At 65.5% G+C, this 174,693-nt stretch carries 162 protein-coding genes and 6 tRNA genes; 126 read left to right on the forward strand and 42 right to left on the reverse strand.

The window, feature by feature from the left end; translation table 11 throughout:
* Window positions 1–27: 27 nt before the first annotated feature.
* From C167_RS0120755 to glcD, 5 genes are all read right to left on the reverse strand, one after another.
* The gene (locus tag C167_RS0120755; RefSeq protein ID WP_017520226.1) at window positions 28–1,719 is read right to left on the reverse strand and encodes a lactate permease LctP family transporter; all 1,692 of its coding nucleotides are present in this window, start codon (window positions 1,717–1,719) and stop codon (window positions 28–30) included.
* A 238-nt stretch (window positions 1,720–1,957) separates the two neighbouring features.
* The gene (locus C167_RS0120760; protein WP_017520227.1) at window positions 1,958–2,356 is read right to left on the reverse strand and encodes a heme-binding protein; all 399 of its coding nucleotides are present in this window, start codon (window positions 2,354–2,356) and stop codon (window positions 1,958–1,960) included.
* Window positions 2,335–3,606, reverse strand: coding sequence for a glycolate oxidase subunit GlcF (gene glcF / locus C167_RS0120765; RefSeq protein ID WP_017520228.1), 1,272 nt, complete (start codon window positions 3,604–3,606; stop codon window positions 2,335–2,337). The genes C167_RS0120760 and glcF overlap by 22 nt, the downstream gene beginning before the upstream one ends.
* Window positions 3,606–4,646 (reverse strand): glycolate oxidase subunit GlcE, encoded by a 1,041-nt coding sequence (gene glcE / locus C167_RS0120770; protein WP_017520229.1) that lies wholly within the window; start codon window positions 4,644–4,646, stop codon window positions 3,606–3,608. Before glcE ends, glcF begins: the two co-directional genes overlap by 1 nt.
* Window positions 4,646–6,145: a glycolate oxidase subunit GlcD gene (glcD, locus tag C167_RS0120775; protein WP_017520230.1), complete on the reverse strand. Its 1,500-nt coding sequence runs from the start codon at window positions 6,143–6,145 to the stop codon at window positions 4,646–4,648. Before glcD ends, glcE begins: the two co-directional genes overlap by 1 nt.
* 245 nt (window positions 6,146–6,390) lie before the next feature.
* Between glcD and glcC the strand changes: the two genes are divergently transcribed.
* Window positions 6,391–7,161, forward strand: coding sequence for a transcriptional regulator GlcC (gene glcC, locus C167_RS0120780; RefSeq protein WP_017520231.1), 771 nt, complete (start codon window positions 6,391–6,393; stop codon window positions 7,159–7,161).
* A 65-nt stretch (window positions 7,162–7,226) separates the two neighbouring features.
* Here the strand turns inward: glcC and C167_RS0120785 are convergent, their stop codons facing one another.
* Window positions 7,227–7,646, reverse strand: a complete 420-nt coding sequence (locus C167_RS0120785) for a MerR family transcriptional regulator (RefSeq protein WP_017520232.1) — start codon at window positions 7,644–7,646, stop codon at window positions 7,227–7,229.
* A gap of 79 nt (window positions 7,647–7,725) precedes the next feature.
* Between C167_RS0120785 and C167_RS0120790 the strand changes: the two genes are divergently transcribed.
* On the forward strand, window positions 7,726–8,958 hold the full coding sequence (locus tag C167_RS0120790) for an NADH:flavin oxidoreductase/NADH oxidase family protein (protein ID WP_017520233.1): 1,233 nt from the start codon (window positions 7,726–7,728) through the stop codon (window positions 8,956–8,958).
* An 80-nt stretch (window positions 8,959–9,038) separates the two neighbouring features.
* On the opposite strand, the gene C167_RS0120795 is transcribed toward C167_RS0120790, so the two are convergent.
* On the reverse strand, window positions 9,039–10,244 hold the full coding sequence (locus C167_RS0120795) for an MFS transporter (RefSeq protein ID WP_037006280.1): 1,206 nt from the start codon (window positions 10,242–10,244) through the stop codon (window positions 9,039–9,041).
* Window positions 10,245–10,332: 88 nt separating this feature from the next.
* On the opposite strand from C167_RS0120795, the gene C167_RS0120805 reads away from it, so the two are divergent.
* On the forward strand, window positions 10,333–10,887 hold the full coding sequence (locus C167_RS0120805) for a TetR/AcrR family transcriptional regulator (RefSeq protein WP_017520236.1): 555 nt from the start codon (window positions 10,333–10,335) through the stop codon (window positions 10,885–10,887).
* 118 nt (window positions 10,888–11,005) lie between these two features.
* Here the strand turns inward: C167_RS0120805 and C167_RS0120810 are convergent, their stop codons facing one another.
* Together C167_RS0120810 and C167_RS0120815 are read right to left on the reverse strand one after the other, a co-directional pair.
* The gene (locus C167_RS0120810) at window positions 11,006–12,250 is read right to left on the reverse strand and encodes a flavin monoamine oxidase family protein (protein ID WP_017520237.1); all 1,245 of its coding nucleotides are present in this window, start codon (window positions 12,248–12,250) and stop codon (window positions 11,006–11,008) included.
* A gap of 121 nt (window positions 12,251–12,371) precedes the next feature.
* Window positions 12,372–13,442: an AbrB family transcriptional regulator gene (locus C167_RS0120815; protein WP_017520238.1), complete on the reverse strand. Its 1,071-nt coding sequence runs from the start codon at window positions 13,440–13,442 to the stop codon at window positions 12,372–12,374.
* Window positions 13,443–13,548: 106 nt separating this feature from the next.
* On the opposite strand from C167_RS0120815, the gene C167_RS0120820 reads away from it, so the two are divergent.
* A complete protein-coding gene (locus tag C167_RS0120820) occupies window positions 13,549–14,451 on the forward strand; it encodes a LysR family transcriptional regulator (RefSeq protein ID WP_017520239.1) in 903 nt (300 codons plus the stop codon).
* 105 nt (window positions 14,452–14,556) lie between these two features.
* Here C167_RS0120820 and C167_RS0120825 read toward each other — a convergent pair whose 3' ends face one another.
* The gene (locus C167_RS0120825) at window positions 14,557–15,450 is read right to left on the reverse strand and encodes a TauD/TfdA dioxygenase family protein (protein ID WP_017520240.1); all 894 of its coding nucleotides are present in this window, start codon (window positions 15,448–15,450) and stop codon (window positions 14,557–14,559) included.
* A 488-nt stretch (window positions 15,451–15,938) separates the two neighbouring features.
* Here C167_RS0120825 and C167_RS0120830 point away from each other — a divergent pair, with 488 nt between their 5' ends.
* The 4 genes from C167_RS0120830 (at window position 15,939) to C167_RS0120845 (ending at window position 23,670) form a co-directional block, all read left to right on the forward strand.
* Window positions 15,939–18,218 carry an acylase gene (locus C167_RS0120830; protein ID WP_017520241.1) on the forward strand — a complete coding sequence of 760 codons (2,280 nt, stop codon included), beginning with the start codon at window positions 15,939–15,941 and terminating at the stop codon, window positions 18,216–18,218.
* Between the two features lie 390 nt (window positions 18,219–18,608).
* Window positions 18,609–20,213: an inorganic phosphate transporter gene (locus tag C167_RS0120835; RefSeq protein WP_017520242.1), complete on the forward strand. Its 1,605-nt coding sequence runs from the start codon at window positions 18,609–18,611 to the stop codon at window positions 20,211–20,213.
* A 615-nt stretch (window positions 20,214–20,828) separates the two neighbouring features.
* Window positions 20,829–22,067: a glutamine synthetase family protein gene (locus tag C167_RS0120840; protein ID WP_162140476.1), complete on the forward strand. Its 1,239-nt coding sequence runs from the start codon at window positions 20,829–20,831 to the stop codon at window positions 22,065–22,067.
* Between the two features lie 256 nt (window positions 22,068–22,323).
* Window positions 22,324–23,670, forward strand: coding sequence for an MFS transporter (locus C167_RS0120845; protein WP_017520244.1), 1,347 nt, complete (start codon window positions 22,324–22,326; stop codon window positions 23,668–23,670).
* Window positions 23,671–23,712: 42 nt separating this feature from the next.
* Here the strand turns inward: C167_RS0120845 and C167_RS0120850 are convergent, their stop codons facing one another.
* From C167_RS0120850 to flgA, 4 genes are all read right to left on the reverse strand, one after another.
* Window positions 23,713–24,462, reverse strand: a complete 750-nt coding sequence (locus C167_RS0120850) for a flagellar brake protein (protein ID WP_017520245.1) — start codon at window positions 24,460–24,462, stop codon at window positions 23,713–23,715.
* Between the two features lie 129 nt (window positions 24,463–24,591).
* Complete coding sequence (locus tag C167_RS0120855; RefSeq protein WP_017520246.1) at window positions 24,592–25,053, reverse strand: flagella synthesis protein FlgN; 462 nt, start codon at window positions 25,051–25,053, stop codon at window positions 24,592–24,594.
* Window positions 25,054–25,096: 43 nt separating this feature from the next.
* Entirely contained in the window at window positions 25,097–25,408 is a 312-nt protein-coding gene (gene flgM / locus C167_RS0120860) for a flagellar biosynthesis anti-sigma factor FlgM (RefSeq protein WP_017520247.1), read from the reverse strand.
* Window positions 25,409–25,550: 142 nt separating this feature from the next.
* Window positions 25,551–26,240 carry a flagellar basal body P-ring formation chaperone FlgA gene (gene flgA, locus C167_RS0120865; RefSeq protein WP_026079179.1) on the reverse strand — a complete coding sequence of 230 codons (690 nt, stop codon included), beginning with the start codon at window positions 26,238–26,240 and terminating at the stop codon, window positions 25,551–25,553.
* Window positions 26,241–26,376: 136 nt separating this feature from the next.
* Here flgA and C167_RS0120870 point away from each other — a divergent pair, with 136 nt between their 5' ends.
* The 30 genes from C167_RS0120870 (at window position 26,377) to C167_RS0121015 (ending at window position 63,367) form a co-directional block, all read left to right on the forward strand.
* Window positions 26,377–27,315 (forward strand): chemotaxis protein CheV, encoded by a 939-nt coding sequence (locus tag C167_RS0120870; RefSeq protein ID WP_017520249.1) that lies wholly within the window; start codon window positions 26,377–26,379, stop codon window positions 27,313–27,315.
* 122 nt (window positions 27,316–27,437) lie between these two features.
* Entirely contained in the window at window positions 27,438–28,259 is an 822-nt protein-coding gene (cheR, locus tag C167_RS0120875) for a protein-glutamate O-methyltransferase CheR (RefSeq protein WP_017520250.1), read from the forward strand.
* 553 nt (window positions 28,260–28,812) lie between these two features.
* Entirely contained in the window at window positions 28,813–29,220 is a 408-nt protein-coding gene (flgB, locus tag C167_RS0120880; protein ID WP_017520251.1) for a flagellar basal body rod protein FlgB, read from the forward strand.
* Between the two features lie 5 nt (window positions 29,221–29,225).
* Window positions 29,226–29,672: a flagellar basal body rod protein FlgC gene (gene flgC / locus C167_RS0120885; protein WP_017520252.1), complete on the forward strand. Its 447-nt coding sequence runs from the start codon at window positions 29,226–29,228 to the stop codon at window positions 29,670–29,672.
* Window positions 29,673–29,689: 17 nt separating this feature from the next.
* Window positions 29,690–30,388, forward strand: coding sequence for a flagellar hook assembly protein FlgD (gene flgD / locus C167_RS0120890; protein WP_017520253.1), 699 nt, complete (start codon window positions 29,690–29,692; stop codon window positions 30,386–30,388).
* Window positions 30,389–30,415: 27 nt separating this feature from the next.
* Window positions 30,416–31,921, forward strand: coding sequence for a flagellar hook protein FlgE (locus tag C167_RS0120895; protein WP_017520254.1), 1,506 nt, complete (start codon window positions 30,416–30,418; stop codon window positions 31,919–31,921).
* A gap of 246 nt (window positions 31,922–32,167) precedes the next feature.
* Window positions 32,168–32,917, forward strand: coding sequence for a flagellar basal-body rod protein FlgF (flgF, locus tag C167_RS0120900; protein ID WP_017520255.1), 750 nt, complete (start codon window positions 32,168–32,170; stop codon window positions 32,915–32,917).
* 57 nt (window positions 32,918–32,974) lie between these two features.
* Entirely contained in the window at window positions 32,975–33,760 is a 786-nt protein-coding gene (flgG, locus tag C167_RS0120905; protein WP_017520256.1) for a flagellar basal-body rod protein FlgG, read from the forward strand.
* 58 nt (window positions 33,761–33,818) lie between these two features.
* Window positions 33,819–34,511 (forward strand): flagellar basal body L-ring protein FlgH, encoded by a 693-nt coding sequence (gene flgH / locus C167_RS0120910; protein ID WP_017520257.1) that lies wholly within the window; start codon window positions 33,819–33,821, stop codon window positions 34,509–34,511.
* Between the two features lie 92 nt (window positions 34,512–34,603).
* Window positions 34,604–35,668: a flagellar basal body P-ring protein FlgI gene (locus C167_RS0120915; protein ID WP_416774203.1), complete on the forward strand. Its 1,065-nt coding sequence runs from the start codon at window positions 34,604–34,606 to the stop codon at window positions 35,666–35,668.
* A 10-nt stretch (window positions 35,669–35,678) separates the two neighbouring features.
* On the forward strand, window positions 35,679–36,929 hold the full coding sequence (flgJ, locus tag C167_RS0120920; RefSeq protein WP_017520259.1) for a flagellar assembly peptidoglycan hydrolase FlgJ: 1,251 nt from the start codon (window positions 35,679–35,681) through the stop codon (window positions 36,927–36,929).
* A 12-nt stretch (window positions 36,930–36,941) separates the two neighbouring features.
* Window positions 36,942–38,969 (forward strand): flagellar hook-associated protein FlgK, encoded by a 2,028-nt coding sequence (gene flgK, locus C167_RS0120925; RefSeq protein ID WP_017520260.1) that lies wholly within the window; start codon window positions 36,942–36,944, stop codon window positions 38,967–38,969.
* Window positions 38,970–38,990: 21 nt separating this feature from the next.
* A complete protein-coding gene (flgL, locus tag C167_RS0120930) occupies window positions 38,991–40,262 on the forward strand; it encodes a flagellar hook-associated protein FlgL (RefSeq protein ID WP_017520261.1) in 1,272 nt (423 codons plus the stop codon).
* A 190-nt stretch (window positions 40,263–40,452) separates the two neighbouring features.
* A complete protein-coding gene (locus C167_RS0120935; RefSeq protein ID WP_017520262.1) occupies window positions 40,453–41,679 on the forward strand; it encodes a methyltransferase domain-containing protein in 1,227 nt (408 codons plus the stop codon).
* 64 nt (window positions 41,680–41,743) lie between these two features.
* Window positions 41,744–47,215, forward strand: a complete 5,472-nt coding sequence (locus C167_RS33385) for a glycoside hydrolase family 99-like domain-containing protein (RefSeq protein WP_017520263.1) — start codon at window positions 41,744–41,746, stop codon at window positions 47,213–47,215.
* A gap of 371 nt (window positions 47,216–47,586) precedes the next feature.
* Window positions 47,587–49,035 carry a flagellin gene (locus C167_RS0120945; RefSeq protein ID WP_017520264.1) on the forward strand — a complete coding sequence of 483 codons (1,449 nt, stop codon included), beginning with the start codon at window positions 47,587–47,589 and terminating at the stop codon, window positions 49,033–49,035.
* Between the two features lie 78 nt (window positions 49,036–49,113).
* The gene (locus C167_RS0120950; protein WP_017520265.1) at window positions 49,114–49,464 is read left to right on the forward strand and encodes a flagellar protein FlaG; all 351 of its coding nucleotides are present in this window, start codon (window positions 49,114–49,116) and stop codon (window positions 49,462–49,464) included.
* An 83-nt stretch (window positions 49,465–49,547) separates the two neighbouring features.
* Window positions 49,548–50,990: a flagellar filament capping protein FliD gene (fliD, locus tag C167_RS0120955; RefSeq protein WP_017520266.1), complete on the forward strand. Its 1,443-nt coding sequence runs from the start codon at window positions 49,548–49,550 to the stop codon at window positions 50,988–50,990.
* A 123-nt stretch (window positions 50,991–51,113) separates the two neighbouring features.
* Window positions 51,114–51,494 (forward strand): flagellar export chaperone FliS, encoded by a 381-nt coding sequence (fliS, locus tag C167_RS0120960; protein ID WP_017520267.1) that lies wholly within the window; start codon window positions 51,114–51,116, stop codon window positions 51,492–51,494.
* Window positions 51,495–51,508: 14 nt separating this feature from the next.
* Window positions 51,509–51,805, forward strand: a complete 297-nt coding sequence (locus C167_RS0120965; RefSeq protein WP_017520268.1) for a flagellar protein FliT — start codon at window positions 51,509–51,511, stop codon at window positions 51,803–51,805.
* 265 nt (window positions 51,806–52,070) lie between these two features.
* Window positions 52,071–53,546 (forward strand): sigma-54 dependent transcriptional regulator, encoded by a 1,476-nt coding sequence (locus tag C167_RS0120970; protein ID WP_017520269.1) that lies wholly within the window; start codon window positions 52,071–52,073, stop codon window positions 53,544–53,546.
* A gap of 123 nt (window positions 53,547–53,669) precedes the next feature.
* On the forward strand, window positions 53,670–54,899 hold the full coding sequence (locus C167_RS0120975; RefSeq protein ID WP_017520270.1) for an ATP-binding protein: 1,230 nt from the start codon (window positions 53,670–53,672) through the stop codon (window positions 54,897–54,899).
* Between the two features lie 5 nt (window positions 54,900–54,904).
* Window positions 54,905–56,314, forward strand: a complete 1,410-nt coding sequence (gene fleR, locus C167_RS0120980) for a sigma-54-dependent response regulator transcription factor FleR (protein WP_017520271.1) — start codon at window positions 54,905–54,907, stop codon at window positions 56,312–56,314.
* A gap of 271 nt (window positions 56,315–56,585) precedes the next feature.
* Entirely contained in the window at window positions 56,586–56,915 is a 330-nt protein-coding gene (gene fliE / locus C167_RS0120985) for a flagellar hook-basal body complex protein FliE (protein WP_017520272.1), read from the forward strand.
* 19 nt (window positions 56,916–56,934) lie between these two features.
* On the forward strand, window positions 56,935–58,728 hold the full coding sequence (gene fliF / locus C167_RS0120990) for a flagellar basal-body MS-ring/collar protein FliF (RefSeq protein WP_017520273.1): 1,794 nt from the start codon (window positions 56,935–56,937) through the stop codon (window positions 58,726–58,728).
* The gene (gene fliG, locus C167_RS0120995) at window positions 58,721–59,737 is read left to right on the forward strand and encodes a flagellar motor switch protein FliG (protein ID WP_017520274.1); all 1,017 of its coding nucleotides are present in this window, start codon (window positions 58,721–58,723) and stop codon (window positions 59,735–59,737) included. Before fliF ends, fliG begins: the two co-directional genes overlap by 8 nt.
* A gap of 1 nt (window position 59,738) precedes the next feature.
* Window positions 59,739–60,536, forward strand: a complete 798-nt coding sequence (gene fliH / locus C167_RS0121000; protein ID WP_017520275.1) for a flagellar assembly protein FliH — start codon at window positions 59,739–59,741, stop codon at window positions 60,534–60,536.
* Window positions 60,526–61,881 (forward strand): flagellar protein export ATPase FliI, encoded by a 1,356-nt coding sequence (gene fliI, locus C167_RS0121005; RefSeq protein WP_017520276.1) that lies wholly within the window; start codon window positions 60,526–60,528, stop codon window positions 61,879–61,881. The genes fliH and fliI overlap by 11 nt, the downstream gene beginning before the upstream one ends.
* Window positions 61,882–62,035: 154 nt before the next feature.
* The gene (gene fliJ / locus C167_RS0121010; protein ID WP_017520277.1) at window positions 62,036–62,479 is read left to right on the forward strand and encodes a flagellar export protein FliJ; all 444 of its coding nucleotides are present in this window, start codon (window positions 62,036–62,038) and stop codon (window positions 62,477–62,479) included.
* Window positions 62,480–62,530: 51 nt separating this feature from the next.
* A complete protein-coding gene (locus C167_RS0121015; protein WP_017520278.1) occupies window positions 62,531–63,367 on the forward strand; it encodes an aminoglycoside phosphotransferase family protein in 837 nt (278 codons plus the stop codon).
* Between the two features lie 70 nt (window positions 63,368–63,437).
* Here C167_RS0121015 and C167_RS0121020 read toward each other — a convergent pair whose 3' ends face one another.
* The 3 genes from C167_RS0121020 to C167_RS0121030 all read right to left on the reverse strand — a co-directional run bounded on the left by C167_RS0121020 (window position 63,438) and on the right by C167_RS0121030 (window position 65,755).
* The gene (locus C167_RS0121020; protein ID WP_017520279.1) at window positions 63,438–64,055 is read right to left on the reverse strand and encodes a LysE family translocator; all 618 of its coding nucleotides are present in this window, start codon (window positions 64,053–64,055) and stop codon (window positions 63,438–63,440) included.
* Window positions 64,056–64,103: 48 nt separating this feature from the next.
* Complete coding sequence (locus tag C167_RS0121025) at window positions 64,104–64,904, reverse strand: helix-turn-helix transcriptional regulator (protein WP_017520280.1); 801 nt, start codon at window positions 64,902–64,904, stop codon at window positions 64,104–64,106.
* 134 nt (window positions 64,905–65,038) lie between these two features.
* Entirely contained in the window at window positions 65,039–65,755 is a 717-nt protein-coding gene (locus C167_RS0121030; RefSeq protein ID WP_017520281.1) for a TorF family putative porin, read from the reverse strand.
* 250 nt (window positions 65,756–66,005) lie between these two features.
* On the opposite strand from C167_RS0121030, the gene C167_RS0121035 reads away from it, so the two are divergent.
* The 28 genes from C167_RS0121035 to C167_RS32845 all read left to right on the forward strand — a co-directional run bounded on the left by C167_RS0121035 (window position 66,006) and on the right by C167_RS32845 (window position 92,484).
* Complete coding sequence (locus tag C167_RS0121035) at window positions 66,006–66,311, forward strand: STAS domain-containing protein (protein ID WP_017520282.1); 306 nt, start codon at window positions 66,006–66,008, stop codon at window positions 66,309–66,311.
* Window positions 66,312–66,339: 28 nt separating this feature from the next.
* A complete protein-coding gene (locus C167_RS0121040; RefSeq protein WP_017520283.1) occupies window positions 66,340–68,037 on the forward strand; it encodes an ATP-binding SpoIIE family protein phosphatase in 1,698 nt (565 codons plus the stop codon).
* 54 nt (window positions 68,038–68,091) lie between these two features.
* A complete protein-coding gene (locus C167_RS0121045) occupies window positions 68,092–68,433 on the forward strand; it encodes an Hpt domain-containing protein (RefSeq protein WP_017520284.1) in 342 nt (113 codons plus the stop codon).
* A 66-nt stretch (window positions 68,434–68,499) separates the two neighbouring features.
* Complete coding sequence (locus C167_RS0121050) at window positions 68,500–69,795, forward strand: flagellar hook-length control protein FliK (RefSeq protein WP_017520285.1); 1,296 nt, start codon at window positions 68,500–68,502, stop codon at window positions 69,793–69,795.
* A gap of 215 nt (window positions 69,796–70,010) precedes the next feature.
* A complete protein-coding gene (fliL, locus tag C167_RS0121055; RefSeq protein WP_017520286.1) occupies window positions 70,011–70,532 on the forward strand; it encodes a flagellar basal body-associated protein FliL in 522 nt (173 codons plus the stop codon).
* A gap of 9 nt (window positions 70,533–70,541) precedes the next feature.
* On the forward strand, window positions 70,542–71,513 hold the full coding sequence (gene fliM / locus C167_RS0121060; protein WP_017520287.1) for a flagellar motor switch protein FliM: 972 nt from the start codon (window positions 70,542–70,544) through the stop codon (window positions 71,511–71,513).
* A gap of 22 nt (window positions 71,514–71,535) precedes the next feature.
* On the forward strand, window positions 71,536–72,006 hold the full coding sequence (gene fliN / locus C167_RS0121065; RefSeq protein ID WP_017520288.1) for a flagellar motor switch protein FliN: 471 nt from the start codon (window positions 71,536–71,538) through the stop codon (window positions 72,004–72,006).
* Window position 72,007: 1 nt separating this feature from the next.
* Window positions 72,008–72,487 (forward strand): flagellar biosynthetic protein FliO, encoded by a 480-nt coding sequence (gene fliO / locus C167_RS0121070; RefSeq protein ID WP_017520289.1) that lies wholly within the window; start codon window positions 72,008–72,010, stop codon window positions 72,485–72,487.
* Complete coding sequence (gene fliP / locus C167_RS0121075; protein WP_017520290.1) at window positions 72,484–73,275, forward strand: flagellar type III secretion system pore protein FliP; 792 nt, start codon at window positions 72,484–72,486, stop codon at window positions 73,273–73,275. The genes fliO and fliP overlap by 4 nt, the downstream gene beginning before the upstream one ends.
* 107 nt (window positions 73,276–73,382) lie before the next feature.
* Window positions 73,383–73,652 carry a flagellar biosynthesis protein FliQ gene (fliQ, locus tag C167_RS0121080; RefSeq protein WP_017520291.1) on the forward strand — a complete coding sequence of 90 codons (270 nt, stop codon included), beginning with the start codon at window positions 73,383–73,385 and terminating at the stop codon, window positions 73,650–73,652.
* Window positions 73,652–74,428, forward strand: coding sequence for a flagellar biosynthetic protein FliR (gene fliR, locus C167_RS0121085; protein ID WP_017520292.1), 777 nt, complete (start codon window positions 73,652–73,654; stop codon window positions 74,426–74,428). Before fliQ ends, fliR begins: the two co-directional genes overlap by 1 nt.
* Window positions 74,428–75,564, forward strand: coding sequence for a flagellar biosynthesis protein FlhB (gene flhB, locus C167_RS0121090; RefSeq protein ID WP_017520293.1), 1,137 nt, complete (start codon window positions 74,428–74,430; stop codon window positions 75,562–75,564). Before fliR ends, flhB begins: the two co-directional genes overlap by 1 nt.
* 105 nt (window positions 75,565–75,669) lie before the next feature.
* Window positions 75,670–76,956, forward strand: coding sequence for a TPM domain-containing protein (locus C167_RS0121095; protein WP_017520294.1), 1,287 nt, complete (start codon window positions 75,670–75,672; stop codon window positions 76,954–76,956).
* Between the two features lie 142 nt (window positions 76,957–77,098).
* Complete coding sequence (gene flhA / locus C167_RS0121100) at window positions 77,099–79,222, forward strand: flagellar biosynthesis protein FlhA (RefSeq protein WP_017520295.1); 2,124 nt, start codon at window positions 77,099–77,101, stop codon at window positions 79,220–79,222.
* Window positions 79,223–79,237: 15 nt separating this feature from the next.
* Window positions 79,238–80,548, forward strand: coding sequence for a flagellar biosynthesis protein FlhF (gene flhF, locus C167_RS0121105; RefSeq protein WP_017520296.1), 1,311 nt, complete (start codon window positions 79,238–79,240; stop codon window positions 80,546–80,548).
* A 164-nt stretch (window positions 80,549–80,712) separates the two neighbouring features.
* Window positions 80,713–81,540 (forward strand): flagellar synthesis regulator FleN, encoded by an 828-nt coding sequence (gene fleN, locus C167_RS0121110; protein ID WP_017520297.1) that lies wholly within the window; start codon window positions 80,713–80,715, stop codon window positions 81,538–81,540.
* Window positions 81,537–82,286 (forward strand): RNA polymerase sigma factor FliA, encoded by a 750-nt coding sequence (fliA, locus tag C167_RS0121115; protein ID WP_026079185.1) that lies wholly within the window; start codon window positions 81,537–81,539, stop codon window positions 82,284–82,286. Before fleN ends, fliA begins: the two co-directional genes overlap by 4 nt.
* A 197-nt stretch (window positions 82,287–82,483) precedes the next feature.
* Complete coding sequence (locus C167_RS0121120) at window positions 82,484–82,858, forward strand: chemotaxis response regulator CheY (protein ID WP_085988857.1); 375 nt, start codon at window positions 82,484–82,486, stop codon at window positions 82,856–82,858.
* Between the two features lie 19 nt (window positions 82,859–82,877).
* Window positions 82,878–83,660, forward strand: a complete 783-nt coding sequence (locus C167_RS0121125) for a protein phosphatase CheZ (RefSeq protein WP_017520299.1) — start codon at window positions 82,878–82,880, stop codon at window positions 83,658–83,660.
* Between the two features lie 32 nt (window positions 83,661–83,692).
* A complete protein-coding gene (locus C167_RS0121130) occupies window positions 83,693–85,918 on the forward strand; it encodes a chemotaxis protein CheA (RefSeq protein WP_017520300.1) in 2,226 nt (741 codons plus the stop codon).
* A 323-nt stretch (window positions 85,919–86,241) separates the two neighbouring features.
* A complete protein-coding gene (locus C167_RS0121135; protein ID WP_017520301.1) occupies window positions 86,242–87,360 on the forward strand; it encodes a protein-glutamate methylesterase/protein-glutamine glutaminase in 1,119 nt (372 codons plus the stop codon).
* Window positions 87,360–88,100 (forward strand): flagellar motor protein, encoded by a 741-nt coding sequence (locus C167_RS0121140; RefSeq protein WP_017520302.1) that lies wholly within the window; start codon window positions 87,360–87,362, stop codon window positions 88,098–88,100. Before C167_RS0121135 ends, C167_RS0121140 begins: the two co-directional genes overlap by 1 nt.
* 15 nt (window positions 88,101–88,115) lie before the next feature.
* A complete protein-coding gene (gene motD / locus C167_RS0121145; RefSeq protein WP_026079186.1) occupies window positions 88,116–89,000 on the forward strand; it encodes a flagellar motor protein MotD in 885 nt (294 codons plus the stop codon).
* Window positions 89,001–89,045: 45 nt separating this feature from the next.
* Complete coding sequence (locus tag C167_RS0121150; RefSeq protein ID WP_017520304.1) at window positions 89,046–89,834, forward strand: ParA family protein; 789 nt, start codon at window positions 89,046–89,048, stop codon at window positions 89,832–89,834.
* A 97-nt stretch (window positions 89,835–89,931) separates the two neighbouring features.
* Window positions 89,932–90,867 (forward strand): CheW domain-containing protein, encoded by a 936-nt coding sequence (locus C167_RS0121155; RefSeq protein ID WP_026079187.1) that lies wholly within the window; start codon window positions 89,932–89,934, stop codon window positions 90,865–90,867.
* Between the two features lie 74 nt (window positions 90,868–90,941).
* Window positions 90,942–91,421, forward strand: coding sequence for a chemotaxis protein CheW (locus C167_RS0121160; RefSeq protein ID WP_015476565.1), 480 nt, complete (start codon window positions 90,942–90,944; stop codon window positions 91,419–91,421).
* Window position 91,422: 1 nt separating this feature from the next.
* Window positions 91,423–91,830 (forward strand): DUF2802 domain-containing protein, encoded by a 408-nt coding sequence (locus tag C167_RS0121165; protein ID WP_017520306.1) that lies wholly within the window; start codon window positions 91,423–91,425, stop codon window positions 91,828–91,830.
* A gap of 156 nt (window positions 91,831–91,986) precedes the next feature.
* A complete protein-coding gene (locus C167_RS32845) occupies window positions 91,987–92,484 on the forward strand; it encodes a hypothetical protein (protein WP_235154347.1) in 498 nt (165 codons plus the stop codon).
* Between the two features lie 6 nt (window positions 92,485–92,490).
* Here the strand turns inward: C167_RS32845 and C167_RS0121175 are convergent, their stop codons facing one another.
* Window positions 92,491–92,832, reverse strand: a complete 342-nt coding sequence (locus C167_RS0121175) for an EscU/YscU/HrcU family type III secretion system export apparatus switch protein (RefSeq protein WP_017520308.1) — start codon at window positions 92,830–92,832, stop codon at window positions 92,491–92,493.
* A complete protein-coding gene (locus C167_RS0121180) occupies window positions 92,829–94,430 on the reverse strand; it encodes a flagellar hook-length control protein FliK (RefSeq protein ID WP_017520309.1) in 1,602 nt (533 codons plus the stop codon). The genes C167_RS0121175 and C167_RS0121180 overlap by 4 nt, the downstream gene beginning before the upstream one ends.
* Before the next feature lie 273 nt (window positions 94,431–94,703).
* On the opposite strand from C167_RS0121180, the gene ccmA reads away from it, so the two are divergent.
* From ccmA to C167_RS0121230, 10 genes are all read left to right on the forward strand, one after another.
* Window positions 94,704–95,360, forward strand: coding sequence for a cytochrome c biogenesis heme-transporting ATPase CcmA (gene ccmA / locus C167_RS0121185; RefSeq protein ID WP_017520310.1), 657 nt, complete (start codon window positions 94,704–94,706; stop codon window positions 95,358–95,360).
* Window positions 95,357–96,028, forward strand: a complete 672-nt coding sequence (ccmB, locus tag C167_RS32850; RefSeq protein WP_017520311.1) for a heme exporter protein CcmB — start codon at window positions 95,357–95,359, stop codon at window positions 96,026–96,028. Before ccmA ends, ccmB begins: the two co-directional genes overlap by 4 nt.
* 66 nt (window positions 96,029–96,094) lie before the next feature.
* Window positions 96,095–96,841, forward strand: coding sequence for a heme ABC transporter permease (locus C167_RS0121195; RefSeq protein WP_026079188.1), 747 nt, complete (start codon window positions 96,095–96,097; stop codon window positions 96,839–96,841).
* Entirely contained in the window at window positions 96,838–97,014 is a 177-nt protein-coding gene (gene ccmD / locus C167_RS0121200; protein WP_017520313.1) for a heme exporter protein CcmD, read from the forward strand. The genes C167_RS0121195 and ccmD overlap by 4 nt, the downstream gene beginning before the upstream one ends.
* A complete protein-coding gene (gene ccmE, locus C167_RS0121205) occupies window positions 97,011–97,496 on the forward strand; it encodes a cytochrome c maturation protein CcmE (RefSeq protein WP_017520314.1) in 486 nt (161 codons plus the stop codon). Before ccmD ends, ccmE begins: the two co-directional genes overlap by 4 nt.
* 1 nt (window position 97,497) lies before the next feature.
* Window positions 97,498–99,471, forward strand: a complete 1,974-nt coding sequence (locus tag C167_RS0121210; protein ID WP_017520315.1) for a heme lyase CcmF/NrfE family subunit — start codon at window positions 97,498–97,500, stop codon at window positions 99,469–99,471.
* Between the two features lie 2 nt (window positions 99,472–99,473).
* Entirely contained in the window at window positions 99,474–100,016 is a 543-nt protein-coding gene (gene dsbE, locus C167_RS0121215) for a thiol:disulfide interchange protein DsbE (RefSeq protein WP_017520316.1), read from the forward strand.
* Window positions 100,013–100,483, forward strand: a complete 471-nt coding sequence (locus C167_RS0121220; RefSeq protein ID WP_017520317.1) for a cytochrome c-type biogenesis protein — start codon at window positions 100,013–100,015, stop codon at window positions 100,481–100,483. Before dsbE ends, C167_RS0121220 begins: the two co-directional genes overlap by 4 nt.
* Window positions 100,480–101,691, forward strand: coding sequence for a c-type cytochrome biogenesis protein CcmI (gene ccmI / locus C167_RS0121225; RefSeq protein WP_017520318.1), 1,212 nt, complete (start codon window positions 100,480–100,482; stop codon window positions 101,689–101,691). Before C167_RS0121220 ends, ccmI begins: the two co-directional genes overlap by 4 nt.
* Window positions 101,692–101,715: 24 nt before the next feature.
* A complete protein-coding gene (locus C167_RS0121230) occupies window positions 101,716–102,120 on the forward strand; it encodes a hypothetical protein (RefSeq protein ID WP_017520319.1) in 405 nt (134 codons plus the stop codon).
* Window positions 102,121–102,632: 512 nt separating this feature from the next.
* On the opposite strand, the gene C167_RS0121235 is transcribed toward C167_RS0121230, so the two are convergent.
* Window positions 102,633–103,835 (reverse strand): GGDEF domain-containing protein, encoded by a 1,203-nt coding sequence (locus C167_RS0121235; RefSeq protein ID WP_026079189.1) that lies wholly within the window; start codon window positions 103,833–103,835, stop codon window positions 102,633–102,635.
* 219 nt (window positions 103,836–104,054) lie between these two features.
* On the opposite strand from C167_RS0121235, the gene C167_RS0121240 reads away from it, so the two are divergent.
* Window positions 104,055–104,768: a lipoate--protein ligase family protein gene (locus C167_RS0121240; protein ID WP_017520321.1), complete on the forward strand. Its 714-nt coding sequence runs from the start codon at window positions 104,055–104,057 to the stop codon at window positions 104,766–104,768.
* 58 nt (window positions 104,769–104,826) lie between these two features.
* Window positions 104,827–106,641 (forward strand): monovalent cation:proton antiporter-2 (CPA2) family protein, encoded by a 1,815-nt coding sequence (locus C167_RS0121245; protein WP_017520322.1) that lies wholly within the window; start codon window positions 104,827–104,829, stop codon window positions 106,639–106,641.
* Between the two features lie 98 nt (window positions 106,642–106,739).
* On the opposite strand, the gene C167_RS0121250 is transcribed toward C167_RS0121245, so the two are convergent.
* Window positions 106,740–107,006 carry a hypothetical protein gene (locus tag C167_RS0121250; RefSeq protein ID WP_017520323.1) on the reverse strand — a complete coding sequence of 89 codons (267 nt, stop codon included), beginning with the start codon at window positions 107,004–107,006 and terminating at the stop codon, window positions 106,740–106,742.
* 247 nt (window positions 107,007–107,253) lie between these two features.
* Window positions 107,254–107,976 (reverse strand): RNA pseudouridine synthase, encoded by a 723-nt coding sequence (locus tag C167_RS0121255; RefSeq protein WP_017520324.1) that lies wholly within the window; start codon window positions 107,974–107,976, stop codon window positions 107,254–107,256.
* A gap of 105 nt (window positions 107,977–108,081) precedes the next feature.
* Between C167_RS0121255 and C167_RS0121260 the strand changes: the two genes are divergently transcribed.
* Complete coding sequence (locus C167_RS0121260; protein ID WP_017520325.1) at window positions 108,082–108,705, forward strand: hypothetical protein; 624 nt, start codon at window positions 108,082–108,084, stop codon at window positions 108,703–108,705.
* Between the two features lie 20 nt (window positions 108,706–108,725).
* On the opposite strand, the gene C167_RS0121265 is transcribed toward C167_RS0121260, so the two are convergent.
* From C167_RS0121265 to C167_RS0121275, 3 genes are all read right to left on the reverse strand, one after another.
* Window positions 108,726–109,334, reverse strand: a complete 609-nt coding sequence (locus C167_RS0121265) for a DUF4893 domain-containing protein (protein WP_017520326.1) — start codon at window positions 109,332–109,334, stop codon at window positions 108,726–108,728.
* 51 nt (window positions 109,335–109,385) lie between these two features.
* Window positions 109,386–110,495, reverse strand: coding sequence for an AI-2E family transporter (locus C167_RS0121270; protein WP_017520327.1), 1,110 nt, complete (start codon window positions 110,493–110,495; stop codon window positions 109,386–109,388).
* Between the two features lie 198 nt (window positions 110,496–110,693).
* Window positions 110,694–110,894: a hypothetical protein gene (locus C167_RS0121275; protein ID WP_024765957.1), complete on the reverse strand. Its 201-nt coding sequence runs from the start codon at window positions 110,892–110,894 to the stop codon at window positions 110,694–110,696.
* Between the two features lie 157 nt (window positions 110,895–111,051).
* Here C167_RS0121275 and C167_RS0121280 point away from each other — a divergent pair, with 157 nt between their 5' ends.
* Together C167_RS0121280 and C167_RS0121285 are read left to right on the forward strand one after the other, a co-directional pair.
* A complete protein-coding gene (locus tag C167_RS0121280; RefSeq protein WP_017520329.1) occupies window positions 111,052–112,818 on the forward strand; it encodes an ABC transporter transmembrane domain-containing protein in 1,767 nt (588 codons plus the stop codon).
* A 261-nt stretch (window positions 112,819–113,079) separates the two neighbouring features.
* The gene (locus C167_RS0121285; RefSeq protein WP_017520330.1) at window positions 113,080–113,916 is read left to right on the forward strand and encodes a S1 RNA-binding domain-containing protein; all 837 of its coding nucleotides are present in this window, start codon (window positions 113,080–113,082) and stop codon (window positions 113,914–113,916) included.
* A 4-nt stretch (window positions 113,917–113,920) separates the two neighbouring features.
* Here the strand turns inward: C167_RS0121285 and C167_RS0121290 are convergent, their stop codons facing one another.
* Window positions 113,921–114,334, reverse strand: a complete 414-nt coding sequence (locus tag C167_RS0121290; protein ID WP_017520331.1) for a DUF5064 family protein — start codon at window positions 114,332–114,334, stop codon at window positions 113,921–113,923.
* A gap of 186 nt (window positions 114,335–114,520) precedes the next feature.
* Window positions 114,521–115,075 carry a hypothetical protein gene (locus C167_RS0121295; protein ID WP_017520332.1) on the reverse strand — a complete coding sequence of 185 codons (555 nt, stop codon included), beginning with the start codon at window positions 115,073–115,075 and terminating at the stop codon, window positions 114,521–114,523.
* A 239-nt stretch (window positions 115,076–115,314) separates the two neighbouring features.
* On the opposite strand from C167_RS0121295, the gene def reads away from it, so the two are divergent.
* Window positions 115,315–115,854 carry a peptide deformylase gene (gene def / locus C167_RS0121300; RefSeq protein ID WP_017520333.1) on the forward strand — a complete coding sequence of 180 codons (540 nt, stop codon included), beginning with the start codon at window positions 115,315–115,317 and terminating at the stop codon, window positions 115,852–115,854.
* A gap of 17 nt (window positions 115,855–115,871) precedes the next feature.
* Here the strand turns inward: def and C167_RS0121305 are convergent, their stop codons facing one another.
* Window positions 115,872–116,729, reverse strand: coding sequence for a MurR/RpiR family transcriptional regulator (locus C167_RS0121305; RefSeq protein WP_017520334.1), 858 nt, complete (start codon window positions 116,727–116,729; stop codon window positions 115,872–115,874).
* A 186-nt stretch (window positions 116,730–116,915) separates the two neighbouring features.
* Between C167_RS0121305 and zwf the strand changes: the two genes are divergently transcribed.
* The 3 genes from zwf to C167_RS0121320 are packed head-to-tail and all read left to right on the forward strand — an operon-like array spanning window position 116,916 to window position 119,753.
* Window positions 116,916–118,385, forward strand: coding sequence for a glucose-6-phosphate dehydrogenase (gene zwf, locus C167_RS0121310; RefSeq protein WP_017520335.1), 1,470 nt, complete (start codon window positions 116,916–116,918; stop codon window positions 118,383–118,385).
* The gene (gene pgl, locus C167_RS0121315; protein WP_017520336.1) at window positions 118,372–119,088 is read left to right on the forward strand and encodes a 6-phosphogluconolactonase; all 717 of its coding nucleotides are present in this window, start codon (window positions 118,372–118,374) and stop codon (window positions 119,086–119,088) included. Before zwf ends, pgl begins: the two co-directional genes overlap by 14 nt.
* 17 nt (window positions 119,089–119,105) lie before the next feature.
* Window positions 119,106–119,753: a bifunctional 4-hydroxy-2-oxoglutarate aldolase/2-dehydro-3-deoxy-phosphogluconate aldolase gene (locus C167_RS0121320; protein ID WP_017520337.1), complete on the forward strand. Its 648-nt coding sequence runs from the start codon at window positions 119,106–119,108 to the stop codon at window positions 119,751–119,753.
* Window positions 119,754–119,920: 167 nt separating this feature from the next.
* Here C167_RS0121320 and C167_RS0121325 read toward each other — a convergent pair whose 3' ends face one another.
* The 4 genes from C167_RS0121325 to C167_RS0121340 form a co-directional block, all read right to left on the reverse strand.
* Entirely contained in the window at window positions 119,921–121,753 is a 1,833-nt protein-coding gene (locus C167_RS0121325; protein ID WP_017520338.1) for an ABC transporter ATP-binding protein, read from the reverse strand.
* A 77-nt stretch (window positions 121,754–121,830) separates the two neighbouring features.
* Window positions 121,831–122,391, reverse strand: a complete 561-nt coding sequence (locus tag C167_RS0121330; RefSeq protein ID WP_026079190.1) for a peptidylprolyl isomerase — start codon at window positions 122,389–122,391, stop codon at window positions 121,831–121,833.
* Window positions 122,392–122,420: 29 nt separating this feature from the next.
* Window positions 122,421–123,212 (reverse strand): alpha/beta fold hydrolase, encoded by a 792-nt coding sequence (locus C167_RS0121335; protein ID WP_017520340.1) that lies wholly within the window; start codon window positions 123,210–123,212, stop codon window positions 122,421–122,423.
* Between the two features lie 31 nt (window positions 123,213–123,243).
* Window positions 123,244–124,170: a LysR family transcriptional regulator gene (locus C167_RS0121340; protein ID WP_017520341.1), complete on the reverse strand. Its 927-nt coding sequence runs from the start codon at window positions 124,168–124,170 to the stop codon at window positions 123,244–123,246.
* A gap of 55 nt (window positions 124,171–124,225) precedes the next feature.
* Between C167_RS0121340 and C167_RS0121345 the strand changes: the two genes are divergently transcribed.
* The 9 genes from C167_RS0121345 to C167_RS0121385 all read left to right on the forward strand — a co-directional run bounded on the left by C167_RS0121345 (window position 124,226) and on the right by C167_RS0121385 (window position 131,886).
* A complete protein-coding gene (locus C167_RS0121345; protein WP_017520342.1) occupies window positions 124,226–124,540 on the forward strand; it encodes a hypothetical protein in 315 nt (104 codons plus the stop codon).
* Between the two features lie 142 nt (window positions 124,541–124,682).
* Window positions 124,683–125,282, forward strand: a complete 600-nt coding sequence (locus tag C167_RS0121350) for an FMN-dependent NADH-azoreductase (RefSeq protein WP_017520343.1) — start codon at window positions 124,683–124,685, stop codon at window positions 125,280–125,282.
* Between the two features lie 197 nt (window positions 125,283–125,479).
* Window positions 125,480–125,764 carry an integration host factor subunit beta gene (ihfB, locus tag C167_RS0121355; RefSeq protein ID WP_015478091.1) on the forward strand — a complete coding sequence of 95 codons (285 nt, stop codon included), beginning with the start codon at window positions 125,480–125,482 and terminating at the stop codon, window positions 125,762–125,764.
* A 33-nt stretch (window positions 125,765–125,797) separates the two neighbouring features.
* A complete protein-coding gene (locus C167_RS0121360; protein WP_017520344.1) occupies window positions 125,798–126,103 on the forward strand; it encodes a LapA family protein in 306 nt (101 codons plus the stop codon).
* Window positions 126,096–127,247 (forward strand): tetratricopeptide repeat protein, encoded by a 1,152-nt coding sequence (locus C167_RS0121365; protein ID WP_017520345.1) that lies wholly within the window; start codon window positions 126,096–126,098, stop codon window positions 127,245–127,247. The genes C167_RS0121360 and C167_RS0121365 overlap by 8 nt, the downstream gene beginning before the upstream one ends.
* 55 nt (window positions 127,248–127,302) lie before the next feature.
* The gene (locus C167_RS0121370; protein ID WP_017520346.1) at window positions 127,303–128,265 is read left to right on the forward strand and encodes a UDP-glucose 4-epimerase family protein; all 963 of its coding nucleotides are present in this window, start codon (window positions 127,303–127,305) and stop codon (window positions 128,263–128,265) included.
* Window positions 128,262–129,287 (forward strand): MraY family glycosyltransferase, encoded by a 1,026-nt coding sequence (locus tag C167_RS0121375; RefSeq protein ID WP_017520347.1) that lies wholly within the window; start codon window positions 128,262–128,264, stop codon window positions 129,285–129,287. The genes C167_RS0121370 and C167_RS0121375 overlap by 4 nt, the downstream gene beginning before the upstream one ends.
* 68 nt (window positions 129,288–129,355) lie before the next feature.
* Complete coding sequence (locus C167_RS0121380) at window positions 129,356–131,344, forward strand: polysaccharide biosynthesis protein (protein ID WP_037006284.1); 1,989 nt, start codon at window positions 129,356–129,358, stop codon at window positions 131,342–131,344.
* Between the two features lie 194 nt (window positions 131,345–131,538).
* Window positions 131,539–131,886, forward strand: a complete 348-nt coding sequence (locus tag C167_RS0121385; protein ID WP_017520349.1) for a ComEA family DNA-binding protein — start codon at window positions 131,539–131,541, stop codon at window positions 131,884–131,886.
* A gap of 94 nt (window positions 131,887–131,980) precedes the next feature.
* Here the strand turns inward: C167_RS0121385 and C167_RS0121390 are convergent.
* Both C167_RS0121390 and C167_RS0121395 read right to left on the reverse strand, forming a co-directional pair.
* Window positions 131,981–132,056 (reverse strand) — tRNA-Asn (locus C167_RS0121390).
* A gap of 69 nt (window positions 132,057–132,125) precedes the next feature.
* Window positions 132,126–133,322 (reverse strand): amino acid aminotransferase, encoded by a 1,197-nt coding sequence (locus C167_RS0121395; RefSeq protein ID WP_017520350.1) that lies wholly within the window; start codon window positions 133,320–133,322, stop codon window positions 132,126–132,128.
* 184 nt (window positions 133,323–133,506) lie between these two features.
* Here C167_RS0121395 and uvrB point away from each other — a divergent pair, with 184 nt between their 5' ends.
* Window positions 133,507–135,522 (forward strand): excinuclease ABC subunit UvrB, encoded by a 2,016-nt coding sequence (gene uvrB, locus C167_RS0121400; RefSeq protein WP_017520351.1) that lies wholly within the window; start codon window positions 133,507–133,509, stop codon window positions 135,520–135,522.
* A 182-nt stretch (window positions 135,523–135,704) separates the two neighbouring features.
* On the opposite strand, the gene C167_RS0121405 is transcribed toward uvrB, so the two are convergent.
* Together C167_RS0121405 and C167_RS0121410 are read right to left on the reverse strand one after the other, a co-directional pair.
* Window positions 135,705–137,204 carry an MDR family MFS transporter gene (locus C167_RS0121405; RefSeq protein ID WP_085988858.1) on the reverse strand — a complete coding sequence of 500 codons (1,500 nt, stop codon included), beginning with the start codon at window positions 137,202–137,204 and terminating at the stop codon, window positions 135,705–135,707.
* Window positions 137,205–137,253: 49 nt separating this feature from the next.
* Complete coding sequence (locus C167_RS0121410; protein ID WP_017520353.1) at window positions 137,254–138,288, reverse strand: HlyD family secretion protein; 1,035 nt, start codon at window positions 138,286–138,288, stop codon at window positions 137,254–137,256.
* Between the two features lie 109 nt (window positions 138,289–138,397).
* Here C167_RS0121410 and C167_RS0121415 point away from each other — a divergent pair, with 109 nt between their 5' ends.
* From C167_RS0121415 to C167_RS0121465, 11 genes are all read left to right on the forward strand, one after another.
* Window positions 138,398–139,318, forward strand: coding sequence for a LysR family transcriptional regulator (locus C167_RS0121415; RefSeq protein ID WP_017520354.1), 921 nt, complete (start codon window positions 138,398–138,400; stop codon window positions 139,316–139,318).
* Window positions 139,319–139,379: 61 nt separating this feature from the next.
* On the forward strand, window positions 139,380–140,864 hold the full coding sequence (gene gltX, locus C167_RS0121420; protein ID WP_017520355.1) for a glutamate--tRNA ligase: 1,485 nt from the start codon (window positions 139,380–139,382) through the stop codon (window positions 140,862–140,864).
* Window positions 140,865–141,145: 281 nt separating this feature from the next.
* Window positions 141,146–141,221 (forward strand) — tRNA-Ala (locus tag C167_RS0121425).
* Between the two features lie 52 nt (window positions 141,222–141,273).
* Window positions 141,274–141,349: transfer RNA gene (locus tag C167_RS0121430), tRNA-Glu, on the forward strand.
* A gap of 44 nt (window positions 141,350–141,393) precedes the next feature.
* Window positions 141,394–141,469, forward strand: a tRNA-Ala gene (locus C167_RS0121435).
* A 58-nt stretch (window positions 141,470–141,527) separates the two neighbouring features.
* Window positions 141,528–141,603, forward strand: a tRNA-Glu gene (locus C167_RS0121440).
* A 168-nt stretch (window positions 141,604–141,771) separates the two neighbouring features.
* Complete coding sequence (locus tag C167_RS0121445; RefSeq protein WP_017520356.1) at window positions 141,772–142,311, forward strand: TetR/AcrR family transcriptional regulator; 540 nt, start codon at window positions 141,772–141,774, stop codon at window positions 142,309–142,311.
* Window positions 142,312–142,324: 13 nt separating this feature from the next.
* On the forward strand, window positions 142,325–143,164 hold the full coding sequence (locus tag C167_RS0121450; protein WP_017520357.1) for an alpha/beta fold hydrolase: 840 nt from the start codon (window positions 142,325–142,327) through the stop codon (window positions 143,162–143,164).
* Between the two features lie 166 nt (window positions 143,165–143,330).
* Window positions 143,331–143,981 carry a bifunctional 4-hydroxy-2-oxoglutarate aldolase/2-dehydro-3-deoxy-phosphogluconate aldolase gene (locus C167_RS0121455; RefSeq protein WP_017520358.1) on the forward strand — a complete coding sequence of 217 codons (651 nt, stop codon included), beginning with the start codon at window positions 143,331–143,333 and terminating at the stop codon, window positions 143,979–143,981.
* Window positions 143,978–144,433: an acyl-CoA thioesterase gene (locus C167_RS0121460; protein WP_017520359.1), complete on the forward strand. Its 456-nt coding sequence runs from the start codon at window positions 143,978–143,980 to the stop codon at window positions 144,431–144,433. The genes C167_RS0121455 and C167_RS0121460 overlap by 4 nt, the downstream gene beginning before the upstream one ends.
* A 76-nt stretch (window positions 144,434–144,509) precedes the next feature.
* Window positions 144,510–145,469, forward strand: coding sequence for a tRNA dihydrouridine synthase (locus tag C167_RS0121465; RefSeq protein ID WP_017520360.1), 960 nt, complete (start codon window positions 144,510–144,512; stop codon window positions 145,467–145,469).
* Window positions 145,470–145,680: 211 nt separating this feature from the next.
* Here C167_RS0121465 and C167_RS0121470 read toward each other — a convergent pair whose 3' ends face one another.
* On the reverse strand, window positions 145,681–146,427 hold the full coding sequence (locus C167_RS0121470; protein WP_017520361.1) for an SDR family oxidoreductase: 747 nt from the start codon (window positions 146,425–146,427) through the stop codon (window positions 145,681–145,683).
* A gap of 147 nt (window positions 146,428–146,574) precedes the next feature.
* Between C167_RS0121470 and C167_RS0121475 the strand changes: the two genes are divergently transcribed.
* On the forward strand, window positions 146,575–147,021 hold the full coding sequence (locus C167_RS0121475; protein WP_017520362.1) for an Hsp20 family protein: 447 nt from the start codon (window positions 146,575–146,577) through the stop codon (window positions 147,019–147,021).
* An 84-nt stretch (window positions 147,022–147,105) separates the two neighbouring features.
* Here C167_RS0121475 and C167_RS0121480 read toward each other — a convergent pair whose 3' ends face one another.
* Genes C167_RS0121480 through C167_RS0121490 form a run of 3 tightly spaced genes read right to left on the reverse strand, consistent with a single transcriptional unit; the run spans window position 147,106 to window position 149,738 of the window.
* Complete coding sequence (locus tag C167_RS0121480) at window positions 147,106–148,173, reverse strand: hypothetical protein (protein WP_017520363.1); 1,068 nt, start codon at window positions 148,171–148,173, stop codon at window positions 147,106–147,108.
* Between the two features lie 58 nt (window positions 148,174–148,231).
* The gene (locus C167_RS0121485) at window positions 148,232–148,606 is read right to left on the reverse strand and encodes a RidA family protein (RefSeq protein ID WP_017520364.1); all 375 of its coding nucleotides are present in this window, start codon (window positions 148,604–148,606) and stop codon (window positions 148,232–148,234) included.
* 19 nt (window positions 148,607–148,625) lie between these two features.
* Complete coding sequence (locus C167_RS0121490; RefSeq protein WP_017520365.1) at window positions 148,626–149,738, reverse strand: NAD(P)/FAD-dependent oxidoreductase; 1,113 nt, start codon at window positions 149,736–149,738, stop codon at window positions 148,626–148,628.
* Window positions 149,739–149,849: 111 nt separating this feature from the next.
* On the opposite strand from C167_RS0121490, the gene C167_RS0121495 reads away from it, so the two are divergent.
* On the forward strand, window positions 149,850–150,473 hold the full coding sequence (locus tag C167_RS0121495) for a helix-turn-helix domain-containing protein (RefSeq protein WP_017520366.1): 624 nt from the start codon (window positions 149,850–149,852) through the stop codon (window positions 150,471–150,473).
* A gap of 6 nt (window positions 150,474–150,479) precedes the next feature.
* Here the strand turns inward: C167_RS0121495 and C167_RS0121500 are convergent, their stop codons facing one another.
* The gene (locus C167_RS0121500; RefSeq protein ID WP_017520367.1) at window positions 150,480–153,353 is read right to left on the reverse strand and encodes an EAL and GGDEF domain-containing protein; all 2,874 of its coding nucleotides are present in this window, start codon (window positions 153,351–153,353) and stop codon (window positions 150,480–150,482) included.
* A 112-nt stretch (window positions 153,354–153,465) separates the two neighbouring features.
* Window positions 153,466–154,359 (reverse strand): LysR family transcriptional regulator, encoded by an 894-nt coding sequence (locus C167_RS0121505; protein ID WP_017520368.1) that lies wholly within the window; start codon window positions 154,357–154,359, stop codon window positions 153,466–153,468.
* Between the two features lie 166 nt (window positions 154,360–154,525).
* Between C167_RS0121505 and leuC the strand changes: the two genes are divergently transcribed.
* The 18 genes from leuC to C167_RS0121595 all read left to right on the forward strand — a co-directional run bounded on the left by leuC (window position 154,526) and on the right by C167_RS0121595 (window position 174,651).
* Window positions 154,526–155,953 (forward strand): 3-isopropylmalate dehydratase large subunit, encoded by a 1,428-nt coding sequence (leuC, locus tag C167_RS0121510; RefSeq protein WP_017520369.1) that lies wholly within the window; start codon window positions 154,526–154,528, stop codon window positions 155,951–155,953.
* Between the two features lie 12 nt (window positions 155,954–155,965).
* Window positions 155,966–156,610 (forward strand): 3-isopropylmalate dehydratase small subunit, encoded by a 645-nt coding sequence (leuD, locus tag C167_RS0121515; RefSeq protein WP_017520370.1) that lies wholly within the window; start codon window positions 155,966–155,968, stop codon window positions 156,608–156,610.
* 29 nt (window positions 156,611–156,639) lie between these two features.
* Window positions 156,640–157,404, forward strand: a complete 765-nt coding sequence (locus tag C167_RS0121520; protein ID WP_017520371.1) for a class I SAM-dependent methyltransferase — start codon at window positions 156,640–156,642, stop codon at window positions 157,402–157,404.
* Between the two features lie 86 nt (window positions 157,405–157,490).
* Window positions 157,491–158,573, forward strand: a complete 1,083-nt coding sequence (gene leuB / locus C167_RS0121525) for a 3-isopropylmalate dehydrogenase (RefSeq protein ID WP_017520372.1) — start codon at window positions 157,491–157,493, stop codon at window positions 158,571–158,573.
* A gap of 80 nt (window positions 158,574–158,653) precedes the next feature.
* A complete protein-coding gene (gene asd / locus C167_RS0121530; protein ID WP_017520373.1) occupies window positions 158,654–159,766 on the forward strand; it encodes an aspartate-semialdehyde dehydrogenase in 1,113 nt (370 codons plus the stop codon).
* A gap of 308 nt (window positions 159,767–160,074) precedes the next feature.
* Complete coding sequence (locus tag C167_RS0121535) at window positions 160,075–161,211, forward strand: FimV family protein (RefSeq protein ID WP_017520374.1); 1,137 nt, start codon at window positions 160,075–160,077, stop codon at window positions 161,209–161,211.
* Between the two features lie 94 nt (window positions 161,212–161,305).
* The gene (locus tag C167_RS0121540; RefSeq protein WP_026079193.1) at window positions 161,306–162,316 is read left to right on the forward strand and encodes an aspartate-semialdehyde dehydrogenase; all 1,011 of its coding nucleotides are present in this window, start codon (window positions 161,306–161,308) and stop codon (window positions 162,314–162,316) included.
* A gap of 168 nt (window positions 162,317–162,484) precedes the next feature.
* Window positions 162,485–165,394, forward strand: coding sequence for a FimV/HubP family polar landmark protein (locus tag C167_RS0121545; protein ID WP_017520376.1), 2,910 nt, complete (start codon window positions 162,485–162,487; stop codon window positions 165,392–165,394).
* A gap of 19 nt (window positions 165,395–165,413) precedes the next feature.
* Window positions 165,414–166,271 carry a tRNA pseudouridine(38-40) synthase TruA gene (gene truA, locus C167_RS0121550; protein WP_017520377.1) on the forward strand — a complete coding sequence of 286 codons (858 nt, stop codon included), beginning with the start codon at window positions 165,414–165,416 and terminating at the stop codon, window positions 166,269–166,271.
* A gap of 57 nt (window positions 166,272–166,328) precedes the next feature.
* Window positions 166,329–166,952, forward strand: coding sequence for a phosphoribosylanthranilate isomerase (locus C167_RS0121555; RefSeq protein ID WP_017520378.1), 624 nt, complete (start codon window positions 166,329–166,331; stop codon window positions 166,950–166,952).
* Window positions 166,953–167,208: 256 nt separating this feature from the next.
* Window positions 167,209–168,084, forward strand: coding sequence for an acetyl-CoA carboxylase, carboxyltransferase subunit beta (gene accD / locus C167_RS0121560; RefSeq protein WP_017520379.1), 876 nt, complete (start codon window positions 167,209–167,211; stop codon window positions 168,082–168,084).
* Entirely contained in the window at window positions 168,081–169,361 is a 1,281-nt protein-coding gene (gene folC, locus C167_RS0121565) for a bifunctional tetrahydrofolate synthase/dihydrofolate synthase (protein WP_026079194.1), read from the forward strand. The genes accD and folC overlap by 4 nt, the downstream gene beginning before the upstream one ends.
* 23 nt (window positions 169,362–169,384) lie before the next feature.
* Window positions 169,385–170,050 carry an SPOR domain-containing protein gene (locus C167_RS0121570; protein WP_017520381.1) on the forward strand — a complete coding sequence of 222 codons (666 nt, stop codon included), beginning with the start codon at window positions 169,385–169,387 and terminating at the stop codon, window positions 170,048–170,050.
* Window positions 170,051–170,154: 104 nt separating this feature from the next.
* Window positions 170,155–170,697, forward strand: a complete 543-nt coding sequence (locus tag C167_RS0121575; protein WP_026079195.1) for a CvpA family protein — start codon at window positions 170,155–170,157, stop codon at window positions 170,695–170,697.
* A 106-nt stretch (window positions 170,698–170,803) separates the two neighbouring features.
* Window positions 170,804–172,309 (forward strand): amidophosphoribosyltransferase, encoded by a 1,506-nt coding sequence (gene purF / locus C167_RS0121580; RefSeq protein WP_017520383.1) that lies wholly within the window; start codon window positions 170,804–170,806, stop codon window positions 172,307–172,309.
* A gap of 27 nt (window positions 172,310–172,336) precedes the next feature.
* Window positions 172,337–173,548, forward strand: coding sequence for an O-succinylhomoserine sulfhydrylase (locus tag C167_RS0121585; protein WP_017520384.1), 1,212 nt, complete (start codon window positions 172,337–172,339; stop codon window positions 173,546–173,548).
* Window positions 173,549–173,550: 2 nt separating this feature from the next.
* On the forward strand, window positions 173,551–174,312 hold the full coding sequence (locus tag C167_RS0121590; RefSeq protein WP_037006287.1) for an SDR family oxidoreductase: 762 nt from the start codon (window positions 173,551–173,553) through the stop codon (window positions 174,310–174,312).
* Between the two features lie 263 nt (window positions 174,313–174,575).
* Window positions 174,576–174,651 (forward strand) — tRNA-Val (locus tag C167_RS0121595).
* The last annotated feature ends 42 nt before the right edge of the window (window positions 174,652–174,693 follow it).

The raw sequence follows: 174,693 nt of genomic DNA on the forward strand, positions 1-174,693 counted from the left end.
GCTAGCAGGAGTTGCATCGCCGATGCGTCAGTGCACCAGCATCCCGGTGAACACATAGGCCTGAGCCAGGGTGATCAGCCCGATGAACGCGGCGAAGATCAGGCTGTGCTTGACCGTGAAGCGGAACAGGTCCGACTCGCGTCCGACCATCCCGGTGGCCGCGCAGGCCACGGCGATGGACTGCGGCGAGATCATCTTGCCGGTCACCCCGCCGGTGGTGTTGGCCGCCACCAGCAGCGTATCGCTGACTCCAAGCTGGTGTGCGGTGGTGGCCTGCAGCGAGCCGAACAGTGCGTTGGACGAGGTATCCGATCCGGTCAGGAATACGCCCAGCCAGCCAAGGAAGGGCGAGAAGAACGGGAAGGCCGCGCCGGTTCCCGCCAGCACCAGCGCAAGCGTCGTGGACATTCCCGAGTAGTTGGTGACGAAGGCGAAGGCCAGCACCATGCCAATGGTCAGCACCGGCCACTTCAGCTCCTTCAGCGTTTCGCCGAAGGTTGCCGCGCCGCTCTTCACGCCGATGCGCAGGATGGCCATGGAGATCAGCGCCGCGAGGAAGATCGCCGTGCCACTGGCTGACACCAGGTCGAACTTGTAGATCGCCGGCATGGGCGTCGGGTTGGCGACGATGGGGGCCGCCTTCAGCACAAGCTGGTCGAGATAGGGCACGGCGATCACCGCCACCCAGCTTTCCAGCGCACCGCCGGGCAGGAACATTGCCTTGAATGGCTTCATCGTCCAGATCGTCACCAGCACGGTGAGGATCAGGAAGGGCGACCAGGCCTTGAAGATCTGCGCGAAGCTGTACTGCGATTCCCGGCGCTGCCCGCCACCCCCACCGACGCTGCCCAGCGTCGCAGAGCCATCGGCGTTGATGCTGGAGAACTCCGTCTCACGCACGTTCGCCGGCTGCCATACGCGCAGGAACAGCGTCAGACAGACCATGCTCAGCAGCGCCGAGGTAATGTCCGGCAGCTCCGGGCCGATGAAGTTGGAGGTGAGGAACTGGCTGATCGCGAAGGTGCCGCCGGCCACCAGCAGCGCCGGCCAGGTTTCGCGCACTCCGCGCCAGCCGTCCATCATCGCCACCAGCCAGAAGGGCACGATCACCGACAGGATCGGCAGCTGTCGCCCGGCCATGGCGCCGATCTTGAACGCGTCCACCCCCGACACCTGCCCGGCGACGATGATCGGGATGCCCAGCGCGCCGAACGCCACCGGCGCGGTGTTGGCGATCAGGCACAGCCCCGCCGCGTACAGCGGGTTGAAACCCAGCCCGACCAGCAGCGCCGCGGTGATCGCCACCGGCGCGCCGAAGCCTGCCGCACCCTCGAGGAAGGCGCCGAAGGAGAAACCGATCAACACCACCTGCAGGCGCTGGTCGACGGTGATCGACAACACCGAGCTGCGGATGATCTCGAACTGGCCGCTCTTCACCGTCAGCTTGTAGAGGAATACTGCCGCGACGATGATCCAGGCGATCGGCCAGAGCCCGTAGAAGAAGCCGTAGACCGCCGAGGCCAGCGCCTTGTCCACCGGCATGTGGTAGACCGTCACGGCGATCAGCAGCGACAGCACCAGGGTGATGGCGCCGGCGACATGGCCCTTGAGGCGGAACACCGCCAGGGCGAGGAAGAAGAAGATGATCGGCACGAGGGCGGCCAGGGCCGAGAGGCCGAGGCTGCCGAGCGGGGTGTAGAGCTGCTGCCAGGTTTGCATGGGGATTGTCCCTTGTTGTTGTCGGAGGCAAAACGTCAGCGGTGGGTAACGCGAGGCGCATGCCGGGGCGGCGCACGGGCCGGCAGGCATTGAAAAAGCCCCGCAACGCGGCGCGTAGCGGGGCTTCTGAAAGCGGGTGCGGGCAAGCTTTTCGGGGTGTCGCCACAGGCTCGCTCGAGGCCGGTGGCGACCATGACTCGGCCGCCGACCACCAGTCGCCAGGGCCGTATGATCTTGTTCATAGCGCGGCTACTCCGGCGCTGGCGACCCGCGCATCCTCGCCGGCCTTCACACCGGAAACGCCCACCGCGCCGATCACCTGACCGTCCAGCACGACCGGCACGCCGCCTTCGAGCGAGGTGATCAGTGGCGCCGTGACGAAAGCCATGCGGCCGCCGTTGACCATTTCCTCGTAGCCCTTGGTTTCGCGCCGGCCCAGCGCTGCGCTGCGGGCCTTCTCGGTGGCGATGTAGGCGCTGGCCGGGGCACAGCCGTCGAGGCGTTCCAGGGCCAGCGGATGGCCGCCGTCATCGACCACCACGATGGATACCGCCCAGCGATTGCGCTGGGCTTCGGCGCGCGCGGCGGCGAGGATGCGGCCGACTTCCTGCTGGGTCAGAACGGCTTTGCTGAGCATGTTTCCACCTCGCCTTGGGAGTTTTGTGGGGCGTCGGCCAATGCCTGTTCCACCAGTTCGATCCAATGCCGCACCGGCGTGCGCCCCGCGCCGCCCAGGTGCGTCTGGCAACCTATGTTGGCGCTGACGATGACTTCCGGGGCGCCGCTCTCCAGTGCCTTCAGGCGGTTGTCGCGCAGGCGCCGGGACAGCGCCGGCTGGGTCAGCGAGTAGGTCCCGGCGGAGCCGCAGCACAGGTGGCTGTCCGGTACCGCGGTGAGGCTGAAGCCCAGGCGCGTGAGCACGCCTTCCACCGCACCGCCGAGCTTCAGCGCGTGCTGCAGCGTGCACGGGCAGTGGAAGGCCAGGCGGCGGTCGCCGTGCAGGTGCAACTCCTCCAGCGGCTCGTCGCGCAACACTTCGGACAGGTCGCGGGACAGCTCGCTGACTCGCCGGGCCTTGGTCGCGTACTGGGCATCGCGCTCCAGCAGGTGGCCGTAGTCGCGAACGAAGGCGCCGCACCCGCTGGCCGTCTGCACTATGGCTTCGGCGCCGGCTTCGATGGACGGCCACCAGGCGTCGATGTTCCGGCGCGCCCGTTCCAAACCCTGTTCCTGGGCATTCAGGTGATAGTCCACGGCGCCGCAACAGCCGGCGTCCGCCGCCGGGATCACGCTGATCCCCAAGCGATCCAGCACCCGCGCGGCGGCGGCGTTGGTGTTGGGGGAGAGGGCCGGCTGCACGCAGCCTTCGAGTATCAGCATGCGCCGCGTGTGACGCGGCTTCGGACGTTCCACGGGCGGATGCGGATGGCGTGGCAGCTTGCTCTGCAGGTTCTCCGGCAGCAGCGGGTAGAAAGTGCGCCCGGCCTTGGCCAGTGCGCCGAACAGCGCGGCATTCGGCACCACGGCACGCAGGCCACGGCGCAACATACGCTCGCTGAAGGTACGCGGCACTTGCTGTTCGACTACCGCGCGGCCGATGTCCAGCAGGTTGTGGTAATCCACGCCGGAAGGGCAGGTACTCTCGCAGTTGCGGCAGCTCAGGCAGCGATCAAGGTGCTCACGGGTGCTGGCGCTGGGCTCGGCGCCTTCGAGCACCTGCTTGATCAGGTAGATGCGCCCGCGCGGGCCGTCCAGCTCATCGCCCAGCAACTGGTAGGTGGGGCAGGTGGCGGTGCAGAAGCCGCAATGCACGCAGGAGCGCAGGATGCGCTCGGCTTCCTTGGCGCGTGGCAGGAGCTTGGCCTGCTCGCTCAGGTTGGTTTGCATCAGAGCTCCCTGTACATCCGGCCGGGGTTGAAGATGCCCTGCGGGTCGAGTTGCCGCTTGAGACTCTGGTGGTAGCGCAGCAGCGCGGCGGGCAGCGGGTGGAAGCCGTCCTCGCCCGGCGTGTAGCGCAGGGCGTGGCCGCCGACCTCGGCGACGCTGTGGCGAATCAGTTCGGCGTCCGCCTCGGACTTCAGCCAACGCTGCGCGCCGCCCCAGTCGATCAGTTGTTCGCCCGGCAGGGCCAGCGCCGGCGTCGCGTTGGGCAGCGACAACCGCCACAGCGTGCCGGTGCCGGCGAAGAAGGCCAGGCGCTGTTCGCGCAGGTCCTGCCAGTAGGCGCTGTCGATCTCCTTGCCACCCAGGCGCAAGCGCGCCGAACACACCGAGCCTTCGCCTCCCTCTAGGCGCAGGTGCAGCGCGGTGCCGTCATGGCACGCGGCGGTGATCGGGATCGGTTGCGCGCCCCATTCGGCCAGTTCTCCCAGCGCCTGATGCACGTCCATTTCCAGACGCAGGCTGGCGCACATCCGCGGCTTGGGCAGCACCTTCATCGAGACTTCGGTGATCACCCCCAGGCAGCCGAAACTGCCTGCCAGCAGACGTGACAGGTCGTAGCCGGCGACGTTCTTCATCACCTCGCCGCCGAAGCGCAGCAGCTTGCCGTGGCCGGTGATCAGCCGCGTGCCCAGCACGTAGTCGCGCACCGAGCCGGACCAGGGCCGGCGCGGACCGGATAGCCCGGCAGCGACCACACCGCCGAAGGTCGCGCCCGAATGATGGGGTGGCTCGCACGGCAGCATCTGCCCGGCCGCCTCCAGCGCCGCTTCGATCTCCGCCAGCGGCGTGCCCGCTCGGGCGGTGAGCACCAGCTCGGTCGGGTCGTAGCTGACGATGCCGCTGTGCGGGCGCGTGTCCAGTTCCACGCCGTTCACCGGACGCCCCAGGAAGGCCTTGCTGTCGCTGCCGCGAATGCGCAGCGGCGTTCGAGCGTTGAGCGAGTGGTTCACCTGTTCGAGCAGGTCGGCGCTGGCATCGGCCATCAGAAACGCTCCAGGTCGGGGAAAGGTAACTGGCCGTGGTGCACATGCATCGCGCCGAATTCGGCGCAGCGGTGCAGGGTCGGGATGTTCTTGCCGGGGTTGAGCAGGCGGTCCGGGTCGAAGGCCGCCTTGACCGCGTGGAACAGGGTCAGTTCATCGCTGTTGAATTGCGCGCACATCTGGTTGATCTTCTCGCGGCCCACGCCGTGCTCGCCGGTGATGCTGCCGCCCACCGCCACGCAGAGTTCGAGGATCCTGCCGCCGATGGCTTCGGCGCGTTCCAGCTCGCCGGGCATGTTGGCGTCGAAGAGGATCAGCGGGTGCATGTTGCCGTCGCCGGCATGGAACACGTTGGCCACGCGCAGGCCGAATGCCTCCGACAGCTCGGCGATGCCGTGCAGCACGCGCGGCAGCTCGCGGCGCGGAATGGTGCCGTCCATGCAGTAGTAGTCCGGCGAGATGCGCCCCACCGCCGGGAAGGCGTTCTTGCGCCCGGCCCAGAAGCGCACGCGCTCGGCTTCGTCGCAGGCCAGGCGCACGTCGGTGGCGCCAGCCGCGCGCAGCACGCCGTCGACCCGTTGGCAGTCGTCCTGGACATCGGCTTCCACGCCGTCCAGTTCGCACAGCAGGATGGCCGCCGCGTCCACCGGGTAGCCGGCGTGGATGAAGTCCTCGGCGGCGCGGATCGACAGGTTGTCCATCATCTCCAGCCCGCCGGGGATGATCCCGGCGGCAATGATGTCGGCCACCGCGCGGCCGGCCTTTTCCACCGAATCGAAACTGGCCAGCAGCACCCGCGCCACCTGCGGGCGGGGCAGCAGCTTGACGGTGACTTCGATGACGATGCCGAGCATGCCCTCGGAGCCGGTGAACAGCGCCAGCAGGTCGAGTCCGGGGCTGTCCAGGGCGTCGCTGCCCAGCGTGAGGTGCTCGCCCTCGACAGTGAGGATGTCCACCTTGAGCAGGTTATGCACGGTCAGGCCGTATTTGAGGCAATGCACACCGCCGGCGTTCTCGGCGACGTTGCCGCCAATGGAGCAGGCGATCTGCGAGGACGGATCTGGCGCGTAATACAGCCCGTGTGGCGCGGCGGCCTGGGAGATCGCCAGGTTGCGCACACCGGGCTGCACGCGGGCGAAGCGCCCCTGAGGGTTCACTTCGAGAATCCGGTTGAAGCGCGCCATCACCAGCAGGATGCCTTTCTCCAGCGGCAGCGCCCCGCCGGAGAGCCCGGTGCCTGCGCCGCGGGCCACCACCGGCACCTTGCGCGCATGGCAGAGCCTGAGCAGCGCCTGCACCTGCTCGATGCGCTCGGGCAGCGCCACCAGCATCGGCACGCTGCGGTAGGCGGAGAGGCCGTCGCATTCGTAGGGCTTGAGGTCCTCGGCGCGATGCAGCAGTTCGAGGTCGGGCAGGGCCGCGCGCAGCTCGGCCAGCAGGGCGGACTTGTCGACGGCAGGCAACGCGCCATCGACGCGTTCGTCGTAGAGGATGTTCATAGGCAGGCGGTGCTCTGATCTTGTTCTTGTTCGATAACAGCGAGGTTCGCGCCCGCCAGGCGGTCGCGTGGAGCCACGGCTCCATGAAAATGCGACTGCCGGTCAGGCCGCGTCCACTGGCGCCGGCACTGGTCCTACCAGTTCTTGTGCGGGTGTCCACTGGAAAGGCCCCGTCCTGACAGCTAGGGTTCTGGGCAGCTGTGCAGGCGAGAGCCTGCTGGTCCTACCAGTTCGGGAGAGCGGCAATGACGACTTATGCACAAGGCAAGCAGCGCGTCGCCGACCAGGTGGCCGAAAAGATCGAGCGACTGATCGTCGACGGCGTGCTCAAGGTCGGCCAGGCGTTGCCCTCGGAGCGGCGGCTGGTGGAGAAGCTCGGCTGTTCGCGCTCGGCATTGCGAGAAGGACTGCGGGCTCTGCGCGGGCGCGGCATCGTCGACACCGAGCAGGGGCGCGGTTCGTTCGTCGCCGACCTGACCGGCGCCGAGGACGTGTCGCCGCTGCTGCACCTGTTCCGCTCGCAGCCGCGCACACTCTACGACCTGCTGGAGGTTCGCGCTTTGCTGGAAGGAGAGTCGGCGCGCCTGGCTGCGCTGCGCGCCACCGAGGTCGACCTGCTGCTGATCGGCCGGCGCTTCGAGGAAATGCGTGCCGCCTTCGAGCAACCGCAGCCGCTGGGCCCGCGCGAGCATGCGCGGCGCGATCACGCCTTCCACCAGGCGATCAGCGAGGCCTCGCACAACCCGGTGCTGGTGCACACGCTGCAGTCGCTCAACGAACTGATGCTCAGCACCGTGTTCGCCTCGGTGAACAACCTCTACAACCGCCCGCCGCAGAAGCGCCAGATCGACCGCCAGCATGCGCGATTGTATCGCGCCATCTGCGAACGCCAGCCGGAGCAGGCGCAGCGTGCCGCCCGTGAACATATCCACGGCGTGAGGGATAACCTGCGGGAGATCGAGCAGGAGGAACAGCGGCTGGTGCGGGCGACCTTGCGCCTCGAGGGTTGGAAGTAGCGCCGGTGCTTCCGCCTTGCGCGGAGTCTTGCTGTAGGAGCGAGCTTGCTCCTACAGATTCCGCGTCAGCGCCGCGTCTTGCGCTCGCGCATCTCCGCCAGCATGCGTTCGGCATTCGCGGCGCAACCCATGCCCTCGGGCTTGTTCTCGATGCCATCGATCACTTCCAGCAGGCGTAAGCGGTTCTGCCGCAGCTGCTGCTCCATCGTCTCGATCTCCGCCACCTTGCGGCGCAGGCTGGCGACCAGTTCGCCGTGGCCGTTTTCGATGGAATTGGAGTGGGGCAGCAGGCTGCGGATTTCCTCCAGGCTGAAGCCGGTCTGCTGGGCGCTGCGGATGATCTCCAGCAGGTCGAGGGTTTCCGGCGGGTACGCGCGGTAGCCGTTGGCCAGGCGGCGCGCCGGGGCGATCAGGCCGCGGGCTTCGTAGAAGCGGATGCGCGAGGGGGCGAGGCCGCTGAGGCTGGCCAGTTCACCGATTTTCATGCTGGGCTCCGAAAGGGGCTTGACCTTGAAGTGAACTTTAAACTTAGCCTTGCTGGCACCACAACCTCGGAGTCGCCTCATGTCGCCTTTCCAGCCCCTGCGCCTGCCCAACGGCGGCGAAGTCCCCAATCGTATCGCCAAGGCCGCCATGGAGGAGAATATGGCCGACGCCGACCAGGCGCCCTCTGCCGCACTGCTGCGCCTTTACCAGGCCTGGGCGGATGGCGGCGTCGGCCTGATCCTCAGCGGCAACGTGATGATCGACGGCCGCGCCATGACCGGCCCCGGCGGCGTGGTGCTGGAAAACGATCGCCATCTGGAACGCTTCCGCGAATGGGCGCGCATCGGTCGTTCCCGTGGCGCGCAGTTCTGGTTGCAGTTGAACCACCCCGGTCGCCAGGTGCAGACCAACCTCGGCCAGGGGGCCATTGCGCCCTCGGTTGTGCCGCTGGAGATGGGCAAGTTCTCCAAGCTGTTTGCTGTTGCCCGCGAGATGACCGAGGACGATATCGCCGAGGTGATTCGGCGCTTCGTCCGCGCTGCAAAGCTTTCTGAACAGGCCGGTTTCACCGGCGTGCAGATCCATGCAGCGCACGGCTACCTGCTCAGCCAGTTCCTCTCGCCGCTGGCCAACAAGCGCCAGGACCGCTGGGGCGGTTCGCTGGAAAATCGCGCGCGCCTTTTGCTGGAGGTCGTTCGCGCTGTCCGTGCCGAGGTGTCGCCGGCGTTTTGCGTGGGGGTGAAGATCAACTCAGCCGATTTCCAGCGCGGCGGCTTCGACGCCAGCGATGCGCGCCAGGTGATCGAGTGGTTGAACGACGAACAGGTCGACCTGGTCGAGCTCTCCGGCGGCAGCTACGAGGCGCCGGCCATGCAGGGCGAGGCCCGCGACGGTCGCACCCTGGCGCGGGAAGCCTACTTCCTCGAGTTCGCCCGTGAGATGCGCGAGGCAGCGCGCATGCCGCTGATGGTGACGGGCGGCATCCGTCGCCTGCCGGTGGCGGAGCAGGTTCTGGACAGCGGGTTGGAGATGGTCGGCATCGGCACCGCCCTGGCGCTGGAACCGCAACTGGTGCTGCACTGGCAGCGCGGCAGCCAGACCCAGCCGCAGCTGCCGCCGATCCGCTGGCGCTCAAAACCGCTGGCGGCGCTGGCCTACATGGCACTGGTCAAGCTGCAGTTGAAGCGTATCGGCGCCCGCCGCGCGCCCAACCCGCAGGCTTCGCCTTTGCGCACCCTGGTGATGGAGCAGTGGCACACGCTGCGCCGCGCCAGACAGTACCGCCGCTGGGCAGCGCGGCAGGGCGCATGATGATTGCGTGGGTGAGGGGCGTGCGGCCAGGGTCAGGAAGAGGGAAGTCCTGAAGGGAAAATCCCGCAGTGTGCGTTGCCTCAAGCACGGACTTTCCGCACGCCCGTCGCCCGCAGGGACAGCAGCAGGACCAGCGAGGCCGCGAGGATCTGCAGGCTGGCATAGCCGTTGGTGGTGGCCACCAGGCCGTAGCGCTGGATCGCCAGCCCGGCCAGAATCGCCGGCACGCTGAAGGCCAGGTAGCTCAGCACGTAGAAGCTTGCCATCAGCGCGCCGCGCTCGTGGGCATGGGCCAGCGGCACCACCGAGCGCAATGCGCCGAGGAAGGCGCCGCCGAAACCCAGGCCAGCGACGGCGGTGCCGAGGAAGAACAGCCAGAGATTGGCGCTGTCCACGCCGAGCAGGGTGACCAGCAGGCCGACGATCAGCGCCAGGCCGCCACGGCGCAGGATCGCCGGCGCCGGCTGGTTGCGCAGGGCGAAGATCGCCACGGCGCCGCAGAAGCACAGCAGTGACACCAGCCCACCGCCGATCATCGGGACCTGAAGGCCCGTCACCTGCCGCGCCAGGGTCGGCCCCAGCGACAGGTAGAAACCGCCCAGCGCCCAGAGGGCGGCGTTCAGTGGCGCGACGCTCCAGAACGTCCGGCGCGCTTGCGGGGGAACGCGGATGCGCGGTTTCAGCGAGGCCCAGGCGCCGGGCTGCGGGCTGACGCTTTCCGGCAACCAGCGCAGCAGCATCAGCGCCAACGCGAATACCACCAGCAGCCAGACGTAGACGCGGTGCAGCGGGTCGCTGCCGAACTGCACCAGGGCGCTGCTGCCCAGGGCGCCCAACGCCATGCCGAGCATGGGCGCCACGCTGTTGATCAGCGGGCCGCGCTCGCGGTCGATGTCCAGCATCGCGGCGCCGAGTACGGCGGTGGCGATGCCGGTGGCGAAACCTTGCAGCAGGCGCGCGGCAATCAGCAGCTCCACCGAACTGGCGTAGAGGAACACGCTCATCGCCAGCAACTCGATGATCAGCGCCGCACGGATCAGCGGACGGCGGCCGAGGTAGTCCGACAGCGAGCCTAACACCAGCAGCGCCAGCATCAGCCCGCCAGCGTAGATGCTGAATACCAGGGTCAGCAGGGCCGGGGAAAACTGCCAGGACTCGCGGTACAGCGCATACAGCGGCGTGGGCGCGGCCGCGGCGGCGAGGAAGGTCATGAGGATGGCCGTCAGCAGCCACGCCGAGGCCCGGGGTGAGAAGCCGGCCGCGCTTTTCGAGGGTGGGTGTGTCATGATTCTGCTCGCAAAGGCTAAGATTTTGCTTTTGCGAGATGCTGGACCCCTTTCGGGATAAAAGCAAATTCTTTGCGTTAAGGTGCTTATGGCAATCAATCAGGGTGTTCGGCCGGGGGGCCGCAGCGCGCGGGTGCAGGCCTCGGTGCATAAGGCCGTGGCGGAGTTGCTGGAGGAGCGTGAGCGCGCGGAACTTACGGTGCCGATGATCGCCGCCCGCGCGGGTGTCACGCCTTCGACCATCTACCGGCGCTGGGGCGACCTCAACGAACTCTTGGGCGACGTCGCCCTGCAGCGCATCCGCCCCGACGCCGAACCGGCGGATACCGGCAGCCTGCGCGGCGACCTGCTGGCCTGGGGCGAGCAGTACATGGAGGAGACTGCTTCAGTGCCCGGCCGTGCGGTGGTGCTCGACCTGCTGGCGGCCGGCGGCGGCTGCTCCGGGCGCTGCATGGCGATTGCCTGTGGCCAGTTCGACATCATCCTGCTGCGCGCCAGGGAGCGCGGCGAGAACCTGCCCGAGGTCGACCGCATCGTCGACCGGCTGATGGCGCCGCTGGTGTACCGCATCCTGTTTTCCGCCGAGGAGCTCGATGTGGCGTATGTGGGGCGGCTGGTCGATGTGACGCTGGAGGGGTTGTAACGGATTCGCAGTCAAGCTCCGCGCCTGCCATTGACGTATGGATAGGATGGCGTGGAGCGCGGCGGTACCCATCGATCCTGGCAACGGCAGCATGGGTATCGCCTAGGCTCCACCCATCCTACAGGTCAGCACCGGCGCTTCGAATGGCATCCGCCCACGACTGAAGAGCGTCGCAGGCTGCGAGTGCAATCTCTTCATCGCTACGCCCGGCAAACACCCGCTCCAGTGCATCCGCCGCGATCAGCCCGGCGACGGTCGGCGTGCCTACCGCGTCGGTGAGGTCCAGCCACTCGCCGAAGCTGGCCGGCGTGTCGTACCAGCGCAGGTAACCCGACGGCGACATCGGCCACCAGCGCTTGTCGAATTGCAGCACGACTTTCTCAAGTTGCCCCATGCCCAGGTGGTCGAGCGCATCCTGCTGCGCTGCCGGCAGGGGCGGGATGAAGCGGATGGCGGGAAGTACGCCGATGGGGGCGGTACAGATGCAGAAGTCGGCGCTTTCAGCGCCCACATTTACCTGCTCGCCAGACCAGTCGATGGCGGTCACCGGTTGGTTGAGGCGGATATCCAGCCCTGCGGCGAGAGGCTCGACCAACTGTGAATAACCCTGCGGCAGGAAGCGGTCGCCGGCACCGACGCCTTCTTCGTCCAGCGCATCGACCGACAGCGATTCCAGCGGCAGGCAGGCTTCCAGGATCAGGTTGGCGTCCAGGGCGAAACGGGTGGCGCGGCGAGTTGGCTCATCGCAGCTTTCAAGATAGCGCGTGACACCTTGCGCCAGCGGCAGGCGGCGGTCGATCCCGGCGCGCAAGGCCTCCCACGCTGCCTCGATGTCCGGCACCGGACCATCCGCCGCCGCGGCCAGGGGCTGGCTGAAATCGGTTTCCCGCAACGGCAGGTCGAAGTGCCGGGCATGGGCGGCCAGTGGGTTGTCATCGAATTGCTGCAGCCAGGCGGCACCTTCGTCGACCCGTACCGGCCCCAGGGTGACGCTGTGGACGCGGCCACCGATGCGGTCGCGGGCTTCCAGCACCACGCAGTCGATTCCAGCTTCTCGCAGACGCCGGGCGGCGGCGAGCCCGGCGAAGCCCGCGCCGATCACCAGTACCCGTCGGGCACCGCTGTCGATGGCGAGTTCGGCGGCGCGCAGGCCGTCGTTCCAGGCGCCATGGGTCATGGCCGGGGCGATGGAATTGCAGGCCTCGCCCGCCAGCGCCAGCTTGCCGTCCAGCACTTCGCCGAGGCTGCGCCGATGTTCCGGCGTGCCGCCGGGCAGCAGGGTGCTGTAGGCACCGCGGCTGAACGGGTCGTCACTCCAGTGGGTGACGTGGAAAGCGGTGGGGCGGTGGCGAAGGCTATCCATGGCGGTCTCGCTCGATAAAGAGCGACGACCTTAGAGGCGGCGAGGTGGTGAGTTCAATACTCAGATGACGGTATTTCCGTGGGACCGAGGGCGGCGCCAGGCGCCCCCTCGCTCCGACAGGTCAGGCGTGGCTCAGGCGAATGACCTGGCGTGCCACCCAGACGCCGGTGAACAGCACCACGAACAGCCGCAGCGTCTGCATCGCCAGCACCAGGCCGACGTCGGAGTGGGTGTCCACCGCGATGATCGCCATGGCGTCCAGGCCACCGGGGCTGGTGGCGAGGTAGAGGGAGAGGAAGTCCATCCCGGTGATGGCCGCCAGCGACCAGGCAAACAGCGCACAGCTGGCGATCAGCCCCAGTGCGCTGACGATCATGGCCGGCAGATGGCGGCCGACGTAGGCCAGGCTTTCGCGGTCGAAGCGCAGGCCGATGTAGCAGCCGATGACGCCGTAGGCCGTGGCCAGCAGCCAGTGCGGCAAGGTGATCTGCAGTACGCCGGTCAGTTGCAGCACGGCGCCGGCCATCAGTGGCACCAGCAGGGGGCCAGCCGGCAACTTCGCACCAGCGGTGGTGCAGACGAAGATCAGCAGCAGGCAGTTGATCAGGTCGGGCAGGGTGGCGGTGTCGAGGATCGGTGTGCTGTGCGCCGCCGAGCCGCCGCCTTCGATGCCCAGCAGGCGGCCGACCAGGGCGCCGGCCATGACCACGCAGACCACCCGCACGTACTGCATGGTGGCGACCACGCGCGGGTCGGCGCCGTTGGCTTCGGCCATCGACACCATGGCCGCCGCGCCGCCCGGAGCGGTGCCCCAGGCGGCGGTGCTGCCGGGGATGCCGCCGAAGCGCACCATGGCGTAGCTGACGGCGGCGGAGAGCAGCACGGTGAGCACGGTAGCGCTGAGCATCAACGGCCAGGCGGCGACCATTGCCTGCAGCACCGACCAGCTCATGGCATGGGCGACCAGCAGGCCGATGCAGCCCTGGCTCAGGCGGAAGGCGCTGCGCGGCAGGCGGATTTCAGCGCCGCTGACCCCGAAGGCGATTCCCACCAGCATGGGGCCGAGGAACAGCGCGGCGGGGATGCCGAGCCAGGTCAGCAGTTGCCCGGCGCCTGCGGCTCCGAGCGCCAGGGCCAACCATTGCAGGCTGACGGGAATGCGGGCGACGGACAGGGCAGGGCGACTGGACACGGACGGCTCCGGGCGGGGAAGACGGGCAAATTATCGGTAGCCGGATCGATCAAGTCTATTTTCTAATAGTCATGAATCCATTCCTGAAATTTATCAGTCTGCGACCATGGACCTGCGCGATCTCGCTTACTTCGAAACCATTGCCGAACTCGGCCACCTGGGCCGCGCCGCCGAGCGCCTGGGGCGTAGCCAACCGGCACTGACCAAGAGCATCCAGCGCCTGGAGGAGTCCCTCGGTGCGCGACTGTTCCAGCGCGATGGACGGCGGATCCGCCTGACGCCGGCCGGTGAACTGATGCTCCAGCGTGCCCGGCAGCTACGGCAGGACATCGAGGAAACCCGCCGAGAGGTGCGCGATTTTGCCAGCGGCGTCGTAGGCAATATCCGCCTCGGCTGCGCTGCGACCATGGCCGAGTACCTGTTGCCGCGTCTGACCGAGGATCTGCTCGCACGTGCGCCGGATATCACCATGAGCCTGGTGCTGGGCCAGGACGATGTGCTGCGCGAGGCACTGCGCAGCGGACGGCTGGACATGGCGATCTGCTCGCGGATCGTCGACGATCCGCAACTGAGCAGCGAACCGCTGCTGCAGGACCAGGTGGTGGTGGTTGCCAGTCGCGACCATCCGATCTTCGACGCCCCCGTCGCCATGGCCGACCTGTGTCGTTATCGCTGGGTGCTGCCGGCCGCCGGGGTGTCGTCGCGGCGCTGGATGGACGCCACCTTCCAGGCTCACCAGTTGCCGATGCCGCAGGTGCAGATCGAGACCAACGCGATCCCGATGCTGCCCAACCTGATCGCCTGCACCCGCCTGCTCAGCTTCATCGCCCGCGAGGCGCTGGCCGGCGGGCATGGCATGGACCAGCTGCGCGAGGTGCAGCTTCCCGAGACCACGCTGACGCGGACCATCGGCCTGGCCGTGCGCGAGGGCGCTTATCTGTCGCCCGCCGCGCAGTTGCTGCGCGGGCTGTTGCGCGAACATGCGCGGCGGTTTGGCGCGGAGTTGTAGCGGCACCAGGGGGGGTAGGGCGAATCACGCGACAGCGTTATCCGCCGCAATGCATCCGGCGGATAACCTGTTCCACGTTATCCGCCCTACGATCACACCGCGTGTTCAGCGGCTGGGCACTTCGCCCACTACGGTGGTGCGGTACATCTCCCGCCGCATGCCGTGGTAGTCCGACACCGGGTAATGCCAGGTACTGCGGTTGTCCCAGATCGCCAGCGTGCCGGCAGTCCAGCGCATGCGGCAGGTGAACGCCGGCTGGGTGGCGATACTGAACAGATAGTCCAACAGCGGCTGCGATTCGGCCGGACGCATGCCCTTGATGCCGCTGGTGTAGGCCGGGTTGATGTAGAGGATCTTCTTGCCGGTTTCCGGATGCCGGGTCACCAGTGGATGCGAGCGCACTTCACCCTCATGGCTGCCATAGTGCACCGCCATGTTCTCCATCAGGTCGTTGTGCTTGGCCTCGGCGCCGTAGGCGCGCTCGGGGCTGTGGATGGCGTCGAGGGTTTCCAGTTGCGCGCGCAGTTTCGGCGATAGCCATTCGTAGGCCAGCGCCAGGTTGGCATAAAGGGTGTCGCCACCGAAGGGCGGGATGTCGTGGCCGTAGAGCAGGGTGAAGGCCGGCGGGCGCTCCTGGAACGACCAGTCGCTGTGCCAGGCGCCGCCGAACACCACCGGGGTCTTCTCGTTGGCCTCCTTCACCACCCGCACCACGTGGGGGTGATCCTCCATGCCGACCACATAGGGCTCGCGGCCGAATTCGCCGAAGCGCAGGGTCACGGCTTCGAGGTTTTCTACGCTCAGTTGCTGCCCACGAATGAACAGCACCTTGTGCGCCAGCAGTGCCTGGCGCAGTTCGGCGTAGCCTTCTTCGCCCAGGCTGATGAGGTCGAGATCGCTGACGTCCGCGCCGATCGCGCCGGTGGCGGGGACTATGCGGAAGTGGCGGTAGTCGGCCGCGCGGTTCTGGCTGGGCAGCGCGTAGAAGAACTCGAACATGGGGAAGCCTCTTGTGGGTTTTATTGGCCTGGCAAGCATGGTCAGCGCTGGCGCTTTCTTCCATTTTTTTTGCCCGCGAAACACCGGTGAGGTCGGCGGCTGGCACCTCGACGCGGTTTTTCCGGAACCCTCGCACTTCATTGAAGTCGAACCGCCCTTGATGCATCCGGGGCGGGGAAAGCCGCGAGATAGAGCCTTGCGAGCTGGCAGATCGCCATGCGGCGCGGAGTAATTTCAGGCGCTCCCCATCCGTTGCCATCAAGAGACGCGTCGTCATTTCCAGCGCCGCGCCCGACAAAAGAAGGAGAACCCATGTCCTCAGCAACCCGCCTGCGCGCGTGCCTCGGAAGGCGCGGCGCGATGAGCTTCAGCGCACTGCATTGGCTGGCGTGAGCCGCCACTCAACCCTTGCACCGGCACCGCGCGAGCGGCGCGGCCGCGTGCCCCTGGCCGGGCATCCGGCCGTCATCCGAGCATTGAGGGAATCAATGAGCAAGACCTTCCGACTGGCCGCTGTGGCCGGTAGCCTGCTGGCCACCGGATTGCCCGCGCTGGCCTATGGCGCAGCACTCGAGGCGCAGATCCGCTGGACCCGCTACGGCATTCCGCACATCCAGGCCAAGGACGAACTGGGCCTGGGCTATGGCATCGGCTACGCCTATGCGCGCGACAACGCCTGCCTGCTGGCCGAGGAAGTCCTCACTGCGCGGGGTGAGCGCTCGCGCTACTTCGGCGTAGACGGCAAATCCTCCGCCGGCATCGGCAACCTGCCTTCGGACTTCTTCTACACCTGGCTCAACGACAACGAATCCCTGCGCCGCATGCGCAGCGCCCAGCCGCAACCGATCCGCGACCTGCTCGATGGCTACGCCGCCGGCTACAACCGCTGGCTGTGGGACACCCAGGCCGCCGGCACGCAGTGCGCCGGCAAGGCCTGGCTGCGCCCGCTGGAGGCAGACGACCTGCTGCGTCTGACCCGTCGTCTGCTGGTGCAGGCCGGTGCCGGGCAGTTCGCCGAAGCCATGATTGCGGCCACGCCGCCGGGACAGGCGAGCACCTCGGTGGTCAGCGACGCTGAGGTCGTGGCATCAATGGAGCGGCGCGAAAACTTCCACCGCGATCACGGCAGCAACGCCGTCGCCGTGGGCGGCGAGCGCTCGGCGGACGGCAACGGCCTGCTGCTGGCCAACCCGCATTTTCCCTGGTTCGGCGCGCTGCGCTTCTACCAGATGCACCTGACCATTCCCGGCCAGCTCGACGTGATGGGCGCCTCGCTGCCGGGTATGCCGCTGGTGAACATCGGATTCAGCAAGGACGTGGCCTGGAGCCACACGGTGGACACCTCCAGTCACTTCACCCTGTACCGCCTCGACCTCGATCCACAGAACCCGCACAGCTACCGCGTCGATGGCCTGTCGCGGCCACTGAAGGAAGTCACCCTGCGCGTTCGCGTGCTGGAGCCCAATGGCCGAGTGGGCACGCGCAGCCATACGCTGTACGAGTCCGAGTATGGCCCGTTGCTCAGCGTGCCCGGCAAATTCCCCTGGAATGGCAACGAAGCTTTCGCGGTACGCGACGCCAACCTGGGCAACGACCGCGTACTGCAGCAGTGGTACGCCATCGATCACGCACGCAGCCTGGACGAATTGCGGGACAGCGTGGAGCGCCTACAGGGCATTCCGTGGGTCAATACACTGGCGGCCGATGCGGCAGGCAAGGTGCTCTACCTCAACCAGTCGGTGGTGCCGTACCTGAGCCAGCAGCAACTGGCCGACTGTGCGATCCCCGAGTACCAGAAACAAGGCCTGCCGGTACTGCAGGGCGGACGCCGCGCCTGCAACTGGTCGAGCGCGCCGGGCACTCGCCATGCAGGGCTGACGCCGCCGGAGCAGATGCCTTCGCTTGTGCGCGAGGACTTCGTGCAGAACTCCAACGACAGCGCCTGGCTGAGCAACCCGGCGCAGCCGCTGACCGGTTTCTCGCCTCTGGTGAGCCGCGATTCGGTGCCGATCAGCGCCCGCGCGCGCTTCGCCCTGGAGCGCCTGGAGGGCGACGACAAGATCGGCCCGGACGACCTGCAGAAGATGGTCACCGACAACCGCGTCTACCTGGCCGACATGCTGCTCGACGACCTGCTGCAACTGTGCAAGCCGGCCCCGGCGGGCACCGAAGCGGCCTGCGCCGCGCTGGGTTCGTGGGACCGCCACGTCAACCTCGACAGTAATCCGGGCTTTGCCTACTTCCAGGCCTTCGTCGCGCGCTTCATGAAGATCCACGGCGGCTGGCGTCTGCCCTTCGATCCCAAGCTGCCGCTGGCCACGCCCTCGGGCATCGCCCTGGACAAGCCGGAGGTTCGCCAGCAGGCGCAGCAGGCGCTGGCCGCCGCCGCACAGGAGATCGACGGGCGCAGCATCCGTGCGGACGAGAAGTGGGGCGAGCTGCAACTGACCGGGGATGTCGCCAACCCGCTGGGTATCCCAGGCGGCAGCGGCAACGAGGGCGTGTACAACGCCATCACCTCGGAGTGGCAGGGCGACCATTACCGCGTGCTCAGCGGCAGCAGCTACATCCAGCTGGTGGACTTCACCGCCGACGGGCCGAAGGCGCGCGGGCTGCTGGCGTTCTCGCAATCCAGCGAACCCGGCTCGCCGCATCATCGTGACCAGACCGAGTTGTTCGCCCGGCAGCAATGGCCGGAGCTGCCGTTCACCGACGAGCAGATCAAGGCCGATCCGGAGCTGAAGGTGATGGAGTTGCGCGAGCAGTAACGGAGGGGGGGCGCTCTTGCGGGCGCTGGTCGCGGGCATGCGCCGCTCCCGCAGGTTGGGCGCTTTGTAGGAGCAACTGCCTTCTTCCGATAGATCGTGCCTTGGATTTTCCCTCTCCCTAACCCTGGCTGCGCGCCCCGCTCCGAAGGGAGAGGGGACCGTTCGGAGTAGGATGAAACCGTGGCATCAGCCAGCACGGACAGCTCCCTCTCCCTTCAGGGAGAGGGCTGGGGAGAGGGAAGGACCCCGAGCACGGACTCGCAGAAGAAGACAGTTGCTCCTACAGGTAAGCACCGGTTTTCCGTGGTGCTCCGGTCAATTGCGCAGAGACACAACCTGTAACATTCCCCGCCGATCATGACCGGGACATCCACTCAGCGGACTCCCAGCATGACCACCGATACCCTGGCCGTTCCTGTCGTCGAAGACCGGCCCCATCTGGAACACAAGCCCGGCCGGATCACCGCCTTCCTCTTCTTCGCCGTGCTCGCAATCGGCCTGCTGTTCTCGGCCTGGAGCCTGGTGCGCGACGTCGACGACGTCACCACCGCGGTCACCACCTGGACGCCGTTCCTGCTGCTCGGGGTCGCCCTGTTCATCGCCCTGGGCTTCGAGTTCGTCAACGGCTTCCACGACACCGCCAACGCGGTAGCCACTGTCATCTATACCCACTCGCTGCCGCCGCATTTCGCGGTGGTCTGGTCGGGCTGCTTCAACTTCCTTGGCGTGCTGCTCTCCAGCGGCGCGGTGGCTTTCGGCATCATCGCTCTGCTGCCGGTAGAGCTGATCCTGCAGGTCGGCTCCTCGGCCGGCTTCGCCATGGTCTTCGCCCTGCTGATCGCCGCCATACTGTGGAATCTCGGCACCTGGTGGCTGGGCCTGCCGGCGTCGTCCTCGCACACCCTGATCGGCTCGATCATCGGCGTCGGCGTGGCCAATGCGCTGATGCACGGCCGCGACGGCACCAGCGGCGTGGACTGGGCGCAGGCGACCAAGGTCGGCTACTCGCTGCTGCTCTCGCCGCTGATCGGCTTCGTCTGCGCCGCGCTCCTGCTGCTGTCGCTGCGCCTGCTGGTGAAGAACCGCGCGCTGTACAAGGCGCCCAAGGGCAAGACGCCGCCGCCGTGGTGGATTCGCGGCCTGCTGATCCTCACCTGCACCGGTGTGTCGTTCGCCCACGGCTCCAACGACGGGCAGAAGGGCATGGGCCTGATCATGCTGATCCTGGTCGGCACCCTGCCGATGGCCTATGCGCTGAACCGCACCATGCCGGCGGACCAGACCGTGCAGTTCGTCGCCGTCGCCGAAGTCACCCAGCAGGCGCTGGTCCGTGCTGCGCCGCAGCCGGCCCCGGCCGACCCGCGCGCGGTGCTGTCGGAGTACGTGCGCACCAAGGAAGCCAAGCCTGAGCTGATCCCTTCCCTGGCGGCGCTGACCGGCGCCATCGGCGCGGAAGTGAAGGGTTATGGCAGCCTGGCGCGCGTGCCGGCCGAAGCCATGGGCAACGTGCGTAACGACATGTACCTGACCAGCGAGGCGATCCGCCTGATGGACAAGGACAAGGTCGGCAACTTCGACGCGGACACCACCGGTAAATTGGCCGCGTTCAAGGGCAAGATCGACGAGTCGACCCGCTTCATCCCGCTGTGGGTCAAGGTCGCCGTGGCCATCGCCCTCGGCCTGGGCACCATGGTCGGCTGGAAGCGCATCGTGGTCACCGTCGGCGAGAAGATCGGCAAGACCCACCTGACCTATGCCCAGGGCGCCTCGGCGGAACTGGTGGCGATGATGACCATCGGCGCGGCGGACATGTATGGGTTGCCGGTGTCGACGACCCACGTGCTGTCCTCCGGCGTGGCCGGCACCATGGCGGCCAATGGCTCTGGCCTGCAGATGCGCACCATCCGCAACCTGCTGATGGCCTGGGTGCTGACCCTGCCGGCGGCCATCGTGCTCTCCGCGTCGTTGTACTGGCTGTTCACCCACCTGTTCTGAACGCGGTGATCTACTGAAAGCGCCGCTCCTCTTGGCGCCAGTTCCCTGTAGGAGCGGGCCATGCCCGCGATCGCGCGCATGGCGCGCTCCTACGATGTGACGACGATATTTATCGGGCGTAGGGCAACTGTTTTCTTTTGGGTCCGTGCCTGTGTTTCCCTCTCCCTGAAGGGAGAGGGGACTGAGTCGGTGCCGGCTGAAACCGTGGCGGTCAGCCGGCTCGGATGGCTCCCTCTCCCTTCAGGGAGAGGGAGCCCCAGCGCAGTAGTTTCCAAAGGAGCGGACCTTGTCCGCGAAATCCCTCCGGCGGAATACACGCTGGCCGGAACCCCCGATGCACGACGCCATCGGCGGGAGCCCGTGATTCCCGCACGTCGCGCGTTCCTATCGGCAGGCTCCTCGTTTCCTACCACCCCGCTTGAAATATCGAACGCGTGATGCGTATTTTGTACGGGCTCGCGCACCTCGCGCGGCGTCCTGTGACAAGGACAAGAAGAACAAGGATAAGAAGTCATGAGTAGCGATCTACGCAGCCCACTCGCCGAACGCCTGGCTGGAGTGGAAGAGATCGAGTGCGTCACCCCCGACCTCAACGGGGTGCCGCGTGGCAAGGTAATGACCGGCGAGGGCTTCCTCACCGGGCGCCGGCTGCAACTGGCGCGCGGCGTGCTGCTGCAATGCATCATGGGCGGCTATCCGCCGGCCAGGTATTACGGCAGCGACGACGGCGACCTCGCCCTGGTCGCCGAGCCAACGCAGATCCACCGCCTGCCCTGGAGCGACGAACCCCGCGCCTTCGCCATCTGCGATGCGCTGGAGCTCGACGGCAAGCCCTCCGGCCTGTCCACCCGCGGCCTGCTCAAGCAGGTGGTCGCGCGCTATGCCGAGCGGGGCTGGAGCCCGGTGGTGGCAACCGAACTGGAGTTCTTCGTGTTCGCCCCCAACCCCGACCCGCTGGAAGCCTTCCAGGCGCCGGTCGGCCTCGATGGTCGCCGCGAGATCGGTCACTCGGCCTTCAGCGTGTCGTCCAACAACGGCCTGCGCCCGTTCTTCCAGGATGTCTATCGCTGCATGGCGGCGGTAGGGCTGGAGCGCGACACCTTCATGCACGAGATGGGCACCACGCAGTTCGAGATCAACTTCCTGCACGGCGATCCGGTACTGCTGGCCGACCAGACCTTCCTGTTCAAGCACCTGCTCAAGGAAGTGGCGCTCAAGCACGGGCTTATCGTGGTGTGCATGGCCAAGCCGCTGGCGCACACGCCGGGCAGTTCGATGCACATCCACCAGAGCATCGTCGATGGCGAGGGCCGCAACATCTTCACCGACGCCCAGGGCGAGGCCACGCCGGCGTTCCGCCATTTCATCGGCGGTCTGCAGGCGTGCCTGGCGGACTTCACCCTGCTGTTCGCGCCGAACGTGAATTCCTTCCAGCGCCTGTGCCATCCCTACGCTTCGCCGAACAACGCCTGCTGGTCCCACGACAACCGCGCCGCCGGCCTGCGCATTCCGGCCAGCGCGCCGGTGGCCCGTCGCGTGGAGAACCGCCTGCCGGGCGCCGACGCCAACCCCTACCTGGCCATCGCCGCGAGCCTGGCGGCCGGCCTGCATGGCATCGAGCGAGCGCTGGAACCCACTGCGCCGATCCAGGGTGAGTTCGAAGTGCCCCCTGAGCTGCTGCTGCCCTGCACGATGTACGACGCGTTGCAGCGCCTGCAGCGCAGCGAACTGGCCCGCGAGGCGTTCGGCAACGAGTTCATCGACGGCTACAGCGCAACCAAATCCATGGAGCTGACCAGCTTCTTCGACGAGATCACTCCCTGGGAGCGCCGCGTTCTCGCCGCACAGGCCTGAGTGCGGGAGCGCTGACACAGCTGCGTCGAAACCGGCGCGGCTGTGATCGGCAGCCATCTCCAGGCGATCTTCAGGCCATCCTCGTTCATCCCGCCGACATCCTTCGATATGCCCCACATGACCGCGCGCGACACGCGCCATTCCAGGCCCGGCAGGCCTCTCGACGCGCCGATTGGCAGCCTCTAAGGTGTGAGCGCAAGTCCCGCTTTCCGTTACCCGACCGTCGTGCCGGGGTTGTCCTGGACCAGGAGGTCCAATGCTTCGGATCGTCACTGCCTTCCGCGCTCTGTACTTCGCCGCCGTCATGCTCCTGACCGGTTCCGGTCTGCTCAGTACCTACCTCGCGCTGCGCCTGGGCGCGGAGAAGGTCGACGGGCTGTGGATCGGCGCCATGATGGCTGCCTATTACCTCGGCCTGGTGCTGGGCGGCAAGATCGGCCACCGGCTGATCGCCCGCGTCGGCCACATCCGTGCCTACGTCGCTTGTGGCGGGTTGGTGACCGCTGCGGTGCTTGGCATCGGCCTGTTGCCCTGGCTGGGCTTCTGGCTGGTGCTGCGGGTCGCCATCGGCCTGGGGATGATGTGCCAGTACATGGTCATCGAGAGCTGGCTCAACGAGCAGGCCGAGGCGCGCCAGCGCGGCGTCGTGTTCGCCGGCTACATGGTCGCTTCGTACCTGGGGCTGGTGCTTGGCCAACTGGTGCTGGTGGTGCATCCGGGGCTCGGTCCTGAGCTGCCGATGCTGATCGCACTGTGCTTTGCGCTGTCGCTGATCCCGGTGGCTATCACCCACAAGGTCCATCCCGCGCCGCTGCGTCCGGCTCCGCTTGAGCCGCGTTTCTTCATCCAGCGGGTGCCGCAATCGCTGACCACGGTGCTGGTGTCGGGGTTGGTGGTGGGCTCGTTCTACGGCCTGGCGCCGCTCTATGCGGTGGACCAGGGCCTGGGCACCGAGGAGATCGGCCTGTTCATGGGTGGCTGCATCTTTGCAGGCCTGCTGGTGCAGTGGCCGTTGGGCTGGCTGTCGGACCGCATCGACCGCGCCGTGCTGATCCGCAACGCCGCTATCCTGCTGCTGGTGGTGGCCCTGCCGCTGGCGGCGCTGCCGTTGCTGCCGGTGCCGCCGATTTCATTGGCGTGGCTGTTGCCGATGGGCTTCGTCGTCTGCCTGGTGCAGTTCACCCTGTATCCGTTGGCGGTGGCCTTCTCCAACGACCACGTCGAGGGTGAGCGCCGCGTTTCCCTGACGGCGATGCTGCTGGTGACCTTCGGCGTCGGCGCCTGCATCGGCCCGCTGGCGGCCGGCGCGCTGATGAAACTGTTTGGCAGCAACATGCTCTACGCCTTCGTCTGCGTCTGCTCGCTGATCCTCATCTGGCGCGTGCAGCCGGAGAAGGTCAGCGGCGTGCACCGGGTCGACGAGGCGCCGGTCAAGCATGTCGCCACGCCGGACAGCCTGGCGTCCTCGCCGCTGTCCGCCGCCCTCGACCCGCGGGTCGATGAAGCGGCCGTGAAGGAACAGATGACAGGCAACGACAACAGCGCCCCGGCAGCCGAGCCGGAAGTGGAAGCAGAAGCCGAGGAAGAAAGCCGGCCCGCATGAGGCGGCTGGGGAGGGCGGCAAATGCTTGCCGCCCCGGGCGAACTAGAACAGCTCGTCCTTCTCGAAGCGCCGGGCTTCGCGTTGCAGCTGGTAGACAAAGCGCTCGATGTTGCGCTGCGCCAGCCCGCTCATCTGGTGGAAGCGCATGCCGGCGAAGCTGTAGCCGACCTTGTCCTCGAAGTGTACGTGGCGCAGTTCGACTTCCATGGTCAGCGCGCCGAAGGGCAGTCGCGCGGTGAATTCCTCGTAGACCTGGCCGGGCTGCAGGCGCTCGGCGGCATTGCCTTCGATGCGGATCTTGCAGCCGGTGGCGGAAATGTCGATGAGGGTGCCCTTGAGCGGCGCCTTCAGCTTGCTGCCGCCAATCTCCACCGGCACGGGCTGGCCTTGGCCAACCGGGGCGCGGAAGGCGTTGCGGCGCTGGTGATAGAGCATCTCGGCCGGTACCGGCAGCCAGTAGCAGCGAGCGCCGTCGATCTCGGCGAAGAAGGCGTTCTGGGTGTTTTCCCAGGCGATGCGCACGCCTTCATGGAAGGCCTCGATACGGAACTGCTCGCCGTTCTGCAGGAAGCGTTCGCCGTCGTTGGGGATCAGCTCGTCCAGGGCGACGATGTTGCGCTCGCGGTTGATCTCGACGACAAAACTCTGGAAGCGCTGGCTGCGCCCTTCGAAGGTGACGACCAGAGGATCGTGACTGTCCATCAGCGTTTTCAGGCTGGCATGGATCTCCACCGGAGCTTTCAGCACTTTCGGCGGTTGGGGGCCATTTTCCTCGGCGAACAGATTGGACACGGTCCGCGGGTCTCCATTGTGTTTGTTATGAGTGTTGCACAGGGCAGGGCGAGTAATGGCATTTTGCCCTAGGGCGGGCGGGCAGACCAGCGCCGTCTCTCTACAATCGGAGTGGCGTCGCAGCGGCGATCAGGCCTGGCTGAGCGGGCGCTGGCGGCTGCTCTGGGTAGCGCCGCCACGGCGGTCGTAGAGATTGGGCGTGTCCTGGCCCCGCAGGATGTCGAGCAGGCGGCCCGTGCTAGCCTGGCCGGCGCGGATGATCTTGCCGTTGCGCTGGTTGGCTTCCTGGCATTGATCGAGGAGGGCGGCGAGTTCATCGCCGCGCGCCAGCAGTTCGCCGTTGCCACTGGCCTGGGCGAGCTGGGCGAGACCCTCGCGGTCGACACTCACGCCGGCCTGCTGGAGCGCCAGGCTGCGTTCGCGACCATTGCGCTCGAGCTGCTGGAGCAGCGGCAGCTTGCGATCGAGCAGCTTCTGCAGCTGGCCCAGGTCGCGCACCTGCAGCGCCTGGAACTCGTCGTCGATCAGCTGCAGCAGCGCGGTGGCTGCTTCGATGTCGCCATTGATCAGGGAAAGCAGGGCGTCAGACATCTTGGGCTCGGCAGTCTACGAGGGTGGTCCAGCGCGAGCGGGCTCAGCGCTGGGATTCGAAGTCGAGCAGCTTGCCGGCTACCCGCTGGCTGTCGACCTGATAGCTGCCGTCAGCGATGGCCGCCTTGATGCGAGCCACTTTCTCATTGTCGACCACGGGCTGGTCCTTCAGTTGATCGCTCACTTTCTGCAGCTGTTGCGCGGTGTCGCTGAGCTGTACAGGTTCGCCGCTCTTGGCCGGGGCGTTGATGGTGGGCTCGGCGGCGGCTTCGCTGCGACCGCTCTGGGCGGCACCGCTACGACCAGCGGTGGCTGGCGTAGTGGCCGGGTTCAGCCGGTTGAAGTCGATAACCATGGTGGAAACCTCTGGAGGTATTGGACGCTTGCCAAGCTTTTCGGCCGTCTGCAGAAAAACTTTAGGCCGAATTTTTGTGCGCCCTTACACATTTTGCTGACTGCTGCCGTCATCATGCCAGAAATGGCCGTAAACCGCAGAGCTACAGGGTGACTTCGACGGTCCCCGGCTCGATCACCCGCGCCTTGACGATACGCTGCGAGCGCAGGTTGCGCACGCGGATCTGCTCGCCGGGCACGCCGTCGGACAGGGCCTCGCCGGGCATCAGCACGTTGATGGCGCTGGTGCGCGCGCGGATGACCACCTGCTCGCCCTTGCGAATCGCGGCAGCCTGTTCGAGAAAGACCGGTGCCAGTACCTGATCGTTCACTGTGGCGCGCTTGAGCTTCTGTCCCAGGGCCCGTTCGGGGTCGGTCAGGTAGCCCTGGGTCAGGGGACCGACGTCGCGCTCGACGACACTGATGTCGGCGGCCTCGATCACGTGGTCGCGCTTGAGCGGCTGGGTGGTGACGACAACCTGACGGAACAGCCTGACCGTGGCCGGCACGAAGACCGTCCAGGGCGAGGAACCGTCGCAGCGAACCCGCACGGTGACCCGACCAACGGGCTGCGCCGGGCTTTCCAGCGCTTGCGTCAGGTCCTTGTCGCATTGCGCCAGGCGCAGGCGGGGGTCGATGCGCGCGACTTGGATGTCGTAGCGCGCGTCTATGCCGGAAGTCTGCAGATAATCTTCCACCTTGAACTCAAGAAAGCCCTGGGTGGAGCCGATAAGGATTTCAGGCGCGGTGAAGCCTTGCGCCCCAGCCGGGGAGAAGGTCAGCGCACCCGTCATGCCGAACAGGGCCGCCACCCGGGTGGGCGCGCTTGGCAGACGTCGGAAAAATGTCGTTGCTTGTTTCATGCAACGATCCAAGCAATGGTCATGCCGTCTTCGCGAGTCGGGCGGCGTTGCGTGCACAGGAGGCTCAATGGCCGGAGTCATGGATTCGGTCAACCAGCGTACGCAGCTGGTTGGCCAGAATCGTCTCGAACTGCTGCTGTTCCGCTTGAACGGCAGCCAGCTGTACGGGATCAACGTGTTCAAGGTGAAGGAGGTGCTGCAATGCCCCCGCCTGACCGTGATGCCCAAATCCAGCCAGGTGGTGCGCGGGGTGGCGAACATCCGCGGCGGTACCATTCCGATCCTCGACCTGGCGCTGGCCACGGGGCGTCACGCCCTGCGCGACATCGCCAACAGTTTCGTGATCATCACCGAGTACAACACCAAGGTGCAGGGCTTCCTGGTGCACTCGGTGGAGCGCATCGTCAACATGAACTGGGAGTCGATCCATCCGCCACCCAAGGGCACCGGTCGCGATCACTACCTGACGGCGGTGACGCGGGTGGACAACCAGCTGGTGGAAATCATCGACGTGGAGAAGATCCTCGCCGAGGTGGCACCGACTTCGGAGGACATCTCCGAAGGCGTGCTGGACGCCGAAACCCAGGCCCGCGCGGTAAGCAAGCGCGTGCTGGTGGTGGACGACTCGTCGGTGGCGCGCAAGCAGCTGGTGCGTTGCCTGGAGACTGTCGGCGTGGAAGTGCTGGCGCTCAACGATGGCCGCCAGGCGCTGGATTACCTGAACCAGATGGTGGAAGCCGGCGGGCATCCGGGCAGCGATCTGCTGATGGTGATCTCGGATATCGAGATGCCGGAAATGGACGGCTACACGCTCACGGCGGAAATCCGTCACGACCCGCGCATGCAGGATCTGCACATTCTCCTGCATACTTCGCTATCCGGGGTGTTCAACCAGGCCATGGTGAAGAAGGTCGGTGCTGACGACTTCCTGGCCAAGTTCCGTCCCGATGACCTGGCCGCCCGCGTGTCGGAACGGATCAAGGCAGTGGATGGCGCAACGGCCTGATACGGCATGTAAAGACGCGGGTGGCGCCGGTGCCGCCCGTATCGTCTATGTTTTTTGGAACACCGGTCAGGCGGCTGCCGTCCTAGCAGGCAACAGCTGTCCACGAGTAAAGAGGCGTATCTGTGACATCCACCAATTCTGAATTCGAGCTGTTCCGGGATTTCCTGGAGAAGACCTGCGGCATCCTCCTGGGCGCCAACAAGCAGTACCTGGTCTCCAGCCGCTTGAACAAGTTGATGGAGCAGCAGGGCATCAAGTCGCTGGGCGAGCTGGTGCAGAAAATCCAGGTTCGCAGCCAGCTGCGCGAGCAGGTGGTCGACGCGATGACCACCAACGAGACCCTGTGGTTTCGCGATACCTATCCCTTCGAGGTGCTGAAGAACCGCGTGCTGCCGGAAATGATCAAGGCATCGCCCGGCCAGCGTCTGCGCATCTGGTCGGCGGCCTGTTCCTCGGGGCAGGAGCCGTATTCGCTGTCCATGGCCATCGACGAATTCGAGCGCACCAACCTCGGTCAGCTGAAGGCGGGCGTGCAGATTGTCGCCACCGACCTCTCCGGCTCGATGCTCACCGCCTGCAAGGCCGGCGAGTACGACAGCCTGGCGATTGGCCGTGGCCTGTCGCAGGAGCGCCTGGCCCGCTACTTCGACCAGAAGACCCCGGGGCGCTGGACGGTGAAGCCGGCGATCAAGAGCCGCGTGGAGTTCCGCGCGCTGAACCTGCTGGACAGCTACGCCACACTGGGCAAGTTCGACATGGTGTTCTGCCGCAACGTGCTGATCTATTTCTCGGCCGAGGTGAAGCGCGACATCCTCCTGCGCATTCATGCCACGCTCAAGCCGGGCGGCTACCTGTTCCTTGGCGCCTCCGAAGCGCTCAACGCGCTGCCTGACCACTACCAGATGGTCCAGTGCAGCCCGGGGATCATCTACAAGGCCAAGTGATGGCCGATGCCCCGCCTGTTCGGGCGGGGTTCTTGCTTTCGCATTCGCATTCATTCGATTGCCGACCATTCGATTGCCGGCGGCGTCGGCACCTGCGAGATACGCTTGCGCTCTGGCGTGCTCTAGCCCTCTCCCTTTGGAGCGGGGCGCGCAGCCAGGGGTGGGGGGAGGGAAGGAGTGGGCACCGAGTTACCGGAAGAAAGCCGGTTGCTTCCTCGTATGCTTCCGCTGCCTAGAGGCGGGTTCCGTCCGCAATATTCCGTGTAACCGCTTCGCATGTTCTTTCTGCAGGAGCGAGCTTGCTCGCGAACGAAGTCCGTCGAGTGGCCAGGTTCGCGAGCAAGCTCGCTCCTGCAAATAAGCTCCAGGCAAGCGCGGCAAGCTTGCCGTCTTGCCTGGAGCGGCAAGGAAAGCGCTTGCCGCTTTGCCGCTGTTTGCCGCTCCTTGCCGTGTCGGAAGTCCTCGCAAGTCCTTGATTAACAAGGAAATGAAAATATGGCACGCACCTTGCTGAAGTGTTCGCAAGCCCACACCGGCAAACAGGTTCGTGACCATGAGCATCAGCTTCGACAAAGCCCTCGGCATCCACCAGCAAGCACTGAGCTTCCGCTCCCAGCGCGCTGAAGTCCTGGCCAACAACCTGGCCAACGCCGACACGCCCAACTACAAGGCGCGCGACCTGGATTTCGCCTCGGTGCTGGCGGCCCAGTCGGACAAGATGAAGAACGGCACCTTCAGCGCCACCCTGACCAACGCGCATCACATTGCCGCGGACGGTTTCGGCATTGGCGACGAGTCGCTCAAGTACCGCAATCCGACCCAGCCGTCGATCGACCAGAACACCGTCGATGAACAGATCGAACAGTCCAACTACGCGGAAAACTCCGTGCAGTTCCAGGCCTCGTTCACCTTTCTCAACAGCAAGTTCAAAGGGCTGATGAACGCCCTGCGCGGGGAGTAATCGCCATGTCGCTCGCCAGTGTCTTCAACATCGCCGGTACCGGCATGAGTGCCCAGACTACCCGTCTGAACACCACCGCCTCGAACATCGCCAACGCCGAGACCGTGTCCTCCAGCGTCGACCAGACCTACCGCGCGCGCCATCCGGTGTTCGCCACCATGTTCCAGCAGGCCCAGGGCGGCGGTGACCAGGGTTCGCTGTTCGGCGAGACCGACCAGGCCGGCTCCGGCGTGCAGGTCCTGGGTGTGGTGGAAGACAAGAGCTCGCTGGTGCCGCGCTACGAGCCGAACCACCCGGCCGCCGACAAGGACGGCTACGTCTATTACCCGAACGTCAACGTGGTGGAGGAGATGGCCGACATGATCTCCGCCAGCCGCTCGTTCCAGACCAACGCGGAAATGATGAACACCGCCAAGCAGATGATGCAGAAGGTCCTGACCCTGGGTCAGTAAGCTGAGGAAAGAGCACGATGAGCATCGATAACAGTGGCATCAACGGCTCCAGCTCGGTTCTGGACCAGTATGCGATCAACAAGGACAGTGGCGGCACCGCGACCGCCGGCAAGAGCAATCTTGGCAAGGACGAGTTCCTCAAGCTGCTGGTGGCGCAGATGAACAACCAGGACCCGATGTCGCCCCAGGAGAACGGCGAGTTCATCGCCCAACTGGCGCAGTTCAGCACCGTGGAGGGCATCCAGTCGCTGAACACCAGCATGGACAGCGTCCTTTCCAACTACCAGTCGTCACAGGCGCTGCAGGCCTCGTCGCTGGTCGGCCGCAAGGTGATAGTTCCGACCGAGAAATCGATGGTGGATACCGCCGAGACCTTCAAGGGCACCTACACCCTGCCGGTGTCCACGGCCAACAGCTGGGTCAACATCTACGACGACAGCGGCACCCTGGTGAACCGCGTGGAGATGGGCCAGCAGACCGCCGGCAACGTCAGCTTCATGTGGGACGGCAAGGACTCCAGCGGCAAGCTCGCGCCGCCCGGCCGCTACAAGTTCGAAGCGCAGACCAACTACGAGGGCAAGACCTACGGCCTGACCACCTTCCTGCCGGCCAACGTGGACAGCGTGACGCTGGGGCAGAACGGCGGCGAGCTGACCCTCAACCTCGCCGGACTGGGCAGCATCGGCCTGTCCAAAGTCCAGATCATTGGCCAGTAAGTCGGCGATACCGACCAGGAGCTAAGCATGTCATTCAATATCGGGCTCAGTGGTATCAAGGCCGCTTCCAGTGACCTCAACACCACCGGCAACAACATCGCCAACGCCAGCACCGTGGGCTTCAAGCAGTCCCGCGCGGAATTCTCCGACGTCTACGCGGCCTCCGTACTGGGCAGCGGCAGCAACCCGGTGGGCAGCGGCGTGCTGCTGTCCAACGTCTCGCAGTTGTTCAACCAGGGCACCATCGATTCGACGCAGAACGCCCTGGACATGGCCATCAACGGCAACGGCTTCTTCGTCACCAGCAACAACGGGGCGGTGAGCTACACCCGCGCCGGCTACTTCGGCACCGACAAGAATGGCTACGTGGTGGACAACAACGGCTACCGCCTGCAGGGCTACCCGGTGAACGCCCAGGGGCAGCTGCAGAGCGGCGTGGTCGGCGACCTGCGCATCGAGACCTCGAACCAGGCGCCCAAGGCGACCACCCAGGTCAGCCAGACCTTCAACCTGAACTCCACCAACACCGTGCCGACGGTGCCCCCGTTCAACTCCAGCGACCCGGCCAGCTACAACTCGTCAACCTCGGTGAACATCTATGACAGCCAGGGTAACTCCCATGTCATGACCCAATACTTCACCAAGACCGGCGCGAACACCTGGACCATGAACGTGCTGGTGGACGGCCGCAACCCGGCCAACCCGACCGACGACACCACCGCCATCACCGCGGCCACCACTGCTGCCGCAGCGACCGGCGCGACCCCGGCCAGCGTTGCCGCTGCCGTTGCCGGTTCTGGCGCGACCCCGGCGGCGATTGCCGCTGCCAACGCGGCTGCCGCTGCCACTGGCGCGACCCCGGCCAGCGTGCTGGCCGCCGTCAACGGCATGGGCACCAGCCCGTACCAAGTCAACCTGACCTTCAGCCCGGCGGGCCAACTGCTCACCCAGACCCCGGTGAACAACGGCACCGGTGATGCCTTCACGGTCAACCCCACCGACGGCACCCTGGTGATGGGCGACTGGGTCCCGGCCATCTCCGATGGCAAGACGCCGGCCACCTGGAGCGCCAACGGTGCCACCCCCAACGCCGGCGGCATCACCCTGGACATCCGCAAGTCGACCCAGTACGCCACCGCCTTTGCAGTGAACAGCGTCAACCAGGACGGCTACACCACTGGCCAGCTGTCGGGCCTGGAAATCGACGACGAGGGCAACATCTTCGCTCGCTACACCAACGGCCAGTCCAAGGTGCAGGGCCAGGTGGTGCTGGCGAACTTCGCCAACGTCCAGGGCCTGACGCCGATCGGCAAGACTTCCTGGGTACAGTCCTCCGAGTCCGGCGAGCCGGTAGTCGGCACGCCGCGCTCGGGCACCCTCGGCGCCCTGCAATCGGGTTCGCTGGAGGCGTCCAACGTGGACCTGTCCAACGAACTGGTGGACCTGATCGTCGCCCAGCGCAACTACCAGGCCAACGCCAAGACCATCCAGACCGAAGACGCGGTCACGCAGACCATCATCAACCTGCGCTGATCGCCACCGCCCTCCTGCAAGAGGAGGAGGGCGGCGAGCTCCGCGCCGGGATCACGGCGCGGGCGGCAAATCTCCCCTTGCCGGTGGCGGCAGACCGTCGCCGTCAGCGGCTTCCAAGAGCCCCTTCAGGGGCTCTTTATTTTTATAAGTCTTTATATATCAGTGTCTTGCGCTCTGTTCGCGACTCTGGCACGGCACTTGCTCTATTGCTTCCAAGACAACCCGTACGCGGGTCTGGAGGATTCGATGGACAAGATGCTTTACGTCTCCATGAGCGGCGCAAGCCAGAACACCCTGGCCATGCGCGCCCACGCCAACAACCTGGCGAACATCTCCACCAACGGCTTCCGCCGTGACTTCGAGCAGGCGCGTTCGATGCAGGTGTTCGGCGACAGTTTCCCGTCGCGGGTCTACGCCATGAGCGAACGCCCGGCCACCGACTTCTCCGCCGGCAGCCTGCAGGAAACCGGCCGTGACCTGGATGTGGCCGCCAAGGGCGACTCCTGGATCGCCGTGCAGGCGCCCGATGGTGGCGAAGCCTATGTGCGCACCGGCAGCCTGGAGATCGACGCCCTTGGCCAGCTGCGCACCGGCGACGGTTTGCCGGTGATCGGCAATGGCGGGCCGATTGCCGTGCCGCCGCAGGAAAAGATCGACATCGGCGAAGACGGCACCATCAGCATCCGCGGCCTGGGCGACAACCCCAGCGTGGTCGCCGAGGTGGACCGCATCAAGCTGGTTACCCCGGACCCCAAGCAGTTGGAAAAGGGCGCCGATGGCCTGGTGCGCATCAAGCAACAGCCCGGCCAGCCGGCGGTGCAGGCTGACGCCAACGCCAAGATCGAATCGGGTTTCCTCGAGGCGAGCAACGTCAATGCTGTCGAGGAGATGACCTCGATTCTCTCGCTGTCCCGCCAGTTCGAGCTCCACGTAAAGATGATGCGCACCGCCGAAGATGATTCGGCCGCCATGGCGCGTGTTTTGCAGTTCAGCTGACAAGAAACCTGATTAACCGTTCGAGGCGCCACGAATCCGGCGTCCGAGGAGATCGACATGCTTCCGGCACTTTGGGTCAGCAAGACCGGTCTGTCCGCCCAGGACATGAACCTGACCACCATTTCCAACAACCTGGCCAACGTCTCGACCACCGGCTTCAAACGTGATCGCGCCGAGTTCCAGGACCTGCTGTACCAGATCAAGCGTCAGCCCGGCGCCAACTCCACCCAGGACAGCCAACTGCCCTCGGGCCTGCAACTGGGTACCGGTGTGCGCATCGTCGGCACGCAGAAGAACTTCACCGAAGGCAGCCTGCAGACCACCGACCAGCCGCTGGACATGGCGGTGAACGGCCGCGGCTTCTTCCAGGTGCTGATGCCCGACGGTACCGTCGGCTATACCCGTGACGGCAGCTTCCACCTGAATTCCGACGGGCAGATCGTCACCGCCAACGGTTATGCGCTGGAGCCGGCCATCGTCGTGCCGAACGAGACCCAGACCTTCACCGTCGGCCAGGACGGCACCGTCTCGGTGACCACCAACGGCAACGCCCAGCCGCAGATCATCGGCAACCTGCAGACCGCCGACTTCATCAACCCGGCCGGCCTGCAGGCCATCGGCAACAACCTGTTCCTGGAAACCGGCTCCAGCGGCGCGCCGCAGGTCGGCACTCCGGGCCTGAACGGCCTGGGCACGGTGCAGCAGAACACCCTGGAAAACTCCAACGTCAACGTGGTCGAGGAACTGGTGAACATGATCACCACCCAGCGCGCCTACGAGATGAACTCCAAGGTGATTTCGACCGCTGACCAGATGCTCTCCTTCGTCACGCAAAACCTTTGATTCACCCAGGCTTCGCGGCATTGATCCCGTAGTCGCTCTCCCCGAGAGGTAGCTGTAGATGAACCGTTCCCACCTCCTTCCGCTGCTGGCCATCGCCGCGTTGGCAGGGTGCGTGAGCCCGCCGCCCAAACCGGACGATCCCTATTACGCGCCGGTGCTGCCGCGCACGCCGATGCCGGCTGCGCAGAACAACGGTTCGATCTACCAGTCGGGTTTCGACAACAATCTCTACGGCGACCGCAAGGCCTTCCGCGTGGGTGACATCATCACCATCACCCTCAACGAGAAGACCCAGGCCAGCAAGAAGGCCAGCTCCGACATCTCCAAGGACAGCAAGACCAAGATGGGCCTGACCGGCATGCTCGGCAGCAGCCTGACCACCGACAATCCCATCGGCGGCGGCGACCTCAGCCTCTCCGCCGAATACGGCGGCTCGCGCGACGCCAAGGGCGACAGCCAGGCCGGCCAGAGCAACAGCCTGACCGGTTCGATCACCGTCACCGTGGCCGATGTCATGCCCAACGGCATCCTCGCCGTGCGCGGCGAGAAGTGGATGACCCTGAACACGGGCAATGAACTGGTGCGCATTGCCGGTCTGATCCGCGCCGACGATATCGCCACCGACAACACCGTCGCTTCCAACCGGGTGGCCGATGCGCGCATCACCTACTCGGGCACCGGTGCGTTCGCCGACGCGAGCCAGCCGGGCTGGTTCGATCGCTTCTTCCTCAGCCCGCTGTTCCCGTTCTGAGGGTGATGACGATGATGGCCTCTGGAAAAACGCTGGTAGCGATCGCGGACAAAGTCCGCTCCTACGTTCTCGCGGTGTTGTGTGCGTTGGTGATGATTCCGTTCGCGCAGGCTGAGCGGCTCAAGGACATCGCCACCATCCAGGGCGTGCGCAACAACCAGCTGATCGGCTACGGCCTGGTCGTCGGCCTCAACGGCACCGGCGACCAGACCACGCAGACACCCTTCACCCTGCAGACCTTCAACAACATGCTGGCGCAGTTCGGCATCAAGGTGCCGGCCAACGTTGGCAACGTGCAGCTGAAGAACGTCGCGGCGGTTTCGATCCACGCCGACCTGCCGCCGTTCTCCAAGCCCGGCCAGGTGATCGACATCACCGTGTCGTCCATCGGCAACGCCAAGAGCCTGCGCGGCGGCAGCCTGCTGATGACCCAGCTCAAGGGTATCGACGGCCAGACCTACGCCGTGGCCCAGGGCAACCTGGTGGTCGGCGGCTTCGATGCCGAAGGTCGCGACGGCTCCAAGATCACTGTCAACGTACCGTCGGCGGGTCGTATCCCCGGTGGCGCCACCGTCGAACGCGCCGTGCCGAGCGGCTTCGACCAGGGCAACACGCTGACCCTGAACCTCAATCGCCCGGATTTCACCACCGCCAAGCACATCGTCGATCGCATCAACGAGCTGCTCGGCCCGGGCGTCGCCCAGGCCGTGGATGGCGGCTCGGTGCGCGTCAGCGCGCCGCTGGATCCGAACCAGCGCGTGGACTACATGTCGGTGCTGGAAAACCTCGACGTGCAGGCCGGCGAAGCCGTGGCCAAGGTCATCATCAACTCGCGCACCGGCACCATCGTGATCGGCCAGAACGTGCGCGTGTCGCCAGCCGCCGTGACCCACGGCAGCCTGACCGTGACCATCACCGAAGACCCGATCGTCAGCCAGCCCGGCCCGTTCTCCAACGGCCAGACCGCCGTGGTCCCGCGTTCGCGGGTGAACGCCGAGCAGGAAGCCAAGCCGATGTTCAAGTTCGGCCCCGGCACCACGCTGGATGAAATCGTCCGCGCCGTTAACCAGGTGGGCGCCGCGCCCAGCGACCTGATGGCGATCCTCGAAGCCCTGAAACAGGCCGGCGCGCTGCAGGCCGACCTGATCGTGATCTGAGGACGCCGACGTGGATGCCAAACTGCTTTCGGCAGGCTCCTCCGGGACCAACTCCGGCGCCTACACCGACCTCAACCGCCTCGCCCAGCTCAAGAACGGCGCCGGCCGCGACAGCGAGGGCAACATCCGCAAGGTGGCCCAGGAGTTCGAATCGCTGTTCATGAACGAGATGCTCAAGTCCATGCGTTCGGCCAACGACGTGCTGGCCGAGGGCAACTTCATGAACACCTCGACCACCAAGCAGTACCAGGAAATGTACGACCAGCAGCTGTCCGTCAGCCTGTCCACCAAGGGCCGCGGCATCGGCCTGTCGGACGTGCTGACCCGGCAGCTGTCGAAGATGAACGGCGGCAGGCACAGCGGCGCAGCCAACCCCTTCGCCCAGGTCGCCGGCGCCGATTCGAAGCTCAACAGCACCGCCAGTTGGCCTTCGACCACCGGTGTGAACGCCAGCGGCAAGGCCTTGCCGCAACCCGAGCAGGGCCGCGACGACTCCAAGCTGCTCAACGCCCGCCGCCTGGCGCTGCCGGGCAGGCTCGCTGACCGCGTCATGGCCGGCATCGTGCCGGGTGCGGCAAAGTCCGCAGAAGAGGGCAAGCCGCTGGCCGGCAACGACTGGACGACCTCCAGATCCTTCGCCGATGCGGTGCAGGAAGTGGATGCCGCGGCGGCCGCCGTCGGCGCCACTGCCTCGGCTTCGGCGGAAGACGCCGGCAGCCGCCGCTCCGCCCAGACGACGCTGCAAGCCAGGGCCAAGTCGGCCTTCGCCTCGGCGGACGAATTCGTCGCCACCATGCTGCCCATGGCCCAGAAAGCCGCCGCCCGCATCGGCGTCGACGCCCGTTACCTGGTCGCTCAGGCCGCGCTGGAAACCGGCTGGGGCAAGTCCATCATTCGCGAACAGGATGGCTCCAGCAGTCACAACCTGTTCGGCATCAAGGCCGGCTCCAAGTGGGGCGGCGACTCGGCGCGGGCGCTGACCAGCGAATACGAGAACGGCAAGAAAGTGAAGGAGGTCGCGGCGTTCCGCTCCTACGACTCCTTCGAGCAGAGCTTCAACGACTACGTGAGCTTCCTGCAGAACAACGACCGCTACGCGGACGCCCTGGACTCCACCGAGCGTCCCGAGCAGTTCATGAAGGAACTGCAGCAGGCCGGCTATGCCACCGATCCCAATTACGCCCGCAAGGTGTCGCAGATCGCCAGGCAGATGCAGGTCTACCAGGCGGTCGCCGCGGCGGACACCCCGCCCCTGGGATAAGGACCAAGAGCGATGAGCGATCTACTTTCCATTGGCCTGTCTGGCCTGCGTTCCAGCCAGACGTCGTTGACGGTGACCGGCCACAACATCACCAACGTCAACACGCCCGGCTATTCCCGCCAGCAATCGGTGCAGCAGACCGGTATCCCGCAATACAGCGGCGCCGGCTACATCGGCTCGGGCAGCCAGGTCGTGGACGTGCGCCGGCTCGCCAGCGACTTCCTGTTCTCGCAGGTGCGCACGGCTACCAGCCAGTCCAATGAACTGAGTGCCTTCCAGGGCCAGATCGAACAGCTCGACTCGCTGCTCTCCGACACCACTACCGGCATCAGCCCGGCGCTGCAGAAGTTCTTCGCCGCGCTGCAGACCGCCGCCGCCAACCCTTCCGCCAGCGAGGGCCGCGAGGCGCTGCTGGCCGAGGCACAGGGGCTGTCGAAGTCGTTCAACACCCTCTACGACCAGCTGGACAAGCAGAACAGCCTGATCAACCAGCAGCTCGGCTCGCTGGCCAGCCAGGTCAACTCGCTGGCTTCCAGCGTCGCCAGCTACAACGACGCCATCGCCAAGGCCAAGGCCGCCGGCGGGCAGCCCAACGACCTGATGGACGCCCGCGAGGAGACCATCCGCAAGCTCTCCGAGCTGATCGGCGTGCAGGCCGTTCCGCAGGACGACAGCTCGGTCAACCTGTTCATCGGCACCGGCCAGCCGCTGGTGGTAGGCACCACGACCTCGTCCCTGCAGGTGGTGCCGGGCACCAATGACCCGAGCCGCTTCGAGGTGCAGCTGGTCAGCGGCAGCGCCACCCAGACCATCACCTCGCAGGTTTCCGGTGGCCAGATGGGCGGCCTGATCGCCTACCGCGACACCGCCCTGGATGCCTCCTACAACAAGCTGGGGCAGATCGCCCTGACCTTCGCCGACACCGTCAACAAGCAGCTTGGCCAGGGCCTGGACCTTTCCGGCAACGCCGGCAGCAACCTGTTCGGCAACATCAACGACCCGAGCATCGCGCGCCTGCGCGTGCTGGCACAGGCGAGCAACACCGGCACGGTGGATGCGCAACTGCAGATCACCGACACCAGCAAGCTGGGCGCCAGCGATTACCGCCTGGAATACGACGGCAACAACTTCACCGCGCGGCGGCTTTCCGACAACGCGCAGGTCAACGTCACGGTCAGCGGCACCGGGCCCTACACCTTGAGCCTCGCCGACGGCAGCGGGGCGGACCAGGGCTTCACCGTCACCCTGCCGACGCTGCCGCCGGCCGGCGATGGCTTCACCCTGCAACCGACCCGTCGCGGCGCTGCCGACATCAGCACCGTGCTGACCAAGGCCGACCAGCTGGCTTTCGCCGGCACCGCCCGCAGCGAGGCCACCACCAACAACCGAGGCACCGGCGCCATCGGCCAGCCCAAGCTCACCAGCGGCCCGTCGCCGATCAACACCGCCGACCTGCAGAACCTGTTTGGCGCCAATGGCCTGAAGCTGAGCTTCGATGCGACGACCAACAGCCTCACCGGCACCCTGCCGGCGGGCGCGACCCTGAGCTACGTGTCGCCCTCGACCACCGGCCTGACCTCCGGGCAGACCAACACCGTGCGCCTGGACTACACCGACCCGGGCACCGGGAACAGCTACCGCTATGAATTCACCCTGAGCGGCGCCCCCCAGGCCGGCGATAGCTTCACCCTCGGCATGAACACCAAGGGCATCTCCGACAACAGCAACGCCCTGGCGCTCTCCGGCCTGCAGAGCAAGGCCACCGTGGGCGGCACCGGCAGCGCCGGTTCCACCTACAACGACGCCTACGGCGGCCTGGTGGAACGCATCGGCACCCTGACCGCGCAGGTGCGCAACAACGCCGACGCCAGCGCCACCGTGCTCAAGCAGGCCCAGGACAACCGCGACTCGCTGTCGGGAGTGAACCTCGACGAAGAGGCTGCCAACCTCATCCAGTTCCAGCAGTACTACAGCGCTTCGGCCCAGGTCATCCAGGTCGCCCGCTCGCTGTTCGACACCCTGATCGGCGCGTTCCGCTGATAGCTGACGAAGGACTCGACCATGCGCATCTCCACCATCCAGGCGTACAACAACTCCGTCGGCGGCCTGCAGAAGAACTACGGCAGCGTTACCCGCACCCAGGAGCAGATCAGCACCGGCAAGCGCATCCTCACCCCGGCGGATGACCCGGTGGCCTCGGTGCGCCTGCTGCAACTGAGCCAGGAGCAATCGCTCAACGACCAGTACAAGAGCAACATCACGGCGGCGAAGAACAGCCTGACGACCGAGGAGTCGATCCTGCAGTCGGTGGGCAACGTCATCCAGCGCATCCGCGAGATCGCCGTCGAAGCCGGCAACGGCGCCCAGGACCCCAGCGACAAGAACGCCCTCGCCACCGAGCTGTCGCAGCGCGAAGACGAGCTGCTCAACCTGCTCAACAGCAAGGACGCCAGCGGCAAGTACCTGTTCTCCGGCAGCCAGGGAGACACCCAGCCCTTCGTGCGCAACCCCGACGGCAGCTACAGCTACCAGGGCGACGAAAGCCAACGCCAGGTGCAGATCGCCAGCAGCACCTTGCTGGGCATCAGTGACAGCGGCAAGGCGCTGTTCGACGACGTCAACAACATCAATCGCGTGACCACCGGCGCTGCTGCCGCAAACACCGGCACCGGGCGCATCTCCCTTGGCCTGGTCAACGACAAGCAGGCCTATGACGGCACCTTCCCGTCCAGCGTGCCGCCGGCCGCCACCGACGGCATCGGCATCCGCTTCATCGATGACAAGAACTACGAGGTCTACGATCTCAACGACCCAGCGCTGCCCGGCAGCTATACCCCGCTGAAATCCGGCGCCATCGACGACAACAGCCAGACCAACGACTTCATCGAGTACGGTGGGGTCAAGGTGCAGATCGACGGCAAGCCCGCGGCGGGCGATACCTTCAGCATCAACCGCGATCCCTCTACCGAGAAGAAGGGCCTGCTCAACGTCGTGGCCGACCTGCGCAAGGCGCTCTCCAGCGCGACCTCGGACCAGGAAGGCAACTACGCCATCCGTGACGCGACCGCCGTGGCCATCTCCAACCTCGACTCGGTGAACACCCAGGTCCTCTCCGGCCAGGGCAAGATCGGCGCGCGCCTGAACGTGATCGACTCCACCGAGACCTTCATCGACGACGTCAAGCTGGTCAACACCGGCGTTATCTCCGACCTGCAGGACCTCGACTACGCCGAAGCGCTGTCGCGCCTGTCGATGCAGTCGACCATCCTGCAGGCGGCGCAGCAGAGCTACGTGAAGATCAGCGGGCTGAGCCTGTTCAACTACCTCAATTGATCTTCCCAGCGGCGGTGCTCTGCGCCGCTGCCGCTCCTTTCATCGAGATTTCTTTCCCTCCTGGGTGATTTGGGCATCCGGATTGCTTTACCTGTCTCCGGAGACCTCGCGCGTCATGATTCCGTCGCCAGGTCAGTGCAGATAATCAGCGCCGCCCCGCAGCCTGCGGGTGGCGTCCAGGGGAGCACCCATGAGCGATTTTCAGGACATCCGGGACCGGGCCTATCGTCACTTTTCCGCCGGCGAGCTGGGCGAGACCCTCGCGCTGCTGACGGAGCTGGAGGCCAAGGCCGGTGTCGATGCCGAACTGGCGAACGACCTGGGTGTCGTGCTGTTCCGCATGGGCGACCACCTGGCGGCATTGCGGCGCTTCCAGCAGTCCGCCGCGCTGGAGGGCGAATCCCTGGTCGCCGGCAACCTCATCGGACTGTTGGCTGAGCAGGTGCAGCAGAACCAGTCGCAACAGGAAGCACTTCAGGCGTTCGCCGCGGCGCGGGCCAAGCCGAGTGCTTTCGAAACCCTGGGCAGCGAATTCTTCAGCCGCAGCCTGGGCCTCTGGCAGAAGGACAGCGCTCGTGCGTTGCACAAGGCAGCGTCCGCACTGAGCGATGAGCAGTGGCTGGAAGCGCTGCACGGCAGCGTCGAAGGCCAGACACTGGATGGCCACTTCCTGCCCGGATTCATCGACCCGGAGATGCAGCGCATCTATGTCGGCTCCTCCGGCGTGGCGGCCCTCAACGAGGCCCATCGCTTTATCCGACTGATGCTCGACTACGCCCGCGACAATGGCCTGGCGTTCGACGAGCGTACGCGCGCGGTGGATTTTGGCAGCGGCTGGGGCCGCTACACCCGCTTCATGCTCAAGTACGTTCAGCCGGACAACCTCTACGGTCTGGAAGTGAATCCGGGCATGACCGAGCATTGCCGCAAGGCATTCGGCATGGGCAACTTCCTGAAGGTCGAGAGCTTCCCGCCCTGCGACCTGCGCGATGACCTGGTCGACCTGATCTTCGGCTACTCGGTGTTCTCCCACCTGGCGCCCGATTGCGCCGACGCCTGGATCAAGGAATTCGCCCGCATCACGCGCCCGGGGGCGTTGGTGCTGATGACGACCCAGGGGCGCGACTTCATCGAGTTCTGCCGGCGCATCCGCGCCAGCAACGACCGCAGTCATCCCTGGTACGCCAACCTCGCCGATTCCTTCGTCGATCCCGAGCAGGCCTATGCCGACTACGATGGCGGCGCGTTCCTGCATGCCGGTTTCGGCCAGTACGACGGTACTTACGGCGAGTCGCTGATCTCGCGTGGCTACATCGAGCAGAACTGGCTGGAGGACTTCGAGCTCATCGACTTCGTCGATGATCGCCGTGTGCTGCCCCAGGCGCTCTTCGTGCTGCGTCGCAAGGCGCGCGGCTGACTCCTGTATCGACTTTCCCGCAGCGCGGCAGCGGCCGCGTTGCCCAGACTTTCCGAGATGAGTGATGAACCAGAGCAATCCGCCCGCTGATTCCGGCCTCCACCGCCAGCCGCTGGCCGCGTTCAGCCAGGACGCCGCCTCCGGCGTCTGGAGCAATGGCGCGCAGAAGGATTTCGGTTACTCCGATGGCGATGCCGCCGAACAGAAGGTGGGCAGGACCGTTGCCGGGGCGACGGATGTCTCGGTCCATTCCGCCGAGTTGATCGCCCAGGTCGACGACTGGCCCAGCGAATACCACTTCTCGCCGCGCCGCTCGAACCTGTTGCACTGGATCGACGGGCTGGGGCAGGGCACCCGCGTGCTGGAGCTGGGTTGCGGCTGCGGGGCGATAACCCGCGCACTGGCTGAGCGCGGCTGCCAGGTGGACGCTGTGGAAGGTTCCCCGCGCCGGGCCGGCATCGCTGCTCGCCGCGTGCAAGCGTTCGCCGATGTGCGGGTGTTTCACTCCAACTTCCAGGACATTGCCTTCGAGCCGGTCTATGACGTCGTCACGCTGATCGGCGTACTCGAATATTCGCCGGTCTACCTGGATGCCGAAGACGCCTTCGTCGCCTGCCTGCAGATGGCCGAGCGCGCGCTCAGGCCCGGTGGCGTCCTGGTGGTCGCCATCGAAAACCAGATGGGGCTCAAGTACTTTTCCGGCATCACCGAAGACCATTTCGCCAAGGCCTACTACGGCGTGGAAGGGCGCTACGGTCATCGCCAGACGACCACCTACGGCCGCCGCCGGCTGGCCGCGAAACTGGCGGCAGCGGGCTTCACCGAGCAGCATTTCGCCTATCCCTTCCCCGATTACAAACTACCGGAAGTGGTGGTCGGCGACGCCGGGGTGGCTCGCGACGGTTTCGCCCCCGAGGACCTGGTCGCCTATCTGGAGAACCGCGACTACTCCGGCGTCGGTGCTCCCCAGTTCAACCTGCCCCTGGCCTGGGAAGGCGTGGCCAAGGAGGGGCTGCTGGGCGAGCTGGCCAACTCCTTCCTGATCCTCGCTCACCGGGCGGGCGATTGCCGGTTCGTGCGGCGCAACCTGCTGGCGCAGAGGTACACCGATAACCGGCGTCCGGGACTGAATTGCATCACCTCCTTCGTCGAGCAGGACGGGGAGGTGAGGGTGCAGAAGTCGCCGCTGGGCGTGGGCGATGCCAGCAGCGAACTGGTATCGCAGTCGCTCCACGAACAGGCTTACGTCGCTGGCCGCAACCTGGGCGTCCTGCTGCGTAACGCCATTCTCCGGGAGCAGCGCGACATCGTGGTCGCCTTGCTCAACCATTGGCTGGCTGAGCTCACCGCACATGCCCGTGACGGTGAGTTGCCGTCGGGTTGGCTTGATGCCACGCCGGACAATTTCATCCTGCAAAGTGATGGCAGCCTTGCCCTTATCGATGACGAATGGCGGACGGCACAGCCGATCAGCCTGTCGGTGCTGTTCTACCGTGGATTGCAGTGCCTTGCCGCCGACGCGACCGTGGCCAGGCATCTGCCGGGCGCCGACGAAATGGCGCGTGTGGCGGAGCTCTGCCAGTGGCTGTCGCTGGAGTTTTCCGAGGCGGGACACGACGAGGCATCGCGGCTGAACCGCCGACTCTGGCAGGAAATCTATGGCAATGGGCGCTGGCGCGTGGACATGTACCGACGCGCTGGCGGGCGGCCGGAACTCGAAGCGCTGCCGGCAGTTCCCCAGGCCGACCAGGCGCATGAAGTCTTTGAGCCGCGCCTGATCGCCTTCCACCTGCCGCAGTTTCACCGCATCGAACAGAACGACAACTGGTGGGGCGAGGGCTTCACCGAATGGACCAACGTCCGCCAGGGCACGCCACTGTTCGAAGGCCACTATCAACCCCACGTGCCGACGGCTGAGCTCGGCTATTACGACCTGGCCGACGTCGCGACCCTTGAACGTCAGGCCCGCATGGCGCTGGAGTATGGGCTGCATGGTTTCTGCTTCTACTACTACTGGTTCGATGGCGAGCGCCTGCTGGAGCGGCCGGTGGACCAGTTGCTCGCCAACCCGCAGATCGACCTGCCGTTCTGCCTGTGCTGGGCCAATGAGAACTGGACGCGCCGCTGGGACGGTGGCGAGCAGGAAATTCTCATGCGCCAGAGCTATTCGCCGCAGCTGAACCCGCGGTTCGCCGCGGACCTGGTGCCGTACATGAGCGACCCGCGCTACATCCGCGTCGGTGGCAAGCCGGTGCTGCTGGTTTACCGCGGTGACATCATTCCCGACCTGCCGGGCACCCTGGCGGCCTGGCGACAGCACTGGCGCGAAGCGGGCTTGGGTGAGGTGTACCTGATCGGCGTGGAAAGCTTCCAGGTGATTGCCCCCGCCGAGAGCGGCTTCGATGCGACCTGCGAATTCCTCCCCCACCAGGTGCGCCTGGATCGCATCCGGTCGCCGCAGCCGCTGCGGCAACTGAAGGATGCAAGCATCCATGTGGGAGATTACGAGCAACTGGCGCAGGCGCAGCTGGCGCGTCCGGCGCCCGGCTACAAACGTTTCCGTGGTTTGGTTCCCGGCTGGGACAACGCTGCACGCCGGCGCAAGGGGGGCGCCACGATGTTCGTCGGCTCGACGCCCGAACGCTATCAGCGCTGGCTGGAGCGCACTCTGGAACTGACCGCGCAGGAGCAGCAGGGCGACGAGCGCCTGGTGTTCATCAATGCGTGGAACGAGTGGGGTGAAGGTTGCCACCTGGAGCCGGACGAGCGCTTCGGCATGGCCTACCTGCAGGCGACCCGCGATGCACTGGCGAACAAGGCGCAGAGCTTCTGCCAGCCGGCGCGCACCGCGGCACTGGATGGCGCCACCCGGCAATACCGCGAATGGCTGGCTCACCGCGAGCTGTCGCCGGTCCAGCGGGCCACGCTGGAAGAGCGCGTCGCCGGCTGGTCCGCATGGCCTCGCGTAAGCGCGGTGATCCTCGATAAACACAGTGATGCCCGCAGCGTCCAGGCGACCCTGGACAGCCTCGACGCGCAGCTGTACCTCGCGCAGCAGACGCTGGTCATTTCCGATGCTCCCGCGCAGGCTCGCGACGGCTTGCTGTGGCTCTCCGCCGGCGGCGAGCCCATGGAGGTGCTCGGTCTCTCGCTGGAAGCCCTCACTGGCGACTGGGTGCAGGTCCTGGTGGCGGGCGACCGCCTGGATGCCCACGCGTTGCTGGTGCTCGCCGAACGCATCAATCTGTCGCCGGACATGCGCTGCTGCTACTACGACGAGGACCAACTCCTCGACAGCGGGCACGCTTTCCCCTTGCTCAAACCCGATTTCAACCTGGACCTGCTGCGCAGCTACCCCTACACCGGCAGCGCCCTGGCCTTCCAACGCTCGGCTGCCTTCGAACGGGGGGGTATCGATCGCCGCTTCGGCGATCTTGCGCTACACGACCTGCTCCTGCGCCTGGTGGAATCCACCGGCTTCAATGCCGTGGGGCACATCGCCGAGATACTGTTGCATACCCGCCAGGGCTTCGGTGCCTGGCTGGCCGAGGCCGCCGCTGGCGACAACGCCGCGCGCCTGGTCTCGGCGCACCTGGATCGCCTGGGGTTGCGGCATGAGATCTACGCGGGCGCGGTCGCCCCGATCAATCGGGTGCAGTATCTGCACGAGCAACAGCCGAAGGTGTCGATCCTCATCCCGACCCGCGATCAGTTGCCGATCCTGCAACGCTGCGTGGAAAGCGTGCTGGAGAAGACCCGCTATCCGCACTACGAAATCCTCATCATCGATAACGACAGCCAGGCTGCCGACGCCTGCGCCTGGCTCGCCGGCATCGAGCAGTTGGACAGCGAACAGGTGAGGGTGCTGCGCTACCCGCATCCGTTCAACTACTCGGCGATCAATAACTTCGCGGCGAAGCAGGCCACCGGCGATTACCTGGTGCTGCTCAACAATGACACTGCCGCGCTGCAGGAGGATTGGCTCGAGGCCATGCTCCACCACGCTCAGCGCGAGGAAGTCGGCGTCGTCGGAGCCAAGCTGCTGTTCCCCGACGGGCGTCTTCAGCACGGCGGTGTCGTGCTGGGCCTCAACGGGCCGGCCGATCACGTGTTCATCGGTGACCCCGGCCATTCCCCCGGCTACATGCACCGCCTGTTCGCCGACCAGAACTACAGTGCGGTAACGGCGGCCTGCCTGATGATCCGCAAGTCGCTCTACGAAGAACTCGGCGGTATGGACGAGGAGGACTTCAAGGTCTCCTACAACGACGTCGACCTCTGCCTGAAGGCCCGGCAGGCGGGTTACCTCTCGGTGTGGACGCCCTATGCGGTGCTGCTGCACGAAGGCGGGGTCAGCCAGACGCATGTCGATTCCTCCGCGCAGCAAGCCAAGCGTGCGCGCTTCAGGGGCGAGCAGCAGGCCATGTACCGGCACTGGCTGCCGGCGCTCGCCGAAGACGCGGCCTACAACCGCAACCTCTCGTTGCGCGGCAAGGGCTTCACCCTGGACGAGTGCGCGGCCAAGGCCTGGCAGCCGCTGGTGCAGCGAGTGGCGCCGAGCTTGCTGCTATACGCCGCCGACGAAGCCGGTTGCGGCCATTACCGCGTGCGCCAGCCGTTCGCGGCAATGCGTCGTGACGGCCTGCTGGACGGCGTGATCAGTGCAAACCTGCTGGAAACGGTGGAAGAAGCGCGCCTCGCGCCGGACGCGGTGATCTTTCAACGCCAGATCACGGCACGGCAGCTGGAAATCATGGGCGATCTGCGCGCTTCGACCTCGACCTTCCGGGTCTACGAAGTCGACGACTATCTGCCCAACCTGCCGCTCAAGAGTGCGCACCAGGGCGAGATGCCGCGCGACATCCTGCGCTCGCTGCGCCAGGCGGTCTCGCTGTGTGATCGCTTCGTCGTCTCCACCCAGGCGCTGGCCGAGGCCTTCGCTGACCTGCACGGTGACATTCGCGTGCGGCCCAATCTGCTCCCGGTGGAGTGGTGGAAGGACCTTTCCAGCCAGCGCCGCGTCGGGCGCAAGCCCCGTGTGGGCTGGGCGGGCGGTATGGGGCACGGTGGCGATCTGCAGCTGATCGCCGATGTGGTGCGCGAATTGGCGAACGAGGTCGAGTGGGTGTTTTTCGGGCTCTGCCCGGAGGCGCTGCGGCCCTACATCGCCGAGTTTTACCCCGGACGCACCATCGAGGACTACCCGCAACGCCTGGCTTCGATGAATCTCGACCTGGCGCTGGCCCCCCTGGAGCAGAACCGTTTCAACGAGTGCAAGAGCAACCTGCGTCTGCTCGAGTACGGCGTACTGGGCTATCCGGTGGTGTGCAGCGACGTACGTTGCTACCAGGGCGACCTGCCCGTCACCCGCGTGAAGAACCGTTATCGCGATTGGGTGGAGGCCATCCGCATGCACCTGGCTGATCTGGATGCCACCGCGCGGGCCGGCGATGCGCTGCGCGAAGTGGTGCGCCGCGACTGGATGCTCGAAGGCGAGAAGGTGGTGGATTGGGCGCGAGTCTGGTTGCCTGACTGACGCCGCCGTCATCGATGCAAAGGGGCCCCAGGGCCCCTTTTTTCTGTCCATGGAAAAACCAGCTCTGGCATTGCCCTAAAGGAATGGTCGCGCTGGCCGATTTCTTCGTTGTCCGCGCGGGTTCTGACCTTCGCGGACGGTGCAAGACCTGACGCAATGGTTGGAATGTCGCCCCGGCAGGTCGTTGGAATGCGTCGCGAAGTGCGTTCAATGTCTTGAAAAACAAGGGGAAAAAAAACTTCCCGTTTTTCGCTAAAGCTCTTCGCGGCAACGCCGATAAACAGTACGAATGCGAATTCTTGGTGTCCCTGAGCAAGCAGGCCGAGATCTCGCAAGCTCAGGAACTAACAGGACCTCTGAAGGAGACCATCATGGCCCTTACCGTCAATACCAACATTGCTTCCCTGAACACCCAGCGCAACCTGAACGGTTCGTCGAACGCGCTGAGCACCTCGCTGCAGCGTCTGTCCACCGGTAACCGCATCAACAGCGCCAAAGACGACGCCGCCGGCCTGCAGATCTCCAACCGTCTGTCCAACCAGATCAGCGGCCTGGGCGTTGCCACCCGTAACGCCAACGACGGTATCTCCCTGGCGCAGACCGCTGAAGGTGCCCTGCAGCAGTCCACCAACATCCTGTCGCGTATTCGTGACCTTTCCCTGCAGTCCGCCAACGGCTCCAACAGCGACGCCGACCGCGCTGCCCTGCAGAAGGAAGTGTCCGCCCAGCAGGCTGAACTGACCCGTATCGCCGACACCACCACCTTCGGTGGCCGCAAGCTGCTCGACGGCTCCTTCGGTACCTCCAGTTTCCAGGTCGGTTCCAACGCCTACGAAACCATCGAGGTGAGCCTGCAGAACGCATCGGCCAGCGCCATCGGCTCCTACCAGATCGGTAGCGAAGGTGCCGGCACCGCCGCCACCGCAGCCGGCACCTCCAGCGCCTCGGGCGTTGCAGGCGGCGCAATCAACCTGGTGGGCGGCGGTCAGGCCAAGACCATCACCACCGCCGCTGGCGCCAGCGCCAAGGACATCGCCGAGCAGTTCGACGGCGCCATCCCGAACCTGTCTGCTCGTGCCCGTACCGAGTTCACCGCCGACGTTTCCGGCGTGACCGGCGGCTCGCTGAACTTCACCGTTCAGGTCGGCAGCAACACCGTCAACCTGGCTGGCGTAACCTCCACCCAGGACCTGGCTGACCAGCTGAACTCCAACGCTTCGAAACTCGGCATCACCGCCAGCATCGACGACAAGAACGTGCTGACCGTCACCTCCGCCACCGGCGAGAACGTGACCTTCGGCGCCAACACCGGTACCGCTACTGCGGGTTCGGTGAACGTCAAGGTGATGGGTTCGGACGGCAAGCTCGAAGCTACCGCCCACGATGCCCTGACCGCGGCCAACGCCAAGATCACCGGCTACGTCCAGCTGAACTCGCCGACCGCCTACTCGGTCAGCGGTGCCGGCAGCGCCGAAGTGTTCGGTAACTCCTCCGCCGCGCAGAAGAGCACTGTCGCCAACATCGACATCTCCACCGTGGAAGGTGCCCAGAACGCCATCGCGGTGATCGACAACGCCCTGGCCGCGATCGACTCCCAGCGTGCCGACCTGGGTGCCGTACAGAACCGCTTCGACAACACCATCTCCAACCTGACCAACATCTCCGAGAACGTCGACGCTGCCCGTAGCCGCATCAAGGACACCGACTTCGCCTCGGAAACCGCCACCCTGTCGAAGAACCAGGTTCTGCAACAGGCCGGCACCGCGATCCTGGCTCAGGCCAACCAGCTGCCGCAGTCTGTACTCAGCCTGCTCCGCTAACGGTTGGCGGATCTTCGATCCGACCGCAGGAGGAAGGGGCAACCCTTCCTCCTTTTTGCCTTTTCGAAGGAGTGAACGATGGACGTTGGAAACATAGCCGGACTTCCGGCGTTCAAGGGGACGAATCGCACCGACTCCGCGGTTCCCGCCACCAGCACCGCTGCGGCGCAGGATGGCGAGGCGCGCCCGGTGGAGCAGAAGGATTCGCGCGCACGCCTGGACGACGCCGTGTCGGACATCCAGAAGCATGTGCAGAGCGTGCGTCGCAACCTGAACTTCAGCATCGACGACACGACCGGCGATGTGGTGGTAAAGGTCATCGACGGCGACTCCGGCAAGGTGGTGCGGCAAATTCCTTCCGAGGAAGTGCTGAAACTTGCCGCTCGACTCGACGACATACGCAGCCTGATGTTCGAAGCCCAGGCGTGACGGGCAGTTCACAGAGCTGGTACGGCAATTGCTCTAATCTGGTGATTGGATAGCGCCGAACAGATTTTTGACGGAGGTGGAAGATGGCTGGTATCACGGGACTGGGTTCGGGACTCAACATCGACAATATCGTCACCGCGCTGGTGAATGCCGAGAAGACTCCCAAGCAGAACCAGATCGATGCCCTCGAGAAAAAGACCACCACGCAGATCACCGCGATCGGTGGGCTCAAGAGCGCCATCAGCACCTTCCAGACCGCCCTGGGGAAACTCAACACCCTGACGCAGTTCCAGGCGCGCAGCTTCACCTCGTCCAACACCGATGTGCTCAAGGGCAGTGCGACCGAGAAGGCTGCCGCGGGCACCTATCAGATCCAGGTCGAGCAACTGGCCGCCAGCAGCAAGGTGGCCCTGGGCGCCGTTCCGGCAACCTCGACCTCGACCTTCAACAGCGGCACCCTGAAAATCTCCGTGGGTGACGTCAATCTCGACGACATCACCATCGACAGCAGCAACAACAGCCTGGCCGGCGTTCGCGACGCGATCAACAAGGCCGGCAAGGACAAGGGCGTCACCGCGACCATCGTCAACGATGCGCAGGGTTCGCGCCTGGTGGTGTCCAGCAACAAGACCGGTGAAGGCAAGGACATCAAGATTCAGGCCGTCGACAGCGGCGCGGGGGGTACCCAGGCCCTGAGCAAACTGGCCTTCGACCCGGCCAGCGCGCCCGATCTGTCCAAGCTGACCGACGCCCAGAAGGCCAACGGCGACGGCGGTTTCATCACCCATGCGCAGAGCGCTCTGCTGACGGTTGATGGTCTGGAGATCAAGAGCGACTCCAACAGCGTGTCCACCGCCATCGAAGGCGTGACCATCGACCTGAAGACCAAGACCGAAGTCGACAAGCCCGTGACGCTGACCATCGACCTGGACCGGACGACCGTCAAGAACAACATCAAGTCCTTCGTCGACGCCTACAACACCCTGGTCAGCTTCGTGAACACCCAGACCAAGGTGACCAAGGTCGGCGAGGACAAGACGCCGGTGACCGGTGCGCTGGTGGGAGACGCCACTGCGCGTTCGCTGCTGAGCACCGTACGCAACGAGTTGGTCGCCACCCAGGGCGACAGCGACAGCAACATGCGCGTCCTGGCCGACCTGGGCATCACCACCAAGGCCGACGGTACCCTGGAGATCAACAACGACAAGCTGGACAAGGCAGTCGCCAACAACTTCCAGGACGTCGCCAATCTGTTCACCGGTGACAAGGGCCTGGCCACCCGCCTGGACTCCAAGCTCAAGGCGTACACCGATACCAACGGCATCCTCGACCAGCGCAACAGCATCCTGCAGAAGACTCTCAACAGCGTCGACGATCAGCAGGCAGCCCTGGACCGTCGCATTACCTCGCTGCAGGAACGTTTGTACAAGCAGTACAACACCATGGACTCCCTGGTCAGCCAGCTCACCCAGACCACCACGAGCCTCACCAGCCAGCTCGCCAGCCTGCCGTTCGCCAAGAGCTGACCCTGACGCCACCGTGGCCCGCTGAAGCGTGGCCGCGGTGAAAAAATCGCAAACTAATCTTCAAGCTCCCGCTTCACTGGCCGATAGCTTGGTCAGTAAGAAAATTTGCAGCAGGAGCCTGCCATGTACGCCATGAAAGCCATGAAGCAATACCAGCAAGTCAGCCTGGAAGCACGCGTCGCCGAGGCGTCGCCGCACGGGCTGATCCAGCTGCTCATGCAAGGTGGCCTGGAGCGTCTGGCCCAGGCCCGTGGCGCTATCGAGCGTGGCCAACGGGCTGAGCGCGGCGAGCTGATCAGCAAGGCCATCGGCATCGTTGGTGGCCTGCGCGAGGCGCTGAACCCCGAAGTGGGTGGCGAGCTGGCCCTGAATCTGGACCGCCTGTATGCGTACATGACCGAGCGCCTGCTGGAAGCCAACCGCAACGGCGATGCGGCGATCCTCGACGAGGTTTCGGGGCTGCTGCGTGAAGTGAAGTCGGGCTGGGACGCCATCGCCGCCTGAAGGAAGGAACAGTCATGAGCCAGGCCATGCTTCAACTCAACGAGACTCGCGCCGCCCTGAGCGACGCCATGCATAACCAGGACTGGGAAGCCATCGGCGACCTCGACCAGAAATGCCGCGAGCAGGTCGAAGTGGCCATGCAGGATGCCGAGCGCGACGAGCAGGCCCTGCGCGAAACCATGGAACAGCTGCTGGCGCTGTACGCCGAACTGGTCCAGGTGTGCACCGCCCAGCGCAGCGCTATCGGCGCAGAACTGACCGCGGTGAATCGCTCCAGCAAGGGTGCCAAGGTCTACCAGATGTTCGGCTGATCCGTCCGGATCGACCTTCCCTGGGCGGTGATCGGCCAAGTGTCGGTGGTCACCGCCTTCGCTTCGAACTACGCTCCTCTTCAATTGCCATGACGGGGATCAACACCCTTCGTCGGGCGTCATCAAAAAAAACACGCCATAAATTTGACTCGAGCCACAAATTTGACTTAACTAGTGGCCAAATGCTGGCTAGCACGGGGAAATTGTGCTGAGGCCAGATCGTGTCAGCCGCCGTAGTACGGCCAGCCCGGGATGACAAGCTAAGATGTGGCGCGAAACGAAAATCCTCGTGATCGACGACAACCAGGACCGCTGCCGGGACCTCTCGGTGATCATCAGCTTCCTGGGCGAAGACCAGCTGTCCTGCGGCAGCCGCGACTGGCGGCAGATCGTCGACCCGCTGCCCAACGGCAGCCGCGACGTCCTCTGCGTTCTGGTCGGCGCCGTGGAGAGCAAGGGCGGGGCGCTGGAGCTGCTCAAGCAGCTCGCGGCCTGGGACGAATACCTGCCCGTCCTGCTGATGGGCGAGCCGGTACCCAACGAGTGGCCCGAGGAATTGCGCCGCCGTGTGCTGGCCAGCCTCGAGATGCCGCCCAGCTACAACAAATTGCTCGATTCCCTGCACCGCGCCCAGGTCTACCGCGAGATGTACGACCAGGCCCGCGAGCGCGGCCGCCAGCGCGAACCCAACCTGTTCCGCAGCCTGGTGGGCACCAGCCGTGCCATCCAGCAGGTGCGGCAGATGATGCAGCAAGTCGCCGACACCGACGCCAGCGTGCTGATCCTCGGTGAATCCGGCACCGGAAAGGAAGTGGTCGCGCGCAACCTGCACTATCACTCCAAGCGCCGCGACGCACCCTTCGTGCCGGTGAACTGCGGCGCAATCCCGGCGGAGCTGCTGGAAAGCGAGCTGTTCGGCCATGAGAAGGGGGCCTTTACCGGCGCCATCACCAGCCGCGCCGGGCGCTTCGAACTGGCCAACGGCGGCACCCTGTTCCTCGACGAGATCGGCGACATGCCGTTGCCGATGCAGGTCAAGCTGCTGCGCGTACTGCAGGAGCGCACCTTCGAGCGCGTCGGCAGCAACAAGACGCAGAACGTCGATGTGCGCATCATCGCCGCAACCCACAAGAACCTCGAGAAGATGATCGAGGACGGCAGCTTCCGCGAAGACCTGTACTACCGCCTCAACGTCTTCCCCATCGAGATGGCCCCGCTGCGCGAGCGCGTGGAAGACATCCCGCTGCTGATGAACGAGCTCATCTCGCGCATGGAGCACGAGAAGCGCGGCTCGATCCGCTTCAACTCCGCCGCCATCATGTCGCTCTGCCGTCACGACTGGCCGGGCAACGTGCGCGAGCTGGCGAACCTCGTCGAGCGCCTGGCGATCATGCACCCCTACGGCGTGATCGGCGTGGGCGAGTTGCCGAAGAAATTCCGTCACGTCGACGACGAGGACGAGCAACTGGCGACCAGCCTGCGCGAGGAACTCGAAGAGCGAGCGGCGATCACTGCCGGGCTGCCGGGCCTCGACTCGCCGGCCATGCTGCCGGCCGAGGGCATCGACCTGAAGGACTACCTGGCCAACCTCGAGCAGGGCCTGATCCAGCAGGCACTGGATGACGCCAGTGGCGTGGTTGCCCGCGCCGCCGAACGCCTGCGCATCCGCCGCACCACCCTGGTGGAGAAAATGCGCAAGTACGGCATGAGCCGCCGCGAAGAGGAAATGGCGGAGGATTGACGCCTCCGTCACATTCGTTTTTTCAAGTCATTGAAATATAACGAGTAAATTTTAGGCACGGGGTTTGCTAAGACTCATCCGACCGACAGATTCACGCCGTCGGACGGATGAGGAAAAACCCGCATGATGCCCGCCACCCATCGCCAGACTGAACTCGCTGCCCAGCTTCCTGCAGATCCGCTGCAGGTGCCGGTGGAACAGCAGAGCCGCGCCCATCTGGAGCAGACCTTCGCGCTGTTCAGCCAGATGTCCAGCCAGCTCAACCAGTCCTACAGCCTGCTGGAAGCCCGCGTTACCGAGCTCAAGGGCGAACTCGCCCTGGTCAGCGCGCAACGCATGCAGGAGCTGGCCGAGAAGGAGCGCCTGGCCAACCGCCTGCAAAGCCTGCTCGACGTACTGCCCGGCGGCGTCATCGTGATCGATGGCCAGGGCGTCGTGCGCGACGCCAATCCGGTGGCGGTGGCTCTGCTCGGCAAGCCGCTGGTAGGCATGCTCTGGCGCGAGGTGATCTCCCGCAGCTTCGCCCCCCGTGCTGACGATGGTCACGAAGTTTCCCTGCGCGATGGCCGCCGTGTGTCCATCGCCATCCGCCCCCTGAACGGCGAACCCGGCCAACTGGTGCTGCTCAATGACCTGACGGAAACCCGTCGGCTGCAGGATCAACTGGCCCGTCACGAACGGCTGTCCGCCCTGGGCCGCATGGTCGCATCGCTCGCCCACCAGATCCGCACACCGCTCTCGGCTGCCATGCTCTATGCCGGCCATCTGAGTGAAGGCGAGCTGCCGGTCGAACAGCAGCAGCGTTTCGCCGGCCGGATCAAGGAGCGCCTGCACGAACTGGAAAGCCAGGTGCGCGACATGCTGGTGTTCGCCCGTGGCGAGCTGCCGTTGCCGGATCGCCTGATGCCCAGCCAACTCTTCGCCAGCCTGCGCGCCGCGGCCGAATCCCACGTCGCCGGCCTGAATGTCCGCTGGCAGTGCGATGCCCGCGTGGGCGAACTGCTGTGCAACCGCGACACCCTGGTCGGCACCGTGCTCAACCTGGTGGAGAACGCCATCCAGGCTGCCGGGCGCGATGTGCGCCTGAAGGTGCACCTGTACTCGCGCGACAGCAGCCTGCGCCTGTGCATCAGTGACAACGGCCCCGGCATGAGCGCCGAAACCCTGGCGCGCCTGGGCGAACCCTTCTTTACCACCAAGACCACCGGCACCGGCCTCGGCCTCGCAGTGGTGAAAGCCGTGGCCAAGGCCCACCAGGGCGAGCTGAGCCTGCGCTCGCGCCCTGGTGTCGGCACCTGCGCCACCCTGATTCTGCCGCTGATCGTGGCTCAACCCGTCGTCAACGAGGAGTGATTTCCATGGCCGCCAAAGTCCTGCTGGTCGAAGACGACCGCGCCCTTCGTGAAGCCCTGTGCGACACCCTGTCGCTCGGCGGGCACGATTTCGTCGCCGTGGATTGCGCCGAGGCCGCGCTGCCGGCGCTGGAGAAGGACGCCTTCAGCCTGGTGATCAGCGACGTGAACATGCCGGGCATGGACGGGCACCAGTTGCTCGGCCTGATCCGCAAGCGCTACCCGCAATTGCCGGTGCTGCTGATGACCGCCTACGGCGCGGTTGATCGTGCCGTGGATGCCATGCGCCAGGGTGCCGCCGATTACCTGGTCAAGCCGTTCGAACCGCGCGCGCTGCTGGAACTGGTGGCCCGCCATGCGCTGGGCGCCGTTCCCGCGAGCGCCGGCGAAGGCCCTGTAGCACTGGAGCCGGCCAGCCAGCAGTTGCTGGAATTGGCTGCCCGTGTCGCGCGCAGCGATTCCACCGTGCTGATTTCCGGCGAGTCCGGCACCGGCAAGGAAGTGCTGGCGCAGTACATCCACCAGCAATCGCCGCGCGCCGGCAAGCCCTTCGTGGCCATCAACTGCGCGGCGATCCCTGACAACATGCTCGAGGCCACGCTGTTCGGCCACGAGAAGGGCGCGTTCACCGGCGCCATCGCCGCCCAGCCGGGCAAGTTCGAACTGGCCGACGGCGGCACCATCCTGCTCGACGAAATCTCCGAGATGCCGCTGGCGCTGCAGGCCAAGCTGCTTCGCGTGCTGCAGGAGCGGGAAGTGGAACGCGTCGGCGCGCGCAAGCCGATCAGCCTCGACATTCGCGTGCTCGCCACCACCAACCGCGACCTGCTCGGTGAAGTGGCTGCCGGCCGCTTCCGCGAAGACCTCTACTACCGCCTGTCGGTCTTCCCGCTGGGCTGGCGTCCGCTGCGCGAGCGTCCCGCCGACATCCTGCCGCTGGCCGAACGCCTGCTGGCCAAGTACGCCCGCAAGATGAACCATGCGCCGGTCACCCTGGCCGAAGACGCCCGTGCCGCTTTGCTGGCGCATCCCTGGCCGGGCAACGTGCGTGAGCTGGACAATGCCATCCAGCGTTCGCTGATCCTGCAGCAGGGTGGGCAGGTGCAAGCTGCCGACCTGTGTCTGACCGCGCCCATCGGCCTGGCGCCGCGCCGGCTGCTGTCGGCAGTCCCGACGGCGGCAGCCCAGGCTGCCTGCGTCGAAATTCCGTCACCGGCTCCAGCCGAGGCCGGGCAGTTGGGCGAAGACCTCAAGCGCCGCGAGTTCCAGATGATCATCGACACCCTGCGCAGCGAGCGCGGCCGCCGCAAGGAAGCCGCCGAGCGCCTGGGTATCAGCCCACGCACCCTGCGCTACAAGCTCGCGCAGATGCGCGACGCCGGCATGGACGTGGAGGCTTACCTCTACGCCAGTTGATCGGTGACAGAACACCCCCTCTTGGCCGCATTCGTGCGGGCCTTTTCTTGGCGGCGTGCTCAGGTCAGCTGAAAGCGCTCCTGCAGAAAAGCATTCTTCCGCCGTCGGATTCGGCAGGGGATGGGGCTATCGCTTTTTTCCCTGAAAGGTGCATTCCAGAGCTTTCTTCCGCATTTTCTCCATGCCCTGAAAACCTGGCACCCAAGTTGCAATCCCCTCTGCAAAGCACCGCGCAGTGTCAAAAAACCGCGGTCAGTCGGAGGGGTAAGTGATGAGTCAGGGTATCGAGTTCAATCGTCTGTTGCTGGAAATGCGCTCCATGCAAATGGAGGCCATGGCCAAGGCGAAGACGCAGGCCGCGCCGGTCGAGCCGGGGGCGCCGAGCTTCTCGCAGATGCTTGGCCAGGCGGTGGACAAGGTGAACGGTACCCAGCAGGTCGCCTCCGACATGGCGTCCGCTTTCGAGATGGGGCAGGGCGGTGTCGATCTCACCGACGTGATGATCGCCTCGCAGAAGGCCAGTGTTTCTTTCCAGGCGATGACCCAGGTACGCAACAAGCTCGTGCAGGCGTACCAGGACATCATGCAGATGCCGGTTTGAGCGGCGAGGATCGTAGGTAATGTCCCAAGCCTCCGTTGTTGACAGCCAGGTCCCGGCCAAGGTCGGCGCCGACGCGCCGAAGAAGCCGCTGCTCGGCCTGACGTTCCTCGAGAACCTCGCGGACATGCCGGTGCTGCGCCAGGTCGGCCTGCTGGTCGGTCTCGCCGCGAGCATTGCCATTGGCTTCGGCATGGTCCTGTGGTCCCAGCAGCCGGACTACAAGCCGCTGTACGGCAGCCTCAATGGCGTGGACGCCAATAAGGTAGTCGAGGCGCTGTCCGCTGCCGACATCGGCTACAAGATCGAGCCCAACTCCGGCGCGTTGCTGGTGAAGGCCGATGACCTGGGCCGTGCGCGCATGAAAGTTGCCGGTGCCGGCCTGGCACCCACCGACAGCAACGTCGGCTTCGAGATCCTCGACAAGGAGCAGGCGCTGGGCACCAGCCAGTTCATGGAAGCGACCAATTACCGTCGCGGCCTGGAAGGCGAGCTGGCGCGTACCGTCTCCAGCCTGAACAACGTCAAGGGCGCCCGGGTGCACCTGGCGATCCCGAAAAGCTCGGTATTCGTCCGTGACGAACGCAAGCCCAGCGCCTCGGTGCTGGTCGAGCTGTATCCGGGCCGCACCCTGGAGCCGAGCCAGGTGCTGGCCATCGTCAACCTGGTCGCCACCAGCGTGCCGGAACTGGATAAGTCCCAGGTCACCGTGGTCGACCAGAAAGGCAACCTGCTGTCCGACCAGCAGGAACTCTCCGAACTGACCATGGCCGGGAAGCAGTTCGACTTCACCCGTCGCATGGAAAGCAACTTCACCCAGCGCGTGCACAGCATTCTCGCGCCGGTGCTGGGCAACGGGCGCTACAAGGCCGAGGTCTCGGCCGACGTCGACTTCAGCGCGGTGGAATCCACCTCCGAGTCGTTCAACCCGGACCAGCCGGCCCTGCGCAGCGAGCAGAGCAACAACGAGGAACGGCAGAACAGCAGCGGCCCGCAGGGCGTGCCGGGTGCGCTGTCGAACCAGCCGCCGGCACCGGCCAGTGCGCCGCAGACCACCGGCGGCAGCGCCCCGTCCGACTTCGTCGCGCCGGGCCAGCCGCTGAAGGATGCCAACGGCCAGCCGATCATCGATCCGAAGACCGGCAAGCCGGAGCTCGCCCCGTACCCGACCGACAAGCGCGCGCAGAACACCCGCAACTACGAACTGGATCGCTCGGTGAGCTACACCAAGCAGCAGCAGGGTCGCCTGCGCCGGCTTTCCGTCGCGGTGGTGCTGGACGATCGCGTGATCGCCGATCCGAAGACCGGCGAAGTCAGCCACCAGCCCTGGACCGCCGACGAGCTGGGTCGCTTCACCCGCCTGGTGCAGGACGCGGTAGGCTATGACGCCAGCCGTGGCGACAGCGTCAGCGTGATCAACGCGCCGTTCGCTCCGGAACAGGGCGAAGAAATCGCCTCGCCGCCGTTCTACTCGCAGCCCTGGTTCTGGGACGTGGTCAAGCAGGTGCTGGGCATCGTCTTCATCCTGGTGCTGGTGCTGGGCGTGCTGCGACCGGTGCTGAACAACCTGTCGGGCAACAAGGGCAAGGCCCTGGTGGCCGGCGGCGCTGCAGGCGAAGGCGGCCTGGGCGAGCTGGGCGGCCTGGAGGGCGAACTGTCCGAAGACCGCGTGAGCCTCGGTGGCCCGGCCAGCATCCTGCTGCCCAGCCCGTCCGAGGGGTACGATGCACAATTGAATGCGATCAAGACACTGGTCGCCCAGGACCCGGGGCGTGTTGCCCAGGTAGTGAAGGACTGGATCAATTCCGATGAGTGAAGCCCGCATGAGCGCCAAACTGAACAAGGTCGACAAGGCTGCCATCCTCCTGCTCTCCCTGGGTGAGACCGATGCCGCGCAGGTACTGCGCCACATGGGCCCGAAGGAAGTGCAGAAGGTCGGCGTGGCCATGGCGCAGATGCGCAACGTGCACCGCGAGCAGGTCGAGCAGGTGATGGGCGAGTTCGTCGAGATCGTCGGCGACCAGACCAGCCTGGGCGTGGGCGCCGACAGCTACATCCGCAAGATGCTCACCCAGGCCCTGGGCGAGGACAAGGCGAACAACCTCATCGACCGCATCCTGCTGGGGGGCAACACCAGCGGCCTGGACAGCCTGAAGTGGATGGAGCCGCGCGCCGTGGCCGACGTGATCCGCTACGAGCACCCGCAGATCCAGGCCATCGTGGTGGCCTACCTCGACCCGGACCAGGCCGGCGAAGTGCTCAGTCACTTCGACCACAAGGTGCGCCTGGACATCATCCTGCGCGTGTCCTCGCTCAACACCGTGCAGCCCTCCGCACTCAAGGAACTGAACCTGATCCTGGAGAAACAGTTCGCCGGCAACGCCAACTCCACCCGCACCACCATGGGCGGCGTGAAGCGCGCGGCGGACATCATGAACTACCTCGACAGCTCGGTCGAAGGCGCGCTGATGGACGCCATCCGCGAAGTCGACGAGGACCTGTCCGGACAGATCGAAGACCTCATGTTCGTCTTCGACAACCTGGCCGATGTCGATGACCGCGGTATCCAGGCGCTGCTGCGCGAGGTTTCCTCGGACGTGCTGGTGCTGGCCCTCAAGGGCTCGGACGAGGCGATCCGGGAGAAGATCTTCCGCAACATGTCCAAGCGTGCCGCCGAACTGCTGCGCGACGACCTGGAGGCCAAGGGCCCGGTGCGCGTCAGCGAAGTGGAAGGCGCACAGAAGGAAATCCTCACCATCGCTCGCCGTATGGCCGAATCCGGCGAAATCGTGCTGGGTGGCAAGGGCGGCGAGGAGATGATCTGACGTGGTACCGCCGGCCAAAGACGAAGACAAACTCAGTGAGCTGATCCGAGCGCGCGACGTGTCGGGTTTCGACCGCTGGTCGCTGCCCAGCTTCGACCCGGCGCGCCCGGCCCCCGAGCCCGAGCCGGAACCCGAGCCGGAGGTCGCGGAGCAGCCGCAGATCGAGGAAGTGCCGGAGGAAGAGGTCAAGCCGCTGACGCTCGACGAGCTCGAGGCGATCCGCCAGGAGGCCTACAACGAAGGTTTCTCCACCGGTGAGAAGGACGGCTTCCATGCCGGCCAGATCAAGGCGCGCCAGGAAGCCGACGCGGCGCTGCAACCGCGCCTGCAGAATCTCGAAACCCTGATGTCGCACCTGCTCGACCCCATCGCCGAGCAGGACCAGATGCTCGAGGCGGGCATGCTCAACCTGGTGACCCATGTGGTGCGCCAGGTGGTGCAGCGCGAGCTGGCCACCGATTCGAGCCAGATCCGCCTGGTGCTGCGCGAAGCGCTCAAGCTGCTGCCCATGGGCGCCAGCAACATCCGTATCCAGGTCAACCCGCAGGACTTCGAGTTGGTGAAGGCCCTGCGCGACCGCCACGAGGAAAGCTGGAAGATCATCGAGGACGACGGCCTGCTGCCCGGCGGCTGCCGCATCGAGACCGAACATTCGCGCATCGACGCCACTGTCGAGACGCGCCTGGCCCAGGCCGTGAAGCAACTTTTCGAGCAGCAGCGCGACCAGGCGACCCATGCCCTGGCGCCCGACCTGCACGTGAGCCTCGACGTCATCCAGGACGGCTCCGATGCGTCTTGATCGCGTCAGCTTTGCCCGCCGTCTGCAGGGCTACAGCGACGCCGTGAGCCTGCCGACCCAGCCGGTGGTGGAAGGCCGCCTGCTGCGCATGGTTGGCCTGACCCTGGAGGCCGAAGGGCTGCAGGCCGCTGTGGGCAGCCGTTGCCAGGTCATCAACGACGGCGGCTATCACCCTGTGCAGGTGGAAGCCGAAGTCATGGGCTTCGCCGGCAGCAAGATCTACCTGATGCCGGTGGGCAGCCTCGCCGGCATCGCCCCCGGTGCCCGCGTGGTGCCGCTGCCGGATTCCGGCCGCCTGCCGATGGGCATGTCCATGCTCGGCCGCGTGCTCGACGGCGTCGGCCGCGCGCTGGACGGCAAGGGCGGCATGCGTGCCGAGGACTGGGTGCCGATGGACGGCCCGATCATCAACCCGCTGGCGCGCGACCCGATCCATGAGCCGATGGACGTCGGCATCCGCTCGATCAACTCCCTGCTCACCGTCGGCCGTGGTCAGCGCCTGGGCCTGTTCGCCGGGACCGGCGTCGGTAAATCGGTGCTGCTGGGCATGATGACGCGCTTCACCAAGGCCGACATCATCGTGGTCGGGCTGATCGGCGAGCGGGGGCGCGAGGTGAAGGAATTCATCGAGCACATCCTCGGCGAGGAAGGCCTCAAGCGTTCCGTGGTCGTGGCCTCGCCGGCGGACGACGCGCCTCTGATGCGCCTGCGCGCCGCGCAGTACTGCACCCGTATCGCCGAATACTTCCGCGACAAGGGCAAGAACGTCCTGCTGCTGATGGACTCCCTGACCCGCTACGCCCAGGCCCAGCGCGAGATCGCCCTGGCCATCGGCGAGCCGCCGGCGACCAAGGGTTATCCACCATCGGTGTTCGCCAAGCTGCCACGCCTGGTCGAGCGTGCCGGCAACGGCGAGAAGGGCGGCGGCTCGATCACCGCTTTCTACACCGTGCTCAGCGAAGGCGACGACCAGCAGGACCCGATCGCCGACGCCGCGCGGGGTGTGCTCGATGGTCACTTCGTGCTGTCACGCCGGCTGGCCGAGGAAGGCCATTACCCGGCCATCGACATCGAGGCCTCGATCAGCCGGGTGATGCCCCAGGTCACCACGCCCGAACACCTGCGCGACGCCCAGCGCTTCAAGCAACTGTGGTCGCGTTATCAACAGAGCCGTGACCTGATCAGCGTCGGCGCCTACGTGGCCGGCGGCGATCCGGAGACCGACCTGGCGATCCAGCGCTTCCCGATCATGCGCCAGTTCCTGCGCCAGGCGCTGGACGAAAGCCAGAACCTCGACGACAGCCGCCTGCTGCTGGATGCCGTCGTCAGCGGCAAGGCCGGGTGATGATCAACCTGCACGGTGGCTCCCGTAGGAGGGGTGGAGCACAGCGATACCCCTGCTGCCCTGGCTACGTCATCACCGGGGTGACCGACGCTCTGGATCGATGGGTATCGCACGCTCCACCCATCCTCCGGAAAGCGCGGCGGGAGATGTGTTCATGAACCGCCGCGCCGAACGCCTCGCCCCGGTGGTGGACATGGCACTCAAGGCCGAGCGCGAAACCGCGCGCCAACTCGGCCAGGTGCAGGGGCAGTTGCAGCAGGCGCAGCGCAAGCTCGCCGAGCTGGAGCGCTACCGCCACGACTACCAGCAGCAGTGGATCCGCAACGGCCAGCAGGGCGTCAGCGGCCAGTGGCTGATCAACTACCAGCGCTTCCTTTCGCAGCTCGAAGGCGCGGTGGAACAGCAGAACCGCGCGGTGGACTGGCACCAGGGCATCGTCGACAAGGCCCGCGTCGCCTGGCAGGAGAAGTACGCCCGCCTGGAAGGCCTGCGCAAGCTGGTCGAGCGCTACCGCGAGGAGGCACGCCTGGCTGCCGACAAGTACGAGCAGAAGCAGCTCGACGAATTCGCCCAGCGCCTGAAACCCTCGCCCGATTGACAGCCGATGGCCGTGGTAGGCTCCGGTGCGAACCCTGACCGGAAACCCTCCATGTCACTGCCTCCTCCGCGCACCGCCGATTTCCAGTATCTGCTGAGCCTCTGGAAACTGGTCCCGGAAGGCGAGCCCATCGTCACCCCCAGCAGTCACCTGCTGCCGGTCCGCTGGCAGGGCCGGGCGGCGATGATCAAGGTCGCCCTCGATGTGGACGAGCAGGGCGGTGCGCACGTCATGCGCTGGTGGGACGGCGAGGGTGCAGCCCGGGTGTTCGCCCACGAAGGCGATGCGGTCCTGCTGGAACGTGCCGAGGGCAGGCGCTCGCTGCTGCACATGGCGCTGCATGGCGAAGACGACCAGGCCAGCCGTATCGCCTGTGACGTAGTGCGGCACCTGCATCGACCACGCGGCAAGCCATTGCCGGAGCTGATCGACCTGCGCCAGTGGTTCTGCGACCTCGCCCCGGCTGCCCGGCGCTATGGCGGCCTGTTCCCGCGTTGCCTGGAAACCGCCGAAGCGCTGCTGGCCAGTGAGCAGGATCGCAGCGTGCTGCATGGCGACGTACACCACGACAACATCCTCGACTTCGGCCCGCGCGGCTGGCTGGCCATCGACCCCAAGCGCCTGCATGGCGAACGGCTATTCGACTACGCCAACCTGTTGTGCAATCCGGACCTGCCGACCTCCCGCGAGCGCACGCGCTTTCTCCGCCAGCTGGACGTGATAGTCGAGCACGCCGGCGTCGACCGGCGTCGTTTGCTGGAGTGGGTCCTGGCCTTCGCGGGTCTCTCCGCGGCCTGGTTCCTCGATGACGGCATGGCCGCCGACAGCGACCTGAGCGTGGCGCACCTGGCCGCCGCCGAGCTGGACCGCATGGCACGCTGCGCCTGAATCCTGGCCTGCTGCCACGTATCGATGGCTGAGCCTGGCGGCTCGTGCGGCTGATCGGCTGGCCGCGTGGTCAGGACTGCAGCGTTTCGACAGCCAGCCTTAGCGCCATCGCGACGAAAGCCAGGGTGAAAGTCCAGCGGATCAACGTCATCACCGCCGGGCGTCCGATCACATGCTGGCGCACCCAGGAAGCCAGCAGTCCGTAGCCGATGAACACGGTGAAGGTCATCAGGGCGAACACCAGGCCCAACACCAGAAACAGGGCGCGGGTATCCTCGCTGCCGGTCGGCACGAACTGCGGCAGGAAGGCCAGGAAGAACAGCCCGAGCTTGGGGTTGAGCAGGTTCAGCCACAGACCGGTGCCCAGCACCTGCGTGGTGCTGCGTGGGCTGCCGGCCGAATCCAGCGCCAGCGCGCCACTGCCGCGAAATACCTGCCAGGCGATGAGCAGCAGATAGGCCGTGCCCATCAGCCGGATGACCTGCAAGCTGGCCGCGCTGGCCTGCAGGATCAGCGACAGGCCGAAGGTGGCGACCAGCAGTTGCGGGACCATGCCCAGCGTGCAGCCCAGCGCCGCGACCATGGCTGCGCGGGCGCCGAGGCCGAGGCCGACGGCCAGGGTGTAGAGCACACCGGTGCCGGGTAGCAGAACGACGACGAATGCCGTGAGCAGGAATTCTGCGCTCATTCCCTTGGGTTCCTGTATGGAGTCAGTGGCGCCGCAAGGCTGGTGCGTTCAGGGTGCTGGCGGTTGCCGGAGTGAAGAGCGCCATTGGCCCGGCGTCAGTCCGAGCTGGCGGGCAAAGGCACGGGTCATGTGCGACTGGTCGGCGAAGCCGGCGAGCAGTGCGGCGTCGGCCAGTGTGCGGCCCTCGCCGATGGCCTTGTACGCTTGCCGTACGCGGTACTGCAGTAGGTAGGCGTGGGGAGTGGTGCCCAGTTCGCGTCGGAAGCGCCGCAGCGCCGCGTAAGGCGTCAGCCCGGCGATGCCGGCCAGCTCGGCCAGTGTGGGGGCGTTGCGCGGGGCGTCGTGGATCCGTTCGAGCATACGCGCCACGCTGCGGGACGGCAGGGATGCCACGCTTGTGTCGAGGCGCTGGTCGAGCAGTTCGCCGAACAGGTCGAGCACGCCTTCGCTGGCTTGATCTGCACAAACCTGCGGCAGGTGTTGCAGCACGCTGGCAATGCGCCGGGCGAGTTGCGGGTCGGCGAGGGCGGGTTGGGTGAACTCGCGACGGGCCATTTCCGCACCGGCCAGTTCCGCCAGCAGCACCGGTTCGACGTAGAGCATCCGCCAGCGCCGCGGCGCGCCGCGCAGGGCAATGCCGTCGTGCAGTTCATTGGGGCTCACGGTGATGATGTCGCAGGGATTCGCCTCGACCTGGCCGCGGCCGCTCCACGAGCGGTGCCCGCCCTCGAGCATCACGCCGAGGCCGTACTCGTCGTGGGCGTGGCGCGGGAAGCTGCGCTGCGTGAGTATCTCGACGATACGCAGGCCGGGCAGGGCGGCGGCGGAGCAGTTCACTCGGTGCAGCATCGCTGGGTCACCAGGGTTGTGGGGCGCCTTCAGGCGATGGGGTCGTGCCTGAAGTGGGAGGAGTGACTGCAACCTTAGCCCGCCGTGCAGCGGCGCTCTTGAATGAAATTGACTTTCTGCGGCAGCGAGGCCGCTCAGAAGAACGACCGCGAGGCCTTGAACATGAACGCCGAATCGCAATAGGCGTTGTGTCCGGAGTAGGCACTGCAGTCGCCGCCGGTGAGGCTGCTGCCGCTGTAGGAGAAGTTCAGGTCGATGCCTTTCCACGGGCGGCTGAAGTTCAACGACCAGTCGCCGAATTCGCTGACAGTGCCGCCGCTGCCCAGGCTCACCGGCGAGGCGAGGCTATAGGCGGAATACTTGAAGGTCACGTCGAAGCCCAGGTCTTGCTGCACACCGAGGTCGGTGAACAGGGTGGCGGTGCTGCGCCCGGCCTGAGCACTGTAGGCTGCGCCAAGGCGGCTGCCGAATACCGAGAGGCCGCCGTACAGGGCCTGGCTGTCATAGTCGGGCTGCTCCGGGCGGCTGTAGCGCAGGGTGCCCACTTCGTAGCCCAGCTTGCCGTCGCCCAGCGGATGCTTGTAGCCGGCATAGCTGTCGATCTCCAGCGGCTTTTCCTGGTCCAGGTTCGACGTCCAGCTGCCGACGTACCAGCCACTGTCGTGGGTGATGTCGAGGCCGCCCTGGGCGCTGTTGGCCTGGCCCGGCTGGACCAGCCCCTGGGCCATGCTGCGCGTGGGCGAGTTGGCGAATTTGAGCTCGAAGTCGCCCAGCTCGCGTTGCATCACCTGGGCGTGTGCGTACGACGCCGCGCAGAACACGCAGGCCGCGATGAGTATGGACTTGGACATGCTCCCCCCGTCTTTGCCTGGTGCGACCCTTCCAAGGCCTCTGGTGAGCCTTCGCTCTGCGTCGCACGGGTAAAAGGGTAAAGGCATTCGCCGTGGCTGTGTCGACCGGCGGTCCATTAATCGAGCTGGCGGGTGCCGTTCGACCGGTCTGGCGGGGCGCTTTCCAATCGTTCGCCGAGGTTGCCCCTGTCATCGCTAACTGCTACATCTTCAAGCTCGTGCGCGACCATCGATCGATAAGGAGAATCCCATGGCCATCACTTCCGTACCCTCCGCTGACGGGCAGGAGCTCACCATTGTGGTCCAGGGGCGTTTCGATTTCGGCGCACACCAGGAATTCCGCAACGCCTACGAGCGCGTCGAGACGACGCCCAAGCGCTACGTGGTGGACCTCAAGGGCGCCACCTACCTCGATAGCTCTGCGCTGGGCATGCTCCTGCTGTTGCGCGACCACGCCGGCGGGGAGAGCGCGCAGATCCGACTGGCGCACTGCAACCCGGACGTGCGCAAGGTGCTGTCCATCTCCAACTTCGAGCAGTTGTTCAAGATCAGCTGACGCGGCGCGGTCTGCAGTGGCAACGGCCATGTCCGAACCTCTCACCGTCCTGATCGCCGACGACAACGCCGCCGATCGCCTGCTGCTGTCGACCATCGTCAGCCGCCAGGGCCATCGCGTGATCACCGCTGCCAACGGCCTGGAAGCCCTGGCGCTGTTCGCACAGGAGCGGCCGCAACTGGTGCTGATGGATGCCCTGATGCCGGTGATGGACGGCTTCGAGGCGGCGCGGCGGATTCGCCGTCAGGCCGGCGAAGAGTTGGTGCCGATCATCTTCCTCACGTCGCTGAGCGAGCCCGAGGCTCTGGTGCAGAGCCTGGAGGCGGGCGGCGACGATTTCCTCTCCAAGCCCTACAACCGCGTCATCCTCGAAGCCAAGATCCGCGCCATGGGGCGCCTGCATCACCTGCAGCGGATGGTGCTGGAGCAGCGCGACCTGATCGCCCGGCACAACGAGCACCTGCTCAACGAGCAACGGGTGGCCAAGGCAGTGTTCGACAAGGTGGCGCACTCGGGTTGCCTGAATGCGGCGAACATCCGCTACCTGCAATCGCCCTTCGCGCTGTTCAACGGCGACCTGCTGCTGGCCGCCTTCAAGCCCTCGGGCGGCATACATGTGCTGCTTGGCGACTTCACCGGCCACGGCTTGCCGGCGGCCATCGGCGCCATGCCGCTGGCGGAGGTTTTCTACGGCATGACCGCCAAGGGCTACCCCATGGCGGACATCCTTCGCGAGATGAACGCCAAGCTCAAGCGCATCCTGCCGGTGGGCGTTTTCTGCTGCGCCGCGATGCTCAACCTGAGCTTCCAGCGCGGTCTGGTGGAGGTGTGGAACGGCGGCCTGCCCAACGGCTACCTCCACCGCCACGGTGGCGGTGAACTGCAGCCGCTGGTGTCGCGCCATCTGCCGTTGGGCATCCTCGATGCTGCCGCCTTCAGCGACCACTTCGAGGTTTACGCAATGGAGGAGGGCGACCGCGTGTTCCTCTTCTCCGATGGTGTGCTGGAGGCGCGCAATGCGTCCGGCGAGGCCTTCGGGGAGGATCGCCTGCGCCTGGTACTCAGCGAGGGCCATGTGCCGTCGCGCCTGTTCGACGACATCCAGGCGGCGGTTGGGCGCTTTCGCGGCGAGGCCCAGGACGATGTCAGCATGCTGGAAATCGCGCTGGTCCCCGAGGACTCGCTGCAGCGTCCGCCGCTGGCGTTCTCCGACAACGGCCTGAGCAGCCCGCTGGACTGGTCCGCCAGCTTCGAATTCCGTGCGCCGACCCTGCGCAACTTCAATCCGCTGCCCTTCCTGCTGCAGTTGCTGATGGAGGTGCACGACCTGCGCCCGCGCGGCGGGGCGCTCTACACCGTGCTCGCCGAACTCTACTCCAATGCGCTGGAGCACGGCGTGATGGGCCTGGACTCGACGCTCAAGTGCGACGCCGCCGGTTTCGCCCGCTATTATCAGGAGCGCAGCAAGCGCCTGGTCACGCTGCGCGACGGCTTCGTGCGCTTCCACGTCGACCTTGCTCCCCACGGCGACGGCGGGCGTTTGCTGGTGCGGGTCGAGGACAGTGGCGACGGGTTCGACGTGGGCGCGGTGCTGGCTTCGCAGCAGGCCGCCGGCAGCCTTTGCGGGCGGGGCCTGACACTGGTCCGGCAGTTGGCCGACCGCTGCCAGTGGTCGGGCGATGGCAAGTCGGTGTCCGTGGAGTTCTTCTGGTCGGCTCAGGCATAATCGGTCCCTTCTTGTCCCCCCAAGGGTGGCGAGCCGTCCTTCAGGGAGTGCCCCATGTCCGAGCCGCATCTCGATGGCGCCGTGCTGAGCAATTTGCTGTCGATCATGGAAGACGAATACCCGCTGCTGGTCGAGACCTTCCTCAGCGACTCCGAGGAGCGCCTGCGCAGCATCCGCGAGGCCTTCGCCGCCAGCGACGCACCGACCCTGCGCCATGCCGCGCACAGCTTCAAGGGCAGCTGTGGCAACATGGGCGCAGCGGTGCTGAGCAGCCTGTGCAAGCGTCTGGAGGAGGCCGCACGGCACAATGATCTGGACAGCGCCCAAGGTTTGATCGCCAAGGTCGAACATGAATTCAGCATCGTCCGCACCCTGCTGTTGCCCGGTCGCCCCTGACCTTTTCCGAGTTGGCCCGCGCCTTGCTATCTCCGTGTTGGATATTCACATCAACGGAGAACTCCGATGGCTGTCGCCCCGGATATTTTATTGACGCCCACGCCTGACTCCAGGCCCAAGGCGGCGCTCTCCAAGCCTGCGCAGAATTCGCCAAACTCCAGCAACGACAAGGGCTCCAGCTTCGCCGACGTCTATGCGCAGGAGCAGCGTCCGGCGGCCAGCGAGCGCCCGGACAAAGCGCCCAAGGCCAAGACCGAAAAGCCCAGGGACGGCGCCGACAAGGACTCCAAGGTCAGCGACGCCAAGGACGCCGCTGCCGCCGACAAGCCAGCGGTTGCCGAAGACGGCAAGGCCTTGCCGGCCGATGACGTCAGCCAGGCGGAGGCGGGCAAGGTGGCCGGGGGCGATGAGAAGCCCGAGGCGACCCTCGACCCGTTGCTGATGCTGGGCATGACCGGCCAACTGCCCGTCACCGAGGCGCCGCCGCTGGTGGTCAGCAGTGGTATTGGCCAGCAGACCGCGGCCAGCACCGACGGCGATCTGGAGAAGCTCAACGTGCTGCCGGGTGTCATCGCCGGGGCCCAGGACCAGGCGCAGCAGACGCAGGCCGTCGCTGACCTGGCGGCCACGGCCAAGACCAGCGATGCGCCGGTTGACGGCAAGGCCAAGCCGGACCTTTCCGCCGCCCTGGCCGCGCTGGACCCGGATGCCACCGCCAGGAACGCCGCAGGCAAGCTGACGGAAGGCGCCCTGCAGGCCAGTGTCGACCTGAGCCAGCAACTGCCGGAGTTGCAGGTGGAGGCCAAGCCGGAAGCGCCGCGCAACGACACCTTCGCCGCGCGCCTGGATTCGCTGACCCAGGCGCTGAACACGCCGCAGGCCATGACCAACCGCCCGGTGAATCCGCTGGTGCCGGGGCAGCCGGTGTCGGTGCAGCAGAACGGCTGGACCGACCAGGTGGTGGACCGGGTGATGTGGATGTCTTCGCAGAACCTCAAGTCCGCCGAGATCCAGATGGACCCGGCTGACCTCGGTCGCCTGGAGGTGCGCATCCACATGAGCGCCGACCAGACCCAGGTGAACTTCATCAGCGCCAACGCTGGGGTGCGCGAAGCGCTGGACAGCCAGCAGCATCGCCTGCGCGAGATGTTCAGCCAGCAGGGCATGGGCCAGCTGGACGTCAACGTGTCCGACCAGTCTGCCCGTGGCTGGCAGCAACAGCAGCAGGGGGATGAGCGTGGCAGCTCGCGGCGCGTGGCCGGCGCTGACAGCGGTGATGACGAGCCGATGATCAGCGGCATGTCGGAGATCCGCCCGGCATCGACGGCGCAGGGCAGGGGATTGGTGGATTATTACGCGTGATGGGGTGGGCGCGTTCCGGGGGGGCGCGGTGCTGCCTCAAAGCGCCCTCTCCCTGACCCTGGCTGCGCCAAGGAAAATTCTTACGCTCCCCGTGACATCCTCCGTCTAGCCTGTAATATCCGCGGCGGCGCCAGTCGTACAATTCCGAACTGGCACAGCCCTTGCTGCTACCCCGGTATCAGCGTATCGCGCCGCAAATGTGACGGATTATTGGCATGGCCAAGAAAGAACAGACGCCTTCTCTCCCTGATGGCCAGTCGCCCGGCAAGGGCAAGCTGAAGCTCATCATCATCATCGCGCTGGCCTTCCTGCTGGCGGTGGGCGCGTCGGTGGGCGGCACCTGGTTCTTCCTGCACAAGAGCGCCAAGCCCGAAGCGGCTGAGGCCAAGGCCGCGGAACACGCCGAGCCGACGAAGAAGCAGGCGGTGTACGAGATTCTCGCACCGTCCTTCGTGGTCAACTTCAATCAGAACGGCCGTCAGCGCTATCTTCAGGTGGCCGTCGCCCTCATGGGCCGCGACCAGGCGCAGATGGATGCCCTGCGCGAGCAGATGCCGCTGGTGCGCAACCAGTTGGTGATGCTGTTCTCGAGCCAGAATTTCGACAACCTGGTGACGCCGGTCGGCAAGGAGATGCTGCGCCAGCAGGCGACCAGCAGCCTTCAGGAACTGGCGAAGAAAGCCACCGGTCAGTTGACCGTGGAGCAAGTGCTTTTCACCAATTTCGTATTGCAGTAGGTATCCGCCATGGCCATGCAGGATCTACTTTCCCAGGACGAGATCGACGCGCTGTTGCACGGCGTCGACGACGGCCTGGTGGAAACCGAGTCCGACGTCGAGCCGGGGGCGATCAAGTCCTACGACCTGACCAGTCAGGACCGCATCGTCCGGGGCCGCATGCCGACCCTGGAGATGATCAACGAGCGGTTCGCCCGCTACACCCGCATCAGCATGTTCAACCTGCTGCGTCGCTCGGCGGATGTCGCCGTGGGCGGCGTGCAGGTGATGAAGTTCGGCGAATACGTGCACTCGCTGTACGTGCCCACCAGCCTCAACCTGGTGAAGATGAAGCCGCTGCGCGGAACCGCGCTGTTCATCCTTGACGCCAAGCTGGTGTTCAAGCTGGTGGACAATTTCTTCGGCGGGGACGGCCGCCACGCCAAGATCGAAGGCCGCGAATTCACCCCCACGGAATTGCGGGTGGTGCGCATGGTCATCGAGCAGGCCTTCGTCGACCTCGCCGAGGCCTGGCACGCGGTGATGCCGATTGCCTTCGAGTATGTGAACTCCGAGGTGAACCCGGCGATGGCCAACATCGTCAGCCCCAGCGAAGTGGTGGTGGTCTCCACCTTCCATATCGAGCTGGACGGCGGCGGCGGCGACCTGCACATCACCCTGCCTTACGCGATGATCGAGCCGATCCGCGAGATGCTCGACGCCGGCTTCCAGTCCGACGTGGACGACCAGGACGAGCGCTGGATCAACGCCCTGCGCGAGGACATCCTCGACGTCAACGTGCCGGTGGGCGCCACCGTCGTGCGTCGCCAGCTCAAGCTGCGGGACATCCTGCACATGCAGCCGGGCGACGTGATCCCGGTGGAGCTGCCCGAGCACATGATCATGCGCGCCAACGGCGTGCCTTCCTTCAAGGTCAAGCTGGGTTCGCACAAGGGCAACCTGGCCTTGCAGATTCTCGATCCGCTCGTGCGTCCGCGCTGAGCGAATCCCCAGAGGACCCACCATGTCAGACGAAGAAAACGTAACTCCCGAAGAACAGGCGCTGGCCGACGAGTGGGCCGCGGCACTGTCCGAATCCGGTGACGCCAACCAGGACGACATCGACGCGCTGATGGCCCAGGGCGGCGCCACGCCGGTGGTCCCGGCCGCACCGCGTGCGCCGATGGAAGAGTTTGGCATGGCGCCCAAGGCGCCGACCATCGCCGGCCTCGAAGGCCCGAACCTGGACGTGATCCTGGATATCCCGGTGACCATTTCCATGGAGGTGGGCCACACCGACATCAGCATCCGCAACCTGCTGCAGCTCAACCAGGGCTCGGTGATCGAGCTCGACCGCCTGGCCGGCGAGCCGCTGGACGTGCTGGTCAACGGCACCCTGATTGCCCACGGCGAAGTGGTGGTGGTGAACGAGAAGTTCGGCATCCGCCTCACCGACGTGATCAGCCCCAGCGAACGCATCAAGAAGCTGCGCTGACATGGCCGGCCTGCTCGCGAAACTTTCCGTCCTGCCGCTGGCAGGGCTGTCCCTCCTGGCTGTGGCCGAAGAGGCCGCCAAGGCGCCGGCATCCAACCCGGCCATCGTCCATGCCAGCTCCACGCCGAGCCTGATCACCGGCAGCGCCGGCGCGCAACTCATGCAGTTGCTGCTGGGCCTGGTGCTGGTGGTTGGCCTGATCTTTCTGCTGGCCTGGCTGGTGCGCCGCGTGCAACAGGTCAGCCCGCGCAGCAACCAGGCGATCCGCCTGATTTCCAGCCAGGCGCTGGGTCCGCGCGATCGGCTGGTGCTGGTGCAGGTCGGCGAGGAACAGGTGCTGCTCGGGCTGACCCCCGGCCGTATCACGCCGCTGCACGTCATGCGCCAGCCGGTGCATGCCGCCGAGTCGGAAGCGGCGCAGCCGGAATTCGCCCAGCGCCTGCTGGAATTGCTGAACAAGGACAAGGGCCGCCCACAGTGACCCGTTCGCCGAACCTCTCCGCTCTGATCGGTGCGCTCAAGGCCGTCGCGCCGCTGCTCCTGGCCCTGCTGGCGCTGTTGGCGCCGCAGGCCTTCGCCGCCGATCCGACGCAACTGACGGCGATCACCGTGACCACCAACCCGCAGGGGCAGCAGGAGTACTCGGTCAGCCTGCAGATCCTGCTGATCATGACCGCGCTGAGCTTCATCCCGGCGTTCGTCATGCTGATGACCAGCTTCACGCGAATCATCATCGTCTTCTCCATCCTGCGCCAGGCGCTGGGCCTGCAGAGCACGCCGTCGAACCAGATCCTGGTGGGCCTGGCGCTGTTCCTGACGATGTTCGTGATGGCGCCGGTCTTCGACAAGATCAACAGCACCGCGCTGCAGCCCTACCTGAACGAGCAGATTCCCGCCCAGGAGGCGATCAGCCGCGCCGAGGGGCCGATCAAGGCCTTCATGCTGGCGCAGACCCGGCAGTCGGACCTGGAGCTGTTCGTGCGCCTGTCCAAGCGCACCGACATCCAGAACGCCGACGCCACGCCCCTGACCATCCTGGTGCCGGCGTTCGTCACCTCGGAGTTGAAGACCGCGTTCCAGATCGGTTTCATGATCTTCATTCCGTTCCTGATCATCGACCTGGTGGTGTCCAGCGTACTGATGGCGATGGGCATGATGATGCTCTCGCCGCTGATCATTTCATTGCCGTTCAAGATCATGCTGTTCGTCCTGGTGGACGGCTGGGCGTTGATCATCGGCACCCTCGCCGGCAGTTTCGGGACGGTCTAGCGATGGTTCATATTTCCTGTAGGAGCGAGCTTGCCCGCGAAGCTCTTGAGCAGCCGCGGTTCGCGAGCAAGCTCGCTCCTACCCGAGCCTGAAAGAACGGAGTCACCATGACCCCCGAAGTCGCCGTCGACCTGTTTCGCGAAGCGCTCTGGCTGACCGCCATGATCGTCGCCATCCTGATCGTCCCCAGCCTGCTGGTGGGGCTGTTGGTGGCGATGTTCCAGGCCGCCACGCAGATCAACGAGCAGACCCTGAGCTTCCTGCCGCGCCTGATCGTGGTGCTGCTCACCCTCATCGTGCTGGGCCCCTGGCTGATCCGCCAGCTGATGGAGTACACCCAGACGCTGATTACCAGCATCCCCACGCTGATCGGCTGATGCTCGAGCTCAGCAACGCGCAGATCGGCAGTTGGATCGGGTCCTTCCTGTTCCCGCTGTTCCGCATCGCCAGCCTGCTGATGGTGATGCCGATCTTCGGCACCCAGCTGGTGCCCACCCGCGTGCGTCTCTACCTGTCCCTGGCGATTGCCGTGGTGCTGGTGCCCAGCCTGCCACCGATGCCGCAGGTGGATGCGCTGAGCATGCAGGCCATGCTCCTGATCGGCGAGCAGATCCTCATCGGCGCCATGCTCGGCTTCGCCCTGCAGCTGATGTTCCACGCCTACGTCATCGCCGGGCAGATCATCTCCATGCAGATGGGCCTGGGCTTCGCCTCGATGATCGATCCCACCAACGGCATTTCCGTTCCGGTGCTGGGTCAGTTCTTCACCATGCTGGTGACCCTGCTGTTCCTCTCCATGAACGGCCACCTGGTGGTATTCGAAGTGCTCGCCGAGAGCTTCGTGACCCTGCCGGTGGGCGAGGGCCTGTCGGGTAACCACCTGATCACCGTCGCCGGCAAGCTCGGCTGGGTGATCGGCGCCGGGTTGATCCTGGCGCTGCCGGCGGTCACCGCGTTGCTGGTGGTCAACCTCGCCTTTGGTGCCATGACCCGCGCCGCGCCGCAGCTGAACATCTTCTCCATCGGCTTTCCGCTGACCCTGATCATGGGCTTCATCATCGTCTGGATCGGCAGCGCCGACGTTCTCTCCCAGTACCAGTCGCTTGCCAGCGATGGGTTGCAACTGCTTCGCGAACTCGTGGGGGCCCGCTGATGGCCGAGAACGACAGCAGCGAAGACAAGACAGAGGAACCCACAGAGAAACGGCGCCGGGAGGCGCGCGAGAAAGGGCAGCTGCCGCGATCCAAGGAGCTGAACACCCTGGCCGTGCTCGTGGGCGGCGCCGGGGCGCTGCTGATGTACGGTGCCAACCTGGCCGACGCGCTGATGCGCCTGATGCGCGGCAGCTTCGAGCTGGACCGCGCCACGGTGATGAACAGCGAGAGCATGCTCAACCTGCTGGTGGCGGCGGCGAAGATCGCCGGCGACGGCGTCTGGCCGATTCTTGCCGTGCTGCTGGCGGCGGCGCTGATCGGCCCGGTATCGCTGGGCGGCTGGCTGTTCTCGGCCGAGGCGCTGGCACCCAAGTTCAGCCGGATGAACCCGCTGGAAGGGCTCAAGCGCATGTTCTCGATACGCTCGGTGGTGGAGCTGTCCAAGGCGCTGGTGAAGTTCGCGGTGGTGCTGGCGGTGGCGATCCTGGTACTCAAGTCCGACCAGGACGACCTGCTCGCCATGGCCCACGAACCCAGGGAACAGGCGCTGATCCACTGCGCCAGGGTGGTGGGGTGGAGCGCGTTCTGGCTGGCCTGCAGCCTGATGCTCATCGCCGCCTTCGACGTGCCCTACCAGCTCTGGGACAACCGCCAGAAGCTGATGATGACCAAGCAGGAGGTCAAGGACGAGTACAAGGACTCCGAAGGCAAGCCGGAGGTCAAGGCCAAGGTCCGCCAGATGCAGCGCGAGATGGCCAACCGGCGGATGATGCAGGCCGTGCCCCAGGCCGACGTGGTGATCACCAACCCGACCCACTTCGCCGTGGCCCTGCAGTATGACCCGGCCGCCACCGGCGCGCCCAAGCTGCTGGCCAAGGGCAACGATTTCATGGCGCTGAAGATTCGCGAGATCGCCCAGGAGCACAAGGTCACGGTGCTCGAGTCGCCGGCGCTGGCGCGAGCGGTGTACTACTCCACCGAACTCGATCACGAGATTCCCGCCGGCCTCTACCTCGCTGTGGCCCAGGTGCTGGCCTACGTCTACCAGCTGAAGCAATACCGCGCCGGCAAGGGCAAGCGCCCGGGGCCGATGCCGGATCTGCCAATTCCGCCGGATTTACGCCGCGACGAGTGATTCCGGACCGCGTCTGCTATATCTCGCCCTTCCGAGCGCAGTAGCATGGGCGGTTCATGGCCGGGCAGCATGCTCCGGCTGCAAGGGTCGCGAAGGGACACTTCGATGCTTCATGGATTCTCCGCCGGCTGGCGCTCGACGTTCTGGTTTGTGCTCTGCCTGTTCTGCTCCCAGCACGCCTGGGCGGCGGGTGCCGAAGGCGAAGTCCTGCTGCCGTTGGGCGAACGCGTGGTCGATGTCACCGGTACTCTCGACGCCTCCGCCAAGACGCACCTGATCGGCAAGCTCAAGGCCCTGGAAGACCGGCGCGGCGCACAGATTGCCGTGGTGATGCTGCCCACGGTCGGCAAGATGGGCATCGAGGCCTTCGCCAACAAACTGTTCAACGTGTGGCAGCTCGGCCGCAAGGGCATCGACGATGGCGTGCTGATGGTCGTGGCCAAGGACGACCATCTGATGCGCATCGAGGTCGGCTATGGCCTGGAAGGCGCGATCCCCGACGTGCTGGCCGGGCGCATCATCCGCGAGCGCATGGCGCCGGCTTTCCGTGAAGGCGATTACGCGGGTGGTATCGACGCGGCAGTGAATGCGCTGATCGGGCTGATCGACGGCGATACGCTGCCTGAGCCAGCGTCCGAGCCGTTGCACATTCCGCTGGAAGCCTGGCTGCTGCTGGCGTCCTTCGTCGTGGGCGGCGTGGGCGGCGCGCTGCTGGCGGCGCGCCGTATCGGCTGGCGTGGCGCGCTGGTGATCTGTGCGGCAGTCGTTGCGCTAGTGACAGTGGTGGCGGGCGGCAATGACTGGCTGGCGACCGTGGCAACGACGCCGATCTGTCTGCTGGTCGGCGGTGCCACCTTCGGCGCGCTATGGACGGTGCGGGCGGCGTTCTACACCGTGCTCGGGCTGATCGCCTACTGCATCCTGCTCGGCTTCCTGACGCCGCGTTTTGGCGGCGTCCTGTGGGTCTACGCACTCGCCGCTCCCATCATGGCGATGTTCGTATTGGGCCTCTGGTGGCTGCTGATCTCGATGATGCGCGATGCATGGCGCGGCGGGAGCAAGCTCCGTAAGGGCCGGAAGGGGCGCAAGGCGGCCAAGGGAGCGAACGGCCGCAAGGCCTTTTACTGGCGCCTGGCAGTCTTCATCGGCCTGTACCCGTTGCTCGGCCTGGCTATCGGTGCGCCGGCCGCTCCGCTGAACTGGCTGCTGCTGTTGCCCTTCATGTGCCTGCCAGGGCTGCTGGTATTCGGCGCAGGGCAGGGCGGTGCGGGAGGAGGGTCAGGCTCCGGTGGCAGTTCGTCCAGCGGATCGTCGGGCGGTAGCTCGGGCGGTGGCGGATTCTCCGGTGGCGGCGGCTCCAGCGGCGGGGGCGGCGCATCCGGAGGCTGGTGAGAAGTCCCGCTCTGTTTCAGGCATTTCAAGGCTTTCAGAAAAGTTGGAACGCTTCCTGCAAAACCCTGTGCGGATGCCCGGTTGGGCGTCAAAAGTTTGATCTGGTGGCCGTCAGGGCCGCCAACGCGCAGGGGAAATTCGGGTGGATCGCACGCAACTGATCGGCACTGTTCGCAGCAATCTGGTAGGGCTCAGCCGGGGCAACCTCGGCGTGCCCCTGCTGTTGCTCGCCATGCTGGCGATGATGACCCTGCCCATCCCGCCGTTCCTGCTGGATGTGCTGTTCACCTTCAACATCGCCCTGTCCATCGTGGTCCTGCTGGTCAGCGTGTACGCCCTGCGCCCGCTGGATTTCGCCGTGTTCCCGACCATCCTGCTGGTCGCCACCCTGCTGCGCCTGGCGTTGAACGTCGCGTCCACCCGCGTCGTGCTGCTCCACGGCCACGACGGCCATGCGGCCGCGGGCAAGGTGATCCAGGCATTCGGTGAAGTGGTGATCGGCGGCAACTACGTCGTCGGTATCGTGGTCTTCGCGATCCTCATGATCATCAACTTCGTGGTGGTCACCAAGGGCGCCGGGCGTATCTCCGAGGTAAGCGCGCGTTTTACCCTCGACGCCATGCCCGGCAAGCAGATGGCCATCGACGCCGACCTCAACGCCGGCCTGATCGAGCAGGCGGAAGCCAAGAAGCGTCGCGCGGAAGTCGCCCAGGAAGCCGACTTCTACGGCTCCATGGACGGTGCCAGCAAGTTCGTCCGCGGTGACGCCGTCGCCGGCCTGCTGATCCTCTTCATCAACCTCATCGGTGGCGTGGCCATCGGTATGATCCAGCACGCGATGAGCTTCGGCGATGCCGGCAAGGTGTACGCCCTGCTGACCATCGGTGACGGTCTGGTGGCGCAGTTGCCCTCGTTGTTGCTGTCCACCGCTGCCGCGATCATGGTGACTCGCGTTTCCAGCGCCGAGGACATGGGTCAGCAGGTCAACCGCCAGATGTTCGCCTCGCCCAAGGCGCTGGCGATCTCTGCCGCCATCCTGATCGCCATGGGCCTGGTTCCGGGCATGCCGCACGTGTCCTTCGTCGGCCTGGGCGGCCTGGCCGCCGCCGGCGCGTACCTGATCTGGCATCGCCAGCGCCAGGCCAGCCAGAAGGCCGAGCAGGAAGCCCAGACCCAGCAGGAACTGCTGCCGGCGCAGCGCGCCGAGCAGACCAAGGAGCTGGGCTGGGACGACGTGACCCCGGTGGACATGGTCGGCCTGGAAGTGGGTTACCGGCTGATTCCGCTGGTGGACCGCAACCAGGGCGGCCAGTTGCTGGCGCGGATCAAGGGCGTGCGCAAGAAGCTCTCCCAGGACCTGGGCTTCCTCATGCCGTCGGTACACATCCGCGACAACCTCGACCTGCTACCCAACGCCTATCGTTTGACGCTCATGGGCGTCAGCGTGGCGGAAGCGGAGATCTACCCGGACCGCGACCTGGCAATCAACCCCGGCCAGGTGTTCGGCACCCTCAACGGCATCGCCGGCAAGGATCCGGCCTTCGGCCTGGAGGCCGTGTGGATCGAGGCCTCGCAGCGCGACCAGGCGCAGTCCCTGGGCTACACCGTGGTCGACGCCAGCACCGTGGTTGCCACCCACCTGAACCAGGTGCTGCACAAGCATGCCCACGAGTTGCTCGGCCACGAGGAAGTCCAGCAACTGATGCAACTGCTGGCCAAGACCTCGCCCAAGCTCGCCGAGGAACTGGTGCCGGGGATGATTTCCCTGTCGACCCTGCTCAAGGTGCTGCAGGCGCTGCTGCAGGAACAGGTGCCGGTGCGCGACATCCGTACCATCGCCGAGGCCATCGCCAACGTGGCGGTGAAGAGTCAAGATCCCGCCGCGATGGTGGCGGCGGTTCGTGTCGCGCTGTCCCGCGCCATCGTGCAAACCATTGTGGGACTAGAGCCGGAGCTGCCTGTGATCACTCTGGAGCCCAGGTTGGAACAGATATTGCTGAATAGTCTTCAAAAGGCCGGACAGGGCTCCGAAGACGGCATGTTGCTGGAGCCCGGAATGGCCGAGAAGCTGCAACGCTCGATGGTTGAAGCGGCGCAGCGCCAGGAGATGCTTGGCAAGCCTGCGATTCTGCTGGTGGCGGGTCCGGTCCGCGCGATGATGTCCCGATTCGCCCGGATGGCAGTCCCCACCATGCATGTGTTGGCGTACCAGGAAATCCCCGACAACAAACAAGTCACGATTGTCGCCACTGTTGGGCAGAACTGATTGAGGTCCAAGGCCATGCAGGTAAAACGCTTCTTCGCCGCCGATATGCGTCAGGCCATGAAACTGGTCCGCGACGAACTGGGCCCGGACGCCTCGATCATCGGCAATCGCCGTGTCGCCGGCGGCGTGGAGCTGACCGCGGCGCTGGATTACCAGGCCCCGGTGGCGGCCAGCAAGCCGAACCCGGCGCTGGAGGCCGAGCTGCGCAAGACCCAGGCGAAGATCGCCCAGGCGAAGGCGGACCTGTCGGCCCCCGCCCGTGCCGGCGATGGCGTGCGCAAGGACCGTCAAATGTACGGCACCGAGAAGCCGCGTCGCAGCGCTGCCGAAACCCTGGCCGAAGCCATGGACGCACCGGTCGCCCCGGCGCCGGCCGCTGCCGGTCAGCAGGCGCTGGAGGCCATGCGCTTCGAGCTCAATGGTCTGCGTGAACTGATCGAAGTCCAGTTGGGCTCCATCGCCTGGAACCAGCTGCAGAACCAGCGTCCGAAACAGGCCAACCTGTGGCGCCGCCTTCAGCGCATGGGGCTGCCGGCCGACCTGTCGCGCAGCCTGCTGGAGCGCGTGGCTTCCATTGCCGATCCGAAGCAGGCCTGGCGCATGCTGCTGGCGCACCTGGCGCGCTCGATCAATACCCCGGAAACCGACCTGCTGGAGCAGGGCGGGGTAATCGCCCTGGTCGGCCCGGCCGGCATGGGCAAAACCACGACCCTGGCCAAGCTGGCCGCGCGCTACGTATTGAAATACGGCGCGCAGAGCATCGCCCTGGTGTCGATGGACAGTTTCCGCATCGGCGCCCAGGAGCAGATCAAGACCCTGGGCCGCATCCTCAACGTGCCGGTGACCCTGGTCGATCCGGGCCAGTCGCTGATCCAGGCCATGGCCCCGCTGGCGCGCAAGCGCCTGGTGCTGATCGATACCGCGGGCCTGCCCGCCAACGATCCGGCGCTGCGCATGCAACTCGAAGCGCTGTCGTCGCTGAGCCTGAACGTGAAGAACTACCTCGTGCTGGCCGCGACCAGCCAGAGCCAGGTGCTCAAATCCGCCTGGCAGAACTATCGTTCCTGTGGGCTGGCCGGGTGCATCCTGACCAAGCTGGACGAAGCGGGAAGCCTCGGCGAAGCTCTGGCTCTGGCTATCAGCCAGCATCTACCGGTAGCCTATCTGGCTGACGGGCCGAAGATTCCCGACGACCTGCATGTGGCGCGCGCGCACCAGTTGGTCAGCCGCGCGGTGAGCCTGCAGTCGCCTGAAGAACCCAGCGAAGACGCCATGGCCGACATGTTCGCCGGCCTTTACCAGCAGCCGGTGCGTCGCGCCAGCTGAAGATTGTGAGCCCCGGGTGGGGCGTGGGACGGCCGGTTGAGCCGTCCAAGCGATGCGGATGCTCTGCAAGACGATCCGCGAGCACCGGCAGCAGTGGAGCACCGCCGCCGGATTAGCCGAAGCGTCAGAAACGCGACGGTCGAACGACGAGACAAGGTATTGATATGGGTATGCATCCCGTTCAGGTAATCGCAGTCACCGGCGGCAAGGGTGGCGTGGGCAAGACCAACGTGTCGGTGAACCTGTCGCTGGCGCTGGCCGATCTCGGCCGCCGCGTCATGCTGCTGGACGCCGACCTGGGCCTGGCCAACGTCGACGTGCTGCTGGGCCTGTCGCCCAAGCGCACGCTGGCCGACGTCATCGAAGGCGAGTGCGACCTGCGCGACGTGATCCTCCAGGGACCCGGCGGCATCCGCATCGTCCCGGCGGCCTCGGGCACCCAGAGCATGGTGCATCTCACGCCGATGCAGCACGCCGGCCTGATCCAGGCTTTCAGCGACATCAGCGACAACATCGACGTGCTGGTAGTGGACACCGCCGCCGGCATCGGCGACTCGGTGGTGAGTTTCGTCCGTGCAGCGCAGGAAGTGCTGCTGGTCGTTTGCGATGAACCCACGTCGATTACCGATGCCTACGCTTTGATCAAGCTGCTCAACCGTGACTACGGCATGACCCGCTTCCGCGTACTGGCGAACATGGCCCACAGCCCCCAGGAGGGCCGCAACCTGTTCGCCAAGCTGACCAAGGTGACCGACCGTTTCCTGGACGTGGCGCTGCAGTACGTCGGCGCCATTCCCTACGACGAGTCGGTGCGCAAGGCGGTGCAGAAGCAGCGTTCGGTGTATGAGGCGTTCCCGCGCAGCAAGGCTTCCCTGGCCTTTCGTGCGGTGGCGCAGAAGGTCGACAGCTGGCCGCTGCCGGCCAACCCACGAGGGCACCTGGAGTTCTTCGTCGAGCGCCTGGTGCAACATCCCACGGGTTCGGCCGTATGACCGCGGCCTCCGGAGCGCGTATGTATAGCAAGGCACAGGCGCACAACTCCCAGGAACTGCTGATCCAGAAGCACGCGCCTCTGGTCAAGCGCATCGCCTACCACCTGCTCGGCCGTCTGCCGGCCAGCGTGCAGGTGGAGGACCTGATGCAAGCCGGCATGATCGGCCTGCTGGAGGCCGCGAAGAAATACGATTCAGGCAAGGGTGCAAGCTTCGAGACCTACGCCGGCATCCGCATCCGCGGCGCCATGCTCGACGAGGTGCGCAAGGGCGACTGGGCTCCGCGTTCGGTGCACCGCAACACCCGCATGGTCAGTGACGCCATCCGCGCCGTCGAGGCGAGAACCGGACGCGACGCTAAAGATCAGGAGGTTGCTGCCGAACTCAATATGAGCCTCGAAGATTATTACGGCATCCTCAGCGACACCCAGGGCAGCCGTTTGTACAGCTTCGACGACATGTTGCAGGACGGTGACCAGGGCAGTGGCTTTGCCGAGGACGCCTCGCACCACGACAACGAACCGTCCCACGGGCTGGAAGACGAACGCTTCCAGGCGGCGCTGGCCGATGCCATCACCAAGCTGCCCGAGCGCGAGCGACTGGTGCTGGCCCTCTATTACGACGAGGAACTCAACCTCAAGGAGATCGGCGAGGTGCTGGGCGTCAGCGAATCGCGGGTCAGCCAGTTGCACAGCCAGTGCGCCGCGCGCCTGCGTTCGCGTCTGGCGGAGTGGCGCGCTCGCTGAGCATCGGGTAGTTTCGCGCCTGCTTGTTCCTAGCGAAAAGGCTGAAGGGATTTTCCCTAGGCAAGTTAAAGGCTTACGAATTTCTGGGTGACGTTCCTTTGACGCCCCCACAGCAAAGAGCGCTCGGCGCTCAATGAATTGACGGCACGCCCGCCAGGGCGCGTTTGGTATCGATGGAGGCAGGTTTGGACAAGAATATGAAAATTCTCATCGTGGACGACTTTTCCACGATGAGGCGCATCATCAAGAACCTCCTGCGGGACCTGGGGTTCACCAACACCGCAGAGGCCGACGACGGCACCACTGCGCTGCCGATGCTGCACAGCGGCAACTTCGACTTCCTCGTGACCGACTGGAACATGCCCGGCATGACCGGCATTGACCTGCTGCGTGCGGTCCGCGCCGACGAGCGCCTCAAGCACCTGCCGGTGCTGATGGTCACCGCCGAAGCCAAGCGCGACCAGATCATCGAAGCGGCCCAGGCCGGGGTCAACGGCTATGTGGTCAAGCCTTTCACCGCTCAGGTGCTGAAAGAAAAGATCGAGAAGATTTTCGAGCGGGTCGGCAGCTAAGGCCGGCATAGAGGGCGTCATGGATTTCAACGAATCCGCGGGTGACTTCGAGTCGACCCTGAAAAAACACGCGCGCGAATTGGTCGAATGCCTCGAGCAGGGCGACGTTCAGACCGCCGTGCAACTGATCTCCGAACTCAACCAGGCGCGTGATCGCGGGCTCTACCAGGAAGTGGGCAAGCTCACCCGCGAGCTGCACAACGCCATCGTCAACTTCCAGATCGACCCCAGTTCCCCGCGCGCCCAGGAAGTCTCGCAGATCGCCGATGCGACCGATCGCCTGTCCTACGTGGTGACGATGACCGAGAAAGCGGCCAACCGCACCATGGACCTGGTGGAAGAGTGCACCCCGGTGGTCATGCACATCGAGACCCAGGCCAAGGAGTTGCAGGAAGACTGGTCGCGCTTCATGCGCCGCGAATTGGGCCCGGACGCCTTCCGCGACCTGGCCAAGCGCGTCGAGCAGTTCCTCTACATCAGCGCCCAGGACAGCCGCAAACTCTCCGCGCACCTGAACGACATCCTGCTCGCGCAGGACTTCCAGGACCTCACCGGACAGGTGATCAAGCGCGTCACCAAGCTGGTGACCGAAGTCGAGTCGAACCTCGTGAAGCTGGTCTGGATGGCGGGCCAGGTGGATCGCTACGCCGGCATCGAGCATGACCACGAGAGCATGCGCGACGCGGTGGAAAAAGAAAGATCATCCAAGGGTGAAGGTCCGCAGATTGCTGCCGATACAAGAAAGGACGTCGTGTCCGGTCAGGACGATGTCGACGATCTGTTGTCCAGCCTTGGTTTTTAAGCGTCCGCTGACGCTGTAGAGGGAGCATCCGAATGAGCTTCGACGCCGATGACGAAATCCTCCAGGACTTCCTGGTGGAGGCCGGCGAGATTCTCGAGCTACTGTCCGAGCAACTGGTCGAGCTGGAAAGCCGTCCGGAAGACATGGACCTGCTCAATGCCATCTTCCGTGGGTTCCACACCGTCAAGGGTGGGGCGGGCTTCCTCCAGCTGAATGCGCTGGTGGAGTGCTGCCACATCGCCGAGAACGTGTTCGACATGCTGCGCAAGGGCGAACGGCGCGTGGATGCCGAGCTGATGGACGTGATGCTGCAGGCGCTGGATACCGTCAACGTCATGTTCCAGCAGGTGCGTGATGCCGAGGAGCCCACGCCGGCCACTCCCGAGCTGCTCGCCGCGCTGTCGCGCCTGGCCGACCCGAACGCCGCCCCGGCCGAAGCGTCGGCTCCAGCGCCGGTGGTTGCCGAACCGGTGGTGGAACAGGCTCCCGTTGCCGATGCCGCCTATGGCGACATCACCGATGCCGAGTTCGAGCAACTGATGGACGCTCTGGAACCCACCGCCGATGCGGCTGCTGCGCCGGTCGGCGCTGGTGGTGACGACATCACCGACGACGAATTCGAAGCGCTGCTCGACCAGTTGCACGGCAAGGGCCAGTTCAGCGCTGGGGCCAAGGAGCCCGCCAAGGCGGCTCCGGCAGCCGAGGCTCCGGCCGCCGCTGGGGGCGACGAAATCAGCGACGACGAGTTCGAAGCGTTGCTTGATCAACTGCATGGCAAGGGCCAGTTCACCGGTGCGAAGGAAGAAGCGCCTGCCGCTCCCACCGAGCCGGTTGCCCAGAACAATGCCGAGCAATCGCCGGCTGCCGGCGGTGACGACAACATCACCGACGATGAATTCGAGAAGCTGCTCGACGAACTGCACGGCAAGGGCCAGTTCACCGGCGCGAAGGAAGAGCCCGTCGTTCCTGCCAAACCGGCCGCTGCGGCGCCCGCGCCCAAACTCGCTGCTGCCGCGCCGGCCCCGGCTGCTGCGGCCAAGCCTGCCGCTGCCAAGCCCGCTGCTGCGGCTGCGGAGAAGCCATCCAACGAAGCGGAAACCACCGTGCGCGTGGACACCGCCCGTCTGGACGAGATCATGAACATGGTCGGCGAACTGGTGCTGGTGCGTAACCGCCTGGTGCGCCTGGGCCTGAACAGCGGCGACGAGGCGATGGCCAAGGCCGTCTCCAACCTCGATGTGGTCACCGCCGACCTGCAGTCGTCGGTGATGAAGACCCGCATGCAGCCGATCAAGAAGGTCTTCGGCCGCTTCCCGCGGCAGGTCCGCGACCTGGCGCGCAACCTGAAGAAAGAGATCAACCTCGAGCTGATCGGCGAAGAGACCGACCTGGACAAGAACCTGGTCGAGGCCCTGGCCGACCCGCTGGTGCACCTGGTGCGCAACGCGGTGGACCATGGCATCGAAGGCCCGGACGAGCGCGAGGCCGCCGGCAAGTCGCGTTCGGGCAAGGTGGTACTGTCCGCCGAGCAGGAAGGCGATCATATCCTGCTGTCGATCTCCGACGACGGCAAAGGCATGGACCCGGACGTGCTGCGCGCCAAGGCCGTGGAGAAGGGCCTGCTGGACAAGGACGCGGCCGATCGCCTGTCCGAGTCCGACTGCTACAACCTGATCTTCGCCCCGGGCTTCTCTACCAAGACCGAGATTTCCGACGTCTCCGGCCGCGGTGTCGGCATGGACGTGGTGAAGACCAAGATTTCCCAGCTCAACGGGATCATCAACATCTACTCGACCAAGGGCCAGGGCTCGAAGATCGTCATCAAGGTCCCGCTGACCCTGGCGATCATGCCGACCCTGATGGTGATGCTGGGCAACCAGGCCTTCGCCTTCCCGCTGGTCAACGTCAACGAGATCTTCCACCTCGACCTGTCGAACACCAACGTGGTCGACGGCCAGGAAGTGGTGATCGTCCGCGACAAGGCCCTGCCGTTGTTCTACCTCAAGCGCTGGCTGGTGCCGGGCGCGCAACATGACGAGCCGGGCGAGGGCCATGTGGTGATCCTCTCCGTGGGCACCCAGCGCATCGGCTTCGTGGTCGATCAACTGGTGGGCCAGGAAGAGGTGGTGATCAAGCCGCTGGGCAAGATGCTGCAGGGCACGCCGGGCATGGCCGGGGCGACCATCACCGGGGACGGGCGCATCGCGCTGATCCTCGACGTGCCGAGCATGCTCAAGCGCTACGCCCGTCGAATCTGACAATAGGGTCAGTTGACGATTCGCCACGGCCGCGACGGAGCCACATTTTGCGCAGGCCAAGGCACGAGGAGATAGGTTTGGTTATTCCAAATGAGCCAGTAACGCAGCGCGGCGCAAAATGCGGCCCCGTCCCTTCGGGTTGCGCGGCAAATCACGCCATGCGTCGTTGCGGAACTCGACAAGGGAATGCCATTGCCGTCGTTCCGCGTCTAGCCTGGCGTGATTTGGCGCAGCAACGCGGCTCGCGCCGAATCGTCAACTGACCCTATGGGCGTGCCGCTTGGCGTGCCCGTGTGATGGAAGCAGTTTTTTCAGGAGTGTCTATGGCTGTCAAAGTCCTGGTGGTGGACGATTCGGGGTTCTTCCGCCGCCGTGTCTCGGAGATTCTTTCGGCTGACCCGCAGATCCAGGTGGTCGGCACGGCGACCAACGGCCGCGAGGCGATTGATCAGGCGCTGGCGCTCAAGCCGGACGTGATCACCATGGACTACGAAATGCCGCTGATGGACGGCATCACCGCCGTGCGGACCATCATGCAGCGCTGCCCGACGCCGGTCCTGATGTTCTCCTCGCTGACTCACGAAGGCGCGCGGGTGACCCTGGATGCGCTGGATGCCGGCGCGGTGGATTACCTGCCGAAGAATTTCGAGGACATCTCGCGCAACCCGGACAAGGTCCGCCAGCTGCTGTGCGAGAAGGTCCACACCATCGCCAGGAGCAACCGCCGCTTCGCCGCGTACTCTTCATACTCGTCGAGCCCGGCCGCATCGGCTTCGACTCCCGCTGCCGGCAGCGCGCGCCCGGCCGCTCCCGTTTCCTCGGGCGGCAGCCATGCGCCGGCCGCTCCGGCTCCGGCGACCTCTGCCGCCCCAAAGCGTAAGCCCTACCGGCTGGTAGCCATCGGCACTTCGACCGGTGGGCCGGTGGCGCTGCAGCGGGTCCTGACCCAGCTGCCTGCCAACTTCCCGGCGCCCCTGGTGCTGATCCAGCACATGCCGGCGGCCTTTACCAAGGCCTTCGCCGAGCGCCTGGACAAGCTGTGCAAGATCACCGTCAAGGAAGCCGAGGACGGCGACATCCTGCGTCCCGGCGTGGCCCTGCTGGCTCCAGGCGGCAAGCAGATGATGGTCGACGCGCGTGGCGCCGTGCGTATCCTGCCCGGCGATGAGCGGCTGAACTACAAGCCCTGCGTCGACGTGACCTTCGGTTCCGCGTCCAAGGCCTATGGCGACAAGGTCCTGGCGGTGGTGCTCACCGGCATGGGCGCCGATGGCCGCGAAGGCGCGCGGATGCTCAAGCAGGGCGGCGCCCAGGTCTGGGCCCAGGATGAAGCCAGCTGCGTGATCTACGGCATGCCCATGGCGATCGCCAAGGCAGGCCTGGCCGACGCGGTTTACAGCCTCGACGACATCGGCCGGCACCTGACCGAGGCCTGCGGCTGATGGATGTCCTCAGCCTGGTCGGCCTGATTCTCGCGCTGGTCGCCATCATCGGTGGCAACTTTCTCGAGGGCGGGCACGTCGGTGCCCTGGCCAATGGCCCGGCGGCACTGATCGTGGTCGGCGGCACCCTCGCCGCCGCGCTGCTACAGACCCCCGTGGCGGTGCTCAAACGCGCCGTGACCATGCTGCGCTGGATGATCCTGCCGCCCAAGGTGGACCTGGTCGGCGGCATCAACCACGTCGTCGGCTGGAGCATGACGGCGCGCAAGGAAGGCCTGCTGGGCCTGGAAACCGTCGCCGATGCCGAGCGCGACCCATACGCACGCAAGGGGCTGCAACTGCTGGTGGACGGTACCGAACCCGAAGCCATCCGCAGCATCCTCGAAGTCGACCTGTACAACCAGGAAAGCCGCGACCTGGCCGCCGCCAAGGTGTTCGAGGCCATGGGCGGCTATTCGCCGACGATCGGCATCATCGGTGCGGTCATGGGCCTGATTCATGTGATGGGCAACCTCGCCGACCCCAGCCAGCTCGGCAACGGCATTGCCGTGGCCTTCGTCGCCACCATCTACGGCGTCGGCCTGGCCAACCTCCTGCTGCTGCCCATCGGCAACAAGCTCAAAAGTATCGTGCTGCGCCAGTCCTGCTACCGCGAAATGCTCATGGAGGGCCTACTGTCCATCGCTGAGGGTGAGAATCCGCGCTCCATCGAGCTGAAGCTGCAAGGCTTCGTCGGCTGAGGGGGAGGGATGCGCATGCCTCGCCGCAGACGTCATGAGGAACACGAGAATCACGAACGCTGGCTGGTGTCCTACGCAGACTTCATCACCCTGCTGTTCGCCTTCTTCGTGGTGATGTATTCGATCTCCTCGATCAACGAGGGCAAGTACAAGATCCTCTCGGAGACGCTGACCGGCGTGTTCAACCAGCCGGACCGCTCGATCCGCCCGATCCCGGTCGGCGAGGAGCGCCCGCGCACCCAGCAGCCGGACGAATCGCTCAACGAGCCGCAGGACGAGGGCCAGGCCCAGGGCAACCCGGACACCCTGCAGCAGATCACCGACAGCGTGCGCCAGGCCTTCGGCGACCTGATCGCCACCGATCAGCTGTCGGTGCGCGGCAACGAGTTCTGGATCGAGATCACCCTCAATTCCAGCCTGCTGTTCCCCAGTGGCGACGCGATCCCCAACGACGCCGCCTTCGCAATCATCGAGAAGGTCGCCAGGATTCTGGCGCCTTACCGCAACCCGGTGCATGTCGAAGGCTTCACCGACAACGTACCAATCCATAATTCGCAGTACCCGACCAACTGGGAGCTGTCCGCGGCCCGCGCCGCCAGCATCGTTCGCATGCTCGCCCAGGACGGTCTCGACGCCGGTCGGCTGGCGGCGGTGGGCTATGGTGAATTCCAGCCGGTGGCGGACAATGCCACGGCGGATGGCCGCGCACGCAACCGCCGGGTGGTGCTGGTGATCTCCCGCAACCTGGAGGTGCGCCGCAGCATCAGCGGCGTGGGCAGCGGCAAGGCGCAGCCGGACCCGGCGTTGCGGCATGCTGGCACGCAAACTGCACCAGTGGTTGCCAGCGAGGCGCCCGGCAGCGGCGCCGTCAATTCTTCGTCATCGGCAGGGACTGAATGATATGAACACCCTGAACCGAAACACGGCCTGCGGGGAGCCAGCACTATGAAAGTCTGGGCGGTAGCCAACCAGAAAGGCGGGGTCGGCAAGACCACGTCCTCCATCGCATTGGCGGGCCTGCTGGCGGACGCCGGCAAGCGCGTGCTGATCGTCGACCTGGACCCCCACGGCTCCATGACCAGCTACTTCGGCCACGACCCGGACACGCTTGAACACAGCGTGTTCGACCTGTTCCTGCACCAGGGCAACGTGCCCGAGGGCCTGCCCGAGTCGCTGCTGCTGCCCACCAGCCACGAGAACATCCGCCTGCTGCCCTCGAGCACTGCACTGGCCACCCTGGAGCGCCAGTCGCCAGGGCAGAACGGCCTGGGCCTGGTGATCGCCAAGAGCCTGGCGCAGCTGTGGAACCAATTCGACTACGCGATCATCGACAGCCCGCCGCTGCTGGGTGTGCTGATGGTCAACGCGATGGCGGCCAGCCAGCACCTGGTGATCCCGGTGCAGACCGAGTTCCTTGCCCTCAAGGGCCTGGAGCGCATGGTCAACACCCTGAAGATGGTCAACCGCTCGCGCAAGCAGGCGCTGCCCTTCACCATCGTGCCGACCCTGTTCGACCGCCGTACCCAGGCCTCGCTGGGCACCCTGCGGGTGCTGCGCGACACCTATCCGGACACCCTCTGGCAGGCGTTCATTCCGGTGGACACCAAGCTGCGCGATGCCAGCCGCCTGGGCACCGTGCCTTCGCGCAACGACAGCAACAGCCGTGGCGTGATCGCCTACCGCGCGCTGCTCAAGCATCTGCTGGCCCATGTGCCGGCGAGCCAGGTAGCCTGAAGATGGCTGGCACGATTAAAAGAATCCGACGGATGCGCTCAAGAGCGGCGCGTCCGCTGCCGATAGGCTGGTCAGTCACCCTGCGCGGTTATCCATCATGAGTCGTTCCGCTACCGCCACACGGCCCCAGCTCGCGTTGCAGTCCTACCTGGACGCGCTGCTGCAGGAGGCCACTTTCGAAGACTTCGCCGCGGAACCGGTGGCGCTGCCTGTCGCCGCGCCTGTTGCTCCGGCTCCGGTGGCGCTGGTGGTCAGCGAGCCGGTCGCGCCACTTTCCGCCGAGCCTCAGGCTGCGGTGCTGCAGACCCCGCAAGCCAGCGTCAGCCTCGACGAATTCGAAGCGGCCGTGCTCGAAGAGCAGGTCCGCGATGCACGCCTGAACGTGGCGGTCCGCATGCCCGCTGTCCAGGCGCCGGTGGCCGAACTGCGCGTGCCAGAGCCGGTGGCTCCGGTCATGGAAACGCCTGTTGCCGATGAACCGTTGGCGCAACCAGGTCAGGTCATCGACCTGCACCAGCCCGGCAGTGCCGAGCTGCCCGCCGCGCCGCTGAAACTGCTCGACGACGGTCGCCCGGTGTGGGCGGCCGAACCCTTCGAGTGCCTGCTGTTCGACGTCGCCGGGCTGACCCTGGCCGTGCCGCTGGTGTGCCTGGGCTCGATCTACCCCCTGGGGGGGCACGACCTGACCCCGCTGTTCGGCCAGCCGGACTGGTTCCTCGGCATCCTGCCGGGCCAGAACGGTAACCTTAAGGTGCTCGATACCGCGCGCTGGGTAATGCCCGAGCGCTACCGCGACGACTACCGCGAGGGGCTGCAGTACGTGATTTCCGTGCAGGGCTACGAGTGGGGGCTGGCCGTGCACCAGGTCAGCCGCTCGGTGCGCCTGGCCCCGTCCGAAGTGAAGTGGCGCAGCCAGCGCCAGCAACGCCCGTGGCTGGCCGGCACGGTGATCGACCAGATGTGCGCACTGCTCGACGTCTCGGCCCTGGCCGAACTGATCGCCAGCGGTGCGGCCAAGCGCCTGCAGCCCTGAGGCCGGGTGCAATCCTGATTTGACAGACAACCTCCGCGCCGCAGGCGGCGCGGAACCAGAAGAGGCGAGGGGATATGAAGAAAACGTCAGCGCAAGGTGCCGAAGATCCGATTCTGCAGTGGGTCACCTTCCGCCTGGACAACGAGACCTACGGCATCAACGTGATGCAGGTCCAGGAAGTGCTGCGCTACACCGAGATCGCGCCGGTGCCGGGAGCCCCGAGCTATGTGCTGGGCATCATCAACCTGCGCGGCAACGTGGTCACCGTGATCGACACCCGCCAGCGCTTCGGCCTGGACCCGGCGCCGGTCTCGGACAACACCCGCATCGTCATCATCGAAGCTGACAAGCAAGTCGTCGGCATCCTGGTCGACAGCGTTGCCGAGGTCGTCTACCTGCGCCAGTCCGAGATCGAGACCGCGCCGAACGTCGGTAACGAGGAATCGGCCAAGTTCATCCAGGGCGTCTGCAACAAGAACGGCGAGCTGCTGATCCTGGTCGAGCTGGACAAGATGATGACCGAGGAAGAGTGGTCGGAGCTGGAGAGCATCTGAGGTGCTGATCGCTCTGGTGGTGCTCGGTATCGCCTGCGTGGGCCTCGCGTTGGCCTGCGTCTGGCTGTCCGGCCGGCAGCGCGCCCAGGAAGCCCGGGCGGCGCAGCTGGAGAAGCAGCTCGCGGTATTCGAGCAGCGTCTGAAGGAGCAGGGCAAGCGCATCGAGTCCTACCAGCAGATCAACGTCCGCATGGGCGAGGAGCTGCGCGAGCTGAACAAGCAGGTCGCGCCGCTGCCCGAGCGTCTGGCGCGCATCGAGCAGCGCGATCCCACCAGCCTGTCCTTCAGCCAGGCCGCGCGCCTGGTCGGCATGGGAGCAAGCCCCGAAGACCTGACCCAAAGCTGCGGCCTGTCCCAGGCCGAAGCCGAACTGGTCGCCCGCCTGCATCAGGGCAAGGCGCGGGACTGAGCCCGCGCCTGCGTCGTGCTCGCAACCCGCTGCCGCCATCTGTCGGGATTCCTGAGTTGTAGGAATTTCACTACGGGTGATTAGGACTCGTCTGATAAGAAAGGCGGCAAATCGTCGCTAAATTGGCCTCGTCAAACATTTTTCGAGGCCATCGATATGGCGACCATCTCACGACGCGCCATGGTGCTGTGTTCGCACCCGGGCCGGCTGCTGAACTACAGCGTGCTGCTCAATCGCCTGGAGTTCTACCACCTGAGCCTGTGCTTGAACCTGGACGAAGTGCGCAAGGCGCTGGCAACCCGGCAGCGCTACGGTCTGTTCATCCATGACGACTTCCGCCCGGGCCCGAGCGAATTGCTCAGCCTCAAGGCGCTTAGCCGCAGCAACACCTTCCGCCAGTTCCTGCTGGTCGGAAACTACAGCGCCGAGGAGCGACGCGGCCTGATGCAGTGGGCCTGGGCCAACCGCGTGCCGCTGCTGGACGTGCTGGACAAGCCGATATCCCTGGCGCAGTTGCGCGAGGCGACCAGCAGCATGGTCCTCTACCACAGCGAAGACGAGCAGCCGATCCGTCGATCGGTGCGCGAGTTCCACGACTACGCACCTGCCAACGATCGCCCGTCGTACCAGACAGGTACCGAGCGCTTGCGCTGATTCCTCTCAGTCGGGACGGGAAGCCGGTCCTTCGAGCAACAGCGGCGCATCGCCTTCCTGGGCGCTGGAGCGGTTGTTCAGCGGGCTCTTGCCCTTGAGGTACCAGGCGAAGGCGATGATTTCCGCGATGGTGCGATAGAGCGCCTCGGGTATCGCTTCGCCCAGTTCCAGCCGCGCCAGCAGACGCACCAGCTCGGCGTTCTCGTAGATCGGCACCTCATGGTGACGGGCAATGGCCAGAATGGTCTCCGCCAGCTCGTCGTCACCCTTGGCGGTCAGGGTCGGAGCGCTCTGGCCGTCATAGTTCAGGGCGATGGCCTGGCGCGGCGGCGATTTCATCTTCTTCATGCGGTCTCATCCACCCAGCGTTGCTCCACCGCCGTGCGGGGGCCCTGTGGCGGCTTGCCCTGACTGCAGGACAGCTCGCCGACGGTCAGGCCGGCATCGTTCAGGCGCTGGCGCAGGGTGCCCAGTTCGCGGTCCACCAGGCTTGCGGTACTGGCGTTTTCGGCCCACATCTGGCTGGCAATGCTGCCGTGGGCGAGGGTGGCCTGCACCTGCATCGGGCCCAGCGGTTCGAGATCGAAAGCCAGCTCCACCCGCCACAGCGTGTCCTGCTGTTGCGGGTCGCGCTCGCTGGCGGGTTTTTCTTCCTGCTGGATACGCACCTGCAATGGCACCCAGTGGTGCTGGTGGCGCATGGGGATTTCCATCTGCCAGGTGTTGAGCAGGGTGCCGTCGGGCAAGACATCGCTTTGCGCAAGGCTGCTGAGCTGGTGCGTCTGCAGGCGCGAGACGGCAGCGGCGGCCAGCTTGAGCAGGGATTCGAGGTCGCCTTCTTCCTCCAATTGGTGGGCCAGCCGGCTGGGCAGCGGGAAGCTGGTCGGCGCCGCTGTGCGTCCGCCGGTCTGGCCCAGCACGCCGAGCGCGTTGCGGACGAAGGCCGGCAGCGACTGCGCCAGGTTGCTGGCGCCCGCCAGGGCGTTGCCGGACAGGTTGCCCAGGACCCCGGCGGCGGTGCTGTTCGGCGCGGCCGGCAGCAATTGGGCGATCAGTCGCAGCAGGTTGGCCTTGAGGTCCTGCGGCAGGGGCTCGGCTCCGCGCAGCAGCTGCGCCTCCAGAAATGCCCCGCTGTGCTGCAGCGCCTGGGCGACTCCCTTGGCATCGCTCAGTTGGCGGATGTCGGGGAGGGCGGCGAGCAGCTTGTCCACAGCCTGGTGCATTTCCGGCGACATCGCCGGGCTGCGCCCGGCGCCCTGCAAAGCACTGAACAGACTTTCCAGCGGGCCCTGGCGGCCCTGCTGTGCGGAGAGTTGGCGGGTGAGTTCGAGCTGGTCGAGGCGACTGTCCAGCGGCAGGAACTGCAGGGCATTCTGGTCCTGTACGCGAGCGCTGAGCAGGCTGTTCAGAGGCAGCGGATTCGGGGACTCGATGCTCAACTGGCGCCCCGCCAGGGGGGTATTGAGCAGCGTCACCAGTACCTTGTAGATGGCCTGTTCCGCCTTGTTCTGGGCGACCAGTTGGCTGGAGTCGACCTTGCCCTGCAGCAGCGTGCCCACCGGCAGGAGATCGAGGTCCAGACTGCCCAGCGGCGGCTGGCGGCCGCCCAGGCCCAGCTGGCTGATGCTCGGCTGGTTGATCAGCGTGGCGGCGAGGTTGGTCTGGGTCAGCGTGGCGAGCTCCAGCGTGCTGCCCTTGGGCAGGGCCTGCGGGCTGTCCGCGACAACCAGGGCCTGCTGGCCGCTGGCCATGGTCAGGCGCAACAGCAGTTGGAAGTTTACCGGCGTTTCGCGTACCGCCAGGACTTCGGCATTGGCCTTTTCCCCTGGCGGCAGCAGGTCACCCAGGCTCTGCGCGAGCTTGAGCGTCAGTTCCGCCGAGCTTTGCGCGCTGCGCGGGGTAGGCATGGGCGGTAGCGGGCGGGAAGCGCCAATTTCGCTCGGCATCGAGGACCTGTCCGGAAGACAAAACGGGTTTGCGCCCAGTGTATCGGCGGCGGTTGCCCGCACTTTAGACCGCCCGGCGGTGAGTGCGCAGCGTAATCGGTCAGGATAGACGCAATGCAAGGTGCGCTGATCTGACGTTACACCCTGTCGAAAAACCTGACGTCGGGCGTAGGAACGGCTGTGTATAATGCGCCGCCCGAGGCCGCGCTTGGCGGCCCGCGCGGTATGGCCGCGTTTTTGCACCCCTGACTGTTTTCTGCCCGACGGTTGCCGATGCCCTTGAACCATCCCCTCCTCGAAACCGTGGCGCTCGCCTGCGAGCGGGACTGGCGCATGCTGTTCGAGCGTCTCGATTTGCGACTGGGCGCGGGCGAGATGCTACAGATCGTCGGCCCCAACGGCAGCGGCAAGACCAGCCTGCTGCGCCTGCTCAGCGGGCTGATGCAGCCCACCGCCGGCGAGGTGCTGCTCAATGGCAAGCCGCTGACCGAACAGCGACATGAACTGGCTCGCCTGCTGCTTTGGATCGGCCACGCCGCGGGCATCAAGGGCCTGCTCACCGCCGAAGAGAACCTTGCCTGGCTCTGCGCCCTGCACCAGCCGGCCAACCGCGACGCCATCTGGCAAGCGTTGGAAGCCGTCGGCCTGCGCGGCTTCGAGGACGTTCCCTGTCATACCCTGTCCGCCGGCCAGCAGCGCCGCGTGGCCCTGGCGCGCCTGTACCTGGACGCGCCGCCGCTGTGGATCCTCGACGAACCCTTCACCGCCCTGGACAAGCAGGGCGTCGCGCAGTTGGAAGAGCACCTGGCCGGCCATTGCGAACGCGGCGGCCTGGTCGTGCTGACCACCCACCACACCCTCGAACGCATGCCGCAAGGCTACCGCGCCCTCGACCTCGGCCAGCATGCACGGGAGGTAGCGGCGCGATGAGCAACGTCTTCACCCTGCTGCTGGCCCGCGAAGCGCGCCTGCTGTTCCGCCGTCCGGCGGAGCTGGCTAATCCTTTGGTGTTCTTCGCCATCGTCATCGCGCTGTTCCCGCTGGCGGTCGGCCCTGAATCGGAAATGCTCAAGAATCTCTCGCCGGGGCTGGTCTGGGTTGCGGCTTTGCTGGCGGTGCTGCTGTCGCTGGACGGCCTGTTCCGCAGCGATTTCGAGGATGGTTCCTTGGAACAGTGGGTCCTTTCGCCGCACCCCCTGCCACTACTGGTCCTGGCCAAAGTGCTGGCACACTGGCTGGTTTCAGGGCTGGCCCTGGTGCTGCTGTCGCCGCTGTTCGCCCTGATGCTGGGCCTGCCGGCGCGCTGCCTGCCGGATCTGCTGCTGTCGCTGCTGCTGGGGACACCCATCCTGAGCCTGCTGGGCGCCGTGGGCGCGGCGCTCACCGTGGGCCTGAAGCGCGGCGGCCTGCTGCTGGCCCTGCTGATCCTGCCGCTCTACATTCCGGTGCTGATCCTGGGCAGCGGAGCGCTGCAGGCGTCGCTGCAGGGGCTGCCCACCGCCGGGCACCTGTTGTGGTTGGCCAGCCTGACGGCGTTAGCATTGACGCTGACGCCCTTTGCCATCGCCGCCGGGCTGAAGATCAGCGTCGGCGAGTGAACGAACGATCGCCGGGCTTTCGAAGCGGCACCGGCGGCAGACTAGAGCTTTGAATTACAGAGCCTGATGATGAACTGGACTTGGTTTCACAAGCTTGGCTCGCCCAAGTGGTTCTACGAGATCAGCGGACGCTGGATGCCCTGGTTCGCGGTCGCCGCGATCCTGCTGATGGTTGCCGGCACCGTCTGGGGCCTGGCCTTCGCGCCGCCGGATTACCAGCAGGGCAACAGCTTCCGCATCATCTATATCCACGTGCCGGCGGCGTTCCTGGCCCAGTCCTGCTACGTGATGCTGGCGGTGGCCGGCGCGGTCGGGCTGATCTGGAAGATGAAGATCGCCGACGTCGCGGTGCAGTGCGCCGCGCCTATTGGCGCCTGGATGACCTTCGTCGCGCTGGTCACCGGCGCCATCTGGGGCAAGCCGACCTGGGGCGCCTGGTGGGTCTGGGACGCGCGCCTGACCTCGATGCTGATCCTGCTGTTCCTCTATTTCGGCATCATCGCCCTCGGCCAGGCCATCACCAACCGCGACAGCGCAGCCAAGGCCTGCGCGGTGCTGGCCATCGTCGGCGTGGTGAACATCCCGATCATCAAGTACTCGGTGGACTGGTGGAACACCCTGCACCAGCCGGCCACCTTCACCCTTACCGAGAAGCCGCCGATGCCGCCGGAGATGTGGATTCCGCTGCTGATGATGGTCGCCGGTTTCTATTGCTTCTTCGCCGTGGTGCTGATGATGCGCATGCGCCTGGAAGTGCTCAAGCGCGAAGCCCGCGCGAGCTGGGTCAAGGCCGTGGTGGAGCGCGCGCTATGAGTTTCGAGTCCTTCTCCGATTTCCTCGCCATGGGCCACCATGGCCCTTACGTGTGGTCCGCCTACGCCATCTGCCTGGCGGTCCTGGCGATCAACGTCGTCTCGCCGATCGTGGCGCGCCGGCGTTACCTGCAAGAAGAGGCGCGTCGTCTGCGCCGGGAGGCCAGCAAGTGAATCCGGTCCGCAAGAAGCGTCTGTACATCGTCCTCGCCATCGTCGCCGGCGTGGGCGTCGCCGTCAGCCTGGCGCTGTCGGCCCTGCAGGAAAACATCAACCTGTTCTATACCCCGACCCAGATCGCCAATGGCGAGGCGCCGCACGACACGCGCATCCGCGCCGGCGGCATGGTGGAGAAGGGCTCGCTCAAGCGTTCGGCGGACTCGCTGGACGTGGAATTCGTGGTCACCGACTTCGCCAAGGAGGTCACGGTGAAGTACCGCGGCATCCTGCCGGACCTGTTCCGCGAAGGGCAGGGTATCGTCGCCCTGGGCAAGATCGACGAGAGCGGCGTGCTGACCGCCGACGAAGTGCTGGCCAAGCACGACGAGAAGTACATGCCGCCGGAAGTCACCAAGGCGCTCAAGGACAGCGGCAAGCTGGAACACTACGAAGCCAGCCAGAGCGGCAATGCCGCGCCACAGCAGGGGAGCAACTGACATGGTTCCCGAACTCGGCCACCTCTCGCTGATCCTTGCGCTGTGCATGGCGCTGGTGATGTCGTTCTTCCCGCTGGTCGGCGCCTGGCGCGGCGATCGCCAGTGGATGAGCCTGGCGCGCCCGGCAGCCTGGGGGCAGTTCGCCTTCCTGCTGTTCTCTTTCGGCTGCCTGACCTGGGCCTTCCTCCACGATGACTTCTCGGTGGCCTACGTCGCCAGCAACTCCAACAGCGCGCTGCCGTGGTTCTACAAGTTCAGCGCGGTGTGGGGCGCCCACGAAGGCTCGCTGCTGCTCTGGGCGCTGATTCTTGGCGGCTGGACTTTCGCCGTCTCGGTGTTCTCCCGGCAGTTGCCGGAAGCGATGCTGGCCCGCGTGCTGGCCGTGATGGGCATGATCAGCACCGGTTTCCTGCTGTTCCTGATCATCACCTCCAACCCCTTCAGCCGCCTGCTGCCGCAGGTGCCGGCGGACGGCAACGACCTGAACCCTCTGTTGCAGGACCCGGGCCTGATCTTCCACCCGCCGATGCTCTACATGGGCTACGTGGGCTTCTCGGTGGCCTTCGCCTTTGCCATCGCCGCGCTGCTCGGTGGCCGCCTCGACGCGGCCTGGGCGCGTTGGTCGCGCCCGTGGACGCTGGTGGCCTGGACCTTCCTCGGAGTCGGCATCGTGCTCGGCTCCTGGTGGGCCTACTACGAACTGGGCTGGGGCGGGTGGTGGTTCTGGGACCCGGTGGAAAACGCTTCCTTCATGCCCTGGCTGGTGGGCACGGCCCTGATTCACTCGCTGGCGGTGACCGAAAAGCGCGGCGTGTTCAAGAGCTGGACCGTGCTGCTGGCCATTGCGGCCTTCTCGCTGAGCCTGCTGGGTACCTTCCTGGTTCGTTCCGGCGTGCTGACCTCGGTGCACGCCTTCGCCTCGGACCCCGAGCGCGGCGTGTTCATCCTCGCCTTCCTGCTGGTGGTGGTCGGTGGCTCATTGACGCTGTTCGCCCTGCGCGCGCCGGTGGTCAAGAGCCAGGTCGGCTTCGCCCTGTGGTCCCGCGAGACCCTGCTGTTGCTGAACAACCTGATCCTGGTGGTCACCGCTTCGATGATCCTGCTGGGCACGCTCTACCCGCTGGTGCTCGATGCCATCAGCGGCGCCAAGCTGTCGGTCGGCCCGCCGTACTTCAACGCGCTGTTCGTGCCGTTGATCGCCATCCTCATGCTGGCCCTGGCTGTCGGTGTGCTGGTGCGCTGGAAGGACACCCCGACGCGCTGGCTGCGCAACATGCTCACCCCGGTGCTGATCGGCACCGTGGTGCTGGGCGGCCTCGGCAGCTTCCTGTATGGCGAGCTGCACTGGGAAGTGCTGACCGTGTTCATGCTGGCCGCCTGGGTGGTGCTCGCCGGTGTGCGTGACTTCTTCGACAAGGTCCGCCACAAGGGCGTGATCGCCGGTGCCGCGGGTCTCAACCGCAGCTACTGGGGCATGCAGCTGGCGCACTTCGGTATCGCCATCTGCGCCATCGGCGTGGTGCTTACCAGCCAGTTCAGCGCCCAGCGCGACCTGCGCATGGCGCCGGGCGAGTCGGTGGAGCTGGCCGGTTACCAGTTCCGCTTCGAGGGTACCCATCACTTCGAAGGGCCGAACTTCACCTCCGACAAGGGTACTGTCCTCGTGACCCGCAACGGTTCCGAAGTCGCCACGCTGCACCCGGAGAAGCGTCTGTACAGCGTGCAGAACTCAATGATGACCGAGGCCGGCATCCACGGCAGCCTGACCCGCGACCTCTACGTCGCCCTGGGTGAGCCGCTGGACAACGGCGCCTGGGCCGTGCGCGTGCACATCAAGCCCTTTGTGCGCTTCATCTGGCTCGGCGGCCTGCTGATGGCCCTGGGCGGCGTGCTGGCGGCACTCGACCGTCGCTACCGGCTGAAAGTGAAAACGCGTGTACGCGAGGCCCTCGGCCTCGCCGGACAGGGAGCCTGAGTGTGAAGCGTGCGATCCTGCTGTTGCCCCTGGCGATCTTCCTGGTCGTCGCGGTATTCCTCTTCCGTGGCCTCTGGCTGGACCCCAGCGAGCTGCCCTCGGCGCTGATCGGCAAGCCGTTCCCGGCGTTCTCCCTGCCCAGCGTCACCGAACCGGGCAAGACCTACACCGAGGCCGATATCAAGGGCAAGCCGGCGCTGGTCAACGTCTGGGGTACCTGGTGCCCGACCTGCCGCTTCGAGCACCCGGTGCTCACCGACCTCGCCGCCAAGGGCGTGGTGATCTACGGCATCAACTACAAGGACGATGGCGCCGCCGCGCAGAAGTGGCTCAAGGAGCTGCACAACCCCTACCTGCTGAACATCGCCGATGCGCAGGGCACCCTGGGCCTGGACCTGGGGGTCTATGGCGCGCCGGAGACCTACATCATCGACAAGGACGGCATCATTCGGCACAAGCTGGTCGGGGCCGTCGACGAGAAGGTCTGGCGCGAACAACTGGCGCCGATCTACCAGGGCCTGGTCGACGAAGCGGAGGGCAAATGAAGCGCCTGCTTGCCGCCGCCGCGCTCGGGCTGTGCCTGACCGGCATCGCCCACGCCGCCATCGACACCTACGAGTTCGCCAATGAAGCCGAGCGTGAGCGCTTCCGCGACCTGACCACCGAGCTGCGTTGCCCCAAGTGCCAGAACCAGGACATCGCCGACTCCAACGCGCCGATCGCCGCCGACCTGCGCAAGCAGATCTACACCCAGATGGCGGCCGGCAAGAGCAACCAGCAGATCGTCGACTACATGGTCGACCGCTATGGCGAGTTCGTGCGCTACAAGCCCGAAGTCAGCGAGCGCACCTGGCTGCTCTGGTTCGGCCCCGCCGCGTTGCTGGGCCTGGGCGTGATCGTCATTGGCACCATCGTTGTGCGCCGCCGTCGCCCGGCAGCCGCCACTTCCACCACGCTGTCCGCCGAGGAGCAGGCGCGTCTCGACCAATTGCTGGATAACCAAGACAAATGATCGATTTCTGGCTCGCTGCCGGCCTGCTGTTGCTGGTGGCCCTGGCATTCCTCCTCGTCCCTCTGCTGCGCGGCCGCAAGGCCCAGGCCGAGGAAGACCGCACCGCCCTCAACGTCGCCCTGTACCAGGAGCGCCTGGCCGAGCTGGCCACCCAGCGTGACGCCGGCACCCTGGACGCGGCTCAGTTCGAAGCCGGCCGCGCCGAAGCGGCCCGCGAGCTGCTGTCCGATACCGAGGGTGCCAGCGAAGACCGCCGGTCCCGTCTCGGCCGTGCGGCGCCGATGATCGTGGCGCTGGTCCTGCCGTTCCTCGCCCTGGGCCTGTACCTGCACTGGGGCGCCAGCGACAAGGTCGCCCTGGCGCGCGAGTTCGCCACCGCGCCGCACTCCATGGAAGAAATGACCACGCGCCTGGAGCGTGCCGTGCAGGCGCAGCCGGATTCCGCCGAAGGCTGGTATTTCCTCGGCCGCACCTACATGACCCAGAACCGCGCCGCCGATGCCGCCAAGGCCTTCGAGCAGGCCGCGCGCCTGTCCGGCCGCCAGCCGGAAGTGCTCGGCCAGTGGGCCCAGGCGTTGTATTTCGCCGGTGACAAGGCGCTGACTCCGGAAGTGCTCGGGCTGGCCGATGAAGCGCTGAAGAAGGACCCGCAAGAAGTCACCACGCTGGGCCTGCTCGGCATCGCCGCTTTCGAGGACGAGAAGTACGCCGACGCCATCGACTACTGGGGCCGCCTGGTCGCCGTGCTGCCGCAGGACGACCCGTCCCGCGAAGCCATTGCCGGTGGCATCGAGCGCGCCCGCCAGAAAATGGTCGAGAAAGGCCAGACTCCGCCGCAAGCACCCGCCGTCGCGCAGGCGGCTGGCGTGACCCTGAAGGTGAAGGTCGACCTGACTGCCGCCGTGAAGGGCCAGGTCAAGCCGGATGACAGCGTGTTCGTCTTCGCCCGCGCCGTCAGCGGTCCGCCGATGCCGCTGGCAGTGAAGCGCCTGAAGGTCTCCGACTTGCCCAGCGAGGTTTCGCTCAGCGATGCCGACGCGATGATGCCGCAGCTCAAGCTGTCGCAGCATCCGCAGGTGCAACTCGTCGCCCGGATCTCCCGTGCCGGCAATGCCATCACCGGCGAATGGATCGGACGCAGCGAAGCGTTGTCTACTGCCAACGCGGGCGAACAGAGCGTGACCATCGACAGCCCGGACCAGAAGTAAGACGAACAAGAGAGGGTTGAGCGAATGAAGGGCAGAGTATTGGCGCTGGGCGCCATGCTGGTTTTGGGTGGTTGCGTGGTGCAGCCGCAGCAGCCGGAGCAACCGCCCGAGCATACGCCACCGCCTTCGCAGCCGAGCAAGCCGATCCCGCCGGCCAAGACCTCAAGTTCGCCGATCACCCCGCAGCCCGGCGCTGCGCCGGCGGCCAAGCGCCCGACCCAGTTCGCCCCGCCGCCCGGCGGCAAGGGCCGCTGGGATGCCAGCCTGGGCGTCTATGTGATCCAGGGCCAGAAGAACCTCTTCTACCGCCAGCGCACCTACTACCACTGGGACAACGGCTGGTACTGGGGCGTCGGCCCGCAGGGTCCCTGGACCGAGACCGACAGCAGCGGCGTGCCGCCGGGGCTGACGCGTAAATACGCGCAGTAACGCGCTTTCGTAGGAGCGGACCTTGTCCGCGATGACTTGGCGCCGGTCCGGCCAATCAGGAAGCGCGGGCCGGCCCATCGCGGACGGAGTTCTCGACGACGCCTCCTGCTAGCGTCGATTCCGCTCCATTCTCATGCTGGGCCCGCCTCCCTCTCCCTGAAGGGAGAGGGGACTGATCGGCGCGAACTGACATCTCCGCGCCGGTCGGCTAACTCTTTAACCACCGAAGTATGCCGAACGGTCCCTTCCCCCTTCAGGGAGAGGGCGGGGGAGAGGGGCCTCCTGAGCACAGAGATTCCATATAGCGCGTAGGGCGCATACCCCGGAGCGGGTGATCCGCCGATTACCTCGTGGCGGATAACGCTGGCGCGTTATGCGCCCTACGACTCGCAGGTCCGCGCAGTAATGAGCTTTTCGTAAAAGCGGATTCATCCGCGATGACCTGGCGCCGCTCCGTCCAACCGCGGACGGAACCCGCCCCTGCGCACCGGGATGGCAGCCCGCCTGGACGCTCAGTCAAACGTCCCCATCTCCATTCCCAGTTCAATCACTTCCACGCGGTTACGTCCGCTGGCCTTAGCCTTGTACAGCGCCTTGTCCGCCGCCGCGTACAGCCCTTCATAGGTGCCCGGAACGCCGGCTTCCAGGCAGGCGATGCCAAAGCTCGCGGTGAGGTAGAGCAGGCCGTCCTTCATCGGCAGCGGGGTTTCTTCCAGCAGGCGACGTACCTTCTCGGCGATCACCCGCGCCTGGGGCTGTGAAGTATCGGGCAACAGCAGCAGGAATTCCTCGCCGCCCAGGCGCGCCACGCTGTCGCCGGTGCGGGTGTAATTCCTCAGCAGGCTGGCGGTGTGGCGGATGACTTCATCGCCCAGTGGGTGGCCGTAGCGGTCGTTGATGAACTTGAAGTGATCCAGGTCCACCATGAGCAGGCTGATCGGCGCCGGCTGGCGGGCGGCCCGCGAGAGCTCCATGTCCACCAGCTGGTCGAACTGGCGGCGGTTGAACAGCCCGGTCAGGGGGTCATGGCCGGCCAGGTATTCCAGTTGGCGGTTCTTCTCCTCCAATTCCAGCCGTTGCTGGCGGAGGTACTCGCGCTGGCGCAGGTTGCGCACATGGCCGTGCCAGAGGATGAACGACAGCACCAGGCCGATGCCGCAGATGGTCAGCCCACCCATCTGGTTCGACAGGCGCAGCTGTGGGCTGGCCTGTGTCAGCGCCATGGTCAGCTCGAAGCTGGCCAGGGCGAGGATGTAGAGGGCGATGGCCAGGCTCGGGCGCAACAGGATGAGCAGGGCGGTCGCCACCGAGGCCATGAGGAAGGGTGTGATGCTGCTGGTAACCTGCTGGTCGGCGCCGGTGATGGCGATGCCGAACCCCAGCACCAGGGCGCTGCCCAGAACGGTGAGCAGTTGCATGTACCACAGCGGTGCGCTTCGACGCGGTGTAGAGGCCAGCCAGGCCAGCAGGCCGAGGAGGGAAAAAAGTATGGCGACCACGGCGTGGACTCGGATGATATCCAGCCGCCAGCCGTCATATTCGGGGCTTGAGCCCTGGAGGTTGAGGCGAAATACCAATATGTGGATAAGGTCGAAAGGCACCGCCAGCAGGGCGGCGAAGTACAGGCGCCGCAGGTTTTCCCGGGCAATGGGCAGCGCCAGCGCGTCGTTGACCGCGATGGCATGGTGCATTCGCTGGAGCAAGGTCCTGGCCACGGGCTCTGGCCTCCTGCGCTAGTGCCGGCCAATAGCAGGATAGACGCAGCGCCGCTGCGCTGCGGTGCCGATTGAAATCGACGTGACTCCGCACGACATCGCAGCAGTCACAGGTCGCCACGCTGAGAACTCCGATCCAGGCGACAAATTGGCCTGGAACATTGTCGGATAAGCCCTCGACGGGCATAGTCCGCACCCGGTTAATTCAAGGACGCTGTCATGAACAGAGTGAAACGACTGTCGGCGCAGCAAGGGCTCGATGCCGAACGTACGCTGCTCGATGCCACCTTCGCCGGTGAGCGCGACAGCGGCCTGCTGTTCTGGAGCCCACTGGAACAGTCCCTGGTGATGCCGCGTCGGCTGAGCCGCCTGGAGGGCTTTGTCGCCGCCGAGGCCGCCTGTGCCGGGCTAGGTTGGCCTATCGCCCTGCGTGACACTGGTGGCGAGCCGGTGCCGCAGTCCGCCGGGGTGCTCAACGTTGCACTGGTCTACGCGATCCCGCCGGGCGACAACGAGCAGACGCGCATCGAAACCGCCTACCTGCGCCTGTGCCAGCCGCTGTGCGACTGGCTGGCTGCCCTCGACCTCGATCCGGGCCTGGGGGAAGTGGAGGGCGCTTTCTGCGATGGTCGGTACAACGTCACCCTGGACGGTCGCAAACTGGTGGGTACCGCCCAGCGCTGGCGCCGCCGGCCCAGCGACGGGCGCTACGTGGTATTGGCCCACGGCGCCATGCTGATGGAAAACCAGCGCGAGCCGATGGTCGCGGCGGTGAATGCCTTCTACGAAAACTGCAGGCTCGAAGCCCGCGTGCGCGCCAGCAGCCATGTGGCGCTGGACGAGCGCTACGAACAGCCCTGGGACCAGGTGGACGCGCTGGCCGGGCAGTTCCAGCGTCACTTGCTGGCCGAGGGCGTGGCGCTGGATGTGTGAGAAGAACGACGTGGGTGGATCTTCGCTTCGCCCCAAACCTTCCAAGGAGTCTTGAACGATGGAACATGGGACGAATTACCTGCAGTCGGCAGCGGTCTTCCTGCTCGCGGCGGTGTTCATGGTGCCGCTGGCCAAGCGCCTGCAACTGGGCGCGGTGCTCGGCTACCTGCTCGCCGGGGTGTTCATCGGCCCTTCGCTGCTGGGGCTGATCGACAACCCCGAGAGCGTCGCCAGCCTGTCCGAGCTGGGCGTGGTGCTGCTGCTGTTCATCATTGGTCTTGAGCTATCGCCCAAGCGCCTGTGGGTAATGCGCAAGCAGGTGTTCGGCGTTGGTCTGGCGCAGGTGCTGCTCACTGGGCTTGCCATCGGCAGCGTCGCGGTCCTGGTCTTCGACATGCCGGTGAATACTTCCGTGGTGCTGGGCGGCGGACTGGCGCTGTCGTCCACCGCCTTCGGCCTGCAGATCCTCGCCGAGCGCAAGGAGCTGAACAGCCCTTACGGTCGCCTTGGCTTCGCCATCCTGCTGTTCCAGGACATTGCCGCCATCCCGCTGATCGCCATGATCCCGCTGCTGGGCGCGCGCGCCGATTCGGCAGCGCCGGGCGGTGACCTGGGACATGTCCTGGAAGTGGTCGGCAGCATTGCCGTGGTGGTGATCGGCGGGCGCTTCCTGCTGCGACCGGTATTCCGCTCGGTGGCCCGTACCGGCCAGGCTGACCTGTCCACCGCCACCGCGCTGCTGGTGGTGGTCGGCACCGCCTGGCTGATGGAGTGGGCAGGCGTGTCGATGGGGCTGGGCGCCTTCCTCGCCGGCCTGCTGCTGGCGGACTCGGAATACCGCCACGAACTGGAAGCGCAGATCGAACCCTTCAAGGGCCTGCTGCTCGGCCTGTTCTTCATCAGCGTGGGCATGAGCGCCGACCTCGGCCTGCTCAAGAGCGAGCCGCTGGTCGTGCTTGGCCTGACCCTGCTGCTGGTGGGTATCAAGTTGCCGCTGCTGTTCCTCATCGGCCGCCTGGCCGGCGGGCTGGACAAGGTCTCGGCGATTCGCCTGGGCGTGCTGCTGGGCGCCGGCGGCGAGTTCGCCTTCGTGGTGTTCAAGCTGGCCCTGGCGCAGGGGCTGATGGACGGCAAGCTGCATGCGCTGCTGGTGCTGTGCATCACCCTGTCCATGGCGATGACGCCGCTGCTGGTGCTGGCCCTGGCGCGCAGCATCAAGCCCAAGCCCGCTGTGCTGCGCGAGCCGCCGCCGGAATACCGCCAGTTACCGGACGACGCACCGCGCGTGGTAATCGCCGGTATGGGCCGGATGGGCCAGGTGGTCGCCCGTATCATGCGCGCCCAGGGCGTGCCTTTCGTCGCGCTGGACACCTCGGTGGACACCATCGAACTGACCCGCAGCTACGGCAATATACCGATCTTCTATGGCGACCCGCTGCGCCCGGAGATCCTGCGCGCCGCCCAGGTGGAGAAGGCCGAGTTCTTCGTGGTCGCCACCGACGACCCGCAGACCAACATCGAAACCGCGCGGCTGGTACGCAAGCTCTATCCGCACCTGAAGGTCATCGGCCGGGCGCGTAACCGCCAGCACGTCTACCACCTGCTGGATGCCGATGCGACGCCGGTGCGCGAGACCTTCCACTCGAGCCTGGAGATGAGCCGCCTGCTGCTGACCGGCCTCGGCCTGAACGAAGAGCAGGTCGCCGCGCGCATCCGCCGCTTCAAGCGCCATGACGAAGCGGTGCTGATGGCCCAGTACCGCGTCTACGACGACGAGACCGCGGTGATCCAGACTGCCCGCGAGGCGCGCAAGGAACTGGAAACCCTGTTCGAGGCGGACCACCTGGAAGACCAGGGCATCGGCCACCACTGACGGGTGGCGTTGTTTCGGCAGGTGAGCAGGCATGCGAGCGCGGCAGGGACGGCGCGCTCGGTGTCGGCAACCGGATCGGATCGTAATCGAGGTGGGTATCAGGCCGTTTTGGCGAGAATCGCTTCGTTCGCCGCGCCCACCAGTACCGGCCGGGCCATCTGATGCTTCACCGCCGGCCGCGGCTGGCGGCTGACCGATGGACGACGGTCGGGGATGACCACGGCCGACCCCGGCGAGCGCAGGGTCAGCACCGCGATGACGCTGACCACCACCACGGTGGCGAGCACGATGCTGGCCAGGGCGACGTACAACAGCAGCTCTACCAGGGAGCCGACGAGCAGCAGGAAATCGAGAATGACTTGCATGGTGGTGTCCTCTTGACGATCCGTTGGGGCGTCTCGCGAGTAGCGTGTTCGCCCCTGCGGCCCGACTGCGGGGCCGGCGAATCTCCTGCCAGCGAGTTGATGGGGCAAAGATGCCGCGCGCGGACCATCAAGAGAACTGAATGCGTCGACTGTTGACTATCGACGTTATCGATAGCGGCCGGAAGCCGCGGACTGGAAGGGCGCCCCGGTTATTCGAGGGCACCTGCGACCTTCGTCTGGCAGACGCTCAGAACTTCTCGCCCGGCTGCAGGAAGCGCCATTGGCCGACGGGCAGCTTGCCCATGGCCACGCCACCCAGGCGCAGGCGGCGGATCGACAGGACGTGCAAGCCGACCGCGCGGCACATGGCGGCGATCTGGCCGGGGCGGAACTGCTTGCCGGCGAAGCGCAGGCGGTTCTCGCTCTGCCAGCTGACTTTCAGCGGCGGCAGTTCGCGGCCGTCGATCACCAGGCCACGGCACAGGCGCTTGAGGCCGTTATCGGCGATCTGTCCGCTGACCTCGACCACGTACTCGTGCTCGATATTGTCCGCTTCGTCCACCAGCCGGCGTTGCACGCCGCGGCTCTGGGTGTAGACCAGCAGGCCGCTGGCGTCGGTCTCCAGCACGGTGGTGTTGAACTGGTGGCCGAAGTGCTTGCGCAGCAGCCGCTGCTGCAGGTTGTTCTCGGCCCAGCGCTTGTCCGGCGTCAGCAGTTGCTGGGCGGAGTTGGCGCCGTTGCCGCTACCCAGGCCGACCGGCTTGTGTACCAGGATGGTTACCGGCGGAATCGGGTCGGCGGACGCGCCGGGCAGCAGTTCGATGCGCTGGGTGTCGACCTTGAACTGCGGTTCCTCCACGCGCTGGCCGTCCACCGTCACCCAGCCGCCCTCGATGTACAACTCGGCTTCGCGGCGCGAACAGGGCAGCAGCTCGGCGAGGCGCTTGGACAGGCGGATGGCTTCGGACATTTCGGGTAACCAGGCAAGGGGAGGGCTCCCATTGTAACCGCAAGCCGGCGGAATGATCCGCGCCTTGGCCGGTCACAACCTCTGAGCGAGCAACGAGGAAGCACGATGCGGATCACCCTGATCGACGGCTTGGGTTGGGACCTGGACGAACACGGCAGCGGTGGCCTGATCAACCGGCGCGGCGAAAAGGTGCACCTGCGCCAGGGCGACATGGACGGCGCCTGCGGGCCCTACTGCCTGGTGATGGCCATGCTCGCCCGCAACCAACTGGGACGCCGCCAGGCCAAGGGGCTGGCGCCGGTGGATTCGCGCACTCGTTACGGTCGGCTGATGGAGGCGCTGAACCAGCACGAGACGCTGGTGCGCGTCGGGACCACCGGCGCCGACCTGCTGGAGCTGCTCAAGGTCATCAGCGACAAGGAATACCGTGTCGAACGCGGCAACGGTACGCGGATGGTCGAGCTGACCCGCCGGCACCTAGAGGAGAACATCCCCGTGGTGCTTGGCTTCCATGGCCGCAAGGACAGCGACATTCGCCACTGGTGCCTGGCGGTGGGGATGAGCGAGGACGCCTTCTTCCTCCTCGACCCGGCCCATGACCTGCAGCGCGGGCTCGCCTGGAACGCGGTGCTCACCACCCAGGCCAACGGCTCGCGCTTCGGCTATCGCTACCTCAACGCGAAGGGCACCTGGGCGGTGACGCTCAAGGAAATGGTCGCGCTTTTCTAGCCGTCGTCGCGCCGCGGGGTTCAGCGGGTGAAGCGGAACAGGTTGTAGCCGCCCAGTTGTTCGGGCACCAGCAGCACGAAGCCGTCGTACGAATGGCGCACCACTCCGACCACATCGGATTCCCGCGCGGCGGCGTGTTCCAGGCCGCTGTAGCCGACCTGCGGTTCGTCATTGACCGAGGCGCCGCCGACGAACACCAACTGCTTGTCGTCCAGGCGTTGCAGGTAGCCGCTGATGCGCTGCGAGCCGCTGGTTTTCTCCAGGAACAGGCCTTGGGGTGTCTGTCGCACCGAGCACTTGAAGTTCGGGTAGCCATACAGCGCGTCGCCATCGAGCTGGACCGAGCGGCACTTCCAGTTGCCGGTCAGGGCCGCGTCGGCCAGCGGATCCGGGGCCTCCAGCACGATGCGGTAGAGATTCAGCGCCTCGTTGCGAGTGGTTTCGTCCTCGCTCTGCTGGAGCTGGTCGAGCCGTTGCTTGACCTGACCGTCAAGGCTGGTCAGGCGCTGCTGGTCGGTGGCATTGACCACGGCCGGCCAGACAACGGCAGCCTCTTCGGCGAAGGCCAGCGGGGAGAGCAGCAGACCGGCGGCGAGCAGGGCAGCGGTGAGGGAGCAGTGTTTGGACATCGTGTGCATTCCATTGCGGGTGGGGCCCGCGGTCGCGCCGCGGGCGGGAGGTCAGGGAGTGGTTTGTTCGGGCGTCTCGACGGGCGGCGCGACCGGTGCCTCGCGCTCGTGCACCCAGGACATGAACAGCTCGTAGCCCAGGGCCAGCACCACCGGGCCGACGAACAGACCGATGATGCCGTTACTGAGCATGCCGCCCAGGGCGCCGATCAGGATCACGGCCATCGGCACCTTGCTGCCGCGGCCGAACATCAGCGGCTTGAGCACGTTGTCCGCGAGGCCGCCAGCGACCGTCCAGACGGTGAACAGGATGGACACCAGCAGCGAGTCGCTGGTCATGAACACGTAGGCCACCGCCGGCAGGGTGATCAGCACCACCGGCAACTGTGTGATGCCCAGCAGCAACACGCCCAGGGCCAGCAGGCCGGCGCCGGGAATGCCCATGACGATGAAGCCGAGCCCGAGGATCAGCGTCTGGATGAAGGCCACGCCGACCACGCCCTGGGCCACCGCGCGAATGGTGCCGGTGCACAGCTCGGCCAGGCCGGGGCCACGGTCCGGCCCGGAGATTCGGATGGCGATGTCGCAGGCGGTGCGGCTGCCGAGCTTGCCATAGGCCATGATCACCCCGGCGATGACGAACGCGGCGAGGAACTGCATCAAGCCCATGCCGACACCGGCCGCCTGCCCGGCGACCTTCTTCGCCACGCCCTGCAGGTGCGGCGCCAGTTGATGCGCCACGCCCATGAAGTCGGTGGCCACGCGGTGCCAGAAGGGATAGACGTACTGCCCGATCACCGGCCAGTTCTGTACCGACTCGGGCGGCAGCGGGATCTGCAGGGTGCGGTTCTGGATGGCATGCACCAGGTCGCGCACGGAATCGGCCATGGACATGCCGATCACCACTACCGGTACCAGCAGGATCACCAGGCCGAGCACCACGATCAGGGTCGCCGCGCTGTTGGGCCGCTCGCCGAGCCAGCCGCTGAGCAACTGGTGCAGCGGGTAGAGGGTGATGGCGAGGATCACCGACCAGAGCATCAGGTCGAGGAAGGGGTGGAAGATGCGGAAGCAGAAGACGGCCAGCAACAGGATCAGGCCGGCGCGGATCAGCACATCGAGCAGGTTGCGCGACAGCAGCTTTTCCGGAGAGGGCAGCATGGAATGCTCCTTGCGAGTGGCCGGGAATTGGCCAAGTCCTGACTATGGATGGACTCTGCCCGAGTGCAAGGCGTGCAGGCAACACAGGAACAACGGAATTGCGGAGGTTTTGGTGTAAAGCGAGCGGGGTGACGCGCAGGATGGTGAAGCGGAGAGGGCGGGCAGCCTGCCGGGAGCCGGCAGGCCTGCCTGCGAATATTACTTCTTGCCGAGGCTGATATGGCGGCTCGGTGCGCCGTAGTTCTGACCAGTCACGCCCTTGGCGATCTGCTGGATCTCACCGCCGGAGTTCAGGAAGGCGGCGATCTGAGCTTCCAGAGCTTCGCTGGTCGCGGTAGCGGCGGGAGCCTTGGGGGCTGCTTTCTGGCGGGTGGAGGGCTTGGTAGTCATATCTGCCATACCTGTCTGCGCAAATTGGCCGCCCATTGTACATCAAACGAGCAGCTTTCGGGGCGGTTATGGCACGAACGGTCCCATTCGCTTGCCTGAAACGTCCTTCGCGCTTGGCGTGCCGGCGGTGCTACCCTCTGCCCACTCCGGCCGTTCAGAGCCCGCCATGTCCCTGTTGTCGTCCCGCCAGCGCAACGCCGTGCGCCTGGCTCGCTCGTTTCTCGCCCCGTACCGGTGGCGCGCTCTCGGCGCCTTGCTGGCGCTGCTGTTCACAGCCGCCATTACCTTGTCCCTGGGGCAGGGCATCCGCCTGCTGGTGGACCAGGGGTTCATCACCCAGTCCGAACAACTGCTGACCCGCGCCATCGGCATTTTCTTCGCCCTGGTGCTGTGCCTGGCGGTGGGCACTTTCGTGCGCTTCTATCTGGTGTCCTGGATCGGCGAGCGCTTCGTCGCGGACATCCGCCAGCGCGTGTTCGACCACCTGATCGAGTTGCACCCCGGCTTCTACGAGAACAACCGCGCCTCGGAGATCCAGTCGCGCCTGACCGCCGACACTACGCTGCTGCAATCGGTGATCGGCTCCTCGCTGTCCATGGCGCTGCGCAACGTGCTGATGCTGCTGGGCGGGGTGATCCTGATGTTCTTCACCAACGCCAAGCTGACCAGCATCGTGGTCGCCTCGCTGCCGCTGGTGATCGCACCGATCCTGCTGTTCGGCCGCCGCGTGCGCAGCCTGTCGCGTCTCAGCCAGGACCGCGTGGCGGACGTCGGCAGCTACGTGGGGGAGTCCCTCGGCCAGATCAAGACCGTGCAGGCCTACAACCACCAGGCGCAGGACCGCGCACGCTTCGGGCACACGGTGGAAGGCGCCTTCGACACCGCACGCAAGCGCATTCTGCAGCGCTCCTGGCTGGTCAGCGTGGTGATCCTGCTGGTGCTGGGCGCGGTCGGCGTGATGCTCTGGGTCGGCGGCATGGACGTGATCGCCGGGCGCATCAGCCCCGGCGACCTGGCGGCCTTCGTGTTCTACAGTCTGATCGTCGGCATGGCCTTTGGCACGCTGAGCGAAGTGATCGGGGAATTGCAGCGCGCGGCCGGCGCTGCCGAGCGTATCGCCGAACTGCTGCGGGCACGCAGTGAAATCCATGCGCCGGTCACCGACCTGCTGCGCCTGCCCGAGCGAATCGTCGGCAGCATTGACCTGCAAGGCGTGCGCTTCGCCTACCCATCGCGCCCGGAGCAGTGGGCCATCGACGGCATCGATCTGCGCGTGGCGCCGGGCGAGACCCTGGCGCTGGTCGGCCCCTCGGGTGCCGGCAAGTCCACCCTGTTCGACCTGCTGTTGCGCTTCTATGACCCGCAGCAGGGGCGCATCCTGATCGACGGCCAGCCCATTGCCCAGCTCGACCCGACGGACCTGCGCCGCAGCTTCGCGCTGGTGTCGCAGAACCCGGCGCTGTTCTTCGGCACGGTGGAAGAGAACATCCGCTACGGCCGCCCCGGTGCCAGCGACGCGGAGGTCGAGGCCGCCGCCCGCGCCGCCCACGCCCACGAATTCATCCTGCGCCTGCCGCAAGGCTACCGCACGCACCTGGGCGAGAGTGGCCTGGGCCTGTCCGGCGGCCAGCGCCAGCGCTTGGCGATTGCCCGCGCGTTGCTGGTGGACGCGCCTATCCTTCTGCTCGACGAAGCCACCAGCGCGCTGGATGCCGAGAGCGAACACCTGATCCAGCAGGCATTGCCGGGGCTGATGCGCGACCGCACCACCCTGGTGATCGCCCACCGCCTGGCCACGGTGCTCAATGCCGACCGCATCGCGGTGATCGAGCACGGCCGGCTGGTGGCGCTGGGGCGGCATGCCGAGCTGGTGGTCAGCAGTCCGCTCTATGCACGCCTGGCGGAGCTGCAGTTCGGCCAGGCGGAACATTGATCCCCCGCTTCGCACGGACGGCCCCCTCTCCCTTCAGGGAGAGGGCTGGGGAGAGGGGCTGTGTTTCGCTACGGTCTTCGGCTGGGCCTCTCTCCCCCTCCCTAACCCTCCCCCACAAGCGGTAGAGGGGACCGTTGGGCAGAGCGATCCAGACCGGAGCTCGCCGAGCACCTCGTTCGGGAGCAGGTTCGCTCCTACACTTGTCCGGCATTCCGGGTTCAATGCGCGTAGAATGCCCGCCCCGTTCACGAGGTAAGCGTCATGGCAGTCATAGGTCGGTTCAATTCGTTGCAGGTGGCCAAGCACACCGATTTCGGTCTCTACCTGGATGGCGAGAGCCACGGCGAAATCCTGCTGCCCAAGCGCTACGTGCCGAAGAACGAACCGACCGAAGTGGGCGACTGGCTCAACGTGTTCATCTACCTGGACAGCGAAGACCGCCTGATCGCCACCACCCAGAAGCCCAGGGTGCAGGTGGGCGGCTTCGCCAGCCTGAAAGTGGTGGAGGTCAACCGCGTCGGCCTGTTCCTCGACTGGGGCCTGCCCAAGGACCTGCTCCTGCCGCACTCGGAAGAAAAGCGCCCGCTGCAGGTCGGCGATTACTGCGTGGTCTATGTCTACCTGGACGAACGCACCCGCCGCATCACCGCCACCGCGCGTCTGGACCGCTACCTGGACAACGTCCCGGCCAACTACAAGCCGGGCCAGCAGGTGGACCTGCTCGTCGTCGAGCGCACCGACCTGGGCTACAAGGCCATCATCGATGGCAAGCACTGGGGCCTGATCCACAAGAACGAAGTGTTCAAGTTCATGCGCAACGGTCTGCGCGAGACCGGCTACATCAAGGAAATCCGCGCCGACGGCAAGATCAGCCTGAGCCTGCAACCGGCAGGTGCCGGGCTCTCCGATGCGTTGAGCGAGCAGATACTTCAGGCCGTGCGTGACGCTGGCGGCTCGCTGGCGCTCAGCGACAAGAGTCCGCCGGAGCTGATCGCGCAGCAATTCGGTGTCAGCAAGGGCAACTTCAAGAAGGCCATCGGCGGGCTGTTCAAACAGGGCCTGATCGTCATCCACGACGACCGTATCGAACTCGCCTGACGGCTCAGCCGCGCCCGCGCACGATGGATTCGGCCACCGCGCAACGCGGCTCGGCCGGGGCCAGCGAGCCCATGCGCTGCAGGTCAACCGGTGTGCCCGGCTCGGCCCTCAGCTGGCGACGCAGGTCATCGAATACCCGGTCATGTTCCTTGCGAAAGCGCAGCACCGGCCCGCGGCAGACCCGCAGCCCGTGGCGGCGCAGGATGCGCGTGGCGCTGCCGGCGAAATTGAAGGCGAGGTTGCCGGGCAGCTTGAAGCCATCCGTGAAAGGCTGGCCGTCGATCTCCCCGTCCAGTTCGAACCTCACCTGGGCGTCGCGGCTGGCGGGGTTCTCCACGGTATAGCTGAGGCGAATGCGGTACTGCTGGCGGTCCAGGCCGGTGCTGGAGTGGATGGTGACCTCGGTGGGCGTGGTCATGCGGTCCTCCTGACGAACATTGCGATGGCGGGCCGGCGAGCGGCAGTGACAGTCTCGAACCCGCCGATGCAGAGCCGCCTGACATGCGTCAAGAGTAGGACTTTTCCGAAGGAAGCAGGCGTAGCGTGACCCCTTCCGCGCCAACCACGATGGCGCGGAGCCGATCTCTGGCCGCAACCGGTGCCGTTACATCATGTGCCGGAAGCGATTCCAGGCCTGCTCGACGGACAGCCACCAACTCGGCATGGCGTTGCCGAAGCCCGCGATTTCCAGGCGCGGGTGGTGGCGCACCACCATGTCCAGTACCGGTTCCTGTTCGGGCTTCACGTCCACGAAGAACACGTGGCGGCCTTCATGCAGGTTGTCCTGGAAGCGGCGGACGTCGCCGCTGGGGCGCTGCAGGCCGAAGAAGCTGCTTTCCCACAGGCTGAAGCCCAGCAGCACTGCGGCCAGGAAGACCACCGGAATCCAGCCGGCCGCCGTCTGCGTCCAGCCGCTCAGGTAGCCGACCACCAGTACCAGCACGGCCAGCGCGGCGCCGATCATCAGGCCGATCTTGCCCCAGTGCACCACGTCCTTCTTCATCATCGAGGGCACTTCGTGGAGGCGGTGTTCTTCCAGCTCCGCGTCGCTGTCGCTGAGCACGTGCATCTGCTCGATGCCGATACCGCTTTGGGAGAGTTCCTGCTCGACCTGCTCCAGATCGTCCAGGTTGTCGCTGATGTAGTAATGCCTGTTCATGACGGACCTCACGCCCCTCGGAATGAAAGTTCCCCCCAGGCTTCGACCGCCATCTGCCGTGAAAATCGGCAAATATCCGTCGTTGGATGGTTGTCGTCGAAGTCCAGTCTAGCACCGTGGTCCTGTGGGCCCCGCGGCGCTGCCCGGCGGTCGCGGGCTTGCCAGACCGGTCGCAGGGACCGAGGATGCAGCTCTCATGGGAAGCATGCCGCTTTCACTCAACGGCGAACGAGGCACAGATGATCCGCGACATTCTCAAGATGGGCGACGAGCGCCTGCTGCGCATCGCCCCGCCGGTGCCCGAATCGATGATCGGCAGCAACGAGTTGCAGGAACTGATCGACGACATGTTCGAGACCATGCACCACGTTGGCGGCGTCGGCCTGGCTGCGCCGCAGATCGGCGTCGACCTGCAACTGGTGATATTCGGCTTCGAGCGCAGCGAGCGCTACCCGGATGCGCCGGCGGTTCCGCCGACCATCCTGCTCAACCCGGTGATTACGCCCATCGGCAATGAGCTGGAGGAGGGCTGGGAAGGCTGCCTGTCGGTGCCGGGCCTGCGCGGCGCGGTGAATCGCTACCAGCGTATCCGCTACCAGGGTGTCGGCCCGCAGGGCCAGCCTATCGACCGTACCGTGGAAGGCTTCCATGCGCGGGTGGTGCAGCACGAGTGCGATCACCTGATCGGCCGCCTGTACCCGTCGCGCATTACCGACTTCAGCAAGTTCGGTTTCACCGAGGTGCTATTCCCGGGGCTCGACCCGCAGGCGGACGACTAACAACCGCCGCTCCGCCCTTAATCTTCCTCGTCGAGCTGGTAGCGCGTCGGCACCAGGCTCTCCTTGATCCTGCGCAGGTGCGGCTGGAAGTCCACGCCACGGCGCAGGGTCACGCCGGTGGCGAGTACGTCGAGTACGGTCAGCTGGATGATCCGCGAAGTCATCGGCATGTAGATGTCGGTGTCCTCGGGCAGCGGAATGTCCAGGCTCAGGGTGCTGGCGCGGGCCAGCGGCGAGTCGGCGGCGGTCAGGCCCAGCACCGAGGCGCCGTTCTGCCGCGCCAGGTGCGCCACGTCCACCAGCTCGCGGGTGCGGCCGGTGTAGGAAATCACCACGAAGAGGTCGCCGGTGTGCGCCACCGAGGCGATCATCCGCTGCATCAGCACATCGCTGTGGGCCGACACGGCCAGGTTGAAGCGGAAGAACTTGTGCTGCGCATCGAGCGCCACGGAGCTGGATGCGCCGAGGCCGAAGAAGTGGATCTGCCGGGCCTGGATCAACAGGTCCACGGCGCGGTCGATCAGCTTCGGATCGAGCAGCTTGTAGGCGCTGTCGAGCGAGGCGATGGTGCTGCTGAAGATCTTGCGCGTGTAAGCCTCGGGGCCATCATCGGCGGCCACCGCCTGGGTCACGAAGGCCGCGCCGCTGGCCAGGCTCTGGGCCAGCTGGATCTTCAGCTCGGGATAGCCGCTCATGCCGAAGGAGCGGCAGAAGCGATTCACCGTCGGCTCGCTGACGCTGGACGCCTGGGCCAGCGCGGCGATGCTGAAGCGCGTGGCCTGCTGCGGGTCGCGCAGGATCACCTCGGCGACCTTGCGCTCGGCCTTGTTCAGCTCTTCCAGACGGCTCTGGATGTGCTCCAGCAGGTTTTTCATCCGCACTCCTTGGGCAATCGACGGTTGACCGGTCGGGGGCGGTCAGCGGCGCTATCCTAACGTCAGGCCGGCGAGCGACCAACAATGGCGCGAAACGGCAAAAATATGTTGTTTAATTACTACATATTTGTCTTAATGCCGGCGTGGAAGGCTAACTATCGTTCAAAATTTGGTTGGTAACAACAAATGCCTGAAGTCCGCGTTCTTCCGTGTACCCTCGCGCTGTTCGGCGCCCTGGGCGATCTCGCCCTGCGCAAACTGCTGCCGGCGCTTTACCAGCTCGACCGCGAGGACCTGCTGCACCGCGATACCCGCATTCTTGCCCTGGCCCGCGACGACGGCGCCAGCGAAGAGCCCCTGGCAACCATCGAGCGTCGCCTGCGCCAATATGTGCCGCAGAAGGAATGGGACGAGCAGGTGTGGGCGCGCTTCCAGGCGCGCCTGCATCACCTGAGCATGGACTTCCTCGATGCCGGCTCCTACCAGGCGCTGGCGGAGCTGGTGGGTGACGAGAAGACCCTGGTCGCCTATTTCGCCACCGCCGCCTCGGTATTCGGCGGCATCTGCGAGAACCTTGCCGCCGCCGGCCTCGCCGAACGCACCCGGGTGGTGCTGGAGAAGCCCATCGGCCACGACCTGGAATCGTCCCGCGCGGTGAATGACGCCGTGGCACGTTTCTTCCCGGAAAACCGCATCTACCGGATCGACCACTACCTGGGCAAGGAGACGGTGCAGAACCTCATCGCGCTGCGCTTCGCCAACAGCCTGTTCGAGACCCAGTGGAACCAGAACCACATCTCCCACGTGGAGATCACCGTGGCCGAGAAAGTCGGCATCGAAGGCCGCTGGGGCTACTTCGACAAGGCCGGCCAGCTGCGCGACATGGTGCAGAACCACCTGCTGCAACTGCTCTGCCTGATTGCCATGGACCCGCCGGCGAACCTTACCGCGGACAGCATCCGCGACGAGAAGGTCAAGGTGCTGCGCGCGCTGGAACCCATCGCGCCGGAACAGCTGGCGGGCCGCGTAGTGCGCGGGCAATACACCGCCGGCTACATCGACGGCAAACCGGTGCCCGGCTACCTTGCCGAGGAAAACGCCAACCCCAACAGCGATGCCGAGACCTTCGTCGCGTTGCGTGTGGATATCCGCAACTGGCGCTGGTCCGGCGTGCCGTTCTACCTGCGTACCGGCAAGCGCATGCCGCAGAAGCACTCGCAGATCGTCATTCACTTCAAGGAGCCGCCGCACTACATCTTCGCCCCGGAGCAGCGTTCGCTGATCAGCAACCGGCTGATCATCCGCCTGCAGCCGGACGAGGGGATTTCCCTGCAGGTGATGACCAAGGACCAGGGCCTGGGCAAAGGCATGCAACTGCGTACCGGCCCGCTGCAACTGAACTTCTCCGAAACCTTCCAGACCGCCCGCACGCCGGATGCCTACGAGCGACTGTTGCTGGAAGTCACGCAAGGCAACCAGAACCTGTTCGTCCGCAAGGATGAGATCGAGGCCGCCTGGACATGGTGCGACGGCCTGATCGACGGCTGGGGGCGCCTGGGCGAGGAGCCCAAGCCCTATCCGGCTGGAAGCTGGGGCCCGCAGGCCTCGGTTGCCCTGATCGCTCGCGACGGGAGGGACTGGTATGGCGATCTCTGAACCGAAACTGGCTGAGGGTATGGCCTGGAAAACCTGGAACAACGCCGCCGAGCAGGCGCGCGGACTGGCCGACGCGGTGGCCGATGCACTGCGCGAGGCGTTGGTCGAACGTGGCCGTGCACTGCTGGTGGTGTCTGGCGGGCGCAGCCCGGTGGCGTTCCTCGAGGCTTTGAGCGGCGCGGTACTGGATTGGTCGAAAGTGGCCGTCAGCCTTGCCGACGAGCGCTGGGTGCCCGAGTCTCACCCGGACAGCAATGCCGGCCTCCTGCGTCGCCACCTGTTCAAGGGGGCAGCGGCCAAGGCGCAGTTCATTGGCATCTACCAACCGGCAGCCAGCCTGGAAGAGGCGGCCGACAAGGCCGACCGCTACCTGCACGAGCTGATGCTGCCAATCGACGTACTGGTGCTGGGCATGGGCGATGACGGCCACACGGCCTCTCTGTTCCCCGGCAGCACCAACTTGGTGGAGGCGCTCGACCCTGACGGCACGCGCCGTTGCCTGCCGATGTGGGCGCCGACCGTGCCGCACCAGCGCCTGACCCTGACCCGCGCCGTGCTGCAGGGCGCGCGGGTGCAGATCCTGGCCATCCAGGGCGAGTCCAAGCTGGCCACCCTGAGCGAGGCGCTCAGCGACAACGACGACCAGCGCATGCCGGTCAATGCGTTCCTGCGTTCACCTCTTTCGATCCACTGGTGCCCCTGAGGCACGGAGTTACCGTAATGTCTGAACAACACATCCAGCAGATCGATGCCCTCGCGCAGCGTGCTCGCATCCTGCCGGTGATCACCATCGACCGCGAGGCCGACATCCTGCCCATGGCGGATGCCCTCGCGGCCGGCGGCATCAGCGTCCTGGAAGTGACCTTGCGGACCGCGCTGGGCCTCACTGCGATTCGCCGGTTGAGCGAGCAGCGCCCGGAGTTGATCGTCGGCGCCGGCACCGTGCTCGATCCGCAGACCTTCCGCCAGGCGGAAGAGGCGGGGGCGAAGTTCATCGTCACGCCCGGATGCACCGATGAGTTGCTGGCGTACGCGGTGACCCGTCCGGTGCCGCTGCTGCCCGGCGTGGCCACCGCGTCGGAAATCATGGCCGCGTACCGCCACGGCCTGCGTCGCTTCAAGCTGTTCCCGGCCAAGGTGGCCGGCGGCGTGGAGGCGCTGAAGGCCTTCGGCGGGCCCTTCCCGGAGGTGCGTTTCTGCCCCACCGGAGGTGTCGGCCCGGACAACCTCAACGATTACTACCGGCTGGCCAACGTGATGTGCGTGGGCGGCAGCTGGATGCTGCCCAAGGCCGCCGTCGACAGCGGCGACTGGGCCACGGTCGAGCGCCTGAGCCGCGAGGCGCTGGCGCTGTTGGAGACACACTGAGCTGTCCTGATCTGGACATGCCCGGCCTTGTGCCGGGCTTTTTTATGGGCGCCTGAGGGGCTCTTCGTAGGAGCGAGCTTGCTCGCGAACAGCCCCGGCATCCGAGCTGCCGGGAAATTCGTTCGCGAGCAAGCTCGCTCCTACCGGTAATGCGAACGCCGCGGGGCTCAATCCACCCCGACAAACCCACCGGTCTGGTGCCGCCACAGGCGCGCATACAACCCGCCATGGGCCAGCAGTTCGGCATGGCTGCCGCTCTCGACCACGCGGCCGTGCTCCAGTACCACCAGGCGGTCCATGCGCGCGATGGTAGAGAGGCGGTGGGCGATGGCGATCACCGTCTTGCCCTGCATCAGGGTTTCCAGGCTTTCCTGGATCGCCGCTTCCACTTCCGAGTCCAGCGCCGAGGTGGCCTCGTCGAGGATCAGGATCGGCGCGTCCTTGAGCAGTACGCGGGTGATCGCGATGCGCTGGCGCTGGCCGCCGGAGAGCTTCACCCCGCGTTCGCCGACATGGGCGTCGAGGCCGAAGCGGCCCTCGGCGTCGCTCAACTGCGGGATGAACTCCGAGGCGCGGGCCTTCTGGATCGCGTCCTGCAACTCGGCCTCGCCGGCATCCGGGCGGCCGTAGAGCAGGTTGGAACGGATCGAGCGGTGCAGCAGCGAAGTATCCTGGGTGACCATGCCGATCTGCGCACGCAGGCTTTCCTGGGTCACCTGGGCAATGTCCTGGCCGTCGATCAGGATGCGTCCGCCCTCCAGGTCATACAGGCGCAGGAGCAGGTTCACCAGGGTCGACTTGCCGGCGCCGGAGGGGCCTACCAGGCCGATCTTCTCGCCGGGGCGTACGGTGAGGTCGAGGCCGCTGATCAGGCCGCCGCCCTTGCCGTAGCTGAAGTTCACCTGGTCGAAGCGCACCTCGCCACGTGTCACCACCAGCGGCTTGGCGTCGGGCGCGTCGATCACCTGGCGGGGCAGGGCAATGGTCTGCATGCCGTCCTGCACCTGGCCGACGTTCTCGAAGATGCCGCCGACCACCCACATGATCCAGCCCGACATGTTGACGATGCGGATGACCAGGCCGGTGGCCAGGGCGATGGCGCCTACCGAGATCAGCGACTGGGTCCACAGCCACAGGGCCAGGCCCGTGGTGCCGGCGATCAGCAGGCCGTTGAACACCGTGATGGTGACGTCCATGGAGGTCACCACGCGCCCGGCGCGCTGGGCCTTGCGGGTCTGGTCGTCGATGGCGTCGCGGGCGTAGTCCTCTTCCTGCCGCGTATGGGCGAACAGCTTGAGGGTGGTGATATTGGTGTAGCCGTCGACGATCCGGCCCATGAGTTTCGAGCGCGAATCCGAAGCGATCACCGAGCGGTGCTTCACCTGCGGAATGAAGTAGCCCAGCGCGCCGACGTAGCCGATCATCCAGAGCAGCAGGGGGATCATCAGTCGCCAGTCCGCCTCGGCGAACAGCACCAGGGAGCTGACGATGTAGATGAGTACGTGCCAGATGGCGTCGACCGCTTGCACGGCCGAGTCGCGCAGCGAGTTGCCGGTCTGCATGATGCGCTGGGCGATGCGCCCGGCGAAGTCGTTCTGGAAGAAGCCCAGGCTCTGCTTGAGCACGTAGCGGTGGTTCTGCCAGCGGATCAGGTTGGTCATGCTGGGGTTGATGCTCTGGTGCACCAGCATATCGTGCAGGCCGAAGAACACCGGGCGCAGGATCAGCGCCACCACGGCCATCCAGATCAATTCGCGGCCGTGCAGGGTAAAGAAGTCGGCAGGAGCCGTGCCTTGCGCGAGATCGACGATACGCCCGAGGTAGCTGAACAGCGCGACCTCGATCAGCGCGGCGACCAGGCCGACGAGGAGCAGGGCAAGGAACACCGGCCAGACCTGGCGCAGGTAGTAGACGTAGAAGCGGATGACGTCGGTGGGCGGCATGCGCTCGGGGACGTCGCGGAAGGGATCGATCAGGCGCTCGAAACGACGGTAAAGCATGATGCCTCTCGGGTTGTGTCGGCGAGCCCGTCCTGGGCTCGCCTTGAATGGCCTCCGTCAGCCGTGGTTCCGCAGAATCACAGACGCTTGGCGGAGAGGATGACCACCGGGGTGGTCGGTACGTCCTGGAACATGCCGCGGTTGCCGGTCTTCACGCCGGCGATCTGATCGACCACGCCCATGCCGCGCACGACCTTGCCGAACACCGCGTAGCCGAAATCGCGGGCGCCGTGGTTGAGGAAGTCGTTGCCGGTCAGGTTGATGAAGAACTGGCTGGTGGCGGAATTCACATCGCTGGTGCGTGCCATGGCCAGGGTGCCGCGCTCGTTGAGCAGGCCGTTGTCGGCCTCGTTCTTGATGGGCGCCTGGGTGTCCTTTTCCTTCATGGCTTCGGTGAAACCGCCGCCCTGGATCATGAAGTTGGGAATCACGCGGTGGAAGATGGTTCCGTTGTAGAAGCCGCTGTCGACGTAGGACAGGTAGTTCTTCACAGAAATCGGTGCCTTGTCGGCGTACAGCTCGATTTCGATTTCACCCGAGGTGGTGGACAGCAGCACGTGCGGCTTGTTGGCATCGGCGGCGAATGCGGAGCCGGCCAGGACCAGGGAGCAGGCAGCGAGCAGGAAGCGTTTGAGCAGGGTCATTTGGCGGATGTTTCCTGAAGGTTCTAGGGATGGTCGACCTGATCGAGGAAGTCGAGCAGGGTGGTATTGAATCTTTCCGGCTGGTCCAGCGGCGTGGCGTGGCGCGAGTCCTCGATCACGACCAGGCGCGCGTTGGGCATGCGCCCGACATAGGCCTGCTTGAGCGAGACCGGGGTGTAATCGCGGTCGGCGCTGATCACCAGGGTTGGACAGGTTATGCGCGCGAGGCGTTCCTGCACACCCCAGCCGATGATGGCGTGCAGGCTGGAGAGGTAGGCGCGCTTGTCATTCTGCGGCCAGCGCTGCTGGATCTTGCGGCGCAGGTCGCTCTGTTCTGGCTTGGGGAAGAGCAGCTTGCCCAGTGCCTTGCCGACGGTATCCAGGCCCAGCACGTGGGCCAGGAACAACCGTCGCGCCACTTCCAGGTATTCGCGTGGTGTGCGCGGTTTCACTTCCGGCGCGCTGTTGACGATGGTCAGGCTGTTCAGCCGCTCCGGCCAGCGCGTGGCCAGTTCGAAACCGATCATGCCGCCCATGCTGATGCCCACCAGGTGCACGCGGCCGAGGTTCAGGTGATCGAGCAGGGCGATCACGTCCTCGGCGAAGGCGGCGATGCTGTAGCGCTGGCGCGGTTTGTCCGACTGGCCATGGCCGCGTACGTCGAGGGCGATCACCCGGTGGCGTTTTTCCAGTTCCGGTACCTGGAACTCCCAGTCGCGGGTGCTGGAGCCAAGCCCATGCACCAGCAGGACCGGCGTGCCCAATCCACTTTCCTCGTAGTGCAGACGGTGACCGGCGTGGTCGAAGAACGGCATGACGGGCTCCTTTGTCGTGCGACCTGTCCGATCAGGCCGGGCTCTCGGGCGCGGCGAAGTGGGCATCCAGCGGCACGTTGGCGTAGGCGGTCAGCAACTCGACGAGAATCTGCGTGGCCGGGCCCAGCGGTTTTTCCTTGTTCGGGTAAAGATAGAAGCGGCTTTCGCGCACGCCGCCCTGTTTCATCGGCAGCGGCTTGAGCTGGCCGTCGCGCAGTTCGCGCTCGATCATGTGGCGCGGCAGCCAGGCGAAGCCCAGGCCGTTGCTGACGAAGGTGGCGGCGGTGGCCAGGCTGCCGACCGTCCAGCGCTGTTCGGCGCCGAGCCAGCCGACGTCGCGCGGTTGCAGGCGGCCGGAGTCGCGGATCACCACCTGCATCTGGGTTTCCAGGTCCTGGTGGGTGACCTCGCGCTGCAGGCGATGCAGCGGGTGATCCGGGTGAGCCACGGCGACGAAGTCGACGACGGAGAGGTCAGCACCCAGGTGGCCGGGAATGTTAAGGCCGCTGATGGCGAGGTCTGCATGCCCCTGCACCAGGGCTTCCTCGACGCCTGACAGCACTTCCTCGCGCAACAGGACGCGGCAACCGCGGCTCTGCGGCATGAAGGCTGACAACGAACGCACCAGGCGCACGGTGGGGTAGGCGGCGTCGACCACCAGGCGCACTTCCGGCTCCCAGCCTTGCTCCATATGGTGGGCCAGTTCTTCCAGTTGGCCGGCGGATTTCACCAGTTGCCGTGAGCGGCGCAGCAGCACCTCGCCGGCTTCGGTGAGCACGGCCTTGCGCCCGTCGATGCGCAACAGCGGCACGCCGAGCTGCTCCTGCATGCGCGCCACGGTGTAGCTGATCGACGACTGCGAACGGTGCAGGGCTTCCGCCGCCTGGGCGAAGCCGCCATGGTCGACCACGGCCTGCAGGGTTCTCCACTGATCCAGGGTAACGCGGGGCGCTTTCATCCTCGCTTCCTCTTGTCTACTCTGGCGGTCCGCAGAAGACCAACAAGAGACCGCCATGAAAAAATTCTGTTGTGCCGTTCTGGCCACGTTGCCGCTGACCGCCCTGGCCTATCCCATCGAGGTGCAAAAGAGCCTCAATGGCACCGAAATGGATATCGAGACCCAGGATATCGGTGACCAGATGGGGGCCATCCTCCTGCGCAACGGCGGCCAGCAGCCGGTGACCTGCACGGCGGTCTTCGTCAACGGTCCCGAGACGCCGCACGTACGCAAGGCCACTATTGCGCCAGGCAAGGAGGCCAACCTGACTTCCAGCTTCAGCCGCGCGGTGATCAAGCTGCGTATCAAACTGACCTGCAATCCTTCCTGATCTCCCGACAAGAGTAGAAGCAGTCAGGCGATAAATCAAATTATTCGATAATTTGAAGCGATTTTTTAAGCTTTTTTATCGATTTGATCGTCTTTAGGATGGCCTCCATCGACACATTCAACGACCGATGGAGGTCCAGTCCATGTCCCGTGTTCTGGTTATCGAAAGCAGTGCCCGTCAGGAAGGGTCCGTTTCCCGTCAGTTGACCCGCGACTTCATCGCCCGGTGGCAGGCCGCTCATCCGGCCGACGAGATCAAGGTCCGCGATCTGGCCGTTGAGCAGGTGCCGCATCTGGACGCCAATCTGCTGGGCGGCTGGATGAAGCCCGCGCAGGAGCACAGCGAGATCGAACGCGCCGCACTGGAACGCTCCAACCAGCTGACCGCCGAACTGCAGGCTGCCGACGTGCTGGTTCTGGCTGCACCGATGTACAACTTCGCCATCCCCAGCACCCTGAAGTCCTGGCTGGACCACGTGCTGCGCGCCGGTGTCACCTTCAGGTACACCGAGACCGGCCCGCAGGGCCTGCTCACCGGCAAGCGCGCCTTCGTCCTGACCAGCCGCGGCGGCGTCTACGCCGGCGGCGCGCTGGATCATCAGGAGCCCTACCTGCGCCAGGCGCTGGGCTTCGTCGGCATCCACGACGTGACCTTCATCCACGCTGAAGGCCTGAACATGGGGGGTGAATTCGCCGAGAAGGGCTTGGCCAGGGCAAAGGCGCAACTCGCCGCCATCGCCTGATCCGTTTCCTGTTTGCGCGTCCTTCCGCTCCTGGGCGTGACCGTGGCCGATCTCTTCCCTGGGGATCGGCCATTTTTTATTGGCCAACGACTTGACCGGCTGAAAACACATCCTTCCCGTTCGGGCTGTTCAAAGCATGACCAGCATGCTAAAAGAACCTGGAGCTGATCTAGCCGCTTGAAAAAGAAGGGAAAACCATGACCAAGTCGGAGTTGATCGAGAGAATCGTCACCCATCAGGGGCAGCTTTCCGCAAAGGATGTGGAGCTGGCGATCAAGACCATGCTTGAGCAAATGTCCCAGGCTCTGGCCACTGGGGATCGCATCGAAATCCGGGGTTTCGGTAGCTTCTCGCTGCATTACCGTGCGCCGCGCACCGGCCGTAATCCGAAAACTGGCGAGTCCGTGCGCCTGGATGGCAAGTTCGTCCCGCACTTCAAGCCTGGCAAGGAACTGCGCGACCGCGTCAACGAGCCCGAGTGATCCCGGGATATCCGTCTTCAAGAAGGAGTGTCCATGCTTCGGGCAAAACGTTTCCTGCTGATTCTGGCGCTGGCCATCCTGGCCGTCGCCGTTGTGGTTTTCGTCCTGGAAAACCTGCAATCCGTACAGCTGACCTTCCTCGGCTGGCAGTCGCCGCAGTGGCCGCTGGTCGTCTTCATTTCCCTTGCCTTTATCCTCGGCGGCGTGATCGGCCTGCTGCTGAGCATTCCTTTCCGTGCCAAGGCGCATGTCCGTATGACCGGTCTGCGCTCGGAGGTCACCCGTTTCCGCAAGGAGAATGACGCGCTGCGTGAAAAGTCGCTGACGGGCCATGCCTAGCGTCATCGCCACGCTGTTCTTTTTCTGCGCCCTGGCCATCGGCTGGTGGATGGGGCGTCGCTCTCTTTCCCGGCCGGATGCGCCTGCGCCGGAGAAGCTTCGGGCTCGCGTGCACAGCATGCACAATCTGCTGGAGCGGCATTCCGACGACGCACTGGAGAGCCTTTCCCAGGGCCTGGTCGTCACTCCGGAAACCCTCGAAAGCCACCTCCATGTCGGCAACCTGTTCCGGCGCCGGGGCGATATCGAAAAAGCCATCCATATCCACCAGGATCTTCTGGGCCGTGCCGGTGAGGATGGGGCGCTGGTTGCCCAGGTGCGCCTGGAGTTGGCACGCGACTATATCGCTGGTGGCCTGCTGGGCAGCGCCGAGGAGTTGCTCGACGAGCTGACGCAGCAGCGTGACGAGCCCATTTCCCTGGAAGCGCTGGATGAGCAGCGCCTCATCTGTGAACGCGAGAAGAGCTGGTCGCGCGCCATCGAGTTGGCTGCCCGGCTGGTGCCGAGCCGGCCCGAACTGAGCGCTGCGCTGGCCAACTATTACTGTGAGCTGGCGCTGGAAAAGGGCAGGAGCGGTGATCGCAGTGCCATGCAGGAATTGCTGCGCGAGGCGCGTCGCGTCGACAAGCGCTGCGTGCGCGCCCTGCTGATGCGGCTGGACTGCGAGCTGTGGCGCAAGGATTCGGCGGCAGCCGTTGCCACCATCGGCGAGCTCGCCCGCGATGCCAAGGCTTTCCTGGGGGAGGTCGTGCCTCTGCTGCGTCGTTACGATGGCCTTGCCCGGCCTGAAGTGCTGGTTTGCCTGCGTGAGCTGGCCAAAGGAGAAGAGGTGCCTCCGGCCATCCTCGCCATGCTGGCGGAAAGCGAGAAGCCGGAGCGCACGTCGTCCTGGCGTGAGGCCTTGCTGGAGCGTGTGGCACGCCATCCTTCCTGGCAGGGCGTCGGCGAGTACCTTGAAGTGGTCGAAAACGATGCGGAAAAAGACTCGGCTACAGGAAAAATCGCTCCAATAATCATCGGGTTGTATAAGACAATGCCGCGCTATCGATGCGGCAAGTGCGGCTTCGCTGGCCGTGAACTGCACTGGCAGTGCCCTAGCTGCCACGCCTGGAATGCACTGCGGCCGGTCATTTCGCCGCTCTGACGCGCACGCTCAAACATGGAAGACGCCGCTGGCGTCAGGTTCTGCAGGTACTGGATTGAAGGTTCTACTCACGGGCGCGACCGGTTTTGTCGGCCAGGGCGTGCTGGCGCGCTTGCGTCAGGAAAAGGATGTTCAGCTTCGCGTCGCCCTGCGCGGCGCTGCAACGCAATGCCTGGAGGGTGTCGAGGTGGCACTGATCGAAGGCTTGAGCGTGGCCCAGTCCTGGGCGCAGGCCCTGGATGACATTGACGTGGTAATCCATTGCGCTGCCCGCGTTCATGTCATGGACGAGCAGGCGGTCGACCCACTCGCCGAGTTTCGTGCGGTGAACGTCGAAGGGACTCGGCATCTGGCGCAGGAGGCCGCGGCGGCAGGAGTGCGGCGCTTCGTTTTCGTCAGCTCGATCAAGGTCAATGGTGAGGAGACCTCGCCGGGCCGTCCTTTTGCTGCCGACGCCGAGCCCAGACCGCAGGACCCTTACGGGCAGTCCAAGCTCGAAGCCGAGCAGGCATTATTCGAGATTGCCCGGCAGACCGGCTTGGAAGTGGTCGTGATACGTCCGCCGCTGGTCTATGGCCCGGGTGTGAAGGCCAATTTCGCCAGCCTGACGCGCGCCTTGCAGCGCCGCCTGCCGCTGCCGTTCGGCTCCATCGACAATCGCCGCAGCCTGGTAGCGCGAGACAATCTGGTGGATCTGCTGCTGCTTTGCACTCGTCATCCCGCGGCCGCCGGACAGGTTTTTCTGGTGAGCGACGGTGAGGATTTGTCGACGGCGCAGCTGTGCCGTGGTCTGAGCGAGGCGCTGGGCGTTCGTCCCCGATTGCTGCCGGTTCCGGCTGCGCTGCTGCGTCTGCTGGGGGCGCTGACGGGACGGAGCCAGCAGGTCCAGCGCCTGCTGGGCTCGCTGCAGGTGGATATTTCGGCTACGCGCGATCGACTGGGCTGGACGCCGCCGGTCACAATCGAGCAGGCGCTGCGGGAAGCCGCGATGGAGTTCGGACGGGAGCAGGGGCGATGAACATGGGCATTCTGCTGGCGGCCGTGTTCGTCGCGTCCTGCGCGATGACTGCCGGTGTGCGTCGCTACGCGCTGGCGCGCAGCATCATGGACATTCCCAATGCCCGTAGCTCGCACCGGATCCCGACGCCGCGCGGTGGCGGCGTTGCCATCGTCCTGGGCTTCCTGGGTAGCCTGCCGTTGGCAGCGGTGCTTGGGGCAGTGGATGGAAATAGCCTGGTGGCCCTGTTGCCGGCTGGCGCTCTGGTCGCAGCCATTGGTTTCCTCGACGATCACCGGCATATTCCGGCACGGTGGCGACTGCTGGGGCATTTTGTCGCTGCGCTCTGGCTACTGGGCTGGCTGGGCGGCGTGCCTGTGCTGCCGATGCCCTGGGGGGCGCTGGATCTGGGGTTGGTCGGCGATTTACTGGGGCTGGTGTTCCTGGTCTGGCTGCTCAATCTGTACAACTTCATGGATGGCATAGACGGGATTGCCGGCCTGGAAGCCATCAGTGTCTGCCTGGGCGGAGCCCTCTGTGCCTGGCTCGTCGGCGATTCGCAACTGGTGTGGCTGCCCTTGATCCTGGGCATGGCCGCGGCGGGGTTCCTGGTCTGGAATTTTCCGCCGGCGCGGATTTTCATGGGGGACGCCGGCAGCGGTTTCCTCGGGTTGATCCTTGGCGGGCTGGCGTTGCAGGCGGCATCGCTGTCGCCACCGCTCATCTGGAGCTGGCTGATCCTGCTCGGCGTGTTCGTGGTGGATGCGACCTTTACGCTGGCCCATCGCCTGATGCGCGGCGAACGTGTCTACGAAGCGCATCGCAGCCATGCCTACCAGCGTGCCTCCAGGCGCTACGGGAGCCACTTGCGGGTATCGCTGGCGGTGACGGCCCTCAACCTGCTGTGGCTCATGCCGCTGGCATTGCTGGTCGCGCTGGGCCATGTTTCGGGTTTGCTGGCGCTGTTTGTGGCCTATGCTCCCTTGGTGCTTGTCGTAGCTCATCTGGGCGCAGGTCGTCCGGATGACCAGGAAGTGAGCTGAACTCCGCCGAATCTGGTGGTCAATAGCGGGTGGACATTCCTCCCGCTCGGGATTAAGGACAAGCGCTGATGCTCCGAGAACGCCTGCTGAGGCTTCCGAGACGACATAAACGATTACTGCAGGTCGTCACTGACATCTGTTTGGTGTGGTTCGCGCTGTGGCTGGCTTTCATCGTGCGCCTGGGCACCGACGATCTCGAGTATCCGTTCCGTGTCCACGGCTGGCTGTTCGTGGCGGCGCCCGCGGTAGCGATTCCGCTGTTCATTCGCTTCGGCATGTACCGTGCGGTGATGCGCTACCTGGGCAATGACGCACTGATCGCTATCTGGAAAGCCGTCACGATATCCGCGCTGCTGCTTTCGCTGGTGGTGTACTGGAATCGCTCGGTGACCGAGGCGGTTCCCCGTTCGCTCGTGCTGAACTACTGGTGGCTCAGCCTGCTGATGATCGGCGGTCTGCGCCTGGCCATGCGTCAGTACTTCATGGGCGATTGGTACAGCACGGTCCAGGCGGTTCCTTTCCTCAAGCAGCAGGATGGCTTGCCCAAGGTCGCCGTCTATGGCGCGGGTTCTGCCGGTAACCAACTGGTGGCAGCGCTGCGCCTGGGACGCGCGATGCGTCCGGTGGCCTTCATCGATGACGACGATGAGATTGCCAATCGAGTTATCGCCGGCTTGCGCGTCTACAAGCCCAAGCATATTCAGCAGATGATCGACGAAACCGGCGTGCAGGAAGTGCTGCTGGCGATTCCGTCCGCCACCCGTGCCCGCCGTCGCGAGATTCTGGGCCTGCTGGAGCCTCATCCGGTACATGTGCGAAGTGTTCCTGGGTTCATCGAGCTGGCCAACGGCCGCGTGCGGGTGGACGACATTCAGGAGGTGGATATCGCCGACCTGCTCGGGCGCGACCCCGTCGAGCCACGCAAGGAGCTGTTCGAACACTGCATCCGTGGAGAAGTAGTGATGGTCACCGGCGCTGGCGGCTCCATCGGTTCGGAGCTGTGCCGGCAGATACTCGGCTCCGGGCCGACCGTGCTGGTGCTGTTCGAGCACAGCGAATACAACCTGTACCGGGTCCATCAGGAACTGGAAAGCCGCGTCAAGCGCGAGTCCCTCGCGGTACAGCTGGTGCCGATCCTGGGATCGGTGCGCAGCGCCGAGCGCCTGCTGGACGTCATGCGTACCTGGAAGGTCGCTACGGTTTATCACGCCGCCGCCTACAAGCACGTGCCTATCGTCGAGCACAACATTTCCGAGGGCGTGCTGAATAATGTGATGGGCACTCTGCACACCGCTCAGGTGGCAGTGCAGGCTGGTGTCGAGCACTTCGTGCTGATCTCCACCGACAAGGCGGTACGCCCGACCAATGTCATGGGCAGCACCAAGCGCCTGGCGGAAATGATCCTTCAGGCGCTGAGCCAGGAGTCGGCGCCGGTACTGTTCGGCGACAAGTCCGGCGTACACCAGGTCAACAAGACCCGGTTCACCATGGTCCGCTTTGGCAATGTGCTGGGGTCGTCCGGTTCGGTCATTCCCCTGTTTCGCGAGCAGATCAAGCGCGGCGGACCGGTCACCGTGACCCATCCGGGCATCACCCGATACTTCATGACCATTCCCGAGGCGGCTCAGCTGGTAATCCAGGCCGGCTCCATGGGGCGCGGCGGCGACGTCTTCGTGCTGGACATGGGGCAGCCGGTGAAGATTCTCGAACTGGCCGAGCGGATGATTCACCTTTCCGGCTTGAGCGTTCGCTCAGAGCGCGTGCCTCATGGGGACATCTCCATCGAGTTCAGCGGCCTGCGGCCCGGCGAGAAGCTCTACGAAGAGCTGCTGATCGGCGACAACGTCAGCGCGACTGAGCACCCGATGATCATGAAGGCCAACGAGGAGCTGATGCCCTGGGAGGGTTTCAAGCTGGTGCTGGCCGACCTGCTCAAGGCGGTGGACCAGGGCAACTACGCGCGGGTGCGGCAACTGCTGCGGGAGACCGTCAGCGGCTATTGTCCGGAAGGCGAAATTGTTGACCTGATCCACCAGCAGCGGCGCATGGAGCCCTGATCCAAGGCTCCTAGCAGACGTGGTGATCGCCGCGTCTGCGAGCATCGTCAGCCCTTTCCTGGCGATCTGTCGGCGGCGCCGGAAACTGCCGCCGACTCTCTAAACCAAGGTATTTACCCGCTTTCCTGGCGATATGTTCTTTCAGGCGGCGCAATCGCGCCTGCCCCGAAATCATTCACGCAAGGAAAAGACCCATGAGTAAGAAACTGCTTTCCATTGCCAGCATGATCCTGTTCGCCAGCCTCACCTTTGGAGGCCTCGTCCAGGCAGCCTCACCCGCACAGCCCGCTACCAGGCCGGCGGCCGAAGCGCCGGCTCCCGCTGCGAAGGCGCCTGTGTCCCAGGTGGAGGCGGTGAACATCAACACGGCGTCCGCCGAAGAACTGCAGAAGTCCTTGAAGGGCATTGGCAAGGTGAAGGCTCAGGCCATCGTCGACTACCGTACCAGCAACGGCCCGTTCACCACGGTTGATCAACTGCTGGAGGTGAAGGGCATCGGCAAGGGTACCCTGGACAAGAACCGCGACAGGATTTCGCTCTGAGTCTTCGCCTTATGGAATGAAAAAGCCGGTCGATGACCGGCTTCTTCGTTTCGCGACAAAAAAGCCCCCGGCATGTGCCGAGGGCTTTGAATTTTGGCTCCGCGACCTGGACTCGAACCAGGGACCCAATGATTAACAGTCATTTGCTCTACCGACTGAGCTATCGCGGAACAACGAGGCGTATCTTACTGATTAAAAAGGGGAAGTCAACATCGTGCCGATGACTTCCCCTGATTTTTTTACAGCACCTGGACGATGGCGCGGGTCACGGTGTCCAGGTTGCCGTTGTTCAGCGCGGCGACGCAGATGCGGCCGGTGCCGACGGCGTAGATGCCGAACTCGTTCTTCAGGCGTTCCACCTGTTCGGCGGTCAGGCCGGAGTAGGAGAACATGCCGCGCTGCTGGGCAACGAAGCCGAAATCACGCTTGGCGCCCAGGGCGGCCAGTTGCTCGACCATGGCCACGCGCATAGTGCGGATGCGGGTACGCATTTCGCCCAGCTCTTCTTCCCAGACCGCACGCAGTTCCGGGCTGTTCAGCACGGCGGCGACGACGCTGGCGCCGTGGGTCGGCGGGTTGGAGTAGTTGGTGCGGATCACGCGCTTGACCTGGGACAGGACGCGGGCGGATTCCTCGCGGCTGTCGGTCACCACCGACAGCGCGCCGACACGCTCACCGTACAGCGAGAACGACTTGGAGAAGGAGCTGGAAACGAAGAAGTTCAGACCCGACTTGGCGAACAGGCGTACAGCGAAGGCATCCTCATCGATGCCCTCACCAAAGCCCTGGTAGGCGATGTCGAGGAAGGGCACGTGGCCTTTGGCCTTGAGCACGTCCAGGACCTGCTTCCAATCCTCAAGGGTGAGGTCGACGCCGGTCGGGTTATGGCAACAAGCATGCAGTACGACGATCGACTGAGAAGGCAGCGCGTTCAGGTCTTCCAGCAGGCCGGCACGGTTTACACCGTTGGTGGCGGCGTCGTAGTAGCGGTAGTTCTGCACCGGGAAGCCGGCGGACTCGAACAGGGCGCGGTGGTTCTCCCAGCTCGGGTCGCTGATGGCGACGGTCGCGTTGGGCAGCAGGCGCTTGAGGAAGTCGGCGCCGGTCTTCAGCGCGCCGGTACCGCCGACGGCTTGGGTGGTGACCACGCGGCCTTCGGCCAGCAGCTCGGAATCAGCGCCGAACAGCAGCTTCTGCACGCCCGAGTCGTAGGCGGCGATGCCTTCGATCGGCAGGTAGCCGCGCGGAGCGTGGGCCTCGATGCGGGCTTTCTCCGCGGCCTGGACGGCGCGCAGCAACGGGAGACGGCCTTCCTCGTTGTAGTACACGCCCACGCCCAGATTGATCTTGTCCGGGCGGGTATCGGCGTTGAAAGCTTCGTTCAGGCCCAGGATCGGGTCGCGGGGGGCCATTTCGACAGCGGAGAACAGACTCATGTTGGCAGCAGCTCTAAGGCGGGAGTGAAGTGCAATTGCAACCCACCCGCTCACGGCGCTGGGGGTTGCGTCGACGGGCCGGTATTATATAGGCCTCTACGGCAGGCGGCGAGTTGTCGCGCATGCTTTTCGACTGGTATGACGCTTTGGCGACCGAAGCGTCACACGCAAAAGCGAGGTTCCCATGTCGATTTTTCAACTGGATTCGCGATTCAAGCCTGCTGGCGACCAGCCCGAAGCCATCAGACAGATGGTCGAGGGGCTGGAGGCAGGCCTGTCGCACCAGACGCTGTTGGGGGTGACCGGCTCCGGCAAGACCTTCAGCATCGCCAACGTCATTTCCCAGGTTCAGCGCCCGACCATGGTGCTGGCGCCGAACAAGACGCTGGCCGCGCAGCTCTACGGCGAGTTCAAGACCTTCTTCCCCAACAACGCCGTCGAGTACTTCGTCTCCTACTACGACTACTACCAGCCCGAGGCCTATGTGCCGTCCTCGGACACCTACATCGAGAAGGATTCGTCGATCAACGACCACATCGAGCAGATGCGGCTGTCGGCGACCAAGGCGCTGCTGGAGCGCAAGGACGCCATCATCGTCTGCACCGTGTCGTCGATCTACGGCCTGGGGGATCCCGCGTCCTACCTGAAGATGGTCCTGCACCTGGACCGCGGCGACAAGATGGACCAACGCGAGCTGCTGCGCCGCCTGACCAGCCTGCAGTACACCCGCAACGACATGGACTTCGCCCGTGCGACCTTCCGCGTGCGCGGCGACGTGATCGATATCTTCCCGGCGGAATCGGACCTGGAGGCGATCCGCGTCGAACTGTTCGACGACGAAGTGGAGAACATCGCCGCGTTCGATCCGCTGACTGGCGAAGTGCTGACCAAGCTGCCGCGCTTCACCTTCTACCCCAAGAGCCACTACGTCACCCCGCGGGAGACGCTGCTGGAGGCGGTGGAGCAGATCAAGGAAGAGCTGAAGGTGCGCCTGGACTACCTGCGCACCAACAACAAGCTGGTGGAGGCGCAGCGCCTGGAGCAGCGCACCCGTTTCGACCTGGAGATGATCCTCGAGCTGGGCTACTGCAACGGCATCGAGAACTACTCGCGCTACCTCTCCGGGCGCGGTCCCGGCGAGCCGCCGCCAACCCTCTACGACTACCTGCCGGACAACGCCCTGCTGGTGATCGACGAGTCCCACGTCAGCGTTCCCCAGGTTGGCGCCATGTACAAGGGCGACCGCTCGCGCAAGGAAACCCTGGTGGAGTACGGCTTCCGCCTGCCCTCGGCGCTGGACAACCGCCCGCTGCGTTTCGAGGAGTGGGAGGCGATCAGCCCGCAGACCATCTTCGTCTCGGCGACGCCCGGGCCCTATGAGGACCAGCACGCCGGCCGGGTGATCGAGCAGGTGGTGCGGCCCACCGGCCTGGTCGACCCGGAAGTGGAGATCCGCCCGGCAACGACCCAGGTGGACGACCTGCTCTCGGAAATCAACCGTCGCGTTGCCCAGGACCAGCGCGTGCTGGTCACCACCCTGACCAAGCGCATGGCCGAGGACCTCACCGACTACCTGGGCGACCACGATGTGCGCGTGCGCTACCTGCACTCGGACATCGACACCGTGGAGCGGGTGGAAATCATCCGCGACCTGCGTCTGGGCAAGTTCGACGTGCTGGTGGGCATCAACCTGCTGCGCGAGGGCCTGGACATGCCGGAAGTGGCGCTGGTGGCGATCCTCGATGCGGATAAGGAAGGCTTCCTGCGTTCCGAGCGCTCGCTGATCCAGACCATCGGCCGCGCCGCGCGCAACCTGCACGGCAAGGCGATTCTCTATGCCGACAGCATCACCGGCTCGATGCAGCGGGCGATCAACGAGACCGAGCGGCGCCGCACCAAGCAGCTGGAGTTCAACGCCAAGCACGGCATCGTGCCCAAGGGCGTGAAGAAGGACATCAAGGACATCCTCGAAGGTGCCGTGGTGCCGGGCGCCAAGGGCAAGCGGCGCAGCCTGGCGAAGGTGGCGGAGGAGAGCGGCAAGTACGAGAACGAACTGCGCACGCCGGATGAGATCGGCAAGCGCATCAAGCAGCTCGAGGAGCGCATGTACCAGTTGGCCCGCGACCTGGAGTTCGAGGCCGCGGCCGGCGTGCGCGACGAGATCGGCAAGTTGCGCGACCGCATTGTGGCAATGGGGTGACGAGCTGAGGAGTGCCCTCTCCCTAACCCTCTCCCTGAAGGGAGAGGGGACCGTTTGGCGCAGATTGATACCACGGCATCAGCCGGCATGGGCAACTCCCTCTCCCTTCAGGGAGAGGGCGGGGGAGAGGGGCTTTGTGGTGGCGTGGCAGAAGACTTCGCTCGCAAGTGAGTCTCCTGCTCTCAGTGCGCCCCGGCTCCCGCGCCTGCGCCCATGCCTGCCGGCAGCGGGCGCGTCAGCAGCACCGCCACCATGCTCACCGCCAGCACGATGCCGATGGCATGGAAGGCGTCGTTGTAAGCCATGATCGCCGCCTGCTGATGGACGATCTCGCTGATCTTGCCCAGCGCCGCCTGCTGCGTGCCCAGTTGCGAGGTCAGCTGCGCCAGGCGCTCGTCCACTGCACCATTGACTGGCACCACCGCTTCGCGCAGGTAGTCGTAATAGACCTTGGCGCGGCTATCCAGCAGGGTTGCCAGGAGCGCGATGCCGATCGCGCCGCCTAGATTGCGCAGGATGTTGAACAGGCTGGAGGCCGATCCCGCGTCCTGCGGCTGCAGGTAGACGGTGGCGATCAGCGAGATGGTGACCATCACCATCGGCTGGCCGAGGGCGCGCAGCAGCTGGATCTGGTTGAACTGCGGGCCGGCGAAGTCCGGGTTGAGCACGCCGGAGAAGAAGCTCGCCATGCCGAACAGGCCAAAGCCCAGGGCGCAGAGCAGGCGCGGCTCGATGATCTTCATCAGCTTGGGAATCAGCGGAATGAGGAACAGTTGCGGTACGCCCATCCACATGATCACCTCGCCGATCTGCATGGCGTTGTAGCCCTGGATCTGCGCCAGATACAGCGGCAGCACGTAGATCGAACCGTACAGCCCCATGCCCAGGCCGATGCTGGAAATGCTCGAGAGGCCGAAGTTGCGGTTGCGCAGAATGCCCAGGTTGATCAGCGGATTCGGCCGCGAGGTCTGCAGGATCACGAAGAGGATCAGGCTGACCAGGGCGATGCTGCCCAGGCTGACGATCAGGTTCGATTCCAGCCAGTCCTTGCGATGGCCTTCCTCCAGGAACACCTGCAGGCAGCCCAGGCCGATGGCCATGGTGACGATGCCGGCGTAGTCGGTGCTTTTCAGCAGTTCCCAGTGCGCCGGTTTCTTCTCCAGGCCATACAGCAGGCCGGCGATCATCAGCAGCCCCGGCGGAATGTTGATGTAGAAGATGTATTCCCAGCCGAAGTTCTCCGTCAGCCAGCCGCCCAGGGTCGGGCCGATGGAGGGCGCGAAGGTGGCGGTGATGGCGAACAGCGCCATGCCTTTGGGACGGTGGTGTTCCGGCAGCTTGATCAGCGCCAGGGTGAAGGCGAGGGGAATCAGCGCGCCGCCGGTGAAGCCCTGCATGGCGCGGAACACGATCATGCTCTCCAGGTTCCAGGCGAACGAGCAGAGCAGCGAGGAGAACAGGAAGCCGACGGAGATCATCCAGGCCAGGCGGCGCGCGGAGAGCAGCTGCACCAGCCAGGCCGTGAGCGGGATCATGATGATCTCGGCCACCAGGTAGGAGGTGGAGATCCACGAGCCTTCTTCCAGGGTGGCGGCCAGCGCGCCCTGGATGTCCTTGAGCGAAGAGTTGGTGATCTGGATATCGAGCACCGCCATGAACGCACCGAGCATGGCGCTGAACACGGCGATCCAGTCGCGGCGGGTCGGTTCGCCGACCGGCCGGATCAGTTGGTCACCGGCCACCCAGCTCGACCTCTGCCTCGACGGACATGCCGGGGCGGATCAGGCCCTTGAGCGGGTTGTCATCGGCGAAGGTGATCTTGACCGGAATGCGCTGCACCACCTTGGTGAAATTGCCGGTGGCGTTGTCCGGCGGCAGCAGGCTGAACTGCGCACCGGAGGCGGCGAACAGGCTCTGCACTTCGCCGTCGATGGGGGTGTCGGGGAAGGAGTCGAATACCAGGCGCGCCTTCTGCCCCGGGCGCATCTGGCCGATCTGGGTTTCCTTGAAGTTGGCCTGGACCCAGATGCCGTCGTCCGGCACCAGCGACAGCAGTTGGCTGCCCACCTGCACGTACTGGCCGACGCGGGCGCCGCGCTGGCCGACCAGGCCGCTGACCGGTGCGTGGATTTCCGTACGAGCGAGGTTGATCTCGGCCTGGGCGATGTCGGCGCGGGCGCTTTCGATCTGCGCCTGCAGGCGCTGCACATCGGTGGCAAGGGTTTCGCGCTGCACCCGCTGGGCCTGCAGGTCAGCCTGGGCCTTGGCTACCTGCGAGCGGGCGACGTTGGAGTCGGCGGCCAGGGTGGTCACGCGCTCCTCCGACACGTAGCCGGGCTTGCGCAGGGCCTGGGCGCGGCCGAGGTCGACTTCGGTGCGGCCGAGGGTGGCCTGGCTTGCATTCACATCGGCTGCGCTGGCGGCAATCATGCTGGTCTGGCCCTTGAGCTTGCTGCGCGCCTGCTCCAGTTCCGCCTCGCGGGTGGCCAGGGTGGCCTTGGCGCGGTCCAGGGCAAGCTGGAAGTCGGCGGCTTCGAGTTTCACCAGCAACTGGCCTTTCTCGACGTGCTGGTTGTCCTGCACCAGCACTTCGTCGACGCGGGCGCCGAGTTGGCTGGCGATGCGGGTGATCTCACCCTGCACGTAGGCGTTGTCGGTGCTCTCGACGAAGCGGCCGATGAAGTACCAGCGCGCCAGGAAGGCGAGGGCGACCACGGCAAGAAGGACGAAGAACACGGACAGGCGGCGTTTCAATTGTGCGGGCATAGGTAAACGAGCGTTTGGTTGGCCAAAAAATGTTTGCCAATGTAACAGTGTTCCGTGGCGGCACGTAGCCGCTACACTTCGGAAACTTTGTTGCTTATAGGGAACAATCATGGGGCTGGATGATGCGCTGATCTTCACCCGCGTCGTGGAGCTGCACAGTTTCACCCAGGCCGCCCAGAGCCTGGGGATGCAGAAGTCCACGGTGAGCCGGCGTATCGCCCTGCTTGAGGAGCGTCTGGGCGTGCGCCTGATCAACCGCACCACGCGCAAGCTGCGCCTGACCGAGGTGGGGCAGGCCTACTACGACCGCTGCCGGCAGATCATGCACGACTTCGCCGAGGCGGAGCAGGCGGTGATGCAGCTGCAGCAGGCGCCGTCGGGATTGTTGCGCATCAGCGCGCCCATCGAGTTCGGCCAGATGTACCTGGCCAAGGTGGTGGGCGATTTCATGAACCTCTATCCGCAGATCACCGCCGAGGTCGAGCTGACCTCGCGCAACGTCGATCCGCTGGAGGAGGGCGTGGACATCGTCATCATGGTCGGCCAACCCGAGGATTCCACGCTGATCGCCCGGCGCATGCTGACCACCAACCGCTGCCTGTGCGCCAGCCCGGACTACCTGGAGCTGCATGGCCGCCCGCAGACCGTCGAGGAACTGGCGGGCCACCGCGCCGTGCTGCTGCAGGCCGATTCCCAGCGCTACTGGCCGCTGCGCGGGGAAACCGTGCCGTGCCACCGGGTGCTGTCGTGCAACAACATCACCTTCGCCCGCGAAGCCGTGCTGGCCGGGGTGGGCATTGCCTCGCTGCCGGAGCTGATCGTCGACGAACAACTGGCCAGCGGCCGCCTGGTGCGCGTGTTGCCGCAGATCCAGCTGCCGGTGGGCGAGCTCTACGCCGTCTATCCATCGCGGCGCTTCCAGGCGATGAAAGTGAAGGCCTTCCTCGACTTCCTCATCCATAACCTGCCCATCGATCCCGGTCGCTGGCTGGAGCCGAAGGCGGCCCGCCTGATACCATCGCACCCATGAGCGCGCGCGCCGTCGCGCGCTGTCCGCTTCACACGAAGAATTGCTGCACACGAGAGCCTTCATGACCACAGTCCGCACCCGTATCGCGCCGTCTCCCACCGGCGACCCGCACGTCGGCACCGCGTATATCGCGTTGTTCAACCTCTGCTTCGCCCGCCAGCACGGCGGTCAGTTCATTCTGCGCATCGAGGACACCGACCAGGTGCGCTCGACCCGCGAATCGGAACAGCAGATCTTCGACGCGCTGCGCTGGCTGGGTATCGAGTGGGACGAGGGCCCGGACGTTGGCGGGCCGCACGGTCCGTACCGGCAGAGCGAGCGCGGCGCCATCTATAAGCAGTACAGCGACGAGTTGGTCGAGAAAGGCCATGCCTTTCCCTGCTTCTGCTCCGCCGAGCGCCTCGACGCGCTGCGCGCCGAGCAGCAGGCGCGCAAGGAAACCCCGCGCTATGACGGCCACTGCATGCACATCCCGAAAGAGGAGTCGGCCAAGCGCATCGCCGCCGGCGAATCCCACGTGGTGCGCATGAAGGTGCCGACCGAAGGCGTCTGCGTGGTGCCGGACATGCTCCGTGGCGACGTGGAAATCCCGTGGGACCGCATGGACATGCAGGTGCTGATGAAGGCCGACGGCCTGCCCACCTACTTCCTTGCCAACGTGGTGGACGACCACCTGATGGGCATCACTCACGTCCTGCGCGGCGAAGAGTGGCTGCCCTCGGCGCCCAAGCTGATCAAGCTGTACGAGTATTTCGGTTGGGAACAGCCGGTGCTCTGCTACATGCCGCTGCTGCGCAACCCGGACAAGAGCAAGCTGTCCAAGCGCAAGAACCCCACTTCGATCACCTTCTACGAGCGCATGGGCCTGCTGCCCCAGGCGCTGCTGAACTACCTCGGGCGCATGGGCTGGTCCATGCCTGACGAGCGCGAGAAGTTCAGCCTGGCGGAGATGATCGAGCATTTCGACCTGTCCCGCGTCTCGCTGGGTGGCCCGATCTTCGACATCGAGAAGCTCTCCTGGCTGAACGGCCAGTGGATTCGCGAACTGTCCGTCGAGGATTTCGCCAAGGAAGTGCAGAAGTGGGCGCTCAACCCCGAGTACCTGATGAAGATCGCCCCGCACGTGCAAGGCCGCGTGGAGAACTTCAGCCAGATCGCTCCGCTGGCCGGCTTCTTCTTCAGCGGCGGCGTGCAACTGGACGCCAAGTTGTTCGAGCACAAGAAGCTCGACGCCACCCAGGTGCGCCAGGTCCTGCAACTGGTGCTGTGGAAGCTTGAAGCACTGCGCCAGTGGGAAAAGGATCGCATCACCGCGACCATCCAGGCCGTAGCCGAACACCTGGGCCTCAAGCTGCGTGACGTGATGCCGCTGATGTTCCCGGCTATCACCGGCCAGGCCAGCTCGGTGTCGGTGCTCGACGCCATGGAAATCCTCGGCGCCGATCTGTCGCGCTATCGCCTGCGCCAGGCCCTGGAACTGCTGGGCGGTGCATCGAAGAAAGAAGCCAAGGAGTGGGAAAAGATTCGCGACGCCATCGGCTCGTGAGTTCTTTCCTACACTGAAAAAGGCCGGGCGCTGCGAAGCGTCCGGCTTTTTTCATACTGGCGACTGTGCTCGCGCCATCGCCGGAGGAGGGCGGGCGAGCCGCGGATTTCGCCGGGGGGAAACCGAGGCGGTCACATAAGTGATTGTTCTTTGGGAGAAAAAAATAAGAAATCTGAAAAAATGTTGTTGACAGGGGTTCGGCTCACCCCTAAGATGCGCCCCGTTCCAGCGACGAACTGAACTGACAGGGCGAAGCGGAACGGTAGATCCAGCGGTACTTTGGGGCTATAGCTCAGCTGGGAGAGCGCTTGCATGGCATGCAAGAGGTCGACGGTTCGATCCCGTCTAGCTCCACCAAATTACCAGTAAGCTTCGTTTGTCCGAACGGAGCCGAAATCGAAGGTTTTGCGTCCCCTTCGTCTAGTGGCCTAGGACACCGCCCTTTCACGGCGGTAACAGGGGTTCGAGTCCCCTAGGGGACGCCACTTATCCAGCGACGATGCGTTCGCGTCGTCAGCCAGAGTCATCTGGGGCTATAGCTCAGCTGGGAGAGCGCTTGCATGGCATGCAAGAGGTCGACGGTTCGATCCCGTCTAGCTCCACCAAATTCCCGCATGGGATGAAGCCAGAATCCACCGCCTGGTGGGTTTCTTCGAAGGATATGTCCCCTTCGTCTAGTGGCCTAGGACACCGCCCTTTCACGGCGGTAACAGGGGTTCGAGTCCCCTAGGGGACGCCATTTTTATCGCTCTGCGATGCCTATAGGGCCACTGAGAATTTCAGTGGCCCTTTTGTTTTTTCCCTTCCGAGAAAATTTCCTCCGACCAATGGTTGCAGTTTCCGCTTGCTGATTTTTATTATGAGAATAATATTCTACTCATAATATTTTCCGAGCCAGGAGTCAGCCATGAGCGACAAGAAAGCCCAGACCCGCGAACGCATCCTGTCTGCCGCCACCAGCGCACTGTTGCAGCACGGTCCGGTCAGCCCCAGCGTGGGCGAGGTGATGTCGGCGGCCGGGCTGACAGTGGGGGGCTTCTACTCGCACTTCGAGAGCAAGGACGCGCTGATGCTGGAGGCGTTCCGGCAACTGCTCGCCAAGCGTCGCGAAGGACTCAGGCGCTTCGATCCCCGGTTGAGCTTTGCCGAGCGACGGGCACTGACGGCGCAGTTCTACCTGTCGCGCAAGCACCGCGATACCGAGGAGGAGGGCTGCCCCATCCCCAGTTCGCTGAACGAGCTGGCCAACCTGCCGGAGGAGTTCCGTCAGACCCTGGAAGAGCACGTGGAACTGATGGTCGCGGCGCTGGCCGGCCGCCCCGAGGAAATCGACACCGTGCTCAGCGACATGGCCTTGATGATTGGTGGATTGGCGCTGGCCCGTGCCCTGGGCAATGGCGACCTGTCCGATCGCGTGCTGCGTGCCGCGAAGAAAGCGGTGATCTGAGGAGATACGGCAAATGAACAGTCTGAGCTGGGTACGAGGAATCAACGCCACCCTGGGCCGCGTCGCGCCGAAATGGGCGGCGCAGCGCATGCGTCAGCTGTTCGTGACGCCCAATGAATATGCCCCGCGTGACTGGGAGCTGCCGCTGTTGGCCAGCTCCGAACGCGTCACTCTGCGCTTCGGGTTGTCCGCGCTGCGCTGGGGAGAAGGCCCGGCCGTGCTGCTGATGCATGGCTGGGAAGGACGGCCTACACAGTTCGCCACGCTGATCGAGAGGCTGGTGGGTGCCGGATATGGTGTGATCGCCCTCGACGGGCCGGGGCATGGCCGTTCGCCCGGCCATGAAGCTGACATTGTGCTGTTCGCCCGCGCGCTGCTGGAAGCCTCCAGCGAGCTGCCTCCGCTACGCGCGGTGATAGGCCACTCCATGGGCGGCGCCAGCGCGCTGCTGGCGACCCAGATGGGGCTGCGCGCCGAAACGCTGGTGACCATTGGAGCGCCGAGCAACGTGCTCGGTGTGCTGCGCGGTTTCGCGAGGATGGTCGGCTTACCGCCCCAGGCCCGTTCGCGCTTCATTCGCCTGGTGGAGGCGCGCACCGGCATCGCCGCCAAGCAACTGGACGTCGCGCGTTATGAGCTGGATTTCCCTGGCCTGGTAGTACACGCCGAGGACGACAAGTACGTGCGCGTAGGCGAGGCCGCAGCCATCCATGAGGCTTGGCCGCGCAGTCGTCTGCTGCGCCTGAAAAGCGGTGGGCATCATCGCGTACTGGCAGATGCTGCGGTGACCGAGGCGATTCTGGAACTGTTGGAAGCGGTGGAGATGCCGCTTCCCTTGGCACTCGCTTCCTGAACCATTCACCAGCCTGATGACGGCGGCCGGAAGGCCGCCGTTTTCGTTGCATGTTGGTCGTGCGGGTCGTCAGGCCCGGCGCGCTGGCGTAGACTTTCGGGCATTTCCGGCTGCCCCGGCCTGGGCGCGAGGTCTTGCGTACGCGGGTGGCCGATTGGGGGAATGCATGAATCTGTCACTGGATTGGGTGCTGCAGCAGGCGCGCCCGGTCATGCCGGTGTTGGTGATCGATGACGTGGCGCTGGCCGGCGATCTGGCCCGCGCCCTGTTTGACGGTGGTGTGCGCGTGCTGGAAGTGACCCTTCGCACGCCACAGGCGCTCGATGCGGTGGCCGAAATCCGCCGCGAACTGCCGGAGATGACCGTCGGCGCGGGTACGCTGATCCACACCGAGCAGTTCCAGGAGGCCCGTGATGCCGGTGCGCAATTCGCCGTCAGCCCCGGCTGCACGCCGCGTCTGGTGGCGGCGGCGGAAGACGCGAAGATGCCGTTCCTGCCGGGAGTGATGACGCCCTCCGAAGTGCTGGTGGCGTTGGAATACGGTTATCGCTCGCTGAAGCTGTTCCCGGCCGACGGCAACGCTGCAATCAAGATGCTCAAGAGCCTCAAGGCCCCCTTCGCCGGCATCCGCTTCTGCCCGACTGGCGGCATCACCCAGGAAAACCTGCTCAACGTGCTGCGCCTGCCCAACGTCGCCTGTGTCGGCGGCACCTGGATCGCACCGCCCAGCCTGGTTCGTGCCCGCGCCTGGGACCAGATCACCCAACTGGCCGCCGAAGCGATCGCGCTGGCCGCAAGCCTGGAGCACGCGTCATGAGTTGGCACTTGCCCGACCCGTTCGTCATCGATATCGAAGTCAAGTCCGAGGACATCGACGGCCTCGGCCACGCCAACAACGCCGTCTACGTCAGCTGGCTGGAGCGCTGCGCCTGGCGCCACTCCCAGAGCCTGGGCTTGGACTTGGCCGAATACCGCCGGCTGGATCGCGCGATGGCAGTGGTGCGCCACGAGGTGGACTACCTGGCTGCGGCCTACGAGGGTGATGAGTTGCAGCTGGCGACCTGGATCGTCGAGTCCGACCAGCGCCTGAAGATGACCCGTCACTTCCAACTGGTGCGTCCGGCGGATGCGCTGACCCTGCTGCGCGCGCAGACCACCTTCGTCTGCATCGAGCTGTCCAGCGGCAAGCCCAAGCGTATGCCGGTGGAGTTCATCGAAGGTTACGGCCGCGCGCTGTTCTCTCCGGAAACCGTGGCCGCTGGCGCGTGATCCGTCGTGCCGCGCTTTTCCCGGCGCGGCGCATTGCCTACAATCCGCGGCCTTCGCCATAGCCCGAGATTCCCCCGTGCAGATCGCCCTGGCCCCGATGGAGGGGCTGGTAGATGACATCCTGCGCGATGTGCTGACCCGCGTCGGCGGCATCGACTGGTGCGTCACCGAATTCATCCGCATCAATGACCGGCTGCTGCCTCCGTCGTCCTTCCTCGCGCTCGCCCCGGAACTGGCCCATGGCAGCCGCACCCGTGCCGGCGTGCCGATGCGCGTGCAACTGCTCGGCTCGGACCCGCAACTGCTGGCGGAAAATGCGGTGCAGGCCTGCGAGTTGGGGGCTCCGGTGATCGACCTGAACTTCGGTTGCCCGGCCAAGACGGTGAACCGCTCCCGTGGCGGTGCCGTGCTGCTGAAGGAACCCGAGTTGATGTTCAGCATCATCGAGGCCGTACGTCGCGCGGTGCCCGCACATATTCCCGTGACCTCGAAGATGCGCCTGGGCTACGACAGCCCGGACGGCGCCATCGACTGTGCCCGCGCCCTGGCCGACGCCGGTTCCGCCCATGTCGTGGTGCATGCACGGACCAAGGCCGACGGCTACAAACCGCCGGCGCATTGGGAGTGGGTGGCGAAAGTGGCCGATGCAGTGAAGGTGCCGGTGTTCGCCAACGGAGAAGTCTGGACCCTCGAGGATTACCACCGTTGCCGCTCCATCAGCGGTGTGGCGGACATCATGCTCGGTCGCGGGCTGGTTTCCCGTCCGGACCTTGCCCGGCAGATCGCCGCCTGGCGCGATGGCCGCGATGTGGCGCCGATGCCCTGGTCGGAAGTGCGCGTGCTGCTCGACGATTTCTGGCGCCAGGCCCGGCGCAAGCTGGCGCCGCGTTATGCGCCGGGGCGGCTGAAGCAGTGGCTGGGGATGCTCACTCGCAGTTATCCCGAAGCCGTGGAACTGTTCGCCCAGGTGCGGCGCGAGAACGATTGCGAGGTTCTGGATCGGATGCTGCAGGTCGAGATCGACGTCGCTGCATAATTCCAGTTCGCTGGAGGAACGCTGAACCGCCCTCTCCCTGACGGGAGAGGGGCTCTGCGGAGTTGCCGGTCAACTCGGCGTTTCGCTTGATGCCGCTCAGTCCCCTCTCCCTTCAGGGAAAGGGTTAGGGAGAGGGGCTCTTCTTTGGCGCGTTGATTATGTTCGCGAGCAAGCGCGCTCCTACAAAATCGTGTTCCGTCACGCCGCCAAATCAGCGCCCGCCGCTGACGTCGACGAAACTGCCGGTGGAATAACTGGACTCGTCCGAGGCGAGGAACAGGATCGCTCGCGCCACTTCCTCTGCCTCACCGCCCCGGCCCAGGGGGATCGCCGATTGCAGGCGTTCCACGCGTCCCGGCTCGCCGCCGCTGGCGTGGATATCGGTTCTGATCAGCCCTGGCCGCACGGCATTCACGCGAATGCCTTCTGTTGCCACTTCCTTGGCCAGGCCGATGGTCAGGCTGTCTACCGCGCCCTTGGCCGCGGCGTAATCGACGTATTCGTTGGGCGAGCCCAGGCGCGAAGCCATGGACGAGACGTTGACGATGCTTCCGCCATTGCCGCCCTGCTTGCGCGCCATGCGCTTCACCGCCTCGCGGCAGCAGAGGAAGGTGCCGGTGACGTTCACTGCGAACACCCGCTGCAGGCGCGCCACGTCCATGTCTTCCAGACGCATCTGGCGTTCGAGGATGCCGGCATTGTTTACCAGCACGTCGAGGCGGCCGAAGGCCTCGTCCACTTCGCGGAACAGTCGCAGCACGTCGCCTTCATTCGCCACATCGGCGGCAAACGCGCGCGCCTTGCCGCCGGCCGCGGTGATCTGTGCGGCCAGCGCCTCGGCTGCTTCGCGCTCACGGCGATAGTTGATCGCAACGGCGAAGCCGCGCTCGGCGGCCAGTAATGCGGTGGCAGCGCCAATGCCGCGGCTGGCGCCGGTGATCAGCATGATCTTGTTCACGAGGAAATCCTTTTTTTGGAATCGGGCTTGAAACGGATTTGGCCGTCCCTATCTATGTCCCTGCGGGAAGCCGAAGACGGGTCCCGCACCGGAGTTCTGATCTCAGGCTCCAGATCATACCTTGCTGAAATATTCAGGAGATTCGCCATGAGCAACGTCCTTTCCCTCGCCCCGCTGTTCCGCCAGTCCGTCGGCTTCGATCGTTTCAACGATCTGTTCGAATCCGCCCTGCGCAGTGAAAGCGGCAGTTCCTACCCGCCCTACAACGTCGAAAAGCATGGTGACGACAGCTACCGCATCGTCATCGCCGCCGCCGGCCTGCAGGAGGAAGACCTGGAACTGCAAGTGGAGCGCGGCGTGCTGACCGTCAACGGCGGCAAGCGCGAAAAGGCTTCCGAGAGCGTCACCTACCTGCACCAGGGCATCGCCCAGCGCGCCTTCAAGCTGTCGTTCCGCCTCGCCGACCACATCGAGGTCCAGGGCGCATCGCTGAAGAACGGCCTGCTCAGTGTCGACCTGGTGCGCATCGTTCCGGAAGAAGCCAAGCCCAAGCGCATCGCCATCAACGGCCAGCAACCGGCCATCGAAGGCTGAGCCTCGCTTCGGCGATAGCCGAGCGATAGCCGCAAAGCAAAACGCCCGTCTCGCAAGAGACGGGCGTTTTCGTTCGGGCCTCGATCAGGCGTTCTGCTGGTCGCGCAGCGGCGCCGAGCGATTGCGCCACCAGGCGAAGACGATGGCCGCCATCAGTACGAAGCCCAGGTAACCCATGGCCGGGTAGACCAGGCCCACCAGCTTGACGAAACCGACCTGGCTGGCGACGAAGGCGAGTACTACCGCAACCACGGTCGCCATGCGGAAGGGCACGCCGTAGGCGGCGCACCGGGCAGCGAGGGTGTAGGCGAATCCGCTGGTGGTGCAGTACAGCTTCACCAGCAGCAGGGCGAGCATCACGTCACCGAACCAGGGCGCGATGTTGTTGCTCAGCAGCAGGGTGGGAATGGCGCTGCCGCCGATCACGTCGATCTGCACCAGCATCACCAGGGCCATCGCAAGGATCAGCACACCGACGCCGATGCCGCCGAGTACTCCACCCAGTGCCGCCGTGCGCAGGTTGGTCACGCTGCCGCCCATCACTACCACGGCGGCCGCAGTGGCGGCGACGTTGTAGGAGACATAGAGCAGCGCGCCGAGCAGCCAGTTGGGCGCCGGGTGCGGCACGGCCAGGGCGATCTGCTCCAGTTCCGCCAGTGGCTTTTGAATGTGCGTCAGCGCGTAGACGGCGATGATTGCCACAATGATCATCAGCACCGGGGTAATCAGGCTCATCAGCGTGATTACCCGCTTCAGGCCCAGGCACACGGTGATGATGGTCAGCACACCGAGGACGATGCCGCCGATCGAGTGGCCGATGCCCAGCTGCTGTTCGAAGGAGGAGTTGGCGCCGGCGAACATGACCACCATGGTGCCGAACAGGAAGAAGGTCAGCATCAGGTCGACGACGCGGCCCAGCGGCTTGCCACAGATGTACTCCATGGCTTCCTTGTGCGACTGGGTCTGCAGGCGGCTGCCGATCTGGTAGAGATTCATCAGCAGGAAGGCGAACAGCGCCAGTGCCACCGCTGCGCCGGCCAGGCCCATGACGCCGAAGCCGCCGAAGAACTGGAGGATCTCCTGGCCCGAGGCGAAGCCGACGCCCACCACCAGACCGATGTATGCGCCGCCGAGCTTGAGACTGGTTTTCATGATCGAGACTCTGTTGTTGTTATGAGAGCGGCCCCGCCCGCGGCGGAGCCGAAAAGGGTCACGCCTGGCCGACGTAGGCCTGGACTTCCACCTCGACGTCCACGCCCAGTGCCAGCGCCGAAGCGACGCAGGATCGCACCGGCAGGCCCTGTTCGAAGTAGCGCTTGTACACCTCGTTGAAGCCGGCGAAGTGCGTCATGTCCGACAGCCATACGGTGGCCTTCACCACCTGGGAGTAGTTGGCGCCGCAGGCCTCCAGGCTCTCGGCGATGCGGCTCATCACCGCTTCGGTCTGGGTCTGTATATCGCCCTTTACCACCTGGCCGTCCGCGGTCATCGGGATCTGCCCGGACAGGAACAGGAAGCCGCCGGCCTTCACGGCACGGGAGAAGGGGAAGGGGAGGGGGCTTGGGTAACGCTGGATATCGCTCATTCTAGGGTCTCCGGGAGGTTCAACGCAGGCGCGCCGGGATCAGGCGCTGGGGATCGACGCCCTCCTGGCGCAGGGGTTCGGGCAACGGCTGGCCGAGCAGCAGCGACTGGGCCAGACGCGATACGCCGTCGGCGGACTGGATGCCGTATCCGCCCTGGGCGGCCAGCCAGAAGAAAGCCGGGTTCTGCGCGTCCTGGCCGATCACCAGGTCGCCATCGGCGACGAACGAACGCAGCCCGGCCCAGCTATGCCTGGGTCGGCGGATCGCCAGGGTGGTGTGCTCTTCGATGTGGTACACGCCCAGGGCGATATCGAGCTCCTCGGGCTGCACATCCTGCGCTTCCACCGGATCGGCATTGGCGGGGGAGCCGAGCAACTGGCCGGCATCGGGCTTGAAGTAGAAGCTTTCGTCGATGCCGATCACCGCCGGCCACTGGCTGATATCCACGCCGTCGGGCGCCGGGAAGGTAAAGGCAGTGCGGCGGCAGGGCTGCAGGCCGACCGGGCGGATGCCGCAGCGCTCGGCCACGTGATCGGCCCAGGCGCCGGCGGCGTTGACCAGTTGCGCGGCCTGGACGGTTTCGCCCTGCCTGAGTTCGAGCGTCCACGCGTTATCCGTAAACTCAGCGGACAGCAGCTCGCGGTTGCAGCGCAATTCGCCGCCGCGCTGGCGCAGCGCACGCAGGTAGCCCTGATGCAGGGCGTGCACGTCGAGGTCGCGGGCATCCGGCTCGTAGAGTGCACCGATGATGGCGTCGGCGCGAAGGGCCGGGAGGAGTTCCAACGCCTGTTTGGTGCTGATGCGTTCGACGCCGGGGGTGGCTTCGGCCTGCTTGAGAAGCTCGACGTGCTCGGGGCCGCCGACGTACAGGCAGCCGCGCGGGGTGAGGATCGGGTGGTCGCTGAAGCCGGCCGGCGGATTCTCGTAGAAGGCGCGGCTGGCACGGGTCAGCGCCTGGATCTGCGGCGTGCCGTAGGCCTCCATGAACATGGCGGCCGAACGCCCGGTGGAGTGGTAGCCGGGCTGCTCCTCGCGCTCCAGTACCAGCACCTTGTGCGTCTCGCTCAGGCGGTAGGCGAGGGAGGCGCCGGCAATGCCGGCGCCGATGATGACGAAATCGAAATGGCTCACTGCAAGGGCCTTCTGCAGATTTTCTCGTATGTGAGAAATCTAAGATATGAGAATTTTTGCGACAAAGGCAAGGCCCGGTAAACTTTCGTCGGCCCCCTCACGAGAAGTCCCATGAGCGAAACCGCCCAAGCACTGCCCAAGCCCCAGCAGCTGGATCGAGACGAAGTCGGAGCGCGCCTGCGGGCGGTTCGCAAGCAGCAGAAGCTGACCCTGAAACAGCTCTCCGACCTGTCTGGCGTAGCGGTGTCCACCTTGTCGAAGATGGAACTGGCACAGGTCGCGGTGAGCTACGACAAGCTGGCCGCCGCCGCCCGCGCGCTGCAGGTGGATATCGCTCAGTTGTTCCGTCCGCTACCGCCCGTCGGCGGACTGATGGGATTGAAGACCTTCGTGAAGACCCGTGTCGATGAGACCGCCGGTTACGACACTGGCGGTTACGAGTACTACCCCATTGCTGGCGATTTCCCACATCGCAGCATGACGCCGCTGTACGCACGCATCTTCGCCCGAGAGGTGGGCGAGTTCGACGATTACGTCCGCCACCCCGGCCAGGAGTTCGCCATGGTAGTGTCCGGCCGCGTGCGCATTCAGTTCGAGACGGGCGAGTCAGTGTGCATCGGCCTGCGCGAAACGGCCTATTTCGACAGCAGCGTCGGCCACCTCTACCTCAACGACGGCGACGCCGACGAGGCGCAGGTGATGGTGGTGATGTCGGAGTTGCGGCCCGCCGAGTAGCGAGCCTCAGCGTCCCTGCGGGGTGTCGCGGCCCGGCAGCAAAGCGATGAAGTCTTCCAGCGGCACCGGCCGGCCGAACAGGTAGCCCTGGTACAGGTGGCAGCCCTGTTCGGTCAACAGCGCCAGCTGTTCGGGGGTTTCCACCCCTTCGGCGACCAGCTCCAGGCCGAGGCTGTGCCCCATGGCAATGATGGCGCGGACGATTTCCGCGTCGTTGCTGTTGCTCGGCGCGTCGCGCACGAAGCTCTGGTCGATCTTCAGGCTGTCCACCGGCAGGCGCTTGAGGTAGGTCAGCGATGAATAGCCGGTACCGAAATCGTCCATGGCGAACTGCACGCCGGCCTCGCGTAGCCGCTCCATACGCGCGATGGTGTCATCCAGCTGCTGAATCACGATGCCTTCGGTGATCTCCAGCTTGAGCAGGCGGGGTGGCAACTTGACCTTGTACAACACCCCCAGCAGGCGTTCGACGAAATCGTTCTGACGGAATTGCCGTGGGCTGATGTTCACGCTCAGACTGAAGTTCTCGATGTCGATGCGGCCCTCGGCGAGCAGCCGCGCGCCGGTGCGGCAGGCTTCTTCTATTACCCACTGGCCGACTTCGACGATCAGCCCGCTGTCCTCCAGCACCCGGATGAAGCTGGCCGGCGATTGCGGCCCGCGGGTCGGGTGACGCCAGCGCAGTAGCGCCTCGGCGCCGACGATGCGCGAGTCGCGGGCGTCCACCTGCGGCTGGTAGTGCAGGTTGAATTCGCGGCGGGCAAGCGCCATGCGCAGGCCGTTTTCCAGGCGCAGACGCTCACTGGCAGCTTGCTGCATGGACTCGTGGAACAGCTGCACGGTGTTCCGTCCGGCGTCCTTGGCGCGGTACATGGCGATGTCGGCGCGCTTGAGCAGGTCGTCCGGGGTCGCGCCGTCGTCGGGGATCAGTGCGATGCCGATGCTGGGGGTGATCTGCAGGCGATGGCCGTCGAGCAGCATCGGTTCGGCCAGCAGGTCGCGCAGCTTTTCCGCTAGCTGGCGCACCTGTTGGGCGGTTTCCAGGCGACTGCCCTCGATGCCGGTGAGCAGCACCACGAACTCGTCGCCGCCCAGGCGCGCCACGGTGTCTTCCTGGCGCACGCTGGCTTCCAGGCGAGCGGTCACCATCTGCAGGATGGAGTCGCCGACGGAATGACCGAGCGAGTCGTTGATGTGCTTGAAGTGGTCGAGGTCGAGGAACAGCAGGGCGCCCCGCAGGCTGTGACGCTGCAGCAGGGCGATCTGCTGCTTGAGGCGGTCCATCAGCAGCGCGCGGTTGGGCAGGTCGGTCAGGGCGTCGTGGTACGCGAGGTGCTGGATGCGCGCCTCGGCTTCCCTCAGTTCGCTGGTATCGCGGGCGGTGAGCAGCAGGCAGTTCACGCCGCCCAGCTCGATCGGCTCCACCGACACGTCCACCGTCTTGATCGTGCCGTCACGGTGGCGGCCGCGCATTTCCAGATGGTGGACGAAGCCGTCGCGGTTCAGCGCGGCGAGCATGTTCAGCCGCTCGTCCGGGTCGGCCCAGATGTTCATCTCCAGCGAGGTCTGTCCCAGCACCTCTTCCGGGCGGAATCCGGTGAGGCGGTGGAAGCCTTCGTTGACCTCGATGTAGCGGCCGGTCTCGCGCTCGGTGATGGTGATGGCGTCGGGGCTGGAGTGGAACGCCTTGGCGAACTTCTCCTGGCTGGCCTTCAGTGCCGCCTCGGCCTGCAAGCGCCGGGTGACGTCGCGGAAGCTGGAGAGGATGCACAGTTGGCGATCGACCCATATCAGTCGGCTGGCGACCATGCAGGTGATGGTCTGGCCTTCGCGGGTGAGGAACTGCACTTCGACGTTCTGCAGCGAATGATCGCGCATCAGTTGCTCGAACAGCCGTGAGCGCTGGTGATGGTCGGCCCAGAAGGTGACCTGGTGGGACGAGCGGCCGATGATGTCCTCGGCGAGCCAGCCGAAGGTGCTGCAGAAGCTCGGGTTGACCTCGACGAACTCGCCGTCGCGTACCCGCGATACACAGATCGGGTCCGGGCTGCCCTGGAACAGGCTGGCGAACTTCTCTTCCGAGGCCTGCAGGCTGCGTTCTCGCAGCACGCGCTCAGTAATGTCGAGCAGGGTGCCGGCCATGCGCAGCGGTTTGCCGTGGGCGTCGCGGTACAGCCGCGCACGGCTTTCCAGGTAGCGCACTTCACCGGAGTCGAGCTGGGCGCGGTAAGTGAACCGGTAGTCGTTCTCCGGCCCGCGGGCCAGCCGGGCATAGGCCTGGCGCATGCGCTGGCGGTCGGTCTTGTCGACGCAGGCAAAGAACTCGCCGAAGGGGCCGTGGAAATCCCGCTCAGGCAATTCGTGCAGAACGGCGGCGCGGGCCGAGCCGTAGAGCAGGCCGCTGGGAATGTGCCAGTCCCAGATGCCCAGTTGCGCGGAGTCCAGCGCCAGGTCCAGGCGCTCCTGGCTGTCGCGCAAGGCCTGTTCCTGGGCGCGTACCCGGGTGATGTCGCGTACGGTCAGCACCAGGCAGGCGCGGCCGTCCTGGTCGATCTGGCAGCCATAGACACGGGCGCTGCGGGTTTCACCGGTGCGGGTCAGCAACGTGACTTCGAAGCCGTCGATCTGCCGCTCGGCGGTGATCTTGTCGAGCATCCGCTGGCGTTCGTCGAGGCTGCGCCAGAGACCCAGTTGCAGAGAGGTGCGGCCGAGGGCTTCGTCGCGGCTCCAGCCGAAATGGTCGACGAAACTGGCATTGAGTTCGAGGAATTGTCCGCTGTCCCGGTCGGTGATGACCATGGCGTCAGGCGCGGTATGAAAGGCTTTGGCGAACTTGTCCTGGCCGTCGATAAGCGGGGGCGAGAGGGGATCGCTGCTCATGCGTCGCTCCCCCTTTGTCTGCCGGCACCGGCCAAGTGGGGCCGGTCATCGCGAGGTGACATGCGGACGGGCATTCTGGCCCCTTCTTCTAATTCTGTCAGAACAATAGAGGTTAGGCCGCGACAGGCGCAAGTCCGGCCGCCTGGGCGTCGAGCAGGCGCATGAAGGCCCGTGCGGCGTTGGACAGGGTGCGCTCGGTATGCAGGATGTAACCCAGCTGGCGGCTGAGCTGGATGTCCTGCAGCGGCAGGCGGACGACGCTGTCGTCGAGCATGGTGCGTGGCAGCACGCTCCAGGCCAGGCCGATGGAGACCATCATCTTGATGGTCTCCATGTAGTTGGTGCTCATGCCGATGTTCGGCGTCAGGCCTTCGGCCTCGAACATGCGCCGCACGATGTGGTGGGTGAAGGTATTGCCGCCGGGGAACACCGCCGGGTGCCGCGCCACGTCGGCGAGGAACACCGGGCCCTGAACCGACAGCGGGTGCTCGGGGGCGGCGACGAAGTCCAGCGGGTCGTCCCACACTGGTACCGCGCGCACGGGTTCGGCGGTTTCCGGGGCGAGGGTGATCACGGCCAGTTCGGCGCGACCATGGAGAATTTCTTCGTAGGCCACTTCCGAGTCGCAGAACTGGATGTCCAGCGCCACCTGCGGGTGGGCCTTGGTGAAGGCGCGCAACAGTGGCGGCAGGCGGTGCAGGCCGATGTGGTGACTGGTGGCCAGGACCAGCCGGCCGCTGACTTCGCCGTTCAGGTTGGTCAGGGCGCGGCGGGTGTCGTCCAGCACGCTGAGGATCTGGTAGGCCCGCGGCAGCAGGGCGCGACCGGACTCGGTGAGGGTCACCTCGCGACCGACGCGGTCGAACAGGCGCACGCCCAGTTGGTTCTCCAGGGCGGCGATGCGTTTGCTCACCGCCGGCTGGGTCAGATGCAGACGCTCGCCGGCCTCGGAGAAGCTGCCGGATTCGGCGATGGCGAGGAAGGTGTTGAGGCTGGTCAGGTCCATGTCGACTCCCTGCGCTCTGGAAGCGGCGCCTGACTTTTATAGCGCACCGTATTCCTTGTGGGAATCCTTTGGATAAAAAATATGAATTTGAGTTATTCGGCGCCTTTCCATAGGATCGTCCCCACAAGCCCAAGGGGCATAGAAAGACGCTGATGAGGATTCTCTGATGGCCGGCAAGACGCTCTACGACAAACTCTGGGAAATGCATGAGGTGAAGCGCCGTGACGATGGTTCGTCGCTCATCTACATCGACCGCCACATCCTCCACGAAGTGACCTCCCCGCAGGCCTTCGAAGGCCTGCGCCTGGCTGGCCGCAAGCCGTGGCGCATCGACGCGAACATCGCCACCCCGGACCACAACGTGCCGACCACCCAGGTGGAGCGCAAGGGCGGCCTGGCGGCCATCGCCGACGAAGTGTCGCGTATCCAGGTGCAGACCCTGGACGAGAACTGCGATGACTTCGGCATCCTCGAATTCAAGATGAACGACGTCCGCCAGGGCATCGTCCACGTGGTCGGCCCGGAGCAGGGCGCGACCCTGCCGGGCATGACCGTGGTCTGCGGCGACTCGCACACCTCGACCCACGGCGCCTTCGGCGCGCTGGCCCACGGCATCGGCACCTCCGAGGTGGAGCACGTGCTCGCCACCCAGTGCCTGGTCGCCAAGAAGATGAAGAACATGCAGGTGCGTGTGGAGGGCAAGCTGCCTTTCGGCGTGACCGCCAAGGACATCGTCCTCGCGGTGATCGGCAAGATCGGCACCGCGGGCGGCAACGGCCATGCCCTGGAGTTCGCCGGCAGCGCCATCCGCGACCTGTCCATGGAAGGCCGCATGACCATCTGCAACATGTCCATCGAAGCGGGCGCTCGCGTCGGCATGGTGGCGTGCGACGAGAAGACCATCGAATACGTGAAGGGCCGCCCGTTCTCGCCGCAAGGCAGCGACTGGGACAAGGCCGTGGAAGCCTGGAGCGACCTGGTTTCCGACGCCGATGCGCACTTCGACACCATCGTCGAGCTGCGTGCCGAGGACATCAAGCCGCAGGTCAGCTGGGGCACTTCCCCCGAGATGGTCCTCGCGGTGGACCAGAACGTGCCGGACCCGGCGGCCGAAGCCGATGCGGTCAAGCGCGATTCCATCGTCCGCGCGCTGAAGTACATGGGCCTGAACGCCAACCAGGCGATCACCGACATCCAGCTGGACCGCGTCTTCATCGGCTCCTGCACCAACTCGCGCATCGAAGACCTGCGCGCTGCCGCTGCCGTGGCCAAGGGCCGCAAGGTCGCCGCCACCGTCAAGCAGGCGTTGGTCGTGCCGGGCTCGGGCCTGGTGAAGGCCCAGGCCGAACAGGAAGGCCTGGACAAGATCTTCATCGAAGCCGGCTTCGAATGGCGTGAGCCGGGCTGCTCCATGTGCCTGGCGATGAACCCGGATCGCCTGGAGAGCGGCGAGCATTGCGCTTCCACCTCCAACCGCAACTTCGAAGGCCGCCAGGGCGCCGGTGGTCGTACCCACCTGGTGAGCCCGGCGATGGCTGCCGCGGCTGCCGTGACCGGTCGTTTCATCGACGTACGTGAATTGATGCAGGCCTGAGGAGACCTATAAATGAAAGCCTTTACTCAGCACACCGGCCTCGTCGCGCCGCTCGACCGCGCCAACGTCGACACCGACCAGATCATCCCCAAGCAATTCCTCAAGTCGATCAAGCGTACCGGCTTCGGTCCGAACCTGTTCGACGAGTGGCGCTACCTCGACGTGGGCCAGCCGAACCAGGACAACTCCAAGCGTCCGGTGAACCAGGACTTCGTCCTCAACTTCCCGCGCTACCAGGGCGCCAGCGTGCTGCTGGCCCGCGAGAACTTCGGTTGCGGCTCCTCCCGCGAGCACGCGCCGTGGGCGCTGGACGAGTACGGCTTCCGCACCGTGATCGCGCCGAGCTTCGCCGACATCTTCTTCAACAACAGCTTCAAGAACGGCCTGCTGCCGATCATCCTGAAAGATGAAGAAATGGACGAGCTGTTCGCCCAGTGCGAAGCGACCGAGGGTTACCAGCTGACCGTCGACCTCGCCGCGCAGACCGTGACCCGTCCGGACGGCAAGCGGTACAGCTTCGAAGTGGACGCGTTCCGCAAGCACTGTCTGCTCAACGGCCTGGACGACATCGGCCTGACCCTGCAGGACGCCGAGGCCATCCGCAGTTTCGAAGCTGGTTACAAGCAGAGCCAGCCCTGGTTGTTCCGCGACGCCTGAGTGGCGTCGCACCCTGGAAGGAGAGAGTCATGACCGAGAGTCGTCACGAGCAAGTGGTCCAGCGCCAGTTCGGCGCCCAGGCCAACGCATACCTGACCAGCGCGGTACACGCCCAGGGCGAGGAGTTCGCGCTGCTGCGCGAGGCCGTGGCGGCTGATGCCGGCTCGCGCGTGCTCGACCTTGGCTGTGGTGCTGGGCATGTGAGCTTCCAGATCGCGGAATTCTGCGATGAAGTGATCGCCTACGACCTCTCTCAGCAGATGCTCGAGGTGGTGGCCTCGGCCGCCGCCGAGCGCGGCCTGGGCAACATCGCTACGCGCTGTGGCGCCGCCGAGCAGCTGCCGTTCGCGGACGGCGAGTTCGACTTCGTCTTCAGCCGCTATTCCGCGCACCACTGGCGGGATGTCGGCCAGGCGCTGCGGGAAGTGCGTCGCGTGCTCAAGCCGGGCGGCGTGGCCTGCTTCATCGATGTCGCCGCGCCGGGCTTGCCTCTGCTGGACACCTATCTGCAGACTGTGGAAGTCCTGCGCGACACCAGCCATGTGCGTGACTACTCCCCGTCGGAGTGGGCGCGTCTTGTCGGTGAGGCGGGCCTCGCGGTGACTGCCGCCAAGCGCCAGCGCCTGCGCCTGGAGTTCACCTCCTGGGTCGAGCGCATGCGCACCCCCGAGGTCATGCGCCAGGCCATTCGTGCCCTGCAGCTTTCGATGGGCATTGAGGTGCGCGAGTATTTCGAGATCGACGCCGAGGGCTCCTTCAGCACCGACGTGCTGGTGCTCTGGGCGGAGCGCTGATTTCAGTTTTTTGATCGCTCCGGGTGGCCCGCGCCGCCCGGAGCGTTACGTTTTTTGCCAAGCGACTTTTTAAAGTGAGCAGAGAGATGAGCAAACAGATTCTGGTTCTTCCCGGCGACGGTATCGGTCCGGAAATCATGGCCGAAGCGGTCAAGGTGCTGGAGCTGGCCAATGACAAGTTCGCCCTGGGCTTCGAGCTGACCGAAGACGTGATCGGCGGCGCCGCCATCGACAAGCACGGCGTGCCGCTGGCCGACGAGACCCTGGAGCGCGCGCGCGCTTCCGACGCCGTGCTGCTGGGTGCCGTGGGTGGCCCGAAGTGGGACAAGATCGAGCGTGACATCCGCCCCGAGCGCGGCCTGCTGAAGATCCGCTCGCAGCTGGGCCTGTTCGGCAACCTGCGTCCGGCCATCCTCTACCCGCAGTTGGCCGATGCCTCCAGCCTGAAGCCCGAAGTGGTCGCCGGCCTGGACATCCTGATCGTCCGCGAGCTGACCGGCGGTATCTACTTCGGTCAACCGCGCGAGCAGCGCGTGCTGGAGAACGGCGAGCGCCAGGCCTACGACACCCTGCCGTACAGCGAGAGCGAAATCCGTCGCATTGCCCGCGTCGGCTTCGACATGGCCCGCGTGCGCAACAAGAAGCTGTGCTCGGTGGACAAGGCCAACGTCCTGGCTTCCAGCCAGCTGTGGCGTGAAGTGGTCGAGGAAGTCGCCAAGGACTACCCGGACATCGAGCTGTCGCACATGTACGTCGACAACGCCGCCATGCAACTGGTCCGTGCGCCGAAGCAGTTCGATGTGATGGTGACCGACAACATGTTCGGCGACATCCTGTCGGATGAGGCTTCCATGCTCACCGGCTCCATCGGCATGCTGCCTTCTGCCTCGCTGGATTCCAACAACAAGGGCATGTACGAGCCTTGCCACGGTTCCGCGCCGGACATCGCCGGCAAGGGCATCGCCAACCCGCTGGCGACCATTCTCTCGGTCTCGATGATGCTGCGTTACACCTTCAATGAAGGCGCCGCCGCCGACGCCATCGAGAAGGCCGTGAGCCTGGTCCTCGACCAGGGCCTGCGTACCGGTGACATCTGGTCCGAAGGCTGCACTAAGGTCGGTACCCGCGAAATGGGCGACGCGGTAGTCGCAGCACTGCGGAATCTGTAATCTGTCCGGCTCGCTCGTTCCCGCGCCCCTGTAGGAAAGCGGGAACGACGGCCCTCTAAATATTTGAAGGTGTAGTAGCGATGAAGCGTGTAGGTCTGATCGGTTGGCGTGGCATGGTGGGTTCGGTGCTCATGCAGCGGATGCTGGAAGAGCGGGACTTCGACCTGATCGAGCCGGTGTTCTTCACCACCTCCAACGTGGGTGGCGAAGGTCCGTCCATTGGCAAGGACATTGCCCCCCTGAAGGACGCCTACAGCATCGAGGAACTGAAAACCCTCGACGTCATCCTGACCTGCCAGGGTGGCGACTACACCAGCGAAGTCTTCCCCAAGCTGCGTGAAGCCGGCTGGCAGGGCTACTGGATCGACGCCGCTTCCAGCCTGCGCATGCAGGATGACGCGGTGATCGTCCTCGATCCGGTGAACCGCAAGGTCATCGACAACTCGCTGGACGCCGGCACCAGGAACTACATCGGCGGCAACTGCACCGTCAGCCTCATGCTGATGGCCCTGGGCGGCCTGTTCGAAGCCGGCCTGGTCGAGTGGATGAGCGCCATGACCTACCAGGCGGCCTCGGGCGCCGGCGCGCAGAACATGCGCGAGCTGATCAAGCAGATGGGCGCCATCAACGCGTCCGTCGCCGATGACCTGGCCAACCCGTCCAGCGCCATCCTCGACATTGACCGCAAGGTCGCCGAAGCCATTCGCAGCGACGCCATGCCCACTGAGAACTTCGGTGCGCCGCTGGCTGGCAGCCTGATCCCGTGGATCGACAAGGAACTGCCCAACGGCCAGAGCCGCGAAGAGTGGAAAGGCCAGGCAGAGACCAACAAGATCCTCGGCCGCTTCAAGAACCCGATCCCGGTGGACGGCATCTGCGTGCGCATCGGCGCCATGCGCTGCCACAGCCAGGCGCTGACCATCAAGCTGAACAAGGATGTGCCCATTGCGGACATCGAAGGCCTGATCAGCCAGCACAACCCCTGGGTCAAGCTGATCCCGAACCAGCGCGAGATCAGCATGCGCGAACTGACTCCGGCCGCCGTCACCGGCACCCTGAGCGTTCCGGTCGGCCGTCTGCGCAAGCTCAACATGGGTACCCAGTACCTGGGCGCCTTCACCGTAGGCGACCAACTGTTGTGGGGCGCTGCCGAGCCGCTGCGCCGCATGTTGCGCATCCTGCTCGAGCGTTGATCGCTCTGCATGACCCTCACGACGCCGGCCTTGAGCCGGCGTCGTGCTTTGTGATGCACGAGAAGTTCCCTGTGGGTAGGTGAACCGCCGCACAAAAACGCCACTCCGTATGACCGATGGCCCTTTGGCGCCAGTTTCTGTGACGCACCCGTAAATGCCACCGGGAACCAGTCGCTATCCTCGCAGCCCGTCCATGGGGACAGGTTTCGGCGCGCTTTTTCGCGCTGGCCGACGGCAAGCAAGCAGCGGGGGAGAAAATGGCTCGGTTACACAGATTGTGGTTGGCGACGGCAGTGGCCGCGGCTTTCATGCCCGGCATGGCAGGCGCCCTGGAACTGGGCGACATCTCCTCGCGGGCGGCGCTGGGCCAGACCCTCTCGGCCAACATCGACCTGCGCGGCGCGGCTGACCTGAGCTCCGAGGAAGTCGTGGTGAGCCTTGCCTCGGCAGAAGACTTCGAACGCCTGGGCGTGGATCGCAACGTCGTCACCAGCGGGCTGAAGTTCACCCCTGACCTGGGCAAGAATGGCCGGGGCGTCATTCACGTCAGCTCCTCCAGGCCGATCCGCGAGCCCTACGTGAACTTCGTTCTCCAGGTGGTCTGGCCGCAAGGCCGACTGGTCCGCGAATTCACCCTGCTGCTTGACCCGCCGACCTACGTGGCCAGCCCGGTGACACCGCCGGCCATCGCGCCGCTGACTGCCGTTCGTGCGCCACAAGCGCAGCCGCTGGCGCCTTCGGTAGCCAGTGCGCCGGCTGAGAGCTACCGCATCCAGCGCAACGATGCGCTGTGGGACATCGCCTCGCGCAATCGACCGTCCAGCGGCGTCTCGGTCATGCAGACCATGGCGGCGATGCAGCGGATGAATCCCGATGCCTTCGTCGACGGCAACATCAATCGTCTGAAAGTCGGCCAGGTATTGCGCCTGCCCAGCGAACAGCAGGTGCGCGAGCAGAGCCACGCCCAGGCCGTGGCGCATGTGGAAACGCAGAATTCGCAGTGGAAGGCCAGGCGCAATCCGCAAGTGGCCCAGCAGGGGCGCCAGTTGGACGCCACCCGCAAGGTCGAGGCGGGCAGCGCGCCGGCAAAGGCCGAAGAGCGCGACAGCCTGCGTCTGGTTTCCGGTCAGCCGGGCAAGGACAAGGGCAAGGTCGAGGTCGAACAGTTGGCCGTGGCTCAGGAAGGCCTGGACAGCGCGCGCCGCGAAGGCGAGGAGCTGCGCAGCCGGATTTCCGATCTGGAAAGCCAGACCCAGAAGCTGAACAAGCTGATCGAACTGAAGGACTCGCAGATCGCCGGCCTGATCGCGCGGCTGGCCGAGCAGGATCGCGCCAAGGCGCAGGCCGCGCCACAAGCGGGCCATCCGCAGGCGTCGGCAGCGGAAGTCGCCCAGGCGAGCGCGCCGCTGACGGCCCAGGCTACGGATGGCGCGCCGCGCCCCTGAGCTGCGGCGATAGGCGGCGGAGCCCTCGATTGCTTCGCCGCGGGTGGGGGCAGTAAAGTGCTGCGCTACTTTCCCACCGATTGTGAGACACCGGATGCCTGAAACACTCGACATCGCCGTAGTAGGCGCCACAGGACTCGTTGGCGAGGCTTTGGTCGAATTGCTGGAGGAGCGCGACTTTCCCGTCGCCAACCTGTATCTGCTGGCCAGTGGCGAATCTGCCGGCAAGTCGGTCGCCTTCCGTGGGCGCAACATCCGGGTCGGCAAGCTCGATGATTTCGACTTCGCCAAGGTGCGCCTGGCCTTTCTCTCCGTGGGGGCTGAAGCTGCTGCCGAGTGCGCCGCCCGCGCCGATGAGGCCGGCTGCAGCGTGATCGATCTCAGTGGTGCATCGCGGGATAACGCTTGCGCGCTGCTGGCACTGGCCTGCGTGAATGGCGATGCCGTCCAAACCCTGCAGGTTCCCGCCTTGATTGCCGCGCCAGCAGCGCCCGCCGCCGAGGTTGCCGAAGTGCTCGCCGCGCTGCGTGGTGTGGTGGAGCTGCGCCAGGTCGCGGTGAACGCCTGCCTGTCCGCTTCAGCGCTGGGGCGCGAAGGCGTGCAGGAGTTGGCGCGGCAGACCGCCGAGCTGCTCAATGCCCGACCGCTCGAGCCGCGCCTGGTGGATCGCCAGTTCGCCTTCAACATGCTGGCGCAGCTGGGAGGCGTCGACGAACACGGCTATTCGCCGGTGGAGCGTCGTATCGCCGCGGAACTCGCCGCGCTGTTCCCTGAGCTCGAAAAGGGCTTGAGCGTGAGTTGCAGTGTGGCGCCGGTGTTCTTCGGCGATACCCTGATGCTTTCCATCAAGACGGCAGCGCCGGTTTCCCTGGGCGCGATCAGTGCCGCGCTGAACGCAGTCGATGGCATCGAGCTGGTGGAAGACGATTACCCCACTGTCATCGGCGATGCACAGGGGCAGGATAGTGTTTACGTCGGTCGCCTTCGTACCGGTCTGACAGATTCGTGCGAACTGAATTTGTGGATTGCGTCAGATAATGTGAGAAAAGGCGCAGCCCTAAATGCTGTGAACTTGGGCGAATTGTTGATAAAACACTATCTGTAAAAGATACTTACCGAATATTTGAAGAAGTATTCTAGCTTGGCAATACTGGCCGGGAACGTCGCTGACAGGGGAGAACACTGCCGTGAAAACGGACAGTGCAGTGGGCAGCGGCGCCCGTTAGACGTTGTTCTAATCCAGAAAAAAGCTATTAAAACAAGGGATTAATATATGGTCCGGCTTCGCAAACTGGTGCAGGCAATCGCAGCTGCTTCGGCACTGACCTCGGGCATGGCGCATGCGCTGGGGCTGGGAGACATCCACCTGCGTTCGGCACTGAACCAGCCGCTGGATGCGGAGATCGAGCTGGTCGAAGTTCGCGACCTGTCTTCGGCCGAGGTGATCCCGAAGCTGGCGTCGCCGGAGGACTTCAACAAGGCCGGTGTCGACCGTCAGTACTTCCTGACCGGGCTGAAGTTCACCCCCATCGTCAAGCCCAACGGCAAGAGCGTCATCCGCGTGACCTCCGACCGGCCGGTACAGGAACCCTACCTGAACTTCCTCGTGGAGGTGCTGTGGCCCAACGGCCGTTTGCTGCGCGAGTACACCGTGCTGCTGGACCCGCCGCTGTATTCCCCGCAGACCGCCGCTGCCGTGCCGCGCGCGCCGATGGCCGTACCCGCACCGGTAGTTCGTCCGTCCGCCACCGCCGCGACGCGCCCGGCCGCTGCGCCAGCGCGTAGCACGGCTCCCACCGCTGCCGCGACGCGTCGACTGGAAGGCAACGAGTATCGCACCGGCAAGAACGACACCCTCTGGGAGATCGCTGCCCGTGCGCGCCCGGACGGCAGCGTCTCCGTGCAGCAGACCATGCTGGCGATCCAGGACCTCAATCCCGATGCCTTCCTCGGCGGCAATATCAACCGCCTGAAGAGCGGCCAGGTGCTGCGACTGCCCGACGCCGGGCAGATCAAGGCGCGTACCCAGCCGGAGGCCGCGACCGAGGTCAACCAGCAATATACTGCCTGGCGCGAAGGCCGCAGCCTGCCCGCCGGCGGCGCCCGTCAGCTGGACGCCACTCCGCGCGCCAATGCCGGTAACGCGCCTGCCCAGGCAGAAACCAAGGACAGCCTGCGCCTGCTCTCCGGCGAGAACGGCAAGGCGAAGGGGGGCGACAAGGGGAGCAGGGACGGCCAGGCCGTCGCTGACAAGCTGGCCGTCACCAAGGAAAGCCTCGACAGCACCCGTCGCGAGAACGACGAGCTGCAGAGCCGCATGACCGACTTGCAGAGCCAGATGGACAAACTGCAGAAGCTCATCGCGCTCAAGGATGCGCAACTCGCCAAGCTACAGAGCGAACTGGGCAACCAGAAGGCCGCAGCGAATGGCGCAGCTGCCGTGCCGGTCCCTGCGCCAGGTGCTGATTCGGCTGCCCAGCCGGGCACACCGCCGGCTCCGGCCGTTGCCGAACAACCCGTTGCACCGGCGCAACCGGCCGCGCCCGCTGCCGATGCAGGCGCTCCGCCGGCGCCTGCCACCGAAGCGCAAGCGCAGTCGGTTCCGGCACCCACTCCGGCTGCTCCTGCTCCTGCTCCCGCGCCAGAAGCGCAGAAGCCCAAGCCAGCCCCGGCACCCTCCGCGGCCCCGGCCGATCAGGCGCAGACCAGCTTCATCGACGAGATCCTGGCCAACCCGATCTGGCTGGGCGCCATCGCCGGCAGCCTGCTGTTGGCGCTGCTGGTCCTGCTGATGATCATTTCCCGCCGTCGCGCTGCCAAGGAGCAGGAAGACCTCGCTGCCCTCGCCAACGATGACGAGCCGACCCTGGATGACGACCTGAGCCTGGCTGGCAGCGAGCTGGATACCCTGGACATTCCTCAGGCTGCCGAAGTCGCCGCCCCGACCCAGGCGTCCGAGCGCGTTGCCGCGCAGACCAGCGATGCGCTGGGCGAGGCGGACATCTACATCGCCTACGGTCGCTTCAACCAGGCCGCCGAATTGCTGCAGGGCGCCATCTACGACGAGCCGCAGCGCACCGACCTGCGCCTGAAACTGATGGAGGTCTATGCCGAGATCGGTGATCGCGAAGGTTTCGCTCGCCAGGAAAACGAGCTGCGCGAGATCGGCGGTGCCGAGCCGCAGGTCGAACAACTGAAATCCCGGTACCCCGGCATGGTCGCCCTGGCTGCCGTGGGTGGTGGCCTGGCCGCTGCCGCCGCAGCTTCGGACGACGACCTCGACGGTTTCAGTCTGGACGACTTCGCCATCGATAGCCCGTCTGTGGGTAGTCCGGCTCTCGCAGCGGAGCCCGCTGCGCAGCCCCATGGCGACCTGGACGATGCCTTCGACCTGGCGCTGGACGACCTCGATCTGGGTGACGACAAGCCCGCCGCGCCGGTCGCGCAGCAGGACGACGAGCTTTCCTTTGGCAGCTTCGACCTGGACGACGACCTGGGCCTGGGCGGTTCGCCGACCGCAGTGCCGAGCGCCAAGGCCGATGACGAGTTCGCCTTCGATCTGGACCTGCCGGAAGAGCCGGTTGCCAAGGCCGAGGCTCCGTCCCTGGTCGACGATCTGAGCGACTTCTCCCTGGATCTGGACAAGGGCCTGGAGAAAGACTCCCACTCCACCCTGGCTTCGGCAGAAGAGGACTTCCTGCTGGGCCTGGACGACGACACCGCTTCGCTGTCCGGCGTGAGCCCCGAGGAGTTCAGCCTGGATATCGAGAGCAAGGCACCGCAACCCGACGACCTGCCGGATGACTTCGACCTGTCCCTTGCGGATGACGAGCCGGCACCGGCCAGGGCCGACGACAGCTTCGCCGCCCAACTGGACGAAGTCAGCGCCGAGCTCGACCGTCTTTCCGCGCACAACGACGAGCCGCAGGCTCCTGTCGAGTCGCTGGCAGAAGAGGGCTTCTCCGCCAGCGAACTGGATCTGCCGGGCGAAGGTGCCGACGACGAAGACGATTTCGACTTCCTCTCCGGTGCTGACGAAGCGGCCACCAAGCTCGACCTGGCGCGTGCCTACATCGACATGGGCGACACCGAAGGCGCCCGCGACATCCTCGATGAAGTCCTCACCGAGGGTAACGACAACCAGCAGCAGGAAGCTCGCGAACTGCTCGGGCGTATCGCCTGAGCCGGAAGGCTCCAGATAGATGATTGAAGCAGTACCCTCAGCGGCGGCCGAATCGGCCGCCGTTGGCGTTTCCAGGATTGCCCTGGGCGTCGAATTCAAAGGCTCGCGTTACCGCGGTTGGCAGCGCCAGGAAAGCGGTGTGCCGACCGTGCAGGGCGCGCTGGAAAAAGCGCTGTCGCGGGTGGCCGATCACCCGGTTTCGTTGATGTGTGCCGGGCGTACCGATGCCCTGGTACATGCGAGTGGGCAGGTGGTGCATTTCGATACGACCGCCGAGCGCTCGCTCGTCGCCTGGGTCATGGGCACCAATGCCAACCTGCCCAACGACATCAGCGTGACCTGGGCCAAGGTGATGCCCGCTCATTTCCATGCACGCTTCACCGCCATGGCGCGGCGCTATCGCTACGTGATCTACAACGACCAGATACGCCCGGCGCATATGGCCGAAGAGGTCACCTGGAACCACCGTCCGCTGGATGTCTCGCGTATGCGCGAGGCGGCCCGGGCGCTGGTCGGTACCCACGACTTCACCTCGTTCCGCGCGGTGCAGTGCCAGGCCAAGTCGGCCATCAAGACCGTGCATCACCTGGAAGTGATCGAGCATGGGCGCTTCATTGTGCTGGATGTCCGCGCCAACGCCTTCCTGCATCACATGGTGCGCAACTTTGCCGGGATGCTGATGACCATCGGTGCCGGCGAGCGCCCGGTGGAGTGGGCGGCCGAGGCGCTGGCCGCGCGCGATCGGCGTGCCGGCGGCATCACGGCGCACCCTTACGGGTTGTACCTGGTGAGCGTGGAGTACCCCGAGGAGTTCGTGTTGCCCAAGCGCTACCTCGGGCCACATTTCCTTTCAAGTTTGCCGGATATCGCCGGCTGACGATGCCTGGGGCATTTGCTACCATCGATCGATCACTTGCCTGAAGGTTGCTGCATCTTGTCCGCCGTTCGCATCAAAATCTGCGGTATTACCCGAGTCGAGGATGCCCTGGCCTCCGCCGAGGCGGGCGCCGACGCCATCGGCCTGGTGTTCTACGCCAAGAGTCCGCGCGCGGTGAGCATTCAGCAGGCGCGGGCGATAGTTGCGGCGCTGCCGCCCTTCGTCAGCACCGTCGGTCTGTTCGTCAATGCCAGCCGCTGCGAGCTGGGGGAAATCCTCGATGCGGTGCCGCTGGACGTCCTGCAGTTCCACGGCGACGAGACACCCGAGGCCTGCTCTGGCTGGCACAAGCGCTACCTCAAGGCTCTGCGTGTGAAGCCCGGCGACGACGTGGCGGCGCAGATCGACAAGTACCCGCAGGCCAGCGGCTTCCTGCTCGATACCTATGTGGAAGGTATTCCCGGTGGAACCGGGCTGGCCTTCGACTGGTCCCTGGTGCCGAACGACGTGGAGCGTCCGCTGATCCTGGCCGGCGGCCTGACGGCTGCCAACGTCGCCGCTGCCATCGCCCAGGTGCGCCCCTACGCCGTGGATGTCAGCGGCGGCGTGGAGGCGAGCAAGGGCATCAAGGATGCGCAGAAGATTCGCGATTTCATCGCGCAGTGCCGTTCGGTGGCCTGACGCGGAATCTTCATGTGACGACGAGCGGCCTGCCGCCGTCCACTACCCAATCGCTGCCCATGGGTGGCGCTGGGAGTTGTCGGTATTGGCAGTCTTGCCACCGGCGACCCGCATCGAGTGCTGTATCCGTGGCGACGCCCCAGGCGGCGCCTTTGTTTGCGAGGGGTTCCGGCCTTGAGGTCGGAGCCGCGACGATGAATTTGCTCAGCGGCACGCGCAATCCATCGCGGCGTGTCACTGCACTGGAGACGAGAGCATGAGCAACTGGCTGGTAGACAAGCTGATCCCTTCCATCATGCGTTCCGAGGCGAAGAAGAGCTCGGTACCGGAAGGCCTGTGGCACAAGTGCCCGTCCTGCGAGGCGGTGCTTTACCGTCCGGAGCTGGAAAAGACCCTCGACGTCTGCCCCAAGTGCGATCACCACATGCGTATCGGCGCCCGCGCGCGCATCGATATCTTCCTTGATGAGGAAGGCCGCGAGGAGCTGGGTGCCGAGCTGGAGCCGGTGGACCGCCTGAAATTCCGCGACAGCAAGAAGTACAAGGACCGCCTGACCGCCGCGCAGAAGGATACCGGCGAGAAGGACGCGCTGATCTCCATGAGCGGCAAGCTGATGGGTCTGCCAGTCGTGGTCAGCGCCTTCGAGTTCTCCTTCATGGGCGGTTCCATGGGTTCCATCGTCGGCGAGCGCTTCGTGCGCGCCGCCAACTACGCGCTGGAAAACCGTTGCCCGATGATCTGCTTCTCCGCCTCGGGTGGCGCGCGCATGCAGGAAGCGCTGATCTCGCTGATGCAGATGGCCAAGACCTCCGCCGCACTGGCCCGTCTGCGCGAAGAGGGCATCCCGTTCATTTCCGTGCTGACCGACCCGGTCTACGGCGGCGTATCCGCCAGCCTGGCGATGCTCGGCGACGTGATCGTCGGCGAGCCGCGCGCCCTGATCGGTTTCGCCGGTCCGCGGGTGATCGAGCAGACCGTGCGCGAGAAGCTGCCTGAAGGCTTCCAGCGCAGCGAGTTCCTGCTGGAGCACGGCGCCATCGATATGATCGTTCACCGTTCGGAAATGCGTGAGCGGCTGGCCAAGCTGCTCGCCAAGTTCACTCACACACCAAGTACCGCGCTCGCAGGATGACCCAACGTACCCTTGCCGACTGGCTCAGCTATCTCGAACAACTTCACCCCACGGCAATCGACATGGGGCTGGATCGCTCCCGTGAAGTAGCTGGCCGGCTTGGTCTGGGGCGCCCTGCGCCCCGCGTGGTGACTGTCACCGGCACCAACGGCAAGGGTTCCACCTGTGCCTTCCTCGCCGCCCTGCTCGGCGAGCAGGGCCTGCGCGTCGGCGTGTACAGCTCGCCGCACCTGCTGCGCTACAACGAGCGCGTGCTCATCGACGGTGTCGAAGCCAGCGACGACGCGCTCTGCGAAGCCTTCGCCGCGGTCGAGGCGGCTCGCGGCGAAATCTCCCTGACCTACTTCGAAATGGGCACGCTCGCGGCCTTCTGGTTGTTCGAGCGCGCCAACCTTGACGCCGTGGTGCTGGAAGTCGGGTTGGGCGGCCGCCTGGATGCGGTCAACCTGATCGACTCCGACGTTGCCGTAGTCACCAGTATCGGCATCGACCACGCCGACTGGCTGGGCGATACCCGTGAAAGCGTGGCCTTCGAGAAGGCGGGCATCTTCCGGGCCCTCAAGCCTGCCGTCTGTGGGGACCTGGAGCCACCAGCGCCGATCCTCGAGCAGGCGCGCCAGCTCGGCTCGCCGCTGGTCCTGCGTGGCCGTGATTTCGACCTGGCGATGGGGGACGCCGATTGGCACTGGCGCGGCCGGTCCGCCACGGGCGAGGCACTGAGCCTGCACAACCTGCCACTGCTTGAGCTGCCGATGGAGAACGCGGCGCTGGCTTTGCAGGTCTACGCCTTGCTGGACCTGCCGTGGCAGCCTGAGCAATTGATTGCTGCGCTGCTGCGCACTCGCGTGACCGGTCGACTGGACCGCCGCACCGTGCAATGGCGCGGCGAAGAGCGCCACTTGCTGCTCGACGTCGGGCATAATCCGCACGCTGCGCAGTACCTCGCCAGCCGCCTGCGTACGGCGCCGCCCAAAGGCGTGCGCCACGCGGTGTTCGGCCTGCTGGCGGACAAGGACCTCGACGGCGTACTGGAACCCGTGCTCGGCTTGGTGCAGGATTGGGCCGTCGCGCCGCTGCCCACTGGACGCAGCCGTCCGGCCGCGGAGCTGGAGGGCGCGTTGCGGGCTCGCGGCGCGCAGGTCAGTTGCCATGGCGATATCGCCGCGGCGCTGGTGGCGCAGTGCGATGCAGCGGGCACCGATGACGAGATTCTGGTGTTCGGTTCGTTCTACAGCGTGGCGGATGCCCTGGAGTGGCTCGCCAAGGCTGCTCAATAAAGTAGACCTAAGGGGAGTTGTGCATGGCGTTGCTCGATAAGGGGCTCAAGCAGCGGGTAGTCGGAGCGCTGGTGCTGCTGGCACTCGCCGTGATCTTCCTGCCGATGCTGTTCTCCCGCGAGGATGAGGTACGCCAGGTGGTGGTCGAGGCGCCGGTAATGCCCAAGCCGCCGGCCATGCCCACCGTCGAAGTGCAGCCCACCGAAGTTCCCGAGCCCCAGACCGAGGATGCCGATAACGCCGTGCAGCCGGCCGAAGTGGCGCCGGCGCAGACACCGTCCGCCCCCATTGCCAGCCTGCCGGCCCAGCAGGTCCAGCCGACGCAACCCAAGGCTCCGGCTCCGCCAGCCGTTACCAAGCCGGCCGCGCCTGCGGCGCAACCGGCCCAGGCCAGTACCGCTCCCGCAGCGCCGGTGCAACAGCCGGCCCAGCGCCTGGACAGCAACAACCTGCCGGTGAGCTGGTCGGTGCAACTGGCCAGCCTGTCCAACCGTGCCCGCGCTGATGAGTTGCAGAAGTCCCTGCGCAGCCAGGGCTACAACGCTTATGTGCGCAGCTTCGACGGCATGAACCGGGTCTTTGTCGGCCCGGTGGTCGAGCGAGCCGAGGCGGATCGTTTGCGCGACCAGCTCGGCAAGCAGCAGAAGCTCAATGGTTTCGTCGTGCGCTTCCAGCCTGAGCGCGGCTGAGCCCGTTCGTTAGCTTCTTTCAATCGGCCTCATGTCAAACTGGGGCTCTTCTAAATCGAAGGCCTCTGCTAAAATGCGGGGCCTTTCCGTTTCTGGGCCGCATCGTGGCATTTACCTGGGTCGATTGGACGATGATCGGCATCATCGTCATTTCCAGCCTGATCAGCTTGAGTCGTGGTTTCGTCAAGGAAGCCCTGTCGCTGGTCACCTGGATCGTAGCCGGTGCGGTCGCCTGGATGTTTGGTGGCGCCCTGGCCGAGCATCTCGCACCCTACATTCAGCTGCCCTCGGGACGTGTCATCGCCGCTTGCGCTCTTCTTTTCATCGTCACGCTGCTGCTGGGCGCACTCGTCAACTTCCTCATCAGCGAGTTGGTGCGGGTGACCGGCATGTCCGGCACCGACCGCGTGCTCGGCATGGTGTTCGGCGGCGCCCGTGGCGTGCTGCTGGTGGTTCTGCTGGTCGGGCTGCTGAGCCTTGCGCCGGTGCAACAGGATCCGTGGTGGCAGCAATCGGTGTTGATGCCGCATTTCCTGATGGTCGCCGACTGGTCGAAGAACTTCATCCTGACTTTCGCCGGGCAGTGGATGTCCGGCGTGACCATCACTCCGCCATCCGGAGTGGGGACCTTGCTGCCGGCCCAGTGACGGGCGGGCAGAGGCGACGGGTAGCCGTCGCCGCTACGGCAGGTCCGGTGGATACTGCCGAATACGGAATTGTTTTAGCCTGAACACCAACTAGGGGTTGCGTCGCATGTGTGGCATCGTCGGTATCGTGGGCAAGTCGAACGTGAATCAGGCGCTTTATGACGCCCTCACTGTTCTCCAGCATCGTGGCCAGGACGCTGCGGGGATTGTCACCTGTCAGGACGACCGTCTGTACCTGCGCAAGGACAACGGGCTGGTCCGTGACGTCTTCCAGCAGCGCCACATGCAGCGCCTGGTCGGCAAGATCGGCATCGGCCACGTGCGCTACCCGACCGCGGGCAGCTCCAGCTCCGCCGAGGCGCAGCCGTTCTACGTGAACTCGCCCTACGGCATCACGCTGGCGCACAACGGCAACCTGACCAACGTCGAGCAGTTGGCCAAGGAAATCTACGAATCCGACCTGCGCCACGTGAACACCAACTCCGACTCGGAAGTGTTGCTCAACGTGTTCGCCCACGAGCTGGCGGTGCGCAACAAGCTGCAGCCCACCGAGGAAGACGTCTTCGCCGCGGTTGCCGGCGTGCATGCCCGTTGTGTCGGCGGCTACGCCGTGGTGGCGATGATCACCGGCTACGGCATCGTCGGCTTCCGCGATCCCCATGCGATCCGTCCGATCGTCTTCGGCCAGCGCCACACCGAGAACGGCGTGGAATACATGATCGCCTCGGAAAGCGTGGCCCTGGACGTCCTCGGCTTCACCCTGATCCGCGACCTGGCTCCGGGCGAAGCGGTATACATCACCGAAGACGGCAAGCTCTACACCCGCCAGTGCGCGGCCAATCCGCAGTACTCGCCGTGCATCTTCGAGCACGTCTACCTGGCCCGTCCGGACTCCATCATCGACGGCATCTCGGTCTACAAGGCGCGCCTGCGCATGGGCGAGAAGCTGGCCGACAAGATCCTCCGCGAGCGTCCCGACCACGACATCGACGTGGTCATCCCGATCCCGGACACCAGCCGCACCGCCGCCCTGGAGCTGGCCAACCGCCTGGGCGTGAAGTTCCGCGAAGGCTTTGTGAAGAACCGCTACATCGGCCGTACCTTCATCATGCCCGGCCAGGCTGCGCGCAAGAAATCGGTGCGCCAGAAGCTCAACGCCATCGAGCTGGAATTCCGCGGCAAGAACGTGATGCTGGTGGACGACTCCATCGTTCGCGGTACGACCTGCAAGCAGATCATCCAGATGGCCCGCGAGGCCGGTGCGAAGAACGTCTACTTCTGCTCCGCCGCCCCGGCGGTGCGCTATCCCAACGTCTACGGCATCGACATGCCGAGCGCCCACGAGCTGATCGCGCACAACCGCAGCACCGAGGAGGTCGGCGAACTGATCGGCGCCGACTGGCTGGTGTACCAGGACCTGCAGGACCTGATCGAATCCACCGAGGGCGGCAAGATCAAGATCGACCACTTCGACTGCGCCGTGTTCAACGGTGAATACGTCACCGGCGACGTCGACGAAGCCTATCTGAACAAGATCGACCAGGCGCGCAACGACGTCACCAAGACCAAGAGTGCCGCGGTCAGCGCCATCATCGATCTGTACAACGACTGATTCAGAAACGAATAGGGAGAGCAGGGCATGGCTCAGGATTGGGAAGCCGGCCGGCTGGACAGCGACCTGGAGGGTGTCGGTTTCGACACCCTCGCAGTACGCGCCGGGCAACGCCGCACCCCGGAGGCGGAACACGGCGAAGGCCTGTTCACTACCTCCAGCTATGTGTTCCGCAGTGCCGCCGATGCGGCCGCGCGCTTTGCCGGTGAAGTACCGGGCAACGTTTACTCGCGCTACACCAACCCCACGGTGCGGACCTTCGAGGAGCGCATCGCCGCGCTGGAAGGCGCCGAGCAGGCGGTGGCCACCTCCACCGGCATGTCGGCCATTCTTTCCCTGGTAATGAGCCTGTGCAGCGCCGGCGACCACGTGCTGGTCTCGCGCAGTGTGTTCGGCTCGACCATCAGCCTGTTCGAGAAGTACTTCAAACGCTTCGGCATCGAGGTGGACTACCCGCCGCTGAGCGACCTGAAAGCCTGGGAAGCGGCCTGCAAGCCGAACACCAAGCTGTTCTTCGTCGAATCGCCGTCCAACCCGCTGGCTGAGCTGGTCGACATCGCCGCATTGGCCGAGATCGCGCATGCCAAGGGCGCATTGCTGGCGGTGGACAACTGCTTCTGTACCCCGGCGCTGCAGCAGCCGCTGAAACTGGGGGCGGACGTGGTGATCCACTCCGCGACCAAGTACATCGACGGCCAAGGCCGCACCATGGGGGGGGTGGTTGCCGGTCGCCGGGCGCAGATGGAGCCGGTTGTCGGCTTCCTGCGTACCGCTGGCCCGACCCTCAGCCCGTTCAATGCCTGGATCTTCATCAAGGGCCTGGAAACCCTGCGCGTGCGCATGCAGGCTCACAGTGCCTCGGCCCAGCAAGTCGCCGAGTGGCTGGAGCAACAGCCGGGTGTGGAGCGTGTGTACTACGCAGGCCTCGGCAGCCATCCGCAGCACGAACTGGCCAAGCGTCAGCAGAAGGGTTTCGGTGCGGTGGTGAGCTTCGAGGTGAAGGGTGACAAGGCTGCAGCCTGGCGCTGCATCGATGCCACCCGGATGATCTCCATCACCACCAACCTGGGTGACACCAAGACCACCATTGCGCATCCGGCTACGACTTCCCACGGTCGCTTGTCGCCGCTGGAGCGTGAGAACGCCGGCATTCGTGACAACCTGATCCGCGTTGCCGTGGGCCTGGAAGATGTCGATGACATCAAGGCCGACCTGGCGCGAGGCCTGGCGGCACTGTGAGCATGATGGACGCCCTGGGCAACGGCCACGTGGTGCTGGTCACCGGTGCGGCGCATGGCATCGGCCTGGGCGTCGCCGCCTGGCTGGTCGCCGAGGGCTGGCAGGTGGTGCTGGCCGACATCGACCGCGAGCGCGGCCCGAAGGTTGCGGCGGCGCTGGGCGAGCGCGCCAGCTTCATCGCGTTGGACGTGGCCAATGAAGGGCAGGTCGCTGCAGCCGTCGCCGAATTGATCGGCCAGTTCGGCCGCCTCGATGCGCTGGTGAGCAACGCGGCCATTGCCCGGCCGCACAACACGCCGTTGGAAGGCCTCGGCCTGAACGAGTGGAACCGTACCCTGGCGGTGAACCTCACCGGCCCGATGCTGCTGGCCAAGCACTGCGCGCCGTACCTGCGTGCGCACAGCGGTGCCATCGTCAATATCGCTTCCACCCGGGCGCACCAGTCCGAGCCGAATTCCGAAGCCTACGCAGCGAGCAAGGGTGGGTTGTTGTCGCTGACCCACGCCCTGGCCAGCAGTCTGGGGCCGGATATCCGCGTCAATGCGATTTCCCCGGGCTGGATAGACGCCCGCGACCTGCGTGAGCGCGAGGCCGAGCCATTGACCGAGCTGGACCATGACCAGCACCTGGTCGGTCGCGTCGGCACGGTGGAAGACGTTGCGGCGGCGGTGGCCTGGCTGATCGGCGACAGCGCCGGCTTCGTCACTGGCCAGGAGCTGGTGATCGATGGTGGCATGACGCGCAAGATGATCTACCTCGACTGAGTGTCGAGCGTGGAAGAGGAGGGCGGCCTGAGGGTCGCCCTTTTCTTTTGTGGCTCGAGCGTGGGCTGTTCGCGAGCAAGCTCGCTCCTACAAGAGCACACGCGGTCCTTGGTTCTGTGGGAGCGGCCTTGCTCGCGAACCTGGGGCCGCACCGAGGCAGGTAACCGCACGCCGAACTTTTTTCGCGGAAAATGAAAAAAATTTCAATCAGGGCATTGACTTAGGAATCGTCGGCTGTAGAATGCGCCCCACTTCGAGACGAAGGGTGATTAGCTCAGCTGGGAGAGCATCTGCCTTACAAGCAGAGGGTCGGCGGTTCGATCCCGTCATCACCCACCACTCTCGCAAGTTACGCGCAGCGGTAGTTCAGTCGGTTAGAAT

This window comes from Pseudomonas nitroreducens TX1, from assembly GCF_000313755.1.
In the GTDB taxonomy this organism is placed as follows: Bacteria; Pseudomonadota; Gammaproteobacteria; order Pseudomonadales; family Pseudomonadaceae; genus Pseudomonas; species Pseudomonas nitroreducens_A.

Bases quoted from the DNA above. Each gene is read 5' to 3' on its own strand.
- C167_RS0121255 (WP_017520324.1), bottom strand. From the start codon at position 107,976: ATGTCCGAAGCCATCCGCCTGTCCAAGCGCCTCGCCGAGCTGCTGCCC.
- C167_RS0120825 (WP_017520240.1), bottom strand. From the start codon at position 15,450: ATGTTCGAGTTCTTCTACGCGCTGCCCAGCCAGAACCGCGCGGCCGAC.
- fleR (WP_017520271.1), top strand. From the start codon at position 54,905: ATGGCCGCCAAAGTCCTGCTGGTCGAAGACGACCGCGCCCTTCGTGAA.
- flgA (WP_026079179.1), bottom strand. From the start codon at position 26,240: ATGACGGGTGCGCTGACCTTCTCCCCGGCTGGGGCGCAAGGCTTCACC.
- C167_RS0121335 (WP_017520340.1), bottom strand. From the start codon at position 123,212: ATGCCGTTCTTCGACCACGCCGGTCACCGTCTGCACTACGAGGAAAGT.
- fliD (WP_017520266.1), top strand. From the start codon at position 49,548: ATGGCTGGTATCACGGGACTGGGTTCGGGACTCAACATCGACAATATC.
- C167_RS0120915 (WP_416774203.1), top strand. From the start codon at position 34,604: ATGATTCCGTTCGCGCAGGCTGAGCGGCTCAAGGACATCGCCACCATC.
- C167_RS0121365 (WP_017520345.1), top strand. From the start codon at position 126,096: ATGCCTAGCGTCATCGCCACGCTGTTCTTTTTCTGCGCCCTGGCCATC.
- def (WP_017520333.1), top strand. From the start codon at position 115,315: ATGATCCGCGACATTCTCAAGATGGGCGACGAGCGCCTGCTGCGCATC.
- C167_RS0121150 (WP_017520304.1), top strand. From the start codon at position 89,046: ATGAAAGTCTGGGCGGTAGCCAACCAGAAAGGCGGGGTCGGCAAGACC.
- fliF (WP_017520273.1), top strand. From the start codon at position 56,935: ATGTCCCAAGCCTCCGTTGTTGACAGCCAGGTCCCGGCCAAGGTCGGC.
- asd (WP_017520373.1), top strand. From the start codon at position 158,654: ATGAAGCGTGTAGGTCTGATCGGTTGGCGTGGCATGGTGGGTTCGGTG.
- fliO (WP_017520289.1), top strand. From the start codon at position 72,008: ATGGCCGGCCTGCTCGCGAAACTTTCCGTCCTGCCGCTGGCAGGGCTG.
- C167_RS0121125 (WP_017520299.1), top strand. From the start codon at position 82,878: ATGGATTTCAACGAATCCGCGGGTGACTTCGAGTCGACCCTGAAAAAA.
- C167_RS0120820 (WP_017520239.1), top strand. From the start codon at position 13,549: ATGGACCTGCGCGATCTCGCTTACTTCGAAACCATTGCCGAACTCGGC.
- flgC (WP_017520252.1), top strand. From the start codon at position 29,226: ATGTCGCTCGCCAGTGTCTTCAACATCGCCGGTACCGGCATGAGTGCC.
- C167_RS0120855 (WP_017520246.1), bottom strand. From the start codon at position 25,053: ATGTCTGACGCCCTGCTTTCCCTGATCAATGGCGACATCGAAGCAGCC.
- C167_RS0121410 (WP_017520353.1), bottom strand. From the start codon at position 138,288: ATGCCCGCACAATTGAAACGCCGCCTGTCCGTGTTCTTCGTCCTTCTT.
- C167_RS0121095 (WP_017520294.1), top strand. From the start codon at position 75,670: ATGCTTCATGGATTCTCCGCCGGCTGGCGCTCGACGTTCTGGTTTGTG.
- C167_RS0121260 (WP_017520325.1), top strand. From the start codon at position 108,082: ATGCGGATCACCCTGATCGACGGCTTGGGTTGGGACCTGGACGAACAC.
- C167_RS0121030 (WP_017520281.1), bottom strand. From the start codon at position 65,755: ATGTCCAAGTCCATACTCATCGCGGCCTGCGTGTTCTGCGCGGCGTCG.
- flgL (WP_017520261.1), top strand. From the start codon at position 38,991: ATGCGCATCTCCACCATCCAGGCGTACAACAACTCCGTCGGCGGCCTG.
- C167_RS0120755 (WP_017520226.1), bottom strand. From the start codon at position 1,719: ATGCAAACCTGGCAGCAGCTCTACACCCCGCTCGGCAGCCTCGGCCTC.
- uvrB (WP_017520351.1), top strand. From the start codon at position 133,507: ATGTCGATTTTTCAACTGGATTCGCGATTCAAGCCTGCTGGCGACCAG.
- C167_RS0121015 (WP_017520278.1), top strand. From the start codon at position 62,531: ATGTCACTGCCTCCTCCGCGCACCGCCGATTTCCAGTATCTGCTGAGC.
- C167_RS0120975 (WP_017520270.1), top strand. From the start codon at position 53,670: ATGATGCCCGCCACCCATCGCCAGACTGAACTCGCTGCCCAGCTTCCT.
- flgM (WP_017520247.1), bottom strand. From the start codon at position 25,408: ATGGTTATCGACTTCAACCGGCTGAACCCGGCCACTACGCCAGCCACC.
- C167_RS0120785 (WP_017520232.1), bottom strand. From the start codon at position 7,646: ATGAAAATCGGTGAACTGGCCAGCCTCAGCGGCCTCGCCCCCTCGCGC.
- C167_RS0121500 (WP_017520367.1), bottom strand. From the start codon at position 153,353: ATGAGCAGCGATCCCCTCTCGCCCCCGCTTATCGACGGCCAGGACAAG.
- flgK (WP_017520260.1), top strand. From the start codon at position 36,942: ATGAGCGATCTACTTTCCATTGGCCTGTCTGGCCTGCGTTCCAGCCAG.
- C167_RS0120805 (WP_017520236.1), top strand. From the start codon at position 10,333: ATGGCAATCAATCAGGGTGTTCGGCCGGGGGGCCGCAGCGCGCGGGTG.
- truA (WP_017520377.1), top strand. From the start codon at position 165,414: ATGATTGAAGCAGTACCCTCAGCGGCGGCCGAATCGGCCGCCGTTGGC.
- C167_RS0121020 (WP_017520279.1), bottom strand. From the start codon at position 64,055: ATGAGCGCAGAATTCCTGCTCACGGCATTCGTCGTCGTTCTGCTACCC.
- C167_RS0121275 (WP_024765957.1), bottom strand. From the start codon at position 110,894: ATGGCAGATATGACTACCAAGCCCTCCACCCGCCAGAAAGCAGCCCCC.
- C167_RS0121340 (WP_017520341.1), bottom strand. From the start codon at position 124,170: ATGAAAGCGCCCCGCGTTACCCTGGATCAGTGGAGAACCCTGCAGGCC.
- fliQ (WP_017520291.1), top strand. From the start codon at position 73,383: ATGACCCCCGAAGTCGCCGTCGACCTGTTTCGCGAAGCGCTCTGGCTG.
- folC (WP_026079194.1), top strand. From the start codon at position 168,081: ATGACCCAACGTACCCTTGCCGACTGGCTCAGCTATCTCGAACAACTT.
- leuC (WP_017520369.1), top strand. From the start codon at position 154,526: ATGGCCGGCAAGACGCTCTACGACAAACTCTGGGAAATGCATGAGGTG.
- zwf (WP_017520335.1), top strand. From the start codon at position 116,916: ATGCCTGAAGTCCGCGTTCTTCCGTGTACCCTCGCGCTGTTCGGCGCC.
- C167_RS0121240 (WP_017520321.1), top strand. From the start codon at position 104,055: ATGAACAGAGTGAAACGACTGTCGGCGCAGCAAGGGCTCGATGCCGAA.
- C167_RS0120950 (WP_017520265.1), top strand. From the start codon at position 49,114: ATGGACGTTGGAAACATAGCCGGACTTCCGGCGTTCAAGGGGACGAAT.
- C167_RS0121350 (WP_017520343.1), top strand. From the start codon at position 124,683: ATGTCCCGTGTTCTGGTTATCGAAAGCAGTGCCCGTCAGGAAGGGTCC.
- C167_RS0121480 (WP_017520363.1), bottom strand. From the start codon at position 148,173: ATGAAAACCAGTCTCAAGCTCGGCGGCGCATACATCGGTCTGGTGGTG.
- C167_RS0120935 (WP_017520262.1), top strand. From the start codon at position 40,453: ATGAGCGATTTTCAGGACATCCGGGACCGGGCCTATCGTCACTTTTCC.
- fleN (WP_017520297.1), top strand. From the start codon at position 80,713: ATGGGTATGCATCCCGTTCAGGTAATCGCAGTCACCGGCGGCAAGGGT.
- C167_RS0121230 (WP_017520319.1), top strand. From the start codon at position 101,716: ATGAAGGGCAGAGTATTGGCGCTGGGCGCCATGCTGGTTTTGGGTGGT.
- C167_RS0121545 (WP_017520376.1), top strand. From the start codon at position 162,485: ATGGTCCGGCTTCGCAAACTGGTGCAGGCAATCGCAGCTGCTTCGGCA.
- C167_RS0121035 (WP_017520282.1), top strand. From the start codon at position 66,006: ATGGCCATCACTTCCGTACCCTCCGCTGACGGGCAGGAGCTCACCATT.
- C167_RS0121450 (WP_017520357.1), top strand. From the start codon at position 142,325: ATGAACAGTCTGAGCTGGGTACGAGGAATCAACGCCACCCTGGGCCGC.
- ccmA (WP_017520310.1), top strand. From the start codon at position 94,704: ATGCCCTTGAACCATCCCCTCCTCGAAACCGTGGCGCTCGCCTGCGAG.
- pgl (WP_017520336.1), top strand. From the start codon at position 118,372: ATGGCGATCTCTGAACCGAAACTGGCTGAGGGTATGGCCTGGAAAACC.
- C167_RS0120840 (WP_162140476.1), top strand. From the start codon at position 20,829: ATGACCGGCGAGGGCTTCCTCACCGGGCGCCGGCTGCAACTGGCGCGC.
- fliM (WP_017520287.1), top strand. From the start codon at position 70,542: ATGGCCATGCAGGATCTACTTTCCCAGGACGAGATCGACGCGCTGTTG.
- C167_RS0121040 (WP_017520283.1), top strand. From the start codon at position 66,340: ATGTCCGAACCTCTCACCGTCCTGATCGCCGACGACAACGCCGCCGAT.
- C167_RS32845 (WP_235154347.1), top strand. From the start codon at position 91,987: ATGGCGACCATCTCACGACGCGCCATGGTGCTGTGTTCGCACCCGGGC.
- C167_RS0121570 (WP_017520381.1), top strand. From the start codon at position 169,385: ATGGCGTTGCTCGATAAGGGGCTCAAGCAGCGGGTAGTCGGAGCGCTG.
- C167_RS0121360 (WP_017520344.1), top strand. From the start codon at position 125,798: ATGCTTCGGGCAAAACGTTTCCTGCTGATTCTGGCGCTGGCCATCCTG.
- C167_RS0121265 (WP_017520326.1), bottom strand. From the start codon at position 109,334: ATGTCCAAACACTGCTCCCTCACCGCTGCCCTGCTCGCCGCCGGTCTG.
- motD (WP_026079186.1), top strand. From the start codon at position 88,116: ATGCCTCGCCGCAGACGTCATGAGGAACACGAGAATCACGAACGCTGG.
- C167_RS0121325 (WP_017520338.1), bottom strand. From the start codon at position 121,753: ATGCTTTACCGTCGTTTCGAGCGCCTGATCGATCCCTTCCGCGACGTC.
- C167_RS0120790 (WP_017520233.1), top strand. From the start codon at position 7,726: ATGTCGCCTTTCCAGCCCCTGCGCCTGCCCAACGGCGGCGAAGTCCCC.
- C167_RS0120760 (WP_017520227.1), bottom strand. From the start codon at position 2,356: ATGCTCAGCAAAGCCGTTCTGACCCAGCAGGAAGTCGGCCGCATCCTC.
- C167_RS0121460 (WP_017520359.1), top strand. From the start codon at position 143,978: ATGAGTTGGCACTTGCCCGACCCGTTCGTCATCGATATCGAAGTCAAG.
- accD (WP_017520379.1), top strand. From the start codon at position 167,209: ATGAGCAACTGGCTGGTAGACAAGCTGATCCCTTCCATCATGCGTTCC.
- C167_RS0121380 (WP_037006284.1), top strand. From the start codon at position 129,356: ATGCTCCGAGAACGCCTGCTGAGGCTTCCGAGACGACATAAACGATTA.
- C167_RS0121415 (WP_017520354.1), top strand. From the start codon at position 138,398: ATGGGGCTGGATGATGCGCTGATCTTCACCCGCGTCGTGGAGCTGCAC.
- fliN (WP_017520288.1), top strand. From the start codon at position 71,536: ATGTCAGACGAAGAAAACGTAACTCCCGAAGAACAGGCGCTGGCCGAC.
- glcD (WP_017520230.1), bottom strand. From the start codon at position 6,145: ATGAACATCCTCTACGACGAACGCGTCGATGGCGCGTTGCCTGCCGTC.
- fliA (WP_026079185.1), top strand. From the start codon at position 81,537: ATGACCGCGGCCTCCGGAGCGCGTATGTATAGCAAGGCACAGGCGCAC.
- C167_RS0121175 (WP_017520308.1), bottom strand. From the start codon at position 92,832: ATGAAGAAGATGAAATCGCCGCCGCGCCAGGCCATCGCCCTGAACTAT.
- C167_RS0120945 (WP_017520264.1), top strand. From the start codon at position 47,587: ATGGCCCTTACCGTCAATACCAACATTGCTTCCCTGAACACCCAGCGC.
- glcE (WP_017520229.1), bottom strand. From the start codon at position 4,646: ATGGCCGATGCCAGCGCCGACCTGCTCGAACAGGTGAACCACTCGCTC.
- C167_RS0121385 (WP_017520349.1), top strand. From the start codon at position 131,539: ATGAGTAAGAAACTGCTTTCCATTGCCAGCATGATCCTGTTCGCCAGC.
- C167_RS0121475 (WP_017520362.1), top strand. From the start codon at position 146,575: ATGAGCAACGTCCTTTCCCTCGCCCCGCTGTTCCGCCAGTCCGTCGGC.
- flgD (WP_017520253.1), top strand. From the start codon at position 29,690: ATGAGCATCGATAACAGTGGCATCAACGGCTCCAGCTCGGTTCTGGAC.
- C167_RS0121485 (WP_017520364.1), bottom strand. From the start codon at position 148,606: ATGAGCGATATCCAGCGTTACCCAAGCCCCCTCCCCTTCCCCTTCTCC.
- C167_RS0121585 (WP_017520384.1), top strand. From the start codon at position 172,337: ATGGCTCAGGATTGGGAAGCCGGCCGGCTGGACAGCGACCTGGAGGGT.
- gltX (WP_017520355.1), top strand. From the start codon at position 139,380: ATGACCACAGTCCGCACCCGTATCGCGCCGTCTCCCACCGGCGACCCG.
- flgH (WP_017520257.1), top strand. From the start codon at position 33,819: ATGAACCGTTCCCACCTCCTTCCGCTGCTGGCCATCGCCGCGTTGGCA.
- C167_RS0121195 (WP_026079188.1), top strand. From the start codon at position 96,095: ATGATGAACTGGACTTGGTTTCACAAGCTTGGCTCGCCCAAGTGGTTC.
- C167_RS0121305 (WP_017520334.1), bottom strand. From the start codon at position 116,729: ATGAAAAACCTGCTGGAGCACATCCAGAGCCGTCTGGAAGAGCTGAAC.
- C167_RS0121245 (WP_017520322.1), top strand. From the start codon at position 104,827: ATGGAACATGGGACGAATTACCTGCAGTCGGCAGCGGTCTTCCTGCTC.
- C167_RS0121395 (WP_017520350.1), bottom strand. From the start codon at position 133,322: ATGAGTCTGTTCTCCGCTGTCGAAATGGCCCCCCGCGACCCGATCCTG.
- C167_RS0121445 (WP_017520356.1), top strand. From the start codon at position 141,772: ATGAGCGACAAGAAAGCCCAGACCCGCGAACGCATCCTGTCTGCCGCC.
- C167_RS0121140 (WP_017520302.1), top strand. From the start codon at position 87,360: ATGGATGTCCTCAGCCTGGTCGGCCTGATTCTCGCGCTGGTCGCCATC.
- C167_RS0120895 (WP_017520254.1), top strand. From the start codon at position 30,416: ATGTCATTCAATATCGGGCTCAGTGGTATCAAGGCCGCTTCCAGTGAC.
- ccmI (WP_017520318.1), top strand. From the start codon at position 100,480: ATGATCGATTTCTGGCTCGCTGCCGGCCTGCTGTTGCTGGTGGCCCTG.
- C167_RS0120870 (WP_017520249.1), top strand. From the start codon at position 26,377: ATGGCCGGAGTCATGGATTCGGTCAACCAGCGTACGCAGCTGGTTGGC.
- C167_RS0121045 (WP_017520284.1), top strand. From the start codon at position 68,092: ATGTCCGAGCCGCATCTCGATGGCGCCGTGCTGAGCAATTTGCTGTCG.
- fliS (WP_017520267.1), top strand. From the start codon at position 51,114: ATGTACGCCATGAAAGCCATGAAGCAATACCAGCAAGTCAGCCTGGAA.
- C167_RS33385 (WP_017520263.1), top strand. From the start codon at position 41,744: ATGAACCAGAGCAATCCGCCCGCTGATTCCGGCCTCCACCGCCAGCCG.
- fliI (WP_017520276.1), top strand. From the start codon at position 60,526: ATGCGTCTTGATCGCGTCAGCTTTGCCCGCCGTCTGCAGGGCTACAGC.
- C167_RS0121540 (WP_026079193.1), top strand. From the start codon at position 161,306: ATGCCTGAAACACTCGACATCGCCGTAGTAGGCGCCACAGGACTCGTT.
- C167_RS0121295 (WP_017520332.1), bottom strand. From the start codon at position 115,075: ATGAACAGGCATTACTACATCAGCGACAACCTGGACGATCTGGAGCAG.
- C167_RS0121210 (WP_017520315.1), top strand. From the start codon at position 97,498: ATGGTTCCCGAACTCGGCCACCTCTCGCTGATCCTTGCGCTGTGCATG.
- C167_RS0121220 (WP_017520317.1), top strand. From the start codon at position 100,013: ATGAAGCGCCTGCTTGCCGCCGCCGCGCTCGGGCTGTGCCTGACCGGC.
- flgF (WP_017520255.1), top strand. From the start codon at position 32,168: ATGGACAAGATGCTTTACGTCTCCATGAGCGGCGCAAGCCAGAACACC.
- C167_RS0121290 (WP_017520331.1), bottom strand. From the start codon at position 114,334: ATGACCACGCCCACCGAGGTCACCATCCACTCCAGCACCGGCCTGGAC.
- flgG (WP_017520256.1), top strand. From the start codon at position 32,975: ATGCTTCCGGCACTTTGGGTCAGCAAGACCGGTCTGTCCGCCCAGGAC.
- C167_RS0121130 (WP_017520300.1), top strand. From the start codon at position 83,693: ATGAGCTTCGACGCCGATGACGAAATCCTCCAGGACTTCCTGGTGGAG.
- leuD (WP_017520370.1), top strand. From the start codon at position 155,966: ATGAAAGCCTTTACTCAGCACACCGGCCTCGTCGCGCCGCTCGACCGC.
- C167_RS0121520 (WP_017520371.1), top strand. From the start codon at position 156,640: ATGACCGAGAGTCGTCACGAGCAAGTGGTCCAGCGCCAGTTCGGCGCC.
- C167_RS0121320 (WP_017520337.1), top strand. From the start codon at position 119,106: ATGTCTGAACAACACATCCAGCAGATCGATGCCCTCGCGCAGCGTGCT.
- glcC (WP_017520231.1), top strand. From the start codon at position 6,391: ATGACGACTTATGCACAAGGCAAGCAGCGCGTCGCCGACCAGGTGGCC.
- ccmD (WP_017520313.1), top strand. From the start codon at position 96,838: ATGAGTTTCGAGTCCTTCTCCGATTTCCTCGCCATGGGCCACCATGGC.
- C167_RS0120845 (WP_017520244.1), top strand. From the start codon at position 22,324: ATGCTTCGGATCGTCACTGCCTTCCGCGCTCTGTACTTCGCCGCCGTC.
- C167_RS0121285 (WP_017520330.1), top strand. From the start codon at position 113,080: ATGGCAGTCATAGGTCGGTTCAATTCGTTGCAGGTGGCCAAGCACACC.
- C167_RS0121280 (WP_017520329.1), top strand. From the start codon at position 111,052: ATGTCCCTGTTGTCGTCCCGCCAGCGCAACGCCGTGCGCCTGGCTCGC.
- C167_RS0121345 (WP_017520342.1), top strand. From the start codon at position 124,226: ATGAAAAAATTCTGTTGTGCCGTTCTGGCCACGTTGCCGCTGACCGCC.
- C167_RS0121505 (WP_017520368.1), bottom strand. From the start codon at position 154,359: ATGGACCTGACCAGCCTCAACACCTTCCTCGCCATCGCCGAATCCGGC.
- C167_RS0121455 (WP_017520358.1), top strand. From the start codon at position 143,331: ATGAATCTGTCACTGGATTGGGTGCTGCAGCAGGCGCGCCCGGTCATG.
- C167_RS0120810 (WP_017520237.1), bottom strand. From the start codon at position 12,250: ATGGATAGCCTTCGCCACCGCCCCACCGCTTTCCACGTCACCCACTGG.
- fliR (WP_017520292.1), top strand. From the start codon at position 73,652: ATGCTCGAGCTCAGCAACGCGCAGATCGGCAGTTGGATCGGGTCCTTC.
- purF (WP_017520383.1), top strand. From the start codon at position 170,804: ATGTGTGGCATCGTCGGTATCGTGGGCAAGTCGAACGTGAATCAGGCG.
- C167_RS0121495 (WP_017520366.1), top strand. From the start codon at position 149,850: ATGAGCGAAACCGCCCAAGCACTGCCCAAGCCCCAGCAGCTGGATCGA.
- C167_RS0120835 (WP_017520242.1), top strand. From the start codon at position 18,609: ATGACCACCGATACCCTGGCCGTTCCTGTCGTCGAAGACCGGCCCCAT.
- fliE (WP_017520272.1), top strand. From the start codon at position 56,586: ATGAGTCAGGGTATCGAGTTCAATCGTCTGTTGCTGGAAATGCGCTCC.
- C167_RS0121135 (WP_017520301.1), top strand. From the start codon at position 86,242: ATGGCTGTCAAAGTCCTGGTGGTGGACGATTCGGGGTTCTTCCGCCGC.
- C167_RS0121050 (WP_017520285.1), top strand. From the start codon at position 68,500: ATGGCTGTCGCCCCGGATATTTTATTGACGCCCACGCCTGACTCCAGG.
- C167_RS0121160 (WP_015476565.1), top strand. From the start codon at position 90,942: ATGAAGAAAACGTCAGCGCAAGGTGCCGAAGATCCGATTCTGCAGTGG.
- C167_RS0120970 (WP_017520269.1), top strand. From the start codon at position 52,071: ATGTGGCGCGAAACGAAAATCCTCGTGATCGACGACAACCAGGACCGC.
- C167_RS0120965 (WP_017520268.1), top strand. From the start codon at position 51,509: ATGAGCCAGGCCATGCTTCAACTCAACGAGACTCGCGCCGCCCTGAGC.
- flgB (WP_017520251.1), top strand. From the start codon at position 28,813: ATGAGCATCAGCTTCGACAAAGCCCTCGGCATCCACCAGCAAGCACTG.
- ccmB (WP_017520311.1), top strand. From the start codon at position 95,357: ATGAGCAACGTCTTCACCCTGCTGCTGGCCCGCGAAGCGCGCCTGCTG.
- C167_RS0121250 (WP_017520323.1), bottom strand. From the start codon at position 107,006: ATGCAAGTCATTCTCGATTTCCTGCTGCTCGTCGGCTCCCTGGTAGAG.
- C167_RS0121270 (WP_017520327.1), bottom strand. From the start codon at position 110,495: ATGCTGCCCTCTCCGGAAAAGCTGCTGTCGCGCAACCTGCTCGATGTG.
- C167_RS0121535 (WP_017520374.1), top strand. From the start codon at position 160,075: ATGCCCGGCATGGCAGGCGCCCTGGAACTGGGCGACATCTCCTCGCGG.
- fliG (WP_017520274.1), top strand. From the start codon at position 58,721: ATGAGTGAAGCCCGCATGAGCGCCAAACTGAACAAGGTCGACAAGGCT.
- flhF (WP_017520296.1), top strand. From the start codon at position 79,238: ATGCAGGTAAAACGCTTCTTCGCCGCCGATATGCGTCAGGCCATGAAA.
- C167_RS0121120 (WP_085988857.1), top strand. From the start codon at position 82,484: ATGAAAATTCTCATCGTGGACGACTTTTCCACGATGAGGCGCATCATC.
- C167_RS0120830 (WP_017520241.1), top strand. From the start codon at position 15,939: ATGAGCAAGACCTTCCGACTGGCCGCTGTGGCCGGTAGCCTGCTGGCC.
- fliJ (WP_017520277.1), top strand. From the start codon at position 62,036: ATGAACCGCCGCGCCGAACGCCTCGCCCCGGTGGTGGACATGGCACTC.
- C167_RS0121375 (WP_017520347.1), top strand. From the start codon at position 128,262: ATGAACATGGGCATTCTGCTGGCGGCCGTGTTCGTCGCGTCCTGCGCG.
- glcF (WP_017520228.1), bottom strand. From the start codon at position 3,606: ATGCAAACCAACCTGAGCGAGCAGGCCAAGCTCCTGCCACGCGCCAAG.
- fliL (WP_017520286.1), top strand. From the start codon at position 70,011: ATGGCCAAGAAAGAACAGACGCCTTCTCTCCCTGATGGCCAGTCGCCC.
- C167_RS0121590 (WP_037006287.1), top strand. From the start codon at position 173,551: ATGATGGACGCCCTGGGCAACGGCCACGTGGTGCTGGTCACCGGTGCG.
- C167_RS0120795 (WP_037006280.1), bottom strand. From the start codon at position 10,244: ATGACACACCCACCCTCGAAAAGCGCGGCCGGCTTCTCACCCCGGGCC.
- C167_RS0121155 (WP_026079187.1), top strand. From the start codon at position 89,932: ATGAGTCGTTCCGCTACCGCCACACGGCCCCAGCTCGCGTTGCAGTCC.
- ihfB (WP_015478091.1), top strand. From the start codon at position 125,480: ATGACCAAGTCGGAGTTGATCGAGAGAATCGTCACCCATCAGGGGCAG.
- leuB (WP_017520372.1), top strand. From the start codon at position 157,491: ATGAGCAAACAGATTCTGGTTCTTCCCGGCGACGGTATCGGTCCGGAA.
- C167_RS0121180 (WP_017520309.1), bottom strand. From the start codon at position 94,430: ATGCCGAGCGAAATTGGCGCTTCCCGCCCGCTACCGCCCATGCCTACC.
- C167_RS0121025 (WP_017520280.1), bottom strand. From the start codon at position 64,904: ATGCTGCACCGAGTGAACTGCTCCGCCGCCGCCCTGCCCGGCCTGCGT.
- flhB (WP_017520293.1), top strand. From the start codon at position 74,428: ATGGCCGAGAACGACAGCAGCGAAGACAAGACAGAGGAACCCACAGAG.